The organism is Metabacillus kandeliae, assembly GCF_021166585.1.
In the GTDB taxonomy this organism is placed as follows: domain Bacteria; phylum Bacillota; class Bacilli; order Bacillales; family Bacillaceae; genus Metabacillus_B; species Metabacillus_B kandeliae.
Genome location: NZ_JAJOZE010000001.1, coordinates 1 through 230,686 on the forward strand (window position 1 = coordinate 1; position 230,686 = coordinate 230,686).

217 protein-coding genes, 7 tRNA genes, 1 pseudogene, 1 riboswitch and 2 other annotated features (1 of these 228 cut by a window edge) are annotated in these 230,686 nt (G+C 44.6%); of the genes and pseudogenes, 172 read left to right on the plus strand and 53 right to left on the minus strand.

The genetic code is table 11. The features are described from left to right. The first annotated feature begins 63 nt into the window (after nucleotides 1–63). From LRR81_RS00005 to LRR81_RS00060, 12 genes are all read left to right on the plus strand, one after another. A tRNA-Phe gene (locus tag LRR81_RS00005) sits at nucleotides 64–139 on the plus strand. 22 nt (nucleotides 140–161) lie between these two features. Next, nucleotides 162–237: transfer RNA gene (locus tag LRR81_RS00010), tRNA-His, on the plus strand. Between the two features lie 6 nt (nucleotides 238–243). Further along, nucleotides 244–317 (plus strand) — tRNA-Gly (locus LRR81_RS00015). Nucleotides 318–341: 24 nt separating this feature from the next. After that, a tRNA-Ile gene (locus LRR81_RS00020) sits at nucleotides 342–418 on the plus strand. 4 nt (nucleotides 419–422) lie between these two features. Further along, a tRNA-Asn gene (locus LRR81_RS00025) sits at nucleotides 423–497 on the plus strand. A gap of 15 nt (nucleotides 498–512) precedes the next feature. Next, nucleotides 513–603 (plus strand) — tRNA-Ser (locus LRR81_RS00030). A 29-nt stretch (nucleotides 604–632) separates the two neighbouring features. Next, nucleotides 633–704: transfer RNA gene (locus tag LRR81_RS00035), tRNA-Glu, on the plus strand. 409 nt (nucleotides 705–1,113) lie between these two features. Next, nucleotides 1,114–3,060, plus strand: coding sequence for a 1,4-alpha-glucan branching enzyme (gene glgB / locus LRR81_RS00040; protein WP_231787255.1), 1,947 nt, complete (start codon nucleotides 1,114–1,116; stop codon nucleotides 3,058–3,060). Continuing rightward, on the plus strand, nucleotides 2,993–4,135 hold the full coding sequence (locus LRR81_RS00045) for a glucose-1-phosphate adenylyltransferase (protein ID WP_231787256.1): 1,143 nt from the start codon (nucleotides 2,993–2,995) through the stop codon (nucleotides 4,133–4,135). The genes glgB and LRR81_RS00045 overlap by 68 nt, the downstream gene beginning before the upstream one ends. 22 nt (nucleotides 4,136–4,157) lie before the next feature. Then, complete coding sequence (locus LRR81_RS00050) at nucleotides 4,158–5,186, plus strand: GlgC family sugar phosphate nucleotidyltransferase (protein WP_231787257.1); 1,029 nt, start codon at nucleotides 4,158–4,160, stop codon at nucleotides 5,184–5,186. Further along, nucleotides 5,183–6,634 (plus strand): glycogen synthase GlgA, encoded by a 1,452-nt coding sequence (gene glgA / locus LRR81_RS00055; RefSeq protein WP_231787258.1) that lies wholly within the window; start codon nucleotides 5,183–5,185, stop codon nucleotides 6,632–6,634. Before LRR81_RS00050 ends, glgA begins: the two co-directional genes overlap by 4 nt. Beyond that, complete coding sequence (locus LRR81_RS00060) at nucleotides 6,624–9,020, plus strand: glycogen/starch/alpha-glucan phosphorylase (protein WP_231787259.1); 2,397 nt, start codon at nucleotides 6,624–6,626, stop codon at nucleotides 9,018–9,020. The genes glgA and LRR81_RS00060 overlap by 11 nt, the downstream gene beginning before the upstream one ends. A 34-nt stretch (nucleotides 9,021–9,054) precedes the next feature. Here LRR81_RS00060 and LRR81_RS00065 read toward each other — a convergent pair whose 3' ends face one another. From LRR81_RS00065 to LRR81_RS00075, 3 genes are all read right to left on the minus strand, one after another. Next, on the minus strand, nucleotides 9,055–9,780 hold the full coding sequence (locus LRR81_RS00065) for a lipase family protein (protein ID WP_231787260.1): 726 nt from the start codon (nucleotides 9,778–9,780) through the stop codon (nucleotides 9,055–9,057). A gap of 68 nt (nucleotides 9,781–9,848) precedes the next feature. Continuing rightward, on the minus strand, nucleotides 9,849–10,199 hold the full coding sequence (locus LRR81_RS00070) for a YkgJ family cysteine cluster protein (protein ID WP_231787261.1): 351 nt from the start codon (nucleotides 10,197–10,199) through the stop codon (nucleotides 9,849–9,851). A gap of 323 nt (nucleotides 10,200–10,522) precedes the next feature. Next, a complete protein-coding gene (locus tag LRR81_RS00075) occupies nucleotides 10,523–11,314 on the minus strand; it encodes a TIGR00266 family protein (protein WP_231787262.1) in 792 nt (263 codons plus the stop codon). A gap of 192 nt (nucleotides 11,315–11,506) precedes the next feature. Here LRR81_RS00075 and LRR81_RS00080 point away from each other — a divergent pair. Further along, a pseudogene (locus tag LRR81_RS00080) lies at nucleotides 11,507–12,259 on the plus strand (class I SAM-dependent DNA methyltransferase). Here the strand turns inward: LRR81_RS00080 and LRR81_RS00085 are convergent. The 3 genes from LRR81_RS00085 to LRR81_RS00095 all read right to left on the minus strand — a co-directional run bounded on the left by LRR81_RS00085 (nucleotide 12,234) and on the right by LRR81_RS00095 (nucleotide 14,662). After that, on the minus strand, nucleotides 12,234–12,698 hold the full coding sequence (locus tag LRR81_RS00085) for a TspO/MBR family protein (RefSeq protein ID WP_231787263.1): 465 nt from the start codon (nucleotides 12,696–12,698) through the stop codon (nucleotides 12,234–12,236). The pseudogene LRR81_RS00080 and the gene LRR81_RS00085 overlap by 26 nt on opposite strands. Before the next feature lie 156 nt (nucleotides 12,699–12,854). Next, the gene (locus LRR81_RS00090) at nucleotides 12,855–13,619 is read right to left on the minus strand and encodes a TraR/DksA C4-type zinc finger protein (RefSeq protein ID WP_231787264.1); all 765 of its coding nucleotides are present in this window, start codon (nucleotides 13,617–13,619) and stop codon (nucleotides 12,855–12,857) included. Between the two features lie 107 nt (nucleotides 13,620–13,726). Then, entirely contained in the window at nucleotides 13,727–14,662 is a 936-nt protein-coding gene (locus tag LRR81_RS00095; protein WP_231787265.1) for a 1,4-dihydroxy-2-naphthoate polyprenyltransferase, read from the minus strand. A 271-nt stretch (nucleotides 14,663–14,933) separates the two neighbouring features. On the opposite strand from LRR81_RS00095, the gene LRR81_RS00100 reads away from it, so the two are divergent. The 6 genes from LRR81_RS00100 to menC all read left to right on the plus strand — a co-directional run bounded on the left by LRR81_RS00100 (nucleotide 14,934) and on the right by menC (nucleotide 22,378). After that, on the plus strand, nucleotides 14,934–16,343 hold the full coding sequence (locus tag LRR81_RS00100; protein ID WP_231787266.1) for an isochorismate synthase: 1,410 nt from the start codon (nucleotides 14,934–14,936) through the stop codon (nucleotides 16,341–16,343). After that, complete coding sequence (gene menD / locus LRR81_RS00105; RefSeq protein WP_231787267.1) at nucleotides 16,340–18,094, plus strand: 2-succinyl-5-enolpyruvyl-6-hydroxy-3-cyclohexene-1-carboxylic-acid synthase; 1,755 nt, start codon at nucleotides 16,340–16,342, stop codon at nucleotides 18,092–18,094. Before LRR81_RS00100 ends, menD begins: the two co-directional genes overlap by 4 nt. Next, nucleotides 18,087–18,914 carry a 2-succinyl-6-hydroxy-2,4-cyclohexadiene-1-carboxylate synthase gene (menH, locus tag LRR81_RS00110; protein WP_231787268.1) on the plus strand — a complete coding sequence of 276 codons (828 nt, stop codon included), beginning with the start codon at nucleotides 18,087–18,089 and terminating at the stop codon, nucleotides 18,912–18,914. The genes menD and menH overlap by 8 nt, the downstream gene beginning before the upstream one ends. Further along, nucleotides 18,911–19,729, plus strand: a complete 819-nt coding sequence (menB, locus tag LRR81_RS00115) for a 1,4-dihydroxy-2-naphthoyl-CoA synthase (RefSeq protein ID WP_231787269.1) — start codon at nucleotides 18,911–18,913, stop codon at nucleotides 19,727–19,729. The genes menH and menB overlap by 4 nt, the downstream gene beginning before the upstream one ends. Before the next feature lie 71 nt (nucleotides 19,730–19,800). Beyond that, nucleotides 19,801–21,282, plus strand: coding sequence for an o-succinylbenzoate--CoA ligase (locus LRR81_RS00120; protein WP_231787270.1), 1,482 nt, complete (start codon nucleotides 19,801–19,803; stop codon nucleotides 21,280–21,282). Continuing rightward, nucleotides 21,272–22,378 carry an o-succinylbenzoate synthase gene (menC, locus tag LRR81_RS00125; RefSeq protein WP_231787271.1) on the plus strand — a complete coding sequence of 369 codons (1,107 nt, stop codon included), beginning with the start codon at nucleotides 21,272–21,274 and terminating at the stop codon, nucleotides 22,376–22,378. The genes LRR81_RS00120 and menC overlap by 11 nt, the downstream gene beginning before the upstream one ends. A gap of 226 nt (nucleotides 22,379–22,604) precedes the next feature. On the opposite strand, the gene LRR81_RS00130 is transcribed toward menC, so the two are convergent. Genes LRR81_RS00130 through LRR81_RS00140 form a run of 3 tightly spaced genes read right to left on the minus strand, consistent with a single transcriptional unit; the run spans nucleotide 22,605 to nucleotide 25,251 of the window. Then, nucleotides 22,605–22,763, minus strand: coding sequence for a DUF1540 domain-containing protein (locus LRR81_RS00130; RefSeq protein ID WP_231787272.1), 159 nt, complete (start codon nucleotides 22,761–22,763; stop codon nucleotides 22,605–22,607). Nucleotides 22,764–22,823: 60 nt separating this feature from the next. Continuing rightward, nucleotides 22,824–23,885, minus strand: coding sequence for a cytochrome d ubiquinol oxidase subunit II (locus LRR81_RS00135; protein ID WP_231787273.1), 1,062 nt, complete (start codon nucleotides 23,883–23,885; stop codon nucleotides 22,824–22,826). Between the two features lie 19 nt (nucleotides 23,886–23,904). After that, on the minus strand, nucleotides 23,905–25,251 hold the full coding sequence (locus LRR81_RS00140) for a cytochrome ubiquinol oxidase subunit I (RefSeq protein ID WP_231787274.1): 1,347 nt from the start codon (nucleotides 25,249–25,251) through the stop codon (nucleotides 23,905–23,907). A gap of 228 nt (nucleotides 25,252–25,479) precedes the next feature. Between LRR81_RS00140 and LRR81_RS00145 the strand changes: the two genes are divergently transcribed. Beyond that, entirely contained in the window at nucleotides 25,480–25,737 is a 258-nt protein-coding gene (locus tag LRR81_RS00145) for a type B 50S ribosomal protein L31 (RefSeq protein ID WP_231787275.1), read from the plus strand. Between the two features lie 289 nt (nucleotides 25,738–26,026). Here the strand turns inward: LRR81_RS00145 and LRR81_RS00150 are convergent, their stop codons facing one another. Both LRR81_RS00150 and yidD read right to left on the minus strand, forming a co-directional pair. Further along, nucleotides 26,027–26,986 carry a metal ABC transporter solute-binding protein, Zn/Mn family gene (locus LRR81_RS00150; RefSeq protein ID WP_408631569.1) on the minus strand — a complete coding sequence of 320 codons (960 nt, stop codon included), beginning with the start codon at nucleotides 26,984–26,986 and terminating at the stop codon, nucleotides 26,027–26,029. Nucleotides 26,987–27,083: 97 nt separating this feature from the next. Next, on the minus strand, nucleotides 27,084–27,329 hold the full coding sequence (yidD, locus tag LRR81_RS00155; RefSeq protein WP_231787276.1) for a membrane protein insertion efficiency factor YidD: 246 nt from the start codon (nucleotides 27,327–27,329) through the stop codon (nucleotides 27,084–27,086). Nucleotides 27,330–27,484: 155 nt separating this feature from the next. On the opposite strand from yidD, the gene LRR81_RS00160 reads away from it, so the two are divergent. From LRR81_RS00160 to LRR81_RS00170, 3 genes are all read left to right on the plus strand, one after another. Beyond that, a complete protein-coding gene (locus LRR81_RS00160) occupies nucleotides 27,485–27,958 on the plus strand; it encodes an S-ribosylhomocysteine lyase (protein WP_231787277.1) in 474 nt (157 codons plus the stop codon). Nucleotides 27,959–28,143: 185 nt separating this feature from the next. Further along, nucleotides 28,144–28,560: a FixH family protein gene (locus tag LRR81_RS00165; RefSeq protein ID WP_231787278.1), complete on the plus strand. Its 417-nt coding sequence runs from the start codon at nucleotides 28,144–28,146 to the stop codon at nucleotides 28,558–28,560. A 74-nt stretch (nucleotides 28,561–28,634) separates the two neighbouring features. Beyond that, nucleotides 28,635–29,075, plus strand: coding sequence for a Dps family protein (locus tag LRR81_RS00170; RefSeq protein WP_231787279.1), 441 nt, complete (start codon nucleotides 28,635–28,637; stop codon nucleotides 29,073–29,075). Between the two features lie 105 nt (nucleotides 29,076–29,180). On the opposite strand, the gene LRR81_RS00175 is transcribed toward LRR81_RS00170, so the two are convergent. Further along, nucleotides 29,181–29,378 carry a hypothetical protein gene (locus tag LRR81_RS00175; protein WP_231787280.1) on the minus strand — a complete coding sequence of 66 codons (198 nt, stop codon included), beginning with the start codon at nucleotides 29,376–29,378 and terminating at the stop codon, nucleotides 29,181–29,183. Between the two features lie 151 nt (nucleotides 29,379–29,529). Between LRR81_RS00175 and LRR81_RS00180 the strand changes: the two genes are divergently transcribed. Together LRR81_RS00180 and ytkD are read left to right on the plus strand one after the other, a co-directional pair. Beyond that, nucleotides 29,530–29,862 (plus strand): hydrolase, encoded by a 333-nt coding sequence (locus LRR81_RS00180; RefSeq protein WP_231787281.1) that lies wholly within the window; start codon nucleotides 29,530–29,532, stop codon nucleotides 29,860–29,862. Between the two features lie 65 nt (nucleotides 29,863–29,927). Beyond that, the gene (gene ytkD / locus LRR81_RS00185) at nucleotides 29,928–30,407 is read left to right on the plus strand and encodes an RNA deprotection pyrophosphohydrolase (protein WP_231787282.1); all 480 of its coding nucleotides are present in this window, start codon (nucleotides 29,928–29,930) and stop codon (nucleotides 30,405–30,407) included. Between the two features lie 69 nt (nucleotides 30,408–30,476). Here the strand turns inward: ytkD and LRR81_RS00190 are convergent, their stop codons facing one another. The 3 genes from LRR81_RS00190 to LRR81_RS00200 are packed head-to-tail and all read right to left on the minus strand — an operon-like array spanning nucleotide 30,477 to nucleotide 33,046. Further along, the gene (locus LRR81_RS00190) at nucleotides 30,477–31,283 is read right to left on the minus strand and encodes an ABC transporter permease (RefSeq protein ID WP_231787283.1); all 807 of its coding nucleotides are present in this window, start codon (nucleotides 31,281–31,283) and stop codon (nucleotides 30,477–30,479) included. Then, entirely contained in the window at nucleotides 31,273–32,043 is a 771-nt protein-coding gene (locus LRR81_RS00195) for an ABC transporter ATP-binding protein (protein WP_231787284.1), read from the minus strand. Before LRR81_RS00195 ends, LRR81_RS00190 begins: the two co-directional genes overlap by 11 nt. A 13-nt stretch (nucleotides 32,044–32,056) precedes the next feature. Beyond that, the gene (locus LRR81_RS00200) at nucleotides 32,057–33,046 is read right to left on the minus strand and encodes an ABC transporter substrate-binding protein (protein WP_231787285.1); all 990 of its coding nucleotides are present in this window, start codon (nucleotides 33,044–33,046) and stop codon (nucleotides 32,057–32,059) included. A gap of 98 nt (nucleotides 33,047–33,144) precedes the next feature. Between LRR81_RS00200 and LRR81_RS00205 the strand changes: the two genes are divergently transcribed. From LRR81_RS00205 to LRR81_RS00240, 8 genes are all read left to right on the plus strand, one after another. Further along, a complete protein-coding gene (locus tag LRR81_RS00205; RefSeq protein WP_231787286.1) occupies nucleotides 33,145–33,927 on the plus strand; it encodes an alpha/beta hydrolase family protein in 783 nt (260 codons plus the stop codon). Between the two features lie 48 nt (nucleotides 33,928–33,975). After that, nucleotides 33,976–34,218 (plus strand): DUF2584 domain-containing protein, encoded by a 243-nt coding sequence (locus LRR81_RS00210; protein WP_231787287.1) that lies wholly within the window; start codon nucleotides 33,976–33,978, stop codon nucleotides 34,216–34,218. A 154-nt stretch (nucleotides 34,219–34,372) separates the two neighbouring features. Continuing rightward, nucleotides 34,373–34,717, plus strand: coding sequence for a hypothetical protein (locus LRR81_RS00215; RefSeq protein ID WP_231787288.1), 345 nt, complete (start codon nucleotides 34,373–34,375; stop codon nucleotides 34,715–34,717). 156 nt (nucleotides 34,718–34,873) lie between these two features. After that, nucleotides 34,874–36,325 carry a glycosyltransferase family 4 protein gene (locus LRR81_RS00220; RefSeq protein ID WP_231787289.1) on the plus strand — a complete coding sequence of 484 codons (1,452 nt, stop codon included), beginning with the start codon at nucleotides 34,874–34,876 and terminating at the stop codon, nucleotides 36,323–36,325. 155 nt (nucleotides 36,326–36,480) lie between these two features. After that, the gene (wecB, locus tag LRR81_RS00225) at nucleotides 36,481–37,572 is read left to right on the plus strand and encodes a non-hydrolyzing UDP-N-acetylglucosamine 2-epimerase (protein ID WP_231787290.1); all 1,092 of its coding nucleotides are present in this window, start codon (nucleotides 36,481–36,483) and stop codon (nucleotides 37,570–37,572) included. Then, entirely contained in the window at nucleotides 37,562–38,548 is a 987-nt protein-coding gene (locus LRR81_RS00230) for a polysaccharide biosynthesis protein (RefSeq protein ID WP_231787291.1), read from the plus strand. Before wecB ends, LRR81_RS00230 begins: the two co-directional genes overlap by 11 nt. Further along, the gene (locus LRR81_RS00235; RefSeq protein ID WP_231787292.1) at nucleotides 38,549–39,376 is read left to right on the plus strand and encodes a dTDP-4-dehydrorhamnose reductase family protein; all 828 of its coding nucleotides are present in this window, start codon (nucleotides 38,549–38,551) and stop codon (nucleotides 39,374–39,376) included. Next, nucleotides 39,373–40,275, plus strand: coding sequence for an NAD-dependent epimerase/dehydratase family protein (locus LRR81_RS00240; RefSeq protein ID WP_231787293.1), 903 nt, complete (start codon nucleotides 39,373–39,375; stop codon nucleotides 40,273–40,275). Before LRR81_RS00235 ends, LRR81_RS00240 begins: the two co-directional genes overlap by 4 nt. A 254-nt stretch (nucleotides 40,276–40,529) precedes the next feature. On the opposite strand, the gene LRR81_RS00245 is transcribed toward LRR81_RS00240, so the two are convergent. Further along, the gene (locus LRR81_RS00245; protein ID WP_231787294.1) at nucleotides 40,530–41,600 is read right to left on the minus strand and encodes a glycosyltransferase family 4 protein; all 1,071 of its coding nucleotides are present in this window, start codon (nucleotides 41,598–41,600) and stop codon (nucleotides 40,530–40,532) included. 175 nt (nucleotides 41,601–41,775) lie between these two features. Here LRR81_RS00245 and LRR81_RS00250 point away from each other — a divergent pair, with 175 nt between their 5' ends. Genes LRR81_RS00250 through LRR81_RS00260 form a run of 3 tightly spaced genes read left to right on the plus strand, consistent with a single transcriptional unit; the run spans nucleotide 41,776 to nucleotide 45,222 of the window. After that, nucleotides 41,776–42,486, plus strand: coding sequence for a glycosyltransferase (locus tag LRR81_RS00250; RefSeq protein ID WP_231787295.1), 711 nt, complete (start codon nucleotides 41,776–41,778; stop codon nucleotides 42,484–42,486). A gap of 44 nt (nucleotides 42,487–42,530) precedes the next feature. Beyond that, complete coding sequence (locus LRR81_RS00255; protein ID WP_331716322.1) at nucleotides 42,531–43,937, plus strand: glycosyltransferase family 4 protein; 1,407 nt, start codon at nucleotides 42,531–42,533, stop codon at nucleotides 43,935–43,937. Beyond that, nucleotides 43,912–45,222 (plus strand): hypothetical protein, encoded by a 1,311-nt coding sequence (locus LRR81_RS00260; RefSeq protein ID WP_231787296.1) that lies wholly within the window; start codon nucleotides 43,912–43,914, stop codon nucleotides 45,220–45,222. The genes LRR81_RS00255 and LRR81_RS00260 overlap by 26 nt, the downstream gene beginning before the upstream one ends. Nucleotides 45,223–45,253: 31 nt before the next feature. On the opposite strand, the gene LRR81_RS00265 is transcribed toward LRR81_RS00260, so the two are convergent. Further along, complete coding sequence (locus LRR81_RS00265; protein ID WP_231787297.1) at nucleotides 45,254–45,781, minus strand: DinB family protein; 528 nt, start codon at nucleotides 45,779–45,781, stop codon at nucleotides 45,254–45,256. Nucleotides 45,782–45,994: 213 nt separating this feature from the next. Between LRR81_RS00265 and LRR81_RS00270 the strand changes: the two genes are divergently transcribed. The 4 genes from LRR81_RS00270 (at nucleotide 45,995) to LRR81_RS00285 (ending at nucleotide 52,095) form a co-directional block, all read left to right on the plus strand. Continuing rightward, nucleotides 45,995–46,996: a right-handed parallel beta-helix repeat-containing protein gene (locus tag LRR81_RS00270; protein ID WP_231787298.1), complete on the plus strand. Its 1,002-nt coding sequence runs from the start codon at nucleotides 45,995–45,997 to the stop codon at nucleotides 46,994–46,996. 13 nt (nucleotides 46,997–47,009) lie between these two features. After that, nucleotides 47,010–47,927, plus strand: a complete 918-nt coding sequence (locus tag LRR81_RS00275; protein ID WP_231787299.1) for an NAD-dependent epimerase/dehydratase family protein — start codon at nucleotides 47,010–47,012, stop codon at nucleotides 47,925–47,927. Nucleotides 47,928–48,035: 108 nt separating this feature from the next. After that, on the plus strand, nucleotides 48,036–48,710 hold the full coding sequence (locus LRR81_RS00280) for a DUF1796 family putative cysteine peptidase (protein WP_231787300.1): 675 nt from the start codon (nucleotides 48,036–48,038) through the stop codon (nucleotides 48,708–48,710). Between the two features lie 478 nt (nucleotides 48,711–49,188). Further along, nucleotides 49,189–52,095, plus strand: coding sequence for a heparinase II/III domain-containing protein (locus LRR81_RS00285; protein WP_231787301.1), 2,907 nt, complete (start codon nucleotides 49,189–49,191; stop codon nucleotides 52,093–52,095). Nucleotides 52,096–52,570: 475 nt separating this feature from the next. On the opposite strand, the gene pckA is transcribed toward LRR81_RS00285, so the two are convergent. Beyond that, nucleotides 52,571–54,160 carry a phosphoenolpyruvate carboxykinase (ATP) gene (pckA, locus tag LRR81_RS00290; protein ID WP_231787302.1) on the minus strand — a complete coding sequence of 530 codons (1,590 nt, stop codon included), beginning with the start codon at nucleotides 54,158–54,160 and terminating at the stop codon, nucleotides 52,571–52,573. 270 nt (nucleotides 54,161–54,430) lie between these two features. Beyond that, nucleotides 54,431–54,560: riboswitch (SAM riboswitch) on the plus strand. Between the two features lie 215 nt (nucleotides 54,561–54,775). Between pckA and metK the strand changes: the two genes are divergently transcribed. The 10 genes from metK (at nucleotide 54,776) to LRR81_RS00340 (ending at nucleotide 65,649) form a co-directional block, all read left to right on the plus strand. Beyond that, complete coding sequence (metK, locus tag LRR81_RS00295; RefSeq protein WP_231787303.1) at nucleotides 54,776–55,972, plus strand: methionine adenosyltransferase; 1,197 nt, start codon at nucleotides 54,776–54,778, stop codon at nucleotides 55,970–55,972. Between the two features lie 265 nt (nucleotides 55,973–56,237). Then, entirely contained in the window at nucleotides 56,238–56,933 is a 696-nt protein-coding gene (locus LRR81_RS00300; RefSeq protein ID WP_231787304.1) for a response regulator transcription factor, read from the plus strand. Then, on the plus strand, nucleotides 56,930–57,979 hold the full coding sequence (locus LRR81_RS00305) for a sensor histidine kinase (protein ID WP_231787305.1): 1,050 nt from the start codon (nucleotides 56,930–56,932) through the stop codon (nucleotides 57,977–57,979). Before LRR81_RS00300 ends, LRR81_RS00305 begins: the two co-directional genes overlap by 4 nt. After that, on the plus strand, nucleotides 57,976–59,094 hold the full coding sequence (gene msrB, locus LRR81_RS00310; RefSeq protein WP_231787306.1) for a peptide-methionine (R)-S-oxide reductase MsrB: 1,119 nt from the start codon (nucleotides 57,976–57,978) through the stop codon (nucleotides 59,092–59,094). Before LRR81_RS00305 ends, msrB begins: the two co-directional genes overlap by 4 nt. Before the next feature lie 77 nt (nucleotides 59,095–59,171). After that, nucleotides 59,172–60,404, plus strand: coding sequence for an ABC transporter substrate-binding protein (locus LRR81_RS00315; RefSeq protein ID WP_231787307.1), 1,233 nt, complete (start codon nucleotides 59,172–59,174; stop codon nucleotides 60,402–60,404). Next, nucleotides 60,385–62,043: an ABC transporter permease gene (locus tag LRR81_RS00320; protein WP_231787308.1), complete on the plus strand. Its 1,659-nt coding sequence runs from the start codon at nucleotides 60,385–60,387 to the stop codon at nucleotides 62,041–62,043. The genes LRR81_RS00315 and LRR81_RS00320 overlap by 20 nt, the downstream gene beginning before the upstream one ends. A 5-nt stretch (nucleotides 62,044–62,048) precedes the next feature. After that, complete coding sequence (locus LRR81_RS00325) at nucleotides 62,049–62,990, plus strand: ABC transporter ATP-binding protein (RefSeq protein WP_231787309.1); 942 nt, start codon at nucleotides 62,049–62,051, stop codon at nucleotides 62,988–62,990. After that, nucleotides 62,987–63,649 carry a TVP38/TMEM64 family protein gene (locus LRR81_RS00330; protein WP_231787310.1) on the plus strand — a complete coding sequence of 221 codons (663 nt, stop codon included), beginning with the start codon at nucleotides 62,987–62,989 and terminating at the stop codon, nucleotides 63,647–63,649. The genes LRR81_RS00325 and LRR81_RS00330 overlap by 4 nt, the downstream gene beginning before the upstream one ends. After that, a complete protein-coding gene (locus LRR81_RS00335; RefSeq protein WP_231787311.1) occupies nucleotides 63,642–64,253 on the plus strand; it encodes a CDP-alcohol phosphatidyltransferase family protein in 612 nt (203 codons plus the stop codon). Before LRR81_RS00330 ends, LRR81_RS00335 begins: the two co-directional genes overlap by 8 nt. Further along, on the plus strand, nucleotides 64,240–65,649 hold the full coding sequence (locus LRR81_RS00340; protein ID WP_231787312.1) for a dihydrolipoyl dehydrogenase family protein: 1,410 nt from the start codon (nucleotides 64,240–64,242) through the stop codon (nucleotides 65,647–65,649). The genes LRR81_RS00335 and LRR81_RS00340 overlap by 14 nt, the downstream gene beginning before the upstream one ends. A 57-nt stretch (nucleotides 65,650–65,706) precedes the next feature. Here the strand turns inward: LRR81_RS00340 and LRR81_RS00345 are convergent, their stop codons facing one another. From LRR81_RS00345 to LRR81_RS00355, 3 genes are all read right to left on the minus strand, one after another. Further along, on the minus strand, nucleotides 65,707–66,846 hold the full coding sequence (locus tag LRR81_RS00345) for a glycosyltransferase family 4 protein (protein WP_231787313.1): 1,140 nt from the start codon (nucleotides 66,844–66,846) through the stop codon (nucleotides 65,707–65,709). Between the two features lie 85 nt (nucleotides 66,847–66,931). Next, on the minus strand, nucleotides 66,932–67,486 hold the full coding sequence (locus tag LRR81_RS00350; protein ID WP_231787314.1) for a phosphatase PAP2 family protein: 555 nt from the start codon (nucleotides 67,484–67,486) through the stop codon (nucleotides 66,932–66,934). A 195-nt stretch (nucleotides 67,487–67,681) separates the two neighbouring features. Continuing rightward, nucleotides 67,682–68,197: a gamma carbonic anhydrase gene (locus tag LRR81_RS00355; RefSeq protein WP_231788568.1), complete on the minus strand. Its 516-nt coding sequence runs from the start codon at nucleotides 68,195–68,197 to the stop codon at nucleotides 67,682–67,684. 136 nt (nucleotides 68,198–68,333) lie between these two features. Here LRR81_RS00355 and LRR81_RS00360 point away from each other — a divergent pair, with 136 nt between their 5' ends. Next, complete coding sequence (locus tag LRR81_RS00360) at nucleotides 68,334–69,131, plus strand: alpha/beta hydrolase (RefSeq protein ID WP_231787315.1); 798 nt, start codon at nucleotides 68,334–68,336, stop codon at nucleotides 69,129–69,131. 4 nt (nucleotides 69,132–69,135) lie between these two features. Continuing rightward, a complete protein-coding gene (locus LRR81_RS00365; protein ID WP_231788569.1) occupies nucleotides 69,136–70,215 on the plus strand; it encodes a tetraprenyl-beta-curcumene synthase family protein in 1,080 nt (359 codons plus the stop codon). A 365-nt stretch (nucleotides 70,216–70,580) separates the two neighbouring features. Here the strand turns inward: LRR81_RS00365 and LRR81_RS00370 are convergent, their stop codons facing one another. From LRR81_RS00370 to LRR81_RS00380, 3 genes are read right to left on the minus strand one after another with little or no spacing between them, the layout of a single operon-like run. Then, nucleotides 70,581–71,279, minus strand: coding sequence for an MgtC/SapB family protein (locus LRR81_RS00370; RefSeq protein ID WP_231787316.1), 699 nt, complete (start codon nucleotides 71,277–71,279; stop codon nucleotides 70,581–70,583). A 55-nt stretch (nucleotides 71,280–71,334) separates the two neighbouring features. Beyond that, nucleotides 71,335–71,910: a tRNA (mnm(5)s(2)U34)-methyltransferase gene (locus LRR81_RS00375; protein WP_231788570.1), complete on the minus strand. Its 576-nt coding sequence runs from the start codon at nucleotides 71,908–71,910 to the stop codon at nucleotides 71,335–71,337. After that, on the minus strand, nucleotides 71,900–72,871 hold the full coding sequence (locus tag LRR81_RS00380; RefSeq protein WP_231787317.1) for a TIGR01212 family radical SAM protein: 972 nt from the start codon (nucleotides 72,869–72,871) through the stop codon (nucleotides 71,900–71,902). The genes LRR81_RS00375 and LRR81_RS00380 overlap by 11 nt, the downstream gene beginning before the upstream one ends. Before the next feature lie 166 nt (nucleotides 72,872–73,037). Between LRR81_RS00380 and LRR81_RS00385 the strand changes: the two genes are divergently transcribed. From LRR81_RS00385 to leuS, 11 genes are all read left to right on the plus strand, one after another. Further along, complete coding sequence (locus LRR81_RS00385) at nucleotides 73,038–73,301, plus strand: YtzC family protein (RefSeq protein WP_231787318.1); 264 nt, start codon at nucleotides 73,038–73,040, stop codon at nucleotides 73,299–73,301. A gap of 11 nt (nucleotides 73,302–73,312) precedes the next feature. Beyond that, entirely contained in the window at nucleotides 73,313–73,471 is a 159-nt protein-coding gene (locus LRR81_RS00390; protein ID WP_231787319.1) for a glycogen biosynthesis protein GlgD, read from the plus strand. A gap of 64 nt (nucleotides 73,472–73,535) precedes the next feature. After that, a complete protein-coding gene (locus tag LRR81_RS00395; RefSeq protein ID WP_231787320.1) occupies nucleotides 73,536–73,715 on the plus strand; it encodes a hypothetical protein in 180 nt (59 codons plus the stop codon). A gap of 428 nt (nucleotides 73,716–74,143) precedes the next feature. After that, nucleotides 74,144–74,533 (plus strand): GntR family transcriptional regulator, encoded by a 390-nt coding sequence (locus LRR81_RS00400; protein ID WP_231787321.1) that lies wholly within the window; start codon nucleotides 74,144–74,146, stop codon nucleotides 74,531–74,533. After that, the gene (locus LRR81_RS00405; RefSeq protein ID WP_231787322.1) at nucleotides 74,526–75,416 is read left to right on the plus strand and encodes an ABC transporter ATP-binding protein; all 891 of its coding nucleotides are present in this window, start codon (nucleotides 74,526–74,528) and stop codon (nucleotides 75,414–75,416) included. The genes LRR81_RS00400 and LRR81_RS00405 overlap by 8 nt, the downstream gene beginning before the upstream one ends. Continuing rightward, nucleotides 75,398–76,345: an ABC transporter permease gene (locus LRR81_RS00410; protein WP_231787323.1), complete on the plus strand. Its 948-nt coding sequence runs from the start codon at nucleotides 75,398–75,400 to the stop codon at nucleotides 76,343–76,345. Before LRR81_RS00405 ends, LRR81_RS00410 begins: the two co-directional genes overlap by 19 nt. An 11-nt stretch (nucleotides 76,346–76,356) precedes the next feature. Further along, nucleotides 76,357–77,055, plus strand: coding sequence for an ABC transporter ATP-binding protein (locus LRR81_RS00415; RefSeq protein WP_231787324.1), 699 nt, complete (start codon nucleotides 76,357–76,359; stop codon nucleotides 77,053–77,055). Continuing rightward, nucleotides 77,036–78,328: an ABC transporter permease gene (locus tag LRR81_RS00420; RefSeq protein ID WP_408631570.1), complete on the plus strand. Its 1,293-nt coding sequence runs from the start codon at nucleotides 77,036–77,038 to the stop codon at nucleotides 78,326–78,328. The genes LRR81_RS00415 and LRR81_RS00420 overlap by 20 nt, the downstream gene beginning before the upstream one ends. Nucleotides 78,329–78,644: 316 nt before the next feature. Further along, nucleotides 78,645–79,838, plus strand: coding sequence for an MDR family MFS transporter (locus tag LRR81_RS00425; RefSeq protein WP_231787326.1), 1,194 nt, complete (start codon nucleotides 78,645–78,647; stop codon nucleotides 79,836–79,838). Nucleotides 79,839–80,189: 351 nt separating this feature from the next. Continuing rightward, nucleotides 80,190–80,516, plus strand: a complete 327-nt coding sequence (locus LRR81_RS00430; protein ID WP_231787327.1) for a DUF4257 domain-containing protein — start codon at nucleotides 80,190–80,192, stop codon at nucleotides 80,514–80,516. A gap of 105 nt (nucleotides 80,517–80,621) precedes the next feature. Beyond that, nucleotides 80,622–80,841: a binding site (T-box leader), on the plus strand. 61 nt (nucleotides 80,842–80,902) lie between these two features. After that, on the plus strand, nucleotides 80,903–83,317 hold the full coding sequence (gene leuS / locus LRR81_RS00435; RefSeq protein ID WP_231787328.1) for a leucine--tRNA ligase: 2,415 nt from the start codon (nucleotides 80,903–80,905) through the stop codon (nucleotides 83,315–83,317). A gap of 35 nt (nucleotides 83,318–83,352) precedes the next feature. On the opposite strand, the gene LRR81_RS00440 is transcribed toward leuS, so the two are convergent. Then, nucleotides 83,353–83,673 (minus strand): hypothetical protein, encoded by a 321-nt coding sequence (locus LRR81_RS00440; protein WP_231787329.1) that lies wholly within the window; start codon nucleotides 83,671–83,673, stop codon nucleotides 83,353–83,355. A gap of 137 nt (nucleotides 83,674–83,810) precedes the next feature. Here LRR81_RS00440 and LRR81_RS00445 point away from each other — a divergent pair, with 137 nt between their 5' ends. Further along, nucleotides 83,811–84,110, plus strand: coding sequence for a DUF4190 domain-containing protein (locus LRR81_RS00445; protein ID WP_231787330.1), 300 nt, complete (start codon nucleotides 83,811–83,813; stop codon nucleotides 84,108–84,110). Nucleotides 84,111–84,170: 60 nt separating this feature from the next. Here LRR81_RS00445 and LRR81_RS00450 read toward each other — a convergent pair whose 3' ends face one another. After that, nucleotides 84,171–84,737: a DUF5412 family protein gene (locus LRR81_RS00450; protein WP_231787331.1), complete on the minus strand. Its 567-nt coding sequence runs from the start codon at nucleotides 84,735–84,737 to the stop codon at nucleotides 84,171–84,173. Nucleotides 84,738–85,144: 407 nt separating this feature from the next. Between LRR81_RS00450 and LRR81_RS00455 the strand changes: the two genes are divergently transcribed. The 3 genes from LRR81_RS00455 (at nucleotide 85,145) to LRR81_RS00465 (ending at nucleotide 86,025) form a co-directional block, all read left to right on the plus strand. Beyond that, nucleotides 85,145–85,471, plus strand: a complete 327-nt coding sequence (locus LRR81_RS00455; RefSeq protein ID WP_231787332.1) for a rhodanese-like domain-containing protein — start codon at nucleotides 85,145–85,147, stop codon at nucleotides 85,469–85,471. A gap of 133 nt (nucleotides 85,472–85,604) precedes the next feature. Then, a complete protein-coding gene (locus tag LRR81_RS00460) occupies nucleotides 85,605–85,841 on the plus strand; it encodes a DUF2553 family protein (protein ID WP_231787333.1) in 237 nt (78 codons plus the stop codon). A 1-nt stretch (nucleotide 85,842) separates the two neighbouring features. Continuing rightward, nucleotides 85,843–86,025 carry a sporulation protein Cse60 gene (locus LRR81_RS00465; protein ID WP_231787334.1) on the plus strand — a complete coding sequence of 61 codons (183 nt, stop codon included), beginning with the start codon at nucleotides 85,843–85,845 and terminating at the stop codon, nucleotides 86,023–86,025. 25 nt (nucleotides 86,026–86,050) lie between these two features. Here the strand turns inward: LRR81_RS00465 and LRR81_RS00470 are convergent, their stop codons facing one another. After that, nucleotides 86,051–87,319, minus strand: a complete 1,269-nt coding sequence (locus LRR81_RS00470; RefSeq protein WP_231787335.1) for a BaiN/RdsA family NAD(P)/FAD-dependent oxidoreductase — start codon at nucleotides 87,317–87,319, stop codon at nucleotides 86,051–86,053. A 162-nt stretch (nucleotides 87,320–87,481) separates the two neighbouring features. On the opposite strand from LRR81_RS00470, the gene LRR81_RS00475 reads away from it, so the two are divergent. Beyond that, nucleotides 87,482–89,104, plus strand: coding sequence for a putative polysaccharide biosynthesis protein (locus tag LRR81_RS00475; protein ID WP_231787336.1), 1,623 nt, complete (start codon nucleotides 87,482–87,484; stop codon nucleotides 89,102–89,104). Between the two features lie 63 nt (nucleotides 89,105–89,167). Then, nucleotides 89,168–89,896, plus strand: a complete 729-nt coding sequence (locus LRR81_RS00480) for a pseudouridine synthase (RefSeq protein WP_231787337.1) — start codon at nucleotides 89,168–89,170, stop codon at nucleotides 89,894–89,896. A gap of 43 nt (nucleotides 89,897–89,939) precedes the next feature. On the opposite strand, the gene LRR81_RS00485 is transcribed toward LRR81_RS00480, so the two are convergent. Then, on the minus strand, nucleotides 89,940–90,161 hold the full coding sequence (locus tag LRR81_RS00485; protein WP_231787338.1) for a DeoR family transcriptional regulator: 222 nt from the start codon (nucleotides 90,159–90,161) through the stop codon (nucleotides 89,940–89,942). Nucleotides 90,162–90,567: 406 nt separating this feature from the next. Here LRR81_RS00485 and LRR81_RS00490 point away from each other — a divergent pair, with 406 nt between their 5' ends. After that, the gene (locus tag LRR81_RS00490) at nucleotides 90,568–90,933 is read left to right on the plus strand and encodes a DUF5362 family protein (RefSeq protein ID WP_231787339.1); all 366 of its coding nucleotides are present in this window, start codon (nucleotides 90,568–90,570) and stop codon (nucleotides 90,931–90,933) included. A 70-nt stretch (nucleotides 90,934–91,003) separates the two neighbouring features. Here LRR81_RS00490 and LRR81_RS00495 read toward each other — a convergent pair whose 3' ends face one another. Beyond that, complete coding sequence (locus tag LRR81_RS00495; protein ID WP_231787340.1) at nucleotides 91,004–92,305, minus strand: NCS2 family permease; 1,302 nt, start codon at nucleotides 92,303–92,305, stop codon at nucleotides 91,004–91,006. Nucleotides 92,306–93,023: 718 nt separating this feature from the next. Here LRR81_RS00495 and pepV point away from each other — a divergent pair. The 16 genes from pepV to LRR81_RS00575 all read left to right on the plus strand — a co-directional run bounded on the left by pepV (nucleotide 93,024) and on the right by LRR81_RS00575 (nucleotide 110,194). After that, the gene (gene pepV / locus LRR81_RS00500; protein WP_231787341.1) at nucleotides 93,024–94,421 is read left to right on the plus strand and encodes a dipeptidase PepV; all 1,398 of its coding nucleotides are present in this window, start codon (nucleotides 93,024–93,026) and stop codon (nucleotides 94,419–94,421) included. A 135-nt stretch (nucleotides 94,422–94,556) separates the two neighbouring features. Continuing rightward, nucleotides 94,557–95,783 carry an acyl-CoA dehydrogenase family protein gene (locus tag LRR81_RS00505; RefSeq protein ID WP_231787342.1) on the plus strand — a complete coding sequence of 409 codons (1,227 nt, stop codon included), beginning with the start codon at nucleotides 94,557–94,559 and terminating at the stop codon, nucleotides 95,781–95,783. 12 nt (nucleotides 95,784–95,795) lie between these two features. Further along, nucleotides 95,796–96,572 (plus strand): SDR family oxidoreductase, encoded by a 777-nt coding sequence (locus tag LRR81_RS00510; RefSeq protein WP_231787343.1) that lies wholly within the window; start codon nucleotides 95,796–95,798, stop codon nucleotides 96,570–96,572. A 39-nt stretch (nucleotides 96,573–96,611) separates the two neighbouring features. After that, nucleotides 96,612–98,228, plus strand: coding sequence for a long-chain-fatty-acid--CoA ligase (locus LRR81_RS00515; protein WP_408631571.1), 1,617 nt, complete (start codon nucleotides 96,612–96,614; stop codon nucleotides 98,226–98,228). Nucleotides 98,229–98,301: 73 nt separating this feature from the next. Continuing rightward, entirely contained in the window at nucleotides 98,302–98,868 is a 567-nt protein-coding gene (locus LRR81_RS00520; protein ID WP_231787344.1) for a TetR/AcrR family transcriptional regulator, read from the plus strand. 40 nt (nucleotides 98,869–98,908) lie between these two features. After that, nucleotides 98,909–99,796, plus strand: coding sequence for a 3-hydroxyacyl-CoA dehydrogenase family protein (locus LRR81_RS00525; protein WP_231787345.1), 888 nt, complete (start codon nucleotides 98,909–98,911; stop codon nucleotides 99,794–99,796). Continuing rightward, a complete protein-coding gene (locus LRR81_RS00530; protein WP_231787346.1) occupies nucleotides 99,796–100,575 on the plus strand; it encodes an enoyl-CoA hydratase in 780 nt (259 codons plus the stop codon). Before LRR81_RS00525 ends, LRR81_RS00530 begins: the two co-directional genes overlap by 1 nt. Nucleotides 100,576–100,587: 12 nt before the next feature. Continuing rightward, a complete protein-coding gene (locus LRR81_RS00535) occupies nucleotides 100,588–100,998 on the plus strand; it encodes an acyl-CoA thioesterase (protein WP_231787347.1) in 411 nt (136 codons plus the stop codon). A 23-nt stretch (nucleotides 100,999–101,021) separates the two neighbouring features. After that, nucleotides 101,022–102,080 carry a phosphotransferase family protein gene (locus LRR81_RS00540; RefSeq protein ID WP_231787348.1) on the plus strand — a complete coding sequence of 353 codons (1,059 nt, stop codon included), beginning with the start codon at nucleotides 101,022–101,024 and terminating at the stop codon, nucleotides 102,078–102,080. Nucleotides 102,081–102,083: 3 nt separating this feature from the next. Next, nucleotides 102,084–102,818, plus strand: coding sequence for a 2-phosphosulfolactate phosphatase (locus tag LRR81_RS00545; protein ID WP_231787349.1), 735 nt, complete (start codon nucleotides 102,084–102,086; stop codon nucleotides 102,816–102,818). Next, nucleotides 102,815–104,587 carry an acyl-CoA dehydrogenase family protein gene (locus LRR81_RS00550; RefSeq protein WP_231787350.1) on the plus strand — a complete coding sequence of 591 codons (1,773 nt, stop codon included), beginning with the start codon at nucleotides 102,815–102,817 and terminating at the stop codon, nucleotides 104,585–104,587. The genes LRR81_RS00545 and LRR81_RS00550 overlap by 4 nt, the downstream gene beginning before the upstream one ends. Before the next feature lie 41 nt (nucleotides 104,588–104,628). Beyond that, on the plus strand, nucleotides 104,629–105,396 hold the full coding sequence (locus tag LRR81_RS00555; protein WP_231787351.1) for an SDR family NAD(P)-dependent oxidoreductase: 768 nt from the start codon (nucleotides 104,629–104,631) through the stop codon (nucleotides 105,394–105,396). 216 nt (nucleotides 105,397–105,612) lie between these two features. Further along, entirely contained in the window at nucleotides 105,613–106,386 is a 774-nt protein-coding gene (locus LRR81_RS00560) for an enoyl-CoA hydratase/isomerase family protein (RefSeq protein ID WP_231787352.1), read from the plus strand. A gap of 12 nt (nucleotides 106,387–106,398) precedes the next feature. Beyond that, on the plus strand, nucleotides 106,399–107,382 hold the full coding sequence (locus LRR81_RS00565) for a quinone oxidoreductase family protein (RefSeq protein WP_231787353.1): 984 nt from the start codon (nucleotides 106,399–106,401) through the stop codon (nucleotides 107,380–107,382). A gap of 140 nt (nucleotides 107,383–107,522) precedes the next feature. Then, nucleotides 107,523–109,199: a long-chain fatty acid--CoA ligase gene (locus LRR81_RS00570; protein ID WP_231787354.1), complete on the plus strand. Its 1,677-nt coding sequence runs from the start codon at nucleotides 107,523–107,525 to the stop codon at nucleotides 109,197–109,199. After that, nucleotides 109,196–110,194, plus strand: coding sequence for a phosphotriesterase family protein (locus LRR81_RS00575; RefSeq protein WP_231787355.1), 999 nt, complete (start codon nucleotides 109,196–109,198; stop codon nucleotides 110,192–110,194). The genes LRR81_RS00570 and LRR81_RS00575 overlap by 4 nt, the downstream gene beginning before the upstream one ends. Before the next feature lie 753 nt (nucleotides 110,195–110,947). Here LRR81_RS00575 and cysK read toward each other — a convergent pair. Beyond that, on the minus strand, nucleotides 110,948–111,877 hold the full coding sequence (gene cysK / locus LRR81_RS00580; protein ID WP_231787356.1) for a cysteine synthase A: 930 nt from the start codon (nucleotides 111,875–111,877) through the stop codon (nucleotides 110,948–110,950). 184 nt (nucleotides 111,878–112,061) lie between these two features. On the opposite strand from cysK, the gene thpR reads away from it, so the two are divergent. The 7 genes from thpR to LRR81_RS00615 all read left to right on the plus strand — a co-directional run bounded on the left by thpR (nucleotide 112,062) and on the right by LRR81_RS00615 (nucleotide 119,157). After that, a complete protein-coding gene (gene thpR / locus LRR81_RS00585) occupies nucleotides 112,062–112,622 on the plus strand; it encodes an RNA 2',3'-cyclic phosphodiesterase (protein WP_231787357.1) in 561 nt (186 codons plus the stop codon). A gap of 6 nt (nucleotides 112,623–112,628) precedes the next feature. Then, nucleotides 112,629–113,021, plus strand: coding sequence for a CidA/LrgA family protein (locus LRR81_RS00590; protein WP_231787358.1), 393 nt, complete (start codon nucleotides 112,629–112,631; stop codon nucleotides 113,019–113,021). Further along, nucleotides 113,021–113,707: an LrgB family protein gene (locus LRR81_RS00595; RefSeq protein WP_231788572.1), complete on the plus strand. Its 687-nt coding sequence runs from the start codon at nucleotides 113,021–113,023 to the stop codon at nucleotides 113,705–113,707. The genes LRR81_RS00590 and LRR81_RS00595 overlap by 1 nt, the downstream gene beginning before the upstream one ends. A 5-nt stretch (nucleotides 113,708–113,712) precedes the next feature. After that, nucleotides 113,713–114,675: an NERD domain-containing protein gene (locus LRR81_RS00600; protein WP_231787359.1), complete on the plus strand. Its 963-nt coding sequence runs from the start codon at nucleotides 113,713–113,715 to the stop codon at nucleotides 114,673–114,675. A 43-nt stretch (nucleotides 114,676–114,718) separates the two neighbouring features. Next, nucleotides 114,719–115,639, plus strand: coding sequence for a diacylglycerol/lipid kinase family protein (locus LRR81_RS00605; RefSeq protein ID WP_231787360.1), 921 nt, complete (start codon nucleotides 114,719–114,721; stop codon nucleotides 115,637–115,639). A 163-nt stretch (nucleotides 115,640–115,802) separates the two neighbouring features. Continuing rightward, nucleotides 115,803–117,932, plus strand: a complete 2,130-nt coding sequence (gene pulA, locus LRR81_RS00610) for a type I pullulanase (RefSeq protein ID WP_231787361.1) — start codon at nucleotides 115,803–115,805, stop codon at nucleotides 117,930–117,932. Nucleotides 117,933–118,350: 418 nt separating this feature from the next. Further along, nucleotides 118,351–119,157: a phosphotransferase family protein gene (locus tag LRR81_RS00615; RefSeq protein WP_231787362.1), complete on the plus strand. Its 807-nt coding sequence runs from the start codon at nucleotides 118,351–118,353 to the stop codon at nucleotides 119,155–119,157. Between the two features lie 7 nt (nucleotides 119,158–119,164). On the opposite strand, the gene LRR81_RS00620 is transcribed toward LRR81_RS00615, so the two are convergent. Further along, nucleotides 119,165–119,443, minus strand: coding sequence for a YtzH-like family protein (locus tag LRR81_RS00620; RefSeq protein WP_231787363.1), 279 nt, complete (start codon nucleotides 119,441–119,443; stop codon nucleotides 119,165–119,167). Nucleotides 119,444–119,661: 218 nt separating this feature from the next. Between LRR81_RS00620 and trmB the strand changes: the two genes are divergently transcribed. Beyond that, nucleotides 119,662–120,306, plus strand: a complete 645-nt coding sequence (trmB, locus tag LRR81_RS00625) for a tRNA (guanosine(46)-N7)-methyltransferase TrmB (RefSeq protein WP_231787364.1) — start codon at nucleotides 119,662–119,664, stop codon at nucleotides 120,304–120,306. 154 nt (nucleotides 120,307–120,460) lie between these two features. Then, nucleotides 120,461–121,309, plus strand: coding sequence for a YtnP family quorum-quenching lactonase (locus tag LRR81_RS00630; protein ID WP_231787365.1), 849 nt, complete (start codon nucleotides 120,461–120,463; stop codon nucleotides 121,307–121,309). A 44-nt stretch (nucleotides 121,310–121,353) separates the two neighbouring features. Here LRR81_RS00630 and LRR81_RS00635 read toward each other — a convergent pair whose 3' ends face one another. Continuing rightward, complete coding sequence (locus LRR81_RS00635) at nucleotides 121,354–121,668, minus strand: hypothetical protein (protein WP_231787366.1); 315 nt, start codon at nucleotides 121,666–121,668, stop codon at nucleotides 121,354–121,356. A gap of 268 nt (nucleotides 121,669–121,936) precedes the next feature. Here LRR81_RS00635 and LRR81_RS00640 point away from each other — a divergent pair, with 268 nt between their 5' ends. The 9 genes from LRR81_RS00640 (at nucleotide 121,937) to murC (ending at nucleotide 131,877) form a co-directional block, all read left to right on the plus strand. Next, the gene (locus LRR81_RS00640) at nucleotides 121,937–123,004 is read left to right on the plus strand and encodes a M42 family metallopeptidase (RefSeq protein ID WP_231787367.1); all 1,068 of its coding nucleotides are present in this window, start codon (nucleotides 121,937–121,939) and stop codon (nucleotides 123,002–123,004) included. A gap of 52 nt (nucleotides 123,005–123,056) precedes the next feature. Next, nucleotides 123,057–123,578, plus strand: coding sequence for a DUF84 family protein (locus tag LRR81_RS00645; protein WP_231787368.1), 522 nt, complete (start codon nucleotides 123,057–123,059; stop codon nucleotides 123,576–123,578). A 75-nt stretch (nucleotides 123,579–123,653) separates the two neighbouring features. Beyond that, nucleotides 123,654–124,163: a hypothetical protein gene (locus LRR81_RS00650; RefSeq protein ID WP_231787369.1), complete on the plus strand. Its 510-nt coding sequence runs from the start codon at nucleotides 123,654–123,656 to the stop codon at nucleotides 124,161–124,163. Between the two features lie 151 nt (nucleotides 124,164–124,314). Continuing rightward, a complete protein-coding gene (locus tag LRR81_RS00655; RefSeq protein WP_231787370.1) occupies nucleotides 124,315–124,632 on the plus strand; it encodes a thioredoxin family protein in 318 nt (105 codons plus the stop codon). Nucleotides 124,633–124,689: 57 nt separating this feature from the next. Further along, nucleotides 124,690–125,490 carry a DUF1444 domain-containing protein gene (locus LRR81_RS00660; protein WP_231788573.1) on the plus strand — a complete coding sequence of 267 codons (801 nt, stop codon included), beginning with the start codon at nucleotides 124,690–124,692 and terminating at the stop codon, nucleotides 125,488–125,490. Continuing rightward, nucleotides 125,490–126,092, plus strand: coding sequence for a YtpR family tRNA-binding protein (gene ytpR / locus LRR81_RS00665; protein ID WP_231787371.1), 603 nt, complete (start codon nucleotides 125,490–125,492; stop codon nucleotides 126,090–126,092). The genes LRR81_RS00660 and ytpR overlap by 1 nt, the downstream gene beginning before the upstream one ends. 322 nt (nucleotides 126,093–126,414) lie before the next feature. After that, the gene (locus LRR81_RS00670; protein ID WP_231787372.1) at nucleotides 126,415–129,144 is read left to right on the plus strand and encodes a DNA translocase FtsK; all 2,730 of its coding nucleotides are present in this window, start codon (nucleotides 126,415–126,417) and stop codon (nucleotides 129,142–129,144) included. An 84-nt stretch (nucleotides 129,145–129,228) separates the two neighbouring features. Then, nucleotides 129,229–130,329, plus strand: coding sequence for a nicotinate phosphoribosyltransferase (locus LRR81_RS00675; RefSeq protein WP_231787373.1), 1,101 nt, complete (start codon nucleotides 129,229–129,231; stop codon nucleotides 130,327–130,329). 249 nt (nucleotides 130,330–130,578) lie between these two features. Beyond that, nucleotides 130,579–131,877 carry a UDP-N-acetylmuramate--L-alanine ligase gene (gene murC / locus LRR81_RS00680; protein ID WP_231787374.1) on the plus strand — a complete coding sequence of 433 codons (1,299 nt, stop codon included), beginning with the start codon at nucleotides 130,579–130,581 and terminating at the stop codon, nucleotides 131,875–131,877. Between the two features lie 767 nt (nucleotides 131,878–132,644). Here murC and LRR81_RS00685 read toward each other — a convergent pair. Together LRR81_RS00685 and LRR81_RS00690 are read right to left on the minus strand one after the other, a co-directional pair. Beyond that, nucleotides 132,645–133,760, minus strand: coding sequence for an aminopeptidase (locus LRR81_RS00685; RefSeq protein WP_231787375.1), 1,116 nt, complete (start codon nucleotides 133,758–133,760; stop codon nucleotides 132,645–132,647). 131 nt (nucleotides 133,761–133,891) lie between these two features. Next, the gene (locus LRR81_RS00690; protein ID WP_231787376.1) at nucleotides 133,892–134,128 is read right to left on the minus strand and encodes a hypothetical protein; all 237 of its coding nucleotides are present in this window, start codon (nucleotides 134,126–134,128) and stop codon (nucleotides 133,892–133,894) included. A gap of 257 nt (nucleotides 134,129–134,385) precedes the next feature. Here LRR81_RS00690 and LRR81_RS00695 point away from each other — a divergent pair, with 257 nt between their 5' ends. From LRR81_RS00695 to ytxJ, 5 genes are all read left to right on the plus strand, one after another. Next, the gene (locus LRR81_RS00695) at nucleotides 134,386–134,901 is read left to right on the plus strand and encodes a hypothetical protein (protein ID WP_231787377.1); all 516 of its coding nucleotides are present in this window, start codon (nucleotides 134,386–134,388) and stop codon (nucleotides 134,899–134,901) included. Nucleotides 134,902–134,903: 2 nt separating this feature from the next. Further along, nucleotides 134,904–135,989: an alpha/beta fold hydrolase gene (locus LRR81_RS00700; protein WP_231787378.1), complete on the plus strand. Its 1,086-nt coding sequence runs from the start codon at nucleotides 134,904–134,906 to the stop codon at nucleotides 135,987–135,989. A gap of 231 nt (nucleotides 135,990–136,220) precedes the next feature. After that, nucleotides 136,221–136,715, plus strand: a complete 495-nt coding sequence (locus LRR81_RS00705; RefSeq protein ID WP_408631572.1) for a DUF948 domain-containing protein — start codon at nucleotides 136,221–136,223, stop codon at nucleotides 136,713–136,715. A 32-nt stretch (nucleotides 136,716–136,747) separates the two neighbouring features. Next, nucleotides 136,748–137,347 (plus strand): YtxH domain-containing protein, encoded by a 600-nt coding sequence (locus LRR81_RS00710; protein WP_231787379.1) that lies wholly within the window; start codon nucleotides 136,748–136,750, stop codon nucleotides 137,345–137,347. 79 nt (nucleotides 137,348–137,426) lie between these two features. Beyond that, nucleotides 137,427–137,756: a bacillithiol system redox-active protein YtxJ gene (gene ytxJ / locus LRR81_RS00715; RefSeq protein ID WP_231787380.1), complete on the plus strand. Its 330-nt coding sequence runs from the start codon at nucleotides 137,427–137,429 to the stop codon at nucleotides 137,754–137,756. A gap of 50 nt (nucleotides 137,757–137,806) precedes the next feature. Here the strand turns inward: ytxJ and pilM are convergent, their stop codons facing one another. Beyond that, a complete protein-coding gene (pilM, locus tag LRR81_RS00720; protein WP_231787381.1) occupies nucleotides 137,807–139,951 on the minus strand; it encodes a pilus assembly protein PilM in 2,145 nt (714 codons plus the stop codon). 385 nt (nucleotides 139,952–140,336) lie between these two features. Between pilM and LRR81_RS00725 the strand changes: the two genes are divergently transcribed. Both LRR81_RS00725 and ccpA read left to right on the plus strand, forming a co-directional pair. After that, a complete protein-coding gene (locus LRR81_RS00725; protein WP_231787382.1) occupies nucleotides 140,337–141,413 on the plus strand; it encodes a bifunctional 3-deoxy-7-phosphoheptulonate synthase/chorismate mutase in 1,077 nt (358 codons plus the stop codon). Between the two features lie 466 nt (nucleotides 141,414–141,879). Further along, nucleotides 141,880–142,881 carry a catabolite control protein A gene (gene ccpA, locus LRR81_RS00730; RefSeq protein WP_231787383.1) on the plus strand — a complete coding sequence of 334 codons (1,002 nt, stop codon included), beginning with the start codon at nucleotides 141,880–141,882 and terminating at the stop codon, nucleotides 142,879–142,881. A gap of 52 nt (nucleotides 142,882–142,933) precedes the next feature. Here the strand turns inward: ccpA and LRR81_RS00735 are convergent, their stop codons facing one another. Genes LRR81_RS00735 through LRR81_RS00745 form a run of 3 tightly spaced genes read right to left on the minus strand, consistent with a single transcriptional unit; the run spans nucleotide 142,934 to nucleotide 145,421 of the window. Beyond that, entirely contained in the window at nucleotides 142,934–144,130 is a 1,197-nt protein-coding gene (locus LRR81_RS00735; RefSeq protein ID WP_408631573.1) for an acetoin utilization protein AcuC, read from the minus strand. After that, complete coding sequence (locus LRR81_RS00740) at nucleotides 144,100–144,744, minus strand: acetoin utilization AcuB family protein (RefSeq protein ID WP_231787385.1); 645 nt, start codon at nucleotides 144,742–144,744, stop codon at nucleotides 144,100–144,102. Before LRR81_RS00740 ends, LRR81_RS00735 begins: the two co-directional genes overlap by 31 nt. Before the next feature lie 44 nt (nucleotides 144,745–144,788). Then, nucleotides 144,789–145,421: a GNAT family N-acetyltransferase gene (locus LRR81_RS00745; RefSeq protein WP_231787386.1), complete on the minus strand. Its 633-nt coding sequence runs from the start codon at nucleotides 145,419–145,421 to the stop codon at nucleotides 144,789–144,791. 165 nt (nucleotides 145,422–145,586) lie between these two features. Here LRR81_RS00745 and acsA point away from each other — a divergent pair, with 165 nt between their 5' ends. The 4 genes from acsA to LRR81_RS00765 all read left to right on the plus strand — a co-directional run bounded on the left by acsA (nucleotide 145,587) and on the right by LRR81_RS00765 (nucleotide 151,198). Next, nucleotides 145,587–147,305 (plus strand): acetate--CoA ligase, encoded by a 1,719-nt coding sequence (acsA, locus tag LRR81_RS00750; protein ID WP_231787387.1) that lies wholly within the window; start codon nucleotides 145,587–145,589, stop codon nucleotides 147,303–147,305. A 331-nt stretch (nucleotides 147,306–147,636) separates the two neighbouring features. Then, nucleotides 147,637–148,386, plus strand: coding sequence for a DeoR/GlpR family DNA-binding transcription regulator (locus tag LRR81_RS00755; protein ID WP_231787388.1), 750 nt, complete (start codon nucleotides 147,637–147,639; stop codon nucleotides 148,384–148,386). A gap of 4 nt (nucleotides 148,387–148,390) precedes the next feature. Then, nucleotides 148,391–149,305: a 1-phosphofructokinase gene (gene pfkB / locus LRR81_RS00760; protein ID WP_231787389.1), complete on the plus strand. Its 915-nt coding sequence runs from the start codon at nucleotides 148,391–148,393 to the stop codon at nucleotides 149,303–149,305. A gap of 15 nt (nucleotides 149,306–149,320) precedes the next feature. Further along, nucleotides 149,321–151,198 (plus strand): PTS fructose transporter subunit IIABC, encoded by a 1,878-nt coding sequence (locus LRR81_RS00765; RefSeq protein ID WP_231787390.1) that lies wholly within the window; start codon nucleotides 149,321–149,323, stop codon nucleotides 151,196–151,198. 370 nt (nucleotides 151,199–151,568) lie between these two features. Here the strand turns inward: LRR81_RS00765 and LRR81_RS00770 are convergent, their stop codons facing one another. Then, the gene (locus tag LRR81_RS00770) at nucleotides 151,569–152,447 is read right to left on the minus strand and encodes a YihY/virulence factor BrkB family protein (protein ID WP_231787391.1); all 879 of its coding nucleotides are present in this window, start codon (nucleotides 152,445–152,447) and stop codon (nucleotides 151,569–151,571) included. A gap of 235 nt (nucleotides 152,448–152,682) precedes the next feature. Between LRR81_RS00770 and LRR81_RS00775 the strand changes: the two genes are divergently transcribed. Continuing rightward, on the plus strand, nucleotides 152,683–152,778 hold the full coding sequence (locus tag LRR81_RS00775) for a YjcZ family sporulation protein (protein WP_231787392.1): 96 nt from the start codon (nucleotides 152,683–152,685) through the stop codon (nucleotides 152,776–152,778). 96 nt (nucleotides 152,779–152,874) lie between these two features. Here the strand turns inward: LRR81_RS00775 and LRR81_RS00780 are convergent, their stop codons facing one another. Then, nucleotides 152,875–155,580 (minus strand): transglycosylase domain-containing protein, encoded by a 2,706-nt coding sequence (locus tag LRR81_RS00780; RefSeq protein WP_231787393.1) that lies wholly within the window; start codon nucleotides 155,578–155,580, stop codon nucleotides 152,875–152,877. 67 nt (nucleotides 155,581–155,647) lie between these two features. After that, nucleotides 155,648–155,869 (plus strand) — a binding site (T-box leader). A gap of 150 nt (nucleotides 155,870–156,019) precedes the next feature. Between LRR81_RS00780 and tyrS the strand changes: the two genes are divergently transcribed. Further along, nucleotides 156,020–157,288 (plus strand): tyrosine--tRNA ligase, encoded by a 1,269-nt coding sequence (tyrS, locus tag LRR81_RS00785; protein WP_231787394.1) that lies wholly within the window; start codon nucleotides 156,020–156,022, stop codon nucleotides 157,286–157,288. A gap of 341 nt (nucleotides 157,289–157,629) precedes the next feature. Here the strand turns inward: tyrS and rpsD are convergent, their stop codons facing one another. Continuing rightward, nucleotides 157,630–158,232 (minus strand): 30S ribosomal protein S4, encoded by a 603-nt coding sequence (rpsD, locus tag LRR81_RS00790; protein WP_231787395.1) that lies wholly within the window; start codon nucleotides 158,230–158,232, stop codon nucleotides 157,630–157,632. Between the two features lie 350 nt (nucleotides 158,233–158,582). Between rpsD and LRR81_RS00795 the strand changes: the two genes are divergently transcribed. Next, nucleotides 158,583–160,388 carry a sensor domain-containing diguanylate cyclase gene (locus LRR81_RS00795; protein WP_231787396.1) on the plus strand — a complete coding sequence of 602 codons (1,806 nt, stop codon included), beginning with the start codon at nucleotides 158,583–158,585 and terminating at the stop codon, nucleotides 160,386–160,388. Between the two features lie 40 nt (nucleotides 160,389–160,428). On the opposite strand, the gene LRR81_RS00800 is transcribed toward LRR81_RS00795, so the two are convergent. Continuing rightward, entirely contained in the window at nucleotides 160,429–160,908 is a 480-nt protein-coding gene (locus LRR81_RS00800; protein WP_269448458.1) for a GAF domain-containing protein, read from the minus strand. Nucleotides 160,909–161,079: 171 nt separating this feature from the next. Here LRR81_RS00800 and refZ point away from each other — a divergent pair, with 171 nt between their 5' ends. After that, nucleotides 161,080–161,715 carry a forespore capture DNA-binding protein RefZ gene (gene refZ, locus LRR81_RS00805; RefSeq protein WP_231787397.1) on the plus strand — a complete coding sequence of 212 codons (636 nt, stop codon included), beginning with the start codon at nucleotides 161,080–161,082 and terminating at the stop codon, nucleotides 161,713–161,715. Here the strand turns inward: refZ and hisJ are convergent. After that, the gene (hisJ, locus tag LRR81_RS00810; protein ID WP_231787398.1) at nucleotides 161,698–162,507 is read right to left on the minus strand and encodes a histidinol-phosphatase HisJ; all 810 of its coding nucleotides are present in this window, start codon (nucleotides 162,505–162,507) and stop codon (nucleotides 161,698–161,700) included. The two genes, refZ and hisJ, sit on opposite strands and share 18 nt — an antisense overlap. A 212-nt stretch (nucleotides 162,508–162,719) precedes the next feature. Here hisJ and ezrA point away from each other — a divergent pair, with 212 nt between their 5' ends. Then, on the plus strand, nucleotides 162,720–164,423 hold the full coding sequence (ezrA, locus tag LRR81_RS00815) for a septation ring formation regulator EzrA (protein WP_231787399.1): 1,704 nt from the start codon (nucleotides 162,720–162,722) through the stop codon (nucleotides 164,421–164,423). Nucleotides 164,424–164,537: 114 nt separating this feature from the next. Here the strand turns inward: ezrA and brnQ are convergent, their stop codons facing one another. Further along, nucleotides 164,538–165,896 carry a branched-chain amino acid transport system II carrier protein gene (gene brnQ, locus LRR81_RS00820; protein WP_231787400.1) on the minus strand — a complete coding sequence of 453 codons (1,359 nt, stop codon included), beginning with the start codon at nucleotides 165,894–165,896 and terminating at the stop codon, nucleotides 164,538–164,540. 307 nt (nucleotides 165,897–166,203) lie between these two features. Here brnQ and LRR81_RS00825 point away from each other — a divergent pair, with 307 nt between their 5' ends. The 6 genes from LRR81_RS00825 to LRR81_RS00850 all read left to right on the plus strand — a co-directional run bounded on the left by LRR81_RS00825 (nucleotide 166,204) and on the right by LRR81_RS00850 (nucleotide 173,174). Beyond that, nucleotides 166,204–167,349: a cysteine desulfurase family protein gene (locus LRR81_RS00825; RefSeq protein ID WP_231787401.1), complete on the plus strand. Its 1,146-nt coding sequence runs from the start codon at nucleotides 166,204–166,206 to the stop codon at nucleotides 167,347–167,349. Between the two features lie 5 nt (nucleotides 167,350–167,354). Next, nucleotides 167,355–168,554: a tRNA uracil 4-sulfurtransferase ThiI gene (gene thiI / locus LRR81_RS00830; RefSeq protein WP_231787402.1), complete on the plus strand. Its 1,200-nt coding sequence runs from the start codon at nucleotides 167,355–167,357 to the stop codon at nucleotides 168,552–168,554. 81 nt (nucleotides 168,555–168,635) lie between these two features. Next, nucleotides 168,636–168,851 carry an alpha/beta-type small acid-soluble spore protein gene (locus LRR81_RS00835; protein ID WP_231787403.1) on the plus strand — a complete coding sequence of 72 codons (216 nt, stop codon included), beginning with the start codon at nucleotides 168,636–168,638 and terminating at the stop codon, nucleotides 168,849–168,851. A 136-nt stretch (nucleotides 168,852–168,987) separates the two neighbouring features. Beyond that, entirely contained in the window at nucleotides 168,988–170,568 is a 1,581-nt protein-coding gene (mbcS, locus tag LRR81_RS00840) for an acyl-CoA synthetase MbcS (protein WP_231787404.1), read from the plus strand. 81 nt (nucleotides 170,569–170,649) lie between these two features. Then, entirely contained in the window at nucleotides 170,650–172,236 is a 1,587-nt protein-coding gene (locus LRR81_RS00845; protein ID WP_231787405.1) for an amidohydrolase, read from the plus strand. Nucleotides 172,237–172,415: 179 nt separating this feature from the next. Next, nucleotides 172,416–173,174 carry an Ltp family lipoprotein gene (locus LRR81_RS00850; RefSeq protein ID WP_231787406.1) on the plus strand — a complete coding sequence of 253 codons (759 nt, stop codon included), beginning with the start codon at nucleotides 172,416–172,418 and terminating at the stop codon, nucleotides 173,172–173,174. Between the two features lie 315 nt (nucleotides 173,175–173,489). Here LRR81_RS00850 and LRR81_RS00855 read toward each other — a convergent pair whose 3' ends face one another. Next, on the minus strand, nucleotides 173,490–174,083 hold the full coding sequence (locus LRR81_RS00855; protein WP_231787407.1) for a hypothetical protein: 594 nt from the start codon (nucleotides 174,081–174,083) through the stop codon (nucleotides 173,490–173,492). Between the two features lie 115 nt (nucleotides 174,084–174,198). Further along, entirely contained in the window at nucleotides 174,199–174,999 is an 801-nt protein-coding gene (locus LRR81_RS00860) for an NAD kinase (protein ID WP_231787408.1), read from the minus strand. 170 nt (nucleotides 175,000–175,169) lie between these two features. Here LRR81_RS00860 and sppA point away from each other — a divergent pair, with 170 nt between their 5' ends. The 19 genes from sppA (at nucleotide 175,170) to LRR81_RS00955 (ending at nucleotide 192,046) form a co-directional block, all read left to right on the plus strand. Further along, nucleotides 175,170–176,168 (plus strand): signal peptide peptidase SppA, encoded by a 999-nt coding sequence (gene sppA / locus LRR81_RS00865; protein WP_231787409.1) that lies wholly within the window; start codon nucleotides 175,170–175,172, stop codon nucleotides 176,166–176,168. A 17-nt stretch (nucleotides 176,169–176,185) separates the two neighbouring features. Next, complete coding sequence (locus tag LRR81_RS00870; protein ID WP_231787410.1) at nucleotides 176,186–176,689, plus strand: RDD family protein; 504 nt, start codon at nucleotides 176,186–176,188, stop codon at nucleotides 176,687–176,689. A 94-nt stretch (nucleotides 176,690–176,783) separates the two neighbouring features. After that, nucleotides 176,784–177,476: a DUF2953 domain-containing protein gene (locus LRR81_RS00875; RefSeq protein WP_231787411.1), complete on the plus strand. Its 693-nt coding sequence runs from the start codon at nucleotides 176,784–176,786 to the stop codon at nucleotides 177,474–177,476. 14 nt (nucleotides 177,477–177,490) lie between these two features. Beyond that, entirely contained in the window at nucleotides 177,491–177,976 is a 486-nt protein-coding gene (ytfJ, locus tag LRR81_RS00880; RefSeq protein WP_231787412.1) for a GerW family sporulation protein, read from the plus strand. A gap of 141 nt (nucleotides 177,977–178,117) precedes the next feature. After that, a complete protein-coding gene (gene tpx / locus LRR81_RS00885; RefSeq protein ID WP_231787413.1) occupies nucleotides 178,118–178,618 on the plus strand; it encodes a thiol peroxidase in 501 nt (166 codons plus the stop codon). A gap of 334 nt (nucleotides 178,619–178,952) precedes the next feature. Then, the gene (locus tag LRR81_RS00890; RefSeq protein WP_231787414.1) at nucleotides 178,953–179,957 is read left to right on the plus strand and encodes a class I SAM-dependent methyltransferase; all 1,005 of its coding nucleotides are present in this window, start codon (nucleotides 178,953–178,955) and stop codon (nucleotides 179,955–179,957) included. Between the two features lie 376 nt (nucleotides 179,958–180,333). Then, complete coding sequence (gene pxpB / locus LRR81_RS00895; protein ID WP_231787415.1) at nucleotides 180,334–181,053, plus strand: 5-oxoprolinase subunit PxpB; 720 nt, start codon at nucleotides 180,334–180,336, stop codon at nucleotides 181,051–181,053. Beyond that, complete coding sequence (locus tag LRR81_RS00900; protein WP_231787416.1) at nucleotides 181,050–182,060, plus strand: 5-oxoprolinase subunit C family protein; 1,011 nt, start codon at nucleotides 181,050–181,052, stop codon at nucleotides 182,058–182,060. Before pxpB ends, LRR81_RS00900 begins: the two co-directional genes overlap by 4 nt. A gap of 2 nt (nucleotides 182,061–182,062) precedes the next feature. Then, complete coding sequence (locus LRR81_RS00905) at nucleotides 182,063–182,833, plus strand: LamB/YcsF family protein (protein ID WP_231787417.1); 771 nt, start codon at nucleotides 182,063–182,065, stop codon at nucleotides 182,831–182,833. Next, nucleotides 182,830–184,014 (plus strand): NRAMP family divalent metal transporter, encoded by a 1,185-nt coding sequence (locus tag LRR81_RS00910; protein WP_231787418.1) that lies wholly within the window; start codon nucleotides 182,830–182,832, stop codon nucleotides 184,012–184,014. The genes LRR81_RS00905 and LRR81_RS00910 overlap by 4 nt, the downstream gene beginning before the upstream one ends. A gap of 11 nt (nucleotides 184,015–184,025) precedes the next feature. Further along, on the plus strand, nucleotides 184,026–184,802 hold the full coding sequence (locus tag LRR81_RS00915) for a putative hydro-lyase (RefSeq protein ID WP_231787419.1): 777 nt from the start codon (nucleotides 184,026–184,028) through the stop codon (nucleotides 184,800–184,802). Nucleotides 184,803–184,941: 139 nt separating this feature from the next. Then, on the plus strand, nucleotides 184,942–185,871 hold the full coding sequence (locus LRR81_RS00920) for a manganese-dependent inorganic pyrophosphatase (protein WP_231787420.1): 930 nt from the start codon (nucleotides 184,942–184,944) through the stop codon (nucleotides 185,869–185,871). A 304-nt stretch (nucleotides 185,872–186,175) separates the two neighbouring features. Further along, a complete protein-coding gene (locus tag LRR81_RS00925) occupies nucleotides 186,176–187,363 on the plus strand; it encodes an acetate kinase (protein WP_231787421.1) in 1,188 nt (395 codons plus the stop codon). Between the two features lie 51 nt (nucleotides 187,364–187,414). Next, nucleotides 187,415–187,582, plus strand: coding sequence for a hypothetical protein (locus LRR81_RS00930; protein WP_231787422.1), 168 nt, complete (start codon nucleotides 187,415–187,417; stop codon nucleotides 187,580–187,582). Nucleotides 187,583–187,656: 74 nt separating this feature from the next. Then, on the plus strand, nucleotides 187,657–188,496 hold the full coding sequence (locus LRR81_RS00935) for an EcsC family protein (protein WP_231787423.1): 840 nt from the start codon (nucleotides 187,657–187,659) through the stop codon (nucleotides 188,494–188,496). 16 nt (nucleotides 188,497–188,512) lie between these two features. After that, a complete protein-coding gene (locus tag LRR81_RS00940) occupies nucleotides 188,513–189,025 on the plus strand; it encodes a MogA/MoaB family molybdenum cofactor biosynthesis protein (protein WP_231787424.1) in 513 nt (170 codons plus the stop codon). A gap of 188 nt (nucleotides 189,026–189,213) precedes the next feature. Further along, nucleotides 189,214–190,461, plus strand: coding sequence for an argininosuccinate synthase (locus LRR81_RS00945; protein WP_269448459.1), 1,248 nt, complete (start codon nucleotides 189,214–189,216; stop codon nucleotides 190,459–190,461). Then, complete coding sequence (gene argH / locus LRR81_RS00950) at nucleotides 190,458–191,840, plus strand: argininosuccinate lyase (protein ID WP_231787425.1); 1,383 nt, start codon at nucleotides 190,458–190,460, stop codon at nucleotides 191,838–191,840. Before LRR81_RS00945 ends, argH begins: the two co-directional genes overlap by 4 nt. A 56-nt stretch (nucleotides 191,841–191,896) precedes the next feature. After that, nucleotides 191,897–192,046, plus strand: coding sequence for a hypothetical protein (locus LRR81_RS00955; RefSeq protein WP_231787426.1), 150 nt, complete (start codon nucleotides 191,897–191,899; stop codon nucleotides 192,044–192,046). A 35-nt stretch (nucleotides 192,047–192,081) separates the two neighbouring features. Here LRR81_RS00955 and LRR81_RS00960 read toward each other — a convergent pair whose 3' ends face one another. Continuing rightward, nucleotides 192,082–193,380, minus strand: a complete 1,299-nt coding sequence (locus LRR81_RS00960) for a purine-cytosine permease family protein (RefSeq protein WP_231787427.1) — start codon at nucleotides 193,378–193,380, stop codon at nucleotides 192,082–192,084. Between the two features lie 258 nt (nucleotides 193,381–193,638). Here LRR81_RS00960 and LRR81_RS00965 point away from each other — a divergent pair, with 258 nt between their 5' ends. The 4 genes from LRR81_RS00965 to LRR81_RS00980 all read left to right on the plus strand — a co-directional run bounded on the left by LRR81_RS00965 (nucleotide 193,639) and on the right by LRR81_RS00980 (nucleotide 198,238). Further along, nucleotides 193,639–194,400 (plus strand): SDR family oxidoreductase, encoded by a 762-nt coding sequence (locus tag LRR81_RS00965; protein ID WP_231787428.1) that lies wholly within the window; start codon nucleotides 193,639–193,641, stop codon nucleotides 194,398–194,400. A gap of 173 nt (nucleotides 194,401–194,573) precedes the next feature. Further along, a complete protein-coding gene (gene ald / locus LRR81_RS00970) occupies nucleotides 194,574–195,689 on the plus strand; it encodes an alanine dehydrogenase (RefSeq protein ID WP_231787429.1) in 1,116 nt (371 codons plus the stop codon). Between the two features lie 416 nt (nucleotides 195,690–196,105). Beyond that, on the plus strand, nucleotides 196,106–196,786 hold the full coding sequence (locus tag LRR81_RS00975) for a metal-dependent hydrolase (protein WP_231787430.1): 681 nt from the start codon (nucleotides 196,106–196,108) through the stop codon (nucleotides 196,784–196,786). 135 nt (nucleotides 196,787–196,921) lie between these two features. Then, nucleotides 196,922–198,238, plus strand: a complete 1,317-nt coding sequence (locus tag LRR81_RS00980) for a DRTGG domain-containing protein (protein WP_231787431.1) — start codon at nucleotides 196,922–196,924, stop codon at nucleotides 198,236–198,238. Nucleotides 198,239–198,307: 69 nt separating this feature from the next. Here the strand turns inward: LRR81_RS00980 and LRR81_RS00985 are convergent, their stop codons facing one another. Next, nucleotides 198,308–198,622: a YtpI family protein gene (locus LRR81_RS00985; RefSeq protein WP_231787432.1), complete on the minus strand. Its 315-nt coding sequence runs from the start codon at nucleotides 198,620–198,622 to the stop codon at nucleotides 198,308–198,310. A 153-nt stretch (nucleotides 198,623–198,775) separates the two neighbouring features. Between LRR81_RS00985 and LRR81_RS00990 the strand changes: the two genes are divergently transcribed. After that, nucleotides 198,776–199,717: a DHH family phosphoesterase gene (locus LRR81_RS00990; RefSeq protein WP_231787433.1), complete on the plus strand. Its 942-nt coding sequence runs from the start codon at nucleotides 198,776–198,778 to the stop codon at nucleotides 199,715–199,717. Nucleotides 199,718–199,757: 40 nt separating this feature from the next. On the opposite strand, the gene LRR81_RS00995 is transcribed toward LRR81_RS00990, so the two are convergent. The 3 genes from LRR81_RS00995 to LRR81_RS01005 form a co-directional block, all read right to left on the minus strand. After that, complete coding sequence (locus LRR81_RS00995) at nucleotides 199,758–199,949, minus strand: hypothetical protein (RefSeq protein ID WP_231787434.1); 192 nt, start codon at nucleotides 199,947–199,949, stop codon at nucleotides 199,758–199,760. Between the two features lie 106 nt (nucleotides 199,950–200,055). After that, nucleotides 200,056–200,559, minus strand: a complete 504-nt coding sequence (gene ytrI / locus LRR81_RS01000) for a sporulation membrane protein YtrI (protein ID WP_231787435.1) — start codon at nucleotides 200,557–200,559, stop codon at nucleotides 200,056–200,058. Then, nucleotides 200,556–200,897 (minus strand): YtrH family sporulation protein, encoded by a 342-nt coding sequence (locus LRR81_RS01005; protein WP_231787436.1) that lies wholly within the window; start codon nucleotides 200,895–200,897, stop codon nucleotides 200,556–200,558. The genes ytrI and LRR81_RS01005 overlap by 4 nt, the downstream gene beginning before the upstream one ends. 131 nt (nucleotides 200,898–201,028) lie before the next feature. Here LRR81_RS01005 and dnaE point away from each other — a divergent pair, with 131 nt between their 5' ends. The 8 genes from dnaE (at nucleotide 201,029) to LRR81_RS01045 (ending at nucleotide 212,253) form a co-directional block, all read left to right on the plus strand. Further along, nucleotides 201,029–204,373 (plus strand): DNA polymerase III subunit alpha, encoded by a 3,345-nt coding sequence (gene dnaE, locus LRR81_RS01010; protein WP_231787437.1) that lies wholly within the window; start codon nucleotides 201,029–201,031, stop codon nucleotides 204,371–204,373. 102 nt (nucleotides 204,374–204,475) lie between these two features. Beyond that, nucleotides 204,476–205,714, plus strand: a complete 1,239-nt coding sequence (locus LRR81_RS01015; protein WP_231787438.1) for an NAD(P)-dependent malic enzyme — start codon at nucleotides 204,476–204,478, stop codon at nucleotides 205,712–205,714. Continuing rightward, nucleotides 205,707–206,345 (plus strand): FadR/GntR family transcriptional regulator, encoded by a 639-nt coding sequence (locus tag LRR81_RS01020; RefSeq protein WP_231788576.1) that lies wholly within the window; start codon nucleotides 205,707–205,709, stop codon nucleotides 206,343–206,345. The genes LRR81_RS01015 and LRR81_RS01020 overlap by 8 nt, the downstream gene beginning before the upstream one ends. Before the next feature lie 163 nt (nucleotides 206,346–206,508). Then, a complete protein-coding gene (accD, locus tag LRR81_RS01025; RefSeq protein ID WP_231787439.1) occupies nucleotides 206,509–207,372 on the plus strand; it encodes an acetyl-CoA carboxylase, carboxyltransferase subunit beta in 864 nt (287 codons plus the stop codon). After that, nucleotides 207,366–208,343: an acetyl-CoA carboxylase carboxyl transferase subunit alpha gene (gene accA, locus LRR81_RS01030; RefSeq protein ID WP_231787440.1), complete on the plus strand. Its 978-nt coding sequence runs from the start codon at nucleotides 207,366–207,368 to the stop codon at nucleotides 208,341–208,343. The genes accD and accA overlap by 7 nt, the downstream gene beginning before the upstream one ends. Nucleotides 208,344–208,615: 272 nt before the next feature. Continuing rightward, nucleotides 208,616–209,575, plus strand: coding sequence for a 6-phosphofructokinase (gene pfkA / locus LRR81_RS01035; protein ID WP_231787441.1), 960 nt, complete (start codon nucleotides 208,616–208,618; stop codon nucleotides 209,573–209,575). 53 nt (nucleotides 209,576–209,628) lie between these two features. Next, nucleotides 209,629–211,389 (plus strand): pyruvate kinase, encoded by a 1,761-nt coding sequence (gene pyk / locus LRR81_RS01040; protein WP_231787442.1) that lies wholly within the window; start codon nucleotides 209,629–209,631, stop codon nucleotides 211,387–211,389. A gap of 477 nt (nucleotides 211,390–211,866) precedes the next feature. Then, nucleotides 211,867–212,253, plus strand: coding sequence for an FxsA family protein (locus LRR81_RS01045; RefSeq protein WP_231787443.1), 387 nt, complete (start codon nucleotides 211,867–211,869; stop codon nucleotides 212,251–212,253). Nucleotides 212,254–212,560: 307 nt separating this feature from the next. On the opposite strand, the gene ytvI is transcribed toward LRR81_RS01045, so the two are convergent. Beyond that, nucleotides 212,561–213,670 (minus strand): sporulation integral membrane protein YtvI, encoded by a 1,110-nt coding sequence (ytvI, locus tag LRR81_RS01050; protein WP_231787444.1) that lies wholly within the window; start codon nucleotides 213,668–213,670, stop codon nucleotides 212,561–212,563. Between the two features lie 170 nt (nucleotides 213,671–213,840). On the opposite strand from ytvI, the gene LRR81_RS01055 reads away from it, so the two are divergent. The 12 genes from LRR81_RS01055 (at nucleotide 213,841) to LRR81_RS01110 (ending at nucleotide 228,025) form a co-directional block, all read left to right on the plus strand. Next, entirely contained in the window at nucleotides 213,841–214,302 is a 462-nt protein-coding gene (locus LRR81_RS01055) for a DUF441 domain-containing protein (RefSeq protein ID WP_231787445.1), read from the plus strand. Between the two features lie 436 nt (nucleotides 214,303–214,738). Beyond that, nucleotides 214,739–215,854 carry a citrate synthase gene (gene citZ / locus LRR81_RS01060; RefSeq protein WP_231787446.1) on the plus strand — a complete coding sequence of 372 codons (1,116 nt, stop codon included), beginning with the start codon at nucleotides 214,739–214,741 and terminating at the stop codon, nucleotides 215,852–215,854. A gap of 182 nt (nucleotides 215,855–216,036) precedes the next feature. Continuing rightward, nucleotides 216,037–217,308: an NADP-dependent isocitrate dehydrogenase gene (gene icd, locus LRR81_RS01065; RefSeq protein WP_231787447.1), complete on the plus strand. Its 1,272-nt coding sequence runs from the start codon at nucleotides 216,037–216,039 to the stop codon at nucleotides 217,306–217,308. Between the two features lie 135 nt (nucleotides 217,309–217,443). Then, complete coding sequence (gene mdh / locus LRR81_RS01070; protein ID WP_408631585.1) at nucleotides 217,444–218,385, plus strand: malate dehydrogenase; 942 nt, start codon at nucleotides 217,444–217,446, stop codon at nucleotides 218,383–218,385. A 65-nt stretch (nucleotides 218,386–218,450) separates the two neighbouring features. After that, nucleotides 218,451–218,924: a MaoC/PaaZ C-terminal domain-containing protein gene (locus LRR81_RS01075; RefSeq protein ID WP_231787449.1), complete on the plus strand. Its 474-nt coding sequence runs from the start codon at nucleotides 218,451–218,453 to the stop codon at nucleotides 218,922–218,924. 200 nt (nucleotides 218,925–219,124) lie between these two features. Further along, on the plus strand, nucleotides 219,125–219,847 hold the full coding sequence (locus LRR81_RS01080; RefSeq protein WP_231787450.1) for a response regulator transcription factor: 723 nt from the start codon (nucleotides 219,125–219,127) through the stop codon (nucleotides 219,845–219,847). Next, a complete protein-coding gene (pnpS, locus tag LRR81_RS01085) occupies nucleotides 219,840–221,594 on the plus strand; it encodes a two-component system histidine kinase PnpS (RefSeq protein WP_231787451.1) in 1,755 nt (584 codons plus the stop codon). Before LRR81_RS01080 ends, pnpS begins: the two co-directional genes overlap by 8 nt. Nucleotides 221,595–221,984: 390 nt before the next feature. Further along, complete coding sequence (gene polA, locus LRR81_RS01090; RefSeq protein WP_231787452.1) at nucleotides 221,985–224,621, plus strand: DNA polymerase I; 2,637 nt, start codon at nucleotides 221,985–221,987, stop codon at nucleotides 224,619–224,621. Nucleotides 224,622–224,635: 14 nt separating this feature from the next. After that, entirely contained in the window at nucleotides 224,636–225,460 is an 825-nt protein-coding gene (mutM, locus tag LRR81_RS01095; RefSeq protein ID WP_231787453.1) for a DNA-formamidopyrimidine glycosylase, read from the plus strand. An 87-nt stretch (nucleotides 225,461–225,547) separates the two neighbouring features. After that, nucleotides 225,548–226,180 (plus strand): sporulation membrane protein YtaF, encoded by a 633-nt coding sequence (gene ytaF, locus LRR81_RS01100; RefSeq protein WP_231787454.1) that lies wholly within the window; start codon nucleotides 225,548–225,550, stop codon nucleotides 226,178–226,180. Nucleotides 226,181–226,190: 10 nt separating this feature from the next. Beyond that, nucleotides 226,191–226,787, plus strand: a complete 597-nt coding sequence (coaE, locus tag LRR81_RS01105) for a dephospho-CoA kinase (RefSeq protein ID WP_231787455.1) — start codon at nucleotides 226,191–226,193, stop codon at nucleotides 226,785–226,787. 212 nt (nucleotides 226,788–226,999) lie between these two features. Next, a complete protein-coding gene (locus LRR81_RS01110; protein WP_231787456.1) occupies nucleotides 227,000–228,025 on the plus strand; it encodes a glyceraldehyde-3-phosphate dehydrogenase in 1,026 nt (341 codons plus the stop codon). Between the two features lie 45 nt (nucleotides 228,026–228,070). Here the strand turns inward: LRR81_RS01110 and LRR81_RS01115 are convergent, their stop codons facing one another. Then, nucleotides 228,071–229,720 (minus strand): MFS transporter, encoded by a 1,650-nt coding sequence (locus LRR81_RS01115; RefSeq protein WP_231787457.1) that lies wholly within the window; start codon nucleotides 229,718–229,720, stop codon nucleotides 228,071–228,073. 184 nt (nucleotides 229,721–229,904) lie between these two features. Between LRR81_RS01115 and LRR81_RS01120 the strand changes: the two genes are divergently transcribed. Together LRR81_RS01120 and speD are read left to right on the plus strand one after the other, a co-directional pair. Beyond that, the gene (locus tag LRR81_RS01120; RefSeq protein ID WP_231787458.1) at nucleotides 229,905–230,330 is read left to right on the plus strand and encodes a MarR family winged helix-turn-helix transcriptional regulator; all 426 of its coding nucleotides are present in this window, start codon (nucleotides 229,905–229,907) and stop codon (nucleotides 230,328–230,330) included. A gap of 291 nt (nucleotides 230,331–230,621) precedes the next feature. Continuing rightward, nucleotides 230,622–230,686, plus strand: the 5' end (the start) of a protein-coding gene (gene speD / locus LRR81_RS01125; RefSeq protein ID WP_231787459.1) for an adenosylmethionine decarboxylase. It continues 316 nt past the right edge of the window; only the first 65 of its 381 coding nucleotides appear in the window; it begins with the start codon at nucleotides 230,622–230,624; its stop codon lies off the right edge, out of view.

A 230,686-nucleotide genomic window follows, 5' to 3' on the forward strand; every position in this document is an offset into this window, starting at 1 on the left:
TACATACATAATGAACAAAGAAGATATTCGCTTTGCAGCTAAGTCGGCAGAGCACATATATATGGCTCGGTAGCTCAGTCGGTAGAGCAACGGACTGAAAATCCGTGTGTCGGCGGTTCGATTCCGTCCCGAGCCACCATTTTTTTGACGAAAATATTGTGGCGGTTGTGGTGAAGTGGTTAACACGCCAGATTGTGGCTCTGGTATTCGTGGGTTCGATTCCCATCAATCGCCCCATTTCCCGCGGGTGTAGTTTAATGGTAAAACCTCAGCCTTCCAAGCTGATGTCGTGGGTTCGATTCCCATCACCCGCTCCAACTTATAAAACCCATATATTATGGGGGCCTGTAGCTCAGCTGGTTAGAGCGCACGCCTGATAAGCGTGAGGTCGATGGTTCGAGTCCATTCAGGCCCACCATTGTTCCGCAGTAGCTCAGTGGTAGAGCTATCGGCTGTTAACCGATCGGTCGCAGGTTCGAGTCCTGCCTGCGGAGCCATTTTTAATTTGGACTGGGGAAGTACTCAAGTGGCTGAAGAGGCGCCCCTGCTAAGGGTGTAGGTCGCGTAAGCGGCGCGAGGGTTCAAATCCCTCCTTCTCCGCCAGTTCACTTTTCGAACATTCATATCATAACGGCCCGTTGGTCAAGCGGTTAAGACACCGCCCTTTCACGGCGGTAACACGGGTTCGAATCCCGTACGGGTCATATTGGAAAACCTTTGTTAGTTAACAGAGGTTTTTTTGTGTCTTTTTTTATAGCTTCCCTCTTTTTTAAATGTTCCTCTAAAATATTATCCTCGATTGAAAAAATCTTTTCATTTTTTAATAATATTTTGTCGAAAAACTTGCTATACCAAAATAATCATAAGTTTGGGGCTCTTTTGGTTTAGCGTCCTCAGATACAGGGTATTAATATATTGCCCTTCCTGTCTAGTCTATTTTATTCCCTTCCTATTTTTATCCAGCAAATTATGCTGCAGTTGTATTTTTAATACTTTTAATGTTTCCGGTGTAAAAAGTTGTCAGAAAAACATGTACTTTTTATGAAGGATTTCAGACTTTAGCCTTGAATTAAGTCGATATATACGTCAATTTGTTTTGAAAGGGTGAATTCAATGATTTTTTCAAGCCCGACTGACTTGCAGGTTCATCTTTTCCACGAGGGCAGCTATTTCAGGAGTTACGAGCGTTTTGGAGCTCATCCTAAAGAGAAAGACGGGATGTGCGGAACAGAGTTTTGCATTTGGGCTCCGCATGCTAAAGAAGTGCGTGTCGCTGGTGACTTTAATGAATGGAACGGAAAAGATCATGTGCTTGCAAAGGTAAACAGTCAGGGAATATGGGCTGGGTTTTTTGACGATATCAAAGAGGGAGACCTATACAAATTTGAAATCGTGACATCTGCCGGAGCCGTTATCCTGAAGTCTGATCCTTATGCATTTTATTCAGAAGAACGCCCTAATACATCTTCTATTGTTTATAACCTGGAAGGTTACAGCTGGGAAGACCAGAAGTGGCAGAAAAAACGATTGAAACAGCCGCTTTATAACCGTCCCATGTTTATTTATGAAGTTCACCTGGGTACTTGGAATAAAAAGAAAGATGGTTCCCTTTACTCCTATTCCGAGATTGCTGACCAACTGATTCCCTACATAAAAGAACACGGTTTTACTCATATCGAACTTCTGCCTCTAGTGGAACATCCGTACGATCGTTCTTGGGGATATCAGGGAACTGGGTACTATTCTGCTACCAGCCGCTATGGAACACCTCATGAGCTGATGGGTTTTATTGATCAATGCCACCAGAACGATATCGGTGTCATTATGGACTGGGTGCCTGGTCATTTTTGCAAGGATGCCCATGGTTTGTATATGTTTGATGGCGAGCCTGTTTTTGAGTATCCGGAGTTTAAAGATCGGGAAAATCTTGTTTGGGGAACTGCAAATTTTAATTTAGGCAAAACAGAGGTACAAAGTTTTCTTATTTCCAATGCATTGTTTTGGATTGAATACTTTCATATTGATGGTTTCAGGGTTGATGCAGTAGCAAACATGCTTTATTGGCCAAATAACAATGAACATTTTGAGAATCACTTCACCGTAAAATTCTTGCAAAAACTGAATGAAGCAGTTTTTGAAAAGGATCCCGCCACTTTAATGATCGCTGAAGATTCAACTGACTGGCCCATGGTCACCGGTCCTGCATATGACGGAGGACTCGGATTCAACTATAAATGGAATATGGGCTGGATGAATGATGTGCTGACTTATATGGAAGCAGAACCGTATGAGAGAAAGCACCTGCACAGCAAAATAACATTCTCACTTATGTACACTTTCAGCGAAAACTTTATTCTTCCCTTATCACATGACGAAGTAGTCCATGGAAAGAAGTCACTGCTAAATAAGATGCCAGGAGATTACTGGCAAAAATTTGCCCAGCTGCGTCTTTTGTATGGTTTTATGGCTGCTCATCCTGGTAAGAAGCTCCTTTTTATGGGAGGGGAATTTGGCCAGTTTGATGAGTGGAAAGATCTGAGTGCATTGGATTGGATGCTGGAAGATTACGAAATGCACCAAAAGGTCCGGATATATTTTAAAGAGCTACTCAATATTTATAAAAAGCAAAAGCCGCTTTATGAGCTGGATCATCAGCCGGAAGGCTTTGAATGGATTGATGCAGATAATGCCGAACAGAGCATTTTTTCATTTATCCGCAAAGGTTCATCCCCTGGCGAAATGCTGGTTGTGATCTGCAATTTTACAGCGGAAACGTATCATGATTATAAAATAGGCGTTCCGCTTGAAACACGGTATAAAGAAATTTTAAATAGCGACCACCAGGATTTTGGCGGATCAGGGCAGATTAACAAAAAAGACCTGCCTGCCGAATCTGGAGAGATGCATGGGAAAGATTTTTATGTATCCATGACGGTTCCTCCTATGGGAATCAGTATATTAAGAGCAGTCAAAAAGAGAGGGGAAATAAACAATGAGAAAAAATTGCGTAGCAATGCTCCTGGCAGGGGGAAAAGGAAGCCGTCTGGCATCGCTGACTAAAAATCTTGCAAAGCCGGCTGTACCGTTTGGAGGAAAATATAGAATCATAGATTTCACCCTGAGCAACTGCACGAATTCTGGCATCGATACAGTTGGTGTGCTGACGCAGTATCAGCCCCTTGTCCTGCATTCTTATATTGGAATTGGAAGCGCATGGGATCTTGACCGCAAGAATGGCGGTGTCACTGTTCTGCCGCCATATGCCGAGTCTTCAGAAGTAAAATGGTATAAGGGAACAGCCAGTGCCATCTACCAGAATTTGAACTACTTAAAGCAATATGAACCGGAATATGTTCTGATTCTGTCAGGTGATCACATCTACAAAATGGATTACAGCAAAATGCTTGACTATCATATTGAAAAAGATGCCGATGTTTCCATTTCTGTTATTGAAGTGCCTTGGGATGAAGCAAGCCGCTTCGGCATTATGAATACAGATGAAAATATGGATATTCTTGAGTTTGATGAAAAGCCTCAAAATCCGAAAAACAATCTTGCTTCAATGGGGATTTACATTTTTAAATATTCTGTTCTGGAAGACTATTTAGAAATGGATGACCGCAATCCATACTCAAGCAATGATTTCGGAAAAGATATCATTCCGCTGCTGCTGGAAGAAAATAAAAAGGTTGTAGCTTATCCTTATAAAGGCTATTGGAAGGATGTCGGTACAGTTAAAGGACTGTGGGAAGCGAACATGGATCTTCTCGATTCCAATTCTTCACTTGATCTGTTCGACTATGATTGGAGAGTGTATTCTGTCAATCCGAACCAGCCGCCTCAATTTATTTCAGAGACAGCTGAAGTAACGGAGTCTTTCATAAACGAAGGCTGTGTAGTTCATGGGAATGTTGACCACTCCGTATTATTCCAGGGCGTGACGATTGGGAAGAATTCAACAATTAAGAAATCAGTGATTATGCCGTGTGCTACTGTCGGTAAAAACGTCTATATTGAAAATGCTATTGTTCCGGAAGATATGGAGATCCCGGATGGTACTGTCATTAAATCAGATAATGAAAATGAAGTTCTTCTAGTCACACAGGAGTATGTAAAGCAGTCCTTCAGCATTTAATAAACGAAAGGTGGCAAAGGCCATGAAGATGAGCATGCTTGGCATTATTGATGCAACAATTCAAAAACCCGAAATAGAAGAACTTACGCTGAACCGTTCGCTGGCTGCAGTACCATTTGGGGGACGCTACAGATTGATCGATTTCGTTTTATCCAATATGGTGAACTCAGGAATCGAGAGCGTGGCCATTTTTCCTAAGCACCAGTATCGCTCCCTGATGGATCATTTGGGCTCAGGCAAAGAATGGGACTTGAATAGAAAGAGAGACGGACTGTTCTTCCTGCCTTCCCAGGATATTCATGAAGAATACAATGAGTTTGGCTCCTTCCGCCAGTTTACTGATCATCTTTCTTATTTCATGCGGAGCACGCAGGAGTTCGCAGTTATTACAAACTGCAATACTGTGTGCAATGTTGATTTGCAAGTTGTTTTAAAAAGGCATATTGATATGGGCTGTGATGTAACGGAAGTAACGAAGGACGGGCAAAGCCTTCAGATGTACATCCTTTCCAAAAGCAAGCTGATGGATTTAATGGATGGCTACAGAAACAACGGCTACCGTACGCTCCAGGAAGCCATTACAAACGGAAGAGATGAGATGAATATTTGCTCTTATGAACATGAGGGCTATGCTGCAGTCATCGATTCTATTCAAAGCTATTTTAAATTCAGCATGGAGCTTCTAAAACCGAGAGTATGGCAGGAACTATTCCTTCAGTCAGCACCTATTTTTACAAAAGTTAAGGATGAGCCGCCAACTCAGTATTTCAAAGACTCACTGGTGAGAAATTCTATGATCGCGAACGGAAGCAAAATTGAAGGACATGTGGAGAATTCCATTATCTTCAGAGCTGTGCATATTGAAAAAGGAACAGTGCTGAAGAATTGCATTGTGATGCAGAAAACCCATATTGGCCAGGATTGCCATTTGGAAAACGTCATTTTTGATAAAGATGTCAAGATTGGCAATGGAGTGGAAATTATCGGATCAGAGGACGCACCAAAGGTCCTTAAAAAAGGAACTGTGCAAGGAGCTCTGATGAATTCGTGAAAGTGCTGTTTGCCGTATCGGAATGCGTTCCATTCGTAAAGTCAGGCGGGCTTGCTGATGTTGCTGGGGCGCTTCCGAAAGAACTGAAGCTTCTTGGAGAAGACGTCAGAGTGGTGATGCCTAAATATGGGCAAATCAAGGATGAGCATAAAGCCGGCATGGAGAAAATCGGCGAGCTCGATGTCAGTGTTGGCTGGAGACAGCAGTATTGCGGCATTGAAGTGCTGGAATATGACGGCATCACCTTCTACTTTTTAGATAACGAGTACTATTTCAAAAGGGACACACTTTATGGGCATTTCGATGATGGTGAACGATTTGCCTTCTTTTCCAGAGCTGTACTGGATTTTCTTCCTGTCATCGATTTTCAGCCTGATGTTCTTCACTGCCATGACTGGCACAGTGGAATGGCGAATTTTCTGCTTCAGGAGCAATACAGGCAGCATGATTTCTACAGGGAAATCAAGACAGTTCTTACGATTCATAATCTCCAGTTTCAAGGGATTTTTTCAGAAGAGGCCCTTTACGATCTTTTGAACCTTGGGTATGAATCCTTTACACCTGACAAACTGGAATTCTATGGGGATATTAACTATCTGAAGGCAGCGATCGGTGCATCTGACATTGTGACAACAGTCAGTCCAACTTATCGGAATGAAATTCAAACAGCTTATTACGGGGAGCGCCTTGAGGGGCTTCTTCAGTCTAAAGGCGATGCCCTTGTCGGCATATTGAACGGAATTGATGCTAAGCTCTATGATCCTGCAGAGGACGATGCAATTGCAGTCCCTTTTACTGCCTATTCGCTTGAAGGAAAACAAAAAAACAAGCTCGCGCTGCAGGAAGAGTTTGGTTTTGAAGAAAATCCGGACGTTCCCTTAATCGCTATGATTACCAGGCTTACCTCGCAAAAAGGGCTCGATCTGGTCAAGCATGTGCTCGGCGAACTGATGGAAGAAGACGCTCAATGGATCATCCTCGGATCTGGGGAAGAAGAGTATGAGAATTATTTCCGCCACATGGAGCACACCTTCCCGGAAAAACTGAAAGCATACATAGGGTTTGACGAGGAGCTTGCTCACCGGATCTATGCTGGATCTGATCTTTTCTTAATGCCGTCTAAATTTGAGCCATGCGGTCTGGGGCAGCTGATTGCCTTGAGATATGGCAGCCTGCCGATTGTAAGGGAAACAGGCGGATTAAATGATACTGTTCAGTCCTACAACGAAACAGACGGAGAAGGAAACGGATTCAGTTTTACTAACTTTAATGCCCATGACATGATGAATACAATCCGAAGAGCACTGGACTTTTACGAAGATAAAGAGCTTTGGGAAAATCTTGTCAGAAGAGCGATGACAAGTGATTACAGCTGGAAGCCGTCTGCATTACAATATCATCAGCTGTATGCTGGTCTGATTGCTGGGAGTGGGAGCGATGTTCTCTAGTAAGGAAGAATTTCAAAGACACTTTTTGAAACGCCTTGAGATGATGTATGGCAAGACCTTCAGGGAATCAACAAGAAGAGATCAGTATAATACACTCGGCCTCATGGTAAGGGAATATATCAGCTCCAACTGGATCCGGACAAATGAATCGAACCGTACTGCCAGCAATAAACAAGTATATTATTTTTCCATCGAATTTCTTCTTGGCCGTATGCTTGGCCAAAATTTAATCAATTTGGATATTAGAGAGATTGTACAGGAAGGCCTTGCTGAGCTTGGCATTCAACTTCATGAAATTGAAGAAGCTGAATCTGATGCAGGACTGGGAAACGGGGGGCTTGGCAGGCTTGCTGCCTGCTTCCTCGATTCTTTGGCCTCGCTGAATTTACCCGGGCATGGATGCGGGATCCGCTATAAGCATGGGCTGTTTGATCAGAAAATAGTTGATGGGTATCAGGTTGAGTATCCTGATCAGTGGCTGCGTCACGGAAATGTCTGGGAAGTGCGAAAGCCGGATCAGGCTGTAGAAGTAGCCTTCTGGGGATACATTGACGTGCATGAAGAAGCAGGAAGGACTGTTTTTAAGCATGTGAACCACGAACATATTATGGCTGTTCCCTATGATATGCCTGTCATCGGCTTTCGCAACAAAACAGTTAATACGCTTAGGCTATGGAGCGCTGAACCATCCCCTGCCATATCGCCAAGTGCTGATTTGATTAAATACAAGCGGGATACTGAGGCTGTATCCGAGTATCTTTATCCTGACGACAGTCATGATGAAGGGAAAATTCTGCGTTTAAAGCAGCAGTATTTTCTTGTATCCGCAAGCCTCCAGAACATTGTCTCCTCCCATCGTAATAATAAAGGGAATGTGTGTGACTTTCATGAGCATGCTGCCATTCATGTGAATGATACTCATCCTGTTTTAGCGATTCCAGAAATGATGCGTATTTTGATCGACCAGGAAGGCATGGGCTGGGATGAAGCATGGCACATTACAACAAGAACCTTTTCCTACACGAATCATACAACTCTTTCAGAAGCGCTTGAAAAATGGCCTGTTTACTTATTTAAGCCGCTGCTGCCAAGAATTTATATGATCATTGAAGAGATTAACCGCCGTTTTTGCGAGGCCCTTTGGAACGAATATCCGGGCGATTGGGGCAGGATTGAACAGATGGCGATTATTGCCCATGGCGTTGTTAAAATGGCTCATTTGGCCATTGCAGGCTGCCACAGCATTAATGGTGTGGCCAAGATCCATTCTGAAATTTTAAAGCATAGGGAAATGAAGCTTTTTTATGAGTTTGAGCCGGAAAAGTTTAATAATAAGACGAACGGCATTACTCATAGAAGATGGCTTTTGAAAGCCAATCCCGAGCTTTCAGCGCTGATTACAGAAGCGAACGGCGACGGGTGGGTGAAAGATGCAGAAAAGCTGTCAGAACTCAGGCGGTATGTCCATGATCCGTCGTTTAAAGAAAAGCTTTCAGAAGTAAAGCAAAAGCGGAAAAAAATATTGGCAGAGCGAATTTATCAGCAGACAGGATTAGCTATTGATGAAACGTCTATTTTTGATGTACAGGTTAAGCGTCTTCATGCTTATAAAAGACAGCTGCTGAATGTCCTGCACATCATGTATTTAGCCAACCGGCTGAAAGAGGATTCTAATTTCAGCATTTATCCGCGCACCTTTATTTTTGGCGCCAAAGCCTCTCCAAGCTACTATTACGCCAAAAAAATAATCAAGCTGATTAATTCCCTTGCAGACAAAGTAAACAATGATCACAAACTCTCCAAAATGATGAAGGTTGTTTTTATGGAGAACTACCGGGTATCGCTTGCCGAAGACATATTCCCTGCTGCAGATGTGAGTGAGCAAATATCCACTGCCAGCAAAGAGGCATCTGGTACAGGCAACATGAAATTTATGATGAATGGTGCGTTAACGATAGGTACTCTTGATGGAGCCAATATTGAAATTTTGGATGCCGTCGGCGAAAATAATATTTTCACTTTTGGCCTGTCAGCAGGCGAGGTGCTGAATTATTATGAAAGCGGAGGCTACCGGGCAGCAGAATATTATCATCATGATTCAAGGCTGAGACAGGTCATTGATCAGCTGATGAATGGCTACTTTCATGAAACAGAAGGTGAGTTTGGACCGATATTTGATTCATTGCTTGCACACAATGATGAATATTTTGTGCTGAGGGATTTTTCTTCTTATGCAGAAGCACACGAGCGGGTAGAAGCAGCCTATATTGAAAAAGACAGCTGGCTTGAAAAATCCATTATTAACATTGCGAATTCCGGCGTTTTTTCCAGTGACAGAACGATAAAAGAATATGCGGATGATATTTGGCGGATTCATCCAATTTAAAAAAGACTCTGGTTTCAGAGTCTTTTTTCCTTCATTAAGGCAGGCCTTCGACTGCTTCAAGATAGGTGTACATGCTATGGTTTTCTTTAATTGATCCCTTTTGGATGGAGAAGAGAAAGAGGCGGGGAAGATGACGGTAAGTGTAGACCGCTTCTGTATAAGGGTTTTTAATTTTGGTGGGGGGGAGCAGGGGGACGAGATCGCTTAAGTTTGCAAAGCGCAAATACTGTATGGGCGTTTGCTGAAACGCGCTGACAAACTTCTGGCAGCCGATTCTCGGGCCCCCATACGTATACATAAGCGGACTTTTGAAGGCCGAATTTTCTTCTATATCCAAGGCACTTAGAGCAGCAAGTGCCGCTCCAAGGCTGTGTCCAGTAATAAGGAGCTTTTTTTTAGGAGAAAGAGAGTGAAGGAAAGTGAGGATTTCTTCCCTGCATGTGTTGTAAATAGAGAGAAAGCCTTTATGCACCATTCCGGCATCAGCATAAGGGTAAGGTGTCTGGCCGATATTGGCATCTGCAATCCAATCAGGGTCAGACTGGGTTCCTCTGAATGCCAGAATTACTGTTTCTTCTGATTCAATAAGGAATCCAAACCATTCTTCTTCATAAATGGAACGCGCCTTAAACGAAAGAAGATGCCTGTAGCCGGCAGGGACAGTAAACTGGCCATTTTGGCTGAATTGTTCATAGGTTAACAGGCTGCAGTCAGCAAGAAGGACAGCAGCATCTTTATTTACCGAAGGGGTAATATTCACATCATTTTCCTCCTGCTTCTCAACTGTTTATAGTTTATGAAACGGAGAAAAATGGGTGAATTCCCTGCTTAGGAGGAAAAGTCCTTCCATGTGTAATCAACACTAAGAATACCAGAGGCTGGCTCCTCCATCTTCCAGTCTTTATGAAGAGCTGCTTGAGGATTCTTAAAGCATACGAGATTCCGATGAAGGCCGAATGCTTTGCAGACACCTGGCCTTGAAGCGTGAACGCCGCAGCGGTCTTTCTTTAAATCGTAAAAAATGCAGGTGCCGGGAAATCGCTGTTGATTTTTCAGCTCATTTCTTGTTTTTGCAGGCATTGCTTTCACTTTTTTTCTAAGTCTCTTTAACTCATTTTCTGAAACAGGTACAGGTCCGCAGCACAGCCCTTTGCATCCCTGGCAAGGCAAGGTTTCCATAGCAGCTCGTCCTTTAAGAAGTTTTTTCCAAGATTAGGAGATTCCTATTTTAAACGAAATCGTGAAAAGAGTAAATAAAAAAAAGAATACCTTATCGTAAGTCATTCTGCTGCGGGAAACCCCGTATGCCTCCCAATCCTCCTGCTCGTTAAGATGAGAAAAAATATAGCTTCCTATAATTCCAGTGGCTCCTGCTCAATCGCTTTTTTAGCGGGCAATGGGTTCCACTCCTTTTTGTTTCATATTATCAAGCGCACATAATCTCTTTACCCAATAAGATGGCATATAAAAGAGCCTACCCAAATGGATAAGCTCCTGAATGATCAGTTGTCTCCGTCAAACAGCCTGCCGAAGCCGCCAAGAATGCTGCCTTCTTCTTTGGATTGGCCAAAATGCCCAGGCGCGCTTGCGATAACCCTGTCGGCGAGCCTGCTGAAGGGAAGGCTCTGCACCCATACACTTCCAGGTCCTCTTACCGTTGCGAAGAAAAGACCCTCACCGCCAAAGAAAGCAGATTTTACTTTGCCGACATACTCAATGCCGTAGTCCACATCTTTCGTCATTGCCACTAAGCAGCCCGTATCAATGCGAAGCGTTTCCCCTGGTGTTAAATCAACTTTCCGAATCGTCCCGCCTGCATGAAGAAAGGCCAATCCGTCGCCTTCGAGCTTCTGCATGATAAACCCTTCGCCGCCAAAAAAGCCTGTGCCTAATTTCTTCTGAAAATCTATCCCGACAGAGACCCCTTTTGCTGCACATAGAAAGGCATCTTTTTGGCAGACTACTTTTCCGCCAAGCTGCTCAAGATCCATAGGAATGATCTTTCCAGGATACGGAGCAGCAAAGGACACATGCTTTTTGCCGGCATGCTTGTTGGTAAAGACCGTCATAAAGAGGCTTTCTCCTGTAAGAACCCGTTTGCCTGCTCCGACCAGCTTTCCGAAGAAACCGCCCTGATTCCCGCCGTCACCGAAAATGGTTTCCATATCTATGCCGTCTTCCATCATCATCATGCCGCCTGCTTCAGCTACAACACTTTCCTCAGGATCGAGTTCTATTTCAACGAACTGCATATCATCACCGTAAATTTTGTAATCAATTTCATGAGCGTTCATTTCTTGTTCCTCCTAAAGAATGATAGATTGCCTTCATTGCCATCAAATAAGTACGGCTGGATAGTTTACTTTGGTTCATCTTTGATATGTATAAACCCAATTTATTATTTCCATTATATTGAAGATTACTCTATCCCATGCTTTCCTCCATCTGATAAAATCTATTTTAGCATGGAAAAAAGGGGATGACTTATGGAGTTTTACGGTTCAGAAGCATATGACAAGGAACAATTTTTCCAAGCCTATTTAAACAGGAGGCACAGAAAGGAAAGTCCAAATAAACTGATCGAAAATCCCCTGCTGCTTGATCTTCTTGGGACCGGCAATTTAGGCAGTGTGCTTGACCTTGGATGCGGAGATGCCAGTATGGGAAAGCTGCTGCTGGATTCGAACAGGTGTGAAAGCTATACAGGAGCAGATGGTTCTGCCAATATGTGCAGAAAAGCTGAAGTGGGTTTAACGGGACTGAATGGAAATATCTGCTGTTCCAGACTTGAGGATTTTCCTTTTCCAAAAGAAACGTTTCATACAGTGATTTCTCAGCTCGCCCTGCATTATATTGAAAATCTTGATTTGTTATTTCAAAGAGTTTACCGAACCCTCGCACCTGGAGGCAGATTTGTATTCAGTGTTCAGCATCCATTGCTTACGGCATCTTTTAAAAGTTCTGTAACATCAGGCAGCCGCACTGACTGGATAGTGGACGACTATTTCATCATTGGAAAACGGACGGAGCCATAGATTGAGGAGAATGTGGTCAAATATCACAGAACAACAGAGGCCTATTTCCGCATGCTGAAATAGGCAGGATTTCAAATTTCTGACCTAAGAGAAGGTATGCCTGCAAGGGGAAATTTTGAAGAAGAGGAGGAATATAACCGCAGGATGCGCATCCCGCTCTTCCTCCTGTTTTCCTGTATTAAAGATTCATCGAGTAAATGGTGAATGATAAATAAGTGGCAAAAGCGGTCCATAGAAAATAAGGGATGAGCAATAAAGCTGCCGCACGGCTGATTCTGCGTGCTGATAAAATGAGAAGAAAGGCCGTAATGGCAACAATCAGGCAGTCAATGCTTGCGGCCAAAAGATTCTTTTGGCTGAATTGAAAATAGCTGAACAGCTGATTGCTGATATAATTGACCGCAAAAATCAGCCAAAAGGTTTTCGATTCTTCAGAGAAATTTTTCTTATAATAAATAATGGCTGCGGCCATTGCGATCAAAGCAAACAGGACAGCCCAAATGATGCCGATAGTACTCCCGGGAGGAGTGAAAGCCGGTTTGTTCAGGGCATCATACCACTCCCGGTCAACTGGAAACAATAACCCGCTGATGGAAAAAAGAACATAAACTGCGATGAAAACAAAAATGGAGCGAATCAGCATGATAAAAACTCCTTTCTTATGTAATGCATTCTTCTGAAGAATTGTTGCCAAAGCTCATGTGCTTTTCATTGTTCATCAATTTAATTATCACTTTCCAAGCTCTTTAAAACGTATAGCGGAACATTGGATAATATGACAAAGAGGGGCTGATTGGCATCAGTCCCTCTCATTATGTTCTGTATATGGTTCTTTTTCATAAGCTGGCAGATCGCCGAATTCTGTCATGATGCCTTCTTCATCAAGGGCTGCTTCATATTTTTCATGAAGCACACTTGGGTAAACCGTTATTTCTTTTCCAGTAATATCTGTTCCGATGAAATTTTCAAAGTCTTCCGTGTACCCAATAGGTTCATCTGCTTCACTGAACATGTCATCATACGTTTTTTGAGGGTATTCAAGGTCTGAAGGACTGTCAGATGTCCCGAACTCTGCGACTTCCTGGAAAGCATCCTCAGCATCGTATGCTGCTGACTCATCACTGTCATCATCAAAGTCAAACTGGCCGAATGGGGGCTGTAATACTTCTTCTTCAATTGGCCTGTCATGGGAGACGTTCTGGTTTGGCGAATGCTCCTTGCAGGTAACGGCTGAAGGAACTGCAGATAAACGTTCAGGTGGGATTTCCTTTCCGCATACTGCACAGAGTCCATATTTTCCTTCATCAATCGCTTTCAGGGCCCGCTCAATATCGTGAAGCTCTTCTTCTGCCATCTCATTCAGAGCAAGATCCTTTTCCCGTTCAAATAATTCGGTTGCATCGTCTGCAGGATGGTTATCATAGCTTGAAAGCTCGCCTGTTGATTCGTGCGCATAGCCTTCATCCAAACCGAAATGGCCATTTTCTTCAAATCTGGAAAGCAGCTCTTTTTTTTCAGCTTCCAGAATGGTGCGGTATTGGCTCAGCTGCTGAGGTGTAAGCAATCTGGTGCCCTCCTTTATCCTTTTACTCCTCATAGTATGGTCATTCCCGTGCAGAAACATGTCTCCATGAAAGAAAGGCAAAAAAAAGACACAGACTAAAGCCTGTGTCAGAGAAGATAGCTGATAAAAACACCGATTGCCAGTAAAAAGCCGAACTGCGTATTCGTTTGAGCTGTAGCCCGCATGGCAGGCATCATTTCAACCGGTCTTTTTTTGCCTATAAATGACTTGATGGCAGAGATGGATTTCGGAAGGCTTAAAAAGACAAGCAAGCTCCAAAATGATGTGATATGAAACAGAATAAATGCAATAACAAGCAGGTAGGAAAGGGTGAAAATGAATGCCAGAAAACGAATGGCATTTTTTTGCCCGAAAAGGATAGCCAATGTTTTTCTGCCGTTCAGCTTATCTCCGTCATGGTCTCTAATGTTGTTAGCCAAATTGATTGCTCCGATTAAAAGCGAAACCGGAATGGAAATCAAAAAGGAATCCATTGTAACGGCATCTGTTTGAATAAAAAAGGAAATAAGGATAATGACTACTCCCATTAAGAGTCCTGATGTTAATTCACCGAAAGGCGTATAGGCAATCGGGCGGGGACCGCCGGAATAAAAATAGCCTGCTGCCATGCAGAACGTACCGATCAAAGCAATCCACCAGCTTGAAGCAAAGCAGATGTAAACGCCTAAAAGAGCTGAAATGCCGAAAAAGATAAAGGCGAGATTCAGAACTGTTGACGGCTTTACACCGTCTCTGACAATAGCGCCGCCGATTCCGACGGAATCTTTGTTATCGAGACCGCGCTTAAAGTCAAAATACTCATTAAACATGTTTGTAGCTGCTTGTATGAGAAGGGAAGCAAGCAGCATGGCGAGAAACAGCCATATATGAAAGGATCCTTCCTTCAAAGCCATAACCGTCCCAAGTGTGACGGGAATGAACGCAGCAGTTAGTGTGTGCGGCCGCATCAGCATCCACCAGACGCGCCAGTTTTTACCTTGACCTCTGACTCCTGAATCAGATGTTTGTGTATCAGGATGCATGTTTTTCTCTCCTTTAAAGCCTGATAATGGGACAAGCTGCAATTGCAGACAGCCCCAACAATAGTTTAGGTAATCCAGGGCGCCATGTCAATGCTCCCAGCCGGTGCCTTCCATTATTTCCTGTTACATTTTAAGCCTCCTTCATTTCTAATCAGGACAGAAAGCTATATAATAAGGTAGTAACCGCATCTCCAATGTCAGTCTATTGACACGTCATTTTGTGAGGTGTATGGTTAAAAAAGTGATTTTACGGATTTTGGGGGTTTTTCAGTTGATACCTACGCTTCAGGATACGTTTAAGCAAACCATACGATCTGCGCTTGAGACGGCTGTTCAAACAGATCAACCTGTCCTTGTCAGCCATGTCTCCGAGATAGATCCAATGGGCCCCTTTGCGTTTTTTGCTGCTGGAAAGGAAAATTTTCAGGGAGAACGATTTTTCTGGAGATCACCGAGCAGCAGGCAGGCTTTTGCCGGATTGGGCATTGCGCACGAGATTGCCTCTGAAGATAAAACGAGCAAGCGTTTTATGGCTGTTGAAAAGGAATGGAAGCGCTTAACTAAGCTTGTTTTTTATAAAGATGAAAGCAGCAAAAGCAATGCATACGGCCCGCTGCTTCTTGGCGGCTTTTCTTTCGATCCATATAAAAACAGCAGGGACGAATGGACTAGCTATAAAGAGGCGAGATTTATTCTGCCAAAATGCATGCTCTCTAAGACGGAAAAAGGGTCTTTTTATACCATTAATAAAATTGTTTATAGAGAAGATACATTAGAAGAATGCATTCAGTACTTTGAAGATTATCAATTATATTCAGCTCTAGGTGAATCTTCTAAAGCAGAACTCCCGCGGCAAATTTCCTGCAAAGAGCATATGAAGGAAGAGTGGCTAGAGGCGATCGTAAAGGCTACGGACGCCATTAAGGAAGGAGAACTGGACAAGGTTGTGCTCGCAAGGGATGTAACACTTGTCTTTGATGAGCCTGTTCAGGCGGAAGCTGTTTTGGAACGGCTGATGGAGGAACAGAAAACCTCCTATATCTTTGCAATGGAAAATGAAAAGAGCTGTTTTCTAGGAGCTACACCGGAAAGACTTGTTAAAAAGGAAGGGGAAAGCATCCTTTCCACATGCTTAGCCGGCTCGATCAAAAGAGGGCAGTCAGAAGAGGAAGATATTGTTCTTGGAGAAACGCTCCTTTCAGATAAGAAAAATTTAGAAGAGCACGGCTATGTGGTGCAAATGATTAAGAGCGCTCTTGAGAACTGCTGCGAAAGTGTTTCTGTGCCGCAAGAGCCCGGCTTGTATAAAACAGAAAGCGTTCAGCATTTATTCACCCCTGTGGAAGGCAGGATAAAAGAAGGCTGCTCCTTCTTGAATCTTGTGGAAATGCTTCATCCGACGCCTGCTCTTGGCGGTTTGCCGAAGGAGAAGGCGGTAGAGATGATCCGTGCCATTGAACCGATGGACAGGGGCTGGTATGCAGGACCGATCGGATGGTTTGATGCCGGTGATAACGGTGAGTTTGCCGTTGCGATCCGTTCAAGTCTGATCAAAGGAAAAGATGCGCATCTTTATGCTGGCTGCGGCATTGTAAGGGATTCAGAGCCTGAAGCAGAATATGCAGAAACAATGATCAAACTGAGACCGATGCTTTCCAGCCTGGGAGGGAAGATAGAATGAGTGCTCCTAATCCGATAACCGAGTATACAGCAGGCTTTGTAGATGAACTATTTCAGCAGGGGATAACAGAGGCAGTTGTGAGTCCAGGATCAAGATCCACTCCTATGGCCATTCTCCTGTCAGAACATCCCGGCATGAAGGTGCACCTTCAAATCGATGAACGCTCTGCCGGGTTTTATGCGCTGGGACTTGCCAAATCAAAAAGGTCTCCTGTCGCATTGCTGTGCACCTCAGGGACAGCAGCAGCGAACTATTTTCCTGCTGTTATAGAAGCTCATTACAGCAATGTGCCGCTTGTGGTGCTGACAGCTGACAGGCCTCATGAGCTTAGAGATTCCGGTGCACCTCAGGCTATTGACCAGCTTCACCTTTACGGAAAATACACAAAGTGGTTTCATGATGCAGCACTGCCGGAAACAGCCGTCAGCATGCAGCAGTATGCGAGAACATTGGCTGCACGGGCAGCAGGCTATTCCCGCTCCGTTCCAATGGGGCCGGTGCATCTGAATTTTCCATTCAGAGAGCCGCTGCTTCCTGATTTAAATACAGGAGAGCTTTGGAAAAACAAATGGAACAGAAGCATGACTACAGTGAAAACTCCTTCTTTGCCGGTTGCTGCAGAGAGCGATATGAAGCGCATTGCAGAATTAGTTTCCAATACGGAAAAAGGCGTTATTGTTTGCGGTGCCATACAAAGTGAAGAATTTCACAATCAAGTGGTTCAGCTTGCAGAAAGCACTGGTTTTCCAATATTGGCCGATCCGCTGTCAAATCTCCGCTCAGGAGCCCACAGCAAAGAAAGCATTGTGGAATGCTATGATTCCATATTGAAGGACCAGGAGCTAAGCAGGCATTTTCAGCCAGATCTTGTTATCAGGTTTGGCGCTATGCCTGTCTCAAAGCCGCTGTTTTTGCAGCTGAGAGACCATCCTGAAATTCTGCAGATCATCGTGGACAGAGACGGTGAGTGGCGGGATCCAGCACTTACCGCAACAGAGCTGATTGCAGCTGATGAAGGCGAGTTCTGCAAACACTTAAATGCATTGATGAATGGTCCAAGCAGGGAAACAGAGTGGCTTGCTGACTGGAAAGAGGCCAATCACGCTTTCAGAAATGCTTTTCGGGAAATGACCGATGAACCGGAATTGTTTGAAGGCAGGCTTTACTCGCTCCTCGGAGAGCTGATGCCTAATCATTCAAGGCTCATTGTCGGAAACAGCATGCCGATCAGGGATACGGATACGTTCTTTCCTGTTACAGAGAAAGAGATCCTCATTTTTGCCAACAGAGGCGCAAACGGCATTGACGGCGTTGTGTCGACCGCGGCCGGTATAGCAGCCGAAAAAGATGAGCCGGCAGTTTTGGTTATCGGCGATCTGTCATTTTATCATGATATGAATGGCCTCCTTGGGGCTAATTTAAATGGAGTTTCTTTAACAATCCTGCTTGTTAATAATGATGGCGGAGGGATTTTTTCCTTTTTGCCTCAATCAAAGGAAGAAAAGCATTTTGAGACGCTTTTCGGGACTCCAACAGGACTGGATTTTAAACATGCAGCAGCGCTTTACCGTGCAGGCTATCATTTGATTGACAGCTGGGAACACTTAAAACAGGTCTTCCCGGCAGCCCTGAAAGAGCCTGGAATCAGCATTGTGGAAGTCAGAACAAACCGCCAGACGCGTGTCGGATACCATCGGACTTTGCTTGAAAATGTTTCCCGGGAAATAAAAAGAAGGCTGAAAGATGCATAAAACTGTCAGAAACAAAGTGCTTTCTGCAGAGGTGTATGGCGAAGGAATGCCGGTTGTTTTGCTGCATGGTTTCACCGGTTCAGCCGGAAGCTGGCTTCCCATTCTTGATATGCTGCAAGGATATCAGGTAATAGCGGTTGATGTGATCGGCCATGGAAAGTCAGACAGTCCAGAGTGCCTGGCGCCTTATACTATGAAGCACGCTTCAGAGGAGTTAATGCTGCTTCTTACCTCTATGAAGGTGGACATGCCTGTTTCTGTGCTTGGATATTCAATGGGCGGAAGGCTTGCTCTGTCATTTGCCATGCTTTTTCCTGATTTGGTTTCATCACTCATCTTGGAGAGCAGCTCGCCTGGCCTTAAGACAGACGAGGAAAGAAACCAAAGAAGAGAACAGGATCATAAGCTTGCCGATGAAATTCTGCAGTATGGAATGGAGGCTTTCATCAATAAGTGGGAAAATATTCCCCTTTTTGAGTCGCAGAAAAAGCTGCCTGATGAGATCAGGAAAAGCATCAGGGAAGAGCGTCTTAGAAATAAGCCGGCAGGTCTCGCATACAGCCTCAAAGGGATGGGGACAGGTGCACAGCCGTCTTGGTGGGACAGACTTTCCTCCTTTCCTAAAGATGTTCTGCTCATTACAGGCGAATGGGATTCGAAGTTTTGCGGCATCAATAAGGAAATGCAGGCGCTTTTTCCTAAGGCAGTGCTAAAGCAGGTGAGAGAGGCTGGACATGCAATTCATGTAGAACAGCCTCGATTTTTTGGTAAAATAGTAAGTGAGTTTTTAAAAAATATGGAACAGGGGGACTTTCAATGAGTTTTGATTGGGTTTCAGAGCGCGTGTATGAAGATATTTTATATGAAACTTACAATGGCATTGCGAAAATTACGATCAACAGACCTGAAGTACATAATGCATTCAGGCCGAAGACAGTTATGGAATTGATCGATGCTTTTGCTTATGCAAGAGACGATTCTAACGTCGGCGTTATTATTTTAACTGGTGCAGGCGAAAAAGCCTTCTGTTCAGGCGGAGATCAAAAAGTCCGCGGCCATGGAGGCTATGTGGGCGAGGATAATATCCCGCGCCTGAATGTCCTGGATCTTCAGCGCTTAATCCGCGTGATTCCGAAGCCGGTCATCGCGATGGTGGCAGGCTATGCGATCGGCGGAGGCCACGTATTGCACGTTGTTTGTGACCTGACAATTGCAGCAGATAATGCTGTATTTGGACAAACAGGACCGAAAGTGGGCAGCTTTGATGCCGGCTACGGTTCAGGCTACCTGGCACGCATAGTAGGACATAAAAAAGCCCGTGAAATCTGGTATTTGTGCCGCCAGTACAGTGCACAGGATGCACTCGATATGGGTCTGGTCAATACGGTTGTGCCGCTTGCTGAACTTGAAAAAGAAACTGTTCAATGGTGCGAAGAAATTCTTGAAAAGAGTCCGACTGCCATCCGTTTCCTTAAAGCAGCAATGAATGCAGACACTGACGGCCTTGCTGGCCTGCAGCAGTTTGCTGGAGATGCTACATTGCTTTATTATACGACTGATGAAGCGAAGGAAGGCCGCGATTCGTTTAAAGAAAAACGCAGTCCGGACTTTAAGCAGTTCCCTCGTTTCCCTTAATTTTTAGCAGACAGCTTGGCGGATTCCGCCAGGCTGTTTTTCGCACTATACAGGAATAAGAGGTGAAAGCAATGAATACGGTGATGCCGAATTGGCTGGCACAGCGGGCGCATCTTACACCAGATCGTCCGGGTTTAATTTTTCACGATAAAGAAATTTCATTTCTTGAGCTGCATGAAATGGCCAGGAAAAAATGCTTTCATTTACAGAAACTAGGTGTAAAAAAGGGCGATCATGTTGCAATATTGATGAAAAACAGCCTTGATATGGCTGTAACGGTTCACGCTGTTTTTTATGCAGGGGCGAAAGCCGTTATGCTGAACATCCGATTGGCAGAGGAAGAATTGGCGTGGCAGCAAAAAGACAGTGAAGCAGTGCTGTTAATTGCTGATGACGAATTAATGCCGCAAAGTGAAGCAGGCATAAGGGCAGTCCCGGCATCAGGCCTTCTATGCAAAGAAGAAGACACATCAGCTGATCAGTACATAAAGGAATTTGAGCTATCCGAAACGGCGACCATTATGTATACATCTGGGACAACCGGCAGGCCAAAGGGTGTGCAGCAGACTTACGGCAATCACTGGTGGAGTGCGGCAGGATCTGTGCTGAACCTCGGCCTTTCAAGCGAAGACAAATGGGTGTGTGCTGTACCGCTTTTTCATATAAGCGGCCTTTCAATTTTATTTAGAAGTGTGTTATACGGCATTCCAGCCATGCTGTTTGAAAGGTTTAAGCCTGAAGCCGTAAACAAAGCGATTATAGAAAAGGGTGCCACCGTTATTTCTGTTGTTTCTGCCATGCTGCGAGAGCTTCTAGAGGAGCTTGGGACAAAACCTTATCCTGCAGCTTTCCGCTGCATGCTTTTGGGAGGAGGCCCTGCTCCGGAAAAATTGCTTTTAGAGTGCAAAGAAAAGGAGATCCCTGTTTTCCAAACATTCGGGATGACAGAAACCTCCTCGCAATTCACAACACTGTCACCGGAGTACAGCATCTCTAAGCTCGGATCTGCCGGAAAGCCGCTTATGCCGAACCAGATGAAAATTATCGATCGGGATGGCAGGGAAGCCTTGCCGCATGCTCCTGGTGAAATACTTGTAAAAGGACCCAATGTGACGCCGGGCTACTGGAAAAGGGAGGATGCTTCAGCTGAAAACCTGAAGGAAGGCTGGTTTTATACAGGGGATATTGGTTTTCTTGATACAGAAGGCTTTTTGTACGTGCTGGACCGACGCAGTGATTTAATTATTTCCGGCGGAGAAAATGTTTATCCTGCTGAAATAGAATCTGTCCTTACAAGCCATCACTCTGTCAAAGAGGCAGGTGTAACAGGTGTTCCTCATGAAAAATGGGGAGAAGTACCGCACGCCTTTATCGTCCTGCGAGATTCTGCTGATAAAGAAGAACTGCTTCGTTATTGCAAAAAGCATCTGGCTTCCTATAAGGTTCCTGCCTTTATCACATTTGCTGAGGCTTTGCCGCGGAACGCATCCAGCAAACTGCTGAGAAGAACGCTGAAGGAATGGGCCAGGAGGGAGGCTGAACATGAAAATTAAGCATGCAGAGCTGTACTTTACGGAAATGAAGCTGATTGAGCCGTTTGTCTCCAGTCTGGAGAAAGTGGAGATGCGGGAAAGCATTATTGTAAAAGCAGTTACTGAAGAAGGTGTCACAGGCTGGGGAGAAGCGGTTGCCTTTTCCTCGCCATGGTACACAGAGGAAACCGTTCAGACCGTTTTTCACATGCTGAAAGATTTTCTGATTCCGCTTATAGCCGGGAAAGAATTTTCTCATCCGAAAGAGCTTGGCCCATTATTTTCAAAGCTGAAGCGAAATTATATGGCGAAGGCGGCTATAGAAGGAGCAGTATGGGACTGCTATGCAAAGGAGCATGAGAAGCCCCTTTCCGCTATGCTCGGCGGCACAAGATCAGCAATTGAAGCAGGCGTTGTCATTGGGCTCGCCCCAAGGCAGGAAATGATAAAAAAAATTGATGCGCATCTTTCTGAAGGGTATAAGCGGTTTAAGGTGAAAATTAAGCCCGGCCAGGACGTTGGCCTGATTCGGGAAATTAGAAAAGAGTTTCCCGCTCTGCCGATGATGGCTGATGCAAATTCTGCTTATACACTAGAGGACATAGATCATTTAAAGGCGCTTGATGAGTTTTCTCTGATGATGATCGAACAGCCGCTTGCGGCAGACGATATAGTGGATCACGCCATTCTTCAAAGGGAGCTTCAGACTCCCATTTGTCTCGATGAAAGCATCGTGTCGCTGGATGATGCCAGAAAAGCCATTGAGCTTGGCAGCTGCAGAGTAATCAATATTAAGCCTGGCAGGGTTGGGGGTCTGCAGGAAACAGTCAATATTCATAATTACTGCATGGAAAAGAACATTCCTGTCTGGTGCGGAGGTATGCTTGAAACAGGAGTCTCAAGAGCCCATAATATTGCCTGCGCCTCTTTGCCGAACTTTTCTATACCTGGAGATATTTCCGCTTCATCAAGGTATTGGGAGGAAGACATCATTTCACCAGAGGTCACAGTGAAAAATGGCAAAATACAAGTACCGGAACAGGCTGGGATTGGATTTCAAGTTGATATGAAAAAATTAGACAAATATACAAAGCACGTTTTTGCTTATCAAATGTAGCTTCTGGCATAGGAGCTTATTTTTTTGAGGGGAAAATGAAAAAGCCCGGACCAGCCGGGCTTTTTTGTACTTGTACTTAGATAGCTGATTTTCAAAAGTTGATTTGTCCAGCTTCAGCCGCTAGCCCCTCGAGGTCATAAGCCGGTCATCCAGAGAAAGGAAAAACCGCCTTTCTCCGGCTGTCCGTCTTATGCTTGCCGGGGCTGAACGAGCGGCTTTCGCTTTTCTATACATCTTGAGGTTCAAACGTTCTGCAGTCTGTTTCTTCTGTTTTGGAAGCTCGCTCGCCTTTATGGCTGACAACATAGATGGCATCTGCCGTACAGCGGTTGCCGCTGCCCCAATAGGTGCAGTTGTGCACCTCGCACATAATTTTCTGTTCCATTTCAATCAGCCCTCCTTTATAAGGTGGATGAGCTTTTATTTTGCTTAAAACACGTAAAAATCATTCATGAGGTGCCGGCTCAGAATCATTGCTGTCCCGATTGTCCTTCATGAACATATTCCAGAAAAAGACGAAGCCTGGAAAAAGAATAATAAACCCAACGATATAGGTGATAAACAAGGCTTTAAAAGTTTCAGGGTTTGTAAAACCGGCATCAAGTGTTACATCAGGGTAAATCATATAAGGCAAATGCGCTCTTCCGTATGCATAGCTTGCCAGCAGGTATTGGATCACAATCGCGATCATGGCGACCCTAGGCCTTCCAGTCAGTCCATCTTTTCTGCCGGAAGGAATCAGAAGGGCTGCCCCTGCAGCAAAGAACATAATAATGGATCCGATCAAAAACGGCAGATATTTCATCATATTAGAGTAGAGCCAGGGAGCCTCGCTTTTCAGCGTCAGCATGATAAAAAAGGCCATAACAACAGAGATCGGCCCTGTTATGAGCGCATCTCTCCGGTAAACCTTATACGCATCAAGATCCTTGGAGAGGTTTATGGAATAATCAGCAAGCAGCAGGGAAGAAAGAAAAAGCGTGCTGCTGATCGCAAAACCGATAAAGGCAAAAATGTCAGGACTTGTGATTAAGTTGAGAAGCTGAAGCTGATGGACGCCGTTCACAGTTTGAATGTACCCGCCATGTGTGATCGGCAGCACGCAGATCAGCAAGGCCGGAATGATGAACCCAGAGATGCCGGATACATAAGTAAGCGCCGTTTGGTATTTCTTAGCCGAATGCGAAAAAACAAGAAACCCGCTTCGGATGGCAAGGAGAATGAGAATGATGCTGCCGGGAATCAAAAGAACTGTCCCGAGAATAAAGGTCGCACCAGGGAAAAAGCTGAACAATGCTACAACGATGGCAACAATGAACACATTTGTTACTTCCCAGGTCGGTGATAAGTATTTATTGGCAATGTTTGTTGCTTTTGTTTTTTGATTTTTTGTATAAATCATGGACCAGAAGCCCGCCCCGAAATCCATTGTCGCCATAAAAGCATAGATGAAAATAAATCCCCACAGCACAGTAATGGCCAGCAATGCATTCAATGAAACGCCCATCTTTTACAGCTCCTTTCTTTTAAACATGAACGCTGTCCTGCGGCCTCTTAGTAATTTCATTTTCAAGAGGATTTCGCTTGAAGTAATAGGTCAGAACAAGGACCACAGCGGCGCCCAAAATGACATAGATACCTGTAAACAGGGCAAACAAAGTGCCGATTTGACCTGATTGCGTCACAACGTCAGCTGTTCGGAGCATGCGGTAAATCACCCATGGCTGTCTTCCTGTGCAGGCAAAAATCCAGCCGAATTCGATAGAGAGAAGGGAGAGCGGGCCTGATAAAACACAAATCCATAAAAACCATCTTGGGAACCTATCCTTTTTTAGCACTCTTCGCCAAAAGAACCCAGCAGCAGAGAGAAGAATGAGCAGGCTGCCGATTGCAACCATACCGTTAAACAGGGTGTGCACAAAGAGCGGCGGCCACTCATCCTTTGGAAAGTCATTCAAGCCTTTCACAACAGTGTCAAAGCTGTTCGCTGCCAAAAAACTTAAAGCCCACGGCACTTCAATTCCCCATTTGACTTTTTGTGTTTCTTTATCAGTGAAGCCCCCGATTGCAAGCGGTGCATGATCCTGCGTTTCGAAAAGGCCTTCTGCAGCCGCCAGCTTTTCAGGCTGGTATTCATGCAGCTTTTGTGCTGATGCATGGCCGTTCAGAGCAGTCAGGAGCGAAAAAATCCCTCCAATAATCAGCCCCATCATCAGGGCTTTGCGGTGAAACTGATAAAGTCTTTCTTTCTTTCTGTTCCGGATCATTTTAAAAGCTGCAATGGCTGAAATAACAAAAGCACCTGTCATAAAGGCTGAAACCGCAACATGTCCTGCAGAAACAGCAAAACTCGGATTGAAAAAAGCCTTCCAAGGATGAACATCCACAATTTCACCGTTTTTAACGGAAAAACCGGCAGGCGTTCCCTCAAAAGCATGAACATTTGTAATAAGAATGGCTGAAGCGGCGGCACCGAGCATAACCAAAAATACCGTAATCAGGCGCATTTTAGCTGATAGCCGATCATAAGCGTAAACGTAAATGGACATAAACAGCGCCTCAATGAAAAAAGCATAAACTTCAATTTGAAATGGAAGGGACATGACCTTGCCGATTACTTCCATAAAACCAGGCCATAGCAAAGAAAGCTGAACCGCTGCAATGGTTCCAGTCGGAATCGCCACTCCAAGCAGCACGGCCTGCGCTTTTGTCCAGCGCTTTGCCATTACGGAATAGTCCTGATCCTTTGTTCTGAGATGCATAATTTCAGCGGCAAGAATCATTAAAGGAATACCGACACCCAATGTAGCGAAAATAATATGAAATGCCATTGTTGTGCCAAATAATGACCTGGCCAGTATTAAATCTGTCATAAGGTAAGTCCCGCCTTTCTGTATGCAGTTCCAAGTGAAATGTTTTAGCACCCGCAAAAGGGGAATAATTTACACATGAGGTATGCAGTCAAATTTCTTACCTTATTATCCACTTTTTGTTAGTTATTATTCTGCCGGCAGGAATGAAACACATCTGTTTGACAAAAAGAGATAAATGCGATATTCTATAAAGCGTAATGATTACGATTTGTGAAAGGGGTTTGAAACATGAAACAAGGAATTCATCCGGATTACAAAAAAGTCGTCTACATGGACGTAAATAGCGGTGCAAAATTTTTAAGCGGTTCAACTAGAACCTCTAATGAAACGGTTGAGTGGGAAGACGGCAGCACATACCCTCTCATTAAAATGGAAGTAACTTCAGATACTCATCCGTTCTATACAGGCAGACAAAAATTCGCTGATAAAGGCGGCCGTGCAGAGCGTTTCAGAAAAAAATACAATATGAAAAGCGAAGCTGAGTAAGCAGGCATTCTATGCCTGCTTATTTTTTTAAGATGATTTTACTGGAGAAAGCGGGGGCTTGAGCAGTTCGCAGATATAAGGCCTTCATCCGCTGATATACGGCTATGAACCGCCGATATAATCATATTTCAAAGAGCAATCCAGGGGTTTTATGCTATATTTAGGCAGGATCAAATGGCAACGAGCTGCAAAGTTCCTTTCTGCTCAGTGAAAGCCATTTTTATTGAAAGGCCGGTTGCAAAAAGCGAACTGCTAAAAAAACAGCATCCCAAAGATGCTGTTTCTGCTTCTATTCAGCCAATGCTGTTTTCAATGTTTTTAAATTCTCTCTCATCAGGCTGATGTAATCCTTATTGTTTTTGACTGCTTCCAGAGGGACAGATTCCAAATTATAAAGAGTCAAAGGCTTGGCGCCGATTTCTTTTTCCACAATCTCTGAGATTTTGCTGCTGATGTTGCTTTCAAAGATCACATAGCGGATGCTGTGGGCTTTTGCTTCCTTCACAACGGATTCCAGAGTTTTTTGGGAAGGCTCTTCCATTGGCGAGAGACCCATCACGCTGATTTCATGCACGCCATAGCGGCTTTCCCAGTAGCCGTAAGCGGCATGGGATACAAGAATCTCCTTTTTAGGGGATTGTTTAATGGTCTGGGCAAAGTCCTGGTCAAGTTTCGTAAGATCGGTTTTCAGCTTTTGGAAGTTCTGCTCGAACTCTTGTTTATGCTCAGGCCTTAGACTGATCAGCGATTTTTTAATATTATCGGCTATTTGAATGGCTCGCAGCGGATCGAGCCATAAATGAGGATCGGTATCTCCGTGCGCTTCTTCCTCTTCCGCATATGGCCCTTTATGCTCGGTATCTTCATCATGGTGGTGCTCGCCTTTTAAAAGCTTAATGCCTTCTGCTGCTTTTACTATGGCTACATTTTCATGCTTCAGCGTTTCTGCTGCTTTATCACCGAATCCTTCCACACCGGCACCTGTATAGATAAAAGCGTCGCTTCCGGCCATATTCACCATCGTCTTTGCTGAAGGTTCATATGAATGGGCTTCCACATTAGGGGGAAGGACACTTTCTACTTCTACTTTATTTCCGCCAATTTTTTTGGCAAAGTCCTCTAAAGGAAAAATGGTTGTGTAAACCTTCAGCTTGCCGTCCGCATTGTGCTCCTGTTCCTTTGCAGAACAGCCTGAAAGAAGCAACAGCACCATTGCCGCAAGCAGAACAGGTTTCATTAAACTGTTCATTTGTTTCTCCTCTCCTGCAATTCCAAAACTCATTATATCGTAATTATTACGATTTGAGAATAAGAAAAAAAGATTGACATATTTTGAGTAGCGGACGTCAATCTTGCGTTTGTTTATTTGATGAAGGTTTTGGTTCAGGAACAGGATCGTAGCCGCCTGGGTGAAACGGGTGGCATTTCGCTATTCGCGCGGCTGCCAGATAGCTCCCTTTTAACGCGCCGTGTTTTCTGATTGCTTCTGCTCCATAGCTTGAACAGGTTGGGTAAAATCGGCATGTTGGGGGCTTTAGCGGGGAGATCACTTTTTGGTAAACTTTAATCAATCCGATCAAAATGGTTTTCATGTCAGCACCTGCCTTATTCAAGTTTACTTTAATGCAGGCAAAGGGAAAATGCAATGAGAAGGATTTTGGCAGGCTGGAAATGGTTATAAAGTTGATGAAATTAATCGGATTTACGTGTACAATAAAGGAAGAATGATTAAAAGGAGTGATTGTGAATGCCTTCAGTAGAAAGTTTTGAACTTGATCATACAGCAGTTGTTGCCCCATATGTCAGACATTGCGGCGTGCACAAGGTCGGTACAGATGGTGAAGTGAATAAATTTGATATCCGTTTCTGCCAGCCGAATAAACAGGCGATGAAGCCGGAAACAATTCATACACTGGAACATCTTCTTGCCTTTACAATCCGCACGTATGCAGAGAAATATGACCATTTTGATATCATTGATATTTCTCCAATGGGCTGCCAGACAGGATATTATCTGATTGTGAGCGGCAATCCGTCAGTGAAGGAGATCATCAGCCTGCTGGAAGAAACAATGAAGGATGCCGTCCAGGTAACAGAAATCCCGGCAGCCAACGAGCTTCAATGCGGCCAGGCAAAGCTTCATGATTTGGATGGAGCAAAACGCCTCATGAACTTCTGGCTTGACCAGGACAGCGCAGACTTGGAAAAAGTATTCGGATAAGAAGAAACCCCTATGGCCTTTGGCTTTAGGGTTTTTTTTATGTCAAGGCTATGTTATTGGAGCACCTGCTGATTTGAGCGGCAAGCTGCTATAAGCAACAATTCAAAATAAGCTTAAAAAAGGATTTCCCCTTGTTTATATGGAATTGATTACAAAATAGATTCAGAAGAAAAAGGGGAAATACAATGAAAAAATGGTTGGTTGCCATCGTGTTTTTGCTGCTGGCAGGCTGCGGAAACAACAATGCAGCACAGTCTTCTATGCCATTGGAACTGAAGGTTGCTCTAGAGGGACCTGTGAAGGCTGAACTGAACAAGCCTTATGTATATCAAGCAAAGGTCAGCTATGGAAAAGAGACGGTAAAAGATGCAGATGTTCAGTTTGAAATCACTTCCAATTCAGGTGTTGATGAAATGAAGCCGGCAAAGCAGTCAGCGGATGGAACTTATGAGCTTTCCTATAGTTTTCGAGCTGACAGCATGTACACGATTCAGTCGCATGTATCAGCAAAGGATCAGCACACAATGCCAAAGCTTGAAGTGATGGCGGGAAACGGCGGCATAAAGGAAAGAAACCGCAAGAAAATGGAAACCCCTAAGTAAGCAGCAAGCCCTGCATTCCTCCTGAAGATTGGGACACACTAACGGTTGGATACGTTAAATAAGGAGGATGCAAGATGGCGCAAAAGTTAACAGATGCTGTGAACAAGCAGGTAGCGAACTGGACGGTTCTTTATGTAAAACTGCATAATTACCATTGGTATGTAAAAGGCAAAGATTTTTTTACCCTGCATGCCAAATTTGAAGAATTTTATAATGAAGCGAACACCTATATTGATGAGCTTGCAGAACGGCTGCTTGCGTTAAATGGAAAGCCTGCGGCAACAATGAGGGAGTGCCTTGCGCTCGCTTCTATTGAAGAGGCAACAGGAAAGGAAACTGCGGAGAAGATGGTGCAGCAGCTGTTTGAGGATTTTTCTGCTGTTGCCGAGGAAACAAAAGAAGGCATGGACCTTGCTTCAGATTCCGGCGATGAAACAACAGGAGACATGCTGCTGTCCATTCATCAAAGCTTGGAAAAGCACATTTGGATGCTTAAGGCCTATTTAAATAAATGAAAAAGCTGGCTTTTGCCAGCTTTTTTCTATTGCGGAACAGCAGCTGCCTCCGAAGGATTAGGTTACTTTTAATAAGGGTAAAATCCATCTAGAACGTTTTAATGGCTAGACTTGGTTTGCTCTCTCATAAATGGCCAATGCTACAGCATTTCTTAAGGCTTCGCTGTCTGCTGAACGCGTCAGCTGGATGACTTCCTGATCTGTGAGCTGGCTGACGTAATCGCCTATGGCAGAGGAGAGGTCCTCTCTGCCAGCCTGTATTTTTATAGCTGCATCTTTTGTAAAGTGTTCTTTCCAATCCATATTCCAGGGTGCCTCCTTAAAAGCTTTCCTTTTCATTTTTGCCCTTGGGCAGGAGTACATGCGCGCTACTATTTGGCAAAGTGCTGCCTGTAGTATGAAAGCAGGGACTCCGATATAAACTAACAAAAAGCTATCCAAGGAGCTGGAGCGAATGGAAGAACAAAAGAAAACCTATTATATTTCAGTGGGAAACGGAGAAATATTTCAAAGTGCTGAAGCATCGCCTTGGGAATTTAAAATCTCTGCTTCCTTGGATGAAATTACAGAGCTGAGGGAGTGCTTTGACCTGCTGAATCAGTCCAGCTGGGAAGGGTTTTTCAGAGCTCATGTACCGTATTTGGAATATCATTACGACCGGCCGAATGACACTGTTGATAAGATGAATGCAAAAGTCTACCGCATGATTTATGAGCTTGGGGACGAAGAAGCTAAGGAGCATATCGTTTCACAGGAAATTTTGAAAAACATAGAAGAACAGCAGTGATTATACATCAGAATTTCATTGTGATAAGATATGGGTGGAAAAGTCCGAGAACAGAGGGATCGCAGATGTACCGTTTTAAAGATTTTTATCATAATGAAGTTCAGCTCTCTTTTGAGCACAATCCTTTTTCTGCTGAGCCAAAGCATGTTTGGGTCATCTGCAGATACAAGGGTCAATGGCTTTTAACAGAGCATGAGGACAGAGGCTATGAATTTCCGGGAGGCAAAGTAGAGGAGCTGGAAACAGCTGATGAAGCCGCAGAGCGGGAAGTTATGGAAGAAACAGGCGGTAAAATTGCCGAGCTTAAATATTTAGGACAGTACAAGGTTCTCGGCAAAGAAAAAACGATTGTCAAAAATATTTATTTTGCTGAAATCAGCCAGCTGGAAGAGAAGGATGACTATTTGGAAACAAAAGGGCCTGTCCTGTTTAAAGAGCTTCCGGCCAACATTTTTCAGAACAGAAAATTCAGCTTTATCATGAAAGATCAGGTATTAAAGCATTCTCTTCAAAAGGTTGAAACCAATTATTTAGCAAGAGATTGAAAAGGAAACATCTCGTTTTGCCTTAATAAGATGAAAAAGCTTGCCGAATTCACCGGCAAGCTTTTCATATTATCTGTATTTCACTAATTTTTTCTCTAAATATTCAACTGCTTTATACATCACTGTTGCTACAATGGCAATGACAAACAAACTGAGGAACACAAGCGTGAAGTTGAATACCTGGAACCCGTAAATAACGAGATAGCCCAGTCCCTTAGCGGAGACTAAAAATTCACCGACCATTACACCAACCCAAGAGAGGCCGACATTCACCTTTAATGCCGAAATAATGACAGGGAAAGAGGCGGGCAGGACCGCTTCTTTGAAAAGCTGTTTTTTGGAAGCGCCAAAGGTTTTAAGCACTTTGAGGTAATTGTCATCAACTTCTTTGAAGGATGTATAAATGACAATGGTCGTAATGATAATGGAAATAATGCTTCCCATAGCAATAATAGAGGTGAAACCAGGGCCGAGTGCAACGATCAGGATTGGTCCGAGCGCCACTTTCGGCATGGCATTCAAAACAACGAGATAGGGGTCCAGAATGCTTGATATTCTCGGGGACCACCATAAAACTGCTGCAAGCAGAACACCTGCCAGTGTGCCGATCAGAAAGCCCAGAATTGTTTCAAAAACGGTTATGCCCACATTGGAAAACAGCGATCCGTCTGCAGCCTTTTCAGCGAGAAGGGAAAGCACTTTAAGCGGGGAACTGAAAATGAGCGGGTCAATCCAATTCAAGCGCGATGCGGTTTCCCAGAGCAGGAAAAAGCCTGCAAATATGATGGCCTGGTATAAAAAAATGATCCGCTTTTCCTTCTTTAGAGCTTTCACATATTCCTTGTGCAGAGTTTCAGGAGTATGATCACTTTTCAAGCTGCTCAAGCTCCTTCCATATGGATTGGAAGAGCGCCTGAAATGGAGCGCTTTGGCGGGCATCGAAAGGCTTCATTGCCCTCAGCTCATCAGGGACCTTAAAGGTTTTATGCAGGCGGCCGGGCTTTGAAGCGAATAAAAAAACTCTGTCGCTCATAGCAATTGCTTCTCCAATATCATGTGTGACAAGAACAGCCGTTTTGCCGTAATCCTTCAGTGTTCGATGAACGAGGTTCTCAAGATGCAGCTTTGTCTGATAATCAAGGGCTGAAAATGGTTCATCAAGCAGGAGAATTTTTGGTTCTGTCGCAAGAGTTCTGACGAGAGCTGCGCGCTGCCTCATGCCCCCTGAAAGCTCTCTCGGGTATTTGGCTTCTACATTTGAGAGTCCCATTTCCTTTAGCATATTGATCGTCTGCTCCCGTTTTTCAGGTGTGAGCTTGTTCAGAGTCTGCAGCCCGATCAGGACATTTTCTTCAATCGTTTTCCAAGGGAATAAGTAGTCCTGCTGCAGCATGTAGCCGATGGATCCTGCTTTTTCAGCAGAAAGCGGCTGTCCGTTAATGGCTGCCTTGCCTGCTGTCGGCGCAAGCAGCCCGGACAAAATAGTCAAGAGAGTGGTTTTGCCGCATCCGCTTGGTCCGAGAAAAGAAACAAACTCTCCCTCCTCAATCTCCATGCTGATGTTTTCAATGGCTTTTGTTGCCGTGTCCTTTGACACATAGGTATGGCTGATCTCTTGGATGGTTAAAAAGGACATTTCTACAGCCTCCTTATTTAGAAGCCGCTTCCTCCGCAAAGGTCGTATTCACAAGCTCTTTATAGTCAACCCGTTTTGGCAGTTCGCCGGCTTCTGTCATGATATCCTGAAGATTGTTCCATTCTTTTTCATCAAGCACAGGATTTTCTGCAAAGGATTTCTGCTCTTTGTAGCGGTTAACAACCGTTTCAATGATAGACGGGTCCGTATCCTTAAATTGGCCCGCAATGGTGTCAGCTGTATCTTTGGCGGAGTGTTCCTTCACCCAAACCTGTGCTTTATAGATGGCTTTTGTGAATTTCTTTACCGCTTCACTGTTTTTCTTTAAGTAACTGTCTTTCGCCATAAAGCTTGTATAAGGAACAAGCCCTGATTCCTTGCCGAAGGAAGCAACAATATACCCCTTGCCTTCTTTTTCAAAAATGCTTGCTGTCGGCTCGAAAAGCTGTACATAATCACCTGTACCTGATGCGAAGGCATTCGCAATATTGGCAAAATCAATATTCTGAATCAGCTTTACGTCTTTCTTCGGATCAATGCCGTTTTTCTTCAGCACAAACTCGCCGACCATCTGCGGCATGCCGCCTTTGCGCTGACCAAGGAATGTCGTACCCTTCAGATCATCCCAGGAAAAATTTTTCACGTCTTTCCTTGAAAACAGGAATGTGCCATCTGACTGGGTGAGCTGCGCGAAGTTAATCGCAGGATCCTTTGATCCCTGGTTTTTTACGTAAATGGATGTTTCTGAACCAACCAGTGCCACATCCGTACCGTTTGTCAGCAGCGCTGTCATCGTTTTGTCGCCGCCCCATGTTGTTGTCAGCTCGACATCAAGCCCTTCTTCTTTAAAAAATCCTTTTGAAAGGGCAACATATAATGGAGCATAAAAAATCGAGTGCGTTACTTCTGCTACCCGCACTTTCTGAACGGTATTCTGAGTGCATGCAGAAAGAGGGAATACCAGCAATAGCAGCAGCGATAAGCCGGCAAGCCATTTTTTCATTCTCTTGTCCTCCTAGTGTTAGTGCAAATATATTTATCTAAGGTAAGATATGTGAAGAAGAAATTGACGGTGAAAACAAATTGAGAGGAGCCCAAGCGATGAAAAACGGAGATATTATTGAAAAAATAAAGTTCCCTTCACCAAATCCGAAAATTGACCTTTATTCTGTTACCTATTTTTCCAGCGGTTTAAAGGTGAAGGGCATGCTCGCAGAACCCAAGGCAGAAGGAGAATATGAGGGATTCCTCTATTTAAGGGGCGGAATTAAAAATGTCGGTCAGGTTCGGCCTGGTCGGCTTATTCAATTTGCCTCAGAGGGCTTTGTGGTGTTTGCCCCTCATTACAGGGGTAACCAGGGCGGCGAAGGTAATGAGGATTTCGCTGGTGATGACCGCAACGATGCACTCGGGGCCATGGAGCTTTTAAAAAATCATTCTAAGACAGCTGCTGGGAGAGTTCATGTTTTTGGCTTTTCAAGAGGGGGAGTTATGGCCCTTTTGACAGGGATTTTGGACAAGGACACATGCTCTATCGTCACATGGGGCGGTGTGTCAGATATGGTGCTGACTTATGATGAAAGGGAAGATCTCCGCAGGATGATGAAAAGAGTCATCGGGGGGACGCCGTCTAAATATCCTGACCGCTATGAGTGGAGGACCCCTCTGTATCATCTGGATGCGCTTTTGGCACCTGTTCTGATCATTCATGGGGAAAAAGACGGCAATGTGTCATTCGAGCATGCAGCAAGGCTTGATAAAAGGCTAAAAGAACTCGGAAAACACGTGGAAACCTTATATTACAAGGACTACACCCACTATTTCCCTCCAGCAGAAAACAGACGGGTTGTTCAAAAATTGACACAGTGGATGAAGAGCCGGTAAATCGCTTATATGGTAAAATAAACGTATCAATCTGAGGAGGATGCTTTCATGGGAATGCCTTTGGAATTAAATACAATGATCGTGACAAAAGGAATGGAAACAAGGCTTGAAGAGAATCTTTTTCAGCTGACAAAGGATGGATACAGACTGTACCCGCTTGATATCCCGATGGAAGTGCGGAAAACGAAAAACGGCGAGCTGATCGGCATAGGACAGATCAAGCGTGTTGAGCTTGAGCAGAATACGACGATGCTGGTTTATGAGCTTGTCAGATTGAACTCTACGAATTAAAGAAGAACCTGCGAAAGCTGCAGGTTCTTTTTTATGGTTTCAGATAGGAAGATTTTTTAGATTGAAAAATAAGAAAGCAGTCTATGATACATGCCCTCGCATCCTTTTTTTAAGAGAATAAGATATCCTATCTTTTTGAAAAGGGGATTAGAAAATGGCAGGAGTTAAAACACTGATTAACACAACACCAGCTGTGCTTCAGATCATTTTATTCACTAGAACCGGTAACTCACCGGCCAATCAGGGACAGGCCGTACAAGTTACACTGCAGCCGTTTGAAACAAAAACCGTTCAATATGGCAGCGTGCAAAATCCGTTTTTGAATGGAATTTCCGTGTTCACTATCTACCAAAACGACCTTTACAGCAAAGTTCAGTTTGTCACAGCCCGCCCAAGCGAATTGGATAATCTGCTTAACAATAATAATGTAGTCTTAATTTCCAAAGTACTGACAGACTATATTATCTCTGGTGTTAACAGCAATTTCTATCCATTCTGATTGTATTTAGGGGTTTGGATGCTTTTCCAGGCCCCTTTTCATTTTTCTTTCAGGCTATCTGCCGTTTCCTTTACACGGTTTCTTACATACCGTATGACGAGGCTTTATGAACATTAAAGGGAATTTCATATAACTTTTAAATATAGAAGAGAAGGAATGGTGACAATGAAAATCCTGCTTGCAACGTTCTGGTCTGTTCCGCATGTAGGCGGTGTCTGGCGATACATGGAACAGCTGAAGGGAAAGCTTGAGGCGCTTGGGCATGAAGTAGATTTAATGGGACCAAACGATGATGCCAAAATAATGTATGTCGTGAATGAAAACAGAACAGTCAGTACGGAAGAGCTGCTTGCGCCTGTCAAACAGTATGTAACACCTTACAGCAGTCAGTCAGTATACATTCATCCTCTTATTGATTACATGGAAATGAAGCGGTACAGCTTTGAGCTTGGAGCGGCTTATCTCGGGCTTGAAAAATATGACCTGATTCATACGCAGGATGTGATTTCAACCGCATGCATCAGCAGGGTGAAGCCTGAGGGAACTGCACATGCGGCAACTCTTCATGGTTCTGTTGCACATGAAATGCTGAAGCATATCGATGATGTTTATCCGACTCATCCCTATTCTGAAAAGGCGCGTGCTTATTTCAGGCAGCTGGAATACATTGGAGCGAATACAGCAGCTGTCACCATCACGGCAAATCAATGGCTCAAAAACATTCTGATGACTGAATTTGGCGTTCCTGACTATCAAATCAGAGTCATGCATTACGGCTATGACATTAACGGTTTCCTGCTCTCTGCTCAGGGAGATCCTGGGATAGCTGCGCCGCCTGGTAAAAAGGTCATTTTATTTGCAGGAAGACTCGTTGATTTAAAAGGGGTGCATGTGCTGATTTCAGCGCTTGCCGAAGTGAAAAAAACGAGAAGCGACTGGGTCTGCTGGATTGCGGGATCAGGGGAAGTAGAGGGTAACCTGAAGGCACAGGCAGCGGGCCTTGGCCTTCTTGGTGATATCGTATTTCTCGGAGACCGCAGTGATATTCCGAAGCTCATGGCAAAGGCTGATTTATATGTGCAGCCGAGTTTGATTGAAAATCAGCCTCTTTCAGTCGTAGAAGCGCAAATTTCAGGGCTGCCTGTCATTGTCAACAATGCAGGAGGTCTGCCTGAAATGGTGCAGCATCAGGTAACAGGCATGATTTATTCCAACAGCAATATCTATGAGCTGAGCGGCTGCCTGAATACTCTGCTCGAGAGCGATGCTTTCCGCCAGGCGCTTGGCACAAACGCGCGCAACTGGGCAATGGAGCATTGGCCGCTTGATAGAGGCGCACAGAATGTCATTCAAGTGTATTATGAAGCGCTCAGCAAGAATGGCACGATGGATTCGCTGAAAAAAGTAACCAAGATGCAGGTGAGGAGTTATTTTGAGTCAGCAGCAGGCCAAACAAGCTTAGAGCCGTTTGGAGCAGCGTACGGATCCATCTTCAGCGTTCCAGAGCCCTTTCCGCCTGTGATGGCAGCGAAAGGCACATGGGACTTGATTAAACATTCACTTCCTGCAGGCTATACGATCCCAAATCCTTCCTTGTACAGCATATAACCCTGAGAAGCGCCTTTGCCGGGCGCTTTTTTGATTTTTTAACAAACCAACTGGGACAAAAACTTAATAGTTTTGCCCATGGCAATAAGGAAGCGCGGACATATTTTAGAAAGGAGGAAGAAGCAGGCAACGTCATGACAGGAAGGGGTGGAAAGTTGAAAATTTTAACGATCGTAGGAACACGGCCTGAAATCATCCGTCTAAGCCTGATTATAAAAAAACTGGACGAATTTGCGGAAAAGCAAATTCTCGTTCATACAGGACAAAACTTTACAGATTCGCTGAGCGACATTTTCTTTCGCCAGATGAAGGTCAGACAGCCTGATTATTTTTTGCTGAAGAGCCAAAAGTCGCTCGGGGAGCAGCTCTCTGTAATGTATGGGGAGCTTGAAAAGATTCTGATAAAAGAGAAACCGGATAAAGTGCTGATACTCGGTGACACAAACAGCGGCTTGCTGGCTGTTCTCTCAGAGAGAATGGGCATTCCTGTCTTTCATATGGAAGCAGGAAACCGCTGCTTTGATCTTGAGGTGCCAGAGGAGAAAAACAGGCGTGTCATCGATGCCATATCCTCCATCAACCTGCCTTATACACCGGGAAGCAGAGAAAATCTCCTTAGAGAAGGACTACCTTCAAACAAAATTATAATGTGCGGCAATCCGATCCTAGAGGTCATTCATCATTATCAAGAGGAAATCAGCGGGAGCAGCATCCTGGAAACCATGAAATTGAATAAAGAGGACTATTTGCTTGTGACAACCCACAGAGCTGAAAACGTGGATCATCCTGCAAGGCTGCTGGAAATCATGAAAGGGCTGAATTTAACAGCAAAAGCATTTCAGAAAAGGATCATCTGCAGTGTTCATCCAAGAACAAGATCCAAACTCGAACATCTTGCACTGGAAATAGACCCGCTCATTGAGTTTCACGAACCATTCGGCTTTTTTGATTTTATTAAGCTTGAGCAAAATGCTTACTGCGTTCTCACAGACAGCGGAACCGTCCAGGAAGAATGCTGCCTGTTTCACGTACCGGCCGTAACGGTAAGGAAGACCACCGAAAGGCCGGAAACCATCCAGTGCGGAAGCAACATGCTGTCAGGACTTCATGCTGAAGCCATTTTGGACTGCGTCAAAATCATGACAGCAGGCAGCAGGGACTGGGCTTTTCCGGAAGGCTACAATCAGCTGGATGTTTCAGAAAAAGTCATAAAAATTTTGCTGGGAGGCATTACTGTTGTTAACTAATCAAACGATCCTTGTGACAGGGGGAACCGGCTCCTGGGGGTACGAACTTGTACGCCAGCTGCTGTCCTACAGTCCAAAGGAAATCCGCATTTTCTCAAGAAACGAATCCAGCCAATTCACGATGAGGCAGGAATTTGATAATAACCCAAAGCTTAAGTTTTTAATCGGCGACATTAAAGAAAAAGATTCTTTGATTGAAGCCTCTCAAGGAGTTGACTTTGTCTTCCACCTTGCGGCTCTGAAGCATGTACCTGTTTGTGAAGCACAGCCGATGGAGGCTCTGAAGACAAATGTCATCGGTACACAGAATGTCATCGATGCGGCCATTCATTGCAATGTGAATACTGTTGTCTACATTTCAACAGATAAAGCGTCAGATCCATCGAATTTTTACGGCTTTTCAAAGGCGATGGGAGAAAGGCTTATCATTCACGCCAATACACTGATGACCGACACTAAATTTGTCTGCATCAGAGGCGGAAATGTGCTTGGTACAAACGGCAGCGTGATTCATGTCTTTAAGAAGCAGATTCAGGAAAAAGGAAAAGTCGGCATAACAGATCTGCAAATGACCAGGTTCTTTTTAACGCTGAAGGAAGCGATTCAGCTTGTTTTCAAAGCCACGTTTGAAAGTCTAGGCGGAGAAATTTTTGTTATGAAAATGCCGACATGCCGTATTCTTGATTTGGCACAAGTGCTAATGGAAGAATCCAAAATTGAAAACATTCAAATCGAAGTGCTTGGCGTACGCCCAGGTGAAAAAATTCACGAGCTTCTGCTTTCAAAATACGAAGCCGGTAACTCTGTTGTCTATGATGATGAATACTTTGTCATCCTTCCGACCATTCCGATTGAAGGATTGAAGGAGCATTATGCTGACTATGAGTCTGTTGTTCTCGAAAACTACGATTCCAGCACAGGGCTGATGAGCAAGGAAGAAATTAGAGAAATGCTGCTGAAAGGCGGTTTCATTTAAATGAAATGCCTCATTCTTGGCGGCCATGGGATGGCAGGGCATGTCATGGTATCCTATTTCAAGCAAAAATCCGGCTGCCAGGTATTTTACACATCTAGAGACAGTCATGATAAGAACAGCATTTTCCTGGATGCATCAGACATGACTGAGGTAAAGAAGCTGGTCAGCCAGCTGAAGCCTGACGTTATGATTAACTGCATCGGCATTTTGAATCAGCAGGCAGCTGAAAACCCAAAAGAGGCAATCCTCGCAAATAGTCTTCTTCCGCATGTTCTTGCGGAAGAAGCTGATAAGTATAAGGGGAAATTGATTCATATCAGCACAGATTGTGTGTTTGAAGGAAAGAAGGGTGATTACACGGAAGAAGACCCTGCAGACGGCACCTCCTCCTACGCTCAGTCTAAACGGCTTGGGGAAGTCGTTTCAGACCGGCATCTGACGATCAGAACATCTATTATCGGCCCCGAAATGAAAGAAAACGGCATTGGTCTCTTTTTATGGTTTATGAAGCAGACCGGCAGGATTAAAGGCTATGAAAGAGTTTTTTGGAATGGCGTCACAACGCTTGAGCTTGCCAAAGCAGCTGAAAGTCTGCTTGAGCAAAATGTATCAGGCCTCCTGCATTTAGGATCGCAGCAGAAGATTTCAAAGCATAAACTGCTGCTGCTCATTCAGGAGATTTTCGAAAAAGACGATGTTGAAATTGTTCCTGACGGAAAATTCGTTCAGGACAGGACAATCCGGAGTATCCGCAATGATTTTATATACGAAGTGCCTTCGTACAGAACGATGCTGGTAGAAATGAAAGAATGGATGAAGGCAGAATGAAGGGGAAAGGAAAGCTGCTGATCACAGGTGCAGGCGGTTTCACCGGAAGGCATGCGTGTACAGAATTGCTGCTCGCAGGATACGAGGTAACAGCAGCTGTCAGGAAGCCCTTAAAAGGGCTTAATAAAGGAATCTCCATTATTAAATGCGAGCTAACCGATAAAGAGCAGGTATTCCAAGCGGTAAAAAGCCTGAAGCCTGATTATGTTCTTCACTTGGCAGGCCAGAATCATGCCGGAAATTCCTGGAGTGATCCTCTTGCTTCAATTGAAGCGAACACGATGGCTACAGCTTTTCTGATTGAAGCTGTCCGCTTGTTCAGCCCTGATTGCCGCATGGTCATTGCCGGCTCTGCGCTTGAATTTGATCCTGCAGATTTTTCCTCTCTCACCAGTCCCTACAGTCTCAGCAAAACAATGCAGGTGCTGACTGCCAGGTCCTTTGGAGCCCTCTATCAAATGGATATTATTATAGTTCGTCCTTCAAACCTGATTGGACCGGGAGTTTCCTCAGGTGTCTGTTCCATTTTTGCCAAAAGGATCGCAGAAATGGAACAAGGAAAAGCAGAAAGAGTGCTGAAGGTGCAAAACCTGCAGGCAAAGCGTGCATTCCTCGATGTAAGAGATGCTGTCAGCGCCTATCATGTTTGTTTATCAGCCGGTAGATCCGGTGAGGTATATGACGTGACTTCTGAGGAATGGACCTCATTAGGAAAAATAATCACGTTATTGAAAAAGCATACTGCCGTTGAATTCGAAGTGGAAGCAGATGTCAGCCATGCCATAGAAGCCGAACCCCCTCCTTCTGCTGCTAAGCTGAAGGAGCTTGGCTGGAAGCCTGCCATTACTTTGGAAACGTCGCTGAAGGAAATTCTTCAATATAGCCGGAAAAACCCCTAAAGAAAAAGAATCCCAAAATATGGGATTCTTTTTCTTTTATCTCAGCTGTTTAAGAAAGTATGTTAAACGAGAATGGCGATGTTTGAGCACCTGTTGATTGGAGTGGCAGGCGGGAGACTCCTGCGGGAGCAGCGGGACAGGTGAGACCCCGCAGGCGCTAAGGCGCCGAGGAGGCTCACCGCCCGCCCCGCGGAAAGCGGACGCCTGGAACGGAAATCAACAGCCAAATTTAAGCAGATTTTTTAAAGGGGGAGTTAAACCCCAAGAGACTGCAGCATGGCAGCAAAATTTGAGGCATACAGCTCAGGGCTGAAGTTTGTTTTGACATGCTGCAGGGCTCCGTTTCGAATGCTTTCTCTAAGAACACTGTTATCCATTAAATCCTTCGCCTCTTCCAAAGCATTTTGAATATTGCCGAGCTGATAATATTTGCCTGTCTGATTATGAATAACAGAGCTTCTTACTCCATCAGAATCCGTTGTTAAAACAGGACAGCGGCAGGTCATCGCTTCAAGCACTGCATAAGGAGCGCCTTCCACTTTAGAGGTGGAGCAAAGAAATCCGCCGGAGTCTCCGATTTCTGAAAAAAAGTTTTTCATGTTTTCATTAGGGATATTTTGGTGAATGGTCAGGCTGCCCTGCAGGCCAAGCGCCTGAATCTGCTGCTGAAATTGGGCTCTTTCTTCAGCCGTGGAAAGAGTCGGATCCTCAAACATATACAGTTTAATATTCGGGTTATGAAGAGTAATCAAATAGTGGCCGATCAAAAGAAATTCCCGCCAGTTCTTATTGTCTTCAATTCTGCCTGTCCATCCAATTATTGGATTTTGATTTTTCGGAAGCGGTGCATAAGCAAACGCTGCGGTATCAAAGCAGTTATTGTAGCTGAACTTCGGAGTTGACGGGTAAAGCTCCTGGAAAATCTGCTCAATGTGAGGCGTCCTCGGGTTTAATAACCCATTTCCATACCCTGTTACATAAGGAACTGCTTTTGTCATTTCTGTTCTTGCTGTCTCTTTTGGACCGTAGCCTTGAATTTCCAAGATCATTTTTCCGGTATATCCTAAATTTCGAAATCGCTGCAATGCCAGGTAATCAGAGGTGATCACAACAGCACTGTAATTTCCGGTAGACAGAATGCCGCTGATCTCGTGATCCTCATTTGTGATATAGACAGGAGCACCGTGATCATTGACCAAATCCCGTTCTTTTTTGTAATAAAGAAAATGGGCGTTCATGTTCGCTTTTTTCAAGGCAGAGCTTCTCTGGCGGTTTAGCGTTTCAACGCCTCCGCTCGGCACGTAAAACACAAACAATATATTCATTGCTTCCTCCTTGAAAGGCAGTCTTTAGCCGGACTTCCGTACTCTTTTATTCTATGCAACCTTTTTTTCCTATGACTCACTTTATGAAGAAGCAGGAAATTAACGAACCTAAAGCGCACAGTACGGCATATGATGCTAATGGAAAAATACCGAAAAAAATAACAAGGAGAAAAAAATGATCCCACAAGTTTCCATCATCATTCCGTTTTATAACTGCGCATATGTAAATCAGGCACTGGACAGCGCCCTTGCTCAGACATATCCGAATATAGAAATTCTTGTTGTGGATGACGGCTCTTTCTTGCATGTAGAGAAGCTTGACCCTTATAAAGATAAAATCAGATACTTCAAAAAAGAAAATGGGGGGACGGCTACGGCACTGAACGTCGGCATACAGCATGCAAAAGGTGACTTTATTTCCTGGCTAAGCTCAGACGATTTGTTTGTTCCGGAGAAAACAGCCAAACAGGCGGCATTCCTGGCGGCATCTCCTGCAGATGTCTGCTTCTCAAACTATGACATTATTGATGAATTTGGAAATGTCACGTTGCCGTCTGCCTGCACGCATCCAATGACAGAACGCAATGTATACGAGGCTTTTATGTTCGGAAATCCCATCAATGGCTGCACTGTGATGTTCAAAAAGGACGTCTTTCAAAAAGTTGGCTATTTTGACCACAATTACCGCTATACACAGGACTATGAAATGTGGTTCAGGCTGATCTCAAAGGGAATCAGCATTCAATACCTTCATGAAGTACTCGTCAAATTCAGAAAGCACGGCGAGTCAGGAACAATAAAGCACCAGGCAGAAATGACCAATGAAATCAGCATGCTGGAAAGCTATTACAGGCCTCTTGTCCTGCAGAGGCTCTTGTCAAACTGATACGCCCATCCTGCTGTATGCCGGGCAAAAAGGAGATGAGACGATTGAAAATTTTACTGGCAACCTATTGGCCGATCCCCCATCTCGGAGGCGTGTGGAATTATATGGAGCAAACAAAAGCGTTTCTTGAACAAGAAGGGCATGAGGTGGACATTCTTGGATTTGGCAGTGACAATACTTTCGTGCATTTAGTTACAAAGGATCAAAAAATTTCAAAGGATCAGCTGCTGCCGCTGTTGGAGGCGAAGATTACGCCTGATGAATACCCTGCCATCTATGCCAATGATCTCGTTAAGTATACTGAGTTTCAGCGGTATGTTTTTGAATTGGCTGCAGCGTACTTTGGCCTTCATGAGTATGATTTGATTCATACACAGGACGTTATCGCAACCGCCAGCCTGAAAAGGGTGAAGCCTGAGCATATTCCAATGGCAGCCACCATTCACGGCTCTGTGGCCCATGAAATCCGGCACCAGCTGAAAACTCTTCATAAATCGTCGAACGCCTTTATGGCGCGCGCTTATTTTGATGAATTGGAATGGATCGGGGCAACCGCAGCAGATGTCACCATTACAGCAAATGAATGGCTGCGCCGCATTTTCATCGAAGAATTTGATGTTCCTGACAACAGGATTAAAGTGCTGCATTACGGCTTTGACAAGGATGCATTTTTGAAAAAGCTGGGCGGACGGACAGATGCGGTAAAACCCCCAGGCAAAAAGGTTATCATCTATTCCGGACGGCTCGTTGAATTAAAAGGTGTGCATCATTTGATTGATGCCCTTGGAGAATTGAAGAAAAAGCGGGATGACTGGCAATGCTGGATCGTTGGAGATGGAGAAAAGAAAGAAGAACTGCGAATCCAGAGCAAGGTGAAAGGTTTGTCAGAATCCGTCTTCTTTTTTGGAAAAAGGGAGGATTTGCCTGAGCTGCTCAGCCTATCGGACATTTTTGTGCTTCCAAGCATATTGGAAAACCAGCCTCTTTCTGTCATTGAAGCTCAAATCGCTGGTAAAGCCATTATCATCAGTGATGCGGGCGGTCTGCCTGAAATGGCTGAAAACGGAGTAACAGGCCTCATCACACCAGCAGGAGATTCAGAAAAACTAATGGAAGCCATCGAACAGCTGCTTGAAAATGATGAGCTCCGTGAAACTCTTGCAAATAATGCAAAAGAATGGGCTGCAGATTACTGGGATATGAAGAATGAAATCGCCAATCTTCTTGAAATTTATGAGGGTGTTATCAGGGAAGAGGATGTGCAAAAAGAAGAAATCCTGGAGAATGAAGTGAGCCCGATAACGGAAGAAATCGCTGAGAAGGAAGAAACTCCGGGGAAAGAGACTCCTGCCGCAGAAGACATCACCGAGAAGAATGAGATTCCTGAAAAAGAAGAAACCGAGATAAAGGAAGAGATCCAGGATAATGAGCCGCCTATCGAAGCAGATTGAAAAATTGATGACAGGTTATCTTTTGAAAACAGTTGATCGGACAAAAAATACCGATCTGGAAAAAATGAGTCAGTTAATCTCAGAAGGCAGCAGTGCTGCTGAAGAGACAAAGGCCCAGAAAGCTCCGCCTCCTCTGTTTAACAGCCATACAGCAAACAGGCTGAAGGCATTTAAGGAGAAGTACCGGAAGCAGCTCGATGAAATTCTGCAGGCGAGTCCGGTAATGGATGCTGAAATTAACAAGGCAGAAGCTGAATGGCCGGCAATTCAGGAATTAGAGGTTCAAGAATTTCCTGAAGCGCAGCAGATGGAAACGGCAGAAATCCATGCGGAAGCCGATTCAGCAGAGATAAGCCAGATTAAGGCTCTTCAGAAGATAGAAGAAGCAGCTCTTGTTTCTCCTTCAGAAAAGATATGGGATGCGGGCAGCGGCTTGCCCTTTTTTGACCAGGCACCTTCTGCAGCATCCTATGATTTTACCAGCCTTATCCTATATGATGAAAACCCGTCCTATACAAGCAGCGAGGAAGAAGATTTGTTTAGAAAAGCAGTGCAGGGAGAGCATTACGGCATTCTCTTTGAGAGTCAGGCAAAGTCAAAACAGCCTGTCTGCAAGGAGATTTGGGATAAAATCCAAGCAGCAGTGCCAAAAGGCTACCACCTCCCTGATCAGCGCCAGCTGCTCGCTTTCACTGATATGCTAAAACCGCAGGGGATGTTTCAAACAAAGGAAAAAAGCCAAGTATTCTTTAACCCGGCTATCTGGGGCGCAATTACAGCTCATGTTCCTGAAAAGCTTCAATTTCCAGACTTTCGCTTCACATCGCTTTTTCCGAAAAAAGACACAAGCTTAAAGTCAGCAGCAGAATCATTTCATTCTAAAGCTTTGGATATCGTCAGCAGCAGGCTGCCTGGAAGCTATGACCTTCCCTCCTCCATGCTGAAAGTGCTGGAGCCGATGGCAGGCTCTTTCTACAGCAGTCTGTTTACCTCTGCTGACATGAAAGAAGAAACATTTGTGGACAGGAAAGTATGGGAACCGATTAAGCGGAATGCACCTTCCTTTTTTCGCCTGCCTGATAAAGCCACTCTTTCGGTTCTGGAAAAACTGGAAGAAGACGGACCGCAGTCCCTTTTTGAAAAAAAGAAAAAGTGGAAACTTGACTGGGAGCATTACGATGTGTGGAAAAGAATTGCAGAAAGTGTTCCAAAGAAGTATCAGCTGCCCGCTTCAGAGATCTCTTTTTTTTCCTCAGCCGCTGATGATGAAATCCTTAAAAAATGACCCCGGCAGAATCCGGGGTCATTTTTTCGCTTTAAAAGGATTGCAGCAGTCTCAGCTGCTGAAGAATCTGCCCTCTGTGATGCGCTTCATGCTCAATCAGATGATAAACGACCCATTCAGGGGTCACATCGTAGCTTTCCAGTACTCTTGGCTTTCGCCAATCTTCCGTATCCATTGACCGAAAAGAAGAGAGAAAAACTTCCCTTACCTTGTTCAGGCGGTATATATGCTCATCAAGGGATTGCCCCTTAACCGGCATTAATTCCCCATCTTCTGTCCGATGATTGATAGGAAACAATGAAACGACTTCTTTGTCCCATTCTGTCATCAGGACCTCTTCATACAGCCAGTCAGCCTCAATGAGCGCAATATGGTACAGCAGTGTCCCGATTGACTGCCTGCCTTCCGGCGTTTCATCCAGCATGCTTTGACTGACCCCATCTAAATTTGAAAGCAAGTCCTGTCTGACATCCTCCATACACCAGAGCATGCGGCCGATTTCTGGTTCATAGCCTTGCAAGGCGCCAAGAAACAGCTTCTTTTTTCCGATATGTATCACTCCTTTCCATACTTATTCTTTTTCATGCAGGTATTTCCTTTTTATCAAGAAGGGATCAAGCAATTTTTTGAATTTGAATAAACCATTATATATGACCAAGCAGCCCTTGTGCCATTTACATAAAATACAGTACTTGTTTTAAGCAGTCTTTCTTATGGCCTCATATAAACGGAATAGATGATAAAGAATTTGATGGAAGGGAGCAAAACTTGCTTGGCAGCAAAGATTTATTCAGTCCCGGAAGATTTTCCGACAATTCAGCAGGCGATAGATGCAGCAGAGCCGAATGGCACGATCTCAGTCGCTCCGGGGGTATATCATGAGAGCGTTTATACAGCGGGTAAGCCTCTGACTCTGCTTGGCGCACAGCACGGAAAAGATGCAAGAGAGCGCATTTTTACACCGCGGAAAGAATCCATTATCAGCGGTACGGTTTTTTTGGAAGCAGAGCATGCGGAGCTCAATGGCTTTATCATTCGAAATTCAGAAGATTATGCAGGAGTTATCACAAGTGCGGGAAATTCCGGATATCGCATTCTAAATAATGTGATTGAAGGAAACGCTGCAGGCATTTACATGAATACAACAGATGGCAGCCATTCCTTCGTGAAACATAACGTAATCAGGGACAATACTCTTCCCGGACGGGGAAAAGGCGATGGCATTTATTCAGACCAGGGCTTGTTTCATACCGAAATCTCAAACAACTATATTACCGGCCACTGTGATCTCCACGGTGCCGGCATAAATCTGGAATCAGCCGCATTTGACTCGGATATTCTGATTTACTCAAACTATTTAAACCAGGACCATTCCATTGTCCTGACCAATACAAGAAACGTAAGAATTCTGCAAAACTGTCTGATTGGCAGCAAAACGGCAGCCGTATTTTTTGGAGGCGGCACCGTTCGAACAAACATCAAGGAAAATGTGATCGCAAAAAATAAAGCCGGAATTTTAGTTACGGCGGATTTTGTCATGAAGGAAAACAGCCAGATTACTATCAGACAAAACGAGATTAAAAGAAATGAAGACGGACTGATCATAGCGCTGGACAGCTACAGCGGCATTCTCCATGCGGAAGACAATTTCTGGGGCCATGATAGCGGGCCGTCCCTCGGGGAAAATAAGGAATTCGGCGATACGATTAAAAACTTGGATTTTACTGCAACGATTACTTCGAGTCCTTTTTTGACAGCTGAATATTTACAATAAAAGGAGTAAAGAAATGAGAGTATTAGTGACAGGGGGAGCCGGTTTTATCGGCTCCCATCTTACAGAAGAACTGCTTCATAAAAATTATGATGTGCATGTGCTCGACAGCATGGTATCAGGAAGAAAAGAAAACATCCCCTCGCTCGCGGTATTGCATGAAGCGGACATCTGCAGCAAAGAAGCAAAAGAAATCATTCAAGCTATCCGGCCTGAAGCTGTTTTTCACCTGGCAGCACAGGCAGATGTCACGAAATCCATTCAATCGCCCTCCTATGATGCAGACGTAAATGTGACCGGCACGCTAAACATTTTAGAAGCCTGTCTTGAAGCAAAGGTGAAGCAGTTTATCTTTGCCTCTACATCAGCTGTTTACGGAAGCTTTCAAAAAGAGCTGATAAAGGAAACAGACCCGGCTGATCCGATTTCCTATTACGGATTATCCAAATTAACAGCTGAAAGATACATCCGCTTATTTTCCGGTCTGCACGGCCTCCCGTGCACGATTCTTCGATATGGAAATGTATACGGCCCACGGCAAAAGCCAAAAGGGGAGGGCGGCGTTGTTGCTGTATTTCTCGAAAACATCCAGAAAGGGCTTCCCCTAAGGGTTCATGGAGACGGGGAACAATCGAGAGATTTTATCTATGTAAAAGACGTAGCAAAGGCCAATATAGCAGCATTTGAAAATAAACAGCAAGGCACCTACCACGTCAGCACAGGAAAAAGAACCTCCATCAATCAGCTGCTGAAGCTGATGGAAGAAGTTCACCGCACACCGCTCTCCATCATCCATACAGATGCACGCCTTGGAGATATCAAGCACAGCTGTTTATCAAATGAAGAGGCAAGGCAGCATCTGAAATGGACACCTGAATCCACGGTAGCAGCCGGCATACATGAAACCTATCAATATGAATGCCGCATAGATTAAAGCCACTTTTTAAAAGCCTGTACAAACGCACTGACGAAAGCTTGAACCAGCGCATCTACTAATCATATAAATTTTTTCAAAAAACTTATGAAGCAAGGAGCTGTAAAAATGGGGTTGGAAAATTTAAAAGGAAACTATGATGCCATTTTCAGCCTGGGAGATCTTTGCCTGACATCCATGCAGCTGCAAAAAAACAATCTCAGAAATTTCTCAGGCGTACTGGACTGGATGGCATCACCATTTATGAACCAAGTAAACCGGCTGCTGGAAAACCGGTTTGTTGGATTTTTTGACGAAGCAAGTCTGCGGATTATCGGCTATGCTTCCGAAAATATTATCTGTGTGTCAGATGACGGTTACCATCTAGTATCCAATCACGATTTTCATGTTCACGAAGGAAACTCCCTTCAATCACTTGCCGGCTATCACAAAGTAATGGAAAAGTACGGACGCCGCATCCGCCGCTCCCTTGAAAAAATGGAAAGCGGACAAAGAACGATGTTCATCAGAACGGAAGCCACCTTTGAAGATACAGCGGAGCTCGTTAGAGTGCTGAGAGGACTTGTGAAAAACGACTTTGAAGTGCTCATTGTTAACCATACAGACGTGCCTGACCTGACAGAAAGGCACTGGCCAATTGCAAACGTTACCGTTGTAGAAATGCCGAATTTTGAAAAATGGAATGGCAATGACCACCTCTGGAGAAAAGTGTTTGAAGGCGTGTCCTTGACAAGCGCCGGCCCTGATGAGGGCGAGAGTTTGCTTGGGCCTAATCAGGAGTGATGGTTTTTGGGGTCTCTGTCCCCAAAAAAATTAGAGAGCTGTCCCTCAATACATTAATAGACTAAAGGTGTGTCCCCAATCTGGCAAAACGCTGGGTAATAAGGGATGGCAAGCCGGAGTCTCTGTCCTTTAATCCTTTAACGGAACAAGGGACAGGTACAAGGAACTAATCACCTGACCTTCAGTATGGTAGTAGACTAAAGACCTGTCCCCAGGAAACGAAGATGCAGCAGTACCAATGGAAAGAAGGGCTAGCCCTCTGTCCTTTACTACTGCGGCGGAACAGGGGACAGACCCCAAATGATAAGAGGGGGACAGAGACAATGTGAAGCTGCTCACAATAAACCCAAAACCCTCTCGCTTAAAAAAGCGCTATCAAGCGCTTTTTTTATTTTTATCATAAAAAAACAATAAATATCCAAATAGTAGCCGATAAGTAATAGTGTAAAAGGATCACTATTTAGCAGGAGGTTGCGTAATGAGTAAATATACCTTCCTTTTTGTTTTAACAGCAGTGCTGCTCTTTGCTGTGCTGCCTGCTGAAGCGAAAGGGAATTACCAGGTAACAGTTGATGGAAAAGTACAGGATCTGGTTCCTGTTGAGCAAGGGAAGACCGTTTTGCTTCCTCTCGCCGAGATCGGTAAATCTTTGAATCTTTCTGTCGCGTTTGACAGCAGACTAAAAAGATATACAATGACAGGGAACGGCCGTGTTTATATTCTTTATAGAAATTCTGACCGCGTTATTGTTAAGAAAAGGGCTTCGCGCATGCGGGAAAAGCTGCAGCTGATGAAAGGCACAGATATGATTCCGCTTGAGAGCCTGACAGGATTAATGGGATTGAAAACTTCCTCTGATCCAAAAAAGCTTCAGATTGATATCACCCAAAAATCCGCACCAGGTCTTTCCGCTGCCCCAGCCAAACAGGATGTGCCGAAATCTGCACCCATCCTGCCCGCTTCACAAGTCAAAAAGGATGCATTACCGGCATCCAGCCCACCCGCTGCTCCTGCCAAAAACGAACCAGCATCTATTCCAGCACAAAATGAACCTCTAAATGACAAACAGCCAAACCCTTCAAGCGGCCCAGCAGCTGCAATAGATTTTTCAGGAGGAGGAGCTATGCCGGCAAATAATAATATTTTACAATCAGACCCTGTGCTGCAGGAGGGCCCGGTTATTCAGGCAAGGCCGAATGCCTTCGTCGGAAAAGGCGAATTGGACAGGGCGAAGCAAAGAGTACAGAATGTTTCCTGGGCAAAGGCTTATGGAAACAGATTGATTAAAGCAGCTGACGGACTCTTAAGAGGAGATTTGAGTGTTCCGGATAAACCGGCTGGACATGCTTCTTGGTATGTCTGCAAAAGCGGGGCACAGCTGCAATACCAGAACGGCAAGCATTATTGCCCTGCTGATAAGCAATATTATACAGGTGAAAAATACGATGCAGCCTGGCGGACATTCCGGGACAATGAGTTAATACAAAATACCCGTCTTTTGGCTGCTGCTTATGCCCTTTACGATGATAAGCGATACGCAGAGGCAGTCAAAGGCATTCTTTTTCAGTTTGCAAAAGTTTATCCTTCCTTTCCTGTTCAGGAAAAGGGCGGGAAATTGTATTATCAGTCGCTTGATGAAGCAGTGAGCGGCACTGATCTTGCGGCTTCCTATGATTTAATTTATTCAAGCGGTCTTTTGACAGCAGATGATAAGCAAAAAATTGAAAACAACCTGCTCCGGCCAATGGCGGACAGCATCCGCAATTATCCGATGGGCCGTTCAAACTGGCAGGCTTGGCATGATGCTGCTATCGGTGTAATTGGAGCAGCTCTCCAGGATAAACGGTTAATAGATGAAGCCGTCAGCGGCCCGCTTGGCTTTACCTACTTAATGAAGAACGGTGTGCTGAATGATGGTTTTTGGTGGGAAGGATCGATGGCTTACCACACATACGCGCTTGCACCGCTTACTATTTTGGCGCAGACAGCTTCTCATTGGGGCTATGACTTGTACAGCAGCCCAAGGCTTAAAATGATGTTTGATGTGCCATTGCTCTACAGTTATCCCAATTTTATTACCCCATCCAATAATGATGGCGGAAAATACGGCACATCCATGATCAGCTTTACTTCTTCAAGAGGATATAACGATTATGAAGCAGCCTACGCTTACTATAAGGACCAAAATTACGGCTGGCTCTTGAATGAGAAGTATAAAAATCTCAGCCGCAATGGAGATTTTGCGCTCTTTTTTGGAGCAGATCAAATTGAAGACGGCGAAAGGGAAGCGATGAAGAGCTACAACCTTTCGAGCATCGGCCAGGCTATTTTGAGAAATCCGGATAATACAGAGGATCAAAATTATTTATTGCTGGATTATGGAGGGCATGGCGGAGCCCATGGCCATTATGACAAGCTTGAAATCGACTTTTATGGTGCTGGCAGTCTGCTTGCACCTGATTTTGGCACACCGCAATACAGCCATCCTCTTTACAGGGGCTGGTATAAACAGACGATCAGCCATAATACCGTGACAGTAGACGGGAAATCACAGAATGAAGCAGCAGGAAAAATGCTCTTGTTTTCTTCTCAGCCCTATTTTAAGCATTTGTATGCACAGGCGAACAGCGCCTATGATCATATCACATATGAACGCGGAATTTGGATGGATGATGAGTATACGCTCGATTGGTTCTATCTCAACGATCCGTCAGAAACCCATCAGTATGACTGGACTTTGCATGGACTTGGAGACTATTCGTCAACTCTTCCTTTTGCTGCGTCGCAGGCCTTGTCCGGAGGGACAGGATATGATCAGCTGAAATCCATCATGGCCGCTTCTCCTGCAGGCGGATGGGAAGGGATGTGGAAGCTTGGCGAGAACGGGCTTCGTGTTTATTCTATTCCGTTTGGCGAAAGCACTGTGATGACAGCTTCCGCTCCTGGTCCTTCTAATGAACCTGATAAGCAGACAACGATGCTGATGCAGAGAAAGCAAGGAAAACAAACACAGTTTGTAACCATCCTTCAGCCTTTCACATCAGCTGGCGAACAAAAAGTGACAGGTGAAAGAGAAGGGGAATACGGCATTAAAGTGTTCACTTCAAAAGGGGTGCAGCACTTGTACCAAAACTATCAAAACCTTCAAGCGGGAAAAATAGCTGCATTCAAAGGGGAAACCTTGCAAAACACCTCTTATCCTATTGAACAAAATATCGTTTCATCTTTTACAGGAAAAACAGTAAGTGTACAAGTCAGGGATATCGAGCGATTTTCTCATCTGGCGTTTTCTGTTTATGCACCTGATGCAGGCGCATTGCTCGTTAACGGCAAGCCTGCTTCGTTCCAAAAGCAGGACGGATTTTTGCTTGCTGAAGTAAAATAAATAAAAAGAGGGATGCCCGGTTAATGAGGGGCATCCCTTTTGCAGACGATCAGATTGTAAAGATGCAATTAGATAGCAGATGATCAGAAATTGATTTGTCCAGCTCCAGCCGCTAGCCCGATTCTTTAGTCACTTCACAAAAATCCAAAAAGTCAAAACCGGACTTTTTGGATTTTTGCACAAGTAGCTGTCGGGGCTGAACGAGCGGCTTGCGCTTTTCTGCATTGTCCAGCTCCAGCCGCTAGCCCCTCGAGTCGCTTCGGAAAATCCCAAAAAGTCTAAGACCGGACTTTTCGGGATTTTCCTCCAGCGCTTGTCGGGGCTTAACGAGCGGCTTGCGCTTTTCTACATTGTCCAGCTCCAGCCGCTAGCCCCTCGAGTCGCTTCGAAAAATCCCGAAAAGTCTAAGACCGGACTTTTCGGGATTTTCCTCCAGCGCTTGTCGGGGCTGAACAAGCGGCTTGCGCTTTTCTTATTAGCGGAAAACAGGTCCGCCAAGCTCTTCAATTTCATTAGGAACACTTGAAAACTTCTTAAAGTTTTCGTGGAATTTTGCAGCGAGCTCTGAAGCCTTCTGCTTGTAGGCTTCTTGATTTTCCCAAGTTGATGATGGAATCAGGACACTGTCCGGAACACCTGGTACGTGAAGCGGAATCTGCAGTCCGAATATTTCATCCTTCACCATTTCTGTATGCTGAAGATCTCCTTCAAGTGCTGCCTGTACCATAGCTCTTGTGTATTCAAGCTTCATTCTGCTTCCTGTCCCGTATTCTCCGCCTGTCCATCCCGTGTTAACGAGGTACACATCAACTTCATGCTCAGCAATTTTCTTCCCGAGCATCTCTGCGTATACGTTCGCTTTAAGCGGCAGGAACGGAGATCCAAAGCACGTTGAGAAAGTAGCCTGCGGAGATGTAACGCCTCTTTCAGTGCCGGCGAGCTTGCTTGTGTAGCCGCTTAAGAAGTGATACATTGCCTGTTCTTTCGTCAGCTTGCTGATTGGAGGCAATACGCCGAATGCGTCGGCCGTCAGGAAGATGATCGCTGAAGGATGGCCTGCGACACTAGGTGTCAGTATGTTGTCTATTGCTTCAAGCGGATAGGCCGCACGCGTATTTTCTGTGTAGAAAACATGGTCATAGTCAGCGGCTCTTGTATCTTCATTCACCACAACATTTTCAAGCACAGATCCGAAGCGGATCGCATTATGGATTTGGGGTTCTTTTTCAGCGGACAGGTTAATGCATTTTGCATAGCAGCCGCCTTCAATATTAAAAACGCCCCTGTTTGACCAGCCGTGCTCGTCATCGCCAATCAGCTTTCGGCTGGCGTCAGCGCTCAAAGTTGTTTTTCCTGTGCCAGATAAGCCGAAGAAAAGAGCTACATCGCCTTCCTGGCCTACATTTGCAGAACAGTGCATCGGCATGATACCCTGTTCTGGGAGAAGAAAATTCATAATAGAGAAAATAGATTTTTTCATTTCTCCGGCATATTCTGTGCCGCCGATTAAAATGGTGCGCTTTTCGAACGAAATAATAATGAATGTCTCTGAGTTTGTGCCGTCCACTGCAGGATCTGCTTTAAAGTTTGGAGCAGAAATGACAGTGAAAGGGTTTTCATGATGGTTTAGGTCATCACCCTGCGGACGGATAAAAAGCTGGTGGGCAAACAGGTTATGCCAAGCAAACTCATTCACTACCTGGATAGGCAAACGGTATCTTTCATCAGCACCTGCAAAGCCCTTAAAAACAAACAGCTCGTTCTTCTCTTTTAAATAGCTGATTACCTTGTGATAAAGCTGATCAAACGCCTCGCTTGAGATCGGCTGGTTAACTGCTCCCCAGTCAATTTTTTCTTCGACGCTTGCTTCCCTGACTATGAATTTATCCCGCGGGGATCTCCCGGTATAAGCGCCAGTTGTAGCGCGGATTGCTCCTGTGGACGTTAAAACGGCTTCATCTCTTGATAATACTTTTTCAACGAGCTGCGGCACAGATAAGTTTTGGAAAACATTTACCCCTGTTAATAATTGCGAAAGCTCATTTGTATTTGTAAGTGTATTCATCCCATACCTTCCTTTGCATCGTAGTAACAGCTCATTTTCCATATTGTCCCAATGATTCACCTCATTGGCTAATCGCACATAAAAAGTATAACACATTTAATTTATTAATCTATACTAATTAATGCATTTTACGCAAAAGTTGCTGGTTTGCAACAGCAGCCGCCTAAGACAGCTGCCCCTGGTTCTCAGAAAAGTTTTTCCTGTAATGTCTTGCCGATTATTGTTGACAAGCTGAGAAGGTGTGGGGTAATATATGACTTTGAACGGATTCTCTTATCCCGAGCTGGTGGAGGGACAGGCCCTATGAAACCCAGCAACCTGGTTATAGAAAAAGGCTAAAGGCTTTTTTCAGGCAAAGGTGCTAATCTGAGGCAAGGCGGAAGGCCTTGAACGATAAGAGCGAAAGGCAGATTGCAAAGTCCCTTTCCTCTTAGAGGAAGGGACTTTTTTGATACTCTCTTTTTCAAATCGCTTCCATATAATAACCTGACGATCTTACATAGAAAGTATTCATAGATCGTTAAAAAGGTAATGATAAAAGGGAATGAGTTCCGTCGGCCGCAGCAAAGGGTTTAAAGCTGCATAAATTATTAATGTGTCAGAGGAGGAAACAGAATGACAAGAAACCGCCGTTTATTTACATCAGAGTCTGTAACAGAGGGGCATCCGGATAAAATCTGCGATCAGATTTCCGATTCCATTTTGGATGCGATTATCTCAAAAGACCCGAATGCACGCGTAGCATGCGAAACTTCAGTAACAACAGGACTTGTGCTAGTTGCAGGTGAAATTACAACAAGCACTTATGTAGACATTCCAAAAATTGTCCGCGAAACAATCAAGGGTATCGGATATACACGCGCAAAATACGGCTTTGATGCTGAAACATGTGCTGTATTAACATCGATTGATGAACAGTCAGCTGACATTGCTATGGGAGTTGACCGTGCGCTTGAAGCACGCGAAGGACAAATGTCTGACGCTGAAATTGAAGCAATCGGCGCAGGTGACCAGGGCTTGATGTTCGGGTTTGCCTGCAATGAAACAAAAGAACTGATGCCGCTTCCGATTTCACTTGCTCATAAGCTGTCCCGCCGTCTGGCAGAAGTGCGCAAGGAGGAAATTCTTCCATACCTGCGTCCTGATGGTAAAACACAGGTTACAGTTGAATATGATGAAAACGACAAACCGGTCCGGATTGATACGATCGTCATTTCTACCCAGCATCATCCTGAAATCAGCCTTGAGCAGATTCAGCGAAACCTGAAGGAGCATGTCATTAAGCCGGTTGTTCCTGCTGAGCTTATTGACGAAAATACAAAATATTTCATTAACCCGACAGGCCGCTTCGTTATCGGAGGACCTCAAGGTGACGCAGGTCTGACAGGCCGTAAAATCATCGTTGACACATACGGCGGCTATGCTCGCCATGGCGGGGGAGCTTTCTCCGGCAAAGACGCGACTAAGGTTGACCGCTCTGCAGCTTATGCAGCACGCTATGTAGCGAAGAACATTGTGGCAGCTGGTCTTGCAGACAAATGTGAAGTGCAGCTTGCCTACGCAATCGGCGTAGCACAGCCTGTTTCCATTTCTGTTGACACATTCGGATCATCAAAAGCCTCTGAAGAACAATTGGTTGAAGCAATCCGTCAAACTTTTGATCTGCGCCCGGCAGGCATCATTAAAATGCTTGATCTTCGCCGTCCGATCTACAAGCAGACAGCTGCTTACGGACACTTCGGCCGTAATGATCTTGACCTTCCTTGGGAGCAAACAGACAAATCAGAAGCATTGCTTGCAGCAATTAAATAATTAGAATGATAAAAGCCTGGAGATTTCTCCAGGCTTTTTTGCGTGCTTTTTTTTCGTTTATTATTGGGACAAGATCAAATATTGGCACGGCTCCATTAATTTAGTCAACAGTTCATACTTTTTTAATCTTTTCTTCACTGATCAGTAACTTTTTTTCGATAGACTGCTCTTACCGTCAGGTGAGCCAAAGCATTATTTTTTTCGTATTCTTATCAAAACATACTATAGTAGAGGAAAAAGCAAGGATAAAGGAGCAGGCACAATAATGGCAGAGAAAATATTGCTGGTGGATGATGAAGAGCCGATTCTGGATGTATGCAGCAGGTATTGTCAAAAGGAAGGGTATACGGTGCTGACGGCGCATAACGGGGAAGAGGCGATAGAGATATGGAGGAGGGAGAAGCCTTCTTTAATTGTACTGGATTTAATGATGCCGATAAAAGATGGCTGGGAGACCGCGGAGGAGATTCGCTCAGTTGATGAGGATGTGCCGATGATCATGCTGACGGCGCTCGGACAGGAAAAGGATCGCCTTTATGGTCTGACCCTTGGTGCTGATGATTATTTGACAAAGCCTTTCAGTCCGCGTGAATTGGTGCTTCGGATTAAGAATATCCTTCGCCGGGTAAGCCGGACGGCACGCACAGAGCAGGAGACTGTTTCATTTGGCGAATGGGAGATCAGCAGCGTTAAAAGGGAAATGCTTCTTTCAGGAAAACCGGTTGAACTAACGGCAAAAGAGTTCGATTTGCTTTGGAAGCTTGTCAGCCATCCTTCACAGGTTTTTTCCCGCTCTCAGCTGCTTGAGCAGATTTGGGGCTATGACTTTGAAGGAGACGGCAATACGGTGAATGTGCATATCAGGAGGCTGAGGGAAAAACTGGAGAAGGACCCGTCGAGTCCTGAGCGGATTAAGACAGTTTGGGGAATAGGGTACAAATTTGAGGGAGAAGCACAATGAAGCTCAGGTCATTGCTGATCCTTTCCAACCTGCTTTCCTTATCGGTCATCCTTATTTTTCTTATTATAAGCTATGTTCAAATGTCCATTCCCCCTAGAACAAGCCTGTCGCTGATTGGGATTACCCTTTTAGCGGGTGCTGTGTCCTTTTTGATACACCTCGGCATTACCTCGCCTTTGCTGAAAGCGGTTAAGCAGATGATCAGTGACTCAAAAATGATTGGAGAAGGCCAATTTGAAGCGAGGACCTCTCTCTCTGGTCCTAAGGAAATCAGGGAGCTCGCACTTCAGTTTAATGATATGGCGGAAAGGCTGAACACATTATTTCAGCAGCTGAAGCAGTCTGAACGCTATAAAACCGAGCTGATTGCGAATATTTCTCACGATTTGCGCACGCCTGTTGCTTCCATTTTATCTTTTGCAGAGGCGCTTGAAGATGGAGTGGTACAAGATGAGAGGGACAGGATAGAGTATCTTGGCGTCATTAAAAGAGAAACGTTGAGATTAAGCAAGCTGATTGAAGAACTTTTTGAGCTGTCTGCTCTGGATAAAGAAAGCATGCCTTTTGAGCCGTCAGCCTCCTATGCAGATGATCTTCTTATAAAAAGTCTTCAGCAGTTTGAATTGAAATTAAAGGAAAACGGACTGAAAGTTGAGGTGGGGATTGAAGAGAATTTACCGGCTGTCTATGCTGTGCCGGAGGCGATCATCCGCGTGCTGACCAATTTAATTCAGAATGCCATAACCTATTCTCCGAGAAACTCCAGTTTGGGGCTTACGGTTGAAAAAAGAGAGAGCGGCCTGCTTTTTTCCGTTTCCGATGAAGGTCCAGGCATCGCAATAGAGGAACAAGGCCGCATATTTGACCGGTTTTACAGGCTGGAGAAATCCAGGAACAAAGAGCATGGCGGCACAGGCCTCGGTCTTGCGATCTGCAGGGAAATGGTGGAGCGCCACGGCGGTGAGATTGGGGTGATCAGTGCCCCGGGTGAAGGAAGCGAATTTTGGTTTACAATCCCATTTAATAGAAAGGAAGAGAGCATATGAAATGGCTGATTGGTTTATTAGCTGCTGCGGTTATCATTTTTCTTGCCGTTTGGGTTCCGCAGCTGCCTCAGTATTTTACGAAACGATCCTATGCGACAGAGGAAACACCAAAAGTGGAGCGCACTGCTGCGAAGGCATCAGCTATTTTTGCTGGCGGCTGTTTCTGGTGCATGGAGCCTCCATTTGAAAAACTGGATGGAGTAGAAGAAGTGATTTCCGGCTATACAGGCGGGAAAAAGAAAAACCCTTCCTATGAGGAAGTGTCAGCAGGAACAACTGGCCATGTTGAGGCAGTGCAAGTGATCTATGATCCGAGGAAAGTCAGCTATGACGATCTGCTTGAGGTTTTCTGGCGCCAGGTTGATCCGACTGATCCTGATGGACAGTTTGTGGACAGGGGAAGCCAGTATGAGTCAGCGATTTTTTACGGTGATGAAAGCGAGAAGAAGAAAGCGGCGGCATCAAAGGAAAAACTGGAAAAGTCACATCGTTTTCAAAAGCCGATCGTGACAGAGATCCGCGAGGCTATGCCTTTTTATAAAGCAGAAGACTATCATCAGGATTATTACAAGAAAAGCAAGCTGCAATATGAGTTTTATAGAAAAAATTCCGGCAGGGATGCTTTTCTTGAAAAAGCATGGGGAAAGGACCGGGTTTTTCATCCTAAGCAGAAGACTGTATTTATGAAGCCTTCAAAAGCTGAGCTAAAAAAAATACTATCGCCTGAGCAGTACAAAGTAACACAGGAAAATGGCACAGAGCGGCCATACAAGAATGAATATGCAGAGGAGTATGCAGACGGCATCTATGTGGATATCGTATCAGGCGAGCCTCTTTTCAGCTCAAAAGATAAGTTCGATTCAGGCACAGGCTGGCCTAGCTTTACAAAGCCCCTTGCTGCTGAAAACATTAAAGAAAAAGAAGACCGCGGGCTGTTCGGATCGCGGACAGAAGTCAGAAGCAAATTGGCTGATTCCCACCTCGGGCATGTTTTCAATGACGGACCGAAGCCTACCGGCAAGCGGTATTGCATGAACTCTGCCGCACTTAAATTTATCCCGGCCAAGGATTTAGATAGTGAAGGATACGGGGAATATACAAAACTCTTCCAATGAATGTGCCCGTTCTGTTTCAAATTAATTGAATACAGGGAAAAAAAGAATGTTAGTTAAGAAGCAGCAGGGGGACATGTATGAAAAAACTCATTTTATTTTTACTTGCAGCGGTACTTTTGGCTGGCTGCGGCAACGAAAAAAACACTGCAGAGGAAAGCAGCAGGCTGAAGCAGGAGAATTGGAGCGCCATTGAAAAAAATGCGGCAGGAAAAACGGTCCGCCTCTTTATGTGGGGCGGTGACCCCGGCGTTAATCAGTATATAGATAAATGGGTAAAGCCTGCCTTGAAAAAAGAGAAGAATGTTACTCTTGAAAGAGTGCCGATGGACACGCCTGAAATCCTGCAAAAGCTGATGAATGAAAAGCGGGCAGGACAGGAAAAAGGAACCGTTGACATTGTTTGGCTGAATGGCGAAAACTTTAAAAATGCTCAAAATGAAAAGCTTCTGTTCGGACCGATCACAACAATGCTGCCGAACTATAAATCCTATTATGACGGAAGCTCTTCTGAAAATCAGTATGACTTCGGAACAAAGACAAACGGCTATGAAGCACCATGGGGGAAAGTTCAGTTTGTTTTTAACTACGATTCTTCGAAAGTGAAAAATCCCCCTAAAACCGTTGAAGAGCTGAAAGAGTGGATCAAAGCGAATCCAGGGAAGTTTGCTTATCCAGATCCAAAGGACTTTACCGGGAATGCTTTTCTAAGAATGCTTTTCTATGATTCTGCCGGCGGTGCTGACAGCATCCTGAAAAAAGGCTATGATGAGCCTTTTGCAGAAAAAAACAGCCAAAAGCTTTGGAGCGGTTTAAATGAGATAGAACCTTATCTTTGGAAGAAAGGCAAACTTTATCCAAACAGCCTTGCCGAGCTTGACAGACTCTACCAAAACGGCGAAGTATGGATGACGATGGGGTATAACGACACAAGAGCTGAAAGCATGATAGAAAAAAATATTTTCCCGGCATCAACCAAATCATTTGTACTGGACGCCGGCTCAATCGGCAACAAGCATTTTCTCGCTGTCCCTTATAACAGTGCGAAAAAAGAAGCTGCTTTGACGGCCATCAATTTTCTCGAGTCTCCTGAAGCACAGGTTGAGAAGCTTTCGCCTGCTTATTGGGGAGAAAACATGGCGCTTGATTATGCAAAGCTACCGGAAAAGCTGCAGAAAAAAGCAGATTCTTATCGCAAAGGACCTTCTGTTTTGCCTGCTGAAACGCTGAAAAAGGCTTTTGTGCCTGAAGTTGATGCAAGGTATGTGAACTGGCTGAAGGAGAACTGGCAGGATGAAGTTGTTCAAAAGTAACCGTCCGCTGCTTCTCCTGCTGCCGGCAGCATTGCTGACGCTGATCTTTGCCGGAGCAGGGCTGTTCAGCTCTTTCAGAGAAAGCCTGTATTCTGACGGCAGCTACGGAATGTCTGCTTATCAAAAAATAGCCGCTGAAAAAGCTTATTGGGCAAGCCTGTTCTTCAGCTTCAGGATGGCTTTCTTCTCCTCCTTGGCGGCCATATTAGGAGGGCTTGTGATCACAAGAGCCATCTTCCCATTTTTAAAAAAGCCTGAGCGGAGGCTGTTTATTTGGCTGCCGCTTGTGTTTCCGCATTTTGTATGGGGGTATATGCTGCTGCTGCTTTTTGGAGAGAGCGGTTTCTTTTCAAGCCTGCTTCATCAGCTTGGCCTGATTTCAAGCCGGGAAGAATTTCCGGCCCTGATTAGAGACGAATATGGCATAGGGATTTTTCTGACCTATGTGTCAAAGGAAATCCCATTTGTTATTCTAATGCTTTTGCCGGTCTATTTGTCGCTCGGCTCAAGGCAAAGGGAGCTTGTTACCGTAATGGGCGGGAGCCGTTATGATGCCTTTAAATCGGTCGAGTGGCCTGCCGTATATCCAGTTCTTGCGGAAACCTTTTTTATTCTTTTTGCCTTTATTCTAACAGCGTACGAGGTTCCAGCTCTTCTTGGCGCCCCTTACCCGAAATTTATTTCGGTGCTCGCCTACGAATGGTTCAATGACGGTGATTGGGCAAAGCGTCCAGAAGCTTATGCAGCACTGATCAGCCTTTCCATTCTGCTGCTGCTGCTTGTTTTTCTGTTTTACCGGACCGCGAAAAAACGCCCTTTTCTAAAAGGGCTCGCAAGCGGAGGGGAAAGTTATTTCAGGAAGGGATCAAAGCTCGTTTTCGGGCTGGTGCTTGCCGGATCTTTGCTGCCGGCTGTTTACCTTCTGCTATACAGTGTTCTTCCTTTGAAATGGGAAAGCTTTATTACTGGGGATCTTGATTTACATGGCTTTAGTCTCCTGTTCGGAGATCCGCTTATAGTAAAGGCGATTCTTTCTTCAGCGGGTATTGCGGCGGCAGTGATTGCCATCAATCTGCTTATTGGGATTCCTGCTGCAAAGTATTTGGCTCAGGAAACATATAAGCATAAAGCCGTATTTGAAGCCATCCTGCTGTCTCCGCTCCTGCTGCCCGCCATTATGCTTGCAATGGGGCTGCAGATTTTATTTATTAAAACTGGACTGGCAAACAATTTTTACGGAGTCATCATTATTCAGCTCCTTCCTACATTGCCTTATACCGTTAAAATTTTTTTGACAGGATTCGTTCAAACAGGGAAGCAGCTTGAAAGCCAGGCGAAAGTTCTCGGCGCTTCAAATTGGCAGGCTTTTAAAACAGTGTATTTGCCGCTTCTTCTTCCGAGCTTTCGCGGAGCTGTTTTTTTAATCAGCGTTATATCGCTTGGTCAGTATTTGCTGACTGCCATAATAGGAGGAGGAAATGTTGTCACGCTGGCAATGGTCTATTTTCCATACTTTCAGCAGGCTGATGACCGTTTGCTGGCAAGCTTCTCTATTGTTTTTGCCATTTTGCCGCTCCTATTGTGGTGGATTTTTGAATGTTTGCTAGCAGCTTTTTTACCTTATCGCAAGCGCAGGTGATAAAAATGAGTTATTTATTATTTAAAGGGACCAAGTTATACGGAAGCAGAACCATTTTTAAAGATTTATCTTTTTCAATGGAAAAAGGAAGGATGCTGTCACTAGTGGGTCCGTCCGGCACGGGGAAAACAACTCTCCTGCGCTGTATAGCCGGCATAGAAGGGCTTGATGAAGGAGAGCTTGTCATCAGCGGGAGCCATTTAGAGCATGTGCCAAGCCATAAAAGAGGCATTTCAATGATGTTTCAGGATGCGCTTCTGTTTCCGCATATGACCGTTTATGAAAATGCAGAATACGGGCTGAAGCTTGCAAAAGTGAACAAAAAAGAACGGCAGGAAAGAGTGCACCAATTTTTAGCCAAAACGGAAATTGAGCATTTAAAGGATCTCTATCCAGATCAGCTGTCAGGAGGAGAACAGCAGCGGGTCTCACTGGCAAGAGCTCTTATTGTCAGGCCGAAGCTGCTGCTTCTCGATGAGCCGTTTGCAAGCCTCGATCCCATTCTCAGAGGCAAGCTCCGCATTTGGGTAAAAGAGCTGCTGAAGGAGGAAGGAATTACAGCTATGCTTGTCACACATGATATCGAGGAAGCGATGGTCATGGGTGACGAGGTGGCATTGTTTGCAGAAACACGGTTTCTGCAAAAAGGGAAGCCTGCTGATTTATATTACCGTCCCGAAAATGCAGCCGCAGCCGCATTTTGCAGTGAAGGAATATATGAAGATGACACCTTTTATCATGCTGAACAGTTAATAATAGCCGGCACAAGAGAGGAAAAAGGCTGGAAGGGAATTATTAAAGGACAGGTTTTTAAATATGGATTGACGTTTTACATTGTCGAACTGGAGAATAAGCAATCCCTTACTATTTTTTCAAAGGAAGTTTTCTCTCCTGGTGATGCTGTTTCTGTTGTTTATGATGGAGGAAGTGCGGTTAAAAGAGGATGAAGGGGAAATTCAGCAAAATAATTTTCCTTGTCCTGATCGCGGCACTTATCCTGTTCGCCAATCAGCAGTTTTTAAAAATTGATCCGCAGTTATTAAAAAACCGTATTCTGTCCATTGGCATTTTTGCACCGATTGTTTATATCGTCCTTTATGCTGTACGGCCTTTCATACTCTTTCCGGCATCTCTGCTTTCGCTGGCAGGAGGGCTTGCTTTTGGCCCTGTGTTTGGAACGATTTATACCATAGCAGGAGCTGTTTTAAGTGCAGCAGCCGCATTTTTAGCGGCAAAGAAGCTTGGGGCTGAGCGGTTTCTCTCAAAAGAGAAACATGCTGATCTCCATAAAAGGCTTGAAGAGAATGGATTTTTTTATATCCTTCTGCTAAGAGTGATTCCGCTCTTTCCATTTGATCTGATCAGCTATCTTGCTGCGATTTCATCAGTCAGGCTGCTGCCCTTCCTTGCTGCAACAGCCATTGGGATCCTGCCCGGCACAATTGTTTATAACTTTCTCGGATACAGCTTAACAGCAGGCAGCAGCGTTTTATTGATTGCGATTTCTGCTTTTATTCTAGTCAGCTGCATTCCGCTGCTGTTTAAAAATAAATTAAAAGGCTGGCTGCACAGCAGCAGAGCAGAAGGGAAGAACAAAGATGCTTGATACTCATGCCCGTAAATATGTACAGCCGGCAATTGAAGGAACAGCTGATGGGCTCCTGAGATATGGGTTGACAGCTAACCAGGTAACAGTGGCCGCATTTATTATTGGAGCTGCTTCAGGGCTGTTTGCCTTTATGGAACAGCCTGCTGCAGCACTGCTCGCTCTATGGCTGTCAGGCTTTCTCGATGCTGTGGACGGAACGATGGCCCGCAAAACAAAGCCAACGCTATTCGGCACAGTGCTTGATATTACCTTTGACCGGATTGTGGAAATCAGCGTAATCATCGGTCTTGCCTTTGCTCATCCTGAAGCCCAGTGGGCCCTTCTGCTGCTTGCTTGTTCTATTATTATTTCCATGACCATTTTTCTGACTGTCGGCGCTGTCAGCGAGAAGCAGGGAATCAAGACCTTTTATTACCAGGCCGGCCTCGCAGAAAGAACAGAGGGGTTTATTCTTTTTTCGCTGATGATCCTGTTTACTGGCCAACTGACTCTTTTAACATTGCTGTTCTTTGGGGTTGAATTATTTACGGCAGGCCAGCGGCTTTTCGAAGCCTCAAAGCTATTGAAGGAAAAGGGGAGAGAAAGCAATGAAAAAATATGATGTCATCGTGATCGGCGGGGGTTCTGGCGGCCTCACTGCAGCAGCAGGGGCAGCATCATTCGGTGCAAGGACCGCGCTGATTGACCGAAATGCTCTTCTTGGCGGAGAATGCGTTTTTACAGGCTGCATTCCTTCTAAAGCATTGATTCATCAGGCAAATGAATACTGCCAGGCTAAAAAGCTGGCGGAAAAGCAGGGGCTGTCGTTAAAACTGGAGTTTGACGAGGTAAAAAAAGATGTGCAGAAAGCCATTGCAGCAGCTCAGAAAGCTGATTCTGACGAAAGGTTTAAAGAGCTTGGAGCAGATCTCTATCATGAGCAGGCTTATTTCCTTTCCCCTCATGAAATACAAGCAGGCAGTGAAGTGCTTTATGGCAAAAAAATCGTAATTGCAACAGGGTCAAGCCCAAGTGTACAAGAAATCCCCGGGCTGAAGGAAGCAGGCTTTGAGACGAATGAAACCATATTTGATCTGAATGAGCTGCCGGAAAAATTGGCTGTTATTGGCGGCGGACCAATCGGCACAGAGCTCGGCCAGGCATTTGCAAGGCTTGGAAGCGAAGTTGCCATCATCCAGCATGGAGAGCAGCTGCTTTCAAAAGAAGACCATGATATTCAGGCGTTTTTAATGAACGTGCTGAAAAAAGAAATGAAAATCCTCACAGGGAGCAAAATAGCAAAAGTCAGGAAAAACGGGAACAAGAAAATTCTGGAAATTGAACGGGAGTCAGAAATAGAAGAGCTGGAAGCGGACTGTGTGCTGCTAGCGGCAGGAAGGAAGCCGAATACCTCTTCGCTTAAGCTCGAAAACTGCGGTGTGAAATCAGATGAAATGGGCTATATTGAGGTAAATGATCATCTTCAGACGAATGTAAAGCATATTTACGCTTGCGGAGATGTAATCGGTACATTCCAATTTACACATGCTGCCGGCCAGGAAGGAAAAAAGGTTGTCCAAAATGCCCTGTTTGGACTAAAGAGCAAGATGGACTATACCGCTATCCCTTGGAATACATACACAATGCCAGAGGTATTTCATTTAGGAAAGACAGAACGGGAAGCGGCTAAAACGATGCAGGGAGTCAAAGTTTATAAAAAGCGGCTTAACGAAACAGACCGGTTTATTACCGCCGGGGAAGACGGACTGATTAAGATTATTACGGATTCCAAAAACCGAATCATCGGAGCGCATGCTGTCGGAAATGGGGCAGGAGACTGGATGCAGCCGGCTGTTCAGGCAATGGGCAGCAAAATCAGCACCCTCTCAAATATGGTTTATCCATATCCAAATCGTCCTGCTGCCATCGGACAAACGGCTGATCTTTTCTGGCGCGAAAAATTATTTACCGGCCCAGTAAAAAAACTGGCTGGCGCTTATATCAAATATATCCGCTAAACGCAAAAAACGGCTGCATCTTCAGCGAATAGCGAAGACAGCCGTTTTCTAAAAAGATTAAGCATACCGCACTTCCTCAAACTCTATGAGAGCATCTTCGTATTCCTTTAGCAGACCATCAAAAATTTGCTCCCAGGTCTGAGAAAGGGCATAGTTCCGGGCGTTAAACGACATTTTCTCCCTTAAAAGATCTTCTTTCAGGATTTTCTCAATAGCCTGAATAAAAGATTCAGCACTTCTCGGCTTGCACAGGCAGCCGGTTTGGCCTTCCTGAATAATGTTTTTAACCCCTCCGGAATCTGCTCCGATAACGGGCAAACCGCAGGCAAGCGCCTCAAGCACCACATTGCCGAATGTTTCGGTAGGCGATGGAAAAACAAATAAATCAGAACCCGCATAGAGCTTTGCCAGCTTTTGTCCGCTTAAATAACCAGCAAAGGTCATATTCTCTGGTGCCTGTTTTTCCATATCAGCTTTAGAAGGGCCATCACCGACAATAATCCAATGAACCTGATCTCTTAATGCTGGCGGAAGAGAATGAGAAATTTTCATCAGCGTTTCAATGTCTTTTTCAGGAGCCAGCCTGCCGACATATGTTAAAATAAACTTTTCTTTAATGTTATATTCTTTATGCAGATCCTGATCTTTGTAAGGATTGAATAACGAGCAGTCAACTCCGCGGCCCCATATCCGGAGGTTGGAGAATCCCTGCCTTTTCAGCTGTAAAAGGGTTTCTTTTGAAGGTACAAATATTTTTCGAAACGGTTTATGAAACCAGTGCATATACTTCCATAGGAATTTTGAGAAAAATTGCAGATCATAATAATCAAGGTATTGGTCAAAATCAGTATGATAGGAACCGACTACTGGTATATTCAGTTTTTTAGCGTAATGAAGACCGCAAAATCCGATATTAAACGGTGTAGCGATATGAATGAGATCCGGCTTGAATTTTTGAAGTTCTGCCCTTACCTGCAGCATATTCGGCCATGCAACCCTGCACTCCGGATAAAGGAAAAAAGGGAAACTGACGAAACGGTGAATATGGCTCGAAAACAAAGATTCTTTTGTGCTCTCAGGTGCAAATACCTTGTATTCGTGGCCGCGGGCGTCCAAATAATCAGTGAATCGTTTTAGCGTACGGGCGACTCCATTTACATCTGGAGCATACGTATCGGTAAATATAGCAATCTTCAACTGAATCCCTCCAGAGATTAGGTTTCGGCCAAATCTTTAATAGGGGCTTGTAGGCAAAATTTCGGTTCGGATCCTAAATAATTAGCTAAAGAAGCTGGTTTGAGGCAAACTGGCTCACAATCAGAAAGCACAGCATGCTAGTTGATGTTCCGAGCAGAAATCCTGCAAGCACGTCTGATGGATAGTGAAGACCGAGATAAATCCGCGAAAGTCCAACGCTGATGCCCAGCGGGATGAGCAAAACAGCCAGGCCAGGGAAAAACAGAAGCAGCGGAATGACAACTGAGAAAATAGCTGTTGTATGGCCTGAAGGAAATGAATGGTCTTCAAGGGGATTAGCCGGAACCTTTGTTTCGTGAAGTGTAATATAAGGACGTTTGCGCGGATACAGTTTTTTAACAATAGCGACAGGGATATGACTGAGAGCAAGGGCAAGGCCGCTTGCAATTCCTGCAGCCCTGACAGGACCTGATGTGAAAAAAATAAGAATAAGGCATACCGCTATAGTTGAAGCTGCTCCGCCGACATGAGTGACATTTCTGAAGTAAAAGTTAAGAGCCTTCCGGTCAAAATGCCGGTTCAGGCTTCGAAGCAGTCTGCATTCAAAGCTGTACATGTTTGCAATCAGTTTCGTCTTCATATATAGACGCTCCTTTTACCCTTTTCTATACATTGTAAGATAGAAATATTTAGTTAATAATAAGAGAATGTAAAGAATTTCATTCATTTGTTTTGCAATTTCTTTAAGATATTTCCAAATTGTAAATTCGCTGTCATTTATCAACGCTAATATTTTATGAAGAAGCACGCCATGATAGCATATGGATATGCTTGATTATTTAGAAATGGCCGTTTTATAGAGCTGTCCTTTTTCGATATATTCCCGGCGGATCCGTTCCATATCCTTTGTATCTTCAGGGGTCAGGCTTCTGATAACCTTTGCGGGCCTGCCGAAGGCAAGTGAATGCGGCGGAATTTTTTTCCCCTGTGGAACAAGGCTTCCGGCACCGATGAATGCTCCTTCGCCAATTTCGGCTCCATCTAGAATAATGGAACCCATTCCGATCAGGGCCTGCTTTCTGATGATGCAGCTATGCAAAATGACCTGGTGGCCAACGGTTACTTCGTCTTCTAATATTAACGGGTTATTAGGACTTTGATGCAGGCAGCATTGATCCTGTACATTGACCTTGTTTCCAATGACAGTCGGGGCGACATCCCCTCTGATCACCGTATTAAACCAAATGCTCGATTCTTCGCCAATTACAACATCTCCAGAGATGGTGACATAGTCCGCAATAAAAGCGGAATCAGCGATAACTGGGAATTTTTCTTTGTAAGGATAAATCATAATCAATTGCCCTTCCTTTCCAGGTCATGTTGGTAACATCATAACAAATATCTGAAACAGAAGGGTGAAAATACCATTTTATTAGGAAAAATAAGCAATTCGGTCAATAAATTTCAGTGCAGCAGGAGTGATGACAGTGTGGAAATGGAAGGCAGAAAATCCAAAAGGCGTAGTTGTGGCGGTGCATGGTGCAGCTGAGCACCACCGCAGATACAGATGGCTGATTGAGATGTGGAGATGTTCGGGCTATCATATCATTATGGGCGACCTGCCTGGCCAGGGCACGACAACAAGACAGCGGGGCCATATTGATTCCTTTGATGAATACATCAAAGAAGTGAACGGGTGGATTGAAGAAGCCGGGCGGTACGAGCTTCCAGTTTTTCTTCTGGGCCACAGCATGGGCGGTCTGATTGTGATCAGGTCACTGCAGGAAAAGCATCATAATTTGTCAGGTGTTATTCTTTCTTCACCTTGCCTTGGCATTGTCCATAAACCGAATCCTGCTTTAGATATACTGTCAAGAGGGCTGAACGTGCTTGCTCCTTCTTTAAGGCTTGACTCAGGTCTTTCCATTGATATTGCAACGAGAAACAAGGCCATCCGCGATGAAGACGAAAATGATTCTCTCTATGTTCGCAAAGTGTCTGTTAGATGGTACCGGGAACTAATCAAAGCAATGGAAGAAGCACATGCTAAAATAAATGATTTCCCTGACCTTCCTGTGCTCCTCATGCAGGGCGGAGATGATAAAATAGTGGATAAATCAGCAGTAAGGACCTGGTTCAATAAACTTGGGGTGCTCGAGAAATCGTATAAGGAATGGAAAGGGTTTTATCACGAAATCTTCAATGAGCCAGACAGAGAACAAGTATTCAAGATGGCAAAGCATTTTGCCGATGGGCATTTGCCAGAAAGCGAATGGAGTGAATAACGTTATGTCAGTACCGGGCCATCCGATAGGATTAATGGCAAAGGTGTACAGGGAGGTTTTTCCTGTAGTACACGAATTTCTTGGGAAATGGCGGGAAAAAGCGGAACAGATTCCTGATCCTGAGCTTCGAAGCCAGGCGGTCGCAAGCATTGATTCCAAAAGCTTTCATTGTGAAGGGGGAAGCATTCTCGCCATTCTGGCCGGAAGCCGCATGAGGGACACAATTGAATTCATTGTTGCTTACCAAACCATCAGCGATTATTTGGACAACCTTTGCGACAGAAGCACAAGCCTTGATCCGGAAGATTTCGCAATGCTTCACAAGTCGATGCCTGATGCCCTTACCTGCGGAGCTGAACTGCGCAATTACTATCAGTGCCGTAAAGAGCAAAATGACGGCGGCTATTTAAATGAACTTGTCACTGTTTGCCAAAGAAAGCTCGGAATGCTTGAAAATTATGAAATCATAAAACCCCATTTGCTTGAACTAGCCGGCTATTACTGCGATCTTCAAGTTCATAAGCATGTGATGTTTGAAGAACGGGTTCCAAGGCTTGAAAACTGGTTTGACGGCCACAGGCCTGCCTTGCCTGACATGGAGTGGTACGAATTTTCAGCATGTGCCGGATCAACTCTGGGTATTTTCTGCCTTGTCTCTTATGCCTTCCAAGCATCCATGACAGAGCACATTGCAGGACAGATCAGATCAAGCTACTTTCCATACATACAAGGACTTCATATCCTCCTTGATTACTTAATTGACCAGGAAGAGGACTTGATTGAAGGCGATTTGAATTTTTGCAGCTATTATCCTTCAAGAGAAGAAATGATCAGCAGAATGCAGCACTTTATTCAGCAGGCTGATAAAAATCTCGCGGGCATCCCTCATGAGAATTTTCACAAGCTGATCAACAGAGGTCTTCTCGGTGTCTACCTCTCAGACAGTAAAATAGCCGGACAGAGAGATTTAAATAAAATCGCAAGAAAACTCCTCCTGCAGGGAGGCTCGACATCGCTCTTTTTCTATTTGAACGGCAGGGCGTACAGGACCTTTCAAAAGTTTTCTTCTAAAAAAAGTTCTTAAAAAACTGCTCCCGCTCTAATAAGGCGGGGCAGTTTTTTTGTCCAGGAAAAAAGCCCGCGAGAACGGGCTTTTTCATACTGATTGTAAGAAGGGGGCGGCTTGCGCTTTTCTTTGTCCAGCTCCAGCCGCTAGCCCCTCGAGGTCATAAGCCGCTCATCCAGGGAAAGGAAAGGTCGCCTTTCCCCGGCTGATCGTCTTATGCTTGTCGGGGCTGAACGAGCGGCTTGCGCTTTTCTGCATTGTCCAGCTCCAGCCGCTAGCCCGATCTGAGTCGCTTCGAAAAATCCCAAAAAGTCAAAGACCAGACTTTTCGGGATTTTCCTCCAGCGCTTGTCGAGGCTGAACGAGCGGCTTGCGCTTTTCTGCTACCCAACAGATTCTATTTCAACTGATTGTACGCCCTCCAGCTTTTTGAGCAGCAGGTAGACGTCAGAGGTTTGAATTCTTTCTGCGGTAAGCAGGAGGAGTTCTACTTTCTGCACGCTATCTTCCTTTTGGTCCCTGATGCGGATGTATTTGATGCGGAGATGATTATTTTTAACGGCATCCAGGACGTTTTGGACCTTTGTGTTTTCTGTCAGCTGCAATTTAGTTTTCATTTCTTTTTGGTTAAGCTTCTTTGGTCCGAAACGCTTGATCAGCGGTGCAATCAGGTCAATGGATACAATGATTAGAATCAGGGCTGCAAGGGATTCAGCGTAGAAACCTGCGCCAATAGAAATGCCGAGTGCCGCAGCACCCCATACAATGGCAGCTGTTGTCAGTCCGCTGATGACGTCATTGCTTCTTCTTAAAATCGCACCGGCCCCTAAAAATCCGACCCCTGAAACGATTTGAGCAGCCAGGCGGAGCGGGTCCATCGGCCGTGAATATTTTTCAGATAAAGCATAGGATGCTTCTATAGAAACGACAGTTAAAAGGCAGGCTGTGACTGAGATAATGATGGTTGTTTTAATACCGAGCGGTTTTTTCTTTATCTCGCGTTCCATCCCGATAATAATTCCGACAATCAAGGATAAGAATAATTTAATAAGTGCTTGCTGATGATCCATAAATATTTCCATATGAACACCTCCATTCTTATATATAATAGGAAAAACCCGGAAGTAAGACTCCGGGCTAGCCTCTTTTTTCAATTGCAATAATAAACGGCGGATCATTACTCTGGTTAATGAATTGGTATTGCAAAACATGGGCTTTTTTTTGATCAATGCTTGCCGTGTAGTTCAGGAGTTTGCTTTTTTCTTGTTTTCCTTCTGCATGCCCATGATAAACCACAAGTACAATAATGCCTTCCGGCTTCAGCATTGGCAGCAGCGCATCTATGGCTCTGATTGTTGTTTCAGGCTTCGTAACAACTGATTTGTCGCTGCCGGGAAGATAGCCCAGATTAAATACTGCTGCGCCAATTCGCCCCTTATGTGCTTCCGGCATTACTGCCTGTATGTTTTCATGTCCGGTTAAATGCAATGTTGCGCGGTCGCTGAGACCTTCTTTATTGATGCGGTCTTTTGTTGCCTGAATGGCTGTTTCCTGTATATCAAAACTGTGAACATGACCGCTATCGCCTGCTGCTTTAGCGAGAAAAACGGTATCATGCCCGTTTCCAGCAGTAGCATCGACGGCAATGTCTCCTTCATGAATGGCCATCGCTAAAAGCTTCCGGCAAAAAGGAAGGATTCCGTCAAGCTTCATGTGCCTTCTTGCCTTCCATCCCATAAAATTTACCCTGCCAGCTGTTCCGCATCTTCATTTCTTTGTCAATGGCGTTCAGTACACTCCATTTATCAACACTCCACATCGGTCCCACCATAAGATTAATCGGGCCGTCGCCTGTAATTCGGTGAATAATCATATCAGGCGGGAGAATTTCAAGCTGGTCGCAGACAAGGCTGACATATTGATCAAATGATAAAAATTCAAGCATTCCTTTTTCATACTGTTTGACCATTGGTGTGCCTTTTAATAAATGAAGCAAATGTATTTTCATCCCTTGCACATCCAAAGCTGCTGCAGCCCGCGCTGTTTCCATCATCATCGCTTCATTTTCAAGCGGAAGCCCGTTAATAATATGAGTGCAGACCCTGATATTGTGCTTTCGCAGCTTCTTGACGCCTTCTTTGTAGCATTCAAAATCATGGGCTCTGTTAATAATATTGGCTGTTTTTTCATGAACAGTCTGAAGGCCAAGCTCTACCCATAAATAGGTTCGTTCGTTCAGTTCAGCAAGATATTCCACTACGTCATCAGGAAGGCAGTCAGGTCTCGTGGCGATGGAAAGACCTACAACTCCATCAAGCCCAAGAACTGTTTCGTATTTTTCCTTCAGTACCTCCACTGGAGCATGGGTGTTGGTAAAGGCCTGAAAATAAGCCATATACTTGCCATTTTTCCATTTATCATGCATTTTAGAGCTGATTTTTTGAAATTGGGTCACAAGGTCTTCTGCTCTGTTGCCGGCAAAATCTCCTGAGCCGGCTGCACTGCAAAAGGTGCAGCCGCCAAAAGCTTGAGTACCGTCCCGATTAGGACAGTCAAAACCGCCATCTAATGCAACTTTAAACACTTTATGTCCAAAAATCTGCCGCAGATGATAGTTCCATGTATGATATCTTTTATCATCACTGGCATACATAAAAGGATTATGCTGATTCATCAGGTACCTCCCCTGAGAAGAAAAGTTCATCAGGACATATTACCACAAACTGATACAAAAAACAAGGCGCCTGCCAATTATTGAAACGTTTATTTGCAGCGGATTACCGCAAACTAATGAGGAAGCTTTCTATAGGGAGCTGCATCGAGAAGGGGAGGCTTTTCGGATGGCAACAAGACAATCTGTAACAGATCACTTGAACATGTGCTCAGAAACGCTGTCTTATGCACAGGGGCAATACCATAACGGCCGCATGCAGGAGCACTACAACGATACAGAATACACAAAGGCACAGCAGATGCTGGAGGATGCCGTAAATGATAGTAACAAATTGTCATTAAGTGCAAATGACCAGCAGAAAGAAGAGCTTTACCGCATGAGACTTCAGCTTCAAGAGCTTCAAAACGAAATGATTCTTCAGCGCCATTAGGGGGAAGCCATATGAAAAAGAGATCAAAGCAAAACAATCCAGAACAAAAAACAAAAAATGGCAGCAAGCATGATTTTGAATTTGGAAAAGAAGCCTCAGCTTTAGAAAACGTTAAAGTCAAAAATTCTAAAAAAAGCCAGCCGGTCAAATCCAAGCAGCATCAGGAATAAATGATAGAGCCTCCAGGTTTTTCTTTCAGCGCGTACGGGAAAGAGAACACTGGAGGCGATTAATATGGACATGAGAACCTATGTTGTGCAATATACCGACAAGGATACACTTGAAAGAGTCTTTACAGGGCCTGTATTTCCTACAGAAGAGCAGGCTTACGAAAAACAGACTGAGCTTGAAGAAAAAGGCCATTTAGACGTAGTCTTCACGAGTGAAAATGACATCCTGGAAGACAGGGAATAGAGCTTTAGAGTGGCAGCCTGCGGGCTGTTTTTTTTCTTGGTTAAAAGAGTGCCGGTTTTAGGGTTCGCCGATATAATCAGCAGTTCGCCGATATATTGAAAAGAGTGCTCGATATCCTGGAAGAATCCGCCGATAAAAAGAGGACAACCGCTGATTTTTGTTCCAGAATACAGCTATAAATAAATCAACCCCAAACCGGCCCTTAGTTAATAAAAGGGCCGGTATTTTCATTTTCTTGTTAAATTTTTCTGGAAAAACAAGTTGACTTTTTATCAATCACTATTTATTGTATTAAGTGTACTACACTAATTAATACACTAATTAATACACTAATTAATACACTAATTAATACACACAGAAATAGGAAGCACCAGAACCGTCCCCATGCTTCCTACAATTCAACCCATATGGAGAAAGAAGGGAGATCGATGGTCATAATTGATCCTCGAAGCTCAACCCCTATCTATGAACAAGTTATTCAGCAGATGAAAGAACTCTGCTTAAGAGGGGTGCTGAAGCCGGGTGACAAGCTGCCTTCTGTCAGGGAGCTTTCCACCATCATTGTGGCAAACCCGAATACAGTGGCGAAAGCTTATAAGGAACTTGAAAGAGAAGGGATTATCGAGACGCTGCGCGGAAGAGGGACCTTTGTTTCCGAGACAGCAACAATAAAACTTGATGAGGGGAAGATCAGCATGCTGAAGGATCAGCTGAAAACACTGATAGTTGATGCGGTATACGCAGGAATAGATGTTGATGACATCCATGAATGGATTGAAGATATCAAGAAGGAAGTTGGGGGGGAGAAAGATGCTTGAAGTTAAAAATATAACAAAGAAACTGGACAATGAGCTTGTGCTTGATTCTGTTTCTTTCACGCTCAATCAAGGTGAAATTTTTGGGCTGCTGGGCAGAAATGGCTCTGGAAAAACAACCCTTCTCCGCATCATCCAGCAAATTCTTCTTCCCGATGAAGGGGATGTACTGTTTGAGAATGTTTCCATTCACATGCACCCGCTTGTGAAAAGGAAAATTTTCTATATGCCTGTACAAAACCTTTATTATGAGCGGTTCTCCTACATGGACTTAGTAAAGCTTTATAAAAGAATTTACCCCGATTTTGACGAAGAGTATGCGGGAAAATTAATGGACCGCTACAGTCTTTCAAAAACAAAAAAATACCGGGAGCTGTCTACAGGTTTGAAAAAACAGCTTTCCCTTGTAATGGCCTTCGCTTCAAGGCCGGCTGTTATCCTTTTGGATGAGCCGACTGATGGTGTTGATGCTGTTACGCGGCATGATCTTTTGGAGCTGATGATCAGAGAGGTTGCTGACCGGAATACAGCCATACTGATTACCTCGCACAGGCTGGAGGATCTGGAGAGAATTTGCAGCAGAATTGGATTCCTTGAAGACAGCCGTCTGACTGGCATGACAGAATTAGATGACCTAAAAGGAGATTTTACAAAAATACAATTCGCTATTGAAGAAAATGTCCTGTCTCTTTTGGAAGAAAGAAATATTCCGGTATTGAGCCAAACGGGAGTTTTTTATACGATTTTACTTCCAAAAAATGATGTAAAAAGCAGAAACTGGCTGAAAAACCTTCATCCAAATATATGGAATGAGATGCCAATCAGCCTTGAGGAAGTCTTTATTGCGAAATTTGGAGGGAAACGACAATGGCAGGAACAGGATTGATTTATAAAGAGTGGCAGCAGTCAAAGCTTGCCTATGTACTCCTTTGGCTGTTTGTCTCTTTGCAGGTGCCGCTCTTAATATGGTCAGCGTACTCCAATTATCTGGAAACCTTAAAGCACAACAAGCACGCTGTGTTTCAATTAGATTTCGAGAACCATTTATCACTTGGATTTACTATTTTATTTCCCTTCTTTCTTGCTCTATCTCAGCTTGGTTTAGAGAGAAGCAGAGGAACAATGGATTTTACCCTTGCTCTTCCTTTTTCAAGAAGAAGGCTATTTCTTACAAAGTGGATTTCCGGCATTGCAAGCTTGCTCGGATCCGTCTTGATTTCCTATTTGATTGCAGCTGCCGCTCTTCAGGCAACACATGCTGTTGTTACAGGGATAAACCATCATTATTTGTTGTATGCAGCCTCTCTGTTGATGTTTTACTCCCTTTTCTTTGCAGCCGGCTGTCTGACAGGCACCGCCTTTGCACAAGGATTGGTTGCTTTTAGCACGGCCATTTTTCCGGTACTTGCTTATCTCTTAATTCTATCAAATTTAAACGTATTCCATATTTATCCTGATAACGGACCCTGGAATCACATGAACACCTTTTCACCGCTCAGTTATACATCTTTGGCGAGATCAGGACAGTTAAATATTTGGGTTCCCGTTTCTTATGCCATCATTTTTTCGATTATTGCTTATTTCTGCTTCCAAAAGCAGCCTGCAGAGCGGAATGGCAGCTTCTTTCTTTGGAAGCAGCTGAATGCACCAGTGCAGGCGATTGTCGTTTTACTTGGCGTCCTCGGCTTTGGAGCAGCAGGCCATGGTTTTTCATCTGGAAGCATTGTTGGCTACGTCCTCGGACTGATTATAGGTGCAGCCGCAGGCTTTGCCGTCAGCTACTTTATCATTTACCGGAAATATAAATTAGGATAGGAGGTTCTGGGATGATCAGTGTTAAGAACCTTTCTCATTCTTTCTATATTGGGAAGAAAGGGAAAGAAAAAGAAATCCCCGTTTTAAAGAACATATCATTAACCATTGAAAAGGGTGAGATGGCGTCGATTTTAGGGCGCAGCGGTTCGGGAAAATCTACCTTGCTGAATCTGATTTCAGGCTACATGAAGCCGGATTCAGGAACTCTGCATATTGCAGGGAAAGATGTTACCTCTAACAGCGAATCTGAATGGGCGGCATTCCGGCTGCAGCATATGGGCTTTATCTTTCAGAGCTTTCAGCTTATTCCAGGGCTGACTGCGAGCGAAAATATCGAACTGCCGCTCACCTTAAAGGGATTGGCAGAGCCTGAAAGAAAAGAGCAGGTAAGAGAAATGCTCAGCAGAATCGGGCTTGAACAACATGGAGGCCATTATCCAAGCGAGCTTTCGGGGGGGCAGCAGCAGCGTGTCAGCATCGGAAGGGCACTTATTTCTAAGCCTGACATGATCCTCGCAGATGAACCCACAGGGAGCCTTGATACAGAAACTGAGCAGGAAATTCTTCAGCTTATGAAAGAATTAAACCGGGAGCAGCAGATTACCTTCTTCATTATTACCCATGATGAAGAAGTAGCAAAAATCAGCACAAAACAATACCGCCTGACAGATGGCATGCTGGAAAGAGAAGGTGCTTCTGTTGAAATTTAAAGATCAGGTTATTCATATACGAAGAAACATGAAGAAAAACAGGCTGCGTCTGTTTATGACAGTGCTCGCCACCGCAATGGGCTGCGCTTTCCTTATTGTTCTCGCCTCCATTGGTTTCGGCTTTCAAAAATCAGCTGAAGATGAGATTGCTAAACAGATGGTTTTAACACAGGCAAATATTATGGGAAAACAGGTCAATGGCAAAGAGCAGGAAATTGGACCTGAGGATCTGAAGGAGATGGAAAGCATTGACGGCGTCAAAGCTGTGGTTCATAGACTGCCGGTTAGCGGAGAGCTGTCGATGGAGGGGCGGAAAAGCATTGAAGTCCAGCCGTATTTGACAGATTTAAAAGAAGAACAAAAATCAGATCTTCAGCTGGAAGCAGGAAGACTTCCAAAGGCAGAAAACGAAGTACTGGCAGGCTATCATTTAGCTGGAACACTGCTAACGGCTGAAGAAAGAAAACAGTTTGAAAAAAACATGAATGGCGAGGACGTAGCGCTTCCGAAAGGCTTTTCAGAAAGCTTGATTGGAAAAACCGTTTCCTTGAACGTGCAAGGAAAAGGAAAACAGGAAACAGAATCTCAAGACTTTAAGATTGTGGGAATCGTGAAAAAACCATCGCTTGAATATGCCAGAGATACAACTCTATTAATCAGTGAAGCTTATAAAGAAAAATTAGAAGGAATAACAGGCAGTAAATACTCACACTATGATCCGCTGCGCGCTTATGCCGTTTCCATCGATAAAGTGGAGAATATCTCCAATGCCCTGAAAGAGAAAGGGTACCTTGTTGACTCTGTGTCAGAGAGAATAAAAGGGATGAGCGTCTTTTTTAACGCGCTTAAAATTGGATTGATTTTTGTCGGAGCGGTTGCCGTTCTGATCGCATCGATTGGGATTTTCAATACTATGACAATGGCTGTATCCGAAAGAACCCAGGAAATCGGCATTATGAAAGCGGTCGGTGCGCAGCCTGCAGTGATTAAAAGGCTGTTTTTGCTGGAAAGTGCCTGGATCGGCGTGATTGGCTCTGTTATCGGCATTCTCGTCTCCTATCTCATCAGCATCGCTGCGAACACAGTAATCCCGATGATCCTATCCTCCACAGCTGGAGGCGGACGGTTTGATATGACCTTCTCCTACATTCCGCCGAGCTTAGTCGCTATCTCTGCTGCCATCAGCATCGGCGTAGCCATTTTATCAGGACTCAGGCCTGCCGCAAAAGCAACGAGAATTAGTGTGCTGTCAGCACTTAGAAGAGAAGCATAGCGGCTATTCCCGGCAATGCCATAAACAGTAAAAGACATGTTCAGCTGAAAGTAAAAGCAGTCTGAAAACATAGAAAGATTACAAAGTAAAAACAATGAAAAAATAGATGTAAATCTATTGAAAAATAAAGAAAAACGGCATACAATCACAATTGGAATTGAAGTTAATACGCGGAGGCGCAGAGCGCTTTCGTCTTTTTTATGGTCTTTTTTATTCAATACTTAGTCAGCCTGATTCTTTAGAATGTCCAGCTCCAGCTGCTGGCCTAAGCTGAAGACATTATAGCAGCGAACCAGGTAAATGAGGAGGTTTTAAGATGCCGCGTTCTTTATGGCTTCTTGTGATCGGCACAATAATCAATGTAACTGCTTCTTCCTTTCTTTGGCCTTTAAATACAATTTATATCCATGATGAGCTTGGCAAATCGCTGACAACAGCGGGATTTGTCCTTATGCTGAATGCCGGTGCCAGCGTTGCCGGCAACCTGTTCGGCGGTGTGCTGTTTGATAAAATCGGAGGGTACAAATCGATTCTCTTCGGCATCGTCATTACAATGCTTCCACTGGTCTGCTTAATTGTTAATCATTCATGGATGGTGTATGTCATTGCCCTGATTGTCATCGGGTTTGGAACAGGTGTGGTCTTCCCTGCAACCTATGCGATGGCTGGAAGCGTCTGGCCTGAAGGCGGACGGAAAGCCTTTAATGCTGTGTATGTGGCCCAAAATTTCGGTGTGGCACTGGGTTCAGCTCTCGGCGGGCTTGTGGCATCCTATTCATTTGAATGGATTTTTCTTGCCAATGGCTTATTGTATGCCGTTTTCTTTTTGGTTGTTTTTTTCGGCTTCCGGAATATCGGGGTGCAGACAATCAATCCTGCTTCGGTTATTCAGAGAAGCAAGATGGAGAAGAACAAGAGCAAGCTGCTCGCTCTAACCTTTATTGCTGCCGGCTATCTTTTGTGCTGGATCGCTTACGTACAGTGGCAGTCCACCATTGCGGCCTATACGCAAAAGGTTCATATTTCACTTACCCAGTACAGCCTTCTTTGGACGATTAACGGAGCGCTGATAGTCCTTGCCCAGCCGCTTGTTTCATGGTTTGTCAAGCATGCGGCCAAATCGCTTAAAAAGCAGATGATCATCGGAATTGCCATTTTCATGGTTTCGTTCGGTGCTGCTGCAGCTGCAGAGGATTTTAGAGGCTTTTTCATTGCCATGGTGATTTTAACAATTGGGGAAATGTTTGTCTGGCCTGCTGTGCCAACCATTGCCAATGATTTGGCTCCAAAAGGAAGAGAAGGCTTTTATCAAGGCTTTATCAACAGCACGGCAACAGGCGGAAGGATGATTGGGCCGCTTCTCGGAGGCGCACTCGCCGATGCCTTCAGCATGCCGGTTCTTTTCGGTGTTCTGCTTGGACTTTTGATTGCCGGAATGGTCTTTACTATCGTTTATGACAGACCTCTGAAAGCCGAGGAAAAAGAAAAAAAGGTCGCTGTCAGCTCTTGATGGCAGAAGGAAAAGGCACGCGCGCTGCGTGCCTTTTTCTATTAAAGAAGAACACGTATTCTGTCAAAAAAGCAAAAATAATGAATTATTTGTTCGAAAATAATTTATATTCAAATGTATCCCTTGAAATAATAGGCTTAATGGCGTAATTGCTTACTCTCTTAAATATAGCAAAATAGTTAAATTGAATTATTTGGAATATTGAAAAAAATAATCCTTATTGTTCACGCTAGCGAATGGGCTGTTCGCATATAATGAAAGCAAGCAAACAAGCTTTCCTATTCCCGCTTTGCCCCTTAAGAATGCTGACAAAAAAACAGTTATTCATTCGGCTTAGAAAAGGGTGGTGTTATGCTACAAGCCGTTTTAGCTGCTGCATGTATCGGGGGAATAATGGGGCTTTTGGGACACATTAAACGCAAAGGAAGACTGGAAAAGCCCAGAATGACCAAACGCTTTGTTTACCTTGGTTTTTGGGAAGATATTTTTGTTGGGATCGCAGCGTCCATCCTGCTGGTTCTATCTTCAGAGCCGCAATCCTCACTTCAGCTTGTGATTCTGTCAATAGTGGCCGGCTACAGCGGAGATGCCGTACTCAAAAGCTTTGATTTTGTCAGGCAAAAGGAAGAAACAGAGCCGCCTCCAGAACATCACAAAAAACATTCGCCCCATTCATGATCATTTCTTTTTTAACTGCCTCCAATTTTGCTTATTCCCTTATGAAATCAGATCAGCTTGCATCCAAAGAGAAAATTCATTACAATAAAAAGCAGAATAGTATACTTGTGAACGGTGAAAAGGATTAGTAATGAATCAATCTGTGTCTAGAGAGCTGGCGGCAGGTGCAAGCCAGCCACAGAAATTCATGAACTCGCCTTGGAGTTGCAAATGGGAAAGCCGATGTGCTGTAGTATTTGCCGCCTGATCCACGATAAGGATTCCAAGCGGGTGCTTTTAGGCACTAAACTGGGTGGTACCGCGGGAGCTGACTCTCGTCCCTTTTTTAGGGGCGGGAGTCTTTTTGCATTCCTATAGCCGTTTACAAGTCCATTAGGAGGAAGCATATGAGTTTCAATCATATTGAAATTGAAAAAAAGTGGCAAAATTATTGGCTTTCCAATAAAACATTTAAAACAGAAGACCAGCCTGGCAAGAAAAAGTTTTATGCGCTGGACATGTTTCCATATCCGTCAGGTGCAGGCCTTCATGTAGGGCATCCTGAAGGATACACAGCAACAGATATTCTTTCCAGAGTGAAGCGGATGCAGGGGTATAATGTGCTTCATCCAATGGGATGGGATGCTTTCGGCCTTCCGGCAGAACAGTACGCCCTTGATACGGGAAATAATCCTGCTGAGTTTACTGAGCAAAATATTAACAATTTCAGAAGGCAGATTCAGGCCCTCGGCTTTTCCTATGATTGGGACAGAGAGGTTAATACGACAGATCCGTCTTATTACAAATGGACACAATGGATTTTTCTGAAATTGTATGAAAAAGGCCTTGCTTATATTGATGAAGTGGCTGTTAACTGGTGTCCTGCACTCGGAACGGTTCTTGCCAATGAAGAAGTGATTGACGGAAAAAGCGAGCGCGGCGGCCATCCGGTTGAACGCCGTCCGATGAAGCAGTGGATGCTGAAGATAACAGCTTATGCCGACCGCCTTCTCGAGGATTTGGAAGACGTAGACTGGCCGGAAAGCATTAAGGACATGCAGCGCAACTGGATCGGACGTTCAGAAGGGGCTGAGGTCATTTTCAGCATTGACGGTTTTGATGAAACCTTCACTGTATTTACAACCCGTCCTGATACGCTCTATGGTGCAAGCTATGCGGTACTGGCTCCAGAGCATCACTTTGTTGAAAAAATTACAGCAGCTGATCAAAAAGAAGCTGTTCAGAACTATTTGGACAAGGTAAAAGCGAAGAGCGACCTGGAAAGAACAGACCTTGCTAAAGATAAAACAGGCGTTTTCACAGGCGCATATGCCATTAATCCGGTTAACGGGGAAAAGCTGCCGATCTGGATTGCTGATTATGTGCTGATGACTTATGGTACTGGCGCCATTATGGCTGTGCCTGCTCACGATGAACGCGACTATGAATTTGCAAAAAAATTCGAACTGCCAATACTGGAAGTAGTAGAAGGCGGAGATGTTTCCAAAGAAGTGTACACAGGAGACGGCAAGCATGTGAATTCAGGTTTTCTTGATGGCTTGAACAAAGAGGATGCCATTGCAGAAATGATTAACTGGCTTGAAGAAAACAGCAAGGGTGAAAAGAAAGTAACATACAGACTGCGCGATTGGCTGTTCAGCCGTCAGCGCTACTGGGGCGAGCCGATTCCGATCATTCACTGGGAAGATGGCACAATGTCCCCGGTATCTGAGGAAGAGCTTCCGCTGATGCTGCCTGTTACAACAGAAATCAAGCCGTCTGGAACAGGAGAATCCCCGCTTGCCAATATCGCGAAGTGGGTGAATGTAACAGATCCTGAAACAGGAAAAAAAGGCCGCAGAGAAACAAACACCATGCCTCAGTGGGCTGGCAGCTGCTGGTATTTCCTCCGCTACATTGATCCGGACAACAGCGAAGCATTAGCTGATGCTGAAAAATTGAAAGAATGGCTTCCGGTTGACACGTATATCGGAGGTGCCGAGCATGCTGTGCTTCATTTGCTGTATGCCCGGTTCTGGCACAAATTCCTTTATGACATTGGTGTAGTGCATACAAAAGAACCTTTCCAAAAATTGTTCAACCAGGGGATGATCCTTGGAGAAAACAATGAAAAAATGAGTAAGTCCAAAGGTAATGTTGTAAACCCGGATGAAATTGTCGAAAGCCATGGAGCTGATACTCTGCGCCTGTACGAAATGTTCATGGGGCCGCTGGAGGCATCCATTGCCTGGTCCACAACAGGGCTTGACGGCGCAAGACGCTTCCTTGACAGAGTCTGGAGACTTTACGTAGAGGACAACGGCGGGCTGAATCCTAAGATCGCTACTGTGAAAGGTGAAAGCCTTGAGAAAAGCTATCATCAGACAGTGAAAAAAGTTACGGAAAATTACGAGGACCTTCGCTTCAACACAGCTATTTCCCAGCTGATGGTCTTCATTAACGATGCTTATAAAGCGGCTGAGCTTCCGAAGGAGTATATGGAAGGCTTTGCGAAACTGCTTTCCCCTGTTGCACCGCATCTGTCTGAAGAGCTGTGGGCTAAGCTTGGGCATGAAGGAACGATTTCCTACGAAGCATGGCCTGCTTACGACGAATCCAAGCTTGTTGAAGATGAAATTGAAATTGTGGTACAGCTGAATGGAAAAGTAAAAGCGAAGCTTACCGTTTCAAAAGATCTTACGAAAGAGCAGCTGGAAGAAACGGCGCTTGCAGATGAGACAGTTAAGGAACAGCTGGAAGGGAAAAATATCCGCAAAGTGATTGCGGTTCCCGGCAAGCTTGTTAATATCGTAGCCAATTAAGCAGAAGGCGTGAATTCATTGAATTCACGCCTTTTTTATTGAGCCTTTTTGTAGCGAAGATAACTAAAGTGGGAGGTCGGAACGCTTTTTGTCACATTTCCTTTTTCATCACTGTAAATTTCGTATTCCTCGTATTTTTCAATCACGTATCCATCTTTTTCTTCAGTGCCGACAAGCTTGTCTTCAAGGGAGGAATAGGTTTCGGCTGCTTTTTCTGCTGGCTCTTCCGAATAATTAAAAACGGGAACGTCTTCCTCTTCCGCTGCAAACGAACTGTGCACCTCAGGCAAATGATCTGCAAAAGCCGCAACTAGCAGAAGTGCTGCAGCAGCACCAGGCAGCAAAAGTTTTTTCATTGGATCATCTCCTTTCCTGTTTTCCGTGCATCACCTGCTTGTACATGGTTATGCGGGCTGCTCTAATGGCATGATAGATTTTTATATTTATTTATTAGAAAATCATGGTAAATTAGGATTAGGGACGGAGGTGCATCATGGAAACAGCGAAAAAAACAAACGTGAGCGCGATTGTCAGCCTTGTGCTTGGAATCTGCTCACTTGCCATACCTGTTGTTGGCATCATTACAGGAATTATCGGACTTATTTTTTCATTTAAAAGCACAAAAGAAATTAGATTTTCAGGTGAAGAAGGTCATGGCATGGCCATCGCCGGGAGGGTCTGCAGTATCATTGGCCTCGCGATCAGTCTGCTGGTTTTGATCCTTTTTGTATTTGTCGGAGTCATTTCCTTTTTTGTCCCGGAAGATATGGGGACATATGATTCGGAATTTTAGAGGCTTCTTATTGAAAGACAAAACGCTCAGAAAGTCCTGAGCGTTTTTTGCTATGTGAAATTATGAATGCTGATAGCATTTCGTATATTCTTTTTTCATTAAAAGGCTTCTGCAGGCCAATCCATTTTCGTCATAAATCTCCTGATCAACTTTTAAAGTAATGGTTCTGCTGGAGTTTGGATATTCAGGATCATCATTTAAAATGGTAAGACTATTATCATTCTTCCAGTCTAATGAAAAATTATTTTTAGCATCACTATAATAGACAGTTTTAACTTTCTTGTTATCAGTGTTTGTAATATCTACCCATACGTTTACTCCGCCAGCTGCACCGCCATAAGGTTCATAAAAGGCATTAGCTGTATACTTGCCGTCAGGAGAGGTTACAGGTCCAGGCCCCTTTTGGCTGTTTTTCGCATCGAGCGATCCGAAGGTGAAAAAGTAATTCCTGTACACAAACAGACCAAGAAAAAGCGCAGAACCTGTTAATGCAGTGATCAACAATATTTTGAGTAAGGTCTTCTTTTTTACAAAAAAGAACAATAGTGCGATAAATATGGCGGGAAATAATAGTGCAGTTAAGATAAGCGTCAGGAAACCAAGTATATTTAATAAAATGTTTTTCATTTCCTTTCTTTATTTAGGTTAGGTTTAAAGAAGAATGCTGATTTTTGAGCACCTGTTGATTGGAGTGGCAGGCGGGAGACTCCTGCGGGAGTGCAAGTGACGGGAGACCCCGCAGGAGCAAAGCGACGAGGAGGCTCCCGCACTGCCCGCGGAAAGCGGACGCCTGCAACGGAAATCAACAGCCAACTTTAAATTAAATAAACCCAAAAGCTGAGAAGTATTTCTTTTGGTATTTTAGCATAAATTCCCATTAATTCTTCGCCTATTTAGAATTTATAACTGCTTGCCTGGGAAATGGTAAAATTCTTTCTATTATGGTTTAATAGCTACTGAGTGGAAAACATCTAAGATAATGAGAAGCTGACAGGAATCTCCTGTTGCCTTCCCAAAAAATAGGAGCTGATCTTATGCCAGAAATTAATGAAATTTCCCCGCAGGAATTAGACGAAAAGCTGCAAAAAGGAGAAAAGGTGTCAATCGTAGACGTTCGGGAAGATGAAGAAGTGGCAGGCGGAATGATTCCTTCAGCCAAGCATATTAAAATGGGCGACATTCCTGACAATCTTTCCTACTTTGACAAAGATACAGAGTACATTTTTATCTGCAGATCCGGCCGGAGAAGCGAAAATGTCAGTATGTTTTTGCAGGACCAAGGGTTTAAAGTCCGCAATATGACAGGCGGCATGCTGGAATGGCAAGGCGAAACAAAGCCTAAAAGCTCAGAAAACGAATAAGGTAATGGGATAGGCAGTCTGATTCATTAGAATCTGGCTGCTTTTTCGTTTTACTCGATAAAGAAAACGCTTTCTTAATCAGGGTTATTTCCCTATCCTCCCTCATAAACTGTCAAAAAGGAGGGGAAGTGCTATGGACGATTTTCACAAGCTGGATGTGACAGAAAGGGTAACCGCAAAGGTTTTGGATGAATATATTGAGCTTTACGTGGGCAGAGATGTTATTGGAAGGCTTGTCATAAATGAAGAGGGCAAGCAATATGATTTAACATATGATTATTTGATTGAGGATGGAAGAATTTTTAAGCTGTATGATCGGAATTGTGAGCATCGTCAGTATGCGGAAGGGTGTGACATGGGGTGGTGCTGATTTGCTGAAGGTTGCCGTGTTTGATGAAGAGCATGAAAAGGATCTCGAAGGGGAAGTGAATGATTTTCTGGCAAAGCTCTCGGATGAACAGTTTGTGGAGATCAAGTATTCGGTTGCAGCTACCTGTGACGGAATCGGGGAGCAGGTTTATTGTTTTTCAGCACTTATTTTATACAGAGCATAAAAAAACTCGGGAGGATCCCCGAGTTTTAGCTGTTTTGAGCATATAGCCCGGCATTCTTTCCAGCAAGTCTGCCTGTTACAAGAGCGGAGGTAATATTGTATCCTCCTGTATAGCCGTGAATATCAAGAATTTCACCACAGAAGTACAGCCCCTGTGTGAACTTGGATGCCATTTCCTTTGGATGAATCTCCTTAACGGAAACACCGCCCCCTGTTACAAATGCCTTTTCAATGGACAGCGTCCCATTCACGTTAAACTGGAACTGCTTAATGCATTTTGCCAGATCTCTGATCTTTTCTCCTGAAACTTGTGAAAACGTCTGCTGCGGATCGATTTGATTCCATTGCAGCAGAAATAAGAAATATCGTTCCGGAAGCATGCCTTTTAAAACATTTTTCAATGCCTTTTTCGGCTCATTTTTCAACTGGCTGTGAATGAATTGAAAAACTTCCTCTTCATTTTTTTCAGGAAAGGAATCAATGCTCATGGTTACTTCCTGTACACCGAATTTCTTCATCGTTTTCACTACATACTGGCTGCATCTAAGCACAGCTGGCCCTGATATGCCAAAGTGAGTAAAAAGCATGTCCATTTGATGGGTGACTACCGTTTTTCCTTTTGGATTCAAAACACTTAAGGCAGCATCGCGCAAAGCAAGACCCTGCAGTTCTTTGCTTTTGATAAAAGACTCTCCCGATGTGAGCGGCACTTCTGTCGGGAAAAGCTCTGTAATGGTGTGCCCGGCCTTTTTCGCCCATGCATAGCCATCACCGGTGCTTCCAGTCTGCGGAACACTTTTTCCTCCAACAGCAATGACCACTGCTCTAGTATGAAGGTATTCTCCATTTTTCAAGATGACTCCGCGGACTTGCCCGTCCTCATATTCCACAGTTTTAACCGGCTCATTCACCCTTATATCCACGTTAAGCCGCTTTAGCTCCCGAAGAAGAGCATCTACAACCGACTGCGCTTTATTGGAAACAGGGAACATTCTGCCATGGTCTTCTTCCTTCAGCTCTATTCCAAGATTTTCAAAGAAAGAAATAATATCCTCATTGCTGAATTCGGCAAATGCACTGTATAAAAATCGGCCATTGCCTGGAATGTGTTTAATAATTTCATCTATAGGAAGACGATTCGTGACATTGCAGCGGCCGCCTCCGGAAATCGCAAGCTTTCGTCCGAGCTTATCGCCTTTATCAAGTAAAAGAACGCGGGCTCCCTGTTCTCCGGCAGAGATGGCAGCCATCAGGCCTGATGGGCCTCCGCCGATAACAATAACATCATAGTTCAAAATTTTTACCTGCCTTTTTACATTGTGATTCCTGCACCATTCATTATAGCCGAACCGCCTAAAAAGAAAAGCGACAATTCATAAGCTAATTTACGAATGGGCTTCTGATTGTGTTAAAATAGAAAAGTTGAATCTTGAATAGATAGAATGGTGATTACATATATGGCGAGTAAGTTGATGAGAGGTACGTTTGTTTTAACGCTTGGGACCTATATCTCGAGGCTTTTAGGAATACTGTTTGTCATCCCGTTTGCTGAATTAGTAGGGGCCCCGGCAGCCGGTTTGTATAATATAGGCTACACTCAATATATGATTTTCTTAAGTATTGCTACGGCTGGTTTTCCAATGGCTGTTTCCAAGTTTGTATCTAGATATAATTCATTAGGGGACTATGAGACAAGCAGGAAAATGTTCCGGGCTGGAATTGGCGTGATGCTTTTAACCGGGTTTCTTGCTTTTATCGCTTTATATCTCCTTGCGCCTTTTCTGGCAGCTGGAGCGATAGGCAAAGAGAAGCTTGCCTCGGGCATAACACAAGAAGATGCCACATATGTTATCAGAATGGTAAGCGCAGGATTGATTGCAGTCCCAATTATGAGTCTGATACGCGGTTTCTTCCAGGGGCATCAGTCAATGGGGCCGACAGCTGTATCACAAGTTGTGGAGCAAATCGCCCGGATTGCCTTTTTGCTAATATCGGTGTATGCGATCATGAAAATTTACAACGGCTCAGTAATTACAGCAGTCGGCTATGCAACATTCGGGGCATTTGTTGGAGCGATAGGCGGTCTTGCTGTTTTATGGTTCTATTGGGTCAAGAGACGCGGCACTCTGGAAGCAATGAAGGAAAATAAGGTTCCTCCTTCAGAAATCAGCATGAAAAAGCTTTTTAGGGAGCTTTTCAGCTATGCTTTGCCTTTTGTCTTTGTAGGACTTGCTATTCCGTTTTCCCAGGCTGTGGATACATTTACAATGATCCCAGCTATAACGGCTTCCGGAAATAAATTTGCTGATACAATCTATGGGTTAGTAACATTTTATGGAAGACAAATTATTATGATCCCTATTTCCCTGGCAACAGCTTTTGGATTAACGCTGGTACCTACTATAACAAAATATTACACAAACAGAGAATACAGGCAGATGCATCTGCAGATTAACCAATCCTTTCAGATGATTATGTTTCTTGTGATGCCTGCAATCGCCGGAATAATGGTTCTGGCAGGTCCTATTTATACTGCGTTTTACAAGTACTCTGCGGAAGGCGTTTTGCTGCTGCAGTGGCAGGCACCGCTTGCTTTATTGTTCTCCCTCTTTACCGTAAATGCAGCGATTCTGCAGGGGATCAATAAACAAAAGCTTGCTGTTATCAGTCTTGCTTTAGGCTTATTGACTAAAATTTGTTTAAACTATCCGCTTTCCTTTTATTTGCATGGACAAGGTTCCATTATAGGAACATCTGTCAGCTTTCTTGTTTCCATTCTTTACAGCTTTGCCATGATTAAGCGGCATGCCAAGTTTTCATATAAACAGCTGATAAAGCGTTCCCTCTTTATATTGCTGCTTACGGTCTTTATGGCTCTTGCCCTTTCCGTTCTTGAGTCAGTCATCGGAATGGCTATTGACTACAAACATGGCAGGGGAGAAGCTTCTATCGTACTGGTGATTTCCGTTGCCGCTGGTGCAGCAGTTTACCTTTACCTTGCACATAAGTCCCATCTTCTTGACAGGCTGCTTGGTACAAGATTTTCCTTTTTAAGAAGAAAAAAAGCAAGAAGTGTTTAATATACTGATTTGGCTGAAGCTATAAAGATTAGCTTCAGCCTGTTTTTGAATGGAGGATTCAGAATGAGAATAGACAAGCTACTCGCCAACAGCGGCTTTGGCAGCAGAAAAGAAGTAAAGAAGCTTCTGAAAAGCGGGCAAGTGAAGGCGGACGGCGAGGTTGTGAAAGACCCGAAAACACATGTTGATCCGGATTCGCAGGAAGTTACGGTGCAGGATGCAATTGTGGAATACAGGGAGTTTATTTACTTAGTGATGAATAAACCGGCAGGACTGCTTTCAGCGACAGAGGATCTGTCACAGGAAACAGTGGTGGATATTCTTGAACCGGAGGATGCGATGCTTGAGCCGTTTCCAGTAGGGCGGCTTGACAAGGATACAGAAGGGCTGCTGCTTATTACTAATGACGGCCAGCTGGCACACCAGCTCTTGTCACCGAAAAAGCATGTGCCCAAAACATATTTTGCTGAAATTGCAGGCTGTGTAACAGAGGAAGACATAGAAGCGTTTAAAAAAGGCGTCACACTTGATGATGACTATTTGACAAAGCCGGCTGTACTGAACATATTAGAGTCAGACAGCACGTCAAAAATTGAGCTGACGATTACGGAAGGCAAGTTCCATCAAGTTAAAAGAATGTTTGAAGCGGTCGGAAAGAAAGTAACCTATCTGAAAAGATTGAGCATGGGTCCGCTAACGCTTGATGAAGATCTTGAGCCTGGGGAATACAGAGAGCTTGATGAAGAGGAAGTGGAAGAGCTCAGAAATGCGCAGGCTCTTTCAATAGACTGAAAAAAGGTGCAGCAAGCATGCTGCACCTTTTTATGTACGTTTATTAGGATGAAATTTTGACTTTTCTTTTTGTGGTGGTCCATTTGCCTCTGCTTGGACTACTTACAAGGTCATTATAGGATAACACATTCAAATCGCGCTGAATTGTTCTCGGCGTAATGCCAAATTCATCAACTAGCTGCTGAGTTGTTACCGTGCCTCTTTCGAAAATGAACATGTAAATGGATTTGATGCGCGTTAGCATACGGTTTGTTGAAGGTTTCAAAAAACCACTCCTTATCACTTAATCGCATTGGCAAAGGTCCGATAGTCCTATCCTAGATCCCCAAAAAGAATGTCATTTTTGCTCTTTATTGAATTGTATTTATCTCTATATTTGTATTTTACACTTTTAGAACAAAGGTATCTAGAAATAAGGGCAAATTTACACAATATTTACACTGGAAATTAGTGTTGGCTTTCTGCACACTACACTATATGTAGTATGGAGGTTATGATATGCCATTGTAAAGCGAAACTTATGTAAAAATCCTGGTAATTGACTCCCCAATAAGGATAAAATGGTATTGCTGGGTTTTTGTAGGTCTAAAGAATGATACGGACGAAACATAGTTGGATCATTCGGCACATATAGTAATCATTGAATCTAACTGCAGAGGAGTGGACGCATAATGCTGAATGGAAAATCTCTTGACGCTGTATCTAAAATCTCGGCATGGGGCAAGCTGACAGGCTGGTTCATGGCGGTTACCGGAGGGCTTAGCGCTTTAACCGGTATTTTTGCATTCGTCATCGGTGCTGTACCAGGCATACTTGAATTGATTATTGGTATTTTTCTTATTAAAGCTGCTGGAAAAGCAGGAGATTTAAAGCTGGATCAGTCAGAGAACAATTTAAGCGAGTTTCTTTCCAATCTTGCTGTTTATTTTAAAATTCAGGGGATTTTGCTTCTTGTGGGGCTGGTTATCTTCCTCTTGGCAGCAATTATTTGGGGTGCATTTATTATTAATCTTTTAGCGAATTCAGGAAGTATGTAATAATTTATTCACAGTGAAAAACCCAGCGGAAAATAGAAAGCCTCCTGCATTTTTGCAGGAGGCTTTCTTATTAATGGTTTCCTAAGAAAATGAGCTGGATTAAAAACAGAACGGCGAACAAGTAGACGAAGAAATGGACTTCCTTTGCTTTGCCTCTGAAAATTTTCAAAATCGGGTAAGAAATAAATCCAAGTGAAATGCCTGTTGCAATACTGGAAGTAAGCGGCATTGTCAAAATAACAAGAAAAGCTGGAAATGCTTCGTCAAGCTCGTTCCATTTAATATCAGCAATGGCACCGATCATAAGGCTGCCGACAATAATCAGCGCCGGGGCCGTAATGGCGGAAATACCTGATACTGCTCCAACAAGGGGAGCGAAGAAGGAAGCAATCAAAAACAGCACAGCAACGGTAACAGCAGTCAAACCAGTGCGTCCGCCTGCTGCAACACCTGAGGATGATTCGATATAAGCAGTAGTCGGGCTTGTTCCGAACAAAGAACCGATTGTAGTTGCTGTTGAATCGGCCAGCAGCGCCTTTCTTGCATTCGGCAATTCATTACCGCGCATCAGGCCAGCCTGTTTGGCAACCCCAATCATTGTGCCTGTTGTATCAAAAATGGTCACAAGCAGGAAGGAGAATACAACTGCATACAAACCGTGGGTGATCACATCTCCAAAAGCAGTAATAGGATTCACGACTAGTCCTTCAGGAAGATGCGGCATTGCCACGACGCCTTCCTGGAATGTCAGCTGACCAGTGAAATAGGCAACAATTCCTGTAATCAGCATACCGATGAAGAGAGCTCCGTTAACATTCAGGCACATCAGAATTAACGTAACAGCAAGACCGATCAAGGCAAGAATAACAGACGGGGAATGAAGATCCCCTAGGGCCACAAGATTTTCTTTGTTGTCAGCGACAATGCCTGTTGTGCGCAGGCCGATAAAGGCAATAAACAAACCGATTCCGGCCGTGATGCCGTTTTTTAAATTGGACGGAATCGCTTCAATCAGCGCTTTCCGGAAAGAAGTCAAAGAAAGAATCAAAAAGATAATACCTGCAACAAACACAGCACCAAAAGCTGCCTCGTAAGGCACACCGTTTTCACCGTTTGCTACACTAAAAGCAAAATAAGCATTCATTCCCATTCCTGGTGCTATAGCAATCGGATAATTCGCGAGCAGCCCCATAATGAGCGTTCCGATGATCGCTGCAATAATAGTAGCCATGAAAACCTGCTGAAAAGGAATACCGGAATTTGATAAGATGCCAGGATTAACAACGACAATGTAGACCATCGTAAAAAAAGTGGTCATGCCGGCGATGAGTTCAGTTTTTACATTAGTATTGTGCTCTTTCAGCTTAAACATGAAGAAACCTCCAAATAACGAACATTATTTATAACCATAGACTATATTATTCGTTTTTATGACAAAATGCAAGACATTCATTTATTGTTTACAGGATCTTTAAAAAAGGTGAGCAAATGAGCTGGATGAGACGGAATATGCGATCATTGAGGCGCTGGAACAAGTGAAGCTAGCCCGATCTGAGTCGCTTCACAAAAATCCAAAAAATTAAAACCGGACTTTTCGGATTTTCCTCCAGCGCTTGTCGGGGCTGAACAAGCGGCTTCCGCTTTTCTTGATCCAGCTCCAGCCGCTAGCCCCTCGAGTCGCTTCACAAAAATTCAAAAAGTCAAAACCGGACTTTCTGGATTTTTGCTCCAGCGCTTGTCAGGGCTGAACAAGCGGCTTCCGCTTTTCTCACTATCCAGCTACAGCGCCTAGCCCGATCTGAGTCGCTTCAGAAAATCCCAAAAAGTCAAAGACCGGACTTTTCGTGATTTTCTTCCAGCGCTTGTCGGGGCTAAACAAGGCGCTTCCGCTTTTCTTCAATGTCCAGCTCCAGCCGCTAGCCCCTCGAGTCGCTTCACAAAAATCCAAAAAGTCAAAACCGGACTTTCTGGATTTTTGCTCCAGCACTTGTCGGGGCTGAACAAGCGGCTTCCGCTTTTCTCCATCCAGTGGTATCTTAGCATATATAGGTACAAACTATACATACACAAAATCTAAAGAGGTGAGCGGGATGGTTGAATGGCAGGATGAGGCTGCGAAGAGGAAAGAGCAGCTTGTATCTGATGCACAGGAATTTTTGCGCATTAAGAGTGTTTTGGATGAAGAAGGCGGAACGGAAGGGGCTCCGTTTGGAAAGGGAATAAATGAGGCGCTTCATTATTTGCTTGATAAAGGTAAAGCAGATGGATTCACAGTGAAGAATTTAGACGGCTATGCGGCGCATATCGAGATGGGCGAAGGCGATGAGGTGATTGGGGTTCTTTGCCACATCGATGTTGTGCCTGAAGGCGATGGATGGACCAGCGATCCATTCAGTGCAGAGATCAGGGACGGCAAAATTTTTGCCCGCGGCGCTTTGGATGATAAAGGGCCGACAATGGCAGCCTATCATGCCATGAAGCTTGTAAAAGAGATGGGACTGAAGCTGAACAAGAGAGTGCGTATGATTATCGGTACGGATGAGGAGAGCGATTGGCGCTGTGTGGAGCATTATTTCAAGCATGAGGAAATGCCTGTCATGGGATTTGCTCCTGATGCAGACTTTCCGATTATTAATGCGGAAAAAGGGCTCATTGATGCTGTGCTGATTACTCAGTTCCCTGAAGAAAAGCCGTCAGATCAAGCTGTGCTGCTGGAAAGGTTTGAGTCAGGCCGCCGCTTTAACATGGTGCCGGATTTGGCAGAGGCTGTGTTATCAGGTCCTGGCAGCCAGGAGCTTGCAGACGGGTTTGACCGTTATTTGGCCGAGCATGGAATAAAGGGACAAGCAGTGGAAAAGGAAGGCAAACTTCATTTTCGCGTAGAAGGTGTTTCCGCCCATGCGATGGAGCCTGATAACGGGAAGAATGCTGGCATATATCTTGCTGCCTATTTAGTGGATGAAAAACTGGATAAGCATGCAAGCCAATTTCTTTCTTTAGCCTCTGATTATTTTCAGGATGATACAAGGGGCAAAAAACTTGGCATTGAAATGAAAGATGAGATCAGCGGAGACTTAACGGTCAATGCAGGGATCATCAGCTACAGGTATGAAAATGGCGGCAAGCTTGGGATTAACATCCGCTATCCTGTTACTGCTAAATCTGACCGGATTCAGGAGCAGCTGAAAAAAATTCCGGGTATGAAGCTGGAAAGCTTCAGCGATTCAAAGCCTCATCATGTTGACGCACAGCACCCGCTCATTCAGAAGCTTCAAAAAGTGTATGAAGAGCAAACAGGTGAAAAAGCGGAGCTGATTTCAATTGGCGGCGGAACGTATGCCAGATCGCTGGAAGCAGGGGTGGCTTTTGGTCCTCTTTTCCCTGGACGGCCTGACATTGCCCATCAGAAGGATGAGTACATGGAAATTGAAGATTTAGTTAAGGCAGCAGGCATCTATGCCCAAGCAATATACGAGCTTGCCAAATAATGGCGTTCAAGCAGGGGGACAGCAGTCTCTCTGCTTTTTTATTCTGACAAAAGTTGAATTATTCAGAAGATTTGTATTATCATAGGGATGTATCGTACATACCAACCGGTTAGTAAGTAAAGGGGGAAGCATCCATTGGATTTTTCTTATTCCGAAAAAGTGAAGGATCTGGAAAAGCGATTAAATCAGTTTATGGAGGAGCACGTTTATCCGAATGAAAAAACATACGAGGATCAGCTGAACAGCCAAAGGTCGAGGTGGGATAAGGTACCGGACATCATGGAGCAGTTAAAGAAAATGGCAAAGAAGGAGGGACTGTGGAATCTGTTTTTGCCTGAAAGCGAGTATGGTGCAGGCCTGACAAATCAGGAATATGCCCCTTTGTGCGAGATTATGGGCCGTTCTCTGATCGGGCCGGAAGTGTTTAACTGCTCTGCACCTGATACAGGAAATATGGAGGTTTTGGTCAGGTATGGAACAGAGGAGCAGAAGGAAAAGTGGCTGCAGCCTCTTCTAGAAGGAGAAATCAGATCCTGTTTCTCCATGACAGAGCCTGATACCGCTTCGGCTGATGCTACGAACATTTCCTGCCGGATTGAAAAAGAGGGAGACGAATACGTCATTAATGGGCGGAAGTGGTGGTCATCAGGGGCAGGAGATCCAAGGTGCCGGATTGCCATCGTAATGGGGAAGAACGATCCATCGGCAGAAAAATATGAACAGCAGTCCATGATTCTTGTTCCGCTTGATGCAGCTGGGGTGAAAATTGAACGGACGCTTTCCGTATTTGGATATGATCATGCTCCGCATGGACATGCGGAAATATCCTTTGAAAATGTCCGCGTGCCAAAGGATAACATGCTTTGGGGCGAAGGCAAAGGCTTTGCGATTGCACAGGGAAGGCTCGGTCCGGGAAGAATTCATCATTGCATGAGGCTGATCGGGGCAGCGGAAAGAGCACTTGAATTATTATGTAAGCGTGTTCAATCGAGAGAAGCGTTTGGCAAATCTCTTTCAAGGCAGGGTGTGATTCAGGATTGGATTGCAGAATCCAGGATTGAAATCGAGCAGGCGCGTCTTCTGACGCTTAAAGCGGCTTACATGATGGATACGGCAGGCAATAAGAAAGCGAAGGCAGAGATTGCAATGATAAAAGTCATTGCGCCGAACATGGCGCTTAATGTCATTGACAGAGCCATCCAGGCTTTTGGAGGAGCAGGAGTCTCAGAAGACTTTCCGCTTGCTGCCCACTGGGCAAATGCCAGGACGCTGAGACTTGCAGACGGCCCTGACGAAGTACACAAAGCACAGCTGGCGCGGCTTGAGCTTAAAAAATATGCACAGCCGCTTCAGACGGTGTAAGGAGGAAGAAGCATGCACATAAAAGACTTATTCAGCCTGGCTGGAAAAACAGCGATTGTAACAGGCGGAGGAAGAGGGCTCGGCGAACAGATTGCGGAAGGTTTGGCTGAAGCTTGCGCCAATCTTGTGCTTTGTTCGAGGAAAAAGGAAGCCTGTGAGGAAACAGCGCGGAGGCTGCAGGAGGAAAAAGGAATAAGGGCCATTGCTCTAGCCTGTGATGTGACGTCACAGGAGGATGTGCAGCAGGTGATGAGTGCTGCTGAAGAGGAGTTCGGCACGATTGATATTCTCGTGAATAACAGCGGAGCAACATGGGGAGCGCCGGCTGCAGAAATGCCGCTTGATGCTTGGAAAAAGGTCATCGATGTGAATGTCACAGGAACATTTCTTATGTCACAGGAAGCCGGAAAAAGAATGATCAGGCAGGGCAGCGGCAAAATCATCAACATTTCTTCTGTTGCAGGACTTGGCGGGGCAGATCCAAGGTACATGGACACGATCGGCTACAACACAAGCAAAGGAGCCGTGATTACTTTTACAAAGGATCTGGCTGCCAAATGGGGCGCGCACGGCATTAATGTAAACGCCATTGCGCCAGGATTTTTCCCGACAAAAATGTCTAAGGTGCTGATTGAACAGGGACATGATTATCTTCTGGAAATGACGCCTTTAAAGAGGTTCGGCACAGAGGATGATTTAAAAGGAGCAGCCGTTTACCTCGCCTCAAAAGCTTCTGATTATATGACGGGCGATGTGCTCATTATTGACGGAGGCAGCCACGTGCTTTAAATAGGCATGCACTTATATAACGAATTCAGGAGGTGTTTTATGATGCATGAAGAAAGATTTTCTGTTTATCCGGAGGGCATGAGCCATGATCTCACCATTCCGGATTTATCACTTTCAGATATGCTAAAGCAGTCAGCAGAAATTTACGGCAGCCATCCAGCGGTGTCCTTTTACGGTCAGAAAATGAGCTACAGCGAGCTGAAAGATGCTGCATCAGCCTTTGCAGGAGCTTTGGCGAAAAGCGGGCTTGCAAAAGGAGGAAGGGCGGCAGTCATGCTTCCGAACTGTCCGCAGTATGCTGTCGCCTATTATGGCATTCTTCAGGCCGGCGGCATCGTCACACAGATGAACCCGATGCTTGTGGAAAGAGAAATACAGCATATTTTGAATGACTCTGAAGCTGAAGTTCTCGTCGTCTATGACGCCTTATACGAAAAAGTCCAGGCTGTCAGGGCTGAAACGAGCCTGAAAACTGTGATTACAGTGTCACTTGGCGGTGCTTCTTCAGAGCCCGCAGACTCTCTGTCCTTTGAAAACTTCTTAAGATCGGGAGCGGGCATATACCACGAAGCAGTGATAGACCCTGCAAATGACATCGCTGTGCTGCAGTATACAGGCGGGACAACAGGCCTTTCCAAAGGAGCGATGCTGACACACCGGAATCTTGTGGCAAACACCATTCAATCCTATGAATTTTTCAAAACAGAGGTAAGGCTTGGCGAGGAAAAGTGCTTAACCGTGATCCCGCTATTTCATGTTTTCGGCATGACCTCCTGCATGAACCTTTCTATTTATTGCGGCAATTGCATGATTATGCTGCCTCGATTTGATTTAAATGAAGTGCTGGAAACGATTAAACATGAACAGCCGACCATTTTTCCGGGTGTCCCGACAATGTATGTGGCCATTACTAATCACCCTGAAGCAGAAAACTACGGCCTCGACTGCATGAAAATCTGCAACAGCGGCAGTGCTCCAATGCCGGTAGAACTGCTTAAAGAGTTTGAAAGAAAAACAGGAGCGAAAATACTGGAAGGGTACGGCCTTTCAGAAGCCTCGCCAACAACGCATTGCAATCCAGCCTTTGCTGACAGGAAGCCGGGAAGTGTCGGACTTGGATTTCCGCAGACAGCCTGCAAAATTGTAGATGTGGCAACAGGCCTTGAAGAACTTGCGCCTGGTGAGCTTGGGGAAATCATCATATACGGGCCGCAGGTCATGAAAGGATACTGGAACATGCCTGAAGAAACAGCCCATGCTTTAAGGGACGGCTGGCTTTTTACAGGAGATATTGGGATGAAGGATCAGGACGGCTACCTTTATATTACAGATAGAAAAAAAGATATGATCATTGCGAGCGGCTACAATATTTATCCGCGGGATATTGAAGAAATCCTGTATGAGCATCCAGCTGTTAGAGAAGCGGTCGTCATCGGAATTCCAGACCCTTATAGAGGCGAATCCGTAAAAGCCTTCGCTGTTCTGAAAACAGGCAAGGATATCAGTGCAGAAGAATTGATTGAATATTGCCGGGCGAATATGTCCTCTTATAAAGTTCCCCGGGAAATAGAATTCAGAGAAGAATTGCCGAAAACAAATGTCGGGAAAATTCTCCGCCGGGCTCTGCGGGAGGAAGCAGCGCAAAAGCATGTGTGACAGCGAAGAAAAATCTATTCAGCAGCAAGTGAAGTAATAGAGCAAAAGAATAGATTGAGAGGATAGCAGAAATATGAAAGAAAAAATAGTTCAGGAAAGCATCAGGCTTTTTGCAGAGCGGGGCTTTAAAGAAACGTCCATACAGGAAATTACTGATGCCCTCAATGTCACAAAAGGGACGTTCTACTATTATTTCAAAAACAAAGAACAGCTGCTCATGGACATTCACCTTTCCTATATCGATCACCTTTTAAAAAGGCAATCAGAAATTCTGGCAGATGGAACAAAAAATCATAAGGAAAAAATTTACGACATGATTTATGTGCTGATTTCAGATATCAAGCAGGAAGGATTAAGCGCACACGTTTTTATCAGAGAAATGCGCCATCTGAGCAGTGAGAACATGGCAGCTGTGGAAGAAAAGCGGGACGAGTTCAAACAGAATATTGAAAGAACGTTAAAGAGCGGCATGCAAACAGGCGAATTCCGGAAAGACCTTCCTGCAGACTTTATTGCTCTCGCTATTCTTGGAATGACAAACTGGAGCTATTTCTGGTTCGATCCGGAAGGCAGGTCAACAGACGAAGAAGTATCAAGAATTTTTCAGAGAATTTTACTTGAGGGTATACAGGCAGACTGAGCCTCTGAATCAGATGACAACATTTAAAGGAGGAAGAAAAATGGCAGCATCAGAAAACATCCGGAAAATCTGCGTGGCTGGAGCAGGGCAGATGGGTCATCAAATCGCCATGCTTTGTGCTCTTGGAGGCTATGAAACAGCCATTCAAGATGTAAATGAAAACGCTTTAAAAAAAGCGGAGGAAACTTTGAAAGGCATTATGACGAAATGGACGGCCAAAAGTAAGATTTCAGAAGAAGAGAAAAACGCTGCTTTTGAAAGGCTAGTTTTCACCCAGAGTCTTGAAGAGGCTGCGGGTGACGCGGACTTTGTTATCGAAGCCATTGTGGAAAAACTGGATGCGAAGCAGCAGCTTTTCAGGCAGCTTGATACCATTGCGCCAGCTCATGCCATTCTTGCAACAAACTCATCCACCATCGTAAATTCGCTGATTGCGGAATCAACAAGCAGGGCTGATAAAGTCATCAACATGCACTTTTTTTTCCCGCCGCTTGTCATGGACTGCGTCGAAGTGGTAACAAGCGAAAAAACAAGTGAAGCAACAGCACAGGCAACAATGGAAGTCAGCCGCCAGATTAATCGGACAGCTGTGCTGCTGAAAAAAGAAATCTCCGGTTTTATCGCGAACAGAATATTGGGGGCACTTCAGAAAGAAGCTGTCTATCTTTACGAAAACGGCTATGCCGACTTTGAAGACATTGACACCATCTGCAAAAAAGCATTAAATCACCCAATCGGTCCTTTTGAGCTGATGGATTTGTCAGGCATTGATGTGGGCTATTACGTGATGGAGCAGCGCTATGCAGAGACGGGAAATCCGGAAGACAAGCCCGCCGCCTGCATTGAAGATAAAGTGAGAAAGGGCGAGCTTGGACGGAAGACAGGAAAAGGCTGGTATCAATACGAAAAAGCAGGAGTGAAAAACTAATGGAAAGAAAGGTCAGGGTTGAAAAACAGGAAAAAATAGCGGTCATCACAATTGATAATCCTCCATTGAATGTCATGGAGAAGCAGGTAATCGATGAGCTGAAAGAGGTTTTTGCAGAGCTCGAGCAAGACAAAGAAACCGTTGTCGTCATTTTAACGTCCGCGGGCGACCGTGCCTTTATGGCAGGAGCTGATATAAAAGAATTTCCATCATTAATGGGAAGAACGGGAATTAAAGAACATTTCATGGAGAACCACCGCATGCTGAGCAATATTGATCATTTTCCAAAGCCTGTTATTGCCGTGCTGAACGGTCTTACCTTTGGCGGCGGCTGCGAGCTTGCGCTTACTTGTGATCTCCGTATCGCAGAAGAGCATGTGCAGATCGGCCTGCCGGAAATCAAGCTCGGATTGTTCCCGGGCGGAGGCGGAACACAGCGGCTCTCAAGAGCAGTCGGAGAAGCACGGGCAAAGGAAATCATGTTTACAGGCGAGCCGATTGATGCAAACAAAGCAGAAATGATCGGCCTTGTTAATGCTGTCGTGCCAAAAGGCGAAGGACTTGGCAAAGCCATGGAAATTGCAGCGAAAATTACCCCTTATTCACTGCCTGCCCTTGAAAGAGTCAAAAAAGCTGTTGATGAAGGCCTGGATCTGCCGCTTGAGCAGGGCCTTGAAAGGGAAGCGGAATTGTTCGAGGAAGTTTTTCAGACAAAGGATATCCAGGAAGGCGTTCAGGCGTTTATTCAAAAAAGGAAACCGGTATTTACCCATCAATAGGAGGAAAAGACATTGGTATATCATTCCAGAATTAAAGTCAGATTTTGTGAAACAGATGCACTAGGCCATGTCAACAATACGAGCTATTTCATTTACATGGAAGAAGCAAGGGTCGAATTTTTTGAAAAAATCGGCTTTGAAATGAATGCAAACGAATGGCAGTTTATTTTGGCATCAGCCTCCTGCGATTTTTTGGATCAAGTCCGGTTTAATGATGTGCTTCTGATTGAAACAGCTGTCTCCAAAATTGGAAACAAAAGCTTTCATCTGGAGCAGCTGATGAGAATTGAGGCTACAGGAAAGATTGCAGCAAAAGGACATTCGGTTATTGTGACCTATGATTTTGAAAATCAGAAAAGCACACGTATTCCTGAAGAAATTCGGGCGGAACTGGAGCGTCATCCCGCTGCAAGCAGCATCTAAAAAACGAAAGGGGGGAGAGAAATATGACCAGCACCATACCGGTCAGAAAAGGCGAAGAGCTTGATCAGACAAGACTTGAATCCTATTTGAGGAGCAAATTTGATTTGCCTGAAGGCAGGCTTCAGGTCAGCCAGTTTGGCACAGGTGCTTCCAATCTCACATATGCTCTCTCCATCGGCGATTGGGAAGCTGTACTCAGAAAACCGCCGCTTGGGCCAGTAGCCCCGAAGGCTCATGATATGGAAAGAGAACATAAAGTGCTGAAGGCGCTGCATCCTTTATTTCCGCTTGCCCCGAAGCCATTTTTATATGAGGAAAGCTCTGATCTTGCAGGAAGCCCCTTCTTCCTTATGGAGCGCAGGCACGGTACAGTCATCGATACTGAATTTCCGAAAGGGATAAGAGCCGAAGAGGAAATTTGCGTCAGGCTGTCAGAAAATATGGCCGATACGCTGGCAGAGCTTCACAGTGTGCCTTATAAGGGGACAAGCCTTGAAAGCATCAGCAAGCCTGAAGGGTTTATGGAGCGCCAGGTTGAGGGATGGATCCGCCGTTATTACAGAGCTAAAACAGATGAAATCAAAGAAGTGGAGGAGCTCACAGGCTGGATGGAAAAGAATCTCCCTGCCTCACAGGATCCAGCTGTTATTCACTATGATTTCAAGCTTAATAATGCTCTCTTTACAAAAGATCTGAAAAAAATGACAGGGCTCTTTGACTGGGAGATGGCAACGGTCGGAGATCCCCTGGCTGATCTTGGTGCAGCACTCAGCTATTGGATGGAAGAGGATGATCCGGAGCTTTTGAAATATGGAATGGGTAAACCGACAGTCACCGTTCACCCTGGTTTTTATACGAGAGAGCAGTTTATCCGCCGGTACGCTGAGAAAAGCGGCAGAAATACAGCGCACATTCCTTACTATTTGACGTTTGCCTATTTCAAGCTCGCGGTCATTTGCCAGCAGATTTACTTCCGCTACCATAACGGCCAGACAAATGATCAGCGCTTTGCCGGTTTTGGCAAGTTTGCCGGGAGTCTGATCAAGCATAGCTTGAAAACCGCTCAGCAGGGCCTTAAATAAGCTATGGGAAAAATTCATGTTCTGCTGAAAAAGGAAGAAATCGATGCAGCCAAAATGGCGGGGAAAACAGTTGCAGTATTTGATATTCTGCTGGCCACTTCCACTATCACGAGCCTTCTTGAGCATGGAGCAGAAGAGGTTATTCCAGTTCTCAATGAACAAAGAGCAAGAGAGACAGCGGCTGGAATGGCTGATGAAAGCTATTTGCTTGCAGGCGAATATGAAGGGAAAACGATACACGGCTTTTTGGACCCGAATCCTTCTTTATTAAAGGATAAGGTCAGCGGAAAAAAGGTTATTTTGTCAACAACAAACGGCACTGTCGCTCTGCATAGATCCTCTCCTGCAAGCTTCGTCTATGCCTGTTCTTTGCTGAACAGCGGGGCTATGGCAGAGCACTTTTTAAAATTTCATAAAGAGGACAGCATCATCCTCGTCTGTTCAGGTTCATCAGGCCAATTCTGCCTTGAGGACTTTTATGGTGCCGGTTTCTTTATCAGCTGCCTGCTGGCAGGAAGCCAGTTTGAACTGACAGATTCAGCGAGAGCCGCATGGCTCTTTGCCGCAAGCCAGCGCCAGGAGGCAGAAAATCTGCTGAAAGCTTCGGCAGTCGGCAGGATGCTTGAGGATTATGGTTTTTCAGAGGAAATTTCCTATATCAGCCAGCATAGCTGCTACGGGATTGTTGCTTCTTTTAATGGAAGCAAAATGTTGCCATACAGGGAGATGACAAAATGAGAACAGCGGCATTGAGCGTCAAAGGAGGAAGCTTTTTATACGAAAGAGCCGGCTACGAAAATATCTTTACTCCTGAGGATTTTACCGGCGAGCACAAAATGATTGCTGAGACAGCAAAGCAATTTTTAACAAAAGAAGTAGATCCCCATCATGAAGAAATTGAGCAGCAGGATTTCAGCCGCATTGTTTTGCTTTTAAAAAAGGCAGGCGACCTCGGGCTTCTTGCCCACAGTATTCCGGAGGCTTACGGCGGCCTTGGCCTTGATAAAATTTCAAAGGGTCTTGTCGGAGAAGTGATCGGGCGCTCAAGCGGCTATGGTGTTGCCCACTCCAATCACACATGTATTGCCACACTGCCCATTACGTATTTTGGGACAAAAGAGCAAAAGGAAAAATATTTGCCGAAGCTTGCAAGCGGAGAATATATCGGGGCCTATTGCCTGACAGAGCCGAACTCCGGCTCAGATGCCCTTGCTGCCCAAACCACGGCAGTCCTTAACGAAGCAGGCACGCATTATGTGCTGAATGGGACAAAGCTGTATATCACAAATGCGGCATTTTCAGATACATTTATCATTTATGCCAAGGTGAACGGCGAACATTTTACTGCCTTTATCGCTGAAAAAGATTTCCCAGGGCTTTCGCTCGGTCCAGAGGAACAAAAAATGGGCATTAAAGGCTCTTCCACAAGATCCGTTATTTTGGAAGACTGTCTTATTCCGAAGGAAAATCTGCTTGGCGATATCGGCAAGGGCCACGTCATTGCATTGAACGTTCTCAATCTCGGCCGGTTTAATCTCGGCTCTGCTTGTATGGGAGCAAGTAAATATGCCTTCAGGCTTGCGGTTGGATTTACAAAGGAACGGAGACAGTTTAATAGAGCCATCGCTGATTTTGCAGCAACAAAAGAAAAAACAGCAAAGATGGCAGCAAGAATATTTGCTTCAGAATCTATGCAGTACAGAACAGCGGGACTTTTAGAAGATGCTCTTGGGGATTTATACAGCGAAGAAGATCATGCCCTGATTGGCAAAAGAATGATGGAATATGCCGCAGAATGCGCTATCTGCAAGGTGTACGGCTCAGAAACACTGGACATGGCGGCTGATGAATCCCTTCAGCTCCATGGAGGCGCCGGCTTTATTAAAGAATACAAGATTGAGCAGGTTTACAGAGACTCCCGCATTAACCGGATCTTTGAAGGAACGAACGAGATTAATAGACTCCTGCTGCCGACGCTATTTTACCGGAAGGCAGGAAAGGGTGACATTCCGCTGGAGCAGCTTGTGCAAAAAGCTTCAGAAACTTTGAAATCACCGCTTGCCAGTGAAGATGGCGTGCTTGGAAGAGAGGAAGCTGCCATTGAAACACTCCGAAATGTCCTGCTTGTTTCCTTTGGCGCTGCCTGGAAACAATTTGGTAAAGGAGTGGTGGAAGAACAAGAAACAATTATGAAGCTGTCTGATATGGCGATATTGCTTTATGCGGCAGAATCCTGTCTTTTCAGAACAAAAAAAGCCATTCAAAAAAATGGCGCTGAAAATGAAAAGCTAAAAGTGCTGCTCACTGAAGCCGCTGTTGAAGAGGCGCTTCTGCAAAGTGAATTTCTTGTTAGAAAGATCATCAGCGGCATTGCAGCTGGGGAGCAGCGGATGGAATGGCTTCAGCTGATCCGCGGCGCCTTTTTGCCATTCAGCTATGAAAATACGGTCGAAAGAAACAGGGCGATTGCAGCTGCACAGCAGGACAAAGAGCAATATATCTGCTAGTTCTGCAAAACGGCTGAAATTGGGACACAGGGGGGAAGCATATGCGTTTTAGCGGAAAAACAGCGATCATTACCGGTGCAGGAAGCGGGATAGGAAAAGCTGCTGCCGGTAAACTGGCAGCAGAAGGAGCAGCCGTGATCCTGGCAGGAAGAACAATGGAAAAGCTTGAAGCAGCTGCAGAAGAGATTAATCAGCTGTATGAAGAACAGCGGGCATTTCCCTTCAAGGCAGATGTAACAAAGGAAGAAGATGTGAACCGCTTAGCAGAATTTGCATGGTCGATCGGACCTGCAGATATTTTGATTAACAATGCTGGCGGATCAAAGCAATCAAAAATATTGGAAACATCCATTGAGGACTGGGACAGCGTTCAGGCAGCCAATTTAAAAAGCGTGTTTCTTGTTTCAAAAATCATTGGAGCAAGAATGAAAGATACAGAAGTAGAAAGCGGAAGAGACAGAGCCATTGTGAATGTAGCCTCCCTCTCAGGATACAAGGCGGGAGCTCACATTCCGCACTATAGCGCTGCAAAAGCAGGCGTCATCAATTTGACAAGAGCGCTGGCACTTGAGCTGTCACCGTTTGGGATCAGGGCTAATTCTGTTTCACCCGGTTTTGTTGAAACACCGCTTACTGAGGCAGGACTGGAAAACCCGAAATTCACGGAAGCCATTAAGAGGAGCACGGCACTGAAACGGGTCGGAAAGCCTGAAGAAATTGCCAATATTATCGCTTTTGCGGCTTCAGCAGAAGCATCCTATATGACCGGGACAGATTTATTAGCAGATGGCGGCTGGCTGATTGTTTAATAAAGGACGATGTTAAAGCGAGAAAATTGATTTTTAAGCACCTGTTGATTGGAGCGGCAGGCGGGAGACTCCTGCGGGAGCAGCGGGACAGGTGAGACCCCACAGGCGCGAAGCGGCGAGGAGGCTCACCGCCCGCCCCGCGGAAAGCGGACGCCTGAAACGGAAATCAACAGCCCAATTTAACAGTGCCTAATAAAAACCTGAGGAGATGATCAAATGAGTGATTTGCTTGTTGAAAAAAACAACGGCGTCCTGATGCTCACGATGAACCGTCCGGAAAGCCTGAATGCCTTCAGTGAGGAAATGATTCTGGGATTGACCAATGCTTTGAAGCTTGCGCAAAGGGATGAGGAGATCCGGACAGTGGTCATCAGCGGTGCCGGCAGGTCCTTCAGTGCAGGGGGCGATGTGAAAACAATGGGGCAGGTATCGGGTGAGGAAGTTTTTGAGCATTTAGGCCACCTGAATGAGTGCATTTTGATGATGAAGCAGCTTGAAAAGCCTGTGATCGCAGCAGTGCATGGCTTTGCGGCAGGTGCAGCCTTTAATCTTGCACTTGCATCAGATCTGATCATTGCAGAAGAAAACAGCCAATTTGTGATGAGCTTTTCCAAAGTAGGCCTTATTTCCGACGGAGGCGGTCTTTATTTTCTTCCGAGAATTGTCGGGCCGTATCGTGCGAAGGAGCTGTTCTTTAGCGGCGAGCCGATTACAGCGGCTAAAGCACTGGAATACGGGATTGTCAGCCGTATTGTCCCGCTTGAAAGACTGAAAGACGAAGTGATCGCGTTTGCTGAAAAGATGGCAAGCGGACCAGCGAAGGCGATCGGCGCCATGAAAAAAATCATCGATCATTCTTCCTGCCAGACCCTTGAAGAAGTACTTGAGCAGGAAAGATTAACGCAAAGCCTTATGGTTGTAACGAAGGATCATCAGGAAGGTGTTCAAGCCTTTAAAGAAAAAAGATTGCCGCAGTTTCAGGGAAGATAAGGGGGAAGAATGATGAAAGCCATTATGCTTGAGGAATACGGGGGCCCTGAGGTGTTGAAGATTGTCGATTTAGATAAGCCGGAGCCTGGAGAAAAAGAGGTTATTATTAAAATAGAAGCAATCGGTGTGAATTATGCCGATACAGCGAGACGAGAAGGCAAGTATGTGATCGATACGCCGCTCCCTTTTGTTCCAGGGGCAGAAGTAGCCGGGATCATTGAGGAAACGGGAAGCGCAGCTTCAAGATTTTCAAAAGGAGACAGGGTTGTGACCCTCCTCGGTTCGGATTCTGCGACTGGCTATGCGGAATACACGGCAGCAGAGGAAAGAGGCCTGATCCCAATTCCTGACGGTGTCAGCTTTGAAGAAGCCGTAGCTCTTCCGCTGCAGGGATTAAGTGCCTATCATATTTTAAAATCGATGGGGCAGCTTGAAAAGGGAGAAACGGTGTTAATTCATGCGGCTGCAGGCGGTGTCGGCGGGATTGCCGTACAGCTTGCAAAGCTCTTCGGGGCAGGGAAAGTTATTGCCACAGCAAGCACAGATGAAAAGCTTGCCATTGCAAAAGAGCTTGGAGCAGATGTGCTGATCAATTACTCAAATGATGGCTGGGAAAAGGAAGTCCTAGCGGCCACTGGCCAAAAAGGGGTAGACCTTGCCCTTGAAATGGCTGGCGGAGAGGTTTTTCAGAAAACGCTTCAATGCCTTGCACCTTTCGGAAGACTGGTCATTTTCGGTGCAGCAAGCGGAGTTCAGCCGAAATTTTATCCGGGCACTTTAATGGGGAAAAACCAGTCGGTGATCGGCTTTTTCCTGCCCAATATGATGAGAAAGAAAGAATTGTTCAGCAAAAGCTTAAAGGAACTGCTTGCATTTGTAGAAAGCAAACAGCTCAAGCTGAACATCGGCGGTGTATATAAGCTCGAAGAAGCGAAAGAAGTGCACAGTCTGCTGCAGGGCAGAAAAACAAAAGGCAAGCTTGTTTTAATTCCATGATAAGGAGAGCGGCTATGGTATGTGCCTGCCGCTCTTGCTTTTTAGCAGAAAATAAATTGATTTCTCCCGGAAGGTTTTTTGTAATTCTTCGCGAAATTTTTGGAAAGCGCTTTCAAATAATGCAGGAAAGAGGGATGAAAATGATAAAAGATCATTTGCCGTATTTTCCGAAAAGAATTCCTGTCACACTGACTCTGCCAGAAACAACCCTTTACACGAATTTGGAAATCACAGCAAAAAGGTATCCGCACAAAAAGGCGATTTCTTACTATGGGTCCTCTATGACATTCAGTGAGCTGCTAAATGAAGTGGATGAGCTCGCAGGATACCTGCAGTATGATCTTCATGTGAAAAAGGGGGACAGAGTTCTTCTCTATATGCAAAACTCCCCTCAATTTATTATTGGCTATTATGCGATCCTCAGAGCAGATGCAGCTGTTGTGCCCATTAACCCCATGAATACGGCTGATGAGCTGTCCTTTTTTGTAAAGGACTGCGGCATCAGAAAAGCAGTAGCCGGCCAGGAACTGATCGGCAATATGATGCAGCTGGTGAAGGAAGGAACAATAGAAGATACAGTTGTCGCGGCTTATTCAGATTATGCTTCTGCCGAGCATATAATGGAACAGCCAGAGGCCGTAAGAGCAGAGCGGAAAGCATTTGATGATCGCGGTTTTCATTTATGGAAAGAGGCTTTAGCGGCAAAAAGGAGGCCTATGGAAGCTGCAGCAGGTCCTGACGATCTTGCCGTTCTTCCTTATACATCAGGCACGACCGGGCTGCCAAAAGGGTGCATGCATTCCCATAGAACCGTACAGGCCAATACATTCGGAGGGTACCACTGGCTGAATGCCACATCAGATGCAGTTTCACTTGCAACACTGCCGCTGTTTCACGTAACAGGCATGGTTCACAGCATGCATATCCCGATTCTTTCCGGTGCTGAAATGGTTGTCATGACAAGGTGGGACAGAGAGACGGCCAGGAAAACGATCAAGGAGAAAAAGGTTAATCACTGGGTCACCATCAGCACGATGCTCATTGACTTTTTAGCAAATCCAGAACTTAGAAGAGAAGATGTCAGCTCATTGATGTGCCTGGCAGGAGGAGGAGCGGCTCTTCCTGCGGCAGTTGGAGAAAAGCTCACACGCATGACTGGATTGAAATTCGTGGAAGGCTACGGGCTATCAGAAACCATTGCACAGACGCACTTTAATCCGGCAGACCGGCCGAAGCTGCAGTGTCTTGGTATTCCTTCCTTTGATGTGGACGCAAGAATCATTGACCCTGTGTCAGGGGAAGAGCTGCCAGCAGGAGCGGAAGGAGAAATTGTTGTGAACGGGCCGCAGGTTTTCCTCGGCTACTATAATCGCCCTGAAGAGAATGAACATTCATTTATCGAGCTTGAAGGAAAAAGGTTTTTCAGAACAGGCGATATCGGCAGACGCGATGAAGAAGGGTATTACTTTATGGTTGACCGGGTGAAAAGAATGATCAATGCTTCAGGCTTTAAGGTTTGGCCTACAGAGGTGGAAAGCCTGCTGTACAGGCACCCTGCTGTAGAACAGGCATGTGTTGTCGGCATTCCGGATGAAAGAAGGGGCGAAACCGTTAAAGCGTTCGTTGTTCTTTCAAAAGATGCACTGGGAACCTCTGAAGCTGAAATTATTGAATGGGCTAAAGGCGAAATGGCTGCCTACAAATATCCAAGAGTGATTGAATTCAGGGAATCATTGCCGATGACTTCAAGCGGCAAGCTGCTTTGGCGGAAGCTTCAGGAAGAAGAAAAGCAAAAAATCGGCGAGGTGATCAAATGACCCGTACTATTCAGACTGTAACTGGACCTATTGAAAGAGAAGAAATGGGAAAAACCTTGATCCATGAACATTTCGTTTTTGGCTATCCCGGTTTTCAGGGAGATGTCACACTGGGGGCCTTCAACGGAAAGGAAGCCTTTGATGCTGGAGTAACAGCAGCACTTCAAATGATGAGCTGCGGTGTTCAGACAGTTGTGGATCCAACTCCGAATGAATGCGGGCGAAATCCTGAACTCCTAAGAGAAATCTCTGATGCAACAGGTCTCCAAATCATTTGCGGCACAGGATTTTACTACGAAGGAGAGGGAGCAACCCCATATTTCAAATTCAGGCAGCAGCTGGGGACAGCAGAGGACGAAATTCTCGAAATGTTTCTGAAGGAGCTGAAGGACGGGATTGCAGGGACAGGCATCAAGCCGGCTATTATCAAAACAGCATCAAGCAAAGGGGAGATCACCCCTTATGAAGAAATGTTTTTTAAAATGGCAGCGAAAGCACAGAGGCAAACAGGTGCAGTTATCATGACTCATACCCAGGAAGGAACAATGGGGCCAGAGCAGGCAAAACTGCTTATAGAGAACGGAGCAGATCCGAAGAAGATCGTGATCGGCCATATGTGCGGCAACACGGATCCTTACTATCATAAAAGAGTGCTGGAAACTGGCGCATGGATCGCTTTTGACCGCTTCGGCCTTCAGGGGATGGTTGGCGCACCAAATGATTCTGAGCGGATCACCACTTTGGCAGCACTTCTTGAAGAAGGTTACGCAGACCAAATCATGCTGTCGCATGACACCGTTAATTTCTGGATGGGAAGGCCGCTGAAGCTGCCGCCGCCTCTGGAAAAAATAATGGAAAACTGGCATCCGTCCCACCTGTTTGAAGCTATCCTTCCAGCACTGAGAGAACAGGGAGTCAGCCATGAAGTGATTGACAGAATGCTGGTGGAAAATCCGGCGCGCCTGTTTTTTCAGGAATCTTCTGTAGAGGTGTAGGAGGTAGAGTAGAAAACGGAGATTTTGCAGTACTCGCATGGGGGCAAAACAGCGATTGGACAGTAAACTGGTCAACTTGGACAGTAAGCGGGCCAAACCGGACAGTTAACAAGCAGAATCCGCAAGTTAACTTGCTGGAATGGACAGTTAAGAGTGAAAACTGGACAGTAAATAGTCTGGAAGCAGAATCACTGTAAGAGATAGCAGTACAAAATTGAATTTTGCTAAGACAGAGCTGATTTTTATTAAAAGCTCTGTTAAATTGGCTGCTGATTTCCGTTTCAGGCGTCCGCTTTCTGCGGGGCAGTGAGCCTTCCCTTCAAAGTTTTCAAAACGAGATCGCCTTACCTAATAAAAACGCTCAGCACAAGTTGCTGAGCGTTTATTTAATCGTATCAGTATTTATAAAATGCCACTCATCCATAGAAAGGAAAATCGCCTTCTCACGGCTGATCGTCTTATGCTTGTCGGGGCTGAACAAGCGGCTTGCGCTTTTCTACATTGTCCAGCTCCAGCGCCTAGCCCCTCGAGACGCTTCGAAAAATCCCAAAAAGTCTAAGACCGGACTTTTCGGGATTTTCCTCCAGCGCTTGTCGGGGCTGAACAGGCGCTTCCGCTTTTCTGCATTGTCCAGCTCCAGCCGCTAGCCCCTCGAGGTCATAAGCCGCTCATCCAGGGAAAGGAAAGACCGCCTTTCCCCGGCTGATCGTCTTATGCTTGTCGGGGCTGAACAAGCGGCTTCCGCTTTTCTGGTCAAAAAGAAAATAAATCAGTCGATAAGTACCGTTCTCCTGTGTCACAGGCGATGCAGACTACTGTATCAGAAGGGGATAGCCGCTTGGCTACTTCAATGGCAGCATAGCAGGCAGCACCTGATGATGGCCCGACAAGAATGCCTTCTTCCTTCGCAAGCCTTCTGGCAATCGTATAGGCATCTTCATCTTCGATTTTGAAGATCTCGTCATAAACCTCCTGATTAAGGATAGACGGAATAAATCCCGGGCTTGTGCCGACGAGCTTATGCTTGCCTGGTTTTCCGCCAGAAAGGACTGGAGAGCCTGCCGGTTCCACAACATGAACAGTGCAGTCCTTGTAATGTTTTTTCAATTCTTCCCCTGTGCCCGTTATAGTGCCGCCAGTACCGGAGGCAGCAACAAAAGCACTCAGAGATCTGCCGATGGAATCCATTGCTTCGATAATTTCCGGTGCCGTTCCGCTTCTGTGGGCATTCGGGTTTGAAGCATTTTCAAATTGCATCGGAATGTAGCTGTTCGGGATTTCCTTCGCAAGTTCTTCTGCTTTTTTGATGGCTCCGGGCATTTTGTCCTCGCCAGGTGTCAGGACGACCTCTGCACCATATGCCTTCAACAGGTTTATTCTTTCCTGCGACATTGTATCAGGCATCACAATGATCGCTTTATATCCTCTTGCGGACGCGTTCATCGCAAGTCCAATTCCAGTGTTTCCGCTCGTTGGTTCGATGATCACAGAGCCTTCCTTCAGAAGCCCGGCTTCTTCAGCATCTGCGATCATTTGAAAAGCAGCCCTGTCTTTTACGCTTTTGCTCGGATTGAAAAATTCGAGCTTCAGATAAATCGCTGCCGCATTTTCCGGCTGCAGCCTGTTTAATTTAATTAGTGGAGTATTTCCGATTAACTCAGATATGTTATGGGCAAATTCCATTTCCCTCAACCTTTCTTGTCAGCCTTTTAGATCAAATGATGTCCATTATTTATCATAACAAATTCTTCTGATTGAATACTAATGGAAGAAACCGTCTTTTCTCAGACAGCATTCTTATGGAAAAGAGCGTATAATAAATGAAAGCGCCAGCAAGTTGAGTTTACTTACAGGAGGATTTTCAGTCATGCAGCAGACACATTATTTTTTTGCTATTAGAATTCCTTATGGGATCAGTCAAAACATGCAGGCCGAGCTGAAAAGGGACAACCTGTCCTTTAAAAACTGGGTTCATCCAGCAGATTATCATATTACCCTGGCATTTCTCGGAAACCCTCCATCAGACAGCATTCTGAATGAGCTTGCCGCCAAGCTGAAAAAAGAAAAATGGGAGATGCCTTTTTCTCTTAGCATAAAAGGAACGGGAACTTTCGGACCTGAACAAAAGCCAAGAATCTTCTGGGCCGGCACAGAACACTCAGAAGAGCTTATGGTGCTCCAAAATAAAGTATACAAAGCCAGTCTTGAAGCTGGATTTCAATTAGACAAAAAACCTTTCTGCCCTCATATCACATTAGCAAGAAAGTGGGCATCAGAAAAAAATTTTAAAGAAACATTTCGCCAACCTGCCGATATAAAGGGAGATGACTATGTATTCGATGCCAATGACTTTCAGCTTCTGAAAACAAACATGGAACAGACGCCCAAATATGAAACAGTGGAGCTCTTTTCTCTGGAGAGGAGCTGAGAACTTATGCGGGCAATAAAAATTGCCGGCCAGATTCTTCTTTTGTTTAGTTTCTCACTGGGAGGAACGTTTCTGCAGCAGCTGCTGCATCTTCCGCTTCCAGGAAGCATCATTGGCATGGTTTTATTGTTTTTCCTCTTGAAGCTTCGTGTTTTAAAGCCTTCCTGGCTGAAAGAAGGCTCCGGCTTCCTTTTGAAGCATTTAACGTTATTATTCATTCCTGCTACAGCAGGGGTTGTTCAATATTTAAATCTTTTCCAGGGCAAGGGGCTTATAAGTCTCGCCATTGTTCTTGCAAGCTCAGTTTTGGTTTTTCTCTCAAGCGTTATTGTTTACAGCCTGCTGTCAGCCAGATCTCTTCTCAAAGATACAAGCGGGAAAAAGGAGGCTGAATTGTGATGCTTTCAGCAGGGGCAGCCTTCATTGGAACAATTGCCGTTTATATTCTTGCGAAAAAGGTTTATACAGCATTAAAATGGGCTTTTCTTGTTCCTGTTGCAACGAGCACAGCTGTCATTGTTCTTGTCCTAACTGCCACAAGGACAAGCTACCAGGTGTATATGAGCGGGGCAAAATGGATTGATCTTTTTCTTGGACCTGCTGTATGCGCACTTGCCTTTCCGCTTTATGACCAATGGGAAACGCTGAAAAAGCAGTTTGCAGCCATATTTGCCGGAGTATTTTCAGGGGCAGTTATTGGAATTCTTAGCGGTCTGTACTTGTCCATTTGGTTTCATTTAGATCAGGATATGCTCCGCTCTTTGCTGTCAAAGTCGGTGACAAGTCCTGTTTCAATGGACATTGCGAGGCTCATTCACGGCATTCCATCCCTTGCAGCAGTCTATGTGATGGCGGCCGGGATTTCAGGAAGCATTTTCGGTCCTTTCCTTCTTAGAAAACTGCGTGTGATGGATGAAGGAGCAATCGGCATTGCCATGGGCTCAAGCGCGCATGGCATCGGAACAGCAAAAGCGCTTGAATATGGAGAAGAGGCAGGGGCAGTCAGTTCTGTAGCGATGACCCTAAGTGCTGTATTCGCTTCGATTTTATGCCCCATTGCCGTTTCTTTCATTTTAAGGGGGTAAAAAAAATGGCGCAGCTCATTAAAATATATGATTGCATTTCCAGGTACGAAACTGATCCATACCGGTATCCAGGCCAATATATCCGAATGAAAAAACAGCAGTGGCTTTTGCTTCATGATGCCTGGAAAGCCAATCAGTTTGATTCATTTCTCAAGCAATATAACCAGCAGAAAGCGCCTGTTGAAGAAGAAAAAACAACGCTGTTCAGCAAGTTAAAAGAGAAATTGAAAAAAAACAGCAGTGAAGGTTCAGGCGTGATGGATATTCCGCCTCTGATTCCCGAAGCTGTGAAAGAAGAAGAATTTGAAATGCAGTTTGTCTCAGCTCCTCGCGGAGAAGAAGAGCTAAAACAGGCATTTCTTGATAAAATTTATCAGTTTCAGCTGAAATGGGCGAGTTCCACGCTCTGGCAAAAATCAGAGCTTGACCGATCCTTATTCCGCAGTAAAGAATTGAAGTTTTTTCTTCAGAGATTTCCAGATCAATATCTTTTCATGTACAAGCCGGTGCTGAAGGTTAAACAGGCTGTAACCGAATTGGACTTGATTTTTATTCTGCCTTCTGAAATCCTGTGCATAACGCTTCTGAAAGGCACTGAGAATTCTGTTTTCATTGGGGACGGAGGGCATTTTTGGGTTGAAAAAGAAATGAAACTGGAGAAGAAGGTGCTGAACCCATTGATCAGCCTGAACCGGACGGGGAGCATCATTTCTCAGATCAGAGAATCGAAAGAGGTTGAACTGCCTGTCAGAAAGCTATTAATCTCTGAAAAAAGCTACATTGATTTAGCATCAAACCCTTACGGCGTTGATGTCATCGATAAACGCAGTTTTACGAATTGGTTTTATCAGCTTCGGGGTGCCGCATCGCCTGTCAAGCATGCACAGCTGAAGGCTGCGAGAGCCATTTTTGATTATACGGTATCGGATTCCTACTCCAGAAGTGAATGGGCAGCATCAGAGGAGTAGGGAAACAAAACAGTTACTGAAATGAAGCTATTGGGAGAACGAGATGAACGGAATTGTATTAATTGTAAATCCTGTTTCAGGAAATGGAAAAGCAATGAAGGCTTTTCAAAAAACGAGCAGGTACTTAACGAAGAAAAACATATCATTCCGTTCCTTTTTTACGGAATACAGAGGACATGCCGAAGTGATTGCAAGGCAAGTTGCCGCTGTACAGAATTACCGGCTGGAAACTGTCATTGGAATCGGAGGGGACGGAACCATCCACGAAATCATCAACGGCCTCAGCAGCTATCCTTCAATAAAAATTGGATTTATACCGGCTGGAACAGGAAACGATTTCAGAAGGGGCTTTAGGCTGCCTGCAGGTACTTTGAATTGCCTGAATAGAATTCTGTCTGTGCAATCAGATAAGGTGGATGCCGGCGAATACTTTCTGGAAAAACAGAACAGCCGCTTTTTTATTAACAGCATGGGTGCAGGATTTGATGCCTGTGTGGCAGCACATGCGGGCAGCATGAAGGCGAAAAAATGGCTGAATGCCTGCGGGCTTGGCTTTCTTATTTATCCCGCTGCGCTTATAAAAGTTTTAGGCTCCTATCAGCCTGTCCGGATGAAGATGGAAGTTGACGATCACAAAATGGAATTTGGGCACGTGTGGTTTGCGGCGATCTCCAATCAGCCTTATTATGGAGGCGGGATGAAGATTGCTCCAGATGCGGATCCGAAGAATGGAACATTAACCGTAACGGTCGTCCACAGCCTTTCCAAACTAAAATTGCTGTTAGTTTTTATAACGGTTTTTTTCGGAAAGCATACGCTGTTAAAAGAAGTGGAAGTATTTTCAGGAACAGCCATTGCCATTGAAACCGATCGGCCGGTCCCTGTTCATGCAGATGGGGAAGCTTGCGGAACAGTACCGGTCAAAATCAATCTCTGTCCCCGAAAAGTACGGATCATTGCATAACGCTGTTTTAATAAATTGCGATCCTCTTGACAGTTTTATCACCGCCGCTTTGCAGTTAAACTGCACCATTCAAGAAAACAGCACTACATAAAAAGATTTAATGGCTCCTTTTTAGGATAAAATATTCAGCTATAGGGGAAATAACTGCTGGGGAGGAAGACACATGCTGACGGTTGAAAGGTCTTTTGATGCTTATCTTGATGACTTTCATACGATTACAATCTTGCTTCCAAAGGAAAATATCCATACCTTTATGAGGATATTCCATCTCGTTGATCAGGCCGGCAAGCGGCCTTTAAAAATACGGGAAATGTACGAAATCGACAGGTACCACAAATGCATTTGCGATGTGGAAGGCGACATTGCTCTGGGGCAGGTTTATTTAGTGGAAGATGCCTCAGGAACAGCTGCAGATCTTCAGATAGGAGCTGTGATCAGGACACCGGAATTTGACAGGCAGTATGCCTTCTCCGGAGAGCTTGGCCCGATTTTTAAAGAAGATGGGATACAGTGTGTTTTATGGGCCCCTACAGCAACAGAGGTTATTATAAAGCTTGTTTTAGATGGTCAGAGTCTGACTTTTTCAATGGAACGCGGCGAAAAAGGCAGCTGGCGGATCCTTTTAGACAGCAAGTACGCAGGCTGCTCCTACACGTACCTTGTGTTTGTTAACCGCTCATGGAGGGAAACTGTTGATCCATATGCAAAAGCAGTCACCATGAACGGCGGTATGGGTGTCCTGCTGAATCCATCCAGTTTAGACGTAGAAAAAGTGGCGGCTCCATTTTTAAATCATCCTGCAGATGCGATCATCTATGAACTGCACATCAGAGATTTTTCTGTTCATGATAACAGCGGAATGAAGCACAAAGGGAAGTACAAGGCATTTACAGAAAATAACACCTCAACTGATAAAGGGTATTCTACGGGGATTTCTTATTTGAAAGAGCTTGGCATCACTCACCTTGAGCTCTTGCCGTTTAATGATTTCGGCGGAATCGATGAACGCAACCCGAAGCAATATAATTGGGGTTATAATCCCGTTCACTTTAATGCTCCTGAAGGAAGCTATTCTACTGATCCGAATGACCCTAAGGCCCGGATACTTGAATTGAAGGAAGCCATTCAAAGTATTCATCAGAGCGGCCTCAAGGTGATGATGGACGCTGTTTATAATCATGTTTACCTGCATGAAGAATCCTCTTTTGAAAAAATTGTGCCGGGGTATTATTTCAGAATGGATGAATTCGGCTATCCATCTAACGGAACAGGCGTCGGCAACGATATTGCCTCAGAACGGGCTATGGTGAGGAAATTCATTTTGGATTCCGTTAAGTACTGGATAGAGGAGTACGACATTGACGGCATCCGCTTTGATTTAATGGGAATTTTGGATGTGGAGACTATGCTTCAGGTGCGTGATCTTGCGAAAAGCCTAAAAGAGGATGTTCTGCTGATCGGGGAAGGCTGGGATCTTGCGACACCTCTTCCAACTGACCGGAAAGCAACCATATCCAATGCTGGAAAGATGAAAGGCATCGCTTTTTTTAATGATCAATTCAGAGATTCCATCAAAGGCAGCAGTTTCCTGGAACATGATGCAGGGTTCGCACTGGGCAACCCGCACAAGAAGCATGATGCCGCAGGTGCGATGAAAGGAAAGGTTCAATACAACCTTGAATCGCCTGTGTTTGTAAAGGATCCGGCACAGTCTGTTAATTATGTGGAATGCCATGACAATTACACCTTTTGGGATAAAATGTCGATCACCGTACCCCATCAAACGGAAAACAACAAAAGAAAGCTGCAGCTGCTGGCAGCGTCGATTGTGCTGCTTTCTCAGGGGATCCCATTCTGGCATGCAGGTCAGGAATTTTTCAGGCATAAAAATGGTATTGAAAACAGCTACAATGCCAGTGATGAAATAAACAGGCTTGATTGGAATTTGAGAGAAATCTACTATAAAGAAGCAGAGTATGTTAAAACTGTTATATCAGTAAGAAAAAGCCATGGAGCATTCCGGCTGAACAGTTCAGATGAAATAAGCCGCCATATAGAGGAATGGGCAGCAGGCGAGAGTTCCATTGCTTATTGGATCAAGGATGCCGCAAATTACGGCGATGAGGAGAACCTTCTTATTATTCATAAAGCAAATGAAGAGGAAGAAGCCGTCCATTTGCCGAAGGCTGGAGAATGGAAAGTCAAATTAACACCCTTTGATACACCAGCTCCTGCCATCAGCTTAGATCAGGTGCAATTAAATCAAATCGGAACGTATGTTTTAAGTCTTTAGTCCTTTGTCGGTTTTCCTTGACGAAATTTGCCTGATGACGATAAAATTTAAAAGATGGCTATTCAACGCTGATTGTCATTGAGCAGCTGTCTTTTTTATTATATCAGAGTTAATAAGTGTACTTAGGTAGCTAATTTTCTGAAGTTGATTTGTCCAGCTCCAGCGCCTAGCCCCTCGAGTCGCTTCGCAAACTCCCAAAAAGTCTAAGACCGGACTTTTAGGGATTTTACTCCAGGGCTTGTCGGGGCTGTTCAAGGCGCTTGCGCTTTTCTAATTTTGCAGTCTTGTCCGGATTGCCTTTTTCAGGCTTTTTCAAGCCGTATAAAAAGCAATGCAGACAAGCCTGGGAAAAGCAGGTTTCTGCGTCCTATAAATTGCAGTGGAATCAGCAACAAAAATATTTAGATGAAATGATGGGTTGACATTGAATGTAACTTGGTTAGAACATCTGCTTGGCGAAGAGTGGGAAATCTTTCCTGCAGGCGGTGCTACTGGAGATGCTTATTACGCAAAGCAAAATGACCAAAAGCTTTTCTTAAAACGAAATAGTTCTCCCTTTCTGGCCGTTCTTTCTGCAGAAGGGATTGTACCGAAGCTTCTCTGGACAAAGCGGATGGAAAACGGGGACGTCATTACAGCCCAGCACTGGCTGAACGGCAGGGAATTAAAGCCAAAGGACATGGGCGTTAACCGCGTTGCAAGACTCCTCAGCAAAATCCATCGTTCACGGGAACTTCTTGATATGCTGAAGAGGCTGGGCAAACAGGCATTAACACCTTGTTCAATTGTTCAGGATATCGAGCGGACAATTGAATTTGAAAAATTAGAGCTTCCTGTTTTTAAAGAAGCCCTTATTTTTCTGAAAAAAGAACTGCCGAACGTCCAGTTTGATGAGAAAGTTGTCTGCCATTGCGATGTGAATCATAATAATTGGCTTCTTTCTGAAGCGGATCAGCTGTATCTTATTGATTGGGACGGCGCTATGATTGCAGATCCTGCAATAGATATTGGCATGCTGCTCTACTCCTACATTCCGGAGGATCAATGGGAAGAGTGGATTCTGAATTACGGAATGGCCATGACGCCTTCTCTGGAGCGCAGAATGTTCTGGTACGTACTGGCTCAAACAATTGTTTCCATCCTTTTTAACAGGGCAAGAAACAATTTAAAGGAAACCAATGAAGGGCTGGAAAACCTGAAAGCTTTGCTTGGCAGACGGCAGTAAAGTATTTTCAGGAGAACGAATCAATGTCACTCAGCCATTGGGTAAGGTTATCCTTTTGTGATGCAATGTGATCGTTTAATACAGGCGCATTAATGCCGTTATGGCTGTAGGAATAAATATTCTGAAGAACTGACTTTAAATTTTGGTCTATTTGGGTATTTGCCATAAGTGATTTGACGAGTCTTTCTACTTGCTCGCATTCTGCAGATGTGCCGCAGCAATCATCACAGTGCTCTGCCAGAATATCCTTGAGCAGGCTTACTTGGTTTTGATAATTTAAAGGCATTTGCCGCTCATCCTTTCATTTGCACTTATACAATTTATATTTCGGCCCTAAAAAAGGGTATACCATTAAAGTGTTCAGATCCCCTTAATTTATGTAGGGAATTGGCCTGCAGAGGGAACCTTCCGTCATATTATTATGCAGTGAAAGCCGGCCTGAAGTTTTGGCCGGTTCTTTCGTTTTTTTTGCTGCAGCAATCATTATTTAATCGAGGTGCATTTATGCGTGTAAGAAACAAGCCGTGGGCAAGTGATTTTCTGAAGTCTCATCCAGACATTGCCATTCAGGATCCTGCCGCTCATAAAGGAAAATGGAAAGAGCTGTTTGGAAATGATCATCCCATCCACATTGAAGTCGGTTCTGGCAAAGGCCGGTTCATGGCAGGAATGGCGAAACAAAATCCAGACACTAACTATATAGCTATTGAGTTATTTCAAAGTGTAATTATCGATGTTCTTCAAAAAGTGCTTGATGAGGAACTCCCGAATTTGAAAATTTTAAACGTGAACGCAGAGGATTTAAGAGATTATTTCGATTACGGGGAAATTGACCGTGTTTACTTGAATTTTTCAGATCCCTGGCCTAAGAACCGGCATGAAAAACGGAGGCTGACCTTTAAAACCTTTTTAAGCATCTATGAGGATATTCTGATAAAAGGCGGAGAAGTTCATTTTAAAACAGATAATCAAGGGCTTTTTGAATATTCGCTGCAAAGTTTTTCCGCTTACGGAATGCTCCTCAAGTTTGTAAGCCTTGATCTGCACAACAGTTCATACGAAGGCAATGTCATGACAGAGTATGAAGAAAAATTTTCTAAGCTTGGGCAAAGAATATACCGCTCTGAAGCAAAGTTTCAAACTGAATAGCAGGTGAAAAGCCAGTCCGTAAAAAGGCTGGCTTTTACTATTTCCTTGAGCATAAGCTAAATACGGGCCAGTTCAGCCAGAGATCTTAGGACTTTTCTGATCTTCTCAAAATCTCCTTAAGCTTGTATGATGAAAGGGAAGGGAGATGGGATAAATGGAAACGCTATCAATAGGGGATATTACTTGCACCTGGCTTGACGGAGGTGTCACGCATCTTGACGGAGGAGCCATGTTCGGAGTGGTGCCGAGGGCGCTGTGGACAAAGAAATATCCGGTAAATGACAAAAATCAAATTGAGCTCAGAACAGATCCAATCCTTCTTCAAAAGGACGGAATGAACCTGCTTGTGGAATCTGGCATAGGAAACGGAAGGCTGTCGGAAAAGCAAAGAAGGAATTATGGCGTAACAGAGGAGTCAAGAATAGTTGAGTCTCTTGCAGAGCTTGGTCTAAAGCCGGAGGATATCCATTTTGTGCTGATGACACATTTGCATTTTGACCATGTCACAGGATTAACGGCTGAAGCAGACGGCAGCCTTGTTTCACTTTTCCCGAATGCGAAGATCATCACAAGCCAAATTGAATGGGATGAAATGCGGAATCCAAATATCCGTTCTAAAAATACATATTGGAAAGAAAACTGGGAAGCCATTCAGGAACAGGTGATGCCGTTTGAAAATAAGACGGAAATCATTCCGGGAATTTCCATGCACCATACTGGAGGGCATAGTGACGGACACAGCATTATTGTTTTAAAGGACAAAGGGGAAACAGCTGTCCATATGGCTGATTTAATGCCGACTCATGCCCATCAAAACGCGCTTTGGGTTCTGGCTTTTGACGACTATCCAATGACATCCATCGAACATAAGCAAAAATGGCAGGCATATGCAAAAGAGCAGGATGCCTGGTATATTTTTTACCATGACGCCTCTTACAGAGCCCTTAAATGGAACGATGAAGGTGAAATAAAGGAAAAAGTTGAAAGAAACGGAAACAAGTAAGCAGCAAAAGAAAGACGGCCTTCAGCTGAAAGGCCGTCTTTCCTCTACTGCGCAATCCGGTTAATCTCAAGCAAAGTGCCTGTTTCTGCTTCCACAAGTGCTTCATACTGTTCAAGCTGGTTTTCTACAGTTCGTGTAACACCTGTACGATAAATTTTATGAGTGGTTTCTCCAACCGTATACTCTTCAGGCACGGTATAAATCCAGGAACCGTCAATGGGACCTTTTTTCTTAAATTCCTTTTTGACAATCTGAAGTACTTTTTCAGACGAGAGGTATGAGGAAGCAAGCTTATTTTTAAAAAGGTAAACTGCTGCGATGCCAATCCCTGCTCCGATAATCAAATTCCGCCATTTCATTTTTCCTGTTTCCTCCTCAAGATTCAAATAATCCTGCTTGTTTTTCCATTACCCGATTTTTTCCCCGGATAGACTTTACCGGATATGCGTATCCTTTGCTGATGGTGCTTTTTTTAATCTTTTCAGGTCGATCAGTCCTTCCTCCTGAGTATACTAAACTGGCCTTTTCTTGTTAAGCCGGGATAGAGCACTGGAAAGCAGTTCAAAGATTCTGTAAAATTGAAAGAGAAGCGGAAAAATACATAAAAATAAAAAATGGGGTATGAACATGAATCAGGAAACATTGAACCTCTTCAAGACACTCACCGAGCTGCCGGGAGCACCTGGGAACGAGCATGGAGTAAGAAGGTTTATGCGCGGAGAGCTTGAGAAATACTCAGATGAAATTGTCCAGGACGGGCTTGGGGGCGTTTTTGGAATCAGAAAAGGCGATGGACCGGTTATTATGGCTGCCGGCCACATGGATGAAGTCGGATTCATGGTCACAAATATTACGGAAAATGGGATGATTCGTTTTCAGACACTTGGCGGCTGGTGGAGTCAGGTGCTGCTTGCCCAGAGAGTGAATATCTATACGGCTGAAGGGCCGGTTACAGGTGTGATCGGATCTACTCCGCCGCATCTTTTAACAGAACAGCAGAGAAGCAAGCCGATGGAAATCAAGCATATGCAGATTGATATTGGAGCAGATGATAAAGAGGATGCCATCAAAATTGGAATCCGTCCAGGCCAGCAAATCCTTCCGATTTGTCCTTTTACACCGATGGCCAATGAAAAAAAGATTCTGGCAAAGGCTTGGGATAACCGCTATGGATGCGGGCTTGCCATCGAATTGCTGAAGGACCTGAAGGATGAAAAACTTCCAAATACCCTTTATTCAGGTGCGACGGTGCAGGAGGAAGTAGGATTAAGAGGAGCTCAGGCCGCCGCCAACATGATTAATCCGGATCTTTTCTTTGCGCTTGATGCGAGTCCTGCCAATGATATGACAGGTGATAAAAAAGAATTCGGCCACCTTGGAAAAGGAGCCCTTCTTCGGATTTTAGACAGATCAATGGTCACCCACAGAGGCATGAGAGAATTTGTTCTCGACATGGCAGAAACTGAAAACATTCCCTATCAGTATTTCGTTTCACAGGGCGGAACTGATGCAGGAAAAGTGCATGTATCAAATAACGGTATCCCATCAGCCGTAATTGGTATCTGTTCAAGATATATCCACACGCACGCATCAATGATTCATGTGGATGATTATGCTGCGGCAAGAGAGCTGCTAGGGAAGCTTGTGAAAGCATGTGATCAGACAACAGTGAATACAATCAGAGAAAATTCATAATATAGCGGGAGAAATCATATCCTGATTTCTCCCTTTTTTTGGAGGGATTCTGATGGAAATTGCAATTGGGACAATGAATCCGGTCAAGATTGCAGCAGTTAAACAAGCATTCTCAAGTTTTCAGGAGGCAGTATTTCTTCCGGCTGCCGTATCGTCAGGAGTTTCTCCGCAGCCGTTTTCTGATGAAGAAACGGTAAAAGGCGCCATCAACCGGGCGAAGAATGCTCTGTATCATGCCGGTGCTGATCTTGGAATCGGCCTTGAAGGCGGCATTCATGAAACTGGAGATAGTTTCTTTCTATGCAATTGGGGAGCGCTTGCAGTGAAAAATGGCGAAACCATTGAAGCGGGAGGCGCCAGAATTAAGCTTCCTCAGGAAATCGGTTTAGCTGTAAAAGGCGGAAGAGAGCTCGGCGACGTTATGGACGAGTATACAAAACAGCAAAATGTCCGTCACAAGGAAGGCGCAGTCGGTATATTCACTGCAGGGTTTGTGACCAGAACAGACATGTTTTCGCATATTGCACAGCTTCTCGCAGGGCAATACCTTTACAGGCTGCGGTTGAAAAATTAATCTTTAAGGCTATACTCCGTGCCTTTTGGAAAAAATAAGCGTAAAATCATTTTTTCTGGATACGGAGGGCTTTAGTTGAATCGTTTATCCCGTTGCTTGCTGTTTCTTTTAATGGCTGCTTTTCTGTCAGGCTGCACACTTTCTCAGGAGGACATGACAGAGCAGACGATAAAAAATGTAAAAGAAGTTTTTTCCGAAAAACCGCCTAAGGCTGATCAAAAGGCAGGCAGCTACCGCTTTTATCTGCCTGAAACATACAAAATTGACGCTGTCAGAAAATATAATATCCTGCTGCTTGAAAACAGCCAGAGAACCATTCTTTTTATCAATCAGAATGAAAAGCCATCAAGCACTGTGGCTTATAAAACAATTAAACAGCAGTACAAGCATGCTGTGCTGAACGTTCAAATGAAAGACAAAAACCGTTTCGGCTACGCAGCGGCAGATAAATTAAAAAACAACCGGTATGAAATAACGGTTGGAATCGGCGGAATCAAGCTGACAACTGAAGCTGATGCATCCAAAATACCGGACAGTGCGAAAAAAATGATGATGATTGCAGCTTCCTTGCAGTGGAACCCCTGACCCCTTGAAAGGGGTTTTTTCTATCAGGGGGCTCATGCTTTAGCCCTATCCGTTGACGAATGGGAATCTGGTTATTAATATTAATCTTAATGAGCAAAAGAGGCGGCTGAATAAGCCTTTAGCAAATGATACTTTATGAGGAGGAAATAAAATGGAAAAACTGCAATCGATTGAACAATTTGAGGAACTGAAAAATAACGAAAAAACGGTATTTATGTTTTCAGCTGACTGGTGCCCTGACTGCCGTTTTCTTGATCCGTTCCTTCCTGAAATAGAATCAGAAAACTCTTCTTTCAGCTTTTATTATGTTGATAGAGACAAGTTTATCGATCTTTGCGCTGATCTTAGTGTTTTCGGCATTCCAAGTTTTGTTGCTTATTCAAAGGGCGAAGAAACGGGCCGTTATGTGAATAAAGACCGAAAAACAAAAGAACAAATTCAGGAATTTCTTAACGGCTTAACAGCTTAAGCTTCCCTTTAGAAATAGGAATGAGATTGGAGGCAGAACAGCTTGAAATCAAGAGAAATGGCGGATAAAATTAAAAAGCAGCTTGACGGCAAGCCGTGGACTGCCCATTTTGACCGGGAAAAAGATACGCTCCGTGTAGAAGATGAGGTTTCAAAAAAAGGCGTGACCATTTCGCTTCCAGGCATTATTGCGAAGTGGGAAAATCAAAAGGAGCAGGCTGTCAGCGAAGTTGTTTACTATATTGAAGAAGCATTGACTGCGATGACAGAAGCCCAGGATCTCGGAGGAAAAGAAAAAAAGCTTTTTCCAGTCATCCGTTCAACATCGTTTCCAACTGAGAACAGTGAAGGAACGGCACTGCTTTTCGATGATCATACTGCAGAAACGAGAATTTTCTATGCGCTGGATCTTGGGAATTCCTACCGTCTGATTGACAGGAAAATGATGGAAAGGGAAAACTGGGGTCATGAGAGGATCAGAGAAACAGCTTTATTTAACTTAAGGTCCTTAAAGACTGTTACTAAGAAAGATACGGTAGCAGGAAACACCTTTTACTTTTTGAGGGCAAATGATGGGTATGATGCCAGCAGAATTCTTGATGAATCTGTGGTACAGTCGTTTCATGAGCGGATTTCCGGTACAATGGCTGTGGCGCTCCCTCACCAGGATGTGGTGATTTTTGCAGACATCCAAAATGATACAGGCTATGATGTATTGGCACAGATGGCGATGAGCTTCTTTGCGAGCGGAAGAGTGCCGATTACGGCCTTATCTTTTCTTTACGAGGAAAACAAGTGGGAGCCGATCTTTATTTTAGGAAAAAACAGGCCCAAGGACAGCGGAAAGGACGAAAAATAATGAATGCGTTTTACAATAAAGAAGGTATCGGTGATACACTCTTGCTTTTCATAAAGGACATCCCGGAAGACAGAAGAACTTTTGATAAAAAAGGGGATGCCGTTAAAATTTATGATGCGGAAACAAAGGAAACAGCAGGATACAACCTTTTTAACGCTTCTAAATATGTTCAGACCGGTGCAAAAGGGCAGGTTGAACTGACAGAGGACTTTATTGCAAAAGTTAATGCAGCGTTTAAAGAAAATGGGCTGGACGAAGAAGTGACAGCAGATCTTTCGCCGAAATTTGTCGTTGGATATGTTCAAACAAAAGAAAAGCACCCGAATGCGGACAAGCTGAATGTTTGCCAGGTGGATGTAGGAGAAGGCGTTTTGCAGATCGTATGCGGCGCACCGAACGTTGAAGCAGGACAGAAGGTAGTAGTTGCAAAAATAGGTGCTGTCATGCCGAGCGGCTTGATCATTAAGCCTGCAGAGCTTCGGGGAGCTGCTTCTAGCGGAATGATCTGTTCAGCAAAAGAACTGGATCTTCCGGATGCTCCGGCAGAAAAAGGCATTCTTGTACTTGAAGACAGCTGGGAAACAGGCTCTTCCTTTTTTTAAAGGTTCAGACAAGCCGGCAAAGTCCAAGAATAGAAACCTTAAAATAAACACTCTTGCATTAAGAAACACCCGAAAAATGCCGATTCCTAGCGAAATATATGGTAAGATAAAGGTCACTAGTTAACTTTTGCTAGTGGCTTTTTTCTTAGAATTGCAAACATAGAAATGGAATGCTGCAAAGTATACGCGCTGTTTGCCGTCTAAGCGGCGAAAAACTCATACTTTAAAGCAGCAGGCATGGCTGTCATTTTCATACCGCCTGCATGGAAAGTTCAAAAAGACTTTGTGAGAAAAACAACTAAGAGTTTGAAAGAGTGATGTAATGAGCTGGTTCTCTAAATTTAAAAATTTTTTTGTAACAGAAGTGGACGAAGAAAAAGAAATTGATCTGGACCCGGTGAATGTGCTTGCGGACAAGCAGCCTTCCCGGCCGCGGCCCTCGGAAAATCCGCCTTCCTATAGGGGAAAGCCTTCCGGTGCAGAAGCAAAGATTTCTTATCAGTATCCTTCTGCAAACTTTAGATTTCCCATCATTCCAGATGGAAAAAGCAAAGAGCCGCACAGGCAGAAGCAGCATGTTAAGCATCCTGGTAAAAAAGCTGATAAACCGAAACCGAAGCCAGGTCCAGCTTTTAAAAAAGAAGCGGCTCAAGCAAGGCAGCAGCCGAAAGAAAACTACAGAAGCGTGCCTGATAAGAGGCCGTTTCAGCCAACTGAAATTCCATCTCCTATTTACGGTTTCAGGCCGAGAACAGAAATGGAATCACAGCCGTACCAAGTGAGGGAAAGAAGCAGGCAAAGCAGGGTAGAGGAAGAAGAGATTTTGAGAAAAATCTCCAGTCATTCTCTGCGCCTTGCAAAAGAAAAGGCTTTGAGCAAAAAGGATATCGGTACAGAGAGTCAGGAAGCCAAGCAAGAAAATGTGCGGAGAATGAATGGATCCGGCATGCATGAGACACTGGACTGGCTTCAAAAGGAAAGCACCCGCTCGAAAGAAGGGCGTGAAGCGTCCCGGAACAAGCAGGAGGAAGCAGCTCTTCTTCATGAAGAGACGGAAGAACTTCCTTTAATGGATGAAGCGGAATACAAAGAATCAATTGCAGCAGCAGAGAATCTGCAGCTTGTAGAAGCCAGTGATAAAGATGAAGCAGGCTCCTTTCAGGAAATAACAATGATTGAAGAAGAAAAGGAAGACCTTGCTGAAATCAGCCTGGAGCAGGATCAGCAGGAGGAATTTTCAGAGGAAGAACTGGAAAGAGAAGCACCTGCTGAACATCTGTTTAACTTTGCTGAAGAGAATAATGATGCACCTGTCTATGAGGAACAAAAGATTCCGGAAGAAAATACCGGATTTGAGGAAAGCAGTGAAAGAACACCTTCTCCGGCGCTGAGCCTTGTAACAGAAGAAACACAGGCAGTTCCTGAAAAAAGGGATGACGCTCCAGTAAACGAAGCTTCAGCAGACAGGGAAAGCCTTCCTGCACAAACCGGGGAGCCTGCAGTCCAAACTGCCGGGAAACGTCCTCCCGAAAGACCTGAAAGAAGCCGCTCGCCACAGCCGGGCATTCCGTATAATGTTCTGATGCTCACAAGGGACAAGCCAAAGCAGGCAGACAGAACCCATGAAGGAAGCTATGCTTTTCCATCTATACAGCTCTTGAATGTGCCTCAGGCTGAATTTGTACTTGACAATGAGTGGCTCATGGAACAAAAAGAGCTGCTTCATACAACTCTCAAAAACTTTAATGTTGGCGCATCTGTTGTAAATGTAACGCAGGGTCCTTCTGTTACGAGATTTGAAGTTCATCCGGAGCCAGGCGTAAAAGTGAACAAAATTACGAATCTTTCAGATGATATTAAACTGAGCCTTTCTGCCAGGGATATACGGATCGAAGCTCCGATTCCAGGGAAAAACACCATTGGCATAGAAGTGCCGAATCAGAACAGCAAGATGGTCACACTCCGGGAGATTGCAAGAAGCCCGGAATTCCGAAACAGCCCTTCTCCTTTAACGGTGTCTCTCGGGCTTGATATATCCGGCCAGCCTGTTGTAACAGATTTGAAGAAAATGCCTCATGGCCTGATTGCAGGAGCCACAGGTTCCGGAAAAAGCGTATGCATCAATACAATGCTCGTCAGCCTGCTGTATAAGGCATCACCGCATGAGGTGAAATTGCTGCTGATTGACCCGAAAATGGTAGAGCTTGCTCCATATAACTATATTCCGCATCTTGTCAGCCCTGTTGTAACAGATGTCAAAGCAGCCACTGGCGCTTTAAAATGGGCTGTTGAAGAAATGGAGCGCCGCTATGAGCTGTTTGCCCATGCAGGGGTAAGGGATATCAGCCGCTATAATGAGATGGTAAAAGCCCATGAGCAGGGCGAGCACATGCCGTTCCTTGTTATTGTTATCGATGAGCTGGCCGACCTGATGATGGTGGCGCCGAATGATGTCGAGGAAGCCATCTGCCGCATTGCCCAGAAAGCCCGCGCATGCGGAATTCATCTGATCGTGGCAACACAAAGGCCTTCTGTTGATGTTATTACAGGTCTTATTAAGGCAAACATTCCAACAAGAATTGCGTTCTCAGTATCCTCGCAAATTGACTCGCGCACGATTATTGATGCCAGCGGTGCGGAAAAGCTTCTCGGAAAAGGAGATATGCTTTTCCTTGAAAACGGCAAATCAAAGACTGTGAGAATACAGGGGAACTTTGTCTCAGATGATGAAATCGAGCGGGTTGTCGGCCATGTGAAAAAGCAAATGAAGCCAGAATACCTGTTTCATCAGGAAGAATTCATGAAAAAAAGCTCCCTCCAGTCTGAAGGGGATGAACTGTTCTATGAAGCCTGTGAATTTGTTGTGCAGCACGGCACTGCTTCTGCTTCTGGACTTCAAAGACGGTTTCGGGTAGGGTACAATAGAGCAGCCCGGCTGATCGATCTGATGGAAGAACAGGGAATTATCTCGGAAGCGCGCGGAAGCAAGCCAAGGGATATACTCATATCGGGTGAGGATCTGCTGGAACTCCAGGAAAGCAATGTTTTTTGATGGCTCTTTTGAGAGCCGGGCAAACAGCCCTTTAAAGACATGGTATAATACCTTGGAGTAAAGCAGAAAAAGGGAGCTAGCAGGATGAAGGAAATTGAATTGAAAATGCAAGGAAAAATAAAGCGCCTGAGTAACCAGACGTTTAAATTTGATGAGCGCATCAAAGAAGGATGGTTCTCCGCCGTATACTTTTTAAAAACCCGGGAAATTATCAATGCGAAAATTCCCGATAATACAGTCACTATGCAATTTTTTCAAAAAGAACATGCTGTTCTGTGCGGCACAGATGAAGTTATTGCCCTTGTCAAGACGTTTGCTGACAATCCGGATGGCCTGGAAATTTATTCTTTAAAAGACGGCGATAAAGTCAGACCTTTTGAAACAGTTATGACGATCACTGGTCCATATCAGGATTTCGGCTATCTGGAAGGGGTTATTGACGGCATTCTGTCCAGAAGAACGTCTGTAGCCACGAATGTTTATAATGTAGTAAAAGCTGCAGGTCTTTCAGGTGTTCAAAAGCCTGTTATCTTCATGGGTGACAGAGATGATCATTATACACAGCAGGCAGGAGACGGCTATGCTGCCTATATCGGCGGCTCTCAGGCCCAGGCAACTCATGCAATGAGCGAATGGTGGGGCAAAGAAGGCATGGGAACTATGCCGCATGCCCTGATTCAGATGTTTGACGGAGATATTGTGGCGACAGCGAAGGCTTATTATGAAATCTATCCTGAAGATGACCTGATTGTTCTCGTAGATTACAATAATGATTGCATTACAGATGCCTTGAAAGCAGCAAGAGAATTTGGTTCTGAGCTGAAAGGCGTCAGAGTGGATACATCCCGAACGATGATTGACCAATATTTTGTCAGGCATCCGGAGGTTCTCGGCACTTTTGATCCCCGCGGGGTCAACGCCCAGCTGATCTTCGCATTGAGGGAAGCCTTGGATAACGAAGGCTTTCAGCATGTGAAGATCGTTGTCAGCGGAGGATTTAATGAACAGCGCATCCACGAATTTGAAGAGCAGAATGTTCCTGTGGATATATACGGAGTAGGGAGCAGCCTTCTGAAAATTAAAATTGGATTTACCGGTGATAATGTCATGCTGAACGGCAAGCTGCAAGCGAAAGCAGGACGCAAGTACAGACCGAATCCAAGGCTTGAAAAAGCATCAGACTAAAGAATTGAGTTTGTTTCCTTGCGCATCATCGGGTACAATATTTTTTATGCGCTGTCCTATTGTCCGGCTTTAGGACAGCGAATTTATGGAAAAACTGAAAAAGCAGCCTGCTGATCTATTGAAAGAAAATGCAAAGTGGAATGAGTCTTCATCATACATAGCATTGGCTTCGTGGACAGGAACAGAGTTGCAAATCTAGATGAACGTCATATACTGTCAATCAGATAGACGTTGTTGGAGGTTCTGCTTATGACTGTTTATCATTTTGTTGGAATAAAGGGAACTGGAATGAGCGCACTGGCTCAGATTTTATTTGATATGGGGCATAAAGTGCAGGGTTCCGATATAGACAAGACAATTTTTACCCAAAAAGCATTAGAAGAAAAAGGGATCAAAATCTTCTCTTTTAATAAGGATAATATGACTGATGGCCTGACTGTCATCGCTGGAAATGCCTATCCGGATACACATGAAGAAATCGCGGAAGCCCTTCGTCTTGAACTGCCTGTTATCCGCTACCATCATTTTCTTGGACAATTGATGGAGCAGTTTATAAGTGTCGGCATTACAGGTGTACACGGCAAAACATCTACTACAGGTCTCCTTGCACATGTTATGCAGGGGGCACAGCCGACATCCTTCCTGATAGGAGACGGAACAGGCAAGGGAATTCCGGACAGCAAGTACTTCGCGTTTGAAGCCTGCGAGTACAGAAGGCATTTTCTGTCTTATCATCCGGACTATGCCATCATGACAAACATCGATTTTGATCATCCTGATTACTTCAGCAGCATCAATGATGTTTTCGATGCGTTTCAGCAAATGGCTCTTCAGGTTAAAAAAGGAATTATCGCCTGCGGTGATGATGAGCATCTGCAGCATATCCAGGCAAAGGTTCCAGTCGTATACTACGGATTTGGCGAGCAAAATGATTTTCAGGCAAGAAATATCATAAAAGCAACAGACGGCACAAGCTTTGACGTATATGTGCGCAATACGCTTTATTCTTCCTTTAAGATTCCAACCTATGGCGATCACAGCATCCTGAACGCCCTCTCTGTTATTGCCATCTGCCATTACGAGGAAATCGATGCTGCTATCATACAAGAAAGACTTCAAACATTCGGCGGGGTAAAGCGCCGGTTTAATGAAAAATCTGCCGGCAGCCAAGTGCTGATTGATGATTACGCACACCATCCAACAGAAATTACAGCGACCATCGATGCAGCCAGACAAAAATACCCAGACCGCGAAATTGTTGCAGTCTTTCAGCCGCACACCTTTACAAGAACCCAATCGTTCCTGTCTGAGTTCGCCGATAGTCTGAACAGAGCAGACTTCGTCTACCTTTGCGACATTTTCGGCTCAGCCCGTGAAAACGCAGGCAAACTCTCAATCAACGACCTGCAGGAAAAAATCGAACGCTCAGAAAGAATTGACGAAAACGACACAAGCATCCTAAGAAAACACCAAAACGCCGTCCTCGTCTTCATGGGAGCCGGAGACATCCAAAAATACCAAAAGGCTTATGAAAAGGTCTTGGCATAAAGAAAAGCGGAGCCGACTGTTCAGCCCCGACAAGCGCTGGAGCAAAAATCCGAAAAGTCCGGTTTTGACTTTTTGGATTTTTGTGAAGTGACTCGAGGGGCTAGGAGGCGGAGCTGGACAAATTAAAAGCGGAGGCCGCTCGTTCAGCCCCGACAAGCACTGGAGGAAAAATCCCGAAAGTCTGGTCTTGGACTTTTGGGATTTTTCCGAAGTGACTCGAGGGGCTAGCGGCCGGAGCTGGATAGAGAGAAAAGCGGAAGCGGCTCGTTCAGCCCCGACAAGCGCTGGAGGAAAAATCCTAAAAGTCTGGTTTTAGACTTTTAGGATTTTTTCGAAGCGACTCGAGGGGCTAGCCGCTGGAGCTGGACAAAGTAGAAAAGCGGAGCCGACTGTTCAGCCCCGACAAGCGCTGGAGGAAAAATCCTAAAAGTCTGGTTTTGGACTTTTGGGATTTTTTCGAAGTGACTCGAGGGGCTAGCGGCCGGAGCTGGATAGAAAGAAAAGCGGAAGCGGCTCGTTCAGCCCCGACAAGCGCTGGAGGAAAATCCCGAAAAGTCCGGTTTTGACTTTTTGGGATTTTCCGAAGCGACTCGAGGGGCTAGCGGCCGGAGCTGGATATAAAGAAAAGCGGAGGCCGCTCGTTCAGCCCCGACAAGCGCCAGAGCTGTAAAAAGTTTTAGTCAGCCTAATACCTGGCCAAGCAGAAAAAGGCGTCCTATACAAACCAAAACCCCTAGAGAGCACAGCCTCTGAGGGGTTTTCTTTTCTTACTTAAGATTTTCAGGGTTTAGCCCTTCCAATTCTGGAATAACAAAGCGGCCGTCTTTTCTGATGAGAACATCGTCAAAATAGATTTCGCCGCCTCCGTATTCAGGACGCTGAATCATAACCATGTCCCAATGGATGTTGGAGTGATTGCCGTTAAAGGCATCATCATAGCATTGGCCAGGTGTAAAGTGGAAGCTGCCGTCAATTTTTTCATCAAACAAAATGTCCTGCATCGGATGCAGAATATAAGGGTTTACCCCAATGGCAAATTCGCCGACGTATCTTGCGCCTTCGTCAGTATCAAAAATTTTATTGATGCGCTCTGTATCATTTGATTTTGCGTCAACAATCTTTCCGTCTTTGAAGGTTAGGACAACATTTTCAAATGTAAACCCTTGGTAAGGAGAAGGCGTATTATAAGAAATGGTTCCGTTTACGGAATCCTTAACAGGAGCAGAGTATACCTCTCCGTCTGGGATATTCAGATGGCCAGCGCATTTAATTGCCGGAATATCTTTGATTGAAAAAGTTAAATCTGTTCCAGGGCCTGTAAGGCGCACTTTGTCCGTAGCATTCATTAAATCCTGCAATGCGTTCATAGCCTGGTCCATTTTTCCATAATCCAGATTGCACACATTGAAATAGAAATCTTCAAACGCTTCCGTGCTCATTTTTGCGAGCTGTGCCATTGAGGAAGTTGGATATCTGAGCACAACCCATTTAGTTTTTGGAACCCTTATTTCAGAGTGGACTCTTTTTCCAATTGTGCTGCCGCTGATTTTCAGCTTTTCAGCAGGAACGTCTGCCTGTTCACTAATGTTGCTGCCTGCACGAAGGCCGATGTAGGCGTCCATTTTGCTCATAACATTTGCTTCAAAGTCAGCCATCATGCTGTATTGCTCTTCATTTGCTCCCATCAGCAGCGCACGGTCTACCTGATGGTCTTTTAATGAAACAAAAGGGTATGCTCCTGCTGCATAAGCCTCTTTCACAAGAGCTGTGACAAGCTCGCGCTGAAGGCCGAAATTTTCGATCAAAACTTTTTCGCCCTTTTGCAGGTTCAATGAATAGTTGATTAAATTTTTTGCCAGTTTTTCAATACGCAGATCTTTCATAAAAAATCCCCCAGTTCCTTCTATATGTACAACTTCTATTTTACTCCTAATTTAGAAATTTCGGAATTATTTTGTCCAAACAATAAGGTTCTTCCAAATTGGAAGAACCACATTTTACGCAAATAGAAATTTTAGAATACAGCAGGAAACTTATCTTTCTCGTAAATGCTGCTGAAAATCCGGTAATGAAAAATAAACTGGTCAAAGAGGGTTTGTTCACTGAATTGATAGTGTGCCAAAAAGCTTTCTACAAGCTCTGGATCTGCATCATCAAGAGTGCCTGACAGCCAAAGTGGATAACGGATTTTAGAATAAAGCCCATATTGTCCGCTAAAATCAAACAGATCCTCCATTTGCTGATCTGTCATGAAAGGAACCAGCTCCTTAAAAAGAATTTAACGAGGTCAGTTTATTCGGGAGAATGTATGCCCGACTTGGCCAAAGGACTACTTGCCGAGCCTTTTCGAACAAGCAAAAACAGGCAGGGGCAAAGCAACCAATTTAATCACCGTGAAAGCAGGCTGATTCTATACTATACCGAGAAGGCATTTGGTGCGAATGCTAGATAGATGTACAGGTGTTTATAAAAACACCTGCAATTATTTAAAAGTAAGGAGCTGCCAGGATGAGCAACGAAACAACCGAAGATTTTTATACCTTGCTGAAAAAAATAGGATTTCAGCTGGAAGGGCAAATGAATCAATTTATTCAGGACAGCCTCAATAAGGAGGATGTCATTAAGATTGCAAACGCAGGAGGAATTGTGTTAGCAAGATTGCTTGAAGGTCTCCAGGAGTTTATTGAAGAAATGTCTATTCCTTTGAACTTTCCTACAAAAAATGATGTAGCCCGTATAGGAAAGCTTGTCATTCAGTCAGAGGATAAGCTGGATTTAATTGAAGAAGAGCTTTTTGAAATTTTATCCATTCTTAAAGGAAATCCTGTCGCAGAAGGAATCAGCAAAGCTGTCGGCAGCAGAAGAAATAAAATGTTCAGCAATGCTGAAAACAAACAGCAGCAGGAGCGGTCTGATTTGAGAAACCAGCTGCTTGCATCAGCCAATAGCCTTGGCGGAGGAAATGCTGACGATCCAATGTACGGCATGCTTATCGGAAAAATTCTGGAAAAGCGCGGGATGTAAGAATGACTTCTGAAAAAAAGACTGCTGAGTACAGCGTGGAGAAAGAGCTGCTGCGCTGGGGCAATTTCTTTACGGCATGGACAAAGCCCGAGCCTGAAGTTAATCAAACACCGAGAGAAGCGATTTGGAGAAAAAACAAGGCAACCGTCTGGTATTATAAAGCACCTGTAAAAAAATACGATGTACCTTTATTTCTCGTCTATTCTCTTGTAAATCAGCCATTTATACTGGATTTGGCAGAAGGAAACAGCATGATTGAAGCCTATATTCAAAATGGCTTTGATGTATACCTTCTTGATTGCGGCAAGCCTGGTTATGAAGACAAGGAAATGACAGCAGATGACTTCATTACAGAATACATCCAAAGAGGGGTTCAAAGGGCGCTTCGGCATTCAGGGGCTGAAGATATCACAGTGGTTGGCTATTGCCTCGGGGGAACGATTGCTGCCATGTATGCAGCCATTGCGGAAGAGCCGATTCGGAATCTGGTTCTGACTGTTTCACCGATTGACTTTAAAACCGTTCCTTTTTTTGATCAATGGGCTAACGTGCTGAGAAGAGGAGAAGTTTCTTTTGACGAGCTGTTCGATGCGATTGGGCTTCTGCCGGCAAGATCCATTAAAGCAGGCATGAGAATGGTCACAAATCCCATTTACTACTCCCCTTACCTGTCCCTGCTGAATAAAGCGTACAGCGAAGAATATATTCAAAAGTGGAAAAGAATTAATAAATGGACAAACGGCCATATTCCTTTTACAGCCGCCTGTATGAAGCAGCTGATGAACGACCTCGGCAAGTACAACAAGCTCGCAGACGGAGGACTGATCATCGCCGGCAAAAAGGCGGAGCTTAGCAATATTACAGCAAATCTGCTGGTTGTTTCGACAGATCTGGACCGGCTTGTATTAAAAGATCAGAATATCAGGGTAGCCGATCTTGTATCAAGCGAAGACAAAACCTTTACTGTTGTAAACGGAGGACATACAACCCTTGCAACAAATGGAGAATTGCCTTCCTTTTTAGCGGATTGGCTGCCTGAGCGTTCAAAACCGCTTGAAAACGGCCATGCGGCTGGCGACACAGAGTAATGAATACTGTCATTTTGTGCAGAAAATGCACCATCTATCTGCTTAAAACCCCTGTATAGCCGTACAGGGGTTTTTTACGGGGGTTATCTCCGTAAAAAAAATGACAAAAAATTTATCTTCTGGAAAGGGATTTTTTCCTGATTGTAGAATTGCCTAATAAGAGACAGCCATAAGGTTTATAATGTTTAGTGGAGGGTAAAAAACAATTAAATTATAGAGGAGGTGCCCTTAGTGGAATTAATTTTATACTTAAGTATTGCTGTAATTGCGATCGCATTTGCCGTACTAGTTGTTTTCCTTGTAAAAACACTGAAATCTCTTAACACAACGCTTGATAATGTTGCCGGTACTCTTGATGGTCTTGAAGGCCAGATGCAGGGTATAACAACAGAAACGACTGAACTCCTACATAAAACGAATGCACTTGCAGATGATATTCAGAACAAATCAGCAAGACTGAATACCGTTGTTCAAGCAGTTCAAGATGTGGGGGCCTCTGTCCAGCAGCTGAACCGCTCCGTAAAAAGCGTTTCAACATCTGTATCTAACGGCATTGAAAGCAACCAGGAGAAAATTTCTGTTGCCATTCAATGGGGAAACACAGCAATGGAGCTATGGGATAAGTGGAAAAAAAGAAAAGGCAGCAAAACGGAAGCTTCCGCCTCAGCATCAGTGAATGCTTCTGTTCCAGTAAAAACGAACACAACAACCCCGCAGCACCGCTGATATTATAAGGGTAAATTAAGGGAGGAATCACAATGGGCAATGAAAGCAATGGAATCAACACGAAAGATTTTATTATCGGCACTCTAGTGGGGAGTGCAGTTGGAGCAGCAGCAGCATTGTTTTTAGCTCCTAAATCAGGCAGAGAACTGAGAGGGGATCTTGGTACACAGGCAAGCTCTGTTGCTGAGAGAACAAACAAGATGACGAGCAGCGCACTCGAAAAAAGCGGGCAATGGGCGAGTCTTGCAAAGGATAAAACATCTACCCTTACTCAAAATGTAACTGAGCAGTCCACTAAAGTAATGGATAAAGTCCGCAGCATTGCAGGCCAGAACAAAGAAACAGATTCCTCCATCAATGATGAAGTTTCAGCTGTAGATGAACTGGCAGAGGAAGCTAAAAGCTCTGAAAATACTGGCTTGAATGCACAGGAAAATGTCTTGGAAAGCCAATCTTCCTTAAGTGAGGGCGCGCCTGAAGGCGATGCTAATGCTGACAGCAAGGTTACAGCAAGGAAGAATGCAGAGGCAGTCAGTGATGGCAGCTCAGCAAAAAGTGAAGAAAACAACGAAGAAAATAACGATAAAAAAGAAGCAGTCGGCAAATCTGGATCATCTAACACGAGCCTGTAAGAACATAAACCTATTTATAACCAGAATCGGCAGGCTGCTGCCGATTCTTTTTAATCTTTCATACTAAGGAGTGTAGAGCATGTCAGCTGCCAATATCCATACAACAGAGGAATTCGAAAAAATTGTGAATGAGAACCCAAGGTTTCTTTTAATTAAAAACAGCTTAACGTGCCCGATCAGCAAAGCGGCATTTAACGAATATGAAGCCTTTACACGCGATAATCAAGATGTGCAGACCTATTACCTGCATGTACAGGAGTCGAGGGAGCTATCCAATTATATAGCGGAAAAGTTCGGGGTTAAGCATGAAACTCCGCAAGCTCTTTTGTTCGATCAGAAAAGTGTAGTGTGGAATGCTTCTCATTGGAAAATCACAAAGGATTCTTTAAAAAGCGCTATTCAGTCATAAAAGGAAAAAGCAGCGGCATATCCGCTGCTTTTTCTCTGCTGTAAGACTTGTCAGTTAAAAGTTAAAACCAATTGATCACCGCTGTTCAAAGGATCAGCGAAGCCTGCCGGCTGGCCATTTTTCAAGAGTGTAAAGGAGGTACCCGAAGCTCTGCTGATGCTGCTGTCAGCGTAAACAAACACATCCTGAAAAATAAAGTCTGTTACCTCTTTGCTTTGATAGCTTAAATGGTCACCCAGCTGGATTGTTTGTTCTGGTCTAAGCTGAATGTCATCTCTGTAAACAGCTGCTGCCTGTTTTTCCAAAGCAGCTTCTGTTCCATTAAAATAAACATCCATCCTTTTGACCAGCTCTAATCCTAAAGCATCTGCAAGCTCATGAAGGCGCGGGGCTTTATAGGGAACAACATCAATAGAGTCTCCAGGGGAGATTTTGCTGCTTTTTAAAGCTGGAAGACCGTTTTTCAGCAGCCTTCCAGAAAATTCAGCTGCTTCATGCTCTTTTTCATTAACAGTGACGATAAAAGGCTGAACACGCTCCATCATTTCTTCTTTTTGCAGCCATTCAACAAGCTCCGCCATTGTTTCAGGATAGCGGAAGGAAAGCCTGTCTCTGTCCTGAAGGCGTTCGGAAGGAACGGCAGGGGCTCCGTTTACAAGAATTTCAGGAAGGATCATTTCTTCTTTGCCGTTTACATGGTAGATTCTGCTTATCTCAGCATCCAGCAAATCTTTAATATAAACCTCTGGGCTTGAGCCGTCGTGCCCCTGTTCTACTGTTAACCTGTCACCGTGTGCCAGCTCCTCTTCAAGTCCTGCTGGCTGGCCATTTTTATAGAGTGCAGGCGGTTCGCCATGCTTGCCCGGAATCGAAATTCGCTGTCCGTTCACTTCCACAATAGCTGCCAGTCCAGGTTTTCCGTACATTTTGCTGAAAGGAATGCCGGCAGAGAGGAGACAGTCGGCAACAGTCAGTTTTTTCATTTGAAACATCCTGACAAGTCTGTCGTTCACAAATGCATGTATGTACTGAATCGGACTTTGTCTTGATGCAATGGCTATACCGATTGGTGTTACTAATTCCGGCCCTGCAGCGAGCAGCTCTTTTTTCTGCAGTTTTGCAATCGCATCAAGTCCTCTGATCGCCACCCTGTTTTCTGGAAGCCCGAGAAGCTCTGCCAGAATCTTTGGGAGTTCAGGTGTCAAGCTTCCTCCGCCAATCAGCATGACGGCCTTTGGAGAATGATGGCTGTTTAAAAGGAAAATCTCCTCTTTTATTGCCTCTGCAAGCTTTTTAATGGAAGGCAGTATCCTCTCAACAGCTTCTTCCTTTGAAAGCTGTTCTTCAAAGCCTAGAATGTCGGTCACCGTAATATGAGATTCTGTCTGAAGCTCCCGTTTCGCTTTTTCCGCGAGCGGAAAGTCCAGCAAAAATTCATCTGACACCGCTTCTGTAATCTCATCCCCGGCAATAGGGACCATTCCGAAAGCCGTGATGGTTCCTGAATCTGTAATAGCGATATCAGAGGTGCCAGCTCCTATGTCAACAAGAGCCACATTCAGCCTTCTCATAGAAGGAGGGATAAGCACGCTGATCGCGGCAATCGGCTCAAGCGTAAGCGCCTCCATTTCGAGATCAGCTCTTGCCAGAGCAGCGAGAAGGGACTCTACAACCACTTTCGGAAGAAACGTGGCAATGATTTCAACAGACGCTTTATCTCCCTGCTGATCGATGAGGCTGCCGATGTCCTGGCCATCCAGCTGATAGCAGACAACAGAGTATCCGACACAGTCATATCTGTTCAGCATGTCTTCTTTTTGAGATGAGGCAAGCTGGTTCTGGGCATTTTGAACAGCCATCAGCTCCATATGCAGCACATCTTCTTTTTGAAAAATCGGCTTTCCTTTAATATCCATTTCAAGGACAGCTCTTTCTGTTTTGAGAGCTCTGCCCGCTGCTGCCACACAAACTTTCTTAAGTGTGCCATAGGATGCTTCCAGCTTTTCCTTAATTGATTTGATCACTTTTGCTACTTCTAAAACATCATGTATTTGTCCATCAAGCATTGCTCTTTCTGAATGCTCTTCAACAATCATATCCAAAACTTCGTAGCCTTCTGCCTGCTCCCTCAGCATCAAGCCCACTACCGTTCTCGTTCCTATATCAAGTGCAAATGTAATTTGCTCACCTTCCAAATGAATACACCTTCTTTATGTATGATACCCTCATGAACTCTGTTCTCTTAATGCTTCTTAAAACAAGAGCTTTGCTAAAAAAAATGTAACACAATTGCATGGCTTAATAAATGAAAATATAAGGAGCCGCGTGCTCAGTTGTTTAAAGAACGCCGCTATTTTTTGCTTTGGCCAGACACATAGGGACAAAATAACGCATATTTTACTTTATCGCTTAAAAGCGTTTAAATATTAAAGAATTTTTTCGTGACTTTCTCTATAAGTTTGTTATAATAATCACTAATTAGAAAAAACACTAAGGCTGCAGCTGATCGGGCACTAAGTTTTTAGCCGGAAATGATACACGGCAGCTTTCAAAAATATTTTACTGGAAAGGATGTAGATGATGAGCCAGACAGAATTAGATCTTCTCAGGGAAAAAGTAGATAAAATCAACCTTCAGATTTTAGAGATGATTAATGAGCGGGGAAGAATTGTACAGGAAATTGGAAAAGCGAAGGAAAATCAAGGTGTTTACCGTTTTGATCCGGTACGCGAGCGGAAAATGCTTGATGTGATCAATGAAGCCAACAATGGACCTTTCGAACAATCGACTATACAGCATATTTTCAAAGAAATTTTCAAGGCAGGCCTCGAGCTCCAGGAGGATGACCACAGCAAAGCGCTTCTTGTATCAAGGAAAAAGAAACCGGAAGATACGGTTGTTAATGTAAAAGGTGAGCTGATAGGAAACGGCACGCAAGCCTTTATCGTAGGACCCTGTGCAGTGGAAAGCTACGAACAGACTGCAAAGGTAGCGGAAGCTGCGAAAAAACAAGGAATCCGCCTGCTTCGCGGAGGTGCTTTTAAGCCAAGAACAAGCCCATACGATTTCCAGGGACTTGGGCTGGAAGGTTTAAAAATTCTAAAACAAGTGGCAGATGAATACGATATGGCTGTAATCAGCGAGATTGTCAATCCTGCTGACATTGAGACAGCTGTACAGTACATCGATGTTATTCAAATCGGCGCGCGCAACATGCAGAACTTTGAATTGCTGAAAGCAGCAGGGGCTGTGAAAAAACCAGTTCTTCTCAAAAGAGGCCTTGCTGCAACACTGCAGGAGTTCATGAATGCGGCTGAATATGTCATTTCTCAGGGAAATGATCAAATCATCCTATGCGAGCGAGGAATCAGAACGTATGAAAAAGCAACACGAAATACGCTTGATATTTCTGCTGTGCCAATTCTGAAGCAGGAAACGCATTTGCCTGTTTTTGTTGATGTGACTCATTCCACAGGCCGCCGCGATCTTTTGCTGCCGACAGCAAAAGCAGCGCTTGCGATTGGAGCAGACGGCGTAATGGCAGAGGTTCATCCAGACCCGGCTGTTGCTCTGTCTGACTCTGCACAGCAAATGAATATCGATCAATTCAACGAATGGATCGATGCGCTTCGTCCGCTGGCTGCACTTAAAGCATAATCTGCAGCAGAATACGACTCGTTTTCTGCACAAAAAGAAGCTGTCCCAGGGGCAGCTTCTTTTTTAGCGGTTAGAGCAGTATCATATGTAAAAACATCCAATTCATCTTTATTTTCATAAAATGAACACCTGAAATGAGCATTTGAACCGCTTACATGGACATTTTGTGAAAATCCTATGAAAAACCTGCGCTAATTAAGGGGTTATCCGTTGCGGACGCTTTCATTGTATCGTATGATATTCTACATAAAGCCCGAATTTTAGACATTATATGAAGCAAACCAGTGCATGATACTAATACATATAGGCTGTTTCTTTAAAAATGCCGCTTTCATCCTGTACCTGCAGATTTTAATGGCAAAGGACTGCAGCCGTATAATCGATTGCAAAACAGCAAAGTTTAAGACAAAGAGCCTACATATATAAGAAAGCATTGCAGCAAAGTTAGTTTAAAGGAGTGTTATGAATGAGTACAATTACAATATACGATGTTGCAAGAGAAGCAAACGTATCAATGGCAACCGTATCGCGTGTAGTGAACGGAAATCCTAACGTAAAACCAACAACACGCAAAAAGGTTTTAGAAGCAATCGAGCGTCTTGGATACCGGCCGAATGCGGTGGCAAGAGGGCTTGCCAGCAAAAAGACGACAACTGTCGGCGTGATTATCCCTGACATTTCCAGCACTTTTTATGCAGAGCTGGCAAGGGGTATTGAAGATATTGCAACAATGTACAAATACAACATTATTTTAAGCAATTCAGATCAAAACCAGGATAAAGAGCTTCACTTGCTGAACACAATGCTTGGCAAGCAGGTTGACGGGCTGCTCTTTATGAGCGGAAATATTACGAAAGCGCATGTTGAGGAATTTAAGCGCTCTCCTGTGCCGATTGTGCTTGCTGCGTCAATTGATATGGAAGAAGAAACAGCATCTGTCAGCATCAACTATGAAATGGCTACATATGATGCCGTTACAATGCTGGCTGAAAAAGGCCATCGCCGCATTGCCTATGTAAGCGGACCTCTTGAGGAGCCGATTAACAAGTTCAAAAAGATGGAAGGCTACAGGCGTGCGCTGAAAGAAGCAGGCATTGAATATGATGAATCATACGTATTTGAAGGTGATTATACGTATGACTCAGGGATTGAAGGGTTTGAAAAACTGGAGCAGCTTTCTGAAAAGCCGACAGCCATTTTTGTCGGAACAGATGAAATGGCACTTGGTGTTATTCATGCTGCACAGGATAAAGGCTATCACATCCCGCAGGACTTTGAAGTCATCGGATTTGATAATACCCGCCTTGCCACAATGGTGCGCCCGCTATTAACAACTGTAGTACAGCCGACATATGATATCGGGGCTGTTGCCATGCGCCTATTAACAAAGTTAATGAACAAGGATAAAGTAGAAGATCTTACGGTTGAATTGCCGCATCGCATTGAAGTAAGGCAGTCAACGAAATAATAAATGCAGAAGAACAGGCGAGCCCTTGAAGGCTCGCCTGTTTTCTTTTTATTCAGCTGTTTCGGCTTTTTGGCGCATTCTGTGTGATAAACTGCAAAGCCCGTTCAACGGACTGGCTATTTTTTTCCTCAATCTCAGGCTTTCGCGGAATAGGTTTGTACATATTTTCCGGATCATTGAAGAAACGGGGCAATTCAAGCGGCGCTTTTGGCTGCCATTTTTGAATCCATTCCTCAGGAACTGCATCAGGAACAGGGAGATTCTTCATCGCAAGCCAAATGAGTGACCATGCCCTCGGAACAACTCTCCAAATATCATATCCTCCGCCTCCGACAGCAATCCAGCGGCCGCCGCAATATTGCCGGGCCATTTCGCGTGCAAGCTTTGGAATCTCTTTGTAAATATCAATGCTTGCGGAAAGGTGTGTTAGTGGATCATAGTAATGGGCATCAGCGCCATTTTGTGTAAAGATGACATCAGGCTTAAAATATTCCACAACCTCTTTAAAAGATCTTCTGTAGGCGTTCAGCCATGATTCATCTTCTGTAAAAGCATCAAGCGGAATATTGAATGAATATCCGTAGCCTGTTCCCTGGCCCCGTTCTGTAATATTGCCCGTACCCGGAAACAAATACCGTCCTGTTTCATGGATAGAGAGAGTGCAAATATCAGAATCATCATAAAAAGTCCATTGAACTCCATCGCCGTGATGGGCATCCGTGTCCACATACAGCACTCTTGCCTGGTACTTCTTTTGAATATATTTCAATGCGACAGAGCTGTCATTGTACACGCAGAATCCTGATGCTTTGCCTCTGAAACCGTGGTGAAGACCGCCAGCAAGGTTCAGCGCCTGTTTACCCTTGCCCTGCATCACATAATCTGCTGCTTCAAGTGTTCCGCCAACAAGAACAGCGCTTGCTTCATGCATGCCGCTGAATATCGGCGTATCCTCTGTCCCGATCCCATAGCTGCCTGCTTCCTCTTGTGAAAGGCTGCCTTGTCCAGCCTTTTGAACTGCCTGGATGAACCCTTTATCATGCACAAGGGCAAGCTCCTCATCTGTTGCCTGCCGCGGAGCAATGAAATCCTGATCATTTATTGCCTTCAATGACCGGAGCATATCCAGTGCAAGTTCAACCCTCATTTGATTGAAGGGATGCTCCTTGCTGAATTTATATTTCTGAAAAAGCGGTGAATAAACAAAAGCGCTCTCAGTCATGTAGAAAGCCCCGGTACGTTTGGCCATAATACCGTATACCCTTCCTTCACCAAATCAGAAATCACTAATGAAGGATTCATCGTCTGAACCCTGAATACAAGGATTTTAGATTTTTGATCCTGATCAGGATAGACAAGAACACTGGAAATATTCACATTTCGTTTTTGGAAAACGCCTGAAACTTCTGAAAGTTTTCCAGACACGTTCGGCACTTTTATTTCAATTTGAGAGCCAGGCTGATCAGCCCCTGTGAGCTGTACAAAAGTATGAAGCAAGTCAGATTCTGTCACCATGCCTACAAGCTTTCCGTATTTTAAAATAGGCAGACAGCTGATCCTGTGCTCAGAAAAAATGGCGGAAACTTCTTCAACAAAATTAAGAGGATGTGCTGTAACAACGTCCGTTTTCATAATGGATTTGAGCGGTTTTTTTAACTCATCCATATGATCCTGCAAATGAAAAATAGACGGGCTTGCATCCTTGAGATCTCTGTCTGAAACTATGCCGGCAAGCAGGCCGTCTTCAGATAAAATCGGAATATGGCGGATGCGCTGTTTTTTGCACAAATCGATTGCATCTAAAAGTGTATGTTCAGGGGAAAGTGTTGCAACGTCTTTCGCCATGATTTGTTCTATGATCACCTTCATTTACCCCCTTGCAAGCAGCGTCTGCTGCCCTGCTATGATCAGTACATAAACCGGTTTTTAAAGCGAAGCCTGTCAAACTGCTGAATGGATTCCCTGTCCACTCGGCTGCCTATCCGCGCCATCAGGCAGTTGGCTGGATGAGAGCTGATTTCCGGTTCATCTGTGGCAAACCATTCAAGTCCGCCGGCATTCATCATTTTCTCCATCACTTTGCGGTATTCCCACACATTAAGGCCTGATCCCTTTAAATCCCAATGCCAGTAGTACTCTGTCGTAATGATAATATAATCGTTCATCGCATCATCCATCATAGAAACCCTGAGCAATGACTTTCCTGCTGAAAACCCTCTAAACTTCGGGATGATCTCAATCGCACCAAGCTCGATTAAATTCTCCATGTTTCCTTCCGACCAGCGCTCAAGCGGGTCAGGGTACAAATATGTAACATATCCTACAATTGTGTCATGATCCCGTGCAATCAAAATTCTTCCTTCCTCAAGATCAGCAATCTCAAGCAGCGCTTTTCGCTGCTGCGCCGGAGGGCGGAAAGCTGTTAAATCATGATGGAATTCATATTCTGCGAGCTTTTTTGAGGCAACAGGACCTTCAATAATTAACGTCGCCCGGGGAGTTTTCAGTTCCATTGCATTATAGGTTTTGTGATGTTCCATTCGGTCACCGCCTTAATCCTAGTAAAACTTATCTATCATTATACTATAATTGTAAAGCGGTTTCATTTCACGGCTTTTACAAAAAGGGTAATATCAAAAAATTGTGATAGTTTAGAATGTATACTATAATGAAGCTGTATATCTTACATAAGGGGGAACGCGGGAATGAAATTGGAAGCGCTGCCAGCAGAAAAAGGAAACCATAACCTTGATGACTATGCGAAAGTATATGAAGCATTCGATTGGAAAGAAGCAGAGAACGAATTTTCATGGCCCGGAAACGGCAAGCTGAATGCTGCCTATGAAGCAATTGATAAGCATGCAGATTCTTCCCGGAAACACAAGATCGCTCTTTACTATAAAGATCCTTCCCGTGAAGAAAAGTATACGTTTAATGAAATGAAGCATCTCTCGAATAAAGCAGGAAATGTGCTGAAGCAGCACGCAGGCGTTGAAAAAGGGGACAGGGTATTTGTCTTTATGCCGAGAACGCCGGAATTGTATTTTGCGGTGCTTGGCGCTATTAAAATCGGGGCGGTTATTGGGCCGCTGTTTGAAGCTTTTATGGAAGGCGCCGTAAGGGACAGGCTGGAAGACAGCGGTGCAAAGGTTATTATTACAACTCCTGAGCTTGCGGACAGGGTGCCGGTAGACTCCCTTCCTGAATTAAAGCATGTGGTTCTTGTCGGCTCTGACGTGAATGAAGAGGGGCCTTATATTGATTTTCAAAGCAGAATGAAAGAAGCCGATAAGCATTTGGAAGTAGAATGGATGGACAGGACAGACGGACTTCTTCTTCACTATACATCTGGTTCTACAGGCAAGCCAAAAGGTGTTCTTCACATTCATAACGCGATACTTCAGCAGTATCAGACTGCTAAATGGGTGCTGGATTTAAAAGAGGACGACATCTACTGGTGCACGGCTGATCCAGGCTGGGTGACTGGAACGGTTTACGGTATTTTCGGTCCTTGGCTGCACGGTGTCACAAACGTGATTGTCGGCGGCAGGTTCAATCCTGAAGCCTGGTATCAGACACTTGAGGATTATGGAGTAACTGTCTGGTACAGTGCACCGACTGCCTTCCGCATGCTGATGGGAGCAGGGGATGAACTGGTCAAAAAATATGACCTGTCAGAACTAAGGCATATTCTTAGTGTGGGAGAGCCGCTGAATCCTGAGGTTGTCCGCTGGGGAATGAAGGTATTCGGCAAGCGGATTCATGATACATGGTGGATGACCGAAACCGGGGCACAGGTGATTTGCAACTTCCCAAGCATGGAGGTTAAGCCGGGATCAATGGGCAAGCCGATTCCGGGCATTAAGGCAGCAATTGTGGATGACCAGGGAAATGAGCTCGCGCCCTATCAAATGGGAAATCTCGCCATTAAAAAAGGCTGGCCTTCCATGATGCATACAATCTGGAACAACAAAGAAAAATATGAATCTTATTTTATGCCCGGCGGCTGGTATGTATCAGGAGACTCCGCGTACATGGACGAAGACGGATACTTCTGGTTCCAGGGAAGAATAGATGACGTGATTATGACTTCAGGCGAGCGGGTCGGACCGTTCGAGGTGGAAAGCAAGCTGATTGAACATCCTGCTGTCGCTGAAGCAGGCGTTATCGGCAAGCCGGACCCTGTTAGAGGCGAAATTATTAAAGCCTTTATCGCACTCCGTGAAGGCTATGAACCATCTGACGAACTGACAGAGGAAATCAGGCAATTTGTTAAAAAGGGCCTTGCCGCTCATTCTGCACCAAAAGAAATTGAATACAAGGATAAACTTCCAAAAACACGCAGCGGTAAAATCATGCGCCGCGTCTTGAAAGCTTGGGAGCTTGATCTTCCGGAAGGCGATCTTTCTACAATGGAAGATTGATAATGTTAAAAAAACGCTTGGAGCAGCTATGCTTCGAGCGTTTTTTTTTTGATTGAGAACAGGGCCGCTTCTGAAGGATGAGAAAACTGGATTTTGCATCGGGAAAATAGCTATCTTGCAGCAAGCCAAGCCGCCTATTCACCAACCCCCATCCAGCCCCACTTAATTAGCTGTTTTGATCGTTTCTAAATATTTTTGATTGTTTATGATTGTTTTTGATTGATTTTTGTAAGGGCTTTCGTTAAAATAAAGTTACACTAAAACTTTAACTAAGAGAGAAGAATAAATGCCCCTGACAAGGCAAAGAAAATTTTAAAAAGGGGTGAGGAAATTGCTGACTCCGGAACGGCATAATAAAATTTTGGAAATGCTTGCTGAGAAGGAAGTTGTCCCAATCCAGGAGCTTGTTGAAGCAACAGATGCATCAGAATCCACTATCAGAAGGGATTTGAGCGAGCTTCAGAAGCGGAAAAAGCTAAAAAGAGTCCACGGCGGTGCAGAGCTTTTTTACCAAAAAGGAGAAGAACCAAGCGTCGCCCAAAAGTCTTCAAAGCATTTGCCTGAAAAAGAACGGATTGCTGAATATGCAGCAGGTTTTGTGAATGAGGATGACCGGATTTTTCTGGATGCAGGCACAACTACATTGCAGATGATCAAGCATTTAGCAGGAAAAAACATCATGGTTGTCACAAACGGAATTACCCATTTGGAAGAGCTGCAAAAATATGAGATCCCAGTTTACCTGACAGGCGGATTTGTAAAATATAAAACAAAAGCCTTGATTGGCTCGAATGCTTTGGAAAGCTTAAACTCCTATCGGTTTGATGCATGCTTTATGGGCGTTAATGGAATTCAGGAAGAATCAGGATATACAACACCTGATCCGGAAGAGGCAGCTGTAAAGAGGCTGGCCATTGAGTTATCGCAAAAAGCCTATGTGCTTGCAGACAGCTCAAAACATGACAAAGCTGCATTTGCCAAGATTGCTGCTTTAGAAGAGGCTGTATTAATCACAGACAGAATTGAAAGCGGTTTACTGAATCAGTATCTTGAAAAAACAGACGTAAAGGTTGTGGAATAGCATCATGATTTATACTTGTACACTTAACCCATCCATTGACTATATCGTAAAGACGCCAGAGCTTACAGTCGGCGGATTAAACAGGGCCACACAATCAATGTTTTACCCCGGAGGAAAGGGAATCAATGTTTCCAGAGTGCTCAAAAGACTTGGTGCAGACAGCACTGCTCTTGGGTTTGCCGGCGGTTTTACCGGGGATTTTGTGAAAAGCTTCCTGGCAGATGAAGGAATTATTCATGACTTCACACTCGTAAACGAACCAACGAGAATCAATGTGAAAGTCAAGGCGAATGAAGAAACAGAAATTAATGGCCATGGACCAGATATTACAGCTTTTCAGCAGGAGGAACTGTTTCGGAAAATTGCAGCTCTTGATAAGGAAGACGTGCTTATTATTGCCGGCAGTATTCCATCCTCACTGCCATCTGACTTTTATACACTTCTGACAAAGCAGTGCAATGAAAAGGATGTACGGGTCATTATTGACACTTCAGGATCTGCATTAAGGGAGACTTTTCCAGATAAGCCATTTTTAATAAAGCCGAATCATCATGAGCTTGGCGAATTATTCAATACCGTCATCACAAGTGCTGAAGAGGCAGCAGCTTATGGGAAAAAGCTGCTTGATGAGGGAGTGCGGAATGTCATTGTTTCGATGGCAGGCGATGGAGCTGTTTTTGTAAATAAAGAAAAAACCTTGTTTGCAAATGTACCAAAAGGAGAAGTGAAAAACTCAGTCGGCTCAGGGGATTCTCTTGTAGCCGGATTTATTGGAACTTATCTTCATAGCCAAAATTTAGAAGAGGCCTTCCGGACAGGAGTTGCAGCCGGAAGCGCAACAGCTTTTTCGGATGATTTATGCACAAGGGAAACCGTGGAGAACCTGAAGCAGCAGGTCACAGTAAAGAACCTTGGATAAAGGGGGATATTTAATATGAAAATTACTGAATTGCTTACAAAAAATACGATTCTGTTAAATTTAAAGGCACAGTCAAAAACAGAAGCGATTGATGAATTAGTCGGCAAATTGGATTCAGCAGGCAAGCTGTCTGACAGTAATGCCTACAAGGAAGCGATCCTGGCACGGGAAGCTCAAAGCACGACTGGAATTGGAGAAGGCATCGCTATACCTCATGCGAAAACAAGTGCTGTCAAGGTGCCGGCGATTGCTTTTGGCCGTTCGTCAGCTGGCGTTGATTATGACTCGCTTGACGGTCAGCCGAGCAGATTATTTTTTATGATAGCGGCAGCGGAAGGGGCAAATAATGCCCATCTTGAAACACTTTCCAAGCTGTCCAGCCTCCTTATGGATCCAGAGTTCCGGGCAAAGCTTGATACTGCAAGAACAGAGGATGAAGTGATACAGGCCATTGATGAGCAGGAAGCACAATCTGAAGAAGAGGAGAGCACAAATGTCAGCTCAACTGCCTCTTCCAAAGGGTATGTGCTCGCGGTCACAGCCTGTCCGACAGGAATTGCCCATACGTATATGGCGGCGGATTCCCTTAAAGCAAAAGCAAAAGAAATGAATGTGGATATGAAAGTTGAAACAAATGGTTCCAGCGGCGTGAAAAATGAATTGACCGACAGCGATATTGCAAACGCTTCAGCGATCATTGTGGCTGCTGACAAACAGGTTGAAATGGAGCGCTTCAAAGGCAAGCACGTGATCGAGGTGCCTGTAGCACAGGCGATCCGAAAGCCTGAAGAGCTTATTGAAAAAGCGCTGAACCAGGATGCGAAGATCTATCAGGGCGGAAGCGGAGCAGGCGCAAAAGAACCATCTGAAAAAGGACAGCGAACAGGATTTTATAAACATTTAATGAACGGTGTATCCAACATGCTGCCATTCGTGGTCGGCGGAGGTATATTGATCGCCATCTCCTTCTTCTGGGGCATACAGTCAGCAAACCCTGATGATCCCTCCTACAATGCCTTTGCTGCAGCATTGAAAGGCATTGGCGGGGATAACGCCTTTCAGCTGATGATTCCAGTTCTTGCCGGATTTATTGCGATGAGCATCGCTGACAGGCCGGGACTTGCACCGGGAATGATCGGCGGGTTTATTGCGCTTAACGGCCAGGCCGGTTTTCTTGGCGGTTTAATTGCCGGATTTCTTGCCGGATATGTAGCACTTTGGGTGAAAAAGGCACTCAGCAGGCTGCCTCAGGGCTTGGAAGGAATTAAGCCTGTTCTGTTGTACCCTCTGATCACCATTTTCATTACAGGTCTTGTCATGATGTTTGTGGTGAATCCGCCAGTTGCTTTTATTATGAATGGACTGACAGATTGGCTTAAGGGACTTGGAACAGGAAATCTTCTATTGCTCGGTCTTTTGCTTGGAGGCATGATGGCTGTTGATATGGGAGGACCAATCAACAAAGCAGCCTATACATTCGGCATTGCAATGATCAGTGCGAGCAACTATGCGCCGATTACAGCCATCATGGCTGGAGGTATGGTGCCGCCGCTTGGCATGGCGCTCGCGACTACTTTCTTTAAGCGTAAATTTACTCAGCAGGAAAGGGAAGCAGGGAAAACAGCATACGTCCTTGGAGCCTCCTTTATTACCGAAGGCGCCATCCCGTTCGCGGCAGCAGACCCAGGAAGGGTCATTCCGGCATCTGTAATCGGAGCAGCCATTGCAGGAGCTCTCTCCATGGCTTTTAATATTTCCCTTCCGGCCCCGCATGGCGGAGTTTTCGTTTTCTGGCTGCTGAAATGGAACGCTCTTCTATACATTTTGGCAATTTTGATCGGATCTGTTGTGACAGCTTTAATTGCTGGCTTTTGGAAAAAAGAGATTAAATGAAAAAGAAGCCTCATCCTTATCGGATGAGGCTTCTTTTATGGATTGCTGAAGCAGCGGCCTCCTCTTTTCTTTTTCAAGTTCCAGCGCTTGTCGGGGCTGAACGAGCGGCCTCCGCTTTTCATTGTCCAGCTCCAGCGGCTAGCCCCTCGAGGTCATAAGCCGCTCATCCAGGGAAAGGAAAGCCCGCCTTTCCCCGGCTGATCGTCTTATGCTTGTCGGGGCTGAACAAGCCGCTTCCGCTTTTCTACATTGTCCAGCTCCGGCCGCTAGCCCCTCGAGTCGCTTCGGAAAATCCCGAAAAGTCTAAAAACGGACTTTTCGGGATTTTCCTCCAGCGCTTGTCAGGGCTGAACGAGCGGCCTCCGCTTTTCTACATATCAGCAGTAGTGCTATTATTGCTGCTCGCGATGCCGAGATCTTCTTTTTCGTCTTCCATGCACAATTTTTTCGTACGCCAGCAGTAATGGATGGCATTGATTTCTCCGCCGATTAAGATGACAAAGCCTGTCAGGTACAGCCAGGTTAATAGGACAATTACTCCTCCTAAGCTTCCGTATGTAGCCTGGTAGTTGGCGAAGCTTGAGACGTAAAGCGAGAAAGCGAAGGAAAGAATTTGCCAGAGAATTGTTCCGATAATTGCTCCTAGATAAATGTCCCTGACTTTCAATTTTACATCAGGGGAGAAGTAGTAAATGACCCCTAATATTAGAGCGATTAAAACAAAGGAAATCAAAAACCGGATAAGAGCAAATAATCCATCGGTTACAGCCGTTTCAGGGAACAGTGATTGAACTGTATTGAGAATCACATCTCCAAATACGGGCAGAACAAGTGTCATCACGATCCCGATCACCAGTGCAAATGTGAGAAGAATTGCCATCAGCCTGACTTTCCAGAACGGTCTGGATTCCTCAATCGTATGCGCAACATTTAAGGAGCGGATCACAGCGTTTGTTGCATTCGAGGCTGACCAGATTGTCGCCAGGATACCAAAGGACAATAGTCCGCCGTTCGGCTTGCTGATCAGTCCGTTGATTTGCTTTGTGATCAGTTCGCTGGAATCTCCCGGGGCCATCTGGCTGACAAATTTAGATACGGTGTTCGGGTCAATTTGAAAATAGGGAAGCAATGTTAAAAGAAAAATTAAGAGCGGGAACAGGGACAATAAAAAATAATATGCCAGTACAGCGGCTAAATCCCCCAAGTCATGTTTTTGTATTCGGTTGATTAGTTCTTTGATTGTTTTCAAAGGCAGCCCTCCAATGCTGGGAAAAAGCAGACATCTGGCAAGACAGCACAGCGTCCGGCTTTTCTTGTATAGTACCCAGCCCTCTGCAAGAGCAAAACATTTCCCGATGTGAAGATAAGATTAAATTTGTTTTGGTGCCTTCCTAATAAAAAAAGGAAAAACTGGTCATCTACCAGTTACCTGCTTCCGGCAATTCCATACAATATGGTGATAACCAAGGAGAGGAGGATCCATAATGGGAGACGGATATAACAGCGGATTTGCTCTTGTAGTGGTGCTTTTCATTTTGCTGATCATCATCGGCGCATCATATTGGGGCGGCGGCTACTGATTCTTGGTTTTTTAAACAGGCTTGCAGCCTGAATGAAACCAACTATAAAAGGAATCCCTTTCCGATGAAAGGGATTCTTTTCTGTACGAAATTATTTTATTCATTCATTCCATAGCTTGCTGAAATAAAAGCCGGAGCCGACTCATGTCCTGCTGCATCAACAGCCGTGATGTAATACTCTGCGGGTGCAAGAGGCAGCTTAAAGGAAGGAAACGCCTGCTGCGGAATGCTGGCTGCCATAGTAAACTGGCCTGCCCCATTCTGATCTACATAAATTCTGTACCCGCAAAGATCAGGTTCATGCCCTTTTGCCCATTGTACTGCTGAACCGATTTTTTTAATTCCTTCAACAGCAGAAGGAGCAATGCCATCATCTGGTGCTGGTCCTGATTCAACGGCTGCGCCTTTCAGTCCGGCTCCTTCAGGAAAGAGATCGTCAAAGCCCGCGGCATGATGAAGACTGTATTGATCAAGTACTTCTTTTTTTATTACAGCAGCTGTTTTGATAAAATCAGCCGGTGATTGAGGAGAAGGATCGTATGCTTTGCCTTCAATCACCAAATAGGTTCCGTTTTTAAAGCTTTCATCCTGCTTGACAGGTGCCCGCCGCTCGTCAAAAATGTCTACTGCTTCAAAGCCTGCCTCTTGGCAGAGAGGAGTCGATAAATTTCCTGAAAGAGTACAAAAGCTGCTTTCCTTAATGCCTTTTGGCTTTTGAAAGGATTGCCCCTCAGCTGCAAGATCTGGGGATGCCTTTGCAGCGGCATTCATCAGCCTTGCCCAAAAGCCAAGACTGTTCCCGCTGTACGAAGCTTTTGGAAGCGGCTTTGGCGTGTCATATCCCATCCATGTGCCAAGTGTAATGCGCGGATTGCTGGCAACAAACCAGGAATCTCTGAAGCTTTGGCTCGTTCCGGTTTTGCCTGCCCAGTCTGAGCGAAAGGAAAGCAGGCTCCCTAGGGAACGGGCTGTGCCTGATGCAACTGTATCTCTAAGCATGCTGAGTGTTAAGTAGGCAGTCTGTGGTGAAAAGACAGGAACTTCATTTGCTTTATGCTGATAAATTAAGCGGCCGTCAGCACTTTGTATTTTTTCGATTAAATAGGCGTCTCTGAAAATTCCGCCGCCGGCAAATGTACTGAATGCATTGGCGTTTTCTTCAACAGTAATGCCATGATCAAGGCCGCCGATTGAAAGAGCTTCATGATGTCTGTCTCCATCAGTCAGAGAAGTGATGCCCATTTTCTCCAGATACTGATAAGGATGATAGGGCATAAGCGTTTTATAAAGGCCGACCGCAGCCATGTTATAGGATTTAGAAAGAGCTGTCCGTGCACTCACAAGCCCGTGGGGATGCTTATCGAAGTTGTTTGGCTGGTAAGTGCCCTCTTCAATCGGAAGATCTGCTATAGAGGTTCCAGGCTGAATCAGCCCTTTTTCAATAGCCGGCGCGTAAACGAGGAGCGGCTTCATTGCAGAACCGTTAGATCTTAAAGCAGAGGTTGCATGATTAAGCTGCTCACGGTGATAGTCCCGGCCGCCGGTAAAACCCAAAATCCTGCCTGAATGATTTTCAATCAGAATAGAACCTGCCTCGACCGGCTCCATAACTTTAAACCTTTTGCCTGATGGATCCATTTTCCATACAGGCAAAGAAGGCCCATAGCGGCTGTAAGCTTTGGCAGCATCCTGCATAGATTCAAATACGCGCTGATCAATGGTTGTGAATATCCGATAGCCATTTTGGCGAAGCCGTTTTTCAGCCGAAAGACTGAATTCTGCATACAGCTCTTTGTCCTTTTGCAATTCAGTTATGGAGCATCCGTGTTCCTTTGCGATGATTTCAAGCAGTATCCGCTTAGCCCTTTTTTCAGTCTCAGCAATAAGCCAGGGATATTTTTCGGCTGCAGAAGCCTTCTTTTCAGCTAAAGAAGCTCTTAAATCAAAGGTAAGCGCTGAAGCGAGCTCCTGATCTGTAATAAATTTCTGCTGATGCATTCTTCTAAGTACTAATTTCATCCGCTCGATGCCTGGAGAGAGGTTTTCTTTAATTCCCCCCGAATTTGTAAATGGGGTGTAGACGGATGGGCTTTGCGGAAGACCTGCGATAAAAGCAGCCTGAGGGAGTGACAGATTCTCTGGACTTCTTCCAAAAACCCCCTCTGCAGCCGCTGCAATTCCAGCAATATTTTTCCCGGTCCTGCTGCGCCCCATTGCTGCAATATTTAAGTAGGATTCAAGTATTTCTTCTTTGCTGAAAAATTTCTCCAGTCTGAGCGCCAGCAGAATTTCCTTTGCTTTCCTGGAAAATGACACTTCATTGGTAAGCAGCTGGTTTTTGATGAGCTGCTGTGTTAAGGTACTTCCGCCGCTTTTTACAGGCAAGTCAGCAAGCTCTTGAAAGGCAGCGCGTAAAATGGATTTGGGAACAATGCCTTTATGCTCGTAAAAGTGCTGATCCTCTGTGGCGACAATGGCCTGAATCACTAAAGGGGAGATCTTCTGAAGCTTCACTGACTTCCGTTCAAGGTCACTGTTGATTTTCCCTATAAAAGCACGGTTTTGAAAGTATATTTCACCAGTTTTTTCAAAGCTGGCAATATCCTTTTTCATGTCTGCATAGCTTCTGATACGCTCGTTTTTAACCAGTGAAGCAAGAAAGCCGGCACCAGTGCCTGCAGCAAATGAAAGGAAAAGCAGAAGGGCAGAAATAAAAATAAAAAAGGGCTTTTGAAGAACTCTCAAAACAGAGCGAAAACGGGCAGTATATAGATGCTTGCTGGATTGGTCATGCTTTCGCAAAGCTGTTCCTCCTTTGAGAGTGCGATTGACAAAAAAATTAATTTATGATAAAAATTCATTAATATCATATGAGGCGCTGAGAGGATCATAGTAGCGGCAACTTTCCCGTTTTAGAGAGCTGATGGCTGGTGGAAATCAGTACGGAAACTGCCTGTGAATTACACCCTGGAGCTTTTGTTTGCCTTTTCGGTAAACAGACGGTTGTACCGTTAAAACATTAAGCGGAGAATAAGATGGCTTTATTCTTTAGTAGGGTGGTACCGCGAAAACTTAAATTTTCGTCCCTTCATGTTAAATGAAGGGGCGTTTTTTATTTTTCTTCAAAGTGTGCAGCTTTATGTAAAGCAGCTGCTTTGACTGGTTATTTACTAAAGAAGCTTAAAAGTTTGGGCCAGGTTTCAGCGCTTTTTTAGCCTCATATAGTGAAGGAGAATGGAAAATGAATGAATTATTGAATGATCTGAAATTCAGGGGGCTTGTTAATCAGTTCACAGATGAAAAGGGGCTTCAGGAGCTTTTGGAAAAAGAGAGCATCAAGCTTTATGCGGGCTTTGACCCGACTGCTGACAGCCTGCACATCGGCCATATGCTGCCGATCCTGACCCTGAAGCGTTTTCAGCTGGCAGGCCATTCCCCAATTGCTCTTGTCGGAGGCGGAACAGGACTGATCGGAGATCCAAGCGGGAAAAAAGCGGAACGGTCAATGAATACAGTAGAGATTGTGAAAGATTGGTCTGACAGAATCAAACAGCAGCTGTCCCGCTTTCTTGATTTCAATGCTGCAGAAAATCCGGCGATTGTGGCAAACAACTATGATTGGCTCGGTTCTCTCGATGTAATCGGCTTTTTAAGAGATGTAGGAAAAAACTTCGGCATTAACTACATGCTGGCAAAAGACTCTGTACAGACACGGATTGAAACAGGAATTTCTTTTACTGAGTTCACCTACATGATTCTTCAGTCGTACGATTTTCTAAAACTGTACCAAACAGAAGGCTGCAAGCTGCAGATCGGCGGAAGCGACCAATGGGGGAACATTACCGCTGGACTTGAGCTGATCCGGAAAACAGAAGGCGATTCAGATGCGAAAGCATTCGGTTTAACCATCCCGCTTGTCACGAAAGCTGACGGCACGAAATTCGGTAAAACAGAAGGCGGAGCGGTTTGGCTTGACAGGGAAAAAACATCACCATACGAATTTTACCAATTTTGGATTAATGCAGATGACCGCGATGTGATCAAATATGTGAAATTCTTTACGTTCCTGTCCCATGAGGAAATCAATAAGCTTGAAGAAGAAGTACAGACAGCTCCTGAAAAACGAACAGCACAAAAAACACTCGCTGAAGAAATGACAAAAATGGTGCATGGAGAAGAGGCACTTCAGCAGGCCATCAAGATTTCCCAGGCTCTTTTCAGCGGCGACCTGAAAGTGTTAACCGCATCTGAAATTAAACAAGGCTTCAAAGATGTACCGACTGTCGTCCTTCCAGCAGAAGAAAAGAACCTTGTAGACCTGCTTGTAGAAGCTAAAATTTCCCCATCCAAGCGCCAGGCGAGAGAAGATGTTACAAATGGAGCCATTTACATCAATGGAGAAAGAAGACAAGAAACAGATACCGTACTATCAGAAGCAGACAGAATTGAAGGCGAATTTACCATCATTCGCCGCGGAAAGAAAAAATACACGCTGATTCAATACAAGTAAGAAAAGAGGAGGAACTGCCGCGGCAGTTCCTTTTATTGTGGAGAGTAAATCAAAAGGGAGAGAAAGCCGGTTTTCAGCAGCTGTAAAGCAGATCTCCGATATATTGGGGAGATCGCTCGATATAATTTGAAATCCGCCGATATCTACTTTTCCGGCTATTGTTTTGATGTAGATCGAAGCTGATTACCTGGTGCAGCTCTTGGTAACCGGCTCTTTATTCATTCTTAATAAATGGAAAAGCCGGTTTTCACCGCTGGTAAGCAGATCGCCAATCTAATCGAAAGATCGCCGATAAAACAAAAAAGCATCTGCACAAAATGTGCAGATGCTTTTTAAAACTATTAACGAGAGTAGAACTCTACGATAAGAGCTTCGTTGATTTCAGCTGGAAGCTCGGAACGCTCAGGAAGACGAGTGTAAGTTCCTTCAAGCTTGTCAGCATCGAAAGTCAAGTATTCTGGTACGAAGCTGTTCACTTCGATTGCTTCCTTAACGATGTCAAGGTTGCGGGATTTTTCGCGAAGTGAAATAGTGTGGCCAGCTTTTACTTGGAAAGATGGAATGTCAACGCGCTGTCCATCAACAAGAATGTGACCATGGTTTACCAATTGGCGAGCTTGGCGGCGTGTGCGGGCAAGACCTAAACGGTACACAACGTTGTCAAGGCGGGATTCAAGAAGCGCCATGAAAATTTCACCAAGGATACCAGACTGTTTGCCTGCTTTAACGAATGTGTTGCGGAATTGGCGCTCATTTACACCATACATATGACGAAGCTTTTGCTTCTCTTGCAATTGCAAACCATATTCGGAAAGTTTTTTACGCTGTCCTGGACCATGTTGTCCTGGAGCGTAAGGACGCTTTTCCAATTCTTTACCTGTTCCATTTAATGAGATCCCCAAACGACGGGATAGTTTCCAGCTTGGACCTGTATAACGAGCCATGACTGACTCCTCCTTTGTGTTTTTATTTGGCATAAAATAAAACACAGAACTGATTCTTGCAATCACGGCCATTTTGTTTTCATGCATCATCGCTCCAGCAGCAGGGAGTTACGCGATGCACCTCATACATAACCGTACGGGAACAAAATGAGCTCATAACAGCAGATTCAGATAGGCTGCACTACTATTTTACACAAACTCCATTATATGATTTCGAGATTGGAAAGTCAAGATCATATTTTTCTTAAGAAAGGGATGAAATCTATTTCCAGAAAGATAATTATGCTATAATTGCTGTAGCAAAGCAACCAATATATGAAGCAATTTACTAACTGTGGGTGATCATAGAGATGGCAGAAACCAATTCCCAGCTCCTTAGAATAAATCAAGTTTTATTTGATTACATAACCCGTGAAAATGAAGGTCTTTTCAGCAAAGCCGCTGCGTTTCTGCTGGAAGTCCTGAAGAATGAGTGCGCGCTTACTGATGCGGAACTTTATTTAAGGAAAACAGAACGTGCTTTCCTTCCTCTTTCAGCCGCTGCTTCTTCCTATAACTATCCTCTTCATTTATCTGAGAATGACTGGCTTTCCCTTCAATCAGACGGGGTTCTTGTCAGTGATGGGGTTGTCACCATGTCATTTGCTGATGCTTCCTCAATTATTTTTCAGGCTAAAGGCTCGGTTGAACGCTCTTTTCTTACTGAGCTCTCTTTTCTCTGCAATCGTTTTCTCCATTATGTTAAAAAGGCTGAAAACCTGGCGCTGAATGAACGGAAATATGAGCAGCTTTACAGACTGACAGAAAAATTTCATTCTACGATGAACAAGGATGAAGTGCTTGGTGAACTGCTTGTGACCCTGCAGGGGATGTACCAAAACTATCTTTTTTATCTGTTTCTTTCCCATGACAGTGAAATTGGGGAGCTTCCGGTCAAGGATCTCTATTTTGAAGAAAACGGATCAAATGATACGGCAATGGAAGCTTATCTGACTGGTATGGTAAAGTCTGAAAAGAATGAAGCTTTTGAGCGCACCGTATATTATATTCCGCTTAAAGGACAGCAGGGGATATACGGAGTGCTGGAGGTTATTGTCGATATGGCCGAAGACCTTGAGCAAAGAGAGCTGAAATTTCTCGTTATGGTTGCCAATGCAGCCGGAAATGCCATGGAAAATGCGCAATTATACGAGCAATCGAATAAGCTGATTGCAGATCTGCAGCTGATTAATGAAACATCCCACAAGCTGAATACGAACCTTCGATTAAACGATACAATGGAATTTATGTCCAAACAGATTATCCAATCCTTCGGCGCCGAGGAGATAGGCTTCTTTTATTCCGATCAGGATACCATGACCCAGCCGCTGCCGGGATGCACGGAATTTTTTAAAACTGATGCTGCAGGCAGGTATCGGGATTTTGTTACAGAACGACTTGCGAGTGAAAAAGACGGTGTATTCATTGGCAGTCTCGGCTCTTATTTAGACAGCGCTGAATACCAGTGTTTAATGGGTGTGCCCATGATTGAAAACAATGGCATGAAAGGCTACGCCGTGATTCTGCATCAAACACCCTATGCGTTTACATTTGATATGTTTAAGCTGCTGCAGTCGCTCATTCACCATTCAAGCCTTGCACTGGCCAATTCACTGCTGCGGGAAGAATTGGAACAGCTCGTGAAAACAGACCATATGACAAAGCTGTACTCCCGTAAATACTTGAGTGAATGCATTCAGCGTTCCATGCAGAGGGATCGGGAGGGTGCTTTTATTCTCGTTGATATTGATAATTTTAAGAGAATTAATGATACATACGGACATCAGGTCGGCGATGAAGTGATCATTCAGGTGGCGGCCCTGCTCAAACTGAACATCAGAGAGCAGGACACCGGTTCAAGATGGGGTGGAGAAGAGCTCGCCATTTATCTGCCTTCCGTTTCAATGGCAGCGGGAATAGCCATTGCCGAGCGCCTTGTTGGCATAGTAGCTGAATCCACAATGCCTGCCATCACCATTTCTTGCGGTGTGGCCCATTGGGAAGCAGGGTCAGATGATTCGGAAAAGAAGTTATTTATCAGAGCTGATAAAGCTTTATATAAAGCGAAAAGCAGCGGGAAGAACCGGGTTGTATCAGAAACCTGTATATGGCAGTAAAAAACGAGACAGCGGGGTTACCCTGCTGTCTCGTTTTTTTTTATAAGTATTCCCCTAAAACTCTCGTAAACTCAACAAGACATTTTTCGTCTGTTTCATCAAACCGGTTTTTATTCGGGCTGTCAATGTCCAGCACGCCAATGATTTCGCCATCTTTCAGCAGCGGCACGACAATCTCTGAATTGGATGCTGCGTCACAGGCAATATGCCCTGGGAAGGCATGAACGTCAGCGACCCGCTGCGTCTCTCCTGTTGCAGCAGCTGTTCCGCAGACACCTTTGCCAAGCTTAATGCGCACGCAGGCAGGAAGCCCCTGAAAAGGGCCAAGTACAAGCTCGCCTTCTTTTATTAAATAAAAGCCAACCCAGTTAATTTCATCAAGAAACTGATTCAGCAGCGCAGAAGCATTCGCTAAATTGGCAATTCCGTCGGTTTCTCCTTCAAGAAGAGCTTTTAATTGCTTGATAACCAGTTCATAGCCTTTTTCTTTATTGTGATCATACGTTTCGACATGAAACAATGCATTTCCCCACCTTTGTCTATTTTTCGCGGATTTAGTATCTCGAATTCAAACTTTGTCGAGAAAATAATAAAGGAATGGGATTCCTTTATATGGAATGGTAAAGCAAACGGGCAAACTTATTTCTTTATGATAGTATGGAAAATTCTCTTCAGAAGGAGTGAAGCCAAGATGCAAACTGTTTCCCCAAGTGCAAAAGAACGCATTATAGAAGCAGCCGCTTCCTTGTTTAATACAAAGGGATTCGCCGGAACCTCCGTAAGAGCCATTGCCCAAAAAGCCAATGTGAATGTTGCTCATATTTCCTACTATTTTCAAGGAAAGAATGGTCTCCTTGAACATCTAATTGCTGATTTTTATGAAGGATATCTTGCTGTTATTGAAAAAGCATTTTTGAATAGAGAAAGCAGTAATATCCATTTGTCGCTCTCAAGGCTGATTTTCGATATTTTAAACTATCAGCAGGAAAGGCGTCAACTGGCACGGTTTGTTTATAGAGAAGTAACGCTTGACTCCATGCTGATCAGAGAGGTAATGACAACCTATCTGACTAAAGAAAAATACTATCTTTCTGCCTTTTTAGAAGAAGGAATGGAGACAGGCTGCTTCCGGAAAGTGCCTGTAGCCCACTTTATTATTCAGCTGAAAAGTCTTTTAACCATGCCGTTTCTGCACCCGCAGTATATGACAGAAGTACTTTACCTGCAGCCGCATGAAGCGTTTTTTGTTAAACAGTACTTTCACGAGATGGAAATATGGCTTGACCTGCTGAAGGAAGAAAAACCAGCTTTAATTCTGGCCCAGTAATCTTTCATAAACAGCATAGCCGGCACCAAGGTCATCTGCTGCATGGGCATCTGAGCCGAAAACAAGAGGGATGCCTTTTTGGGCTGCACGCTTTGCAATGGAAAGCGGTGGATATGTTTCACCGCACATCGGCTTTCGCAGCCCTGCTGAATTAAAATCAAGCTCCATTCCTTGCTTTTTAATTAATTCGAGTGTCGACTCGAGCGCAGCTTCTTCCTTAAATGCCGGCGGGAAAGCCTTCTGAAATTTCCTTGCAAGTGTGATGTGGCCGAGGCGCTTCGGTTTATAAGGGCCAAGATCAGCCAGTACAGATTGATGAAGTGTGCGATAATATAGGCTGTACACTTGTTCAACAGAACCGGCAAGGAGGCTTATTTTTCTAAATTCTTCTTCACTGTAATCCATGCAGTAATAGGTTCCGCTAATAGATAAAAAATGGACGGAAAGGATGCTGTCGTCCATATAGGGACCTGCAAGGCGGAGAATTTCTTTCGTTTCTTCTTCAAACCCCTCAATATAGTCCACTTCAAGACCTGTGTTGATTTTCAACCGGCCAGCATAGGCCTCTTTTACCTCCTGAACTGCTGTAAAATATGCCTCTAAATCACTTGCCTTCATACTGCTGTCTGCAGCAGGCGCCGGGTCTGCAAAGCCGGCAGGAAGGGGAGCATGCTCCGTAAATGTTATTTCGGAAAATCCATTATGAAGCGCTTTTTCGGCATATTCCTGCAGCGAATCTTTAGATCCGTGAGGGCAAAAGGGACTATGAAGATGTTTATCAGCTTTTTCCACTGGAAATCCCTCCCGAAAACACGAAATTTGGCGATTAATTGTATAAAAAAATAAAAATTATTGGTCAAAAAATGTCGGTTACATGGTATCATAAAAACATTGAAATAACCATTTCTTATGCATGTTTACATAGAAAGGTAAAATACATAGTATTCATTGAACGCAAATCTCCTATATAAGGGGATTTTTCCTATACAGCAAGGGGGCTCATTATGGAAGTCGTTATCGGCGTTTTGCTGGTTCTTCTCCTTTTATTTGGTATTGGCTATTTCGTCAGAAGAAATGTGTATCGCGAAGTTGACCGGCTGGAAGCGAGAAAAATCGAGATTATGAATCGGTCATTGACAGATGAAATGTCAAAAGTAAAAAATTTAAACATGACAGGACAGGCAGAAGAGCTGTTTGAACGATGGAGAGCCGAATGGGATGAAATTATTACAACCCAGCTTCCGGAAGTGGAAGAGCTTTTGTTCGATGCAGAAGATCACGCGGACAAATACCGTTTTAAGAAGTCAAAGCAGGTGCTTGGGCATATCGAAAATATGCTGAACGCAGCAGATCAGAATATCGAACAAATTATTGAAGAAATTTATGAGCTCGTTTCAAGTGAGGAAAAGAACACAACAGAAATTGAAGATTTGCGCGAACAGTTTAAAAAAGCAAAAAAGACACTCCTTGCACATGGGCATACATTCGGAAAAGCCCATCCTGCACTTGAAGCAGAACTTCTGAAAATTTATGAAGGCATGAAAGAATTTGATGCGGAAACACAATCCGGCAATTATCTGGCTGCACGGGATATTTTAATGGAAAAGTCAGAAGAAATGGGCGTACTGGCCAATAAAATTGACCTCATTCCATCTTTGCTGTCAGAATGCACATCAGCCATTCTCCTTCAGCTTTCAGAGCTTCAGGATGGCTATAGAGAAATGGCAGAGCAGGGATATTTTCTGGAACATATCCATATCGATGCAGAAGCAGAGAAGATCAGGAAAAGGCTTCTTGCGTTCAAGGAAAAGATTGAAGAAACTGAAATAGAAGGCATTCAGGAAGCACTGCATGAGATTAACGAATCCATTGAAACGATGTATGATTTGCTTGAGAAAGAAGTTCATGCGCATCATTACATAAAAACGGAAACAGATAAAACAGAAACAGAATTGTTTGAGCTGGATAAGCAAAAACTGCAGACAAGCGAAGAAACAGAGCTAGTCAAGCAAAGCTACCAGCTGACTGAACAGGACTTCGAAAAGCAGCGGCACATATCAAAGCAAATCAGCATGCTCCGCAAGCGGCATGATCAGCTCAAGCTGAATCTCGTGAAGGACCAGATCGCCTACAGCGTTTTAAAAGAAGAGCTTACAGAGCTTGAAGCACAGATCCAAATGGTAAAAGCTGAACATGACGCCTACAGGCAAATGCTCCTCGCTTTGCGCAAGGATGAACTGGCCGCAAGGCAGCAGCTCTCTGAGCTTAGGCTGCTATTGAAAGAATCATTAAGAATGATTCAAAAAAGCAATGTGCCTGGACTTCCTGATTCCTATAAACAGCTTGCTGAGGAAGCAAACCAGACAGTGAAAAAAGCGACGGCCAAGCTTGAAGAAATTCCGCTCGACATGGTGGCAGTCAATGTTCTGCTGGAGGATGCAGCGGAAAGCGTAAAAAAGCTGACAAGCGAAACAGAAGAAATGGTGGAGCATGTCTTTACAATTGAAAAAATCATTCAATACGGCAACAGGTACAGAAGCAAAGACGCACACCTCGCTGCCGACCTGCGGGAGGCAGAAGGATTGTTCCGGAATTTCCATTACAATGATTCTCTTGAAAAAGCAGCAGCAGCACTTGAAAGCATTGAGCCCGGTGTTTTAAAGCGCCTTGAATCAAGCGTTGAAGAAGAAATCAGCAAAATTAAGTAAAGCAAGCTGCTGTGAATAAAGAAAAGCACCCGGACCAGGGTGCTTTTTTTATTGCAGTATGCATAGTAAAACAAGGTTCCTGCTCTAAAAGCAGAAACCTTGTTTTGTCATGACCTATTCATTTCTCGCTTCTTTCCATTCAGAAGATCCCGGTCTTCTTTTTCTGAACAGGGAAAGAACATAACCGATGACTGCGCCTGCAATGGCAGGAATAAGCCAGCCGATTCCCATTTCATACAGCGGCAGACCTGCTTTTAAAAAGCTTTCTGCTCCTGGAATAACAATGGACGCAGCTTTCAAGCCGTCAATGACCGAAACAATTCCTGTGAAAAGAAGACTAATGGCGTATACTTCCGGTCTTCTTTTAAAAAGGGAGTCAATAAAGGTCAAGATAATCAGTACGATGGCAAGCGGATAGATGGCTGTTAAAACGGGAACGGAAAAGCTGATCAGCTGCGTCAGTCCGAAATTGCTGATCGCAATCGAAAACAAAGTGATAATGCCGATAATCATTTTATAGGACAGGGAGGGAATAATAGTTGAAAAATATTCCCCGCAAGATGAGACAAGGCCAACACTTGTAGTCAGGCAGGCAAACAGAATAGCAAGGCTTAAAACAGTGCTCCCTAAAGGACCAAAAAGGTAATCAGTTGATGCGGAAAGAATGGCTCCGCCATTTGCCAGCTTCCCAATAGCAGCGAGGCTCGTTGCCCCCATGTATGCGAGGCCGAGATAAACCAGGGCTAAGCCTGCAGCTGCAATCAGGCCTGCCTTTAAGCACACCTTTGCTACCGTTTTGTCATCCTTTGCACCTTTGTCTTTCACAGCATTTACGACTACTATGCCAAAAACCAGTGCTGCAAGTGTATCCATGGTCAAATATCCGTCCAAAAACCCTTTGAAAAACGGGCCGGACTGATAAGCGCCTGTCGGGGCTTGGAATTCACCCATTGGTGTGAAAATACTTTTGAAAATAAGCAGCCCAAGTACAATCAGCAGCGCGGGTGTCAGCGCTTTGCCGATCCGGTCTACCAATTTACCGGGATTCAGCGCCAGCCAGTACGTAATGCCGAAGAAGACAGCACTGTAAATAAACAATGAAAGGCCGCCGTTTCCTGCTCCCTTTGGCAAAAAGGACGCGATGCCGATTTCAAAGGACACGGTCGCTGTCCGCGGAATGCCGAAGAAAGGGCCGATGGCTAAATAAAGCACAGCGGTAAATATTGCGGCAAATAATGGATGAACCCTGCTTGCCAAAGTTTTCAGGTTTTCTCCAGAATAGCCGATGGCAATAACACCTAAGAGCGGAAGGCCGACTCCTGTAATAAGAAACCCGGCTATCGCAATCCATACATGACCTCCTGCAGCTTGTCCGAGGCCCGGCGGGAATATTAAATTGCCTGCACCCAGGAAAAGGGCGAACAGCATTAACCCGATAACAAATGTATCTCTCCCAGTTAATCCTTTTTTCATAAGCAATCCTCCAAGGTGGTCAAATAATCCGTTTAAATACTATCATAGAAAAAAAGAAATTTGTCGAATAATTTAATTATTTAATTATTCATTCTATTCAGATAACTTTTCTTAACTAAAAGGCTGTGTGTATTTTCTTTTTGCATTCTATATGTTAATATATTTTGTTAAGTTTTTTAATTTATTACCTATACTGTAAGAGTTTTCGTATTTTTAAAAGAAATGCAAAAAGCTGTGCTGGGCAGAAGAAAGTTAAAATTTGTTTCTGCACATGTTCAGCCAGAGTCAATATAAAGGAGCATACCGCATGCTTTATCTAGATAACAGTGCAACGACGAAGCCGTTTTCAGAGGTACTGCAAACGTACAGAACAGCGGCTGAAACTTTTTTCGGCAATCCTTCTTCGCTTCATAGGCTTGGGGGCCAGGCCGAGCATCTTATGCAGCAGGCAAGAAAACAGACTGCTGCCCTATTAGGAGTCAGTGATCAGGAAATTATTTTTACTTCAGGCGGTACTGAAAGCAATAATATGGCGGTTAAAGGAGCTGCTTTTGCCGGCATGAAGCACGGAAGGCATATTTTGACTAGCGCTATAGAGCATCCGTCTGTTCTGGAGGCAGTAAAACAGCTGACAGAGCATTTTCAGTTTGAAGCAACTATTTTGCCTGTTGATGAAAACGGTATGGTATCAATAGAAGATGTTAAAAACAGCCTGAGGGACGATACAGTTCTTGTCAGCATTATGCATGTGAACAATGAAATTGGAAGCATTCAGCCAATCAAAGAAATCGGCCGCATTCTTGCTGAGCATCCGAGAGCAAAATTTCACGTCGATCATGTGCAGGGGGCAATAAAGGTTCCGCTTTCCTTTAAGGATTGCCATATAGATTTCTGCAGCCTTTCAGCTCATAAGTTTCACGGGCTTAAAGGAACCGGCATTCTTTATGGCAGAAAGGGAGCTGCGCTTCTGCCGCTCCTAAGCGGCGGATCTCAGGAATATACTCATCGCTCAGGTACTGAAAACACGCCCGGAATTGCTGCAGCAGCCAAAGCATTAAGGCTGGCAAAGGAAATGTATGGCGGCAGGCTGGACAAGATAAAAGAAACAAAGCTTGAAATCATGAAAGCTGTTCAGGGAATAGAAGGGACAGTGCTGAACACTGCTTTTGAAGGAACGGCACCGCATATTGTCAATTTTTCTGTTCCGGGAATAAAGGCAGAAACACTCGTGCATTATTTGGAGAAAAAAGAAATATACGTTTCGACCACGTCAGCCTGTTCTTCAAGACTTGAGGCAGAGAGCAAAACGGTGCTGGCTGCGGGGAAAGGGCAGGAGCTGGCAAAAAGTACGATCCGGATCAGCTTATCCTATGAGCATACTCCCGAGCTTGTCCCGGCTTTGGCAGAGGCGCTCCGAGAAGGCATATATCACTTAAAGAAAGTAACGAGGTAGAAAAAATGCAATATGATCATATTCTTATCCGCTTTGGTGAAATATCAACTAAAGGAAGAAACAGAAAACAATTTGTGGACAGGCTGAAAAAGAACATTCAGCTTGTGCTGCAGCCTTTCAGGATGTTAACTTACACATCCACACGAGACAGAATATACATTAAGCTGAACGGAGAGCCGTACAGCGAGATTAAAGAAAAGCTGAAACCTGTTTTTGGCATCCAGTCTTTCAGCCTTGCTGTCAGAAGCAAAAGCGAGCTGGAGGAGATTAAAACAGCTGCTCTTGAAACGATTAAGGAAGCGGCTGTACCAGGTGATACGTTTAAAGTGAGCGCCAGAAGAGCAGACAAAAACTTTCCTGTGCCGGCTGATGAACTAAATAGAGAAATCGGCGGACATATTCTAAGAAATACAGAAGATCTGACAGTCAACGTTCGGAAACCTGTCTATGATGTCAGGGTGGAAGTGAGAGAGGAAGCAACATTTATTACTACAAAAGACGAACTGGGAGCTGGCGGAATGCCTGCAGGCACAAGCGGCAGAGGAATGCTGATGCTTTCAGGCGGATTTGACAGCCCTGTTGCAGGATATTTATGCATGAAACGAGGAGTTGAGATTGAAGCGGTTCACTTCTTCAGTCCTCCTTATACGAGCGAAAGGGCAAAGCAGAAAGTTCTGGATCTGGCAGCACAGCTGACACCATACTGCGGCAGCATGCTTGTTCACATTGTCCCTTTTACAGCGATACAGGAGCTCATTCATAAACAGGTGCCGGAAAATTACACAATGACCTCCACCAGAAGAATGATGCTAAAAATCACGGATGCCATCAGAAGCAAAAGGGAGGGCCTTGCCATCATTACAGGAGAAAGCATTGGGCAGGTCGCAAGCCAAACGCTGCACAGCATGCAGGCGATTAATGAAGTAACATCGACACCTGTGCTGCGTCCGCTTCTTTCTATGGATAAAACGGATATTATGGAGCTTGCCAAAAAAATTGATACACACGATATTTCAATTCTCCCGTATGAAGATTGCTGCACGGTCTTTACGCCTGCCGCACCGAAAACAAAACCGAAGCTTGAGAAGGTAGAGCGGTTTGAAAGCTTTGTTGATTTTGATTCCTTGATAAAAGAGGCTTTGGAGAATATGGAAACCATTAAAGTTTCGCACTCGGAAGAATCTCCTTTTGCAGGGCTTCTGTAAACCTATCAGAAATTACCAATGAATATTTGAATGAGGCCATGTGTTTTGACACATTCTATACTCACAAGGAGGTGAGAACACATGGCACAGCAAAACAGACAAAGCAGCTCTAACCAACTAGTAGTACCAGGTGCTGCTCAAGCTATCGATCAAATGAAATACGAAATCGCTTCTGAGTTTGGTGTAAATCTTGGAGCTGAAACTACAGCTCGCGCTAACGGATCTGTTGGTGGAGAAATCACTAAGCGTTTGGTTCAAATGGCTCAACAACAAATCGGCGGTTCTTACCAAAAGTAATAACTGAATAAAATGGCTACGGAAACAGGGGGCAACCCCTGTTTTTCTTATGTCCTTAAATGACTGCCATCTTAAATATTTTAAATAGTTAAAAATTTTATGTATAATAAAAGGGATAAAAGGAGGGGCAGAAACTGTGAATAGAGAAGATTTAATTGCACCAGAACAGTATAATTTAGTGAGTGAAGTAGAAAAATTCGCAAAAGACCCTGAGCGCATGGCTCTCATATGGGAAAATGATCACGGAAAGAAAGAACAAATTACATATAAGAACTTGCTTGTAAAAGCCAATAAAGTTGGAAACTCCTTACTCGAGAGCGGCCTGAAGCAGGGAGATAAAGTTTTAGTTATGCTTCCAAGAATCATTGGCGCCTATGCCGTTTATCTCGGAGCTTTAAAAGCGGGACTTACCGTTATACCGAGCTCGGAAATGCTTAGAGCAAAGGATATTCAATACAGGATCACTCATGGAGAAATAAAAGGAGTTGTTTGCGAAGCAGCTTTTACGGAGCCTTTTAAAGAAATTGGCTCTTTTCATGAATTAAACGCCTGGACATGGGGCGGGAAAGTGGAAGGATGGCTTTCCATGGAGGAGGAAATGGAAAAGCAATCCGGAGAACTGCCTGCAGCAGAAACAAAAAGAGACAGCATGGCCTTTCTGTCCTACACTTCAGGCACGACCGGCAATCCGAAGGGAGCCGTACATACACATGGGTGGGCCTTTGCCCATTTAAGAACAGCTGCACCGTACTGGCTTGGCATTCAAGACGGCGATCTTGTATGGGCAACTGCAGGGCCGGGCTGGCAAAAGTGGATTTGGAGCCCGTTTTTATCTGTGCTCGGCAGCGGTGCAACCGGCTTTGTGTACCACGGAAAATTTGACCCTGATAAATATTTGCAGCTGCTTCAGGATTACAAAATTAACGTTCTTTGCTGTACACCGACTGAGTACCGGATTATGGCGAAAGTGGACGGAATTGAAAACTATCATTTAGATGCCCTTCACAGCGCAGTATCAGCGGGTGAACCGCTGAACAGGGAAGTGATTGAGGTTTTCAGCCGCCACTTTAATCTTCAGGTAAGGGATGGATACGGGCAGACAGAGAATACGCTGCTTGTCGGCATCTTAAAGGGAATGGACCTGAAGCCTGGTTCCATGGGCAAACCGACCCCTGGCAATACTGTTGAAATTGTGAATGAGGAAGGGGAGCCTTGTGCAGAAGGGGAAGTAGGCAACATTGCTGTACACAAAGATACACCGGCTCTCTTTAAAGAATACTATAAAGACCCTGAACGAACTTCCATGCAGTACAGGGGTGATTATTATCTGACTGGAGACAGAGCCAAAAAAGATGAAGATGGGTATTTTTGGTTCGAGGGACGCAGTGATGATATCATCATCAGTTCTGGCTACACAATCGGACCGTTTGAAGTGGAAGACGCACTCATCAAACATCCGCTGGTGCGGGAGTGTGCAGTAGTTGCAAGCCCTGATGAAATCAGAGGAACGATTGTAAAAGCCTTTGTTGTGCTGAAGGACGGCCATTTCGATAAAGAGCAGATCACCCTCGATCTGCAGGATCATGTAAAGGCGGCAACAGCCCCTTATAAATATCCGAGAAAAATTGAATTTGTTGAAGACCTGCCGAAAACCGCTTCCGGGAAGATTCGAAGAGTAGAGCTGAGGCAGCTAGAAGCAGAGAGGGCAAAAGCTTAATTTTCTGCCTGGTTCCAATCGGAGCCAGGTCTTTTTATATAGGCTGCGTTAAAGGAGAAAAATGCAATGGGGGTAAGCGGAATGGGAACATTATGGTTTGGCGGAACCATCTATACGATGGGAGCTGAAAATGAAACGGTAAAAGCAATTTTTACAGAAAACGGGATCATTCGCGATGCCGGAAAATGCGAAGAGCTTGAAGAAATCTATAAAGAGATGATAGATGACCGCGTCGATTTGGGAGCAGCTGTCCTGTATCCTGGTTTTACCGACAGTCACATTCATTTGATCGGACATGGAGAAAAACTGATCAGAATTGATTTTTCAAAAATGACGTGCCATGAAGAAATATTGAAGGCTATTAAAGAAAAGGCAGAAAATGCAGAACCGGGAGAGTGGATTATAGGAGAAGGCTGGAATGAGAACCAGCTGAAAGAAGGCCATATGTTTGACAGGCACATACTTGATGCTGAATTTCCTGACCAGCCGATACTGCTGAAAAGAATTTGCCGGCATGCGCTGCTTGCAAGCACGGCCGCCTTAAAGCTTGCAGGGATAACGGATCTGACAGAAGACCCGCCTGGAGGCATCGTGAAAAAAGATGATGAAGGAAAGCTGACCGGTTTTTTGATGGACAGAGCAATGGACCCGGTCTATGAGGCAGCACCGGAAGTTACAGAGGCTTATATGAAAAGAGCGCTTCGCCTGGCAGTGGAAGACTGCCGCCGGAAGGGAATTACAGGTGTTCATACAGAGGACTTGTCCTATTATATTGGCTTGAAGGAAACATTGAATGTTTTCCAAAAAGTGATTACAAAGGATAATCCGCTGAAAACGCATCTTCTTGTGCATCATTCTGTCATAGAAGAGCTTGAAGAGTGGAATCCTTCATTTGCTGCGCCGTACCTGGAAACAGGGGCGATGAAAGTTTTTGCAGATGGGGCGCTTGGAGGAAGAACAGCACTTTTAAGCGAGCCTTATGAAGATGCCCCTGATGAGACAGGGGTTGCTGTTCATCCACAGGATGAGCTTTCAGAGCTTGTTAAAATGGCCAGACAGTACGGCCGCGAAGCAGCTATACACGCGATCGGTGACAAAGGGTTTGAATATGCCCTGAATGCAATTGAAGCATTCCCTCCGCTTCCTGGGCAAAGAGACAGAATCATTCATGCCCAAATATTAAGGGCAGATCTTATTGAAAGAGCAAAAAACCTTCCTCTCATCCTTGATATACAGCCGGGTTTCACAGCAAGTGATTTTCCATGGGTGATTGAACGGCTTGGTGAAGAGCGGATGAAATACAGCTTTGCCTGGAAAACACTGCTTGAAAACGGGCTCATTTGTGCTGGGGGATCGGATGCTCCGATTGAAGAGCTCAGTCCTTTAATCGGCATCCATGCAGCTGTCGCAAGAAAGAGCATTCATACACCAGATCGAGAGGGCTACTATTTGGATGAAGCACTGTCAGTTTACGAAGCTGTCCGCCTCTACACGTATGGGAGCGCTCAGGCGATAAAAAAAGAACATTGCAGGGGATTGGTCAAAAAGGGGTATGAAGCCGATTTTACAGTTTTGGATAGGGACCTTTTTTCGGTTCCCCATGATGAAATAAAAAAAGCAAACACTGTTATGACGGTTATTGATGGGAAAATTGTATACAGAACATAAAAAAGCACGCCGCAGAGGCTGTGTGATTGAAAAGGATTTAAAAAACTATTAATGGACCTGCTAAATAAAGAGATATAGTAAATTAAGCCTAATATTCTTTTGATTAATAAATAGCTATCTGTTAATATATGTATATTAAGCTAATTTGCTTATGTAACCAATTTTACGGGGGAAATTCATTGAATAAGTTTTTTAAATTTATAGGTTTTTCGATTCTTGGCCTTATTGCTTTATTCGTTATCATTGGAATTGCAACCGGTGGTGGAGAAAACAAAACTGTTACACAGAAAAAGGAACACGTTTCTGCTAAAGAACCTGCTGCTCCTGCTGAAGAAGTTGATCCGGTTGCTGAAGAACCAGTAGCTGAAGAACCAGTAGCTGAAGAGCCGGTTGCTGAAGAACCAGTAGCTGAAGAACCAGTAGCTGAAGAGCCGGTTGCTGAAGAACCAGTAGCTGAAGAGCCAGTAGCTGAAGAACCGGTTGCTGCTGAACCAGCTGCACCTGAAATGTCAGTTGAACGAGAAAATGCGGTACTAAAAGCGGAAAGTTACATAGACATGGGTGGCTTTTCTAAAACAGGGCTTATCAAGCAATTAGAATTCGAAGGGTATCCGAAAAAAGACGCAGCTTTTGCAGTAGATAACATCGACGTTGATTGGAATGAACAAGCTAAAATTAAGGCTGAAAGTTATATAGAAATGGGAGGATTTTCTAAAAAAGAGCTTATCAAGCAATTAGAGTTCGAGGGATATCCGAAAAAAGATGCAGCTTTTGCAGTAGATAACATCGACGTTGATTGGAATGAACAAGCTAAAATTAAGGCTGAAAGTTATATCGAAATGGGGGGATTTTCAAAAAGTGGTTTACTTGAACAATTAAAGTTTGAAGGATTTACTTCTGAAGAATCTGCGTATGGTGTGGAACAGGTTGGATTATAAGGAGGTAAAAGTGCCTGGCCAATCGCCGGTGCTTTTTTTTATGTCTATATTGGGCTGTGGTGTGCTTAAAATTTGATAATACAACTTAACTGGTAAAGACATAAAATGAAATGAATCAGTTACATAAAAAAGCCAGGAGGTAATTCCTGACTTTAGATACTTACTATTTACTTTGAAATCGGAAACCCAGTTAGAAAATTTAAACGCTCATAACGGCGTCTTCTTTTTAAACTCTTAGAGTAATTTTGATTTGGTTTAATAGGCATGTAGACTCAAAATGAACGCTGATTAGCACGAGGGAGAACTCTTCGTGCTTTACTTATTGGAAATAGGATGCTCCTGATAAAACTGCTTGCGGAAGCTGTCAGAGAAAATCAAATCCTGTATTTTTTTCTGGTTGGAGTTTAGAAGAGACTCCATACTGTCTTTATTGGAAAGCTGGGCTGTATTTTTATAGCCTGTTAATTCTTTTTTAAAGAGCTCATCCATCGCACTTCTCGGGACTTCAAAATGCCTGCCGCCTGCATTCAGCTGAATTTCTTCTGCATCCGGCACAAGCAGGGCCATATAGATGGCGTTGTAGAGAAAGATTTTTTCAAGAGTCTTGCTGTCACCAAACCAAAAATCATGGATTTCCTTCTCGCTTAAATCACGCTTGTTTTTTCCGTACCATACTTTAAGGCTGCTGTTTGAAACATCAATTTTTTGAACCGTTTCGCCCCCCGCGAGGTTCCGCATCAGCTCGCTCATTGCGAAGTCATCCTTCACATGGCTTGCGGTAAATTGTTTGAGTGCAATTAAATCAACCTGCTGGATGGATTTTATTTTAGCTGTTGCTTCTGCACATCCTGCAGCGAAGAAGGAAAACAGAAGCAGGATAATCCACGCTGCCTTGATGTTTTGTTTCATGAACATTACCTCAATTTCTTCTCATATAGATGGCTTCATTATATAAAATGCCCGATTGAAATGCCAATCGGGCCGGTTTCTTCTCAAGAGTTTTCAGGAATTTGCCATATTTTGATCACAGAAATGTACGTTTTACTTTTTCCCAGAACGAATTGTTTTTTAGCTTAACGGTTTTTAAAGCCGTGTCCGCAAGGGAAATTTCAATCTGTTTAACATGGCGTATGCTCAAGGCTTCATTATCCATGCCGATGACAGGGTAATCATTGCCGCCTTCCAGGATTTTCAGCGTCAGCTTGCGGCTGCCGCCGAGAAGAAAAGATGAGCCAAGCGTGCGGTACAGATTATTGTTCAAAGAAGCAAGCTCGCTCACCTGAAGGCAAGGGAGCAGAGGGTCAACCACTGCGCCGCTGACCGATTTATTATAGGCCGTGCTTCCGGTCGGAGTCGCAATAATCATGCCGTCTCCGCGGAAGGTTTCAAAATGAAGATCATCAATATACACATCCATCACAAGTGTTTTAATAATTCCTGAGCGGATGCTGCATTCATTCAAAGATTTAAACCTCGCTGTATCATCAACCTTTACATCAATAAGGGGATAACGCCTCACTTCGATCTGCTCTTCAGTCATTGCCTGAATCATCTGATCTGTATCCTGCAGATTAAAATCGCAATAAAGGCTGACCGTGCCTTCAACTGCAATGCCGGCGTAAAGACAATCCTCACGGAAACCGGCTTTTCTTACAGCCTGAAGAAAGGTGCCGTCTCCGCCGATGCTCACGATAATGCTTGCCTGATGAATATCTTTTACAATGTGAAAGCCATTTTTCACAGCAATGCTGCTAAGGCTGTCCACCTTGGCATCTAACTCAGGATTGTGATTGTAATATAAATAGACATTTCTGCGGTCCGCCATGTGAATACCTCCCTGGATATGGAAAACTCCTCCACTTTAGTTTATATTGTGATAAAATACTTTATGGTGTCAAGTTTACCACTCTTGTCCTTTCGTATGTTGCCCTGTTTTTTAAAATGGAGGATGGCGATTGCGGCAAAAGCGAAACAGCATAAGGAGGAAATTTATTCATGAATGGCAAGCGTTGGATCGCAATTATTATCGCGATAGCCGTATTTGGTTTTTCAATCGCGTTAAGTTTTACCACGATGTTGTTTACCCGGACTGCCTCATTGCAGCAGGCTTTTGCCGGCAACAAGGAATTTAACGAAGAAGTGATCACTCCGGGAAATAAATCAAGCAAAATCGCCGTTCTGGAAGTAGACGGCACCATTCAGGATACTGGGGATGCCTCAAGCGTTTTCCAAAGCTCCGGATACAACCATAGGCAATTTCTTGACATGATCAAGGAAGCGCAGGATGACAGCTCTGTGAAAGGCATTCTGCTTCGCGTCAATTCTCCTGGCGGCGGAGTGGTAGAAAGTGCTGAAATACATAAAAAGCTCATGGACTTGAAAAAGAAAACGAAAAAACCGGTTTATGTGTCAATGGAAACAATCGCTGCTTCAGGCGGTTACTATATTTCGACCGCAGGAGATAAAATTTATGCAGCTCCTGATACGCTGACAGGATCACTGGGAGTCATTATGCAGGGCATCAATTACGGCGATCTTGCCAAAGAGCTTGGCATTAAATTTGATACAGTCAAAAGCGGTCCATATAAAGATATTATGTCACCAAACAGGGATATGACGGGAGCTGAGCGCAAAATCCTTCAAAACATGGTAAACAACGCTTATAAGGGATTTGTCGGCGTGATCTCCCAAGGACGCCATATGTCAGAGGCAGATGTGCGGAAAATTGCCGATGGCAGAATCTATGACGGCAGACAGGCGAAAGACATCGGGCTTGTAGATGAGCTCGGCTATTATGATGAAGCTGTCGAGGGGCTCAGAAAGCAGATCGGCACAAATGCTGAGGTTGTCAGGTATAAAGCGGGATCCGGAATCGGCTCACTCCTTTCCATGAGCACGCAGAAATTTTTCGGAGATGACGCGAAAATGTTCGGGCTGTATCAGCTGTTTTCCAAGCAGAATGGTTCCCGTCTGATGTATATGTATGCTGAATAAAAGGAGGGCAATGTTTAATGGATGCGGTATATGACAGCCGGCAGGACCACACAGGGCCCTCTGGCATTTCAGGTGCTTTACAGCCTCACTACAGCGGATTCTGGATTCGGCTGTGGGCTTATTTGATTGATCTGATTGTTGTTTGGAGCGTAAGCCAAATGATCATCAAACCTCTATTTTTATTATTTAAAGTGCAGGACAGCGGTTCCTTTATTTTTTCACCGGCGAATATCATAAGTACGCTTGTGTTTTTTCTGTACTTTGTACTTTTGACAAAGTACTTTCAGCAAACACTTGGCAAAATGATTTTCGGCATAAAAGTAATCCCTTTAAAAAATGAAGAACTCACATGGGGGACTGTGCTTTTCAGAGAGCTTGTCGGCCGCTATATTTGCAAAACAGTTTTCATTTTGTATGCAGTAGTCGCGTTTACATCGAAAAAACAGGGCATACACGATTTATTCTCTGATACTTCTGTTATTAATGAAGGCACTCTCCGCAAAGCGGTCAATAACAGCTGAAAATTCTAAAACAGACAGGCCTGCCGCCTTTATGCGGCAGGTTTATTTTTTTGCTCATTGGCGATAATGGAGGATTGAAAGGATGTGGGCTGGCATGATATGGCTTTTTTTGAGCGCTATTATTCTTTTATTTCTTGCGATGATCCTGGCGACAAAAATTACTGTCATCCTCCATTTAAAACGTGAAGGGAAAAATGACAGGCTGACCGTCAAGTTCAAAGCCTGGTATGGGCTTTTAAGGTATACAGTTGATATACCGGGAGCCAAATGGAACGAAAAGGACGGATCTCTTGATATTAAAAAAGAAAAAAATGCGGGAAACTCAGAGAGTGGCGGAAGCAGCAGCGAGGAAAAAATCAGTTCGCATGATGTGCTGGCTGGAATTAAGGATGTAAGAGAACTGACTGAGCACGTTGTAAAGCTTCACAGTATCGCAAGAAAGTTTTTGAAAAAGGTCAGGGTTGCCCGCTTGGAGTGGATCAGTGAAATTGGAACTGGCGATGCAGCAAGCACTGGCTTTGCTGCTGGTGCAGGCTGGTCAATTAAATTTACTGTATTTGCTGTGATCGATCAATATTTTTCTGTCACGGAAGCGCCCTGCTTTCATATACAGCCAAATTTTCAAAAAGCCTGTGCAAACACTTATTTACAGGGTATATTTCATTTTCGCATCGGGAATGCTATTTTGGCAGGAATTCGTTTCGTTAAATATTGGAAAGGCGGCAAGCCGGCATTTCTTAACAAGCCGCTCAGCAGCATTTTCAGCAGCAAAAACAAAACAGCATGAAGGAGGCCCTTCTAATGAGTGATCATCCTATTCAAGGATTAATGAAAACAGCTATGGAAAACTTAAAGTCAATGATTGATGTGAATACCATTATCGGCGATCCTGTTGAAACTCCTGACGGCAGTGTCATCTTGACTGTTTCTAAGGTCGGTTTCGGATTTGCAGCAGGCGGAAGCGAGTTTGGAAGCTCTGACGGTGACAGCCATCAAGATCATCACAGGGAAAGCCATCAAGGTTCATCAAGCCTTCAGCATCAATCTAAAAAAATGCCTTTTGGCGGTGGAAGCGGCGGCGGTGTTTCCATTACACCGATTGCTTTTCTAATCGTCGGCTCTCACGGTGTGAAAATGCTTCATCTAGATGAAAGCACTCATCTGTACGAGCGGATTCTGGAAACAGCTCCTCAGGCATTTGAAAAAATCCAGCACATGTTTAAAAAGGATAAGGGAAGAGAGCAAGGTACAGCTAACCATATCCCTAAGCAGGATCTTGATTTTTAAAAGGCACTCAGAAATAGCCGGCGCATACAAGCCGGCTATTTTTCTTTTTATCCGCCAGCTTCAACATATTCTTTGCAAAATCAGAAGAAAACCAGATATAGTTATGAGGTACATACTAAACGTGATAGGGGTGCACGAACTATGGCAGAAGTAACGTTTAAAGGAAATCCTATGACCCTTCCGGGGAAAGAAGTAAAACCGGGAAATCAAGCACCTGATTTTACTGTGCTTGCCAACGATTTGTCAGAAGTTACATTAGCTGATTCAAAAGGCAAAGTTCGTCTGATTTCTGTAGTTCCTTCAATTGATACAGGAGTTTGCGACGCACAAACAAGAAAATTCAACGAAAAAGCGGCAAAATTAGATAACGTCGTTGTGCTGACAATCAGCAATGACCTTCCGTTTGCCCAAAAACGCTGGTGTGCAGCAAACGGCCTGGAAAATGTTCAAGTGCTTTCAGATCACCGCGATCTTTCTTTTGGAGAAGCATATGGCGTGACAATGAAAGAGCTTCGCCTGCTTGCCCGTTCTGTTTTTGTGGTAGATTCCAATGACCAGGTCACTTACGCTGAATATGTAAGCGAAGGTACGGATCATCCTGACTATGAGGCTGCATTGGAAGCAGCAAAGTCTGCAAAGTAAGACGGCTCCCCTTTTGCTTCAGGCAAGAGGGGGTTTTATTTTTATACCGGGGGCCGACCTTTAGATAAAAGAGAGAAGCCGCATAAAGCGTGCCGCGCATAAGAGTGGAAACCTGAGCATAAACCCCAAAAAACTAAGTGTCAGCTTGTGTTTCTACTGCAGTGCACCTGGAAAATTCCTCATTCCAAACAAATCACAGCCAGCAAGTTCAATATTTGCTCCCGCATTTCTTCAAGCTTGCTTTTCTTCAATTTTTCTTACTAAAATAGGATAGGCTTTATGAGCTTTATGAACCCCGGAATAGTTGGGAACTTAGCTTTACAGGAGGAAGACAATGGAAACCATATCTAAAATTGAGAAATTATTTACTATATTTAATGAATCGGCGGAAATCCTTTCCAAAGAATTGGAAGATCCCTATATTGAAGGATTAGCCGAAACTGGAGAGAATTTTTTCCACCAGGCTATTCTGCAGGAAGGCCTGAGTGAACTTTCAAAGAAAAAACTCGACCAGCTATATAGAAGTGCCAACCTCTCCTTATATACAAAAGAAGAAATTCGGAAAGCCTTTCAACTTGCCATCCTAAAAGGGCTGAAAGAGGGGGCTCATCCGAATCACCAGATGACGCCTGATACAGTCGGCATCTTTATGGGCTATCTGGTAAACAAATTTTTCAGTGACTGGGAAGGCCGCTTTGTTCTTCTTGATCTTGCCTGCGGTACAGGGAATTTGCTCACAGCTGTGCTGAATTCGCTTGAAATGGAGGAGGCCGACAGCTACGGAATTGATGTGGATGAGCTATTGATCAGGCTTGCTTATTCCAATGCCAATCTGCAGGAGCACCCTGTCAGTTTCTTTAACCAGGACAGCCTGCAGCCTCTGTTTACTGAACCGGCTGATGCTGTGATCTGTGATCTGCCTGTCGGATATTATCCGGACGATGCAGGAGCGGAAGGGTATGAATTGAAAGCAGATAAAGGCCACTCTTATGCCCATCACCTATTGATCGAGCAGGGAGTCAAATACGCAAAGCCTGGAGCCTATCTGTTCTTTGTTGTCCCTAACCAGCTGTTTGAATCAGAAGAAGCTCCAAAGCTGAACAAGTTTCTGAAGGAAAAGGCTTTTATTCAGGGATTGCTGCAGCTTCCGCTTACGATGTTCAAATCAGAACAGCATGCGAAAAGTATTTTGATATTGCAGAAAAAAGGCGATCGTGCTGCTATGCCGAAGAACGCTCTGCTAGCCAATCTTCCTAAGTTCTCCAATAAAGCCGGCATGCAATCAGTTATGAACCAGCTTGAGGATTGGTTTAAGGAGAACAAACAAAATCAGGTTTGAAATGTTGAAAAGTAAAGAATAATACTGGGAGGCTTGCTTTACGGGAAGCAGTTACTTTCTAAGGACAGCCTGGGAAGAACTGCATCTGACCTGAGGCACAGCCTCCCTTTCTTTTTAGTTGGGATGCGTTAAAAAAGAATGCTGATATTTACAGATCTGCTGATCTACGTTCCAGACGGGAGACTCGCTAGGAAAAGGTTAATCAGCCGGTGGTTTAAAGCTGTATTTACTTTTAAAACCGTATTATATTCCTGTTACATTTCTTCATTCATGCTGAAGATCTTCCTTACTTTACAGTATTTGTTTTGTGGTCAATATATCGGTTCTGTAAAATGAAAACCATAAATTCCAATGTAAGTTGAAAGGATGTGAAAAAATGCTTCAAAGCAATGAGCAAACATTTGAGCTAAGCCCGCTTGGCGATCAGGCCATCCTCATCGAATTTGGCAAAGAAATGAATGATAGAATCAGAAAGAGAATTTTAGGAGCTGCCGAACAGCTTGAAAAGCATCCTTTTCCGTGGATGGTGGAATACATACCTTCCTTTACCGCGATTGCCATAGTCTATAATCCGACTTGCTTCAAAGCTGGTGTTTCACCTTATAAAGAAGCTGAAAAGCAAATCAGACAAATGATGCTCCTTACAGCACCGCTTGCAGAGGATGAATTCCGTACGGTTTCCATCCCCGTCTGCTATGGGGGAGAATACGGCCCTGATCTTGATTATGTTGCTGAATATTGCGGCAAGACCCCTGATGAGGTTATTTCTCTTCACTCAGGCGGTGAATATATTGTCCACATGATCGGATTTGCTCCAGGCTTTCCGTATCTTGGAGGGATGCCTGAATCCATTGCATGCCCGAGAAAAGACAGCCCCAGCGGTAAAATTCCTGCTGGCTCAGTTGGAATTGCCGGCGGCCAAACGGGCGTTTATCCGATAGAAACACCAGGCGGCTGGCAAATTATTGGACAGACGCCTGTACCGTTGTTTGAAGCGGAGCATGAGCCGCCAAGCCTGCTGAAGGCCGGCGACCGTATTTCATTTTATCCCATTTCAGCGGAAGAATTTTTGGATAGGAAAGGCGGTAAAGCATGAGCATGAAAATTTTGCAGCCAGGACTATTAACAGCCATACAGGATCTTGGCAGGTACGGCTATCAGAAAGAAGGCGTGATTGTGAGCGGCGCTATGGACCGGTACGCTGCCAGATATGCCAATCTCCTGGTCGGGAATCCTGAGCATTACGGGGTGATTGAAATGACGCTTCTTGGTCCCACGGTTGAATTTCAGCAGGATTGTCTCATTTCTTTAACAGGCGGAGATTTGTCCCCAAAAATCAATAAGCAAACTGTGACAATGTGGAAGCCGATTTTTGTGAAAAAAGGCAGCATTCTTGATTTTGGCGCACCTGTTAAAGGATGCAGAGCTTACCTCGCTGCAGCTGGGGGCTTTCAGATTAAAAAGGTGCTCGGAAGCTATTCTACATACATAAAAGCAGGAATGGGCGGCTTTAAGGGACGTGCCTTTAAGGAACATGATGAAATTCCGCTTGCAGCCCACCCTGATAAGATAGAGGAATTCCTTGGAAAAATGAACATAAAGGAAGAGGATGCCTTCAAAGAAGCAGCATGGTTTACGGAGCCTCCCTATGAAATCCAGCATGACGGAGCCTACCTTGTCCGGGTGATGGAAGGCAGGGAAAGCGGCTGGTTTACAGAAGAAAGCCGGAATGCTTTCTGGGAGGGAACGTATAAACTTACGAGCCAGTCTGACAGAATGGGATTCAGGCTTGAGGGGGCAGAGCTTCAGGCCAGGTTCAAAAAAGATATGCTTTCAGAAGCGGTTGCATTCGGCACCATCCAGGTTCCGGCAAACGGACAGCCGATCGTTTTAATGGCTGATCATCAAACAACTGGAGGCTATCCAAAATTTGCCCAGGTGCTGACGGTGGATTTGCCGATTCTTGCTCAGATGAAGCCTGGCGAAAAGGTGAAATTTATTAAAGCTGATTTGGCCGAGGCGGAAAAGGCTTTTCTTGAAAGAGAAGATCATATTAAGAAAGTACAATATTGGGTGAAGAAAAAACTGGACGGGGCGGTGTAACTATGAGAGCGGATTTAAATTGCGATCTTGGCGAAAGCTATGGGGCTTATAAAATAGGAAATGATGAAGAAATTCTTCGCTATGTCACCTCTGCAAACATTGCGTGCGGTTTTCATGCCGGTGATCCCGGGACAATGAGAAAAACTGTCAGTATGGCTCTGGCAAATGCCACAGCGATCGGCGCCCATCCTGGATTGCCTGATTTGCCCGGATTTGGAAGAAGGAATATGAACATCACTCCTGCGGAAGCCTATGAAATGACGGTTTATCAAATTGGCGCTTTAGCCGGATTCGTCAAAGCAGCAGGAGGCAGGCTTCAGCATGTAAAGCCTCATGGAGCGCTGTATAACATGGCAGCCAAGGATGCGGGCCTCGCAAAAGGCATTGCAGAAGCGGTTTATGATGTGGACGCAGAACTGGTTCTTTTCGGGCTCTCAGGAAGCGAACTGATTAAGCAGGGTGAGAAGACAGGACTCAGGACAGCAAGCGAGGTATTTGCAGACAGAACCTATCAGGACGACGGGTCTTTAACGCCGCGAAGCTCGGCAAACGCTTTGATTACAAACGATGAAGACGCCTTGCAGCAGGCCGTCCGCATGGTTACAGAGAAAACGGTAAAAACGGTGAGCGGACAGGAAATTCCGCTTCAGGCTGATACGATTTGCATTCATGGCGACGGCCCGCATGCTCTTTCTTTTGCAAAATCGATTCAAAATGCATTGCAGGAGGCATCTGTCACCATTCAGCCTTTTTCAGCAGGAGGGAAAACATGAAAGAAGGAAAGTTTAGCATACTGCTTGGTGCTGCCTTTTTAATGGCCACATCCGCCATTGGACCCGGATTTTTAACCCAAACACCCTTTTTTACGGAAAGTTTGGCAGCAAGCTTTGGGTTTGTTATTTTAATTTCAATTATTCTGGATATAGGAGTTCAATTGAACGTTTGGCGCATTATTGCGGTTTCTGAAAAGCGAGCTCAAGATATTGCCAATATGGTCGTGCCCGGTCTGGGTGTTTTTATCTCCATTCTAATCGTTATTGGAGGTTTGGTATTTAACATTGGAAATATTGCAGGAGCAGGACTTGGATTTAATGTGCTGTTTGGCATATCGCCTCTCTGGGGTGCAGCAATAGCAGCCGTGATTGCTATTGCCGTCTTTCTTGTAAAAGAAGCGGGCAAGGTAATGGACCGGTTTGCTCAGATTATGGGCTTCCTGATGATCGTTCTCACAATCTATGTGGCCTTTTCAAGCAATCCCCCATATGGACAGGCTGCGGCTCAGGCGATCATGCCGGTAAAACTCGACCTGGTGGCGATTGTGACGCTTGTAGGCGGTACAGTCGGCGGATACATAACCTTTGCAGGCGGGCACAGGCTTCTTGACGCAGGACTGAAAGGGAAAGAAGCGCTTCCTTCTGTTAACAGAAGTGCCATTATGGGGATCTCTGTTGCCTCTCTGATGCGGATATTCCTGTTTTTAGCTGCCTTAGGGGCGGTTTCACAAGGGGTTGCCCTTGATCCTTCCAATCCATCAGCAACCGTGTTTAAAAGTGCTGCTGGAATACTTGGCTATAAATTTTTTGGAATCGTGCTGTTAGCAGCGGCCATTACCTCTGTCATTGGCTCTGCTTATACTTCCGTTTCGTTTATTAAAACTTTCAGCAAAAAAGTGAATCGTAATGAGAAAGCCACAATCGTCGGTTTTATTGCAGTTTCAACCGTTATTTTTATGCTTGTCGGGAATCCAGTAAAACTGCTTGTATTTGCCGGAGCGCTGAATGGGATGATTCTTCCGATTACGCTGGCTGTTATGCTTGTGGCTGTTTATAAAAAAAGCATTGTTGGTACATACAAGCATCCTGCATGGCTCACGGCCTTCGGCGGAGCCATTGTCATTGTGATGGGCTGTATGGCTGTTTACACCCTCATTAATCTGATTCAAAATGGTATATGAGGTGATGCAGGATGGGAGAAACGCTGCAAAACATACGCAGACAGATTAGAGAAAACAGCTGGGACAAGCCTACTGCAGGTCATGCTGAAGGTTATGTACAGGCGAATTTAGTGATACTCCGAAATGAGCTTGCCTACGATTTTCTTTTATTTTGTATGAGAAACGAGCAGGCATGCCCGCTTTTGGATGTAACAGATGCAGGTTCACCGGTTCCTAAGCTGTCAGCGCCGGAATGCGATCTCCGGACAGACGTGCCGAAATATAGAGTTTACAGGAATGGCGTGCTGGAAGAAGAAAGAAAAGACATTAAAGACCTTTGGGAAGAGGATTTTACCGCATTCCTCCTCGGGTGCAGCTTTACATTTGAAACTGCGCTGATGAATCATGGCATTCCGTGCAGGCATATTGAAGAAGAGGTAAATGTGCCAATGTATAAGACGAACATTCCGCTCAACCCTGCCGGCGCTTTCAGCGGGACAATGGTCGTCAGCATGAGGCCGCTTGCGGCAAAGGATATTGGCAAAGCAGTTCAAATTACAGCGCGGTCACCGAAATCTCACGGAGCTCCCGTGCATATCGGCAATCCGGCTGAAATCGGCATTACAGAAATTGATTCTCCTGATTACGGTGATGCTGTCAGCATTAGAGATGGCGAGGTGCCGGTATTTTGGGCTTGCGGTGTTACACCGCAAAATGCAGCTGCTGCATCAAAGCCGGAACTGATGATCAGCCATTCGCCCGGTCATATGTTTTTGACAGATTTAAAGAATACGGATTTAATGATATAAGCTGGACATCTACCCTGCTGTTCTAATCGGCAGGGTTTCCGCTTTTTTCGACAGAACTTTCCTTAAAATTTTCATGTGATGTGGTAAAATGGTGAAGGAATGCATTACTAAATCTACTATAGTCAAGGAGCAGATAATAATGGAAAAAGTACTTATCTTTGGTCATAAAAACCCTGACACAGATACAATTACTTCAGCGATCGCTTATGCTGAGCTGAAAAATAAGCTTGGCGTGGAAGCAGAGCCTGTCAGACTCGGTGAAATTAACGGAGAAACTGAATTTGCTCTGAAACATTTTAATGCCCGGGTACCGCGCTTAGTAGAAAAAGTGGCGCAGGAATCAAGCGGCGTCATTTTAGTTGACCACAACGAGGCACAGCAAAGCGCAGAAGACATCCGTGATGCGAAAGTTCTTGAGGTTATTGACCATCACAGAATTGCCAACTTTGAAACAAGCGATCCGCTTTACTACCGTGCAGAGCCTGTCGGCTGTACAGCAACCATATTATTAAAGCTCTATAAAGAAAAAGGTATTGAAATAGAAAAGGATACGGCAGGTTTAATGCTGTCAGCGATCATTTCCGATTCCCTTCTGTTCAAATCTCCTACTTGCACAGAGGAAGATGTGGCAGCAGCGCGCGAACTGGCTGAAATTGCCGGTGTTGATGCAGAAAGCTACGGTCTTGATATGCTGAAAGCAGGAGCTGATATCAGCGGCAAATCAGCAGCACAGCTGATCTCCCTTGATGCAAAAGAATTCAAAATGGGAGAAAGCAATGTAGAAGTGGCACAGGTCAATGCGGTTGACCCAGCAGACGTACTGATCTTAAAAGCCGAAATCGAAGAAGAAATGACAAAAGTCATTACTGAAAAGAACCTGGATCTTTTCTTATTTATCGTGACAGACATCCTCACAAATGACTCTGTAGCCATTGCTCTTGGCGGAAGCAGCCGTGCTGTTGAGCAGGCGTTCAGCGTCACTCTTGACAGCAACAGCGCTGTGTTAAAAGGTGTTGTATCCCGCAAGAAGCAAGTTGTGCCTGTCCTGACAGACGCGCTGAGCAAATAATCTAATGGAAGGCATCCGGAATAAGCCCGGATGTCTTTTTTCTTTTTCAGGCTGGCTATCTTAAGTAATAGTCGCCAGTTTAGTACATCCTAACCAAGGGAAGGAAAAAACTAGTGATTTCTTTCGGGGTAATCTTCTGAAAAAAATGAATATTAATTGTAACCGATTGCAGGATTTGAAAGCTCTTGAAATGTCCCTAGGTCAGTGTTTAAATGAAAAAGTCAGTTATTTTTCCCTGCAATGCGGCGAAAAATAAAAGAGGAACGTTTAAACAAAGTTAGGGTTAAGGATAAGGAGATATAAAATGGCAAAAATTATTGCAATCAATGCCGGCAGTTCATCTTTAAAGTTTCAGCTGTTTGAAATGCCGAGTGAAGAAGTACTAACAAAAGGTCTTGTAGAAAGAATCGGGATGGATAACGCCATTTTCACCATTTCGGTCAATGGTGAAAAAAAGACAGAAACAACCCATATTCCAGACCATTCTGTTGCTGTAAAAATGCTTCTGTCCAAGCTGACAGATTTTCATATTATTGGGTCTCTTAATGAAATTGACGGGATTGGCCACCGTGTGGTTCACGGAGGCGAAAAATTCAATGATTCTGCCATCATTACGGAAGAGACCCTGAAAGAAATTGAGGAGCTTTCAGATCTTGCTCCCCTGCACAATCCTGCAAACGTAGTAGGAATTAAAGCATTTCACGAAGTACTGCCTGATGTGCCGGCTGTCGCTGTTTTTGATACAGCCTTCCATCAGACAATGCCTGAGCAGTCTTTTCTTTACAGCCTTCCATATGAATATTATCAGAAATACGGGATCAGAAAGTACGGCTTCCACGGAACCTCCCACAAGTATGTTTCTGAAAGAGCGGCAGAGCTGTTAGGCCGTCCGATTGAGCACCTTCGCCTGATTTCCTGCCACCTTGGCAATGGCGCAAGTATTGCCGCAATTGAAGGCGGAAAATCCATCGATACCTCCATGGGCTTTACACCGCTGGCTGGTGTGGCAATGGGAACACGTTCAGGAAATATTGACCCTGCCCTTCTTCCGTATATCATGGAGAAAACAGGGATGAATGCTGAAGAGGTGCTGGAAACACTGAATAAAAAGAGCGGACTGTTAGGCGTTTCAGGCCTCTCAAGCGATCTGCGCGATATCACAAAAGCGGCGCATGAAGGAAACTCCCGTGCTGAAACAGCATTGGAGGTATTCGCCAGCCGGATCCATAAATACATTGGGTCTTATGCAGCAAGGATGAGCGGTGTCGATGCCATCATCTTTACCGCAGGAATCGGTGAAAACAGCAGTGAAGTGCGTGCCCGCGTATTAAAAGGACTTGAATTTATGGGCATTTACTGGGACCCGGCCCTTAATGAACTGCACGGTGAAGAGCGCCCGCTGAGCTATCCGCATTCACCAGTCAAAGTATTCGTCATCCCAACAAATGAAGAAGTCATGATTGCCAGAGACGTTGTAAGATTGGCTGACTAATAATAAACAAACGGCAGCCTTGCTTCTATGATAGAAGTGAGGCTGTTTTTTTTGGCAGCTATGTTAAAGAAGAACGCCGCACCTGTTGATTGGAGCGGCAGCTGTGAGGAGGCTCCCGCACTGCCCGCGGAAAGCGGACGCCTGCGTGCTGCAATCAACAGCCAAGGAACAAGTTATTGCGTGAAAATGGAAGAAAACATAAACAGCATGGCCAAATAAAACACCAGTCAGGGACGTGCTTCATCTATGCTATAATGATTGGGAATTGATGGATCCTATGCAGGGGTGACGGCATGCTGAATTATAAGGAAAAGCGCCTTTACAGCGAATTGATTCAATGGGAAAAGCATCTGCAGTCAGATATGAGGCCAGACCTTGCCCGTACATATGAGGTATGGCTGAAAGAAAGCTATGAAAAAATACCGGGCCATTTAAGAAGAACATTTTTTAATCGGGCAGATGATATTTTTCTTCATTTTTATTCACTGATTCAGAATTCACAGCTTCTGCATGACTCTGGGAGGAAAATCATTTCCATTGCCCAGACCTACGATAACAGCATTGATGCTGTGAACGGGCTGAAAAAATTAAGCGTTGATCAAAAGCATTACATTGCGAATACCCAGCTCGCCAGACACAGGCTTTACTCTCTTGTTCAGGGAGGGATGACAGGGGGATTTGGCCTCGCTCTTTATTTATTCGACCTTCCCCTTCTATGCGTCATTCAAATAAAAGCCATCCAGCTGACGGCAATGAGCTATGGCTACGAGATGAACAGCCCTTACGAGATGATGACAGGATTGAAAGTGTACAGAGCGTCTCTTTTGCCGAAGCATCTCCGGTACAGGGAGTGGACAGCTCTCATAGAGGAAGCCAAAAGAAATGCCGGCACTCCTTTTCTGTATGACAGCGAGGAACCGCTGGCAGATGAGAAGCTCATATATCCAGCCGTTTCACAGATTGCCAAGCTCCTTTTTATTGCGGCAGCGAGGAAAAAACTGCTGCAGGGAATTCCCGTGTTTGGCGCAGCCGCAGGAGCGGGGGCCAATTACCGCCTGACAAAGCAAGCAGCAGACTTTGCCCAGCACTACTATGTTTACCGCAGTTTTTTGGAAAAGGGAGAGAATGACTGATAGAAGGAGATTTTTGATGAGTGTACAGGAGCATAAAAAAAATGCGCCGCAGAGTATCTGCGCAAGCATTGTAACAGTAAGCGACACAAGAGATGAGCTCACAGATAAAAGCGGAGCCCTGATAAAGGAGCTTTTATCAGAGCAAGGCCATGAAATTGCTGAATACAGAATTGTAAAAGATGAACAGACGCTTATCAAAAATACCGTCCTGTACAGCTGTGAAAGCAGCCGCATCGATGCGGTGATTATAAATGGAGGCACAGGGATTGCAGCAAGAGACGTAACGATCGAAGCCGTTCAGCAGCTTTTTGATAAAGAAATTCCCGGCTTCGGCGAATTGTTCCGCCTGATCAGCTATCAGGAGGACATCGGCTCAAGTGCTATGCTGAGCAGAGCGGCAGCAGGCACTGTGATGGGAACTGCCGTCTTTGCGCTTCCAGGCTCAAGCGGTGCTGTCAGACTGGCCTTGGAAAAACTGATATTGCCGGAGATTCGCCATATAGTCAGAGAACTGAAGAAAGATAAGTGATAGAAAAGCACAGGATGCCTGTGCTTTTTTATTTGGCTTTTAGAATTTTTATACAAGAACATGCACGATCAGTTAACTTAAGGATATTCTTAAAATAGTTAAAATGTATGATAAATAAATGTTTTTTAAGGGTTGAAAAAGGGCGCAAAACTTGGTAAAGTGACATATACAATGTATTATTATTAATCATGAAGTATTTTTATACAGATATACTACACGTAGGAGGAATACCATTGGCTAAAAAAGTTGTACTCGCATATTCCGGAGGTCTTGACACTTCCGTTGCCATTAAATGGCTTCAAGAAAAAGGATACGATGTTATCGCCTGCTGCCTTGATGTAGGCGAAGGAAAGGATCTCGGATTTATTCAAAATAAAGCACTGGAAGTCGGTGCATTAAATTCTTATGTGATCGATGCAAAAAAAGAGTTTGCTGAAGACTATGCTCTGATCGCCATGCAGGCGCATGCTCTGTATGAAGGGAAATACCCGCTTGTTTCAGCTCTTTCACGTCCGCTGATCGCAAAAAAGCTGGTTGAGGTAGCAGAGCGCGAGAATGCAGACGCTGTTGCACACGGCTGTACGGGAAAAGGAAATGACCAGGTTCGTTTTGAAGTGTCCATTAAAGCGCTGAATCCCCACCTTGAGGTCCTCGCACCTGTAAGAGAGTGGAGCTGGTCCCGTGAAGAAGAAATTCAATATGCGCAGTTTCATCAAATTCCGATTCCAATTAAGCTGGACAGTCCTTATTCCATTGATCAGAATTTATGGGGAAGAAGCAATGAATGCGGCGTCCTGGAAGATCCATGGGCTGCACCGCCGGAAGAAGCTTATGATTTAACACAGCCGCTTGAAGCAACGCCTGAGGAACCTGAGGTAATACAGCTTTCTTTTGAAAAAGGGGTACCTGTTGCCCTTAATGATGAGCACCTTCCGCTTCATACATTGATTGCCAAGCTGAATGAATTGGCAGGGAAGCACGGTGTTGGAAGAATTGATCATGTTGAAAACCGCCTGATCGGCATTAAATCCCGTGAAGTGTATGAATGCCCCGGCGCAATGACGCTTATAAAAGCTCATAAAGAGCTTGAAGATTTAACACTCGTTAAAGAACTCGCCCATTTTAAACCGGTGATTGAGCAGAAAATAACTGAATTGATCTATAACGGTCTTTGGTTTTCTCCATTAAAGCCAGCGCTTGAAGCATTTTTGAAAGAAACGCAGAAAAATGTCACAGGCACAGTCCGCGTCAAGCTCTTTAAAGGCCATGCCATTGTTGAAGGAAGAAAATCGGTTTATTCTCTTTATGACGAAAAGCTCGCTACTTATACAGCTGATGACGCGTTTGACCATGAAGCTGCGGTCGGATTCATTTCCTTGTACGGACTTCCGACAAAAGTGGCCAGCATGGTTCAGAACAAGAAGGTGAAAGCATGAAAAAGCTGTGGGGAGGCCGTTTTCAAAAATCGCCTGAGCAATGGGTCGATGAATTCGGAGCTTCCATTGATTTTGATCAAAAGCTGGTGCAAGAGGATATCCAAGGCTCGCTTGCCCATGTAAAAATGCTCGCTAAATGCGGCATTCTTGAAGAAAAGGATGCAGACAAAATCATAGAGGGGCTTCAGATTCTGCAGCAAAAAGCGGAAAAGAATGAACTTTCGTTTTCTGCCGCATATGAAGATATTCACTTAAATCTCGAAAAGCTGCTTATTGATGAAATCGGACCGATAGGAGGCAAGCTTCATACCGGAAGAAGCCGGAATGACCAAGTGGCAACGGATATGCATCTTTATTTGCGGAACCATGTGGAGGTCATTCTTTCAGGCATTGAAGAGCTTCAAGATGCACTGCTCCAAAAAGCAGAAGAAAACGTGGAAACCGTTCTGCCAGGCTATACCCATCTGCAGCGCGCGCAGCCCATTTCGCTCGCCCATCATTTGCTGGCTTATTTCTGGATGCTGCAAAGAGATAAAGAGAGAATGAAGGAATCTTTAAAAAGGATTAATGTCTCCCCGCTCGGCAGCGGGGCTCTTGCAGGCACCACTTTCCCGATTGACCGCCATTACAGTGCAGAGCTGTTAGGGTTTGAAGGGATTTATGAGAACAGTCTTGACGGTGTCAGTGACAGAGATTTCATTCTGGAATTTTTATCGCATTCCTCCATACTGATGATGCATTTATCAAGGTTTTGCGAAGAATTGATTCTTTGGTGCTCAGAGGAATTTAAATTCATCGAACTTGATGACACGTATGCCACAGGGAGCAGCATGATGCCGCAAAAGAAAAATCCTGACATGGCTGAACTCATCAGAGGGAAAACTGGCAGAACATACGGTAATTTATTTTCTCTGCTTACGATCATGAAAGGACTTCCGCTTGCATACAACAAAGACCTTCAGGAAGACAAGGAAGGAATGTTTGACACAGTGGAGACAGTGGAGGGAAGCCTGAAAATCTTTTCGGGCATGACAGCCACGCTGAAGGTCAACAAAGCAAAAATGGGCCAATCTGTAAAAGAGGATTTTTCAAATGCAACAGAGCTTGCTGACTACTTAGCGAAAAAAGGCATGCCTTTCCGCGAGGCCCATGAGGTTGTCGGCAAGCTGGTTTACCAGTGCATTGAAAAAAGCATTTACCTGAGCAGCCTGGATTTTGAAGAATACCAAAAGGCATCACCTCTTTTTGAAAAAGACCTGTACGAAGCCCTCGATCCGTATCAGGCTGTTTCCAGAAGAATCAGCGACGGCGGCACAGGCTTCGGCAAAGTAAAAGAGGCGCTGCAAAAAGCCTCAGCCCTAATCCAGACAGCTAAATAGTTTTTCTCCTTTTGCGGAAGCTAAGTGGTGATAAATCGCTTAAGGAGGCAGTACAGATGAAAAAAGAGGAACAGGATTTTCTTGCATTAGATTCAGAAGGAGACAGCCAGACAGCTGATATGATCAAGCATGCCTATGAAAGCGGTGCTGTTGAACAGCCATTTGCCAAAAATGCAGAAGAAACGGAAAAAAGGAAAAAGCAATAAGATAAGGCCGGAGGGAGCTTCCTTCCGGCTTTAACTTATTGCTTTTTAAATGCGGCAGACAAGAGAAAATACACAAATGACGTTAAGACAAAACTGATAAACCCCGGTGAAAAAGCTGCAGGGATCAGCAGGTAAACCAGCATTCCGAAACCAATGCCGATCAAAGTATTTTTATTCGCATCACCAAACCCGGCCATCTTTTCTACAGGCTGTTTAATGAGTAGATAGTCAGTGACAACAACGGCGCACAGCGGGATAATCAAGCAGCCGAGCCAGCCGATAAATAGCTTTGCCTCAGAAACAAGGCTTGGGACCATGCTCGCCGCAATCCCTGCCGCCCCGAATAAGAAGGCGCTTTTTAACCTTCCGAGCGCAGGAAAGATATTCAGCAGGCTGAAGCTTCCGGAATAAGCATTATTTAAATTAATGGCAATCATGGAAAGAATAGAGGAAAGCAAAACGATTCCTGTTAAAATGCCTGAAGAAGAAAGAGCTGCTGCTGAGATAAAGGGATTGATTTCATGAAATTTTGCTGCACTGAACGCACCGAGTGCAGCTGTCATCATAAACCCGCACACATTTCCAGCAAACATACCGGCAAAGCCATCCTTTGGCGACCTTGCATACCGGGTCATATCAGCAGAAGCTGTCGCACCTGAAATGTATTGCACAAAAACAAGGCTTGCGAATAAGCACATTACCCCGAACGGAATTGAGCCGCCTTGAGAGCTGACAGGTGCGGCAGATGCGGAATCTGTAGTAAAGTAAAGATAAAGAATTACTGCCTGGCCAAGCAATAGGACAGGTAGAAAATATTTGGTTGCCCGTTTAACAGCTTCAAATCCAATTACAATAATCAGGATCATGATCGAACTGAGAATGGCGGCAAGCAGCGCAAATGGCGGCCTGACATGAAAATACCGTTCGGTAAGCGGAATGATCATCATGGTCCCCCCAATGGTCTGCACAGCAAACCAGTACAAGGAAGTAATCGACCTGATGGGCGAAGCAAGAAACCTTGCCGCTTTTGTTCCCAGAATGCTCCGGATGAAATACTGTGCAGGTATCCCATCTCTTGCACCAGGCAAGGATAAATAGGAAACAAAGAAAAAAGCAAGCACAGCGCCGGCCAGACAGCTGAAAAAAGCCTGAAGAATGGACAAGTGCCCTTCTGTCACAGCAAGAGCGGGAAGAAGGACATTTCCTGCATTAACAGAAAAAGAAAACTGAATGATAAAATATTCAAACCACTTTGTTTTTCTAAGCTCGGCTGGAACGCTCTCAAGGCCAAATTTTTCAATGGCGCCTTGGCGGGTTCTTTCAATAGTTGCCATAGCAGTACCTGCTTTCTTTTATTAAGGTCGGGAGCGCTGCTGATCAATGGTTTGGCCAGTATAGCTGCCGAACTCACCAGTAAGCGATGCAAAAAGGCAAAACTGAGTTTTGGCATGCAGATGCAGCACTTATTGATCAATAGAGCAATTTTAAAAAGCTATTTCAGCTTTCAAGGCAATGAAGCCAGACTTTAATTGTAAGCTGAATTCGAAAAAACGGCAATTAACAGAACGCTATGTTTTCAGGAGGAAAAAGGGTTGAGACATGCGCTTATCACTGCGGGAACAAAAGGATTGGGCAAAAAAACGGCCGAGCATTTTCTTGAACTCGGGTATTCCGTTACAGTCAGCTACAGAAGTGATGCTGAATCAGCACAGCGTCTGTTAGATGCATATAAGAACAGCTCTGATCAAATACATATTGTAAAAGCTGATGTAACGCTGAAAGATGACTTAATCAATATGACAAATGAAGCCCTGGAGCGGTTCGGAAGAATTGATTGTCTGATTAACAACGCCGGACCCTATATATTTGAACGGAAAAAACTTGCCGATACGGCAGACGAAGAATGGCATCAGATGGTGGATGGCAACTTGAGCGCTGTCTATTACCTTCTTAAGCAGGTGATCCCTGTCATGAGAAAGCAAAAATTCGGCCGCATCATCACGTATGGCTACCAGGAAGCAGGACAAGCAGCCGGCTGGCTGAACAGAGGAGCTTTCAGTGCAGCGAAGGCTGGCCTGGCTGCTCTGACAAGAACCGTTGCCATTGAAGAAGCTGAAAATGGAATTACGGCGAACATGATCTGTCCTGGAAATATTGCAGGAGAAATGAAGGAAGCCTCCATTTCTGATGCAAGGAAAAGCAGGGAAAACAGCACACCGATCGGCCGATCCGGCACAGGAGAAGATATTGCAAGATTCATTGGCTTTCTTTGCGGAGAAAACTCTGATATGGTGACCGGAACAGTGACGGATATTACTGGAGCTGCCAATGTGATTCACAGATTTCGCCAATAGCGGTAAAAAGCACAAGCGTCTGCCGGCAGACGCTTGTGCTTTTTTACTTTCCGCCGCTGCAGCCCTTTTTCGGTGCACGATGAGCGGTGCTTGTCTGATTTCATATGATAATACAGGGAAATACTAACAGTAGAACGTTTTTTACGGAAAATAAAAAAACTGGAGGAAGGATTATGAGAATCGGAATACCGGCAGAAATCAAAAACAATGAAAACCGTGTTGCCATTACACCGGCTGGTGTTCATCACCTGACAAGCAGAGGACACGAGGTACTGGTTGAAAGCGGTGCAGGAACAGGATCAGGCTTTGATGATAAAGAATATGAGAGAGCGGGTGCTGTGATCACCGTGTCACAGGAAGCAGTCTGGGCGGCAGATATGGTGATGAAGGTAAAAGAGCCGCTCCCTTCAGAATATCAATACTTTAGAGAAGGGCTCATCTTATTTACGTACCTGCATCTTGCGGCAGAACCTGAACTCACTGATGCTCTGCTCGCGAATAAAGTTACAGCTATCGCCTATGAAACAGTCGAGCTCCCGAACCGTTCGCTGCCGCTTCTTACACCGATGAGCGAGGTAGCTGGAAGAATGGCCGCTCAAATCGGAGCGCAGTTTTTGGAAAAGCCAAAGGGCGGAAAAGGAATTCTGCTTTCAGGAGTCCCAGGTGTCAGAAGAGGAAAAACAGTCATTATCGGGGGCGGCATCGCAGGGACAAATGCGGCTAAAATTGCGGTCGGGCTTGGCGCTGATGTGGTGCTGCTCGATGTGAATCCTGAGAGGCTCCGCCAGCTTGACGACCTTTTCGGCAAAAACATCACACCGCTCATGTCTAACCCGTTAAACATTGCAGATGCTGTGAAGGATGCAGACCTTGTTATCGGCGCTGTTTTAATACCGGGTGCCAAGGCGCCAAAGCTCGTGACAGAAGAAATGGTGCGAAGCATGACCCCAGGCTCTGTCATTGTGGATATTGCCATCGACCAGGGCGGCATTTTTGAAACAACAGACAGGGTCACCACACACGATAACCCGACCTATGAAAAGCATGGCGTTCTCCATTATGCTGTAGCCAATATGCCTGGCGCTGTGCCGCGGACTTCAACGATCGCATTAACAAACGTAACGGTGCCTTACGCCCTCCAAATTGCCGGCAATGGAGCAGAAAAAGCATGCAAAGAAAATGCAGCGCTGATGAAAGGGCTCAATACTTTGAAAGGGCACGCCGTGTATCAGGCAGTTGCCGATGCCCATGGAAAGAAGTATACCGATCCTGCTTCACTTTGGAGCTGAAACTGAATCTGTATCCCGGATGCATGGTGCATTTGGGATTTTTTTAATTGGATAGTTAGAGAGTGTTCTTATTTGAATGGCTCTGTTAAAGGAAAATGTTGATTTTTACACCTGTTGATTGGAGTGGAAGGCGGCCGACTCCTGCGGGAGCAGCGGGACAGGTGAGACCCCGGAGGCGCTAAAGCGCAGAGGAGGCTCACCGCCCGCCCCGCGGAAAGCGGACGCCTGAAACGGAAATCAACAGCCAGATTTAAAAGAGCCATTTGAATAAAAAGGAGCTGTACATTTAACATAGGTACTCTCCTACAATCTCCAAACCTCTCAAAAAAAACAGTTTCACAAGCATTCTGAAGCAGGTTGAAAAAAAGGTTATGTTATTCTGATAGAGATGAAAAACTAACCAATGGGGTGATCGAATGAAAGTTTCTTACCATGGACATTCAGTTGTGAAAATTGAAACGAATGGAAAAGTGATTTTAATTGACCCTTTTTTAACAGGAAATGAAGGCTGCGATTTAAATCCAGATGAAGTCAAAGCAGATGTTATCTTGCTGACGCACGGACATGGAGATCATGTCGGGGATACAGAAACGATTGCCAAGCGCAATGATTCACTGATCGTGGCGCCTTTTGAACTGGCTTCTTACCTTGGCGGAAAAGGATTGAATGTTCATCCTATGGGCATCGGCGGTTCATATGAGTTTGATTTTGGCAAGGTGAAGCTGACTCAGGCTTTTCACAGTTCAAGCATCGGGCTTGAGGATGGCACAAACATTTATACCGGCATGCCTGCTGGCATTCTTTTCACAGCAGAAGGCAAAACACTTTACCACGCCGGAGACACAGGACTGTTTTCAGATATGAAGCTTATAGGGGAGCATAACAGTGTTGATCTTGCTTTCCTTCCGATCGGTGATAATTTCACGATGGGACCGGAGGATGCGGCCATTGCTGCTTCATGGGTGAAGGCGAAAAGAGCTGTGCCGATCCATTTCAACACCAACCCGTTTATCAAGCAGGATCCTGAAAAATTCACTTCCCGCCTGCAAGAAACAGAAGGATTGGTCATGAACATCGGAGAGTCACTTGAACTCTAATAATGAGAGGGCTGCAAATAAAAATTTGCAGCCTTTTTTATATTCAGAAGTAAACTGCAGTGTCTCCGGCGAATTGCTATTGCATAGCAATCAGCTCTATAATAAGAATGGAAACTGTTGAAGTAGGTGAATAGCTTGGCGACAAAGCATGAACAAATTATTAAATATATCGATTCTCTGCCAATTGGGGAAAAAATTTCTGTCAGGCAGGTTGCCAAAGCGATGAATGTCAGTGAAGGCACCGCCTACAGAGCGATAAAAGATTCCGAGAATCAAGGCTACGTGAGCACGATTGAGCGTGTCGGCACGATCCGGATTGAGCGCAAGAAAAAAGAGAATTTTGAAAAGCTGACTTACGCAGAAGTGGTTAATATTGTGGAAGGCCAGGTCCTTGGCGGAAGAAAAGGATTGCATAAAACGTTAAATAAATTTGTCATCGGTGCGATGAAGCTTGAAGCCATGATGCGCTACACGGGAGCTGGAAATCTATTAATCGTCGGTAACAGAACAACGGCTCACAGATACGCGGTAGAAGCCGGTGCAGCAGTTTTAATAACAGGCGGCTTTGATACAGATGACGATGTGAAGAAACTGGCTGATGAAATGGAGCTTCCGGTTATCTCAACAAGCTATGATACGTTTACTGTGGCGACTATGATCAACAGGGCAATATATGACCAGCTGATTAAAAAAGAAATTGTAACAGTGGATGATATTTTAACACCGATTGAAAAAACAATCTGCCTGCACCCGCAGGATCCTGTCCAAAGGTGGTACGAGCTGAATTCGGAAACAAGCCATGGACGTTTTCCGGTGATCGATCATAACCGGAAAGTGGTAGGGATGATAACATCAAAGGACATAATGGGATCTGAACGGAGCCAGCAGATTGACAAGGTAATGACAAAGAACCCAATCACCGTGTCCGGAAAAACCTCTGTTGCTTCTGCAGCGCAAATGATGGTCTGGGAAGGCATTGAGGTGCTTCCTGTTGCAGACAGCCAAAATCATCTTGAGGGCATGATCAGCAGGCAGGATGTTTTAAAGGCGCTGCAGGTGATTCAAAGACAGCCGCAAATGGGGCAAAAGCTTGATGATATTGTGACAAACCAGTTTGTCGGAGAGGAAGAATCAAAACAGTCTGGCCGTTTTACATGCGACGTTACACCGCAGATGACGAATCATCTTGGGACCATTTCCTACGGGGTGTTTACAACACTGATTGTGGAAGCAGCCAACAGATTTTTGCGGATGCAGAAAAAAGGGGATCTTGTGGTAGAAAACCTGTCCATCTTTTTCATCAAGCCGGTGCAGATGGAAACCTCGATTGAAATTGTGCCCCGCCTTCTTGAAGTCGGCCGCAAATTCGGGAAGATCGAAGTGGAAGTTTTTAATGAAAATGTGACAGTCGGCAAAGCAATGATGATGGTGCAGATTATAGAAAGAAGCTAGAACCCGGGAGACGGTCTCCTGGGTTTTTTGCAGGGTATGGAAAAGAAAACAAAAAAAAGAGCCTGCGGCTCAAGAGTGAGAATCTGCCTGGAATTGCCGTGACTCATTTGCGGCAAGCGGCAGGTAATGCCTGTAGGCTTTATAGCCTGCCCAGGTGCTGGCAGTGCCAATGGCGATGAACAATATGCCGATGATGAGGGATATTGTGGAGCGGAACATAAAAACCTGGTTCAGTCCAAAGAAGAAGACAAAAGCCCCGAGTGCAATACTTGATTTAGAGGAGAGCCAGCTTTTTTCCATCGGTTTTTTCGAACGGTAATACTTTACCTTATAAAAAAAATAAAAGCTGAAGGAAGAAACAATGAACAGAACAAAAATAGGCATAGATGACCTCCATATTCTGAATCTGATACCATTTTAACCAGAAATAGAAAAAAAGACCAGCATGCATCTTTATGAAAATCTGGTGCATCTCCATCATCAAAGACCGAATAGTTTGATAGAATATCTGTATGACGATACATAAAGGAGTTCAAGATGAAAAAGGAAATATTAGCACAGATCAAGCAGGCAGAAAAAATTATTATTCACAGGCACATCAGGCCAGATCCAGATGCAATGGGATCCCAGTGCGGCCTCGCTGAAATCATAAAAGCCTCTTATCCGGACAAAAAGGTTATCACTGTTGGAGAAAGTGATCCGTCGCTTGAATTTTTGTATAAAATGGATGAAATAGATGACAGCGAATACGAAAAAGCTTTGGTGATTGTATGCGATACAGCCAATCAGGAAAGAATTTCCGATCAGCGCTACAAAAAAGGACTGAAGCTGATCAAAATTGATCATCATCCAAATGCTGATCCTTATGGAGATCTTCTTTGGGTTGATACAGATGCAAGCTCTGTCAGTGAGATGATTTATGAATTTTACCTGTCTGGCAGGGAAGAAGGTCTCTTGCTGAATGACAAAGCGGCTGAACTGATCTTTGCCGGCATTGTCGGCGATACAGGCAGGTTCCTGTTCCCAAGCACATCCAAAAAAACCTTCGAGTATGCAGCTGAGCTGGCGGGTTACGAATTTAACAGGAGCAGCCTGTACACAGAGCTTTATAAAGTAAAGCCGAATGCAGCCAAAATGAGCGGGTATGTGCTGCAGAATTTTTCGATGTCATCTTCTGGTGCAGCTTCGATGATCATCAAAAACGAGACTCTTGAAAAGTATGGCGTGACAGCATCACAGGCATCACAGCTTGTCAGCTTGCTGGGAGAAATAGAGGGCATCAAGGCATGGGTGCTTTTTGTGGAAGAAAAGGATCAAATCAGAGTAAGATTCCGTTCGAAAAAGCCCGTGATTAATGAGCTTGCCAGAAAATACGGCGGAGGCGGACACCCCTTTGCGTCAGGTGCATCCATATACAGCTGGGAAGAAGCGGACAGAATTTTGGAAGATTTGGAGAGCCTTTGCCAATCAGATCAATAAATGGGGGGGCGATAAGGCCTCCTCTTCCGGGTCAGGTGGTTTATTCATTTGTTGCTTCAGGAATGAACCAGCTGCCGAATTCAGTAATGTCTTCATAAACCTTTAGCTTTTGGATGCCGAGCTCTTTTTTTAGCAAATTGGCCATTTCGGCGCTTTCTGCATAGGCTGAATAACCGCGTTTAATGCGCTCGACTTTTTCATTGAGCATTTTTTTTCGGCTAAGAATATCCATCCTGAATCTCCTCCTTTTCTAAATAGCCGGCTTTATTGCCTATACTTATTGTATCCGAGAAGGAGGAGTTTTGCGATATAATTGAATAAAAATTCAAAAAATTAACTTATTTTGCAAACGATATTTCCAATTCAACGTAAACCGTTGTATAGATGGCCATCTCTGTTATTTTCAGCCGGTAATTTTTATCATCAAGTTTGTACACTCTATTCTCAATCGCCTTTTTTAACAGCTTCCGGCTTTTAAAGACGCTTTCAATATCTCTTGCGATGACATCTGACATATCTTCCTTCACATTATTTTCTATTTTAAACGCTGTTAAGGTGCTTAAATCGTACCGGTCGGCATTTGTCAGATGAACCTTTACGTCGTTAACGGTCAGTTTTTCAATCGTTTCCTTATTAAGATCCTTAATATCTTCTTCCCAGATTTTCAGCCTCTTCTCCAATTCCTCTATTGCATCTTTCTGTTTGTGAATGATGGTTACCTGTTTTTCCTGAAGCACGCCGTACGTAAATAAGAAGAAGCCCCAGCTTATGATGGCGCCGATAAATGCTCCTGCGAAAAAACGCTGCCAGGAAGGCTTTCGGTAATAGGGAGGAATTCTCATGGGGAGGTATGCTCCTGGGTTAGCCATGTAATGATCAGCCAGCCTGTTTGTGCCCCTCCCATGGCGGAGACGATTAAAAGCACCTGCTTGACGATGTTCCGCGTTTCACCTTCAAAGATGCCTCGTTCAAAGCTGTAAAAAGCATCAAAGGTTCCGCCGATGGCCGCCACGAGCGCCCATATTTTCAGGCGGTTTGCCAGCTGATGGATCGTTGACAGCGGGGGCTCTCCGGCTAAGTAGGCACCGATCCCGCCGATGAGGGTTCCTCCGATGAGAACGCCCAGAGCGATAAAATAGCTGTCGATGAAGGCAGGCATAAATGCTTGTTTAGGATCCATCTTCAACATCCTTTCAACACCAATATATGGACAGACCCATACAAGTATGTTTCCTGCGGTAAATTTGTCTGACTGCCTTGATAGGCATATAATGAAAAAAGAATTGAGTACCTAAAAGGGTGGGAAATTGATTGTCATTCGTTCACCTGCAAGTTCAAAGCGCCTACAGTCTTTTAAATAGTTCAGCAAGACTGGACCAGCTGGCGGAAAAGGCTGCAGCCAAAGGGTACAAAGCCCTTGCATTAACTGATAAACATGCCATGTACGGAACGATCGCCTTTTATAAGCTTTGCAAAAAGCATGGCATCAAGCCGATTATTGGCCTTACTGCCTCTGTTTTCCCGGAAGAAAACGAGGGTGCCTCTTTTCCGCTTGTTCTGCTTGCTGAAAACAATACAGGCTATAAAAACTTATTGAAAATTTCAAGTGCCTTGCAGACAAAATCCGCTGACGGAATTCCGGATAAATGGCTGAAAAGCTACAGCAGCGGCCTGATCGCCATTACTCCAGGCGAGAAGGGATACATTGAAGCACTGCTTGAGGAAGGAAAAACAGAGGAAGCTTTAAAAGCTGTCCGGCATTATCAGGAGATGTTCGGTGAGGATTCCTTTTTTCTTGCCCTGCAGAAATTTTCAGGAAGATTAGATAAAGCAGAAGGAATCAAACAGTTTGCTGAAAAAGCAAACGCTCTTTGCGCTGTGACAAATGATGTGCATTATGTGGAAAAGGCCGATGCCTTTGCTTATAAAACTCTTCTTGCGATACAGCATGGCTTAAAGCTTGAAGACAGGGATCCTGTCTTTAGTGAACCTGAAGAGCTCTATTTAAAATCGGTTTCTGAAATGGCTGAGCTTTTTTCAGAATATGATGATGCATTGGAAAACACGCTGAAAATTGCCGGGCGGTGCAATGTTGAAATCGAACTTGGAAAAGCGAGACTGCCGAAATATCCCGCTCCAAATGGGGAGCCGGCAGGCGAGTATCTGGAGCGCCTATGCCTTGAAGGATTGAAGGCAAAGTATAGGGAGCCTTCAGATGCTTACTACAGCCGTCTGACATATGAGCTTGATGTGATACAGAAAATGGGGTTCAGCGATTACTTTCTGATCGTGTGGGATTTCATGAAGTTCGCGCATGACAGAGGCATTTTAACAGGACCTGGAAGGGGATCTGCAGCAGGTTCGCTTGTCGCTTATGTACTTAAAATTACAGACGTGGATCCGATTGAGCACAGGCTGCTTTTTGAGCGTTTTTTGAATCCTGAGAGAGTCAATATGCCTGATATCGATATCGATTTTCCTGATACAAGGCGGGATGAAATGATCGCTTACGTGCAGAAAAAATACGGAGCCATGCATGTTGCCCAGATCATCACGTTCGGAACACTTGGGGCAAGGGCAGCATTGAGGGATACAGCAAGGGTTATGGGGATTTCGCCGAAGGAAGCGGACCAGCTTGCCAAAAAACTTCCGTCAAGGCCGGGGGCCACCCTCGAAACGGCTGTTAAGGAATCGACAGCTCTTCAGAAGGAAATAGAATCCTCTGAAACAATCAGTAAAATATTTTCAACAGCCCGTGTGATTGAAGGGCTTCCGCGTCATGCCTCAACCCATGCGGCAGGCGTTGTCTTCAGTGACAGCCCGCTCACTGAGACAGTACCCATTCAGTCAGGCCATCATGACATCTATCTGACGCAGTATTCAATGGACTATCTGGAAGAACTCGGCTTGTTGAAAATGGACTTTCTCGGTTTGAGAAACTTATCTCTTATCGAATCTATCAAAAGAGCAGCTGAAAGGGAAACAGGGTCAAAAATAGATTTTCACCGCATCGGCTATCAGGATGAAAAAACCTTTGAACTGCTTGCTGAAGGAGATACAACAGGTGTATTCCAGCTTGAGTCAGACGGGATGAGAAGCGTCCTCAGGCGCCTTGCACCTTCCAATCTGGAGGATATCATTGCGGTAAACTCCCTGTACCGCCCGGGTCCAATGGAAAATATCCCTGCCTTTATTGACAGAAAGCATGGAAGAATGCCGATTCATTATCCTCACAATGATTTAAAGGATATTCTGGAACCAACATACGGGGTTATCGTCTATCAGGAGCAGATCATGGAAATCGCCTCAAGAATGGCCGGCTTTTCACTAGGAGAGGCGGATCTTTTAAGAAGAGCGATGGGCAAAAAAATTAAAGCAGTGCTTGAGGAAGAAAGGCAGCATTTTCTGGCCGGCAGCATGAAGAAAGGCTATGACAGGGAGACGGCTAACAGTGTGTATGATTTAATCGCCAAGTTTGCCAACTACGGCTTCAACCGCAGCCATGCCGTAGCCTACAGCATGATTGCGTTTCAGCTTGCCTATCTGAAAGCAAGCTACCCGCTTATTTTCATGGCCGCTCTTTTAACAAGCGCAGCCGGAAATGATGATAAAATCGCTCAATATATTAAAGAAGCAAGACAGAAAAAGCTGCCAGTGCTTGCTCCTTCCATCAACAAGAGCGAGGTCCCGTTTAAAGTAGAAAAAGAAGGCATCCGCTTCAGCCTTTCTTCTATTAAAAATGTCGGCGTCGCAGCAGTGAAAGAAATTTTCAGAGCAAGACAGAAAAAGCCTTTCTCTGATTTGTTTGATTTTTGTGTAAGGGTGTCAGGAAAAATCGTCAACCGAAAAATCATTGAAGCCTTAATTCTATCGGGTGCAATGGATGAATTCGGAAAAGAGCGGGCAACGCTTCTTGCTTCACTTGATGTGGCGCTCGAGCATGCTGAGCTGATGACACCTGATGACGGACCGCAGCTTGATCTTGATTTTGAAGAAGAATTTACTCTTAAACCGAAATATATAGAAGTAGAGCCATTTAAAATTGATGAAAAGCTGCAGTTTGAAAAAGAAGCATTAGGATTTTACTTTTCAAGCCATCCGGTATCGCTCTTTGCCATGCAGCTGCGCCATGAGAATGCAGTAAAAATTGAACAGGCATACAAAATGGCGGGCCGCAGATTGAAGACAGGCGCATTAATTTCAAAGGTCAGAACCATCCGCACGAAAAAAGGGGAAGCAATGGCCTTTATTTCACTGAGTGATGAAACGGGAGATATGGAAGCCGTTATTTTTCCGCAGGCTTTCGCCAAACACAGCACTCTGATCAGGCAAGGAGCACTCCTCCTTCTTGAGGGAAAAGCCGACCAGCGCGACGGCCGCCTGCAGTTATTAATTGAACATGCTGCACCGCTTGAAGAGCGGGAAGAGCAGGCGCTGTTTCTGAAAATTGAAGATCAGCTTATTGAAGAAGGGGTATTGGCGAAAGTAAAGGAATTGATCCAGGCTTATAAGGGAAATGTGCCGGTATATGTTCATTATCCATCTTCCAGGAAAACGGTGCTTCTCTCCAACGAACATTTTGTTTTGCCTACAGAAGAATGCATGGAAAAGCTTGGGGAAATCCTCGGAAAACAAAACGCTGTTTTAAAGAGCTGAACAGGGAGAGTCTTTACAAAGAAGAAGATTATGTTTATAGTTTTATATTGACTGAGGTGGTCAGACCACTATTATGGCAAACCTTGCGAGGAGTGAGTTATTTTGTCTTTACGCGAAGAAGCATTACATATGCACCGCATTCATAAAGGGAAATTGGAGTCTAAATCAAAGGTTCCTGTCAAAAACGCCAAAGATCTGAGCCTTGCTTACTCACCTGGAGTAGCTGAGCCGTGTAAGGACATATATGACGACAAGAACAAGGTTTACGATTACACGATGAAGGGAAATATGGTAGCCGTTGTATCAGACGGCACAGCTGTTCTTGGACTCGGCAATATCGGCCCTGAGGCTGCACTTCCAGTTATGGAAGGCAAAGCAGTGCTATTTAAAAGCTTTGCAGGTGTTGATGCTTTTCCCATTTGCCTGAATACAACAGACGTAGATAAAATTGTGGAAACGGTCAAGCTGCTTGAGCCGACCTTCGGAGGAGTCAATCTGGAGGACATTGCAGCGCCGAATTGTTTTGTGATAGAAGAACGCCTGAAAAAGGAAACGAACATTCCGATTTTCCATGATGATCAGCATGGCACAGCCATTGTAACCGTTGCAGGACTCCTGAATGCCCTGAAGCTTGTGAACAAAAAAATGTCCAATATTAAGATTGTCGCCAATGGAGCCGGAGCGGCTGGAATCGCTATTATAAAATTATTATACCGCTACGGTGTCAGAGACATCATTATGTGCGACTCTAAAGGGGCCATTTATGAAAATCGGCCGAACGGCATGAACAAGGTGAAGGAAGAAGTAGCCAAATATACGAACAGAGATATGCTGAAAGGATCTCTTTCCGATATTATGAAAGGGGCGGATGTCTTCATCGGAGTTTCTGTTGAAGGCGCCCTTTCTAAAGAAATGGTTGAATCCATGAATCCGGATCCGATCATTTTTGCCATGGCCAATCCTGTGCCTGAAATCATGCCGGATGAGGCGAAAGCAGCCGGAGCAAAGGTTATCGGAACAGGCCGCTCTGATTTTCCGAATCAGGTCAACAACGTCCTTGCCTTCCCGGGAATTTTTAGGGGTGCACTGGATGTCCGGGCAACGCATATAAATGAACAGATGAAAATGGCTGCGGTCGAAGCCATTGCAGGGCTGATTCCTGAAAATGAAGTGCGGACCGATTATGTGATTCCTGCTCCGTTTGATCCAAGGGTTGCACCGGCCGTTGCAGCAGCTGTAGCAAAAGCTGCGATGGAAACAGGTGTAGCCAGGATAAAAGTGGATCCTGAAGAAGTTTCCAAAAAAACATACAAGCTGGCAATCATTGACGAGAATGAATAATCCTTCTCTTACTCCTTCGCAGGCTAAGGTTTATGAGGAAAATATCAGGAGGATCAGGGAAATCATCAAGGAAGATGGACTTGCAGCAGGAGATAAACTTCCCTCGGAAAGGGAACTGGCCGACCGCTTGCAAGTCGGCCGTTCTTCCGTCAGAGAGGCCCTAAGAGCCCTTGAACTTCTTGGCTTCATTGAAACGAAGCGGGGAGAAGGGACATTTATTAAAGATTTTGCTGAGCATCATCTCATTAAGCTGCTTGGCACATTTATTTTGGAAGACCCAAAAGCTGAGAGCGACCTGATTGAATTGCATGAAATGATTGAGAAAAATGCGCTTTCCATGGCGATGAACAAAAAAAATGAACCAAGCCTGCTGCAGCTGCAGAAAAACCTTCTTGAAGAAACGTGCACATGCGAAGAGACGCTTCAATCTCTTATTAGGCTTTCAGGGAATTATTTGCTTTACCGGATCTGGGCTGTGATCAGAAATTATGCCGGAGCAGTCAGCGCGTACCCGGAATACAGCAAAGAAGCATGCAGCAAGCTAATAAGCAGCCTCCTTTCAGGAAATGATAAAGATTTCCTGGCTGCTTATGAAGGACTAAAGGATAAAAGAATGTCGAATAACAAGTGACACCCTTTTACAAAACTTCTGCTTGCAATCAAGTAAAGTAAAGTAAAGTAAAGTGAAGGCAGTTTGTCCATTTAACAGCTATTATATTTTATTATTTTTAAGTACTTCAGTTTTTTAATCTTAGGACTGTATCGCTTCTTCTTAGAATTAGGGAGGTATCTACTTGCTAAAAGATCTTTTTACCAAAAAGAAAAAATATGCGTCTATTCCCTCTGACAAAGCAAAGCAGGATGTGCCGGAAGGGATCATGACGAAATGTCCCAGCTGCAAAAAAATAATCGTAACAAAAGAGCTTCATAAAAATCTGCATGTCTGCATGCATTGCGATTACCATTTTCAAATGACAGCAAAGGAGCGCATCAAAAGCCTTTTTGATGAGCAATCCTTTACAGAATATGATTCAGACATGGTTTCAGAAAATCCACTTGGTTTTCCGGATTACCTTGAAAAATTGGAAAAAGACCGGAAAAAATCAGGCTTAAATGAAGCAGTTGTCACAGGCGAAGGATCTATTGACGGCTGGCGTACAGCTGTGGCCATTATGGATTCCAGCTTCAGAATGGGCAGCATGGGCTCAGTAGTCGGAGAAAAAATCACAAGAGCTATTGAAAAAGCCAGAGAGTCTAAAATTCCTTTTATCATTTTTACTGCTTCAGGCGGTGCCAGAATGCAGGAAGGCGTTTTAAGTCTTATGCAGATGGCTAAAACAAGCGCTGCTCTGAAGCTTTTCAGCGATGAAGGAGGATTAATCATCTCCATGATGACTCATCCGACAACAGGAGGCGTTTCTGCGAGCTTTGCCTCTCTTGGAGATTACAACTTCGCAGAGCCTGGCGCACTGATTGGTTTTGCCGGCCGCCGGATTATCGAACAAACGATCAGGGAAGAGCTTCCGGAGGATTTCCAGACAGCCGAATTCCTGCTGAAGCACGGCCAGCTTGATGCTGTCATTCACAGGCAGGAGCTAAAAGAAACGCTCGCAAATCTTCTTGATATACATCAGTTTGGAGGTGCAGCAAGATGGTAGGAGAATTAGAATTTGAAAAGCCGGTTGTCGAGCTCCGCAAAAAAATAACTGAGCTTAAAGAGTTCACCTCTACAGCAGATGTTGACCTTTCAACAGAGATCAGCCGTCTGGAAGAAAGGCTGCAGAAACTGGAAAGTGAAATATATTCCAACATCCAGCCTTGGGACAGGGTTCAAATTGCCCGTCACCCAAGCCGGCCGACAACACTTGACTATATCAGCGAACTTTTCACTGATTTCTTTGAATGCCACGGAGACCGTCTTTATGGAGACGATGAAGCCATCGTTGGCGGAATTGCCAAGTTCCAAGGGAAGCCTGTGACAGTTATCGGTCATCAGCGGGGAAAAGATACAAAGGAAAACATCCGCAGGAACTTCGGGATGCCTCATCCTGAAGGCTACCGCAAAGCATTGCGGCTGATGAAGCAGGCTGATAAATTCGGCCGTCCGATTATCTGTTTTATTGATACAAAAGGTGCTTATCCTGGGAAAGCTGCGGAAGAAAGAGGCCAGAGCGAAGCGATTGCCAGGAATTTGTTTGAGATGTCAGGCCTGCGCGTACCCGTCATTTGTGTTGTCATCGGTGAAGGCGGAAGCGGCGGAGCATTGGCGCTTGGGATCGGCAATCACCTTCTGATGCTTGAAAACTCCACTTATTCGGTTATTTCCCCAGAAGGCGCAGCAGCCCTTTTATGGAAAGATGCTTCGCTTGCAAAAAAAGCAGCCGAAACAATGAAAATAACAGCCCCTGATCTGAAAGAACTTGGTGTTGTGGACGAAATCATTCCTGAAGTAAAAGGCGGAGCCCATAGAGATATTAAGGAACAGGCAGCCCTGATACAGCGGGAACTGGAACGCTCAATGGGATCGCTTGCTAAGCTTGATGCAGGAGCACTCGTCGACCATCGGTACAATAAGTACAAGGCAATTGGAAAAGTATCGTTTGCCGGTGAATATCTTGGGGTAAAATGAATTAGCGTGCGGCCCTTTTCGGGCATCACGCTTTTTCCGCTTCTCCTGCTCCTGAAGGAAAGACTCTAAAAAAGAAAAATCGGCAAAAATATAATGAATATGGCTTTTCGATGAATTTTATCCTGCCTTTCGATTCTTTACCCGAAAATACTGTATAATGTAGACGGATTAACGATGGAGAAATTTCGACAAATGTCGTTTCTTGTCCATTGTGCTACTAATTTCTTCATGTTATCTTTATTACATACATATTACCTACTGGGGTGAAAATGATGAAAAGAATCGGTGTTTTAACCAGCGGTGGAGACTCTCCCGGAATGAATGCTGCCGTCCGCGCAGTAGTCAGGAAGGGAATTTATCATGATATGGAAGTATACGGAATATACCACGGCTATGCAGGACTTATTGCCGGCCATATTGAAAAGCTTGAACTCGGTTCAGTGGGGGATATCATCCATAGAGGCGGCACCAAGCTTTATACAGCACGATGCCCGGAATTCAAAACAGTTGAAGGCCGGAAAAAAGGAATTGAACAGCTGAAAAAACACGGCATTGAAGGCCTTGTAGTCATCGGCGGCGACGGCTCATACATGGGCGCTAAAAAGCTGACTGAAGAAGGCTTTCCATGCATAGGCGTACCTGGCACAATTGATAATGATATTCCCGGAACAGATTTAACCATCGGCTTTGATACGGCCCTTAATACGGTCATCGATTCCATTGATAAAATCCGTGATACGGCCACATCCCATGAGCGCACATATGTCATTGAAGTAATGGGAAGGCATGCGGGTGACATTGCACTTTGGGCAGGACTTGCCGGCGGGGCAGAAACCATATTGATCCCTGAAGCTGATTTTGACATGGATGATGTGATTACCCGTTTGGACAGAGGGCATGAAAGAGGCAAGAAACACAGTATTATCATTGTGGCCGAAGGTGTTGGCAGCGGAGTGGAAATCGGCAAACAGATTGAGGAAAAAACAAGCTTCGAAACAAGGGTTTCCGTACTTGGCCACATCCAGCGCGGCGGTTCTCCGACTGCAGCAGACAGAGTGCTTGCCAGCCGTCTCGGCGCTTACGCAGTAGAGCTCTTGATTCAAGGCAAAGGCGGGCGCTGTGTGGGCATCCAAAGCAACAAGCTTGTGGATCACGATATTCTTGAAATTCTGGATCATAAGCATACCATTGATCATGCCATGTACCAGCTTTCCCAGGAGCTTTCTATATAAGAAACTCTTCTTGGAATCGTTTCCAGTAATAATACTTAGGAGGAACATCTACTATGCGCAAAACTAAAATTGTTTGTACCATTGGACCAGCCAGCGAAAGCGTTGAAAAACTGACAGAACTAATGGAAGCAGGAATGAACGTAGCAAGGCTGAACTTCTCTCACGGCGACTTTGAAGAGCATGGTGCAAGGATTACAAACCTGCGTGAAGCAAGCAGTGCAACAGGCAAAATGGTTGCGATTCTGCTTGATACGAAAGGCCCTGAAATCAGAACGCATTCCATGGAGAACGGTTCAATCGAGCTTACTGCCGGAAAAGAAACGATTGTTTCCATGAAAGAAGTAACAGGCACACCTGAAAAATTCTCTATTACATATGAAGGCTTAATTGACGATGTTCACGTAGGCTCTACTATTCTTTTGGACGATGGCCTGATTGAGCTTGAAGTAATCGGAATTGACAAAGCCAGCAGTGAAATCAAAACGAAAATTAACAACAGCGGAACACTGAAAAACAAAAAAGGAGTTAACGTGCCAGGAGTAAGCGTCAAGCTGCCGGGCATTACAGAAAAAGATGCCAACGATATCCTCTTTGGCATTAAGCAGGGTGTGGACTTTATTGCGGCTTCCTTTGTGCGCAGAGCTTCTGACGTGCTTGAAATCAGAGCGCTTCTTGAAGAGCATAACGCTGATCACATTCACATCATCCCGAAAATTGAAAACCAGGAAGGCGTCGACAACATTGATGAAATTCTTCAGGTTTCTGACGGCCTGATGGTAGCACGCGGCGACCTTGGTGTGGAAATACCTGCAGAAGAAGTGCCTCTAGTTCAAAAAAGCCTGATTAAAAAATGCAACCAGCTTGGAAAGCCTGTTATCACAGCAACGCAAATGCTTGACAGCATGCAGCGCAACCCGCGTCCGACAAGAGCGGAAGCAAGTGACGTTGCGAATGCGATCTTCGACGGAACAGATGCGATTATGCTTTCCGGTGAAACAGCAGCAGGCCAATATCCTGTGCAGGCTGTAAAAACAATGCATAATATTGCGTCCCGAACAGAAACTGCCCTGAACTATAAAGAAAAACTGGCTAAAATCAGCCAGGAAACCAATATGACGATCACAGATGCCATTGGCCAGTCTGTAGCACATACAGCACTGAACCTGAACGTATCAGCGATCCTCACGCCGACAGAAAGCGGACATACAGCAAGAATGATCTCAAAATACCGTCCGCAGGCGCCGATTATCGCTGTAACTTCTGATGAAGCTGTTACAAGAAAGCTTGCATTAGTATGGGGTGTTAACCCAACAACAGGTCTGAAAGCAGAATCAACTGATGAAATGCTTGAAAATGCTGTATCAGAAGCGCTCCATACCGGCATTGTGAAGCACGGCGACCTGACAATCATCACTGCTGGCGTCCCTGTTGGTGAAGCAGGAACAACCAACCTGATGAAGGTTTATATCGTCGGTGATATCCTTGCAAAGGGCCAGGGTGTTGGAAGAAAGTCAGCCCATGGTACAGTAGTTGTCCTCAATACAGCAGCAGAAGCTGCAACGAAAATGTTTGACGGTGCCATCGTAGTCACTAGAGGAACAGACCGTGACATGATGCCTGCACTCGAAAGAGCATCAGCCATCATTACGGAAGAAGGCGGTCTGACAAGCCATGCAGCAGTTGTCGGCTTAAGCCTTGGCGTTCCGGTCGTAGTTGGCGTGGAACGGGCTACTGTAAACCTGAAAGATGGTTTGGAAATAACCGTTGATCCTTCAAGAGGCGTTATTTATAAAGGCCGTGCAAGCATCATCTAATTTATAAAGAAAAAGGGGGAGTCCCGGAAAGCATGCAGCTGCCTGGGGTTCTCTTTTTTTTAGCTTTGGGTTTTAGGGGAGGCTTGGTTGGCGGGCTATCTTTTAAGTCTCTGTCCCCAATAAAAAGAGGGACCTGTCCTTCACTATGCTAAAGAATGAAAGTCCTGTCCCCCTTACTTATGAAACCTAGTGAAACAAGGGGGTTTGGGCAGTTGTCTCTGTCCCTTGATGCGGCAGCAGAGCGGGGGACAGGTGTACCCATGCAGTTCCCTGTCCCCTGCTCTGCTAAAGAATGAAAGCCCTGGTCCAGTTTAACTGAGGCTAGCAACAGCAAGGCTTTTTATTCATTGTCCCTGTCCCCTTGTGCGGTAACGCAATGGGGGCAGGTCCTTGTATAGAATGGGGACAGAGACTCTTTACACCCCTATAACAACCCCAAAAAAACCAAAATAACAGTCAATCAACTGGAGGAATTCGATGAGATACCTGCTCATCCTGCTCATTCTCATACCGGCAATCGAAATAGGCTTGTTTATTTATTCAGGAAAACATATCGGTGTCCTTCCAACTGTTCTCTTGATCATCCTGACAGGGATAATCGGAGCATGGCTTGCCAAAAAACAGGGCATTGAAACGATTAAAAAAGCAAGAGAGCAATGGAGTTCTGGAATGATACCGAGCGATGCGATCCTAGATGGCTTGTGCATTCTGGCTGGGGCTGTCCTGCTTGTGACTCCTGGGTTTATTTCCGACCTGGTTGGATTTGTCCTCCTGCTGCCATTTACCCGACGATGGGTAAAGCCCTTTATCATGAAATTGATGAATCGGCAGCTGCGTAAGAAAAAATATACAATCATTCGTTAATTGCTTTTGTACATGGAATAGGTGAACCATGCGCATAAGGAAAGCGCGCATAAATGGCTATAGCCGCGCATAAGCGGATAAACCGGCGCAATGAAGCCTTTTCCCGCGCATAACTAACGGCAAGCCGCGCATAAAACGTGAAAAGCCGCGCATAAACGCCGGTTTCAGGTGTGTAAATAAGCCGAAGCTTTCCCGTTTTCAATCCGTGAATGGGAAAACTAACTGTACCAGCTTGAAAACATCCATTTTTTATCTATCTCATAAAAACAGCTCCCGCTTTTCAGCAGGAGCTGTTTTTTCACTAATACTAATCATCCTTTACAATAAAGCTCCATATAGCCTGCCATATTCCAGCTTTATAAAGAGAAGAAGCAAGCACAATGATAAGCGGTCCTGCAAAAAGACCGAGAAGTCCAAATAGCTTGTAGCCGGCAAAAAGGGCGAGCAGTGCCGGAAGCGGCGGAACACCTGCCGACTTGGACATCAATTTGGGTTCAAGCAGCTGCCTGACAATAATGACAACTAAAAACAGGACACCGATACCGCTCGCAAGCTTGCTTCCGCCGCTTAGCAGCAAATAGGCGATCCAGGGAAAGAAGATGATGCCTGAACCGACAAAAGGAATAAAATCCATTAGGCCAATCATAAAGGCAACAGCAAGGGAATGGGGGATGCGGAGAATGAGCAGGCCGATATAGGAAAGAATGATGGTGATCAGCATTAAACAGAGCTGGGCTTTGATCAATCCTGCTACAGCCCTTTTTATTTCATCTCGAAGCAGCTGCACCTTCTCCTGCATTCTTGGAGGAAGCTTTTTTTTCAGAGAAGCACCGAGCTTGTACCAGTCCTTGCTGATAAAGAAGGCTGACAGGACAACAAGGAAGAAAATGCTTCCTGCAGCAGGCAGGGCGCTGATGTATGCCGGAAGTGCGTTCAGCATGCGGGAGGTCATGCTTGCCGCTTCTTTTAGTGCATTTTCCATTGCTGATTGAAGATTGGTCATAATGGTCTGCTTATGGCCTTCTTCAAGGGAATTGTATAATTCTGCGAGCTTGTCCCCGAAAGGAACAATGCTTCCTGAGAAAAATGACTGAGAATAGGCAATAAAATGCTTCAGGTAAAACGGAAATACAGACGCCAGATATTTAAGCCCTGCTGCAAGCTCAGCGAGCAGGGAAATGAGCAAAGCAGATGCAGCGGCTAACAGAAGGAAAAGCATTACTGCTGATGAAATGCCTCTTGGGAATTTCATCTTCCCTGTTAAAAAGTTGACGGAAGGGTTTAAAAAATAGGCCAGGAGGGCTGCTGCATAAAATGGATAAAGAAGAGGGAAGCTTACAGCAATTATAAAGAAGGCTGCTGCTGCCCCTGCTGCGACAAAGCCTGCTCTTGCAGCGATGCGGTAAGCATGCTTCACGGAAAAACCCCCCTCTTTTTTTTCATGTACTGTATTTTACTCGCTCTATGGCTTGTTCATGACTTACGGAGGGATTTTACCGGCTTTTTCATTGCTTTTTTTTTACGGCTGGCACAATTTGCGATAAAATAATGGAGAGAAGATTCCCTAAATGACGAAAGGAAGATCCAATGAGCCAGGCTTACATTTTTCTATTAATATTGCTTGGAATCGGTCTCATAGCAAAAAATCAGTCTTTGATCATTGCTGTTGCATTTCTATTGATTGTTAAAGTGTCCGGTCTTGATGGCAAAATCTTTCCGGTCCTTCAATCAAAGGGGATTAACTGGGGTGTGACTGTTATTACGATCGCGGTGCTCGTTCCGATAGCGACAGGTGATATCGGATTTAAGCAAATGATTGACAGCATGAAATCTTATTATGCATGGATTGCGCTCGGCTCTGGAATAGCTGTGGCTCTAATTGCAAAAAATGGGCTAACGCTGCTTTCCGAGGATCCTCATATTACGACGGCTCTTGTTCTTGGAACCATCCTTGCCGTCTCTGTTTTCAAAGGGGTTGCAGTCGGACCGCTGATTGGAGCTGGAATTGCTTATATGGCCATGCAGCTTGTTAAGCTGTTTCAGCAGTGAAGGCGAAACTGCTTTCCAAAATATTGAAAGGTGCCGTTGCTTACAATGATAAAATTTTAAGCATCCTCTTCTTAAGAAAATTGGAAGAGGCGGCCCTGCCAAATTGGCCTTCATCTGCCATCCTCTGCTCTTCCGACAAATTTTTTGCCAGTTTGGCTGCTTTCCGTTCACAAAGTTCAGATTATTGTTTATAATATTAATAGGCTGATTTATTATGTTAGCCTAATATTATAGGAAAAAATTGCGTTCCCTAAACGTGATTTTTTAATACAAATTAATGTAAGCATTTTCTTTTTTCGATAAGAAAAGGTATGCTTATGGGGTGAGCATCTGTTCAGGTGAAGATCCAGCAGATCGCTGAAGATATTTTTTTGCTCTTTTCGCTTTTAAACAAGGGCATACGCGGGGAAATTTATAAGAAAAAGGAGAGATTTATATGACAACAACGCGCGGTCTTGAAGGGGTAGTCGCAACTACATCCTCAGTCAGCTCCATCATTGATGACACACTTACATATGCTGGCTATAACATTGACGACCTTGCTGAAAATTCCAGCTTTGAAGAAGTTATTTATCTGTTATGGCACCGTGAGCTTCCAACACAGGCTCAGCTTGACGAGATTAAAAAGCAGCTAGCTGAAAATTCAGCGCTTCCTCAGGAAGTGATCGATCAGTTCCGCACATATCCTATCGATAAAGTGCATCCGATGGCAGCATTGCGCACAGCTGTTTCTTTTCTTGGGCTGTTTGACGAAGAAGCAGACGTAATGGACCCTGAAGCAAATTACCGCAAGGCGATCCGCCTTCAGGCAAAGCTTCCATCCATTGTAACGGCATTTGGCCGCATCAGAAGCGGACTTGAGCCAATACAGCCAAGACAGGACCTTGGATTTGCTGCAAACTTCCTTTACATGCTGACTGGCGAAGAACCAAGTCCGATTGCCATCGAAGCTTTTAATAAAGCGCTTGTTCTACATGCAGACCATGAGCTGAATGCCTCTACATTTGCAGCGCGCGTTACAGTTGCAACTCTTGCTGATGTGTATTCAGGCATCACTTCAGCGATCGGTGCTTTAAAAGGACCGCTTCACGGCGGAGCAAACGAAGCAGTTATGAAAATGCTGAGTGAAATCGGCGAAGTGGAAAAGGCTGAAAGCTACATTAAAAATAAACTGGAAAACAAAGAAAAAATTATGGGATTCGGCCATCGCGTTTACCGCCAGGGAGATCCGCGCGCGAAGCACCTGAAGGAAATGTCCAAAAAGCTGGGCGAGCTGAACGGCGAATCCAAGTGGTATGAAATGTCTGTGAAGGTTGAAGAAACCGTAACATCCCAGAAACCGCTGCCGCCAAACGTAGATTTCTATTCTGCTAGTGTTTATCACAGCCTTGGAATTGATCATGATCTCTTCACGCCGATCTTTGCAGTAAGCCGTGTTTCCGGCTGGCTGGCGCACATTCTTGAACAATACGAGAATAATAGACTGATCCGCCCTCGCGCAGAGTATACAGGCCCTAATAAACAGTCTTACAGAAGCATTGAAGAGAGATAAGCAGTTTCTTGAAACCCGGCAGGTTTTTTTCTGAGAAATTTCATAAAAAAGCCTGCTGGCGGTTGACGGAAAGCCTTTCCTCTTCTAGTCTTTAATTTAGAGTATTCTTGCTTCAAGCTGCTCTTTTTTGATGAAGCCTATCAGGCATCTACAAACCATACATATTCAGGAGGTAATGAAACGTGGCAAACGGAGAGAAAATTACCGTAACTAACGGAGAATTAAATGTACCTAACAAAGCAATTATTCCTTTCATTGAGGGAGACGGCACAGGTCCTGACATTTGGGCTGCAGCTTCCCGCGTTCTTGAAGAGTCTGTAAAGAAAGCGTACAGCGGCGAAAAAGAAATCGTTTGGAAAGAAGTTCTTGCTGGCCAAAAGGCATTTGATCAAACTGGAAGCTGGCTTCCTGACGAAACTCTTGACGTGATCCGTGAGTACATGATCGCAATCAAAGGTCCTCTGACTACTCCTGTAGGCGGCGGTATTCGTTCTTTGAACGTTGCTTTGCGCCAGGAGCTTGACCTGTTCACTTGCCTTCGTCCAGTGCGCTACTTCAAAGGTGTGCCTTCACCGGTAAAACGCCCTGAAGACACAGACATGGTTATCTTCCGCGAAAACACTGAAGATATCTATGCCGGCATCGAATATGCTAAAGGCTCTGACGAAGTGAAAAAGGTTATCGAATTCCTTCAAAATGAAATGGGCGTTAACAAAATCCGTTTCCCTGAAACATCAGGTATCGGCATCAAGCCTGTTTCACAGGAAGGTACAAGCCGTCTTGTGCGTGCAGCGATTCAATATGCAATTGACCATAACCGCAAGTCTGTCACGCTTGTTCATAAAGGCAACATCATGAAGTACACAGAAGGCGCCTTCAAAAACTGGGGCTATGAGCTTGCTGAAAAAGAATTCGGAGAAAAAGTCTTCACATGGGCTGAGTACGACCGTCTTGTTGAACAGGAAGGCAAAGACGCTGCAAACAAAGCACAGTCTGATGCTGAAGCTGCAGGCAAGATCATTGTGAAGGACAGCATCGCTGATATTTTCCTTCAGCAAATCCTTACCCGCCCTGCAGAATTTGAAGTAGTGGCTACAATGAACCTGAACGGCGATTACATTTCTGATGCCCTTGCCGCGCAAGTTGGCGGAATCGGAATCGCTCCAGGTGCGAATATCAACTACGAAACTGGACATGCTATTTTCGAAGCAACTCACGGCACTGCGCCAAAATATGCCGGCCTTGATAAAGTGAATCCATCTTCTGTTATCCTTTCCGGCGTTTTGATGCTTGAACACCTTGGATGGAACGAAGCAGCAGATCTGATTACACAATCTATGGAAAAAACAATCGCTTCTAAAGTTGTTACTTACGACTTTGCCCGCCTGATGGATGGAGCAACAGAAGTGAAATGCTCTGAGTTCGCTGACGAATTAATTAAAAACATGGCTTAATTTCATATAATAGAGATAATAAACGTTCGGACTTGGTCTGAGCGTTTATTTCTCCTTTAAGGGAAGATGCTGCAGGCAGGACCGCTTTTACACAGGGGTGGCGCTTTTCATTCCAAAAAAGAATGGGGCTGGAGAATAATGAACAAACGCAAAAAGATTTCTGTCATCGGTGCTGGCTTTACCGGAGCAACAACGGCCTTTTTGGCGGCTCAAAAAGAACTTGGCGATATTGTCCTTGTGGATATTCCGCAACTGGAAAATCCGGCAAAAGGCAAGGCGCTTGATATGCTGGAAGCTAGTCCAGTGCAAGGGTTTGACTCGAAAATCTCAGGCACTTCCAGCTATGAGGATACAGCGGATTCAGATATTGTTGTTATTACGGCAGGTATTGCCAGAAAGCCCGGCATGAGCCGTGATGACCTTGTTGCCACTAATGAAAAAATCATGCGCAGTGTTGCCAAAGAAGTGGCAGCCCATTCTCCGAACTGCATCATGATCGTATTAACAAACCCTGTCGATGCTATGACATATGCCGTATTTAAAGAATCCGGTTTTCCAAAAGAACGCGTCATCGGGCAGTCTGGTGTCCTTGACACAGCCCGCTTCCGTACATTTGCTGCACAGGAACTGAATATTTCAGTTAAAGATGTGACAGGTTTTGTATTGGGAGGACACGGTGACGATATGGTGCCGCTAGTCCGCTACTCTTATGCAGGCGGTATCCCGCTTGAGTCGCTCATACCGAAAGACCGGCTTGACGCAATTGTAGAACGGACGCGCAAAGGCGGCGGTGAAATTGTCAGTCTCCTAGGCAATGGCAGTGCTTATTATGCACCTGCTGCTTCTCTTGTTGAAATGGCTGAGGCCATCTTAAAAGACCAGCGCAGAATCATGCCAGCCATCGTTTACCTGGAAGGTGAATATGGCTATGAAGGCATCTACCTTGGAGTGCCTGCTATTCTTTCCGGCAGCGGGTTAGAAAAGATCATCGAGCTGGATCTGACGGATGAGGAAAAAACAGCTCTTTCTAAATCTGCCGACTCTGTTAAAAATGTAATGAAAGCATTGTCTAACTAAGGGGAGGCATCCCCATTTTTTTCGCTCATGAATGAAAGCGTTTACACGCAAAGGGGGGTCTTTTCATGCTGATTGGCAGAAAAAGAAAGCTTGGACGTCATTTAAACCAGATATCAACAGGGGAAAAGCTCGCTTTCACTGAAAGTATAAAAGAAAAAGATCTGCTTTTATATCTGGGGCTGACAGAAGACGCAAATCCGCTTTACCTGCAGCCTGATTATGCTGCTCTGACACCTTATAAAAAGCCGGTCATACCGCCCTTTTTGCTGACAGGACTTGTTATGTCAGCCGTATCAAAATACCTTCCCGGCCCTGGAAGCCATGTGATCAAACAGGAATTTTCTTTCCCGAAGCCAGCCTATCATTCAAGCAAGCTGGATTTTATTCTGCAGGTAGAAGAGGTAAATGAGGCGGCCCATACTATCATTGTGAAGGTACAAGGTGTTCATGGGAAAGATCTTGTCATAGAGGGACTGTTAACGGTCTGCCCGCCTTATCATCCTGATGAGAATGTTGGGCTTGCGTTTGAAAACTTCTAGTCTGAAAAGCTGTCCTTTTAATAGGGATGGCTTTTTTTGCGCTTGTAAGTAGGCTGGCAAGGCAAATCTCTGCTTTCGGAGTCTTGCACATTCCCTATTGGAAAAAGTTACGATAGAATAAAATTTGAAAGCCATTTTGCATTAGGGTCTATTCGATTATAATAAAGATAAGAAGAAAAACTTTATGCCTGGAGGATTGTATGAGTAAGAGAATACTGGTCGTGGATGATGAGCAATCCATCTTAACGCTTTTGCAATATAACTTGGAACAAGCCGGCTATGATGTCGTCACTGCTTTGGACGGAGAAGAAGGTCTTCAGAAAGGGCTCAGTGAAAATCCTGATTTGATGGTGCTTGATCTGATGCTGCCTAAAATGGATGGAATAGAAGTCTGCAAGCAGCTGCGCCAGCAGAAAATCATGGTGCCGATTCTTATGCTGACAGCCAAGGATGATGAATTCGATAAAGTGCTTGGCCTTGAACTGGGTGCTGACGATTACATGACAAAGCCTTTCAGCCCAAGAGAGGTTGTGGCACGGATTAAGGCTATTCTTAGAAGAACACAGCATCTGCAGGAGACTGAACCGAAGGCAGAACTGGAAGCTTCCGATAAAATGATGATCGGTGATTTGAAAATTCTTCCGGAGCATTATGAAGCTTATTACGGGATTGAACGTCTGGAACTGACTCCGAAGGAATTTGAACTTCTTGTCTATCTCGGCAAGCACAAAGGCCGTGTTCTGACGCGTGATCAGCTGCTCAGCGCCGTATGGAATTATGATTTTGCCGGTGATACAAGAATTGTCGATGTTCATATCAGCCATCTTCGGGAAAAAATTGAGCGCAATACGAAGAAGCCGCTTTATATAAAAACGATTCGCGGACTGGGCTATAAGCTTGAGGAGCCTAAGATGGATGAATAGGTTCCGGTCCCGGCTCCTTTTTGCCCTCATTACACTAATAATCGTTGTGCTTGTAGGATTGGGGCTCCTTCTCGGACAAATATTCAACAGCTATTACATGAATACATATAAAGACAGAGTGGAAAAAGAGGCAAAGCTTACCCAGCTGTTACTTTTGGAAAGCTCAAGCAAAAAGCCGGACAAGCTGCTTCCGAAAGTGTCATCGATTGTTAAATCTGATGTGATGCTACTGGATGCTGATGGATCAGTACTTGCCGAAACAAAGAGACTCTCGCATAACAGCAAGAAGATTACTAGCCTGATTCTTGCTAAATACCAATCCAAGCAGACAGGCTTTCATCTTTCCAATGTCAGCGGCAATCTTCTGTATTACGGGCTGCCCTTATTTGAAAATGGGAAAAAAACCGGTTATCTTGTTTTATCAAATCCGATAGAGTCTCTGAAACAGGTTAACCAGCAGATCTGGGGCCTGCTTGTAACAAGCCTTGGCCTTGCCCTTGTTGTTATTCTGCTCCTTGGCGTCCGGATTACAACACAGTACACCAGGCCGATCGAATCGGCTACAAATGTGGCAATGGAGCTGGCAAAGGGCAATTATAAAGCAAGGACCTATGAAGATCATTTGGATGAAACCGGCATGCTCAGCCAATCAATTAATGTGCTGGCCAGAAACCTGCAGGATATGGCAAGAGCGCAGGAGATGCAGCAGGACCGGCTGCAAACCCTGATTGAAAATATGGGGAGCGGCTTGATCCTGATAGACGGAAGAGGATACATTAATCTCGTTAACCGCGCCTACAAGGAACTATTCCATGTAGCCCCGGAGGATTTTTTATATAAGCTATATTATGAGGCGTTCAAGCATCAGGAGATTATAGACACTGTGGAAGAAATTTTCATGACAGAGGTAAGGGTCAGAAAGCAGCTTCACCTGCCGCTGCAGATTGAAAGACGCCACTTTGAGATTTACGGTGCTCCGATTATCGGTACCAATGATGAGTGGAAAGGAATAGTTCTAGTTTTTCATGACATTACCGAATTGAAAAAGCTTGAACAGATGCGAAAAGATTTTGTCGCAAATGTTTCCCATGAGCTGAAAACGCCGATCACATCGCTGAAGGGCTTTACCGAAACGCTTCTTGACGGGGCGATGGAGGACAAAGAGACGCTTGAATACTTCCTGTCGATCATATTAAAGGAAAGCGACAGACTGCAGTCCCTCATTCAGGACCTGCTTGATTTGTCTAAAATTGAGCAGCCGGAATTCAAGCTTAATCTGTCCAATTGCGATTTGAATGAAGTAATGAAAGAAATCATTGTGATGCTTTCAGGAAAAGCGGATGAAAAGGAAATTCAGCTGGTGCTGGACAGCAAAGACAGCCATGTTTATGCATACGGCGACGTTCACCGCATAAAGCAGATTTTCATTAATCTCATAAATAATGCGTTAACTTATACACCAAAGGGCGGAAAAGTATCTGTTACTCTTGAAAATATACAAAAGCATGCTGTTGTTACGGTCAGCGATACGGGGATTGGAATGAACAAAGAAGAAATTCCAAGAATCTTTGAACGCTTTTACAGGGTGGATAAAGCAAGGAGCAGGAACTCAGGCGGAACTGGGCTTGGCCTTGCCATTGTGAAGCACCTTGTAGAAGCGCACAAAGGCCATATTGCTGTAAAAAGTGATGTCGGAAAAGGCACTACCTTTACTGTTGAGTTTAATAAAGAGCAAAAAAGCGAATAGTTTACAATATATTTACAACGAGTTAAACCCTGCTTAATAAAGTGTTGCTAATATAATAGGTGAAAACCCCTTCATCCAAGGAGCCAATCTTTAGGACGAGACGCTATGTGTCTCGTCCCTTTTTTTTTACACCAGAATTTATAAGTGTACTTAGAATAGCTCATATTAAGAGGTGGATTTGTCCAGCTCCAGCGCCTAGCCCGAGTCTTAAGTCGCTTCAGAAAAAACCAAAAAGTCTAAGACCGGACTTTTCGGGATTTTCCGCAAGCAGCTGTCGGGGCTGTTCAAGGCGCTTGCGCTTTTCTTATGATTCTGCACAGGCTCATGCTAAAATAAGAGAAGCAGCAGGAACGTTTGCTAGAAGAATGAGTGATAGAGGAGGAAGGGCTTTTGACTACAGAAAAAAAGCTTGTGCTGATTGATGGAAACAGCATTGCATACCGTGCCTTTTTTGCATTGCCGCTCCTTAATAACGACAAGGGCATACATACAAACGCGATTTACGGCTTTACCATGATTTTGATGAAAATATTAGAGGATGAAAAGCCATCCCATATGCTGGTTGCCTTTGATGCCGGAAAAACCACATTCCGTCATGCAGCCTATAAGGAATACAAAGGCGGCAGGCAAAAAACGCCGCCAGAGCTTTCAGAGCAGTTTCCGTTTATCAGAGAGCTGCTTGATGCTTACGGGGTTTCAAGATATGAACTTGAAAATTACGAAGCGGACGATATTATCGGCACCCTGTCCAGGCGGGCTGCAGAAGATGGCTTCAAAGTAAAAGTCATTACCGGAGACAAGGATTTAACCCAGCTTGTCACAGATACGGTTACAGTAGACATTACAAGAAAAGGAATTACGGATGTTGATTCGTATACTCCTGAATTTGTCATGGAAAAGTACGGACTGACTCCTGACCGGATTATAGATATGAAAGGCCTGATGGGTGACGCGTCAGATAACATTCCAGGCGTTCCCGGCGTAGGCGAAAAAACAGCCATTAAGCTTCTGAAGGAATATGGAACGCTTGAAAAGCTCCTGGAATCGATTGATGAGGTCAGCGGAAAAAAACTGAAAGAAAAGCTTGAAGAACACCGGGATAGTGCAGTGATGAGCAAAGAGCTCGCCACCATCAAATGCGATGCCCCGATCAGTATCGGAATAGAAGACATTCCTTATGAAGGCTTTGACAGGGAGCAGCTGATCAAAATATTCAGAGACCTTGGCTTCAATTCGCTGCTTGAAAAGCTCGGCGGAGAGGAAACGGAAGAAACAGCAGAGATGGAGGAGATCGAATACTCCATTGAGGAAGAAGTCACAGAGACCATGCTGGCTGACGAATCCGCCCTCATCGTTGAAGTGTGGGATGATAATTATCATACAAGCAGTATAGAAGGAATTGCGATCGTTAACGAAACTGGGCAATACTTTATCCCTGCAGAAGCAGCATTAAAATCGGAAGTTTTTATTAAATGGGCAGAGGATGAAAGCAAAAAGAAAATCGTTTATGATGCAAAAAAATCATCAGTTGCTCTTAAATGGAAAGGCATTAATGTAAAAGGTGCTGACTTTGATGTCTTTTTGGCCTCTTATTTGCTGGATCCTTCCGAAACGATTGTCGATGCGGCAAGTATTGCCAAATCGAACGGCATCCGCCTCGTTAAGCCGGATGAAGCTGTCTATGGCAGAGGTGCAAAACGGAAAGTGCCTGGGCAGGAAGAGCTTGCAGAGCACCTTGTCAGAAAAGGAATGGCTCTCGTGGAACTGAAAGAAAAGCTGCAGTCAGGCCTTGAGAAAAACAAGCAGCTTGAGCTCTTCAATGAGCTTGAAATGCCGCTGTCGCTTATTTTGGCAGAGGTGGAGGCTCAGGGAGTAAAAGTGGATGTGCCCCGCTTAAAAGCGATGGGAGAAGACCTGAACCGTCAGCTAAGGGAGCTTGAAGAGAATATTTCCCGCCTTGCAGGTGAGTCGTTTAATATTAATTCACCAAAGCAGCTTGGAGTGATTTTGTTCGATAAGCTCGGCCTTCCTGCCGCGAAGAAGACAAAAACTGGCTACTCTACTTCTGCAGATGTGCTTGAAAAGCTTGCAGACAAGCATGAAATTGTCAGAGAAATTCTTCATTACAGACAGCTTGGAAAATTGAACTCTACCTACATTGAAGGCCTGCTGAAGGTCGTTAATCAGGAAACCCATAAAGTCCATACCCGCTTTAACCAGGCGCTCACGCAGACAGGCCGCCTTAGTTCCACAGATCCGAATCTGCAGAATATCCCGATCCGCCTTGAAGAGGGCAGGAAAATCAGACAGGCATTTGTTCCTTCTAAAGAAGGCTGGGTTATGTTCGCTGCTGATTATTCGCAGATTGAGCTCAGGGTTTTGGCGCATATTGCAGATGATGAAAATTTAAAAGAAGCCTTTTTGAATGACATGGACGTTCATACGAAGACAGCGATGGATGTGTTTCATGTGGAAAAAGAAGAGGTTACTTCCAACATGCGCAGGCAGGCGAAAGCTGTTAACTTCGGGATTGTTTACGGCATCAGCGATTACGGGCTTTCGCAAAGCTTGAATATTACAAGAAAAGAAGCAGGCGAATTTATCGACCGCTATCTGAACAGCTTCCAGGGCGTAAAGGAATATATGGATGAATCAATCAGGGACGCCAAGGAGCATGGCTTTGTGAAAACTCTCCTGAACAGAAGGCGGTACATTCCTGAAATTAACAGCCGAAACTTTAATCTGAGAGGCTTCGCAGAAAGAACAGCGATGAATACGCCAATCCAGGGCAGTGCGGCAGATATCATTAAAAAGGCTATGATCGATATGGCTTTTCAGCTGAAGGAAAAAAACCTTCAGGCAAAGCTGCTTCTTCAAGTGCACGATGAATTGATTTTTGAAGCACCTGAAGAAGAAATTAAAGAGCTGGAGAAGCTTGTGCCAGAGGTTATGGAAAATGCAGTAAAGCTGAATGTTCCGCTGAAAGTGGATTATGCCTATGGCTCTTCCTGGTATGACGCTAAGTAGAAAGAAGGGAAAACATGCCTGAAATGCCAGAGGTAGAAACGGTCAGAAGGACGCTGCTGGACCTTGTAAAAGGAAAAACCGTTAAACAGGTCACAGTCCTTTGGCCAAAGATGATCAAAAAACCTGATGATGCAAAAGAGTTTCAGGAACTCCTGCGCGGACAGACCATAAGGGATGTAGGCAGGCGCGGTAAATTTCTTTTATTAATCCTGGATGATTATGTTCTCGTATCTCATCTTCGGATGGAAGGGCGCTATGCGCTTCATCAGCACGGAGATGAACAGGATAAGCACCATCATGTAATGTTTCAATTTACAGACGGAACAGAACTCCGCTATAAGGATGTCCGGAAATTCGGGACCATGCATCTTTTTAAAAAAGGGATGGAGCAGACAGAGCTGCCGCTTTCACAGCTTGGTCCTGAACCTTTTCAGGAAGAATTCACACCAGGCTATCTGGCAGAAAAGCTTAAAAAAACGAAGCGGTTTATTAAGACAGTTCTGCTTGATCAAAGAGTTGTTGTGGGACTCGGAAATATTTATGTTGATGAAGCCTTGTTCCGTGCCGGCATTCTTCCTGAGAGGGAAGCTTCATCTCTCAATGAAATCGAGATCCAAAAACTGCACAATGAAATTGCGGCAACACTGCTTGAAGCCATTAACAGCGGCGGCAGCACAATCCGCTCTTATGTGAATTCCCAGGGCCAAATCGGCTCTTTTCAGCAAAAACTTTATGTGTACGGGCGAAAAGGCGAGCCGTGCAAACGGTGCGGCTCAGAAATTTTTAAAAAGACTGTCAGCGGGAGGGGAACCCATTACTGCAAGAACTGCCAAAAATAAATAACAGCTGTACAAACCCTGTGTTTAACTCTTTTTGGGCAAAAGTCATATACTGTATTAGTTTTGTCAGAAAGGGGCAGGGTGACGTTGATATCATTGCAGCTATTTATTTTAGCAGCAGCTGTCAGCCTTGACAGCTTTTCAGTAGGGTTCACGTATGGGCTGCGCCAAACGAAAATACCGGGGAAATCCATCTTTATCATTGGATGCTGTTCGGCGGCAAGCCTTTTGATTGCGATGTTTTTAGGCCATGCGCTGGCAGCAATGTTTCCTGAAAATATTACGAAGGAGCTTGGGGGTTACATTCTGATCGGAATCGGCCTCTGGGTACTGATCCAATTTTTCCTTCCTGAAAAAGAACATCAATGCCAGGAAAATGAAAAAACACTTCTTAACTTTGAAATTAAATCATTGGGGATTGTCATTCATATTTTAAGAAAGCCATCGTGTGCTGATATTGATAAATCAGGAGCGATCAATGGAGTGGAAGCCCTGCTCCTCGGCCTTGCATTATCCCTTGATTCGTTTGGGGCAGGGTTTGGAGCAGCGCTTCTCGGCTACTCGCCGTTCATTTTATGTATAGCAGTTGCTTTGATGAGCTCCTTGTTTCTCCTGATGGGCCTTCGCTCAGGAAGGCTGTTTTCAGGATTGTCTTGGCTTGAAAAATTCACGTTTATACCAGGGATTCTGCTGATTTTAATTGGAATCTGGAAACTGTAGGGGGCATAGCATGACACTTGTAATAGGGCTCACAGGAGGCATCGCCAGCGGAAAAAGCACTGTCTCGGGCATGATCAGGGACTGGGGATATCCCATTGTTGATGCAGATGTAATCGCAAAGGAAGCCGTTGATCAGGGCAAGCCGGCCTATGACCAAATTGCTGCTGCTTTTGGCGGTGCTGTTCTCAAGGAGGATGGCGCCATCGACAGGCAAAAGCTTGGAAGCATTATTTTTCAGGATTCAGAAAAGAGGCAGCTTTTAAACAGCATTGTTCATCCTGCAGTCAGGGAAGAAATGCTTAAACAGCGCGATGAAGCGAAAGCGAATGGCGAAAAAGCGGTCATTCTCGATATCCCTCTTTTGTTTGAGAGCAAGCTGTCCCACTTTGCTGACAGGACATTATTGGTCTGGGTAAGCGAAAATGTCCAGCTGGAGAGGCTGACTGGGAGAAATGGCTATACGGAAGAAGAGGCAAAGATGAGAATTTCTTCGCAAATGCCGCTGGAGGAAAAGAAAGCACTTGCCGATGCCATTATTGATAATAACGGCACACTGAAGCAAACAAAGGAACAGCTGAAAATGCTTTTTGAAAAATGGGGTCTTTAAGGAGCAATCTATCTGATTGCTCTTTTTCTTTTGGAATTTAATGAAGGTGCATGTCCGATGAGGTGATCTAAATGAGTTATACAATTTCTAAATAACACCGCCTTTTTTAGGAAAAATAAGCGCTTTCATCTTTCCATTCCGTCTATATGTGATATACTAATTAAGGGAAAGCGAACAAGAGTATAACACAAAAGCCGGAAGGAGCAATTCATTTGAAAGCAAACGTTGCTATTAATGGGTTTGGCCGCATTGGGAGAATGGTGTTTCGTAAAATGATGATGGATGAAAAGGTGAATGTAAAGGCCATTAATGCCAGTTATCCGGCAGAAACGCTGGCGCATTTAATTAAGTATGATACAAATCATGGACGTTTTGATGGAGAGGTTATCCCAGCAGGCGACCATTTAATTGTGAACGGACATAAAGTAGCGCTCTTAAGCAGCAGAAATCCTGCTGAGCTTCCTTGGGGAGAGCTGAATATAGATATCGTAGTCGAAGCAACAGGAAAGTTTAATTCACGGGAAAAAGCCATTGCACATGTGGAAGCAGGAGCAAAAAAAGTCATTCTGACAGCACCCGGCAAAAATGAAGACATTACCATTGTGATGGGCGTCAATGAAGAAATGTACGAAAGCAGCCTTCATACGATCATTTCCAATGCCTCCTGTACGACCAATTGCCTTGCGCCAGTAGTCAAAGTGCTTGATGAGGCGTTTGGGATTGAGAATGGCTTAATGACCACGATTCATTCCTATACAAATGATCAGAAAAATATTGATAATCCGCATAAAGATTTAAGAAGAGCGAGAGCCTGCGGCCAGTCTATCATCCCGACAACAACTGGTGCAGCAAAAGCATTGAGTCTTGTGCTGCCGCATTTGCAGGGAAAACTCCACGGCATGGCGCTCCGCGTGCCGACTCCGAATGTTTCGCTTGTTGATCTTGTTGTGGATGTTAAACGGGATGTAACGGCAGCAGAGGTCAATCATGCCTTCTATGAGGCATCAAAAGGCATGCTGAACGGCATAATTGAATTCACGGAAGAACCGCTTGTTTCCGTAGATTTTAACACCAATCCTCATTCAGCGATTATCGATGGCCTGTCCACAATGGTCATGGAAGACCGCAAAATAAAAGTGCTTGCCTGGTACGACAATGAATGGGGCTATTCCTGCAGAGTTTGTGATCTTGTCAGCCTTGTTGCTGCTGAAAGTACGAAACTCTCTATTGTATCCTGATCATACAAAAAAGCATCCAGCTGGCAGCTGGATGCTTTTTGCTTTTTATTTGCTATGAGTTTCTGCAGGTGCTGCGAGGTGCAAGACTTCTTCTCTTTTCGCTGCTTTTTGCTCTTCTTTCCTGACAAGGGCCCTGCCTTTGCCAGTCAGCATTTTTCCGATAGAGGCAGTCAGAGTAATAATGCCAAGCCACATTAGAATGGTAAAGAGGTCGTTGTAGGAATTCAGCAGTGAAAGCTTTTGCGCCTGGCCTCCAATAACCTGTGCAGCGTGAGCTTTTGCATCGGCAAGACCTGCGCCGTTCTGAGCCATATAATTCCTAACCATCGTATTCATTTGATCACTGGTGACAGGATCATCAAGTGAGACCTCGCCGCGGATGGTTTCATAGTGAAAGGCATTCCTTGAGAGCACATACCATCCAAGAAATGGAGCCATCACTGCCCCAAGCAGGTTTCTGACAAAGTGAAGCGAAACTGACCGCATTCCGGCATAGTGCAGATCTCCGGCAAGGGCTGTGCCGAGCGCTCCTGACACAAGCGTCATGCTGATGCCGCCGCCAAGAATGGCAAATTGGAAGCACAGCATGGAAAGGGACGCATGATCAGAAAGAGTTCTCCACTGAAAAGTAACAATCACTATGGCGGAGGAACCGAGCACACCTAACAATCCCGCTCCAAGCCTGTCATAAAAGAGTGTGCAGATACAAGCGGAAATCAATACTCCAACGTACAGCCAAATATAAAAGTTGGTCATGGATCCGAAGGTGGCCCCTTGTATGTTCCGTAAATAACCGTTCATGCCAGCAAGTGAAATGATAAAGGAAACATGGGCCACAATGGCCATCAGCAGCCCGAACACGGGTTTAGCTCCCTTTAATGCTCGAAAGGGAACGAGCGGGTTCTCTGAGTAATAATCCACAAATACAAACAAAGCCAAAAGAACGAGTGCACCGGCCAAAAATGGCCACACCAAAATCGAATGAAAACCCTGATCCTGCAAATTCAGAAGCGGAAAGGAGAAAAGGAACGAAATGGCTGCGAGCAGTGCAATGCCCTTTTTATCGAGTTTCCGCTTGTCCAGTGCCTGCTTATCATCTGAAGGGAGCAGAATACCCCCCACCAGAAGGCAAAGAGCTGACGTCACCATGCTTGCAATAAAGAGCCAGCGCCAGCTGTCCACATCAAGCGAAATGGCCCCAGTGAAAGCGCCGAAGGCTGAAGAACCGAACAATCCCCCAATCGCCACCAGCAGGAACGTATTTCGGATTCCGTTCGGAAAAGATCGCAGGCTGACCGGCAAAATGGTCAGAAAAATAATGCCTGAGCTTAATCCTTGAATAACTCTCCCAAAAACAAAAACCGTTAAATTCGGAGAAAGAAAGTTAATGACAGATCCGGCCAGGAAAATGGAAACAAGCGTCATATAGCATAATTTCAATCCATATTTCCTGCTTAGAACAGGTCCGAGCGGGACGCCTAGCGCAAAGGCCAGATTGGATAAAATAGAAGGCATGAGCATGCCGTTATTGCTTGCTGCAAAGCCGTTCTGAATGATAATTTGGTTCATCGTATAAGATAAATTCAAAAAATATTGCGGACCGATGGAAAAGATCGTCAAAAAGGAGATGACGAGAAATTTAGGAATCGACAGCTCCCTTCCCCCAGTGTTCACTTTAAAATGTGTTTCTTCCAAGATAATTCCTCCTGAAATCTTTTACGTTTGTATAGTACAAGTTGTATTATACAATATAATAAAAGGAATTCAAGATGCCTGTTTGCCATTGGCTGCAATTGCAGACCAGGGGCTGGATGACCCGGGTATGCTTGCCATATAATGATGAAAGAAACTTTTTTTTGCAGGAATGAGGGAAAGAATCATGAAGGGGACTATAGAAAAAATAGAACATGAAATCGCGCTCTTAAGCCGGCTGACTGCTGCTTTAAATCCGAAAAATGCGAGACTCGACAGATCCGGCTATCTGCTTCTGAGCAAGCTTGTCACAAGCAGTCCTCAAGCAATCAATGCGATGGCAGAGGATTTAAAGCTGAACGTTTCAACAGCAAGCAGACAGGTTGCTGCTTTGGAAGAAAAGGGGTTTGTCCGCCGCTTTCCTGATAGCAGCAATAAGCGGATCAGCCTGATTGATATTACGGACCAAGGGGAAACCGTTTACCGGCAGGTAAAAAAAAGCAGGGCCGAAGCTTATACAGAAATTTTAAGAAATTGGACGGAAGAAGATTTAAGAGTGCTGGAAAAAATGCTTGGAAGACTGACAGAATCCCTTCTTGACTGGGAGCCTTGACAACCCTTTATGTTTAGCGCTGTTCATACAGGATAAAGAAAAGATAAGGGAAAGAAACAAGAAAAAGGGATCTGGAAAGCCTGAAAAAATGGGTTTATTTTTTGCGAAAGTATGTTGCAAAAACTCCCCATAGGAAGTATACTATTTTTCGTGAACTTCTTATAAGCAGGTTTTGCGGCTACTTAAAGGGTTAGGACCTCTTTGGACTAACTTTCCCCCGTGGTAGGACAGCATACCAAGATGCGAAGGACTTCATGCAGTTTAAACTTTATTAAGGGGGAAAAATGTAATATGGAAACAATTGGACGCCACGTAATCTCGGAGCTTTGGGGATGCGATTTTGATAAGTTGAATGA

Coding starts and splice junctions, on each gene's coding strand:
- mutM (WP_231787453.1), top strand. CDS start 224,636: ATGCCTGAAATGCCAGAGGTAGAAACGGTCAGAAGGACGCTGCTGGAC.
- LRR81_RS00905 (WP_231787417.1), top strand. CDS start 182,063: ATGAGAGCGGATTTAAATTGCGATCTTGGCGAAAGCTATGGGGCTTAT.
- LRR81_RS00075 (WP_231787262.1), bottom strand. CDS start 11,314: ATGAACGCTCATGAAATTGATTACAAAATTTACGGTGATGATATGCAG.
- LRR81_RS00385 (WP_231787318.1), top strand. CDS start 73,038: ATGGCAACAAGACAATCTGTAACAGATCACTTGAACATGTGCTCAGAA.
- LRR81_RS01005 (WP_231787436.1), bottom strand. CDS start 200,897: ATGGATCCTAAACAAGCATTTATGCCTGCCTTCATCGACAGCTATTTT.
- ytxJ (WP_231787380.1), top strand. CDS start 137,427: ATGTCAGCTGCCAATATCCATACAACAGAGGAATTCGAAAAAATTGTG.
- LRR81_RS00945 (WP_269448459.1), top strand. CDS start 189,214: ATGAAGTATTTTTATACAGATATACTACACGTAGGAGGAATACCATTG.
- LRR81_RS00070 (WP_231787261.1), bottom strand. CDS start 10,199: ATGGAAACCTTGCCTTGCCAGGGATGCAAAGGGCTGTGCTGCGGACCT.
- LRR81_RS00745 (WP_231787386.1), bottom strand. CDS start 145,421: ATGGAACATCACAAAACCTATAATGCAATGGAACTGAAAACTCCCCGG.
- LRR81_RS00545 (WP_231787349.1), top strand. CDS start 102,084: ATGGGAAAAATTCATGTTCTGCTGAAAAAGGAAGAAATCGATGCAGCC.
- LRR81_RS00375 (WP_231788570.1), bottom strand. CDS start 71,910: ATGAAGCTTGACGGAATCCTTCCTTTTTGCCGGAAGCTTTTAGCGATG.
- LRR81_RS00530 (WP_231787346.1), top strand. CDS start 99,796: ATGGAAAGAAAGGTCAGGGTTGAAAAACAGGAAAAAATAGCGGTCATC.
- LRR81_RS00160 (WP_231787277.1), top strand. CDS start 27,485: ATGCCTTCAGTAGAAAGTTTTGAACTTGATCATACAGCAGTTGTTGCC.
- LRR81_RS01075 (WP_231787449.1), top strand. CDS start 218,451: ATGCTGATTGGCAGAAAAAGAAAGCTTGGACGTCATTTAAACCAGATA.
- LRR81_RS01020 (WP_231788576.1), top strand. CDS start 205,707: ATGAATAATCCTTCTCTTACTCCTTCGCAGGCTAAGGTTTATGAGGAA.
- LRR81_RS00795 (WP_231787396.1), top strand. CDS start 158,583: ATGGCAGAAACCAATTCCCAGCTCCTTAGAATAAATCAAGTTTTATTT.
- LRR81_RS00490 (WP_231787339.1), top strand. CDS start 90,568: ATGCTGAATGGAAAATCTCTTGACGCTGTATCTAAAATCTCGGCATGG.
- LRR81_RS00940 (WP_231787424.1), top strand. CDS start 188,513: ATGAGTGTACAGGAGCATAAAAAAAATGCGCCGCAGAGTATCTGCGCA.
- LRR81_RS00595 (WP_231788572.1), top strand. CDS start 113,021: ATGCTTTCAGCAGGGGCAGCCTTCATTGGAACAATTGCCGTTTATATT.
- tyrS (WP_231787394.1), top strand. CDS start 156,020: ATGAATGAATTATTGAATGATCTGAAATTCAGGGGGCTTGTTAATCAG.
- LRR81_RS00415 (WP_231787324.1), top strand. CDS start 76,357: ATGATCAGTGTTAAGAACCTTTCTCATTCTTTCTATATTGGGAAGAAA.
- LRR81_RS00645 (WP_231787368.1), top strand. CDS start 123,057: ATGGAAATTGCAATTGGGACAATGAATCCGGTCAAGATTGCAGCAGTT.
- LRR81_RS00565 (WP_231787353.1), top strand. CDS start 106,399: ATGAAAGCCATTATGCTTGAGGAATACGGGGGCCCTGAGGTGTTGAAG.
- LRR81_RS00305 (WP_231787305.1), top strand. CDS start 56,930: ATGAAGCTCAGGTCATTGCTGATCCTTTCCAACCTGCTTTCCTTATCG.
- LRR81_RS00215 (WP_231787288.1), top strand. CDS start 34,373: ATGGCAGGAGTTAAAACACTGATTAACACAACACCAGCTGTGCTTCAG.
- LRR81_RS00690 (WP_231787376.1), bottom strand. CDS start 134,128: ATGACAGATCAGCAAATGGAGGATCTGTTTGATTTTAGCGGACAATAT.
- LRR81_RS00995 (WP_231787434.1), bottom strand. CDS start 199,949: ATGGATATTCTTAGCCGAAAAAAAATGCTCAATGAAAAAGTCGAGCGC.
- LRR81_RS00570 (WP_231787354.1), top strand. CDS start 107,523: ATGATAAAAGATCATTTGCCGTATTTTCCGAAAAGAATTCCTGTCACA.
- LRR81_RS00330 (WP_231787310.1), top strand. CDS start 62,987: ATGAAGGGGAAATTCAGCAAAATAATTTTCCTTGTCCTGATCGCGGCA.
- coaE (WP_231787455.1), top strand. CDS start 226,191: ATGACACTTGTAATAGGGCTCACAGGAGGCATCGCCAGCGGAAAAAGC.
- LRR81_RS00045 (WP_231787256.1), top strand. CDS start 2,993: ATGAGAAAAAATTGCGTAGCAATGCTCCTGGCAGGGGGAAAAGGAAGC.
- LRR81_RS00210 (WP_231787287.1), top strand. CDS start 33,976: ATGGGAATGCCTTTGGAATTAAATACAATGATCGTGACAAAAGGAATG.
- LRR81_RS00845 (WP_231787405.1), top strand. CDS start 170,650: ATGGGAACATTATGGTTTGGCGGAACCATCTATACGATGGGAGCTGAA.
- LRR81_RS00600 (WP_231787359.1), top strand. CDS start 113,713: ATGGCGCAGCTCATTAAAATATATGATTGCATTTCCAGGTACGAAACT.
- LRR81_RS00135 (WP_231787273.1), bottom strand. CDS start 23,885: ATGGGCGTTTCATTGAATGCATTGCTGGCCATTACTGTGCTGTGGGGA.
- cysK (WP_231787356.1), bottom strand. CDS start 111,877: ATGGAATTTGCCCATAACATATCTGAGTTAATCGGAAATACTCCACTA.
- LRR81_RS00060 (WP_231787259.1), top strand. CDS start 6,624: ATGTTCTCTAGTAAGGAAGAATTTCAAAGACACTTTTTGAAACGCCTT.
- LRR81_RS00935 (WP_231787423.1), top strand. CDS start 187,657: ATGCTGAATTATAAGGAAAAGCGCCTTTACAGCGAATTGATTCAATGG.
- LRR81_RS00170 (WP_231787279.1), top strand. CDS start 28,635: ATGGCGCAAAAGTTAACAGATGCTGTGAACAAGCAGGTAGCGAACTGG.
- LRR81_RS00235 (WP_231787292.1), top strand. CDS start 38,549: ATGAAATGCCTCATTCTTGGCGGCCATGGGATGGCAGGGCATGTCATG.
- LRR81_RS00510 (WP_231787343.1), top strand. CDS start 95,796: ATGCACATAAAAGACTTATTCAGCCTGGCTGGAAAAACAGCGATTGTA.
- LRR81_RS00460 (WP_231787333.1), top strand. CDS start 85,605: ATGGACGATTTTCACAAGCTGGATGTGACAGAAAGGGTAACCGCAAAG.
- LRR81_RS00195 (WP_231787284.1), bottom strand. CDS start 32,043: ATGTCCTTTTTAACCATCCAAGAGATCAGCCATACCTATGTGTCAAAG.
- LRR81_RS00725 (WP_231787382.1), top strand. CDS start 140,337: ATGAGCCAGACAGAATTAGATCTTCTCAGGGAAAAAGTAGATAAAATC.
- yidD (WP_231787276.1), bottom strand. CDS start 27,329: ATGAAAACCATTTTGATCGGATTGATTAAAGTTTACCAAAAAGTGATC.
- LRR81_RS00515 (WP_408631571.1), top strand. CDS start 96,612: ATGATGCATGAAGAAAGATTTTCTGTTTATCCGGAGGGCATGAGCCAT.
- LRR81_RS00130 (WP_231787272.1), bottom strand. CDS start 22,763: ATGGAACAGAAAATTATGTGCGAGGTGCACAACTGCACCTATTGGGGC.
- LRR81_RS00550 (WP_231787350.1), top strand. CDS start 102,815: ATGAGAACAGCGGCATTGAGCGTCAAAGGAGGAAGCTTTTTATACGAA.
- acsA (WP_231787387.1), top strand. CDS start 145,587: ATGAAATTGGAAGCGCTGCCAGCAGAAAAAGGAAACCATAACCTTGAT.
- LRR81_RS00870 (WP_231787410.1), top strand. CDS start 176,186: ATGGATGCGGTATATGACAGCCGGCAGGACCACACAGGGCCCTCTGGC.
- LRR81_RS00955 (WP_231787426.1), top strand. CDS start 191,897: ATGAAAAAAGAGGAACAGGATTTTCTTGCATTAGATTCAGAAGGAGAC.
- LRR81_RS00200 (WP_231787285.1), bottom strand. CDS start 33,046: ATGAAAAAATGGCTTGCCGGCTTATCGCTGCTGCTATTGCTGGTATTC.
- LRR81_RS00390 (WP_231787319.1), top strand. CDS start 73,313: ATGAAAAAGAGATCAAAGCAAAACAATCCAGAACAAAAAACAAAAAAT.
- LRR81_RS00365 (WP_231788569.1), top strand. CDS start 69,136: ATGTCAGTACCGGGCCATCCGATAGGATTAATGGCAAAGGTGTACAGG.
- pfkA (WP_231787441.1), top strand. CDS start 208,616: ATGAAAAGAATCGGTGTTTTAACCAGCGGTGGAGACTCTCCCGGAATG.
- LRR81_RS00835 (WP_231787403.1), top strand. CDS start 168,636: ATGGCACAGCAAAACAGACAAAGCAGCTCTAACCAACTAGTAGTACCA.
- LRR81_RS00240 (WP_231787293.1), top strand. CDS start 39,373: ATGAAGGGGAAAGGAAAGCTGCTGATCACAGGTGCAGGCGGTTTCACC.
- msrB (WP_231787306.1), top strand. CDS start 57,976: ATGAAATGGCTGATTGGTTTATTAGCTGCTGCGGTTATCATTTTTCTT.
- LRR81_RS00140 (WP_231787274.1), bottom strand. CDS start 25,251: ATGACAGATTTAATACTGGCCAGGTCATTATTTGGCACAACAATGGCA.
- LRR81_RS00695 (WP_231787377.1), top strand. CDS start 134,386: ATGAGCAACGAAACAACCGAAGATTTTTATACCTTGCTGAAAAAAATA.
- murC (WP_231787374.1), top strand. CDS start 130,579: ATGACTGTTTATCATTTTGTTGGAATAAAGGGAACTGGAATGAGCGCA.
- LRR81_RS00455 (WP_231787332.1), top strand. CDS start 85,145: ATGCCAGAAATTAATGAAATTTCCCCGCAGGAATTAGACGAAAAGCTG.
- LRR81_RS00875 (WP_231787411.1), top strand. CDS start 176,784: ATGATATGGCTTTTTTTGAGCGCTATTATTCTTTTATTTCTTGCGATG.
- LRR81_RS00655 (WP_231787370.1), top strand. CDS start 124,315: ATGGAAAAACTGCAATCGATTGAACAATTTGAGGAACTGAAAAATAAC.
- LRR81_RS00620 (WP_231787363.1), bottom strand. CDS start 119,443: ATGCCTTTAAATTATCAAAACCAAGTAAGCCTGCTCAAGGATATTCTG.
- LRR81_RS00085 (WP_231787263.1), bottom strand. CDS start 12,698: ATGCTGATTCGCTCCATTTTTGTTTTCATCGCAGTTTATGTTCTTTTT.
- accA (WP_231787440.1), top strand. CDS start 207,366: ATGGTAGGAGAATTAGAATTTGAAAAGCCGGTTGTCGAGCTCCGCAAA.
- LRR81_RS00340 (WP_231787312.1), top strand. CDS start 64,240: ATGAAAAAATATGATGTCATCGTGATCGGCGGGGGTTCTGGCGGCCTC.
- LRR81_RS01120 (WP_231787458.1), top strand. CDS start 229,905: ATGAAGGGGACTATAGAAAAAATAGAACATGAAATCGCGCTCTTAAGC.
- LRR81_RS00150 (WP_408631569.1), bottom strand. CDS start 26,986: ATGAACAGTTTAATGAAACCTGTTCTGCTTGCGGCAATGGTGCTGTTG.
- menC (WP_231787271.1), top strand. CDS start 21,272: ATGAAAATTAAGCATGCAGAGCTGTACTTTACGGAAATGAAGCTGATT.
- pckA (WP_231787302.1), bottom strand. CDS start 54,160: ATGAATACACTTACAAATACAAATGAGCTTTCGCAATTATTAACAGGG.
- ytrI (WP_231787435.1), bottom strand. CDS start 200,559: ATGAGAATTCCTCCCTATTACCGAAAGCCTTCCTGGCAGCGTTTTTTC.
- LRR81_RS00920 (WP_231787420.1), top strand. CDS start 184,942: ATGGAAAAAGTACTTATCTTTGGTCATAAAAACCCTGACACAGATACA.
- LRR81_RS00250 (WP_231787295.1), top strand. CDS start 41,776: ATGATCCCACAAGTTTCCATCATCATTCCGTTTTATAACTGCGCATAT.
- menD (WP_231787267.1), top strand. CDS start 16,340: ATGAGTGCTCCTAATCCGATAACCGAGTATACAGCAGGCTTTGTAGAT.
- LRR81_RS00855 (WP_231787407.1), bottom strand. CDS start 174,083: ATGAAACAAAACATCAAGGCAGCGTGGATTATCCTGCTTCTGTTTTCC.
- LRR81_RS00685 (WP_231787375.1), bottom strand. CDS start 133,760: ATGAAAGATCTGCGTATTGAAAAACTGGCAAAAAATTTAATCAACTAT.
- LRR81_RS00315 (WP_231787307.1), top strand. CDS start 59,172: ATGAAAAAACTCATTTTATTTTTACTTGCAGCGGTACTTTTGGCTGGC.
- LRR81_RS00050 (WP_231787257.1), top strand. CDS start 4,158: ATGAAGATGAGCATGCTTGGCATTATTGATGCAACAATTCAAAAACCC.
- LRR81_RS00630 (WP_231787365.1), top strand. CDS start 120,461: ATGGAAACGCTATCAATAGGGGATATTACTTGCACCTGGCTTGACGGA.
- menH (WP_231787268.1), top strand. CDS start 18,087: ATGCATAAAACTGTCAGAAACAAAGTGCTTTCTGCAGAGGTGTATGGC.
- pnpS (WP_231787451.1), top strand. CDS start 219,840: ATGAATAGGTTCCGGTCCCGGCTCCTTTTTGCCCTCATTACACTAATA.
- LRR81_RS00410 (WP_231787323.1), top strand. CDS start 75,398: ATGGCAGGAACAGGATTGATTTATAAAGAGTGGCAGCAGTCAAAGCTT.
- LRR81_RS00430 (WP_231787327.1), top strand. CDS start 80,190: ATGCTACAAGCCGTTTTAGCTGCTGCATGTATCGGGGGAATAATGGGG.
- pyk (WP_231787442.1), top strand. CDS start 209,629: ATGCGCAAAACTAAAATTGTTTGTACCATTGGACCAGCCAGCGAAAGC.
- menB (WP_231787269.1), top strand. CDS start 18,911: ATGAGTTTTGATTGGGTTTCAGAGCGCGTGTATGAAGATATTTTATAT.
- LRR81_RS00555 (WP_231787351.1), top strand. CDS start 104,629: ATGCGTTTTAGCGGAAAAACAGCGATCATTACCGGTGCAGGAAGCGGG.
- LRR81_RS00405 (WP_231787322.1), top strand. CDS start 74,526: ATGCTTGAAGTTAAAAATATAACAAAGAAACTGGACAATGAGCTTGTG.
- pxpB (WP_231787415.1), top strand. CDS start 180,334: ATGCTTCAAAGCAATGAGCAAACATTTGAGCTAAGCCCGCTTGGCGAT.
- LRR81_RS00205 (WP_231787286.1), top strand. CDS start 33,145: ATGAAAAACGGAGATATTATTGAAAAAATAAAGTTCCCTTCACCAAAT.
- LRR81_RS00540 (WP_231787348.1), top strand. CDS start 101,022: ATGACCAGCACCATACCGGTCAGAAAAGGCGAAGAGCTTGATCAGACA.
- ezrA (WP_231787399.1), top strand. CDS start 162,720: ATGGAAGTCGTTATCGGCGTTTTGCTGGTTCTTCTCCTTTTATTTGGT.
- LRR81_RS00095 (WP_231787265.1), bottom strand. CDS start 14,662: ATGCATCCTGATACACAAACATCTGATTCAGGAGTCAGAGGTCAAGGT.
- LRR81_RS00445 (WP_231787330.1), top strand. CDS start 83,811: ATGGAAACAGCGAAAAAAACAAACGTGAGCGCGATTGTCAGCCTTGTG.
- LRR81_RS00985 (WP_231787432.1), bottom strand. CDS start 198,622: ATGCCTATTTTTGTTCTGTTCATTGTTTCTTCCTTCAGCTTTTATTTT.
- LRR81_RS00710 (WP_231787379.1), top strand. CDS start 136,748: ATGGGCAATGAAAGCAATGGAATCAACACGAAAGATTTTATTATCGGC.
- argH (WP_231787425.1), top strand. CDS start 190,458: ATGAAAAAGCTGTGGGGAGGCCGTTTTCAAAAATCGCCTGAGCAATGG.
- LRR81_RS00670 (WP_231787372.1), top strand. CDS start 126,415: ATGAGCTGGTTCTCTAAATTTAAAAATTTTTTTGTAACAGAAGTGGAC.
- LRR81_RS00325 (WP_231787309.1), top strand. CDS start 62,049: ATGAGTTATTTATTATTTAAAGGGACCAAGTTATACGGAAGCAGAACC.
- LRR81_RS00590 (WP_231787358.1), top strand. CDS start 112,629: ATGCGGGCAATAAAAATTGCCGGCCAGATTCTTCTTTTGTTTAGTTTC.
- LRR81_RS01055 (WP_231787445.1), top strand. CDS start 213,841: ATGAGCCAGGCTTACATTTTTCTATTAATATTGCTTGGAATCGGTCTC.
- LRR81_RS00475 (WP_231787336.1), top strand. CDS start 87,482: ATGGCGAGTAAGTTGATGAGAGGTACGTTTGTTTTAACGCTTGGGACC.
- LRR81_RS00165 (WP_231787278.1), top strand. CDS start 28,144: ATGAAAAAATGGTTGGTTGCCATCGTGTTTTTGCTGCTGGCAGGCTGC.
- LRR81_RS00450 (WP_231787331.1), bottom strand. CDS start 84,737: ATGAAAAACATTTTATTAAATATACTTGGTTTCCTGACGCTTATCTTA.
- brnQ (WP_231787400.1), bottom strand. CDS start 165,896: ATGAAAAAAGGATTAACTGGGAGAGATACATTTGTTATCGGGTTAATG.
- LRR81_RS00825 (WP_231787401.1), top strand. CDS start 166,204: ATGCTTTATCTAGATAACAGTGCAACGACGAAGCCGTTTTCAGAGGTA.
- LRR81_RS00335 (WP_231787311.1), top strand. CDS start 63,642: ATGCTTGATACTCATGCCCGTAAATATGTACAGCCGGCAATTGAAGGA.
- ccpA (WP_231787383.1), top strand. CDS start 141,880: ATGAGTACAATTACAATATACGATGTTGCAAGAGAAGCAAACGTATCA.
- LRR81_RS00495 (WP_231787340.1), bottom strand. CDS start 92,305: ATGTTTAAGCTGAAAGAGCACAATACTAATGTAAAAACTGAACTCATC.
- tpx (WP_231787413.1), top strand. CDS start 178,118: ATGGCAGAAGTAACGTTTAAAGGAAATCCTATGACCCTTCCGGGGAAA.
- LRR81_RS00480 (WP_231787337.1), top strand. CDS start 89,168: ATGAGAATAGACAAGCTACTCGCCAACAGCGGCTTTGGCAGCAGAAAA.
- LRR81_RS01080 (WP_231787450.1), top strand. CDS start 219,125: ATGAGTAAGAGAATACTGGTCGTGGATGATGAGCAATCCATCTTAACG.
- LRR81_RS00860 (WP_231787408.1), bottom strand. CDS start 174,999: ATGGCGGACCGCAGAAATGTCTATTTATATTACAATCACAATCCTGAG.
- glgB (WP_231787255.1), top strand. CDS start 1,114: ATGATTTTTTCAAGCCCGACTGACTTGCAGGTTCATCTTTTCCACGAG.
- pepV (WP_231787341.1), top strand. CDS start 93,024: ATGGTTGAATGGCAGGATGAGGCTGCGAAGAGGAAAGAGCAGCTTGTA.
- LRR81_RS00220 (WP_231787289.1), top strand. CDS start 34,874: ATGGTGACAATGAAAATCCTGCTTGCAACGTTCTGGTCTGTTCCGCAT.
- LRR81_RS00890 (WP_231787414.1), top strand. CDS start 178,953: ATGGAAACCATATCTAAAATTGAGAAATTATTTACTATATTTAATGAA.
- LRR81_RS00350 (WP_231787314.1), bottom strand. CDS start 67,486: ATGAAGACGAAACTGATTGCAAACATGTACAGCTTTGAATGCAGACTG.
- LRR81_RS00605 (WP_231787360.1), top strand. CDS start 114,719: ATGAACGGAATTGTATTAATTGTAAATCCTGTTTCAGGAAATGGAAAA.
- LRR81_RS00400 (WP_231787321.1), top strand. CDS start 74,144: ATGGTCATAATTGATCCTCGAAGCTCAACCCCTATCTATGAACAAGTT.
- LRR81_RS00180 (WP_231787281.1), top strand. CDS start 29,530: ATGGAAGAACAAAAGAAAACCTATTATATTTCAGTGGGAAACGGAGAA.
- LRR81_RS01045 (WP_231787443.1), top strand. CDS start 211,867: ATGAGATACCTGCTCATCCTGCTCATTCTCATACCGGCAATCGAAATA.
- LRR81_RS00275 (WP_231787299.1), top strand. CDS start 47,010: ATGAGAGTATTAGTGACAGGGGGAGCCGGTTTTATCGGCTCCCATCTT.
- rpsD (WP_231787395.1), bottom strand. CDS start 158,232: ATGGCTCGTTATACAGGTCCAAGCTGGAAACTATCCCGTCGTTTGGGG.
- pulA (WP_231787361.1), top strand. CDS start 115,803: ATGCTGACGGTTGAAAGGTCTTTTGATGCTTATCTTGATGACTTTCAT.
- LRR81_RS00320 (WP_231787308.1), top strand. CDS start 60,385: ATGAAGTTGTTCAAAAGTAACCGTCCGCTGCTTCTCCTGCTGCCGGCA.
- thpR (WP_231787357.1), top strand. CDS start 112,062: ATGCAGCAGACACATTATTTTTTTGCTATTAGAATTCCTTATGGGATC.
- LRR81_RS00575 (WP_231787355.1), top strand. CDS start 109,196: ATGACCCGTACTATTCAGACTGTAACTGGACCTATTGAAAGAGAAGAA.
- LRR81_RS00355 (WP_231788568.1), bottom strand. CDS start 68,197: ATGATTTATCCTTACAAAGAAAAATTCCCAGTTATCGCTGATTCCGCT.
- LRR81_RS00520 (WP_231787344.1), top strand. CDS start 98,302: ATGAAAGAAAAAATAGTTCAGGAAAGCATCAGGCTTTTTGCAGAGCGG.
- LRR81_RS00640 (WP_231787367.1), top strand. CDS start 121,937: ATGAATCAGGAAACATTGAACCTCTTCAAGACACTCACCGAGCTGCCG.
- ald (WP_231787429.1), top strand. CDS start 194,574: ATGAGAATCGGAATACCGGCAGAAATCAAAAACAATGAAAACCGTGTT.
- LRR81_RS00425 (WP_231787326.1), top strand. CDS start 78,645: ATGCCGCGTTCTTTATGGCTTCTTGTGATCGGCACAATAATCAATGTA.
- LRR81_RS00440 (WP_231787329.1), bottom strand. CDS start 83,673: ATGAAAAAACTTTTGCTGCCTGGTGCTGCTGCAGCACTTCTGCTAGTT.
- refZ (WP_231787397.1), top strand. CDS start 161,080: ATGCAAACTGTTTCCCCAAGTGCAAAAGAACGCATTATAGAAGCAGCC.
- LRR81_RS00280 (WP_231787300.1), top strand. CDS start 48,036: ATGGGGTTGGAAAATTTAAAAGGAAACTATGATGCCATTTTCAGCCTG.
- LRR81_RS00990 (WP_231787433.1), top strand. CDS start 198,776: ATGAAAAAGGAAATATTAGCACAGATCAAGCAGGCAGAAAAAATTATT.
- leuS (WP_231787328.1), top strand. CDS start 80,903: ATGAGTTTCAATCATATTGAAATTGAAAAAAAGTGGCAAAATTATTGG.
- pfkB (WP_231787389.1), top strand. CDS start 148,391: ATGATTTATACTTGTACACTTAACCCATCCATTGACTATATCGTAAAG.
- metK (WP_231787303.1), top strand. CDS start 54,776: ATGACAAGAAACCGCCGTTTATTTACATCAGAGTCTGTAACAGAGGGG.
- ytfJ (WP_231787412.1), top strand. CDS start 177,491: ATGAGTGATCATCCTATTCAAGGATTAATGAAAACAGCTATGGAAAAC.
- LRR81_RS00120 (WP_231787270.1), top strand. CDS start 19,801: ATGAATACGGTGATGCCGAATTGGCTGGCACAGCGGGCGCATCTTACA.
- LRR81_RS00960 (WP_231787427.1), bottom strand. CDS start 193,380: ATGGCAACTATTGAAAGAACCCGCCAAGGCGCCATTGAAAAATTTGGC.
- LRR81_RS00915 (WP_231787419.1), top strand. CDS start 184,026: ATGGGAGAAACGCTGCAAAACATACGCAGACAGATTAGAGAAAACAGC.
- LRR81_RS00635 (WP_231787366.1), bottom strand. CDS start 121,668: ATGAAATGGCGGAATTTGATTATCGGAGCAGGGATTGGCATCGCAGCA.
- LRR81_RS00775 (WP_231787392.1), top strand. CDS start 152,683: ATGGGAGACGGATATAACAGCGGATTTGCTCTTGTAGTGGTGCTTTTC.
- LRR81_RS00560 (WP_231787352.1), top strand. CDS start 105,613: ATGAGTGATTTGCTTGTTGAAAAAAACAACGGCGTCCTGATGCTCACG.
- LRR81_RS00925 (WP_231787421.1), top strand. CDS start 186,176: ATGGCAAAAATTATTGCAATCAATGCCGGCAGTTCATCTTTAAAGTTT.
- sppA (WP_231787409.1), top strand. CDS start 175,170: ATGAATGGCAAGCGTTGGATCGCAATTATTATCGCGATAGCCGTATTT.
- LRR81_RS00175 (WP_231787280.1), bottom strand. CDS start 29,378: ATGGATTGGAAAGAACACTTTACAAAAGATGCAGCTATAAAAATACAG.
- thiI (WP_231787402.1), top strand. CDS start 167,355: ATGCAATATGATCATATTCTTATCCGCTTTGGTGAAATATCAACTAAA.
- trmB (WP_231787364.1), top strand. CDS start 119,662: ATGCGTGTAAGAAACAAGCCGTGGGCAAGTGATTTTCTGAAGTCTCAT.
- LRR81_RS00675 (WP_231787373.1), top strand. CDS start 129,229: ATGAAGGAAATTGAATTGAAAATGCAAGGAAAAATAAAGCGCCTGAGT.
- ytpR (WP_231787371.1), top strand. CDS start 125,490: ATGAATGCGTTTTACAATAAAGAAGGTATCGGTGATACACTCTTGCTT.
- LRR81_RS00525 (WP_231787345.1), top strand. CDS start 98,909: ATGGCAGCATCAGAAAACATCCGGAAAATCTGCGTGGCTGGAGCAGGG.
- LRR81_RS00300 (WP_231787304.1), top strand. CDS start 56,238: ATGGCAGAGAAAATATTGCTGGTGGATGATGAAGAGCCGATTCTGGAT.
- LRR81_RS00245 (WP_231787294.1), bottom strand. CDS start 41,600: ATGAATATATTGTTTGTGTTTTACGTGCCGAGCGGAGGCGTTGAAACG.
- LRR81_RS00260 (WP_231787296.1), top strand. CDS start 43,912: ATGAGCCGCCTATCGAAGCAGATTGAAAAATTGATGACAGGTTATCTT.
- LRR81_RS00975 (WP_231787430.1), top strand. CDS start 196,106: ATGAAAGTTTCTTACCATGGACATTCAGTTGTGAAAATTGAAACGAAT.
- LRR81_RS00395 (WP_231787320.1), top strand. CDS start 73,536: ATGGACATGAGAACCTATGTTGTGCAATATACCGACAAGGATACACTT.
- citZ (WP_231787446.1), top strand. CDS start 214,739: ATGACAACAACGCGCGGTCTTGAAGGGGTAGTCGCAACTACATCCTCA.
- ytkD (WP_231787282.1), top strand. CDS start 29,928: ATGTACCGTTTTAAAGATTTTTATCATAATGAAGTTCAGCTCTCTTTT.
- LRR81_RS00700 (WP_231787378.1), top strand. CDS start 134,904: ATGACTTCTGAAAAAAAGACTGCTGAGTACAGCGTGGAGAAAGAGCTG.
- LRR81_RS00900 (WP_231787416.1), top strand. CDS start 181,050: ATGAGCATGAAAATTTTGCAGCCAGGACTATTAACAGCCATACAGGAT.
- LRR81_RS00735 (WP_408631573.1), bottom strand. CDS start 144,130: ATGGCCAAACGTACCGGGGCTTTCTACATGACTGAGAGCGCTTTTGTT.
- LRR81_RS00285 (WP_231787301.1), top strand. CDS start 49,189: ATGAGTAAATATACCTTCCTTTTTGTTTTAACAGCAGTGCTGCTCTTT.
- LRR81_RS00145 (WP_231787275.1), top strand. CDS start 25,480: ATGAAACAAGGAATTCATCCGGATTACAAAAAAGTCGTCTACATGGAC.
- LRR81_RS00660 (WP_231788573.1), top strand. CDS start 124,690: ATGGCGGATAAAATTAAAAAGCAGCTTGACGGCAAGCCGTGGACTGCC.
- LRR81_RS00380 (WP_231787317.1), bottom strand. CDS start 72,871: ATGAATCAGCATAATCCTTTTATGTATGCCAGTGATGATAAAAGATAT.
- LRR81_RS00910 (WP_231787418.1), top strand. CDS start 182,830: ATGAAAGAAGGAAAGTTTAGCATACTGCTTGGTGCTGCCTTTTTAATG.
- LRR81_RS00370 (WP_231787316.1), bottom strand. CDS start 71,279: ATGGAAATATTTATGGATCATCAGCAAGCACTTATTAAATTATTCTTA.
- LRR81_RS00765 (WP_231787390.1), top strand. CDS start 149,321: ATGAAAATTACTGAATTGCTTACAAAAAATACGATTCTGTTAAATTTA.